The sequence below is a fragment of the Cobetia sp. cqz5-12 genome, assembly GCF_016495405.1.
Classification (GTDB): Bacteria; Pseudomonadota; Gammaproteobacteria; order Pseudomonadales; family Halomonadaceae; genus Cobetia.
This window is the reverse complement of the sequence record NZ_CP044522.1, coordinates 1609677-1840362: the sequence shown is the minus strand read 5'-3', so window position 1 is coordinate 1840362 and position 230686 is coordinate 1609677. Positions and strand designations below refer to the sequence as shown.

Here is a 230686-nt window from a genome sequence, read left to right as displayed (position 1 = left end):
GTCGATCACATCGAAGTTGTAGCTGCGGAACCCTTCCCAGTTGAGCAGGGGCTGGGGCGTGGCGAGATCCGGGTCAATGCGATGGAACTGGCCGGCGCTGCACTCAAGCCATTCCCGCACTTCCCTTCCGGTAACCTTGAGCGCCACCAGCGTATTCGGATAGAGATAGAGGTCGGCGGCATTGCGGAAGCTCAACTCGCCGGCCTCCATCTCGGTGAACTGGGTCGGGTCATTGTGACGGCCGCCGACCTTGAATGGCGCGGCTGCCGAGAGAATCGGCAAGCTTTCCAGGTCCGGGTCGCCTTCGACGAAGCGTTTGACGTAATCGGCCTGGGCACGATTGACGATCTGGATCGTCGGGTCGTCCTGCACCAGCGCCAGATAGCTCTTCATCGCTGCACTGGCGCGGCCGATACTGCGATTGACGTACTCGCGCGTGGCGTCGTGCTCATGATCGACCAGCGCCGCCAGTTCGGCGTCTTCCGCCACCTGTGCCTCGCCGCCCACCTGAATCGGGCGCGCCTCTGTCTGGCCACTTACCACCCGCCACTGACCCGAGGCATTGCTCAGTTCGAGATCCATCACGCCGACATGGCTGCCCCAGTGCCCCGGCATCATCGCCGGCACGCCGTTGAGGGTGCCCTTGGCGATATCGGCCCCCGGTACCTCGGCGAATTCCTCGCTGGGGAAGACGGCATGGGCATGCCCGAAGGCGATGCCATCGATCCCTTCCACCTGCGAGAGGTAATACACCGAATTCTCGGCCATCACCCGGTAGGGGTCGGTCGAGATGCCAGAGTGCGGGATGGCGATCACCACATCCGCGCCCGCCCGGCGCATCTCGGGCACCCAGCGCCTGGCGCTCTCGGTGATGTCCTCGGCCGTCAGGCGGCCCTTGAGATGCTTGCGGTCCCAGGTCATCACCTGCGGCGGCGCGAAGCCGATATAGCCGATCTTCAAGGTCTGAGCGTTGCCCTCACTGTCGGTGAAGACATGAGCGGTGATCTGGTAGGGCGTGAAGTACGGCTCGCCGGTCGTGGCGTCCAGCAGGTTGGCATTCACATAAGGGAACTGCGCGCCGGAAAGCGCCCGTTCGAGATACTCGAGCCCGTAATTGAACTCATGATTGCCGATGTTGCCGACATCGTAATCCAGCTGATTCATGACCTTGTAGGCCGGGAAGACATCGCCCTCCTTGAGCCCCTCCGCCGCCATGTAATCGCCCATCGGGCTGCCCTGGATCAAATCTCCGTTGTCCAGCAGCACGCTGTTGGCCACCTCGGCACGCGCCTGCTGGATCAGACTCGCCGCGCGCACCAGGCCGATGCGTACACTGGGCCGGTCCTTATAGTAGTCGTAATCCATCACGTTGGCGTGGATGTCGGTGGTCTCGATCACGCGCAGTGACAGCGTCGCGGCATTGGCTGGCTGAGCGATCATCACGATACCCCCAATGCTGGCCAGACCGAGAATGGCTGCCCGCAGGCGACGCATTGCACGCGGACGCCGGGTGTTCCCCGCACCCTCTTTGGTACCAGAGGTCGGCTGACCTTTCCTTCCGGATGATGCATTCGCCATCTCTCACTTCCTTGTCATGGGGGGATGTTCCTGTGGCCCTTCAGGGCAACGCTCCATTATTCAGATGCCGACGCCTCAGGCAACTGGCGGTCCCTGCCCGCCAACCAGCCGATTCCCGCCATCAGCACACTGAGGGAAGCACACACCATCAATGCCAGCTGCCAATCACCCTGCCGATCGTAGAGCGCCCCGATCAACGGCGGCCCCATGGCCGCGAGTAGGTAGCCCAGGGTCTGCGCCATGCTCGAAAGCGATGCCGATTGCATGGCATCGCGCGCCCTGAGGCCCATGAACGACAGGGCGAGAATGAAGCTCGCTCCGGACCCCGCACCGAGCAGCAGGACCCACACCAGCGCCCACCCCGGCATCAGCCACAGCCCGATGAACCCTGCCAGCGACATGCAAGGCGTCGCGAAGGCGATCAGGCGTTGATCCTTCAGGCGCGGCATCAGGGGCACCAGAATCAATCCCGGCAAGGCCGAAGCCAGCTGCAGCAGACCATGCAGCGAGCCCGCCTTTTCCGGCGAGAAGCCATTGTCCGCCAGCATGCTCGGCAGCCAGCTGTTGACGGTATAGAACAGCAGCGAATTGATGCCCATGAACAGCGTCACCTGCCAGGCCAGTGGCGAGCGCCACACCGCTGCCTGACGCACCGGACGCGCGGCTCCCTTTTCGGCTCCCTTTTCGGCTCCCTTCTCAGCTTCCTTCGCCGCCGTCGGTAGGGAGCGATGCGACAACTGTGGCCACCACACCCCCATCGTCACCACTGGCAGGATGACCACCACGAGCATCGCGAACTGCCAGCCAGCGCTACTGCCCTGCGCCAGCGGCACCATCAGCGCCGAGGCGATGGCGGCCATGATGCCCATGGTCAGCACATAGCAGGAGGTCAGCAGCGCGACATGCTGCGCGAAGCTGCGTTTGACCAGACTGGGCAACAGCACATTGCCCACCGCGATGCCCGCCCCGATCAGGCCGATACCCACATATAGCGAAAGCGTGCTGCCCTGCACCCGCAGCACGATACCCGCAGCGATCGTCATCAGGGCCAGGAAGAGGCTGCGTTCGAGCCCGATCCTTCTGGCCAGACGCGGCACCCAGGGCGAGACGACGACGAAGGCCAGCAGTGGCAGGATCATCAACAGGCCGGCCGCCGTGGCATTGAAGCCCAGCGCCGCATGCAGACGCTCAAGCAACGGCGCGATACTGGTGAAGGGCGCACGCAGGTTCATGGCGATCAGCAGGATGCCGGCGATCAACACGGCAGGATGGCTCAATCGCCGAACGGGAGACGAGTGGCAGAGTTCAGTCATGAGACGCTCGCAGCGAACTTGGAACGGACAGATAGCGGGACGACACATCAGAGGTGAATTCCCGCGCAGATTAACGATAGCGTAATCGCCAATATCGCTGCAGAATTGAGCCATCATGACATCAGATCACTGAAATCGGACAATCTACGAGTCGCCATGCCAGCAGCTATTCCAGCCAGCTCATCCGAGCCCCTTGCCACGCCTGATGGGACGTCAGCGGAGCAGGTCGTTGGCGGCCATCCCGCTGTGCCCTTCTCCAGCAGCGTCTGCGAGCACGACCCGGACATCTACGAGATCCCGGCCAGCGCCCTGCATGTGGATACCGGCCAGCAGGTGATGGAGGTCCCGATCCACCAGCATCGCAAGGGACAGCTGGTCATCGCTCTGCATGGCGTGGTGACCAGTCACGTGCCGGAAGGTCTGTGGATGGTGCCGCCGCACAGCGGGGTCTGGATTCCCGGCAACCTGCCCCACAGCAACCACCTGACCCGTGGCGGCCGCGTATGCCACCTGTTCATCGAGCCCGGTGCGCTCGAGATGCCAAGCCACAGCTGCACGCTGTCGATCTCGCCTCTGCTGCGTGAGCTGGTGCTGCGTCTGGCGGAGCTGCCCCAGCCATATCCAGAACAGGGGCCGACAGCGCGCCTGGTCGATGTCCTGCTGGAAGAACTGGCCCGCATGCCCAGCGAACGTCTGCATCTGCCCTTGCCTGAAGACCCACGGCTGACCCGCATCAGCGATGCCCTGATCAAGACCCCGGACGACCGACGCACCCTCGCCGAGTGGGCAAGCGCACTGGCGATGAGCGAACGCACCCTCGCTCGCTTGATCCAGCGCGATACCGGCCTGAGCTTCAGCCGCTGGCGTCAGCAATTGCACCTGGTGGTGGCGATCCGCCTGCTGGCCGAGGGCATGAGCGTGCAGCGCGTCTCGGAGGAAGTCGGCTATCAGTCCGTCAATGCCTTCATCAGCATGTTCAAGAAGCTGCTCGGTACCACGCCTGCCCGCTATCTTCAGGAGCGGGCACAACGCAGCTCGGGAAGCGCGGTCGGCACCCAAACCCTCGACTCGGCCGAGGAGCCTTCAGACTAGCCGCAGGCCCCGACAGCGTGATGTCTCCTACGAGACAGGAAGGCCCCGAGTCGCCGTTGCACTGACGACTCGGGGCCCGGGACGATAATCGAACATCGCTTACCGCGTGGCAGCCTGCGCCACGCTGACCGCCAGCGCTTCGACGGAATCCACGATCGGCAGCCTGACATCCAGCAGATGGCTGATGATGGAGAGCTCCGTGCAGGCCAGCACCAGCACATCGGCGCCCTGTGAGACCAGATCCGCGGCCGCCTGACGGAAGGCATCGCCGATCACCTCATCACTCACCTGCCCCTTCTTGACGTTGCGGATCACCTCCAGCATCGCGGCCTCATCCTGGGGATAGGCCAGCGACAGGCCACGCGATTCGATGAAGCCTTCGTAAAGGCCGATCTTGCGCAGCGCCGGAGAACACAGCATGCCGACACGTGCGCCCGGCCACTGCGCCGCTACTCGGTCCAGTGTGCGCTCGACGATATGCCACACCGGAATCGAGACGGCGTCCTGCGCATCCTGCCAGTAGTAGTGCGCGGTGTTGCAGGGCATGACCAGAAAATCACACCCAGACTGCTCCAGTCGCTGAGCCATTTCCGCGATGGCAGGCCCCGGAGAGACATCTCCCCCTTCCAGCAGAGCCTTGATGCGCGACGGCACCTTGGGATTGTTGTCGACCACCATGTGCACATGATCGATGTCATCCTCGGCCGGTGTGGCCTGGATCACCTGCTGCATGAAGGCCACCGTGGCATCCGGCCCCATGCCGCCCAACACGCCCACGACGATATGTTCTGCGCCCGAGGCGTCATGCGAGCTTCTCATTGGTTGTTCTCCGACAAATTGATTGTTCTCCGACAAAACTCTCACTGAAGGTAAAGGTTCGAGAGGATGGCGACGTGGCCCGCATCCTCTCGAGGAACCGTGATGACGAGCCACTGCCCTCCGCTGCGCCGCTAGAAGCCCATCATGTCCGGCAGCCACATCGTCAGCTGCGGCACGAAGGCCAGCAGCAAGGCGATCAGCACCATGGTGCCGACCAGCGGCAGCGCACGCACCGAAATCTTCTCGATGGACACGTTGGCGATGCTGGAACTGATGAACATGTTCTCGCCCAGCGGCGGGGTCGAGAAGCCGATCCCCAGACTGACCACCAGCACGATCCCGAAGTGCACCGGGTCCACGCCCAGCTCCACCATCACCGGCAGCAGCACCGGCGTGACGATCATGATGGTCGCCAGAATCTCGATGAACATGCCGACGATCAACAGGAAGGCGATCACCAGAATCCACACGAGCCACAGGCTGTCGGTGATATTGAGGATGCCCTGGGCGATCATGGCCGGAATGTGATGCTCCACCAGGATGCGACCGAAGGCGGTGGCGGTGAACATGATGATCAGCACGCGGCCGGTCAGCCAGGTCGTGTTCTGGAAGGCTTCATTCAAGCCCAGCAGCGAGGACTCCTTGTGAATGAAGACACCGACGAACAGCGCATAGAAGATCGAGACGACGGCGGCTTCGGTCGGCGTGAAGAGACCGCTGTAGATGCCGCCGAGGATGACTACCGGTGCCATCAGTGACCAGAATCCTTCCTTGAGCACCTTGAAGACACGCGCCTTGTCATACGGCTCGCCCTGGGCCTGATAGCCGTTGCGCTTGGCGGTGATGTAGTTGGCGATCATCAGCGCCGCGCCCAGCAGGATGCCCGGAATCACGCCCGCCATGAACAGCGCGGAAATCGACTCATTGGCCGTCACGCCATAGATGACCAGCGGCATGCTGGGTGGAATCACGACGCCCAGACCACCCGCCGTGGCGGTGATCGCCGCCGGATAGCTTCGACCGTAGCCACGCTCGATCATCGCCGGAATCACCAGCATGCCCACGGCCGCCGTGGTCGCCGGGCCAGAGCCGGAAATAGCGCCGAAGAACATGCAGGCCATCACCGCCGCCGCCCCCAGGCCACCTGCGGCCGGGCCCGCCAGCTCCTCGGCGATGCGAATCAGGCGCCGCGCGATACCGGCATCGCCCATCAGGGCGCCCGCCAGGATGAAGGACGGCAGCGCCATCAGCGGGAAGGAGTTGATCGCCGAGAACGCCAGTTCCACCAGCGAGGTGATGTCATCGCCACTGACGACATAGACCGCCATGGACGCCACCCCAAGGGCAACGACGATGGGTGAGCCCAGAAACAGCAGCGCGCCGAACAGAGAGAACAGAATAGTCGCGGCCATGGTCTCAGCCTCCCATCTTGACGGTGCGGGTATCATCGGCGGCGTCCGGGGCCGCTTCCGTGATGCGCTTCACTTCTTCGTCGTCCACGTTGCCAGGCTCGATGCCTCTGACCAGCTTGAGGAACTGCACCTGCAATACGCGAAAGGCCATCAAGGTGAAGGCCACGGGGAAGATGTAATAGACGTAGGCGAGCGACCAGCCGAGCGCCGGTGACTCATAGGGAAACTCGGTGAGAAGCCCGATCAGATCCAGGCTCTTGTAGGCGATGATCAGACTGAAGACCGCCCAGATGATATCGACGAACAGCAGGATGGCGTTGGCCACCTTGCGCGGCAGTAGATTGATATGGGTCTGCAGCCGATTGTGGGCACTCAGGTGAGCCGCGTGCGCGGCGCCCAGAAAGACGAACCAGACGAAGGCGTAACGTGCCAGCTCTTCCATCCATGCCAGGCCGATACCGAACACGACACGCAATACCACCTGGGAAAACAGCAGGAGTACGAAGACCGCCAGCAGGAAACGACAGGCGTAATCCTCGATATTGTTCAATCTGGCCAACATGCGAGCCTCCTTCACGATGAACTGTGAGAGGGATACCCGCACTGGCGAGTATCCCTGCTCGAGAGCATTGAATGCAGCGGGGGTCGCTCAGGCGTCATTCACGCTGACGACGCAAGCGCCCCCCGACCACTCGATCTCAGTGGCCCAATGCTTTCTGCAATTCGTCGAAGGATTCCTTGCCGCCGATCTCCTCATAGAACTGCGGCCAGACCTTTTCCTTGGCGATGCTGATCCACTTGTCCTCGTCGGTCAGCTGGGCGGACTGCACCCCTTCCGCTTCCATGCCGGCACGCGCCTGGGAGGCCTCGGTCAGCTGGAATTGAAGCGCATAGAGCTGGGCTTCCAGACCGGCGCGATCGATGATCTCGCGCTCCTCGTCAGACAGCTTGCTGTAGGTACGCACCCCCATGACGATCGGCTGCAGGGAGTACTGGTAGTGGACCTCGGTCAGATACTTCTGCACTTCCTGGAACTTCATCGTGTAGTTGACGATGTCCGGGTTGTCCTGACCATCGATCACGCCCTGCTGCAGACCGGTGAAGACTTCCGGCCACGACATGCTGATCGGGCTGGCACCCCAGGCCTGATAGGTGGCGAGCATGATCTTGTTCTGCGGCACACGGATCTTCAGGCCCTCAAGGTCTTCCAATGACGTCACCGGACGCTTGGAGTTGGTCAGATAACGGAAATTGGAATACAGCCAGCTGACGATGTGGACGCCGGCCTGTTTTTCGGCGATCTGGTTCCATTCATCCGCCAGCGGGCCGGTGGTGGCCTTGACGGCATCCGCATGGCTACGCAGTGCATAGGGCATGGTGAGCGCGCCGAGACGCGGCGCATAGGGCGTCAGGTTGCCGACACCGATCAGCGCGAAGTCCAGCTTGCCGATGCGCGTGTCCTGGATCATGCCGGTCTCGGAGCCCAGCTGACCGCCCGGGAACAACTCCACCTGCATCTCGCCATCGGAGAGTTGCTCGACCAGTTCCTCGAAGCGCTGTGCAAGCGCGCCCTGATCCGAATCCATCGGATCGCCCATGCCGACCTTGAAGGTCTTGGCCTGAGCGGTCGCTGACATCACCAACATCACTGCGGTTGCCAAGAGAGCTTTATTGAACATTGTTATTACTCCACTGGTTGCGGGCCCACATGCCCTGTCACCAGGACATGTGGATTGAAGATCATGTGGCTTTCAAAGCGTTATCGTTATGGGTTCACCACTGTCATACGCTGCCGCCAGACGGCGTCATGCGACGGTCGAGACAGGTCGTGCGCTGTGCAGAGCGTCCTGAATCAAATCAGCGATCACCTCACAGTCCTGGACGTCGAAGGTCAGCGGAAGGCGCAGATCACACAGTGTCGCCAGCACCCGGTCGGCATTGGGCACCGCACGATGGCTGCCCAGATAGGCCCAGCTGTCGTAGCGACTGGTGTAATCCTCCGGCAGCGGCTTGCCGTACCATTTCACCGGTAGCCCACGCGCTTCACAGCCTGCGATGAAGGCGGCGATCTGCTCGTGGGTGCACTGCGCCAGCGTGAACTGGATGGAGCTTCCGACGTAGCCTTCCAGCGGGCCACGCAGGATGGGCGTGACGCCCTCCATGGCCGAGAGTCGGTCCTGCATGCGGGCATAGAGGGCATTCCAGCGCTCGCGACGCTCAGCCAGCTCTCCCAGTTGCGGACGCAGGATGGCGGCACGCAGATTGTCCATGCGACCACTCATGTTGGGGGTCTGCAGGCGCGTCTCAGCGAAGCTCTCCGCTGCCGGCGCCGCCAGGTGACGGTCGTACAGCATGTAGGAGCCCGACAGGATGATGGCGCGTCGCATCACCTCATCATCGGCGGTCGCCAGCAGGCCACCCTCACCGGAATTGACGTGCTTGTAGGTCTGGGTGCTGTAGCAGCCGACCTTGCCGAAGGTGCCGCTGGGCTTGCCGTCGTAGCTCGCGCCCATGGTATGCGCGCAATCCTCGATCACCGTGATGCCGCGGCTATCGCAGATCTGCATGATCGCGTGCATGTCGCCGATATGGCCGCGCATGTGCGAGAGCATGAAGAAGCGGGCCCCGCTCTGATCGGCCGCACGCGCCAGATCTTCCGGATCGACGGTGGTGTCCTCGAGGATATCCACCAATACCGGCTCGCCACCGGCGGCGACGATGCTGCCGGGCACCGGAGACAGGGTGAAGGCGTTGCACAGCACCTTGTCACCGGCCTCGAGTCCACAGGCGCGCAGCGCCAGCTGCAGGGCATAGCCGCCGGAGGCACAGGCCAGCGCATGGGGAATGCCCAGACTCGCCGCGAATTCCTGCTCCAGCAGCGCCGTTTCGCCCTGCTCGCCTTCCGCCAGGTTGTAGCGATGCAGGCGACCACTGCGCATCACGGCGACGGCAGCCTCGATGGCGGTGTCGGAGATGGCTTCCTGCTGGGTGAATGACTTGGCAAAACGACGCATGTAGCCTCCTCAGTAACGCTTCTGGGCATAGACGGGGAAGTCCCAATCCTGCTCGGGGAAGTATTTGGTGAGGCGCCAGTCACAGGCACGCGCATGGCCTTCCATCCCTTCGGTGCGCGAGATGCGCGAACCGATGGCACTGAACTTGAGGTTGGCTTCGGCACTGAGCTGCTGGGTAGTCAGTACCTTCATGAACTTGTGGACATTCAGGCCGCCGGAGTAGCGACCGGCCCGCTTGGTCGGCAGGATGTGGTTGGTGCCGGAGCACTTGTCACCGTGGGTGACGGTGCTGCCTTCGCCCAGGAACAGAGAGCCGTAATTGCCGAGGTTCTGCTTCCACCACTCCAGGTCCTCACACAGCACCTGCAGGTGTTCGCAGGCGTACTGATCACTGATCTGGACCACTTCTTCGCGGGTGTCGCACAGGATGACTTCGCCGTAGTCGCGCCAGGCGGCGTGGATGACCTCGGCGTTGGGCATGTCGTTGCCGACCAGCGGTACCAGCTCGATGACGCGGCGCGCGACTTCTTCACTGGTGGTGAACAGCCAGACCGGCGAGTTCGGGCCGTGCTCCGCCTGGGAGACGAGATCAACCGCGATGGTCATCGGATCTGCGGTGTGATCGGCGATCACCGCCGATTCGGTGGGGCCGGCGAAGACGTCGATACCGACCTGCCCGAACAACAGACGTTTGGCTTCGGCAACGAAGGCATTGCCCGGACCGACGAGGATGTCGGCTTCGCGGCCGCCGAACAGGCCGAAGGCCATGCTGGCGACCGCGTGAACGCCACCCATTTCCAGGATGCGGTCGGCGCCAGCCACGTGCATGGCGTAGGCCACCGCCGGATTGATGCTGTCACCGCGCGGCGGCGAACAGGCCGTGATGTGCTTGACGCCGGCGGCCTTGGCCGTGGCGACACTCATCAGCGCCGAGGCGGCATGCGCGTAGCGTCCACCCGGCACGTAGCAACCCGCGGCATCGATGGGCAGCACGCGTTGACCCAGCACGACACCCGGCTCGGTCTCGATCTCGAAGGACGTCAGGCTGTCGCGCTGCGCTTCGGCGAAACGGCGGATCTGGCGATGGGCGAAATCGATATCGGCCTTGACGCTCTGCGGCACGCTCTCGATCAGCGTGGCCAGCTTATCTTCACTGAGGACGAAATCGCCGCTCCAGTTGTCGAACTTCTCGGCATACATGCGCACGGCGTCTTCACCACGCGAGCGAATGTCCTGCAGCATGTCCTGGACGATGGCTGTGGTGCGCTGATCTTCCTCTGCCACGCCGTCGGCTGCTTCAGCCAGCTTGAGGTGTCTGATTGTCATTGTGATTCCCCGAAAACTGCTGTGATCATCACGCTCCCTTGCCACCTGGGCCCGGGAGCGTGTCGTTACGGGATGCGTCAGTCACGCCGTGGCCTTCAGGCGGGACGCATCACTGGCCGCAAACGCTATCAGGCCTGGTAATCCGCGAAGTTGAAGGCATCCGGGTAGCCGAACAGGGCCACGGCACCGCCGGTGTGCAGGAAGACCACGTTCTCGCCTTCCTTGAAATGCCCCTTGCGCACCAGATCGATCAGACCGGCCATGCCCTTGCCGGAGTAGACCGGGTCCAGCAGGATGCCTTCCTGCTGGGCCAGCAGCGTGACGGCCTCGACCATGCTTTCGGTCGGAATGCCGTAACCTTCACCGACGTAATCGCAGTTGGCGACGACATCTTCACGCTTGACCACATCCGACAGGCCCAGCTTGGCTTCGGTCTTCTGCGCCAGCGCGAAGACATTGCCTTCCTGCTTGTCCTTCGGTGCCCGCACACCGATGCCGAGTACCGGAATGCCGGAGTTGCAGGCGGTCAGGCCCGTCACCAGTCCCGCCTGGGTGCCGGCGCTGCCGGTGGCGTGAACGAGGTGATCGATCTTGAGGCCCATGTCGTTGGCCTGGGACAGCAGCTCGAGGGCGGCATTCACGTAACCCAGTGCGCCGATCTCGTTGGAGCCACCCCCCGGGATGATGTAGGGCTTCTTGCCCTTGCCGATCAGCTTGTCGGCCAGCGCTTCCATCTCGGCGGCCATGTCGGCACCACCGGCACGCTTGGCAACCGTCGCGCCATGCAGCTGGTCGAGGAAGACGTTGCCGTTGTAGTTGTAGCTGCGGTCGTCGCTGCCGGTACGGTCTTCCAGCAGGATGTGGCACTCAAGACCCAGCTTGCAGGCAGCGGCAGCGGTCTGACGCGCGTGGTTGGACTGGGTTGCGCCCTGGGTGATGATGGTATCGGCGCCCTGCTCCAGCGCGTCCGCCATCAGGAATTCCAGCTTGCGGGTCTTGTTGCCACCGGTGGAAAGCCCGGTGCAGTCATCACGTTTGATCCAGAGACGCGGCCCACCCAGCAGCTTGCTCAGATTGTCCATCGGCTCCAGCGGAGTCGAGAGGTGACCAAGGCGAACACGGGGAAAACGGGACAGATGCATACGAGCCTCCAGGCGAGTCATTGTTGTCATAGGGATTACTCTCATAACGACGTTCGTCGAATGTGTGACATCACTCCGGCACGCCGCCGAGCGGTCTTCACAACAGTAAGCCGCGATTCTCGACAGTCCCAATGCCATGTTTCTCAAAGTTTGTTACTTTTCTGCATGACCAGTCCCATCCTCTGATCCGACTCAGATATCCAGAAGATCGACATGTCCGCAACGCCGACTGGCAGTCATATCCATTGCCAAAAGCCTCGTTCTCATGGGACACCCGGTCAGCGTCGTGCCATGTCCGCCGGTGTCGCTGCAGGCTTCACCACAATGGGAAAGCGGTGCATGATGGCCAACCTCCAACAACAACCGACATCTCCTCAGGCGACGCATGAAGATCGAATGGATCGAAGACTTTCTCGCATTGATCGAGGCCGGGACCTTCTCGCTGGCAGCCGAGCGACGCAACGTGACGCAACCCGCCTTCTCGCGCCGAATACGGCAGCTCGAGGAGTGGCTGGGGGTCGAGCTGGTCTATCGCCAGTCGCAGCGCATGATCCTCACCGAGCACGCGCTGGAATATGAGCAGGAAATGCGGGAATGGCTGGCGCGGCTCTATACGCTGCGCAGCCGGCTACGCAGCGAGGCCCGCCAGGGGCCGAAGGCGATCATCACCACTCAGCACACCCTCACCGTCAGCTACCTGCCACGGTTGCTGCGCTATTTCCGGCACAACTCCCCCGACGCCGGACTGCAGGTGAAGTCGCTGGACCGCAGTGAATGCCTGCAGTTGTTCGATCATGGGCAGGCCGATCTGCTGCTGTGCTCCGAGCTTCAGGGCGCGCCGGTCTTCGAGGGGAATTGCGGTATCAATCGCCTCTCGCTGGGGCTGGAGCGCCTGCTGCCGGTGTGTGCGCCAGATACCCTGGGTCGCCCCCTGCACCTGCCACGCAGTGATCAACGCCTGCCCTTGATCGCCTATGATCCGGAGAGTTTTCTGGGCCAGATTCTGGCCTCGCCCTATCTGATGGATCTTCAGCGCGCCCAGGACATCGACATCATCTGCGAGACCTCCTTCACGCTGGGCATTCGTGAACTGGTGATGGCCGGACTGGGGGTCGGTTGGCTGCCCCATGGATTGATCGAGGATGATCTGGAGAGCGGCAGGCTGGTCTCGCTGCTGGATGATCTGGGTGGGCCGACCCTTGAGGTAGCCTGCTATTGCCGCAATGACAACAACAGCACAGCGACCGATGCACTCTGGCAACTGCTCAACGAGAGCCCGCCTGCCGTATGACATCGTGAGCCTCTCATCACTCTTCACCTTCGAGAGCCCGACATGAATCGCCTGAATCCCGACAAGCTGTTGCAGAGCAAATGGACCGCCGTGACTCCCAGGAATCGAGAGCGACATTTCATCGTCACGCGCCTGATTCGTGATGAGCAGGACGAACATGTGGTAGAGGTGGTGTTGCAGGCGGTACTGACCCGCAAGGATTACACCCTCGCCTGGCGTGAACTCAAGGAAGACGGCGTCTGGCAGATGGGCTGGAAATGACGCTGTGAATCACGCTTCGCTGAACGCAGACACGCCGCCCTCGGGCGGCGTGTCTGCGTTGACCTGATGAATCGTTCGATAGTCCCGGTACCGCCGAGGCCGCGCCTCAGGTCACATCTGAGGTCACTGCATCGGCCTCGAGCTGATCACACAGTAGCGCCATGCGCTGCACCGCCTCCAGCAGGGTGTCATCCGGCACGGTCAGGGCGACACGTATCAGTGGCCTTCCGCAGTCGCCGAAGACACTGCCGGGCATCACCGCGACCTGCTGCCGTTCCAGCAGCCGCCAGGCGAATCGTTCACCATCCAGGCCGGTGCGTGAGACATCGACCATCAGGAACATGCCGCCCTGGGGCAGGCTGGAGGACAGCTGCGGGATGGCCGCCAGCGCCTCATGGACCAGGCGCGCGCGGCGCCCGAGTGATTCGCGAAGACGCTCGGTAGTATCGAAATCTCCGCGCAGCGCGGCTTCCGTCATGTCAGCGATGAAGGGCTGGTTGCCGAACAGCATGGTTTCCGAGACCGGCAACAGCCGACGACAGAATTCCGCCGAGCCGATGGCCCAGCCACTGCGAAAGCCGGTGGCGGCGTGGCTCTTGGAGATGGAGGACACCACCACGGTGCGCTCACGCAGTGCCTCGATTTCCAGCGGCGAGACGAATCTTCCCGTGAAGATCAGTGCTTCATAGACCTCATCGCAGACGATCCACAGATCATGCTCGCGACACAGCTCACCGATACGCTCGAGCGTGGCACGGTCCATGACCGCGCCGGTCGGGTTGTGCGGAGTATTGAGCAGCAATACACGGCTCTGCGGCGTGATGGCCGCGGCCAGATCTTCCGGCTGCAACACAAAACCATGCTCCATGCGCAGCGGTACCGGCTGCAGGTCACCGCCAGCCCCGCGGATCACGCCCTCATAGGTGGCGTAGTAGGGGTCGCCGGTCAGCACGCCGGCCCCCTCCTCCACCAGCGCCAGCATCACCGCGAACAGCGCCGTCTGAGTGCCGGGGAAACACAGCACGTTGTCGCCCGTCATCTCGGGCATGCGCGGGGTATAGCGTTCGACCAGTGCATCGACCAGCCCCGGCTCGCCACGGCCATCGGAGTAGCGGGTACGCCCGGCGCGCAACGCCTCGACGCAGTGCTCGACCAGGGCCGGATGGGTGGCGATATCCGGTTCCCCGATGGTCAGCTCGATGATCGGCTCGCCGGCCTGGATACGCTGGCGAGCAGCGCTGTGAACGGCCCATTTGTCACCGCCCAGGTCACTCAGTCGCTCGGTAATGGTGGCGTAGCGCATGCTCAACTCCTGTGGGATGGGGGTGATGTCGTGTCAGCGATGTGCTCAAGCAAGGTGCCCCGGGGCAGGCGAAGAATGCCCTCTGCCGCCCGTATCGCGATCGTGGGCAGGCGCTCGACCGGATAGAGGCCATGTTCCAGCCCACCTTCCAGCCATAGCCCATCGATCAGGCCATTGAGGGCGATCGCCTGCTCCTGACAATCACTCTCGGCGGCAGGCAGCGCATGGACACTCAGCACCGGCTGGACCAGCTGGGCGAGCAGATCGAGAAACTCGCGATAGGTTTCCTGGTGCACCGCCGAATAGCTGGCATCGTGGCGCACCCGACCGATGAAAGTCGCCCACAGGGAAATCTTGTGGGCAGCCAGATTGGGCTGGGTGAGGCTCGCCGCGATGAAGCGTGCCAGACGACACGCCGGGGATTCATCACTGGCCGGGCTGGCATCGGCGATATCGGAGGTCAGCTGGCCCATCATGTAGGCGTAGGCAGCCCGCACCATGTCATCCTTGGTACCGAAATGATGGCGAATCAGTCCGGGCGAGACCCCGGCCGCCTCCGCCACGCGGCGCACGCTGGCACCGGCCAGACCGTGCTGCGCGACACAGCTCAGGGTGGCTTCCAGCAGGTCGCGACGACGCTGATCCTGGGAAAGCCGCTGGAAGGCCTTGCGACTCATCTGGATGCCTCTCCTTCACTCAACGCCCGGATTGCCGCACTTGCCTCACTCTCAGGTGACAGCGGCCACTCAGCGAGGGACGGCTTATCGACGATAGTCACTGCCAAGGCTCTCCAGCAGACGCAGGTGGGAATCCCATTCCAGTGCCAGATCGCCATCCTCATGGATGGCCATGTCGTACTGGCCGACCACATGCTCACAGATCTCGGGCGAGAGGCGGCGCACCGGCTGGCCCATGGACAGAGTCGCGACCTGGATCTCGCAGCTGCGCTCGAGATAGAACATGTTGTTGAACATCTCGGCGGCAGAGGCACCGGTGGTCAGCAGGCCATGATTGCGCAGGATCAACGCCGGATTGTCGCCAAGACTTGCCACGATGCGTTCGCGCTCATCCAGATCCAACGCGATGCCCTCGTAGTCGTGGTAGGAAACGCGACCATGGAACTGCAGGGCGATCTGATTCAGTGGCAGCAGCCCTTCTTCCAGGCTCGATACCGCCACGCCGGCGCGCGTATGGGTATGCATGATCCAGCTGGCTGAGTGGCTTGCCGCATGAATCGCCGAGTGAATGGTGAAACCGGCCGGATTGACGCGCGCGGCACTGTCATCGACCTTCTCGCCGTTGACATCGATCTTGACCAGCGAGGATGCGGTGATCTCCTCCCAGCGCCAACCATAGGGATTGATCAGGAAGTGCCCTTCCTCACCCGGCACTCGCGCCGTGATGTGGGTGTAGATCAGGTCGGTCATGCGGTAGTGCGCCGCCAACCGATAGCAGGCTGCCAGGTCCAGGCGTGCTTGCCACTCTGCGTCACTCATGGTCGATGCCGGCATGTCGCTGTCTCCTGTTGAATGAGGCTCCAGTGAGCCTGGAATGAAAGACTGAGAGGGAAGGCGGCCTCAATAGCCGCGCTGACGATCCACCGCCAGGCTCAGAGGTTCGCCATCGCGCAGTTCCCGCGCCGTGGCGACGACCTGCTCGGCCACTACTTCCGGCAGCGAATCACTCGCCACATGCGGTGTGATACGCAGGCGCGCGTCCTGCCACCAACGATGAGTGGGTGCCAGCGGCTCCTCGCGGAAGACATCCAGCGTCGCGCCTGCCAGTTGCCCGGCGTCGAGCGCGGCTTCAAGGTCGGCTTCCATCAGGTGCTCACCGCGGCCGATCTGCACCAGCCAGGCGCCACGACGCAGCTGAGCGAACAAGGCAGCGTTCAGCACGTTCTCGGTCACCGGGGTCAGCGGCAGGATATTGATCAGATAACCGGCGCCGTCGGCCGCCGCCATCACCGCATTGTCGCCCGTCAGGTAACGCACGCCCGGTACCGGCGCGGCCGGTTCGCTGCGACAGGCGACCGTCACCGAGAACCCCAGGGTCGACAGCGAAGTGACCACGGCGCGCCCCATGCTGCCGTGCCCCAGCACGGCCACCTTGGCCTTCTCTGGCGCGCGCATTGCCAAAGGCTGCCATTCGCCACGTGTGGCATTGTCAGCCATGACGGCAAACTCGCGCTCTTGATGCAGCACTTCATGCGCGGCAAACCCGGCCATCAGATACGCCTGATGCGGATCGCGCACCCGTGCGATCTGCACCTCGGCCGAGAGTCCGGGATGACTGAGCAAGGCATCCACTCCCGCCGCGATCGACATCGCAAGCCGAAGATTCGGGTACGGCGCAAAGGCGTCCTCACCCGGCTGCCAGCAGATGGCGAACGCGACCTCCGTGGGGTCCTCGATCTCATGCGGTTTCTGCAGCACGACATCGTCGCCCAGCTGGCGCAGTGCTTCACCGTAGACGCTGTCCAGGTCCAGGGATTCACTCAGATAGACACCCAGAATCGGGGCTTGGCTTGGCATTGGCTCTCCTTGTGTCACGACTGGCAGCGTATGGGTTGCGATGGATCTTCCGTCACTATTGCACACTCGTATAATTACTGCCAACCATCACGTGCTCCCCTGCTCCCTCATCGCCTTTCTGATGCAGCACCGCCTTGAGCCACAAGGGGAGACGCAAACATCTTTCATTCTCCTCCCTCAAATATCTCTCCATTCTCCTCCCTCAACTCGAGGCATCACGGCGCCAGGGGGGATTGAGCAAACAAGAACGCCCGCGATCAGCGAGCAGGAGCTCGTGAACGCGGGCGTCAGTCCTCAATGTTGCTTCACACGGCTCAGTCCTGCTGATTCTCCAGCAATGACTTCAGGCCATGCGGCTGGCAACGCAGGTACTGGGGCGAGGCCTTGACGGTATCCCCCAGTGCGGCGGCCGCATGCCAGGGCCAGCGCGGGTCGTAGAGGATGCCACGCGCCAGCGCGATGGCATCGGCACGCTCGTTCACCAGCAGGTCTTCGGCCTGCTGCGGTTCGGTGATCAGGCCGACGGCGATCACCGGCATCTTCACCTGCGCCTTCAGGGCCTCGGCGTGCGGCACCTGGTAGTTGGGCTCCACCGGAATCTGCTGCTGCGCGCTGAGCCCGCCGCTGGAGACATGCAGATAGTGACAGCCACGACGGTCCAGCGCCTTGGCAAGTTCGATGCTCTGCTCGAGGTCCCAGCCGCCCTCGACCCAGTCCGTCGCGCTGATCCGGATGCCCAGCATGACGTACTCCGGGATCGCGGCCCGCACGGCGTCAAAGACTTCAAGCGTCAGACGCATGCGGTTCTCGAGCGAGCCACCGTAGTCATCCTCGCGCTGATTGCTGAGCGGCGACAGGAATTCATGCAGCAGATAGCCATGCGCCGCATGCAGCTCAATGCCATCCAGGCCGATGTCGACGGCGCGCTGCGCCGCCGCCACGAAGTCCGCGATGGTCCGGCGGATCTGCTCACCACTCATCGCCTCGGGCAGCGGCCCACCTTCGCTGAAGGGGATCGCGCTGGGGGCGAGTACCTGCCAGCCGTTTTCGTTGCCGGGCGCGATGGCAGCGCCGCCCTCCCAGGGCTTCTGGCAGGATGCCTTGCGTCCCGCATGACCGATCTGCACCGCCAGCGGCATCGGTGAATAGCGGCGGATACGCTCGACGACCCCCTGCATGGCTTGCTGGCATGCCGCATCGTAGAGTCCGACATCGCCGTGGGTGATGCGCCCTTCCGGGGCGACGGCACTGGCCTCGAAGATCAGAAGCCCGGCCCCGGACTGGGCGAGATTGCCAAGATGCTGGTCATGCCAGGCCTGCATCTGTCCTTCCTCGGCGGAGTACTGGCACATCGGCGCGATGATGATGCGGTTGTCCAGCGTGAGCGGGCCGAGGGCAAGCGGTGAAAACAGTGTGGACATGGGATTCCTCTGGATGCAGACAGGGCGGGTTCGACAAGGTGCAGGCGCGAACATGGCGAGAAGGTCCGTGCAGACATTGCCGACGCAGTGCAAGCACAATGCGGGCACCGAGGTGGCGCCACAAGCGCAACTTGGCCGCGATGACGGCAACGCTGAGTTGCCCATGCTTCACGCAAGCCCTGCTGGAACGTCATCATCAGCGACTCGCTTCGCCCTCCAGCACTTCTTCGACCAGCAGACGCCCGACATCGGCAATCGCGGCATTGCGCGCTGCCAGATCGGCCTCGCTTTCGGTCAGATAGACCGCCACGATCAACGGGGCACGCAGCGGTGGCCACAGGATGGCAACATCATTGTTGGTGCCATATCCCCCGCCGCCGGTCTTGTCCGCGATCTGCCAGTCATCGGGCAAGGCCGCCCGCAGCTTGTCATCCCCGGTGGTGTTGGCCAGCATCCAGCCCTGCAGTGCAAGGCGCGATGGCTCGCTCAGCGCATCCCCCACCAGCAATCGCTGCAGGGTGGCAGCCATCGCGTGTGGCGTAGTGGTATCACGCGGGTCACCGGGAGTGGCCTCATTGAGCGCCGTTTCACGCCTGTCCAGCCGCGTGCTGTCATCATCCAGACGCCGTAGATAGGCCGTCAGTGCGGCAGGGCCGCCCAGAGCGTCGAGAATCAGGTTACCCGCGGTATTGTCGCTGGTCGTGATGGTGGCATGGCATAACGCCTCAAGCGTCAGGCCACCATCCTGGGTGTGGTGCTCGGTGATGGGGGAATAGGTCACGAGATCCGCCGGGTGAATCTCCACCTTGCGTGACAACGATTCCTGGCCTTCGTCCACCCGCGAGAGCAGATGACCACAGGCCAGCACCTTGAAGGTGCTGCTCATGGGGAAGCGTTCATCTCCCCGCCAGCTGAAACGGGTGCCATCGGCGGTATCCAGAACGGTCACGCCGATTCGCGCGCCGACTTCTGATTCGATGGCCTGAATGGCCGACGCCGAGAGCGCCGTGTCAGCGGCTGGCGCATCGTCTGCCGCCTGAGCACCCAGCGGTAGACAGGCAAACGCGACGGCGGTCAGCCACTGTTGCCAGCGCCTTGAAGGCCTGACAGCAGGATTCATCGCAGGGCTGGCGAAGTGCAAGGTAGACGAGAGCTGATCGGCACCGCACAGGCGCTGAGGGGAGGAAGGCATCAATGACATGTCCTGATCATGGGGAGGGGGCGTGTCGCAGCAGACACGACCCAATATGCAGCATGCTACATGTACCATAGCCGCGTGAGCGCGGACATGCCGGCCATCTCTCCGCTGCCCGCGGACTGGCAGAGACTTGATCTGGATCAATGCCAGCGCACGCTGCCCTCACTCATCAAGCACCTTGAGCGTCTTGTTGCGCTTGGCACCGGGCCTGGCATGCCATGACAGGCGAATATCAAGACGATGATGGTCATCCTCTCGCCGCGCCGTGATCTTGAGGGTCATCAGGCCGCGCGGTGCCAGCCGTATCTCGCCGTCCTCATCGCGAAATGACAAAAGCCCCTTGCCCAGCCCCTTGATGATCGCCTTGAGAATGTCCTGGACACTATCAATGGACTGCAATGATTCATGTCGGAACAGCGACTTGTCCTGCTTGTCGTCTTTCACCTGCCTCTCCTGTGCGTGTTTCAGGGCGCGTAGACCTTGACCTCGGGATGGTCATTGCTGATGCCGACGATGCGTCCACAGGCTTCTATCAGCGTCGCCCCCATGCCCACGCCATCCAGCCCTTCCTTGCGGCGTGAATTGCGATCCAGGGTGACGTCGCCCTCGATATGCAGAAGCCCATGGCGCCAGCCCAGTTGCTGGCCCGCCTGATGATTGACGTGGCCATGCATCACGGCACGAATGCCGACCTTGTGCAGGCGCTTGACGCCTGCGGCGCTCAGCACCATGTCGCTCTTGCGATATTTGGTGCGCAGTACATTGGCCAGCTCACCGTAATAGAAGGTGAACGGGTCTTCGCGCAGGATGCGCCGGAATTCCTGATTGACCTGCGAGACCTTCTGGCGGCCGAGTCGTCTGGCGAAGGCATCATCCACGCCTGCATGAACATGCAGGAAGGCGCCACTGCGATAGGCAAGGCGCATCTCGTCGAAGAACCAGGCAAAGCGCCCGCTGGGCTTGAGAAACAGCTCGTGGGCCTTGAGCGCGGCGGCATAGGTCTGACGCAACGAGAGGCCATGTTTCTCACAGGCATGCTCGAAGCCATCGGCCTTGGCACTCAGGCGAGTGATCTCCTTCTCCAGCGCCTCCCCCTTGAGCACATGGCCTGCCGATTTGCGAAACTGCTCCGCCCAGTCCGGTCCCGGGTACAGGCGTCGACGGCATTCACTTCGCGAGGGAATGCTCTTCATCGCCCGCGGCCTGTCAGCGAGATAGTGATCGAAGACTTCCTTGAGCAACGCCAGCCCCTTGGCGCCCATGCGCACGAACAGATGATCGGTCCGCGCCGAATCATCATGACTCAGCCGCATCAGCGCCAGCATCAGCCGCATGTCGTGATTCCCCGCCAGCAACTTGAGACGCGCCCCGCTGCGCATCAAGGTTCGCAGGGCTTCCAACAGCTCCAGATTGCTGGGCCCCTTGTCGAGGCAGTCACCGCCGATGACGAAGACACTGCGCTTGCCCCGCGCCGTCAACACCAGGTGGTCCCGTGAGGTCAGGCGCACGCCGCCACTGGCTACCAGAGACGCGATGAAGGCTTCCGCGTCGGCATGCGCATCGGAGATGAAGATGACATCGCGGCGCGGCCAGTCCTTGCTGCCCAGCTTGCGAGCGGCGTGGGACACCTTGTCACCGGCGCGCAGGTGCTGATGTGTCTCGGGCCACTGAGCCGCATGACTGGGCAGCGCCTTGAGATAGCGCGTCGGGCCCCGGTAACGCGGTACGGCGTCGCTCATGGGGGGATTGAGGGTCATTGGGATATCTCCTTGTGGCATCTGCCTGCCTCGTTGAACTCACCGGCTTGTGGCAAGCAAGCGCCTTGCCGCTCCTTGGAGACCTTCCTGAGGTATGCGGAATGTGGGATGAGGTCACGAGCACAGGGCGACAAGCTTATGACCGTTTGATCGCAGAAAGATGACAGGCTCGCATCGCGCTGGTACGTAGGCCTGCTTCTTTGCTGTCAATGACTCCGCCCCCTGCTTTTCCAGCACCCCGCCCCGCTGCTTTTCCAGCTCCCCGTCCGCCCCGGGTCCGCAGCACTCCGCCGGCTGGGCCGCCCACTCAATCCTGCGCGGGCTCGTGACGCTGGCGCACCTTCCACTCGCCAGCCACATGCCGCCATGACCCGGACAGATGCTCCTCGATGACCACCGGCCGCGCATGATGCATGCTCAGCCCGGCAATCTGATCGAAGTCCAGCACGCCCAGCAGATGCGCCGCATGCCGCAGCGCCGCACCATGGCCGACGATCAGTGTCAGCGTGGTGCCCGATGTGAGGGCTGATGGGGAAGCCGGCAACGACGCCATGAAGTCGGCCACGCGCTGACCGGCCTGCATCAGGGATTCAGCCCCCGGCAGCGGCAAACGAAAATGGCTGTTGGATTTCCAGTCGGCCGGCAGGAAATCCACGCGCGGGTCATGACGCACCGCTTCGGCGATCTGTGCCGTGGTCAGATTGGCGGCGCTGCCCAGACTGCGCTCCCACAGGGCATCGTGTGCCATGAGCGAGAACTCACGCCCTGTCCTGTCACCCATGACCTCGTTCATCACCTGCGCCGTCTGCCAGGCACGCAACAGGCTGGAGGCATGTACCGTGCTGGCCGGTTGCCAGCCATGTGCCTGACACAGCGTCAGCACTTCCTCGGCTCCCTCACGCGCCTGACGCTCACCGCGACGGGTCAAGGGAAACGGCTGCAGTGCGCTCGGGGTATCAATCTGCTGGTGATAGTCGGCATGACGAATCAATGCCACACGTCGGATTGTCGGTTCATCAGTCATCGGCCGTCGCTCTTCCCGTCTTCACTCGGTATTGATTCATGCTGGCGGTCCTCGCCATGCGTCGACACGTACGGTGCCAGTCCAAGCAATCATTTCGCCTGGCGCGACGCCTCAAGCCTTGCCAGCAATGCCATGGCGGCGTGCCCCATCTCGTGGTTCTTCAACAGGCTCGGCACGACCTCCGCCGCCACCCAGCGCCGACTGCGATGCGGTTCCTCCCGCTCGCTTTCTTCTTGCTCGTGCACGACTCTCACCGCGTGCAGACTGGAAGCGACAGGGGCCCCCCACTTTTCATAACTGAATTCCAACGCTGCGTTGTCCATTGCCTCCGCCTCGATGCCCGCTTCCTCGCGGGCTTCCTTGAGCGCGGACTCAAGCGGACTCAGCCCCGGCTCGACGATTCCCTTGGGCAGGCTCCAGTGACGGTTGGAGGAAGAGCCGATCAACAGCACCTCCCACCGGGCATCATCGCCCTCCCCTTGCAGGCGACAAGGCAGGACGGCCGACTGGCGGTAGTAATAGGCGGGGCGCTCGCGGCGCTCCTCACCGGCCGGGAATGGCCAGGGAAAGCCATCCGGCAAGGCACGCACACGCTGGATCAGCTCCAGGCTCATCTGGCCGGAGCGCAGGTCTTCCCAGCGCCCCTCGAAGCTCAGCTTGATCACCGCTGCCGTCGGCAGCAGCTTGGTCTCCCTGGGCGGGCGCGGCCGCTTGCCGGTCAACCAGACCAGCGCATCTTCCAATGCCGGGTTATGGCCGATGATCATCAGTCGCTGCACACTATCCGGACAGGCGCGCACCGTCTTGAGCAGCGGTGCCTCCTCCTCGCAGTAAAGCGCAGGCTTGAGCTCGATCATGTCGACGCCGAGGCCCATCGACTTGACACACTTTTCCGCCGTGGCGCGCGCCCGAAGGGCCGGCGAGCTCAGGATGGCATCCGGCACCAGCGCTTGCTGGGCAAGCCAGGCCCCCATGCGCTGGGCGCCCCGCTTGCCGCGCTCCTTGAGCGGACGATGGAAGTCGTCAGCTGCCACTGACCAGTCCGACTTTGCGTGGCGCATCAACAGCAGTTCACGACGCATGTTCAGGCCTCCAGCAAGGGGGTCAGGTGATCCTCGACCAGCGCGGAGAAGTCCACGCGCCCGGTCACCTCAAGCACGCGGGTTCCCGCCAGGCGCTCCAGATACGGCGCGGGATCAAGGCTCGCGCCATTGGGCACGAAACGGCCATCCCGCTGCTGATGGAAGGGCCCCGGTGTCTTCATCACCGCGCGTATCAGTGCTTCATTGCGGCAGACCTCCACCTCGCGCACCTCGAGCGGCGCCTTGCTGCCGCGCGTCCAGTTGAGTATCACCATGGCCGCAAGCTCTCCGCTGGCACGGATACGCCCGGGGCCGTAGACGTCTTCGATGATCAGGTCATGCTTCTCTTCGAGATCCCACAGCGCTTCCTGGGGCATCGCCTCATATCCAGCGATACGCGCGGGGTCCAGCAGCGGGCGCAGACGCGGATTGTTGAGCATGGTACCGGGATTGATGCGTGGCAACTTGGCGACGCCGCGGGCACGCAGCGTTCCCTCCCGCCCCGGCCGGTCCAGGAACAGCCGATCATTGCTGATGAAGTCGAACCCGGGATTGTCGAGCGCCTTCACCATGGTGGTGGACTTGCCGCCGCCAGAGAAGGCTGCGATGGCCACCGCGCGATCGCCCTTCGACAGCGCCGAGGCGTGACAGATCAAGCCGTCATTCTGCTGCAGATGCGACATGTGCAGATTGAGCAGGAAGTTGATCACCTGGCTCTCGTTGTCTTCACAGGGCCCGAACGCCAGGTTGTGGTCGTTGCTGCGCAGAAAGGCCATGCCCGTGCGCACCTTGTGAATCAGGCGCCCGTCGGCCAGGTCGATGATGGCGTCCTTGCGGCGTGTCTTGCCGGGCTCCGGCATCCAATCGACGAAGGCCTCGGGCACGATGCCGAGTTTCGCTGCCGCTGGCGTGTCCTTGAGGGCCGGCGCCTTGAGCACATGCACGAGCCTGGCTCCCCCCGGCACATTGTCGAGCGCCACGATGCGCGCGCAATGGCGGAAATATGTCGCCAGACGTTGCAGCAGCCGTGGCATGTCCGTCATCACACACAGGCGAAAGTCATCCACCTCGAACAGCAACGCCTCGCTCAGGCACTGGCGTGACGGCGTCAGCGCCGAGAAGCAGGCGGAGGCCGTCCACTCGGCAAACGGCAGCATGGCAAGGCTGGCTGAGCTGTCACAGGTCGTCGTACTCATGACAGACACTCCATCACATGATCGAGATAGGCGGTCGCCGCATCGACACCGGCGCCTTCCAGTGCCCCCCGGAAGCCACCGAAGGCCGAGACTTCGAAGATGATCGGGCCGTCATCGGTCAGCGCGACATCGACGGTGGTGAAGTCGAGCTTGAACGGCGCCTGGGCCCGCTGCGCCAGCGCGATCAGCTTCTCGGAGGGCTCAAAGGGCGCGTACTTGCCACCGGCGTGGATGGTGGTATTCCAGGCATCGCCCCCACTGACTCGGGCGTAGCTGCACAGATAACGGCCACCGACGAAGACCATGCCGTAATCCTGCCCCGGCAGGTCGAGGCGCTGCTGCAGATACATCATCGGATGCTCGGCGGCGAACTCACGCACGCCAGCTTCCAGCGCGGCATCATCATCGGTGTCCTCGATGATGCACATGCCCCGCGCCTTGGTGGAGAAAAGCGGCTTGAAGACGGCGGCCTTGAAGCGCTTGACGGCCTCGCAGGCCGCCGTCACCTCTTCGGTGACCAGCGTGGCCGGCATCGGTACCTCGGCATTGGCCAGCGTCACCGTGCAGCTCAGGCGGTCGATCAGGCGAATCATGCTCTCCGCGCTACTGAAGACGCGCACCCCCCTGGCTTCGGCGACACGCAGCAGCTCCAGGCGGTCCAGGCTGCCCGGGGAATATTCCGCGCTGATCTTCTTGACGATCAGGGCATCCAGCTCGGTCAGGTCATGACGCGCCCCGGCAGAGTCACGGAATTCGAGACAGTTGCGGGTCAGGTCCAGCGAGACGGCCGCCATGTCGATCACGAGACGAAAGCCCGTCCGTGCTTCGATGGCATCCGCCAGCACTTCGGTCGACCACTTGCCGGGAATACCCACGACGCCAATCTTGAAATCAGTCAACGAACAACTCCTCCAGGGGAATACGGTAATCGGCCGGCCGATCAGGGTCAGCGCCAAGCGCATGCTCGAGTATAAAGCGTGCGCGGTTGAACATGCGCCCTGCCAGCCCGGCATCAAGGATGAAACGTGTCGAGGTGGCAAAGGAGCGCGCCAGGCCAAGTGCCAGACGCCACTCAAAGGTGGTATCGCCCTGCTCATGGGCAAAGCGACGCATCTGCTGACCGAAACTCAGGGCCAATGCCAGAATACGGGCCCGCAGCGCCGCATCCGTCAATTGAAGGCGATAATGGGACACCATGTGCACGGACACGTCCTGCACATAGTCCTGATAGGCCGAGCGGTGAAGATCGATGAATCGGATGCTCTGCTTGGCCGGATCGAAGAGGATGTTGTCGACATTGAAGTCGCCATGGATATAGACGGCGAAGGGGGCCTCGAGCGAACGCTCCAGTCCTGCGGCCTGCTCGATCAACGCTTCCAGCGAGGGCATCTCGCGCCCACACAGCGAGGCACCGCAGTGGCGAAATTCCGGATGAATCTGATAGACATCACTCAGCCGCTTGAGCAGCTGGTGCATGTGCCCTGCAGTGACCGGCTTGTCGCGGCGGGTGGTGGTCCATACGGAGTGGAGTGTCTCGACCAGCGCCTGCTGGGCGCAACGATTGAGGCGTGACGATTCGTTGATCAACAGATGCTCAAAGGTCATGCCCGGCAGATGCTCGATCAAGAGCGCCGCGCTGTCGCCCTGCTGGTGATGCGAGAGGATGCGGGGTGCGATGCCGGGATAGATGTCGTGCCAGCGCTCGACCCCCTGACGCTCCTCCTCGACCTTGCGCCCCTGGCCATCCTTGAAGATCGCCAGGTACTCTGGCGCTGCCAGCGTCAGCTCGTCGGTGCTCTTCTCTTTCCTGTCTTTCCTGACTTTCCTGCCTTTCTTCTCTCTCTTGTCATTGCTGACTAGCTTGCCGTGCTTACTGCATTCAGGCTCTGTCGCCTTCTCACTGGCAATGCCCGATATCCGGCTGCCGGAGCGTGTCTCGGCCAGGGTGTCGACGCGCATCTCGTTCGCGGGCTGGCTGTCATCGCCCAGCTCATTGACCAGGTGCGTCAGCGAGGCATAGCGCTCGAAGTTGAGTGACTGACCGAGGGTTGCCGAGATGACCGCCTCACCCAGCTGCCCCAGCACCTCGCCCATCTGACTGATTTCACGGGCCACGAACAGCAGATGTGTCAGATCCTCGGCGGGAGCGCGCCTCTTCTTGAGCTGGCCGGTGAGCGCTTGGATACGGTCATCGCTGTCCCGCTTCAGCGTCTCGCGGCTGCGTGCGAGCTTGAGCGCCAGTGACAGGGAGCCGTTCTCCAGCGACATTTCACTGCGCAGAATGCCGCGACGCACACGGCGCAGCGACTTGACCAGCACCACATCATCGACCAGCTGGACATCATCGACGCGAACAAGCTGCTCCAGGCAACTGCGCGCCAGCTCACTGAGTCGCGCCAGACCGCTGGCGACCACGACCAGACTCTGCTGGAAGCGGGCCCGCGCGTGCGAGCGTTTGTGATTTCGGGCTTCAGGGCATGCCTGTTCGATACGCTGGCAGAGATTCTCGGCGTAACCCTGGCGCTCCAGCAGCTTGCGTGCCATGGCCGCCGTCGGCGCGGACACGAAGGCCTGCAGCCAGCCATATTGGCTATCCACTTCCGAACACAGAAATCGAAGGTTATCGCGCGTGCTTTCAGGCCAGGCCTGATCCATGCCATCTCTCCATCCACTCGGAAATCATCCCAATGCCACAGTATTCCACCCAAAGATGACAATCCATGACACGCACTGGAGGAGTCGACTTCTCTTGCTGATGGCTGACCAGGCTGGAGGGCGTTCTTTCATTGAATTCCACCACCCCAACGCTTCCCCCTAGACGTATCGCCTATAGCTGGACAGGACCGGATTCGGTGACAGTAGCGCAGGCGACCCTGCCAGCCCCTGCGCGACCCACCATGGATGGAGCCCGGAATGACCATCACCTGCATCAATGATCTGCAACGTCTCGCCAAGCGCCGCGTGCCGAAGATGTTCTACGACTATGCCGACTCCGGCTCGTGGACGGAATCCACCTATCGGGCCAACGAAGCCGATTTCGCCGCGATCGGGCTGCGCCAACGGGTGATGGTCGACATGGACAATCGCACTCTGCGCACGACGATGCTGGGTGAAGAGGTGGCCATGCCGGTGGCGATCGCGCCCACCGGCCTGACCGGCATGCAGCATGCCGATGGCGAGATGCTGGCCGCGCGCGCGGCGAGTGACTTCGGTATCCCCTTCACGCTTTCCACCATGAGCATCTGTTCCATCGAGGACGTCGCGTCCGTCAGCTCACGCCCCTTCTGGTTCCAGCTCTACGTGATGCGCGACAAGGATTACATCGGACGGTTGATCGATCGCGCCAAGGCCGCGGAGTGTTCCGCGCTGGTACTCACCGCTGATCTGCAGATCATCGGCCAGCGTCACAAGGACCTGATCAACGGCCTGAGCGTGCCCCCTCGCCCCACCGTGGCAACCGTGCTTGACCTGGCCACCAAGTGGCGCTGGTGCGCCGGCATGCTCAAGACAAAGCGCCACACCTTCGGCAACATCGCCGGCCACGTGAAGGATGCCGAGAACCTGAGTTCTCTCTCGAAATGGACCGCCAGCCAGTTCGATCCGAGCCTGAGCTGGGACGACATCAAGTGGATCAAGGACCGCTGGGGCGGCAAGCTGATCATCAAGGGCATCATGGAACCGGAGGACGCCGAGCTGGCCGTGCAGGCAGGGGCCGATGCGGTGATCGTCTCCAACCACGGCGGACGTCAGCTGGATGGGGCGGCCTCCTCCATCTCCGCTCTGCCGGACATTCTCGCGGCGGTCGGCGACAGGACAGAGGTCCACATGGATGGCGGGATTCGCTCTGGCCAGGATGTGCTCAAGGCGGTAGCGATGGGCGCCAAGGGCGTCTACCTGGGGCGTGCCTTCCTCTATGGGCTAGGCGCCATGGGCGAGCAAGGCGTGACCAGATCCCTGGAGATCATCCACAAGGAGCTCGACACCACGCTGGCCCTGTGTGGATTGCGTGATATCCATGACGTGGATACGCGGATTCTCAGGCCCGGCACCTATCCGGTGGCCAGCACGCATAGCGGAGCGCTGCGTGAGTCACGCCGGATGGAGCCTCATGAGGCACTGGGTACGTCATCCTGAACACGGCGGCGGAGCAATAATCCCCTGAAAACCACAAGGCCGACATGTGCCAGTGGAATCCACCACGGCACCTGTCGGCCTGTCATGATTTGGATCGCGAATCTCTGAGGCACTTTCAAGAGTCATTCAAGGCTTCTCTCAAGAGTCACTCAAGGCTTCTCTCAAGAGTCACTCAAGGCTTCTCTCAAGAGACAGCTCAGGATTCAGTGCACCTTGAGACGCGGCCCCATGCTGCGGCGCAGAACGTCACTGACCACCTCGGCGGAGCCCTTCAGCGGACCCAGCAGCAGGAACTGGTGCTGGCGCTGCAGTCCTTGATAGGCGGCGCGCGCGAAACGTCCCCTCACCTGCAGATCATCATTGCCCTTGCTGCCCTGGGCACTGCCCAGCTTGTCACTCAACTTGCCGCTGAGCTCACCGACGCTGCCGGCACTGGAGAGTGACAGCAAGGTACCGCGGTCCTTGAACTCGAATACCTGAGCGGGTTCTCCCTTCTGACGACGCAACAGGTCATCGGCCATAAACTCCGCCTGCTCACTGGCCACCTGCGCCGTGGGTGGCAATGGCGCCTCGGCGATGCAGGCACAGTCCCCCAGCGCGAAGATATCGTCATGGCCGAGGCATTGCAGCCCGGGCGTGACCGTGAATTGACGCTTCTTGTTGCTTTCCAGGGCGTCGAGCTTCTCGACGATGGCGGGCCCCACGCGCCCTGCCGCCCATACCACCAGATCCGCATCCCGCGTCACGGAGTCGTCGCCATCACCGATCTCGACACTGCTGGATGAGACCCTGGCGACCTGGCAGGACAATTCGATACGGATTCCCTGCTCCTCGAGTCGCTGATGGATCGCTTCGCGCAGTTCCTGGGAGACACCGGGCATGAAGGTCTCGGTGGCCTCGAGGATCGTGATCTCGACCCTCGCGTCCTTGGGCACAGGGGCATCATGCATGCCACGCGCCTCATGCAGGTAAGCGGCCAGTTCGACACCGGTGGCGCCGGAACCGACGATCACCACCTGATACGGTCGCCCCGGAGACGCATGAGCACCATTACTGGCACCATTCAGAGCGCCATCCTGGGTAGTTGACGCGCCAGCATCGCCTGTCGGTGCTGTTTCCATCGCCACATGATTGGCCAGCAGGCCACGCGAAAACTGCTGGGCGATGCGCTCGGCGTCGTCGGGGGAATCCAGCAGGCAGGCATGCTCCAGCACACCCTCGACTCCCATGTCCGGCGTCACACCGCCCAGCGCCAGCACCAGCTGACGATAACCCCTGATGCGCGCCGGCACCTCAGCGCTCGCTTGATCTTCCCTGCCCGAGATCGCGGCCAGGGTGATCTGGCGTTGTTCAGGGTCCACGCTTTCGAGTGTGCCGCACTCGTAGCGAAACCCCCACTGCTCGGCCAGGCCGGCATACCCCAGTTCATCGACCTGACGCCGCCCGAGGCCCGCCGCAATCTCATGCAGACGCGGCTTCCATACGTGACTGGTGTCGCGGTCTATCAACAAGACGTCCTTGTGGCCTGCCTTGGCGAGGCGAACTGCCAGCTCCAGACCGCCGGCGCCGCCACCGACGATGACGATATCGGCGTCGCGCGTTCGCTGAGGATCATGCGTTTCCATAGGGCCTCCTTTAGCGGGGTCGAATATAGAAACCTTATGTCAGACCAGGCGCTTTTCAAGACTGACACGCCTGACTCCGCCAATGCGCTGCCTTTGATGCGACGCATCATGGGCGTGATCGCCTGCGCAACGCTGCAAGCCACCTTGACGTTTGACAGCGCTCGAGTCCGCGACTAAAGCTTATTTATACGAATAAATTGACTGACTCGCTGCCGCTCAGGACATCGCATGCCGACATCGCCCCCATCCTTGGCTTCTTCACGCACCGGCCACGCCGCTGGTGCCCCCAGACGCCAGAAGCTGGCCGAACTGATCAGTGATGACCTCAGGCGCAGCATCGTGCGCGACGGGTTGCGTGAAGGTGACCGGCTACCCAACGAGAAGGCGCTCATGGCGCAATACGGCTGCGCCAAGGGCACGCTGCGCGAAGCCCTCAAGATTCTGGAAGTCGAAGGCTTGATCACGCTGAAGACAGGGCCCAATGGCGGCGCCGTGCTCAATGCGCCGAGCATGGAGCCCGCCAGCCGCATGCTGAGAAGCTTCCTGCATTTCAAGACGCTCAATGGCGCTCAGGTCTATCAACTGCGTCGGCTGCTGGAAGTCGAGATGGCGGTATCGGTGGTGGGCCTGCTCAGCGAAGAAGACCTGGTGACGCTCGAGAACAATGTCCATGACTGTAGCTGTCACCAGCCACAGGACGAGGACCAGCGGCGTCAGCGCTTCCTGGAAATCGAATTCCATCAGGTGCTGGCGCGCGCCTGCCCCAATCCATTGCTCAGTTTCATGTGCCAGTTCCTCAACGACATGCTGCATGAGCTGGTCGTCATCAAGAAGGCCTATCTGCCGGAGCGCAAGCAATTCGACCAGGCCAATCAGCATTATCACAGTGGGCTGATCACGGCGTTCCGCCAGCAGGATCATGAACAGGTCCGTCAGCTCATGGCGGAGCACATGCAGGATGCCGAGCACCATATGACGGCCCTCGAGGTGGAGATGGCCGATCAGTTGCTCGTCACCCCCGCGCAGCTGATGGCCGACAGCAGAGCCTGAAAGCGCACGACACATCACAACAACAATACCCACGAAAGGATCAAGCCGATGACAACTGTCCAGATGGATAACTCCCCCGTCAGCACCCTGAGCGAGCTGCGCACCGACAGCGATCGCCTGTGGCAATCACTGATGACCCTGGCCGAGCTGGGCGCCACGCCCAAAGGCGGCGTCAACCGTCAGGCCCTGACCGAGCTGGACCGCCAGGCGCGCGACCTCTTCATTCAATGGTGCAAGGCCGAGGGCTGCACGATCCGTATCGATGCCATCGGCAACATCTTCGCGCGCCGCGCCGGCACCGATCCGGATGCCCCGGCGGTGATGACCGGCAGCCACATCGATACCCAGCCCACGGGCGGCAAGTTCGATGGCTGCTTCGGGGTGATGGCGGGCCTGGAAGTGCTGCGTAGCCTCAACCAGCACGACATCAAGACCCGCTGCCCGGTAGAGGTGGTGGTCTGGACCAACGAGGAAGGCTGTCGCTTCGCGCCCTGCATGATGGGGTCCGGCGTGCATACCGGTCAGTTGTCATTGGATGAGATGCTGGCGCAGAAAGATACCGACGGCGTGAGCGCGGGCGAAGCATTGGACGCCATCGGCTATCGCGGCAGCGATGAGATCCCCCGCGAGAACGTGCGCGCCTTCTTCGAGAGCCACATCGAGCAGGGCCCGATTCTGGAAGATGAAGAGACCACCATCGGCGTGGTGATGGGCGCACTGGGCCAGCGCTGGTTCGATCTGACCCTGACCGGTCAGGAGGCGCACGCGGGCCCCACGCCCATGTCGCTGCGCCAGGACGCCATGCTCGGGGCGGCCGAGATCACCGTCGCCGTCAATCGCATCGCCATCGATCACGCCCCGCACGGTCGCGGTACCGTGGGCGTGATGCAGGTCCATCCGGGCTCGCGCAACGTCATCCCCGGGCAGGTCAACATGACCATCGATCTGCGCTCACTGGAGCCCGACTCCCTCACCGCGATGGTCGCGGAGCTGAAAGAGGTCGTCGAAGCCGTCAGCCAACGTCACCGTCTGGCCTTCGAGCTCACCCCGACTGCCGACTTCGTGCCAGAACACTTCGCCGACAACTGCGTGAATGCGGTGCGCAATGCCGCCAGCCAGCTCGGCTACTCGCATCTCGACATCGTCAGCGGCGCCGGTCACGACGCCATCTTCATGGGTCGTATCGCTCCCGCCGGCATGATATTCGTGCCCTGCGAAGGCGGCATCAGCCACAACGAGATCGAGAACGCGGCGCCAAAGGACCTGCACGCCGGATGCAACGTGCTCTTCCACGCCATGCTCGATCAGGCCAAGATCGTCAGCTGAGGCGTGATTCCCCTTGCACAGAATGAAAGACGCCCCGCTCGATAGGTCATCGAGCGGGGCGTCTTGTGTCTGCCGTTGTACATGGCCAATCCGTACGACCCGCCATGAGCCGCTATTGCAGAGAACGCTTCCAGAGGCTTTCGATGCTGTCCACCTCCGCCGGGCCGAACAACGCCTCAGGCTCGCCACGGTACCAGGCCCAGAGCTGATCACCGAAATCGAAGTGCCACCATTCGCTGGGTAGATTGGTGAAACCGGCCTCGGTCATGACGTGATAGAGCAGCCGCCGATTGTCGCGCGCCTCACTCTGGGACGTGCCACTGGCAGGCGGATGACGCTCGAAATAATCGGCGTGAGATTCAGGCGTCGCCTCATCGAACAGCGTCCCCATCTCGAGCAGCAAGCCATCGGCATCGCAGATCGTGACATCCACGGCACCGCCGGTGAGGTGCGGGCTCGGCGCGTCAGGATCACGGCTGGGCAAGGAGACGAATTCCCGCGTCCGCGCCAGCAGCTGGGCTTCGCAAAGCGAGGAGTCATGTGTCTTGAGCGACTGATACAGCGTCTCGAACAGATACTGCTGTACCCGCCAGGGTCGCCAGCCATCCATCACTACCAGCGACAGCCCTTCCGGCAAGGCGCGTGCGGCCTGCAGCAGGCGCTGATACACCGCACGCCGCACCAGACATTCATTGACCGCCCCGGGGATGCCGAGGCGTGCGTAGGCGGGATAGACCTTCAGGCATGACGGCCCGAGGCTGGTCGGCACCAGAGTACTGTCACAGCCCTTCACGGGAATGCAGGTCACCTGCGACCAATCCGGCTCGTCATGACTCGGGATGGCAGGAGGCGTAAAAGTCAGTGATGACGTCATGAGGTGTTATCCAGACAGGGTCGGCAACCACAGAGTTAAGGGCGGGAAGACGATCAGCATCAGCAGTACCGCGACTGCCACCAGCACGAAGGGCCAGATGGTGCGAAACAGTGAAGTGATCTCGAGCTTGCTGACCGCGGCGGCCACGAACACGCAGGCCCCCATCGGCGGCGTGATCAGCGCGATGGTGATATTGAGCGTGATGATGACCCCCAGATGCACGGGATCGATGCCGGCGGCCATGGCCACGGGCACGAAGATCGGCGTCAGCAACATCAACGCCGAGACTTCTTCCATGAACATGCCGGTGACGAAGGTGATGGCACTGAGCAGCAGGAGGATCAGGATCGGGCTGTCGATGTAGGGCGTCAGCAAGGCCACGAACTGATTGGGCACCTGGGCATAGGACAGCAGCCAGCTGACGATGGACGACACCGCCATGATCACGAAGATGGCACTGGTCAGACGCGCGGTGTCCTTGATGGCACCCCACACCTCGACAAGCTTGAGCGGCCCCTGGCACAAGCCGCAGAGCAGAACGTAAGCGACGATCAAGGCACCGGATTCGGTCGGGGTCACGATGCCCAGCACGATACCGGACACGATGATCACCGGTGCCACCAGTGCCGGCAGCGCCCCGATGATCGCCGAGATCACGTCACTGCGTGCCGGAGCCTGACCGCGCGCCTCAAGCCCATGTCGACGCGCATACCAGGCATTCATCGCCATGAACGCCACCGCCAGCACCAGCCCGGGCACGACACCGGCCAGAAACAGGCTGCCCACGGAGGTATTGGTCAGCGAGGCGTAGAGGATCATGAAGATGCTGGGCGGAATGATCGGCCCGATCAGCGAGCTACCTGCGGTCAGGCCTGCGGCGAAGGAGGTCGAATAGCCTTCCTTGCGCATGGCGGGCACCAGCAGCGAGCCAAGCGCGGAGGTATCGGCGACCGCCGAGCCATTGACGCCGGCAAAGAAGACGCTGGAAACGACATTCACATGGCCCATGCCACCGCGCAGATGCCCGACCATCAGCCGTGCCAGACGCATGAGGCGTTCGGTCAGGCCACTGATGTTCATCAGGTTGCCGGCAAGGATGAACAGCGGAATCGCCATCAGCGAGAAGGCATTGATACCACCGAAGAACTGCTGTGGTCCGAGACGTTCCAGCATCGAGAGATCGATGAACAGAAAGCCGGTCACGGCGGTGGCGAGCAGGGAGAGAAACAGCGGCAGTCCCAGCAGGACGTGCACGACGAAGATGGCCAGCATAGCCCAGATCATGTGCGCGGCCCTCCAGTCTTGTCATCATGCGCCGGAAGGTCGGCGGCCTCCTCGTCCGGTGTGATCTCCAGTGTCTGGGATCTCAGCGGCCGTGGGCCATGCAGCAGCACCTGGGCCGTGATCAACGCGAAACCGATCGGCATCGACAGCATCGGCACGCTGCGGCTGATGCCAAGCCCCATGGTGCGGAACATGCTCGCCGACATGGCGTAGTGCCAGGTCATCCAGGTCGCGCCGGCCATCAGTACCAGCGTCAGCCACCATTGGTAATGGATCAGCACCCTGGCCAGGCGCGGAGGCAGACGCCGTTCCAGCAGCGCCACCCGCATGTGCGCCCCTTCCGCCCAGACGACGCCGATCGCCAGCATGACACTGGCGATGATGAGATAGCGGGTCAGCTCATCGACCCAGATGGGCGCGCCGCCCAGTACATAGCGCATCACCACGCCGTAGAGCATGATCAGCACCGTGGAAGCCATCAGTACCGCCGCGATCGCCAGCGTCACGCGGCCACACCCATGCAGCACACGCTCCCTCAAGGAAGGAAGCGTTGAAGATGAAGGAGAAATCATTGACTGCCATCCGCCAGAAAGGAGGGATTTTCAGTGCACCGATGCTTGAGCCATACAGCGTGACATCCTGCCAGACAGACTCAAGCATCGGTGGAAGTGCTCTCGGATCATGAGAGCCTTCATCTGAGGCGTTCAGGTATCACGAGGAGATGCCGGCATCCTGCATCGCGGTGTCGATCAGCTCTGGCGCGATGTCCTGGCTCTTGAGCCATTCCAGATAGGCTGGCTGGCCCTTGATGCGAAACGCCTCGAGGTCTGCCTCGCTCGGGCGGATCACTTGCATGCCCTGCTCTTCAAGCGATGCGATGCGTGACTCGACCTGGCTCTGGTTGTCCTGACGGGCCTGGGCATTGGCTTCCTTGACTGACTCGAGCAGTGCCGTGCGCTCCTCCTCCGACAGGCTCTCCAGCAGCTGACCATTGGCGACCAGGAACTGATCCGAGTACTGGATGTTGGCCAGCGTCAGGTACTTCTGCACTTCCTGCAGACTGCCCAGCAGGATGTACATCGGCGGGTTCATCTGGCCATCCGCCACCCCGGTGCGCAGCGCCATGTAGACTTCCGTCCACGGAATCGGCGTACCCGAGGCACCGAAGGCCTCATAGAGCGCTACCTGGCTCGGGTCCATCGCGCGGAAGCGAAGCCCTTCGAAGTCATCCGGGCTGGTGATCGGGCGCTTGTCGTTGGTGAACGCCAGAAAGCCCCCTTCCTCCACGACAGCCAGAATCTCGGCGCCATTGGCGCGCTCGCTGAACAGCTGCTGCACCTGCTGCCAGTACTGACCTTCATCGAAGAAGCGGCGGGCATCCTCAAAGCCGTCGAACATGAACGGCGTGGCGCTGACATAGACTTCCGGCACGATGGGGGCCATGCCCGCGAAGGAAGCGATGTTCAGACTCGGCGAGCTGATCACCTGCTCCATGCGTTCCTGCTCTTCACCCAGCATGCTGTTGGGATAGAGCTTGAGTTCCAGTTCACCATCGGTCTTCTCTTCCACCAGCGTCTTCAGGTTGCTGGCAAAGACGTGCACGGCATTCTTGTCGGCATCCGGTGCACCGTTGTAGCTGAGATTGATGGTCTGGGCCTGCACGCTGGCCGCCAGCAGGCTGAGCGCCAGAGTGGAACCGGTAAGCGTCTTGCGCAGCAGAGATGTCTTGGACAAGGACATGTGGATTCCCTTTTGTTTTTGTAGATATCTGTTATATGCGGTCGGAGAAACGCCGTCTTGGTGGTATGGCACTGCGGCCAGCCAGACGTCGGGCGTTGCTCCCACACGTCGAAAGTAGCGTTGTCGCTGTAGACTAATCAATCGTACAGGTGTTGTTTTTTCGTCCACACCTACTGAACCTGACACGGCTTGGCGTTCCCACAGACCTGACGTACCCAAGACCTGACGTACCCACAGACCTGACGTACCCACAGTCCTGACGTACCCACAGACCAGAATGGCCCCGAAAACCGGAGTTTTCGGGGCCATTTCAATGACACGGCGAGGCTGTGCTGATCGAAGCAGTGCTGATCGAAACAGGGCTGATCGAAGCAGGGCTTGACGAGGCGCTACATCGTCAGTGGGTATGCTCCCCCTTGAGATCACTGCGCCAACCCATGCCGGACTCTTCCATCAGGCGCTCATGCACGCCTTCGATATTGAGGCCGACCCACTCCTCATATTGGGCCAGATCACTGTACTCGGAGAGATCGACCTCCTGCTGGATCTTCTCGAGTGACTTGCCGGCGAGAATGCCGTCCGTCACCTGGGAATACAGTGACTCCAGATAGGCCAGGTAGCGTTCGACATCTGCGTGGTCGCCAACCTCGGCATGTCCGCCAACGAAGGTATCGAAGTCGTATTCCAGCACTTCACGCGTCGAGTTGATCATGCCCTGGATATCGTAGCTCCAGAGCTTCTGCCACGGCATGCGTCCGATGACGATCCAGTCCACCACGAACATCGTGGCGTGATCCTTGAAGTACATGCTGATCGACCCGCGCCCGTCATTCGGTCCGTGATAGCGCAGCTGGACTTCCTTGCCGCCCAGTCGCAAGGTCATTTCATCATCAAAGACGAGATCCGGCGGCACGGCCTTCGCCCGGGTATTGGCGATATCCTGAGCTGCCAGCCGGTGCGCGATGAAGGTGGTCTCCGAGGTGTCGAAGACCTCGCCGCCATAGATGTGATCACTGTGGTTGTGGCTATACACCACATAGCGAACCGGAGTGTCGAAGCGCTGCTTGATCTCGTTGTTCAACCAGCTCGCCGCAGCGTGATTCATCGGGTCCGTCACCAGCGCGCCCTGATCGGTGATCATGAACACGGAGCGGTGGCGATCATCGATGAAGCGATAGAGCCCCTCTCCGAGAGGTTCTATCTCATAGGCCTGGGCCTGCAGACTGAAAGGAAGCGCTGCCAGCGCCAGTGCTTTCTTGAGGGGGCTCAGCATCGGAGGAAGTCCTCGCATCAGGAATGGTTGTCATGAGTTGTCACCCTGCCCTGCCCCTATACGAGGATGCGCAAACACTGGATGCAGCGGACATCACATGCCAAGCAGACGTGGCGCGTCTGCGGTGAAGAACCGCAGTCCCTGCTGCAGGTGGGTAAGGCAGGCCTCGACGGCCACCGTCATCTCACGCCCTCGCCGCGTACACATCTGCGCGCGGGTCTGTGCCAGCGCAGGGTGCTGCATGGGCAGCAGGCAGATATCGCCGCGCCGCAGTTCCTCCAGCACGCTCAGCTCCGGCATGAAGGTCACACCGATTCCCGAGCGCACGAAATTCTTGAGCACCGAGACGGAGTTGGTGCGCAATTGCGCACGCAGCGAAACCCGCTCCTGCTGCGCCGCCTGGTTCACCATCTGGCGCATGCCGGTGCAGTCGTCGATCAAGGCCAGCGGCCAGTCCGCCACCTGCGAAAGCGTCAATGGCTTGCCGATCTCGAGCAGCGGATGTGCCGCCGGCACGATCAGGTCCAGCGGCTGGCAGGTCTCCACATGACAGCAGAGAATCGGGTCCACCGGCGGGGCGTAGAGCAGCGCAATATCCACCTCGAAGTCGCGCAACAGCTCGGTCGCCTCATTCACGCCGGCCATGCGTACCACCACCTCGATGCCGGGATGACGTGCCATGAAGCTCTGCAAGGGCAGCGAGATCAGGTCGGCGATGAAGCCCTCGCCCACCGCGATTCGCACCTCACCGCTACGCAGGCCCTGCAAGGCACTCAGCTGCGAGAGCGCTGCCGCCTCCGCCGCCTGCTGACGATGGAAATGATCCAGCAGCAACACCCCGGCCTGGGTGGCGCGCATGCCCGTCTCGCTGCGCTCGCACAGCGCGACACCCACCTCTTCTTCCAGCTGCTTGATCTGGCGGCTGACCGCGGAAGGGTCAAGATTCAGATGCCGCGCCGCGCGCCGCAGTGAGCCCCGGCGGATGATTTCATTCAGCGCCGTCAGCGCCTTGGGATTGAGCATGGAGACAGTACCCGCCAGCAGCAGTGGAGGAAGAGGCAAGACTCGGATCACTCAGGATATCCCTGCAGATCAAGCGACTCCAGAGGCCCATATCGTGAAGTGATCGACAACGAAAAAGGAGCCGCTTGGGCGGCTCCTTGTAGTTCGACGTGATCAGCAGTTGCCTTTCTTGGCCTGCCCGGGCGGACAGAAGTCGCCGCCTCCACGCTTGTGGTCATGGTGTCCATCACCGATCTCGATAATGGGTTCGGCATCGATCCGCGCCGGTGTATAACTGCACCCTGCCATTACAAGGGCGCTCAACATCACAAGGCTGACAACTCGCACGCTAGACTTCATCATCATTCCCTTTCATGAAAATACACATTTCTCGATGCTCACATCGTACCGGAATGCATGCCATCGAGAACGCAATTTCTCAACGAGTGGTAATGTAAGTCCCAAGCTTGCGGCATCAATCACGACAGGATCTGGCCATGTTCGATTTCAAGGAAGTGGAAGCCTTCGTGTGGATCACCCGCCTGGGATCGTTCCGGCTGGCTGCCCAGCACCTGCATCTGACCCAGCCCTCGATTTCCGAACGTATCAACAAGCTGGAAACCACCCTGGAAACCCGTCTGCTGGAGCGCACTCGCCGACCGGTACAGCCGACGCTCAAGGGGCGCGAATTCTATCGCCACGCCGAGGCGCTGCTGGAAGCGCGCCAGAAAGCGCTATCCATGATGGAGTTGAATACGCCCTTCCAGGGCGTGCTGCGACTGGGTGTCGTCGAGACCGTCGCCCATAGCTGGCTGCCCGGCTTTCTGGCCGAACTGGCGCGCCGCTACCCGGACCTCACCCTGGAACTCGAGGTCGATAGCTCCCCGGGGCTTGCCGCCATGCTCACCGCCGGCGATATCGACCTCGCCTTTCTGATGGGGCCGGTGACGGCAGAGAGTGTGCTCAATCGGTTTCTCTGCAACTACACGATGGGCTTCGTGATCAGCCCAGCGCTGGGCTTCACCGAAGACAACTTCTCCTTGCGACGCCTGAATGCTCTGCCGCTGATCTCATTTGCCCGCAACAGCCGGCCGCACCATGAACTTGGCTCCATGCTGCATCAGATGGGACTCGATGACGTGAAGCTGCATTGTTCAAGCTCGCTATGGACCATCGTGCGCATGACGCTGGATGGCCTCGGCGTCGGCGCCATCCCGCCGCGCATCGTCGCCGAGGAAATCCGCCAGGGCACCCTGCTCAGCCTGCCCTGCGACCTGCCAGAACTGACCTTCACCGCCTCCTGGCCGACCCATATGGAAAGCGCCCTCGCCGAAGGGGTCTGCGAGCTTGCCATCGAGATCGCCCGCCAGGATCAGGAGGCGCATTCACGCCTGTCCTGAGCATCGCTGTCTGCCAACGACGCTCTCGCATTCCCATGCTCCTGCTCCCACTGTTCCTGTCTCGCTCACGTCTCTCGGGCCTGCGGCGGGCCATTTCACACACCACATGAAAGGAATTTCCGATGCCTTGACTCGACAAAAATCGATTGGATTTATCTGAGTGTGCTTCTTATGGTGAAGACAGACAACAACAACTTCACAAGAAGCCCCCACGATGCCCCAGACACTTCTCAGTGCCGCGTCGTCCCCCCGCGAGGCACGCGAGCAGATCCGCAGCGGTCATTGGGCCAGCCACACCAGCGGTATCGCTGCAGGCTACGCCCAGACCAACCTGATCATTCTGCCTGCCGAGGCTGCCGGCGAATTTCTGCAATTCTGCCAGGCCAATCCCAAGGCCTGCCCGTTGCTGGATGTCACGGCCGTCGGTTCTCCCGCCCCGACAGGGCTCGGTGAGAACATCGACCTGCGCCATGACTTGCCCGCCTATCACATCTACCGTCACGGCAAGCGTGAAGAAACGCGCACGGATATCGCCGCCCTGTGGCAGGACGATTTCGTGGCGTTTTCCATCGGTTGCTCTTTCTCGTTTGAAGAGGCGCTGCTCAACGAAGGCGTCGAGGTTCGCCATGCGCGCCTGAAGCGCAACGTGCCGATGTATCGCACCAATATCCCGCTGGTCAGTACCGGACGCTTCCACGGCAACCTGGTGGTGTCCCTGCGCCCGATGTCGGCGGCGCATGCCATTCGCGCGATCCAGATCACTACCGACATGCCCCGCGTCCATGGCGCGCCCGTCCATCTGGGTGACCCCGCCTTGATCGGCATTTCCGATATCAACACCCCTGATTTCGGCGATGCACCTACGCTTGAGACAGGCGACCTGCCGGTGTTCTGGGCCTGTGGCGTCACGCCACAACTGGCGCTGGAGAATGCTCGCCTGCCGTTGGCCATCGCACACAGCCCGGGCCACATGCTGATCACCGATATCCCCAATCATCGCCTCAAATACGGATGACCGCTTGTGGGAGCCACGGACCTGCTCCGCAACAGACAAGACCGTCAGATCCTTTCGATAACACCAGATGCACAACAACAATGGTGACTCCCATGAAGACACGTTTTGCCCTCTCCGCCCTTGGTCTCGCGCTCGCCGCTGCCGGTAGTGCCAATGCTGCCGACACCCTCAACGTGGTAGGCAGCTGGAGCAGCCTGGAGCTCAACCGTCAGTTCGAGAAGCCCTTCTGGAGCGAGACGCTGCCAGCTGCCAGCAGCGGTGAACTCAGCACCCAGGTGACCACCTTCGACCAGATGGGCATCCCCGGCTCCGACGTCTATCGCTACCTGGGCGATGGCGTCTTCGATGTCGGCATGACCGTGGCGGATTACACCGTGTCGGACGCGCCGGAACTCGAAGGTCTGGATCTGCCGATGATGGCCCCGACGGCCGATGAAGCGCAGCAGGTCGCCGAGGCCTTCCGCCCGCTGGCAGAAAGCACCATGAACAAGCGCTTCAATAGCCACGTGCTGGCGATCGTGCCGTATCCGGCCCAGGTGCTGTTCTGCAATACCCCGATCGAAGGGCTCGATGGTCTGAAGGACAAGAAGGTACGTGCCAGTGGCCGCTCCACCGGTGAGTTCATCGAGGCGCTGGGCGCGCAGAGCCTCAACATCGCCTTCAACGAGGTGCCGGGTTCACTGGAGCGTGGCGTGATCGACTGCGCCGTCACCGGTTCGCTCTCCGGCTACAGCGCCGGCTGGCACGAAGTCTCCAGCCACCTGATGCCGCTGCCGCTGGGCGGCTGGGATTACGTGATCACCGCCATCAATCAGGACAAGTGGCAGAGCCTGAGCGCTGATAGCCAGACGCTTATCCAGCAACAGGTGGACAGCGAGTTCACCGCGCCGGTGTGGGAAAACGCGCGTGGCGAGACCGCGCGGGGCGTGGCCTGCCTGACCGGCGAAGGCGATTGTCCGCTGGGCAAGAGCGCCGACATGACGCTGGTCGACTTCAGCGATGACGATGCCAAACGTGCACGTGCGGCGCTTGAAGACACCGTCCTGCCTGCCTGGGCGGCGCGTGTCGATGCCGAGACGCGCACGGCCTGGAACGAGAGTGTCGGCAAGGTCGTCGGCCTGACCGCCACCGCGGAGTGATCCACCGGTCCCTGCTCGCGAAAATTCGCTCGTGAGCAGGGGCCGATAGCCCCGCCCTGCCCTGATACGGCAGACATGCTCCCCAGAGACACGGCGCTGAACGCCCGCACCTCGCCTGATTGGCACGGATCAGCGTCGTTCAGCGCCCCAGCAGGACCCGACTCATGAACTCCTTCCTTCACGCACTCGATATCCTCGTGTCCCTGACACGTGCGATATCGCGCCACGCCGCACGCCTGATGGGCCTGTTGCTGCTGGCCGTCGTGGTCTTCATCGGCGCGGAAATTCTCATGCGCCAACTGTTCAACCATCCGCTGCCCGGCGTGCATGAATATGCCGGCTATGTGCTGGCGATGCTCTCGGCGTGGGGTCTGTCCCACACCCTGATGGAGCGCGCCCACATCCGTATCGATGTCGTGCACGGCAAGCTGCCGGCCTTCTCGCGTCACACCCTGGACATCCTCGCGATGCTGGCGCTGAACCTGGTGGCCTGGGTGATCCTGATCAATGCCTGGCCGGTGCTCGGCAAGTCATTGAGCAACGGCTCCACCGCCAATACCCCGTTGGCGACGCCGCTGTGGATACCGCAGCTGCTGTGGCTGTCCGGTTATGCCTGGTTCGCGATCACCACCAGCGTGCTGGGACTGCGCGTTCTCGTTGCCGCCTGTCTGCGCGATACCACCACGCTGGAGACACTGGCCGGCCCCGATCACGGAGAAAGCGAAGGGGCTCTGGCCCAGGCGGCCTCCACGACCAAGGAGACACGCTGATGTTGGGCTTTCTTTCGGTGGGTATCCTCACCCTGCTGCTGGCCGGCATTCCGGTTGCGGTCACTCTCTTTCTGCTCGCCTTCGGGATCGACCAGTTCTATTCCTTCTTCCCGCTGACCAAGGCACTGGGCCAGAACCTGTGGTCTGCCGCGGACTCCTTCCTGCTGATCGCGATTCCGCTGTTCGTGCTGATGGGCGAGATCATCGTGCGCGCCGGCATCGCCGAGAAGGCCTACCGCGCCATGGACCACTGGCTGTCGTGGCTACCGGGCGGTCTTCTGCATGCCAACATCACTACCTCGGCGCTGTTCTCGGCGACCTCGGGTTCCTCGGTCGCGACAGCGGCGACGGTCTCGACCGTGGCGCTCCCCCAGGGAAAGAAGCTCGGCTACGACCCCAAGCTATTCTGCGGCAGCATCGCCGCGGGCGGCACCCTGGGCATCCTGATTCCGCCGTCGATCAACCTGATCGTCTATGGCTTCCTGACCGAGACCTCCATCCCGAAGCTGTTCATGGCCGGCCTGGTGCCGGGCCTCGGACTGGCAGCGCTGTTCATGCTGGCCTCGCTGCTGCTGTGTGTCTGGAAGCCGTCACTGGGCGGCCCGCGCAAGAGCGCGAGCTGGAGCACCCGCCTCAAGAGCCTGTCGTTCCTGCTGCCGCTGCTGGTGCTGTTCATCGTCATCGTCGGTTCCATCTATCTGGGCTGGGCGACGCCCACCGAAGCCGCCGCCATCGGTGTGCTGGCCTCACTGGGTCTCGCCGCCATCAACCGCTCGCTGAATATGGCGATGATCAGCCGCGCACTGGATGGCACCGTCAAGACCACCTCGATGATCCTGTTCATCATCATGGCGGCCTCCTTCCTCAACTTCGCGCTGGCCTCCTCCGGCATGGTCCAGCAGGTCACTGGCCTGCTCGAGGCCTATGACCTGGGGCCCTTCGCGCTGCTGATGGCGGTGATCGCGCTGTTCATCGTGCTCGGCTTCTTCATCGAGACCCTGTCGCTGATGGTCATCACCATTCCCATCGTCACCCCGCTGATCGTCGCGGCCGGTTACGACAAGGTGTGGTTCGGCATCGTGATGATCCTGTTCGTCGAGCTGGCGCTGATCACCCCGCCAGTCGGCTTGAATCTCTACATCGTGCAGGCCTCACGGCGTGGCGAAGCCTTCGCCGACGTCATCATCGGCACCCTGCCGTATCTGGGCGCGATGCTGGTGATGGCAGCGCTGCTGGTGGCCTTCCCCCAGATCGCGCTGTGGTTGCCTTCGGCACTGTAGACCTGCTCTTGCCTGGCACCTGCTGGCAAGCCGGCAGGTGCCATTGGCGCCACACCATTCATTCAAGACCTCTTGCACAGAACAACGACAACCCCCGATAACGGAGCGATTCCCATGCTGACCTTTACCCATGACAACGGCGAATTCACCCTTGATATCCAGCGCGTCGCGATCGCCGGCTGGGCCGGACGCGACCAGGCGGGCGTGCAGCATCACATCGACGAGCTCAAGCTACTGGGTGTGGCACCGCCCTCCCAGACTCCGCTGTTCTACCGCGTGAGCCGCGAGACCCTGACCCAGGCCTCTCAGGTCGCGATGCTCGGCGGCGAAGGCTCCGGTGAAGTCGAGACCTGTCTGGTAAGCGACGCCGAGGGCACCCTGTGGGTGACGATCGCCTCGGACCACACCGACCGCAAACTCGAAGCCGTCGGCGTCGCCGAATCCAAGCAGCTGTGCGCCAAGCCGATTGCGCGCCATGCCTGGAAGCTCAGTGAGGTCATCGACCACTGGGACAGCCTCGAGATCGAAAGCGAGATCGAAGACGCCGGCAAGACCGTGCGCTATCAGCAGGGCACTCTCGCTGAGCTGCTGCCGGTCGCCACCCTGATGGAACGCCTGCCCGCTGCCATCGCCAAGGACGGCAGCCTGGCCCCCAACAGCGTGCTGCTGTGCGGCACCGTGCCGGCAATCGGTGGCATTCGCCCCAGCCCGAGCTTTACCATGCGCCTGATCGACCCGCAGACCGGTCGTCGCATCGAGCACCGTTATGAGGTGGAAGAACTTGAGGTGGTGGCATGAGTGATGAGAACAAGCGTCTTGGGCAGGCGCGTGAATTCTGGGCACGCCCGCCCCGCCAGCGCACGTTGACGCAGTTGCTGGCCGCCTATCAGACAGGCAGTTTCGGCCCCGAGCAGACCGCCACGGTGCTTGCCGAGCGCCATCAGGCCCTGGGTGAGAGCGCCAGCCACAGCATCATCAGCCGCGATGATGCTGGCATGAGCGTCCAGGCCACCGCTCAGCAGCAACTCAAGGCGGCTGCGACGTCGTTGCCGCTGGGAGGTATCCCGGTCTCGATCAAGGATCTCTTCGACGAGACCGGCATGACGACGCTGGCAGGCTCGCGGGCACTGACAGAGAGTCACCCGGCAAGCCAGGACGCTGTGGCGCTGAGCCGCCTGAAAGCCGCCGGCATTCTGCACGCCGGTCGCACCAGCATGAGTGAGTTCGCGTTCTCTGGCCTGGGCCTCAACCCCCACGTCGGCACGCCGCCCAACCCCTTCGACGGCGAGCGCATCACCGGCGGTTCGACCTCCGGCGGGGCGGCCTCCGTCGCCTTCGGGCTGGCCGCGGCGACCCTGGGCAGTGATACCGGCGGCTCGCTGCGGATTCCGGCGGCCTTCTGTGGCCTGACAGGCTTCAAGCCGTCACAGGCCAGCGTGCCGGGGGATGGCGCCTTCCCGCTGTCACCGAGCCTGGACTGCATCGGCCCCATCGCGCCCAGCGTCGCCTGCTGTCGCCGCCTGTGGGAAGTCCTGAGCGGTGAGGTCGCTGACCCGACGCCGCTCACCCGCCCGCTGACGCTGCTGGTGCCGGAAAGCGAGCTGGTCAGTGAAGTGGATGCCGATGTGGCCGCCGACTTCACCGCCCTGCTGGAACGACTCGAGAGTCTGGGGGTTCGCCTCCAGCGTGCGCCGGTCGAGGCCATCGAGGCCGCTTACGCCATCAATCAGCGCGGCGGGCTGGTCATTCCGGAAGCGGCCGCCGTGCATCACGAACTGCTGGCCGCCCACGAAGCCCAGTATGATCCGCTGATCGCCGAACGCCTGAACGGCGGGCGTGACATCACGGCCAGCGAGTATCTGGCACGCCTGTGGCCGCGTACCGCCATCCAGCAACGCTTCGCTCAGCAGGTGCAGGATGTCGATGCGGTGCTGATGCCGACCGTTGCCATGCGTGCCCCGCGTCGTGACCTGCTGGAGCAGGATGGCGCGCTCTTCGCCCAGCTCAACAAGCGCGCGCTGCGCAACACCAGCGTCTTCAACTACCTGGATGCCAGCTCGATCTCGATTCCGGCGCCAGCACCACAGAACGAGGAACCACTGGGCCTGATGCTGTCGCGCCCTCAGGGCCAGGATGTGGCGCTGCTGCGCGTCGCCCAGGCGCTGGAGACACTGCTCGCGCAATAGGTGGCATGCTGAATCATTGCACCAGCGCCTGGGATACACGGCTGTTGGCATGACAAAAAAGGGCCTCCCGACGGGAGGCCCTTTTGCATCTCCAGTACTTGGGATGAGTACTTGGGATAAGTACAGGGGATGCCAGCGAATCGTCCTGTCTCGGCTCAGCGGCCGAGAATGATTGAGGTGATCACGCCGGTCGCGACCGCAGTCAGAACGTAACGGCCATCCACCTTCAGCCAGCGGTGCCCTTCTGGCGGCCGGGACAGGTGATGGGCCTTCCAGTCGCTGACCCAGTAACGCTTGTCATTGTAGTAAGCGCGCGATACATGATCACCACGCTTCCAGTTTCTGGGGCCATTGGAATGCCGTGCGGCACGGGACTGACCATGTCCCTGATTGGCGTGTTGCTTTTGGCCTTGATGATTGCCTTGATGATTGCCTTGCTGATTGCCTTGCTGATTGCGTTGTTGCTGCTGATGTTGCTGACCCTGGCCACGATCATCATGATCGCCAGGTGCCGCCTGAACCACGGAAGCGCTCATCAGCGCGATGGCCATGCCGAGGGCTGTCAGAGTCCGGAGTCGCATGTTCGTTCTCCTTGTCATGCCGGGCACGAAGGGTGCCGAGAATTAGAAAACACTGTTCCATAATTCTGTAGGCTGTGAAGGAAAACTGCAAGGCCCACGCACTTCTTTCACTTTTCCTGACAATGTGCCCGCGCATGTCGCAAGAAAGGCAGCCAATGTTGGCAGACGGCGACATCCGCGGGCTCACGCCTGTGCATCGGGTCTGGGCAACGCATCAGGGCCCCAGAAGGATCTCTTCAATGATGCCACTCTGGATCTCCGTCAACACATAGCCATTGTTGAGCTGAATCCAGCGCTGGCCTTCGCCTGGCTCGGGCAGACGGGATTGCTGCCAATCCTTCACCCAGAGTCTTTCGTCGGAGGCCAGTGCATCAGGCAGCTGGCCACCGCGTCTGAGGAGAGGCCCGGGTGCCGCAGAGCCATCATCGGACTTGCCTGGCTGCGGCCCCTTCTGCTTCTCCTGTACCTGCTGCTTCTCCTGTACCTGCTGCTTCTCTTGAGCCTGCTGTTTGTCCTGAGCTTCCTGAGCCTGCTGCCTCTCCTGAGCTTCCTGTGCCTGCTGCTGTTTTTCCTGGGCTTCCTGTGTCTGCTGTTGCTTCTGGATCTGCTTCAGCTCCCGCATCTGCTCGGCCTGGACACGTTGAGCCTTGGCCTGCCCTTCCAGCGCTTCATGCTTCTTCTTTAGATGGTCGTCACTGTCCTTGCCGTCTTCCGCGGCCTGCGCCACTGAAGCCCCCAACACGGCCAACGCCAGAATCAGCCCGCGCAAAGCCTCTTTATTCATGTCTTGCCTCCTCATCAGGCTGGATGCCCTGGCGTGCCGAGTCAGGTTCAGACAACGGCGATTGCCATCAAGCAGCGGGACGAGTTGATCGCCATGTCACGCTACCAGCATACCGTGTCAGCAACGCAATTTGCGGTCGGATACCCCTCCCATCCAGAGATTTTCGCTTCAATGACAAGCACTTGACGCCAGATATCACCCATCTGACCGAGATGACAGATGATCGTAGAGCACGCGATGGCAGACGGCCTGCCGCGCATGGCTGAGCCCTGCCGCCCTTTATCACACAAAAAAGGAGTGCGACCGGTTGCCCGGCCGCACTCCTTCACATCACCGCCTCAACAGTGGCTTCGATCAGAAGCCTTCGAGGACGATCTTGCCCCTGGCCTTGCCGCTTTCCAGCAAGGCATGCGCACGCTTGAGGTTGCCTGCATTGATGGTGCCGAAGGTTTCCGTCGCGGTGGAAGTGATTCTGCCAGAGTCCAGCAGACCCGCCACCTTGGTGAGGATCTCGCCCTGACGCGTGATATCGGCGGTGGTGAACAGTGAGCGAGTGAACATCAACTCCCAATGGATGGAAACAGCCTTGGGCTTGAACGGCACCACATCAAGGGTCTCCGGGTCATCGATCATGCCGAAACGGCCCTGCGGCGCGATCAATTCGGCGACCTGCGGCGCGTAGTGCTCTGAGAAGTTGGTCGAGAATACGAAGGCCGGTGCACCGATGCCCAATGCTTCGATCTGGGCCGGCAGCGGCTGGCTGTGGTCGATGACGTGATGCGCGCCCAGCGACTTCACCCACTCGCGGGTCTGAGGACGTGACGCCGTGGCGATGATGGTCAGGTCGGTCAGCTCACGCAGCAGCTGGATGGTGATGGAGCCCACGCCGCCGGCCCCACCGATGATCAGAATGGCACGTGCAGCACCCGGCACCGGCTCGGTGACCCGCAGACGATCGAACAGCATCTCGAAGCCGGTCAGCGTGGTCAGCGGCAGCGCAGCCGCCTCATGGACCGCCACGGATTTGGGCGCATGACCGACGATGCGCTCATCCACCAGGTGGAATTCGCTGTTGGTGCCGGCGCGGGTGAGATCACCGGCATACCAGACCTTGTCGCCCGGAGCGAAGGCCGTAACCTGGTCACCGATGGCGACGACTTCGCCCACGGCGTCCCACCCGATGACGGCAGCTTCGCCGGCGGCCGGCTCGCGGCTCTCACGAATCTTGTAATCCACCGGATTCACCGACACCGCGGCGACCTTGACCAGCAGGTCGTGACCGGTGGCGACCGGTGTCTCGAGTTCGATATCGACCAGGGCGTCGTCACGATCAATGGAACCGGCAGCGTAGTAACCAATGGCTTTCATCAAAGTCTCTCCTGAAGATCCTGTCAGTCACGGCAGCGCTGAATGGCCTTGCCGTGATGCGATGACAGCATGTTAACTCTCTGGTCTTGGCGTAAAAACAACCCTCTACCGCAAGGTTAATCCGGATAAAGCGGATAATATATGGCGAGTTTGCGTGTTGCGGGCAAGGAGACGCCGACGGGTCATCGGCTTCCGATACGAGATGTGTCGGCCAGCCACAAAAACGACAACGCAGGACGGTCGTGAGACACATCCTGCGCAGATCACAGGCTAGCGAGGCAGCCATGGCGCCAAGGCAATGAGTTGCCCGAGGACCAAGCCCCAAGGGAGCAAGGGAGCAAGGGAGCAAGAGTCAGTTGGCGGGTGTCAGCTTGAGCAGATAGTAATGCTTGTCACTGCCGTCCACGCCCTGATTGAGTGCCGGATGGGCGTTCAGCTGGTTGGTGGTGAGGTAGAGGCTGCCATCCGGCGCAAAGGCGAAGCCATCCGGCCAGCGCAGACGCTCGTCATCCTGGGCGATCACCGACATGCCCTCCGGCGATGAGAAGGTCAGTGCATTGTGCTCCGCGTCACCGGCGATGATGCCGCCGTGCTTGGCATCGAAGATGAAGCCATCATTGGGGCGCTTGGGGACGTAAGGCGTGATGGCGCGAGCCAGTTCCGCCTGCGTGGCAGTGTCATCGGCCAGCTCAGCCGCCGGCAGGCGATAGATCTCACTGCCGTTCACGCCACCGAAATAGACGACGTCATCTGCCGGATCGAAGGCGATGGCGTTCAAGCCCAGGTACCAGGGCTTCGGCTCACCATTCTTGTCGCCCTTGGCTGCCATCAGATGGCCATTGATGACCATGTCGTGTTCCACCGGCATCAGCCTTTCATCGCTCTGCAGCACGCGACGCGTCTTGCCGCTGGCGATATCCACCACCACGAAGGCCGGTTTCATGCTGGCGGCCGGCGCGGTAAAGGTCATGTCAGCGATATAGATCTTGCCGCGCTGCTCATCGATGACGAAATCCTGCAGGAAGGAGATCGGCAGCACGCTGTCACCGGCAAGCGAAATCACCTTCTTGAGCGAATCACTGCGGGTGTCCCAGCCCACCAGCTTGGGCGCACTGTCCTGGCTGCCCATGTCGAGCATCCACACCACGCCCTGACTGTCGGAGTGCACACCGATGATCGAAGCGATGCCGACCTCGCCCTTTTCCGGGCCATCGGCCCAGTCCAGGTTCGGGAACGGCACACGCTTGCCGTCCTGGGTGATCTCGACCACGCGCAGCGCCGGTGCATCGAGTGGCTGCTGGGACATGATCAAGCGGCCATCCGGCGTGAAGGTGATGTTGCCGGGGCGGGTGTCCGAATATTCGGCGACGGTGGTCAGCGTGCCGTCGCGCAGGGAGGCGGCTTGCACATTCTGGGGGTTCACGGCCGTGCTGTCAGCGGCCGCCTGAGTGGCGCTGGCGACAGTGGCAACGCCCAGTGAGGCGATGAGAATGGCAGTCTTGAGACGAGAAAACGGCATGGGGGCTCCTAGCCCGCCGGTTGGCGCTGTGCGTGCACCGGCAGGGTCGATGATGATGAGATGAAGAGACTGGGCGGTGACGTGACCATCGCCCGTGGTATGTCTGAATTCAGGCGCGACGGATCAGGCGCGGCGACGCAGGTCGTCTTCCAGTTCGCTCAAGCGAGGATTGCCGATGTAGAGCTGAGAGAGATCCTTGAGGGCCGCGGCGCCGATGCGCAGGCGAGCCTCCTTGCGCACCACCAGCGTGGCGTCATCCCGGGTGCCCAGAAGCCCCTTGGGCTCCTTGAGGGCGCGAATCCGGTAGCGGTGATGCAGAAACTGCGGATGCCACAGCGGCACCACGACCCAACGCCCCTGCGCTACCGCCGCTTCGTAACGATCGAAGCAATCCGCTTCGCTGCCGGTGCGGAAGACATACCCGGCGGCGTCCAGACCATATTGCTTCATCATCTCGGCCGAGAAGCGACTGATGCCGGCCCCCGGGTTGATGCCCTGGATGATCAGCTCCATCTTGCTGAGCGCCGGCTCCAGCAGCAGGTCCGTAACGCTTGCCACCGCGCTTTGTGGCACGTAATCCGGCACTCCCCAGAGGCAATACGGTTCATAGATGACGGCGATCTTGTCGAAGTCCTCCAGCATGGGGGCCAGGTAGGTCTCATGACTCGACGGCAACCAGGCGGAGGCCAGAATGTCGACCTCCCCTCGCCCCAGCATCGCGAAGGCCTCTTCGTGAGGAGCAGAGGCGAAGGTCACCTCATGGCCGTGGCTCTCCAGAACACGCGCCACTTCCCGAGCACTGACCTCGTGGAAGGACAACGCGATATGGCCGATACGGATGGGATCTGACATGACTGCCTCGAGTGGGTTATTGAAGGAGAAAGAAAGCGAGCAGGCCTGCATGGCCGCGGTGGTAAGCCAGGGCCCATATCCAAGGCCAGGGCCCGCCTCTCAGTCGAAGGCGGTCATTTCCTGCAGGGTGAATTCGCTGACCGCGCCTTCCGTCGCTGCCATGTACTCTTCCAGGTGCGGGGCCTGCATGTGCTGCTGCCAGAGTTCCCGCGAGGCCCAGTTCTCATGAAAGGTGAAGTGCGCCGGGTTATCGTTGTTCTGGTGCAGGGTGTAGCCAAGGCAGCCTTCCTCGGCACGGGTAATGGGCACCAGTGCAAGAAGCGCTGCCTTGACCTGCTCGATCTGGTCCGGCTTGGCATGGATATTGGCGATGATGGTCAGCTGGGGCATGAAAGGCACTCCGTGACGTGATCGGGAAGCTTGAGTTTTGCAAGCGATGTGGCCATCCTAGTCACAAGCCTCAGCCGTATAAACATCCAACTTACGCAAAGATAATTCGGAAAAACCGTACAATGCTGCTGGATAATATCGCCCTGTTCCTTACCATCATCGAGAAAGGCAGCCTGACCGCGGCAGGACGCGAGACGGGGCTGTCGCCCACCACCGTGTCCGAGCGCCTCGCCGCGCTGGAAGCCCATTACGGGGTGGTCCTGCTCAACCGCACCACGCGCGCCATCAGCCTGACCGAAGAAGGCCGAACACTGAGGGAAGAAGCTCGCGGCCTACTCGATAGCGTGTCGGAACTGGAGACCCGCATCCGCCTGGGCGCCCAGACCCTCACCGGCCGCATTCGTATCAGTGCGCCCAGCGACCTGGGCCGCAATGCCCTGTCACGCGCCATCACCGAATTCCAGCAGCTGCACCCCACCATCGAGATAGAACTGCTGCTGTCAGACAGCTACGTGGATATCGTCGGCCAGGGGATCGATCTTGCCTTGCGCTTCGGCACCATCATGGACAGCACGCTGCGCGTGCGACATCTGGGCCAGAAACGCCGCCTGCTGTGCGCCTCCCCCGCCTATCTGGCGCAGCATCCAGCACCGCTGACGCCGGTGGATCTCAAGCACCACAACTGCCTGGTGATGCGCTTCGGCAAGAGCCTCGACAACGAGTGGCGCTTCGGCAGTCACAAGGTGCCGCAGATCGTCACCGTCAGGGGTAACCGGATCGCCAATGACGGCGAACTGGTGCGCCAATGGTGCCTGGAAGGATTGGGCATCGCCCTGAAATCGGAAGTCGATGTGACGGAGGATATCCGTGCGGGCCGCCTGATCGAACTGCTGCCGGAACATGCCGCGCCGCCCTCGCCGCTGCAGCTGCTGTTTCCGCCTGCACGCGCCCAACCACGTCGCGTGCAGGCGTTTGCCCAGCACCTGGTCGAGACCTTCAGCGAATCGGCCTGATCAGGGCTCAAGGACAGCAGCCTCGTCATTTGTCGGCGCGCCGTCTGTCGATCTGGCGAGACAATTGCCGCAACCATAACGCCAGCACCTCTGTGCGCATTGCACGCGACAGAGGTGTTGGCGTCTTGTTTTGAGCGTGTTGCGGCCATGCCTCAGGGTCTGGATCCGGGGATGGACCAGGTTACAACACGGCCTGGCGCACCCTGGCCGACACCCACTCGGAGGCGATCACGGTCAACAGGATCACCACGAAGATCATGCTGACCTGGTTCCACGCCAGCACGTTGAGCGAGGACTGCAGATTGAGCCCCAGTCCACCGGCCCCGACCAGCCCCAGAATCGTCGACTCGCGGATGTTGATGTCCCAGCGGAACACGCTGATGCCCCAGAAGGCCGGCAGAATCTGCGGCACCACGGCATAGTTCATCACCTGCAGCCCCGAGGCACCGGTGGCCCGTACGGCATCGACCTGACGCTCATCGATCTCCTCGATGGCTTCGTAGAGCAGCTTGGCGACGAAGCCGATGGAGCGCAGCCCGATGGCGATCACCCCCGCCAGCAGCCCCGGGCCGATGATGGCGACCAGCAGCAGCGCCCAGATCAACGAGTTGATCGAACGTGAGGCCACGATGATCAGCAGCGCCAGTGGACGGATGAAGCGCACGCTCGGCGTGGTGTTGCTGGCGGCAAGGAAGGCGACCGGCACGGCCATGATCACGCCGAGCACGGTGCCCAGCGTCGCCATGTTGAGGGTGTCCCACAGCGGCTGCCACAGGCGCCCCAGATAGCTCCACTCAGGCGGGAACATGCGTTCGCCGATATCGGCTGCCTGGGCGGGCGCATCCTCCACGAAGGCCCAGATGGTGTCTTCATTCATCACCTGCCAGCAGTAGACGCTGAACGCCACCAGCCAGAACAGGCCAACCCACTTTACCAGGCGCTGACGCGACGAAGAACGCTGCCAGACAGGGGCGTGAGACGGGGAACTGTCTGTCATGACTGTCATTGCACCCACCGACGGATATAGGAAGAGGAATATTCCACCACCAGCACGATGGCGATGATCATGATCAGGATGGCGCCGGCGGAATCGTATTCGTAGCGATCGATCGCCGTGTTGAGTGTCGCGCCGATCCCGCCCGCGCCGACGATGCCGATCACCGAGGACTCACGGAAATTGATGTCGAGACGATAGAGCGACAAGCCGATCAGGCGCGGCATGACCTGGGGCTGCACGGCATAGTTGACCACCTGCCACCAGCCGGCACCGGTGGCACGAATCGCCTCGATCTGCACGGCCTCACAGGCCTCGATCTCCTCGGCCAGCAGTTTGGCGACGAAGCCGATGCTGGCGAACGTCAGCGTCAGGAAACCCGCGAAGGGCCCGAAACCGAACATGGCCACCAGCAGGATGGCGATGATGATTTCCTGGAAGGAGCGCGACAACGTGATGATGGAGCGGCACAGGAAGTAGATCGGCGCCGGCGCCAGATTGCGTGCTGCGCCGATCCCGATGGGAATCGAGATCAGGATACCCGCCAGCGTCGAGGTCCAGGTCATGGTCAGGCTCTCGATCAGCCCTTGCTGGATATCACGCCAGCGCGTCGTGAAATCCGGGACCAAAAAGCCCTGCAGGAAGCGCCAGCCGCGGGCCATGCCTTCCTGCACACGCCCCCAATCCACCTCGATGGACCAGGTCGCCGTTATCAGATAGATCACGATTGCCGCGAGAAACAGATAGCCGTGCCAGCGACGCTTGAACATGACCGGCGGTCGCCGCCACTGCGTCGGGTTGGACGAAGTGCTCAAGGAGGTACTCATGACATCGCCACCATGGCCTCGGCGGGCATCTCCTCGGCGTCCTCCAGCGCGTCTTCACCCTTCTCTTCGTTGAGTTGCGTCCAGTCCTCGGCGCCATAGATGGTGGTCAGGACATCTTCGGTCAGCGCATCGGGAGGACCATCGAAGACCACCTCACCCGCGCGCAGACCGATCAGGCGGTCCGTGAAGTTACGGGCCAGCATCACGTCGTGGATGTTGATGATCGCCGGCAAGCCACGCTCACGACACATGCCCTGGATCAGGCGCATGATCTGACGTGATGTCTTGGGATCCAGCGAGGCAGTCGGCTCATCGACCAGCAACAGCTCCGGATTCTGCTCCAGTGCCCTCGCGATGCCGACACGCTGACGCTGGCCACCGGACAACTCATCGGCACGCTTGTCGTGACGCCCCGCCAGCCCCACCCGCTCCAGCAATGCAAACGCCTGCTGCACATCGTCTGCCGGATAGCGACGCAACAGCGAACGCCAGTAGGAGACATAGCCCAGACGGCCGGACAGCACGTTTTCCATCACCGTGAGTCGCTCGACCAGCGCATATTCCTGGAAGATCATCCCGATACGTCGCCGGACGCGGCGCAGATCGCTCCCCTTGAGGCCCGTCAGGGACTCGCCGGCCAGACTGATCTCGCCGGAAGTCGGCTCGACCAACCGGTTGATGCAGCGGATCAAGGTAGACTTGCCCGCCCCTGACGGGCCGATCAACCCGACCACCTGCCCTGCCGGTACCTCAAGACTGACGGCGTTGAGCGCCAGATCGCCCGTCTTGTAGGTCTTGGTGACTTTCTCTAGTTTCAGCACGTTTGACTCCCGCCCCTGCCGATCAACGGCAGTGGTATTGAACGTTGTTCGCCGCGTCGATCTTGCGGATGACTTCCCACTCCTTCTTGAAGGAAATCGGGATGAACCGGGTTTCCCCCACCGGGGTGAATTCTTCTGCCAGAGACGAGCCTTCCCACGGGAAGGTCGCGAAGGCGTCCTTGATCTTGTCCTGCAATTCCGGCGTCAGGTTGTACGCCACGCCGTAACTGGTGGTCGGGAAGGTCTGGGAGGTATACAGCGTCTTGAGCTGTTCAGGCTTGATCACACCGCGCTGCTCCATGCGACGAGCGACCTTGTTGGCGATCGCGGCTGCCGGGTAGTCCTTGTTCGCGACACCGAGGACCGAGTTGTCATGCTTGCCGGAGAACACGGGGGTGTAGTCGCTACCGGCGACCATGCCGTAGTCGGACTTCAGAATCGTCGACGGTGCCTTGTAGCCGGAATTCGATGTCTCGGAGGTGAAGGCCATCTCGCGACCCTTGATGTCCTCGACCTTGTCGATCCCCGAGCCCGGGTAGGTAATGATTTCCATCTCGTAACCGAAGGAGCCATCGTCCGCGGCCATCATGGTGAAGGGGCGGAAGCCGGCACAGGCCACCGCCAGCGGGGTGGAACCGGTATTGAAGCCGGCGATCTGCAGACGGCCGGCACGCATGGCCTCGATCTGGGCAGCGTTGGACTGCACCGGGAAGAACTGCACCTTCTTGCCGGTCTTCTCGGCCAGATACTCCAGGAAATCAGACCAGGCGTCGGCATAGACTGCCGGGTCTTCCACCGGGGTATAGGCAAAGACCAGGGTGTCGGGGTCTTTCAACTGAGCGGGGTCCGTCGGGATATCCGCCACCATGTCGCCATCGGCATCGCTATAGCGTTCGCCCAGACTGAACTGTGCTTGCGCCAGCGTCGGCACCAACAGCAATGATCCCAACCACCATCCAAGACGCTTCATTCCCTTCTCCCGTGTGTTCTCTGATCTGCCCCTCGCCTCGCGCGCGGGACAGATATCATCAGCTGGCAACGCCACCCGACAATATTCACTGATCCATATAAGCCAATATTTCAGACTGGCGGCGCTGGCGTTCAGAGTCTGCTTCCTTCACGACCTTTGCCCTTTACGACCTAGGCCTTTCACGACCTCCCGTCCAGCCACACATGGCAACCCAGCGGGAGGTCGCGTTACGCCCGTCATGTCACTGCCTGCTACCTCTTGCGGGGTTCAGCGGCAGTTGTATTGAACGTTGTTGGCGTCATCGATCTTGCGGATGACTTCCCACTCCTTCTGGAAGGAGATCGGCACGAACTGCGCTTCACCGGACTCGGAGAACTCCGCCGCCAGTGAGGAGCCTTCCCAGGGGAAGCTCATGAAGGCGTCCTTGATCTTTTCCTGCAATTCCGGCGTCAGGTTGTAGGCGACCCCGTAGCTGGTGGTCGGGAAGGTCTGGGAGGTATAGAGCGTCTTGATCTGGTCCGCCTTGATCACGCCGCGATCTTCCATGCGACCCATCACTGAATTGGCAACGGCGGCAGCGACGTAATCGTGGTTGGCGACGCCGAGAATGGAATTGTCATGCTTGCCGGAGAACACCGGCGTGAAATCGGTGCCGGCGACCATGCCGTAATCCGCCTTGAGGATGGCGGACGGGGCCTTGAAGCCGGAGTTGGAGGTCTCGGAGGTGAAGGCCATTTCCTTGCCCTTGATGTCCTCGACCTTGTCGATACCGGACCCCGGGTAGGTGATGATTTCCATCTCGTAGCCGTAGCTGCCATCCGCCGCCGCCATCATGGTGAACGGACGATAGCCGGCACAGGCCACGGCCAGCGGGTTGGAACCGGTATTGAAGCCGGCGATATGCAGACGACCCGCACGCATGGCCTCGATCTGGGCGGCATTGGACTGTACCGGGAAGAACTGCACCTTCTTGCCGGTCTTCTCGGCCAGGTAATCCAGGAAGTCAGACCAGGCATCGGCATAGACCGCCGGGTCTTCCACCGGCGTATAGGCAAATACCAGCGTGCTCGGGTCCTTGAGCTGTGAGGCATCCGTCGGAATGTCCGCCACCAGATCACCATCGGCATCGTTGTAACGGCTATCCAGACTGAACGCCGCCTGTGCCATCGAAGGAACCAGCATCATCGCGCCTACCACCAAGCCAAGCGTCTTCATATTCCCTGCCCCTTGAGTTTTTTTCGTTCGAACCGAGATCCAGCTGCGGATGTAAAGTAGGCGCTTCGTATGAAGATTGGATGACGCTTGCATTGCGAATGTGATGCGCTCGCATGACAGTCCGAAGACATTCCTCAGGAATGCGCATGACGAGGGGACTTTCGTGTGCATACGGAAATATGAATTTCCATATGTATTTCCCGATAACGGCCCGCCCCGGGGTCGCCAATCCCCGTGATGACCCGTGATGCCCCGCTATCGAAGCCTGCTCCACCGCTGATTGACGTTCATTTGAAGATGGCGAGCTGAGCACTTCGCCACGCGATGAAGTCGACATGCCCGAAAGACACCCGGCACGGCGTGAAGGTCGCGCTTTCGAGAACGCTGAGATCCACTCGCTCCTTACGGCTTGTCGTCATGAGCAAGACGCCAAGGCGCTGCCCCAAGAGCCTGGACCCAAGGGCTTGACGCAAATGCCCTGGACCCGAGGGCCTGACGCAAAGGGCTCGGCCACAGCGGCAGGAGGCAAGACCTGAACAAAAGAGGCCGAAACGCAAAAGCCCCCGGCAACCATTGGCTGCGGGGGGCTTTCATCATCCGGGACACTCAGCTGCCATCAGGCAGCGATGTCATGCCTCAATGGCGCTCGTTCTTGAGCACGTCGGCGTAGCTCTTCTTCTGGTAACGAGACTGGGTATCGCTCGCCTTGTGACTGGCATTGGTCTTGGCTGACTTGGCCGCCTGGGTGGCGTGGGATGTCTTGTCCGATACCTTGCTGCTAGCCGTGGCCTTGTGAGTCTGGGCGGCAGACTTGGCGCCGTCCTTGGTCTGAGAGTACTGGGACTTGGCGCCGTCCTTGGTCTGGGAGTACTGAGCCTTGGCGCTGTCCTTGTGAGCCTCAAGCGTCGGATTGCCGGCCAGTGCTACGGAGGAACCGGCCATGCTGGCCACCATCAGTGCTGCGATCGTCAACTTGCGCATCGTGTCTACCTCATCGTCTTGCATGAATACCGGGTCCTGGAGGGCATCCCTCGAGGTTTGTCTTGAGCAGACACTAACGTGTTGATATTCAAGCTCGCAATTGCCGATCCCTGACATGACGATTTCTTTCACCTTATCCGAAAGTTGTAGCCATCCCGAGACGAGCGTGTCTCATTGGCCACCTGTCCCACCCTCGCCCGTCTCATGTCTTTCCCTGCTCCGCGGTCCCCTGAAGTGCCAAAAGATTCACCAGTGAATGATTGTCTTCATTTCATGGACGCTAACGTCGACTGGCGCGTCGATCAGGCTTGACCCAGCGCCAGAAAAACATTGTTATTTACTTGAGAAGAAAATTAAGTCACTGGCAGGAAATAACCGAGCCACAGCCACGTCAGTGAATGAAACTCTTCACATCACAACAACAATGCCTCTCTGCCGACATCGGAGCCCAGAATGCCTCACGCGACCTGCACCTCAGACGATCACTTCATTCTCACCATCAGCTGCCCGGCGACGTCCGGCATCGTGGCGGCCATCACCACCTTCCTGACCACCCATGAGTGCTACATCAGTGAGCTGGCGCAATACGATGATGAGGACAAGGGGCAGTTCTTCTTCCGCGCCCGCTTCCGCTTCAATGAAGGCGTCGAAGGCGATATCGCCCAGATGCGTCAGGCCTTCGAGGACGTGGCGGCACCCTTCGAGATGCAATGGCAGATCCACGGTGGCCAGGACAAGATGCCGGTGCTGATCATGGTCTCCAAGTTCGATCACTGTCTGGACGATCTGCTCTATCACTACCGCAAGGGTGAGCTGGACATGCAGATCACCGCGGTCGTCTCCAACCACCTGGACCTGCGCCCGATGGTCGAGCGCGAAGGCATCCGCTTCGTCTACCTGCCGATCACCAAGGACACCAAGGCGCGCCAGGAAGCGGCCTTGATGGACATCGTCGAGGAAACCGGCACTCAACTGGTGGTACTGGCGCGCTACATGCAGATTCTCTCCGATGAGCTGTGCCAGAAGCTGGCCGGACGCGCCATCAACATCCACCACTCCTTCCTGCCGGGCTTCAAGGGCGCCAAGCCCTATCACCAGGCACACGCGCGAGGCGTGAAGTTGATCGGGGCCACCGCTCACTATGTCACCGCGGATCTCGACGAAGGGCCGATCATCGATCAGGCCGTGCAGCGGGTCGAACACAACTTCGCCCCGGAAGATCTGGTCGCAGCGGGCCGCAATACCGAGACTCAGGCGCTGACCAATGCCGTGCGCTATCACATCGAACACCGCGTCTTCCTCGCCAATGATCGCACCGTGATCTTCAAATAAGTCTTCAAACAAGGCGTCAAACAAGTCTTCAAACAAGGCGTCAAACAAGTCTTCAAGCAAGCCTTCAAGACAGACCACGCGTGAATCATCGGCCGTCACCCAAGGGAGGAAGCGCAGTCATGAATACCCAAGCGACACCCACCGCGATCGCGGACGAGACACTCGCACAGCCCACCGCCGCCGTGATCGATGGCAAGGCCGCCTCGGCGCGACTGCTCAAGGAAGTCACGGCAGAGGTCGCAAGCCTTGCGCAGCAAGGCGTGATACCGGGGCTGGCCGTCGTGCTGGTCGGCGAGGACCCGGCAAGCCAGGTCTACGTGCGCAACAAGCTCAAGCGTACCGTCGAGTGTGGCATGCAGTCCTTCGAGCACATCCTGCCCAGCGAGACCACCCAGGCCGAGCTGCTGGCGCTGGTGGCGAAGCTCAATGCCGATGCTGATGTGCACGGCATTCTCGTCCAGCTGCCGCTGCCGGCCCATATCCAGGAAGACGCCGTGCTGGAGGCCATCGATCCCGCCAAGGATGTCGACGGCTTCCATCGCATGAATGTCGGCGCACTGGTGCAGGGTGCCGATGCCCTGGCGCCCTGCACCCCCACCGGCTGCATGCGCCTGCTGCGTGACACCTTCGCCGAGCGCGGTGGGGATCTCTCTGGTCTGCATGCGGTGATCATCGGGCGCTCCAACATCGTCGGCAAGCCGATGGCCAGTCTGCTGCTGGCCGCCAACTGCAGCGTCACCCAGCTGCACTCGCGCAGCCAGAATCCCGCCGAACTCTGCCGCCAGGCCGATATCGTGGTGGCTGCCGTCGGGCGCCCGAACATGATCGGCGCCGACTGGATCAAACCCGGCGCCGTGGTCATCGATGTGGGCATCAACCGCATCGCGCAGTCCGCCGAGGAAAGCCCCACCGGCAAGGCACGCACGCGACTGGTAGGGGATGTGGACTTCGCTGCGGTCAGCAAGATCGCAGGTGCCATCACCCCGGTGCCCGGTGGCGTCGGCCCGATGACCATCGCCTGCCTGCTTGCCAACACCCTGACTGCCGCGCGTCGCCAGTCGGCCTGAACCACTAGAGGTACGCCTGCGCGTACCGGGAGTCACCGATGCCCTTTTCCCTGCTCAAGTACGGCCTGTCCTCCGAGTATCCGGCCGAAGTCGACCTCCCCCCGCCTACGGAGCTGAAGTCCCGCTACGACGTGGTCATCATCGGCGGCGGCGGGCACGGCCTGGCCACCGCCTACTATCTGGCCAAGTATCACGGCATCACCAATATCGCCGTGCTGGAGAAGGCCTACCTGGGCAGCGGCAATACCGCGCGCAATACCGCCGTGATCCGCTCCAACTACCTGACACCGGAAGGCGTGCGCTTCTACAGCGAATCGGTGCGCATGTTCCAGGGACTGTCCAACGAGTTCGACTACAACATCATGTACTCGGAGCGTGGCCAGCTGACCCTCGCGCATACCGACTCCACCGTGCGGGCCTTCCGCCAGCGGGCCGAGGTCAACACCCACTTCGGTGGGCGCACCGAGATGCTGGATCGCCAGCAGATCCGCGAGCTGGTACCGAGCCTGAACCTGGACCCCGGCCACCTGCCGGTCATGGCGGGCCTGTGGCATATCGATGGTGCCACTGCGCGTCACGATGCCGTCGCCTGGGGTTATGCGAAGGAGGCCGCCAAGCGCGGTGTCGAGATCCATCAGCTCACCGAGGTACAGGATCTCGTGGTCGAAGGCGGCAAGATTCGTGCAGTGAAGACCAATCGCGGCACCGTGCAGTGTGGCTGCGTGGTGCAAGCGGTGGCCGGGCACAGCTCGGTGCTCGCCAAGAAGGCCGGCTTCACCATGCCCATCATCAGCTACCCGCTGCAGGCGATGGTCACCCAGCCGTTCAAGCCGTTCCTGGATCCGCTGGTCAGCTCCTCTGCCCTGCACTGCTACGTGCAGCAGACCAGCCGTGGCGAGGTGGTGTTCGGCGGTGGCTCCGACCCCTACCCGCTCTACAGCACCCGCTCGACGCTGGACCTCAAGGAAAGCCTGATCGCCGCGGCGCTGGAGATGTTCCCGTTCCTGTCACAGGCGCGTCTGATGCGCCAATGGGCAGGCACCACTGACATGACCCCGGATTACAGCCCGATCATGGGCGAGAGTCCCGTCGAGAATTACTACCTGGATGCCGGCTGGGGCACCTGGGGCTTCAAGGCGACGCCGATCTGCGGCAAGACCATGGCCGAGCTGGTCGCCTCCGGCGGCAAGACCCCGGACCTGATCGCCCCCTTCGCGCTGGAACGCTTTGCACGCTTCCGCCAGGTCAACGAGATGGGCGCCACCGCCGCCAGCCACTGACGCCATGCGGCTGACGTACAGGATCGACGCCAGGGGCTGTCCAGCAAGCGCATCGCAACAATCAGTCCCGAACGCCCGGCGCACAAGGCTATCGCACAAGAACAACGCTCAAGGATTTCCGCGATGAAGATTATGCCCTGCCCACTCAATGGGCCCCGAAATATCAGCGAATTCGTGTATGGCGGTGAACTTGCCGACATGCCAGACCCCGATACCTGCAGTGACCGCGAGTGGGCCGACTACGTCTTCTTCAGCGACAACACCGCCGGTGTCGTCACCGAATGGTGGATGCACGCCGCCTCCAGCTACTGGTTCCTCGCCGAGCGTCACACCGTGACCGACGAGATCCTGCGCACCTTCGATCCGTCCGAACGCTTCACCCAGCGTGTCGATTTTCCTCTGCCCCCCTCTGACACCTCGGGAGAGCGCGCATGAACGCCAAACTTTCCATGACCAGCGGCGCCCGCCTGCCAGCGCCGATGGGGCGTCTGATCGAGCGCGATTCGCCGGTGACCTTCAGCTTCGATGGCGTGAGCTACCAGGGCTTTGCCGGCGACACCATCGCCAGCGCCCTGGCCGCCAATGGCCGCTGGCTGCTGTCGCGCTCCTTCAAGTATCACCGCCCGCGTGGCGCCCTGACCTTCGCCGGCCAGGACGCCAACACCCTGGTACAGTTGCCGGATGAGCCCAACGTGCTGGGCGATGAGCGCCAGATCAGCCCGGGGCTCGAGGTCACTGCCCAGAACGTGAATGGGACCCTGGACAACGACCGCGACATGCGTCTGGGCAAGTTCTCGAAATTCATGCCGGTCGGCTTCTATTACCGTGCCTTCTACAAACCCAAGGGCGTCTGGAAGTACTGGGAGCCGCTGATTCGCCGCAAGGCCGGTCTGGGCACGCTGAATCTGGATGTGCGCGGCGACTACCACGACAAGGCCTACCTGTTTCATGACGTGGTGGTGGTCGGCGCAGGCCCGGCGGGCATGGCCGCGGCACTGGCAGCCGCTGACGGTGGCGCCAGCGTGCTGCTGGTCGAACAAGGCCGCCTGCTGGGCGGGGCACTGACCTACGCACGCTTTGATGCCGAAGGCCTTGAGGCCAACCAGACACTGCAGACGCTGAGCGAGGCCATCACGGCGCATTCGCGCATCGACGTGATGACCGAGGCGACCTGCAATGCCTGGTTTACCGACAACTATCTGCCGGTGATCCGCGGCAAGCGCCTCTACAAGGTGCGCGCCAAGGAATGCATTCTCGCCAGCGGCGCCTTCGATCAACCGGTGGTATTTCGCAACAACGACCTGCCGGGCATCGTGCTCGCCAGTGCCGCCCAGCGCCTGATGCAGCACTACGGTGTGCGTCCGGGCAAGCAGGGCGTGGTGATCACCGGCAGCGATGATGGCTATCTGGCAGCACTCGACCTGATGGAGCACGGCGTCAACATCGTCGCCCTGCTCGACATGCGCACCCAACCCGATGATGAAAGTCTGGCCGATGCCGTCCGTCACTGTGGCATCGCCCTGAAGCTCGAGCACGCCATCTTCGAGGCGCAGGCGGAGAAGTCGCTGCATCACGTCACGGGCGTCGAGGTGCGCAAGATCCTCGCGCGCGGCGAACTGGCCACCGAGGGAGAGGTGATCCCCTGTGATCTGGTCTGCATGACGGCGGGCTACATGCCGGTCTATCAGCTGGCCTGCCAGGCGGGTGCCAAGCTCTCCTATCTGGACGATGATGCACGCTTCAGCCTCAGCGGCCTGCCGGCACACCTGCACATGGCGGGCTCCGCCAATGGCCTCTATCACCTCAAGGACGTGATCGCTGATGGCCAGCGTGCCGCGAGCGCCGCCCTGAACGGGCTTGCCGTCGCAGGCAAGGCCGTGGATGCCACGCTGGAGACCAATGAGCCTGCGGCCGTCACGCCGTCACGCCCCTTCCGTCAGCATGGCTGGCCGCTGTTCGCACACCCCAAGGGCAAGGAATTCGTCGATCTGGATGAAGATCTGCAGATTCGCGACATCCTCAATGCCACCCGACACGGCTACCGTGACATCCAGCTGGTCAAGCGCTTCTCGACACTGGGCATGGGCCCGTCCCAGGGCCGTCACTCGGCACTGCCAGCCGCGCGCCTGGTCGCCGAAGCCACCCAGCGCACCGTCAGCGAGACCGGTGTGACCACCGCGCGCCCGCCCTTCGTGGCCGAACCGCTGCCGCTGCTGGCCGGTCGCAGTTTCGACCCCTACCGCCAGACACCGATGCATCAGCGCCATCTGGCTCTCGGTGCCAGCATGATGCCGGCCGGCCACTGGGCGCGCCCGGCCTTCTATGGCCGCCCGGAGGAGCGCAATGACGCCATGCAGAACGAGGCGTTGGCCGTGCGCAATGGCGTGGGCCTGATCGATGTCTCGACCCTGGGTGGCATCGAGCTGCGCGGGCCGGATGCCGCCGAGCTGCTCAACCGCATCTACACCTTCGCCTTCCTCAAGCAGCCGGTGGGTCGCACGCGTTACGCCACCATGGCCAACGAGCAAGGCGTGATCATCGACGATGGCGTGTCGTGCCGCCTCGGTGAAGAACACTTCTATGTCACCGCCACCACCAGCGGCGTGGACCGTGTCTACCAGCAGATGCTGAAGTGGAATGCCCAGTGGCGACTCGATGTCGATATCACCAACGTCACCGCCGCCTGGTGCGCCGTCAATCTCGCCGGGCCCAAGGCCCGCGAGGTGCTGAGCAAGGTGTGCCGCGACATCGACCTGAGCCCGGAAGCCTTCCCCTATCTGGAGCTGCGCACCGGCCATCTCGAGACCGAGCTGCTGGGCACGCAGGGCAGGATTCCCGCCCGCCTGCTGCGAGTCGGCTTCGTCGGCGAACTGGGCTACGAGATCCATGTGCCGAGCCGCTTCGGCGAAGCGCTGTGGGATCTTTTGATGATGGCGGGCAAGGAAGCTGGTATCCGACCCTTCGGTGTCGAGGCGCAGCGTCTGCTGCGTCTCGAGAAAGGTCACATCATCATCGGTCAGGACACCGATGGCATGAGTCACCCCGGCGAGATCGGCCTTGAGTGGGCGGTCAGCCACAAGAAGCCCTTCTGTGTCGGCCGTCGTGCGATCGAGATTCTTGCCGCCCAGCCCCAGACCCGCAAGCTGGTCGGCTTCATGCTGCCCAAGGACAGCCCGCAACCGCTGGAAGGTCAACTGGTGCTCAGCGGCGGGGAGCAGAGCGCCGACGCCGCCAAGCCCGGTGGCGACATCACCGGCAACGTGACCTCGTGCGAGTACAGCGCGACCCTGGGTGCCATCATCGGCCTGGCCTACGCCGGAATCGACAGCAGTACGCCCGGCAGCAAGATCACCATCCGCACCCAGGGCGACGTACTGGTCCAGGCCGAGGTCGTGGCACTGCCCTTCTTTGATCCCAAGTCTGCCCGCCAGGAGCTGTGAAATGACGACATCAATGACGGACCACCTGGATGGCGCCACGGCGTTGGCGCGCTGCGCGCTGCCACAAAGCCTCACTGGCGCGTCGACCGCCGACAGCTCAAGTGACATGACGCCGGCCATCAGCCACTGTGCGCTCGCCGACATGAGCGCATTGGGTCGCGCAGGCGTACGCGGCCGCGAGGCCGCCGACTGGCTGGCCTCGCGGGGCTTCACGGTACCGGATACGCCCAATACGGCAAGGCTTCAGTCAGATGGCAGCTGGCTGGTCAGGCTGTCAGTGGGTGAGTTTCTGCAACTGACGCCGACCATCACTCCCGATGCGGGCGTGGCCGACCTGCCGCTCATCGCGCAGGCGGATGACGCACTGGCCCAGGGCAGGCGCGTGCATTCCCTCCCACGGCGGGATTCCCACGCCTGGTTCAGCCTGAGTGGCAGCAACGTACCGACGCTGATGGCCAAGCTGTGCGGGGTGGACCTGCGCAGTGAGGCCTTCCCGCCTGGGAGCGTCGCGCAGACATCAGTGGCACGCACCAACGCCATCATCGTCAACGTGGGAAGCCATCAGTGCCCCTGCTTCCACCTGCTGTTCGACATCGCCTCCAGCCACTATCAGTGGGGCGTCATGCTCGATGCCATGCGCGAATACTCGGGGCAGACCGTGACAGCCGCTGCCCTGCTGGCCCATCATCACGGCTAGCGATTGCGACGCAACCTTGGCATCCGCTCGCGCATGCCTCTCACGTTGTCACCCGCTCCCCGTCGTTGTCTGACTTCCAGGCAGCGACGGGGAGACTGCGTTTCACCTACGGCTCGCCATACGCAGCAAAAGGAACCAGGTATGCCCGATTCCCACGCCTCGCTCCCTTCCGGGCAGGATCTCGTGACCGATGACCCATCGCTCTCGACCGCGCCTGCTCGCGAGAATGATTACACCGTGCCTGCACTGTTTCGCGGGCTGAGAATCCTCGAGATGTTCAGCAGCAGGCGCAAGGTGCTGACCACCAACGACTTCGCCGAGGAACTGGGCACCACCAATTCGGCCATCTATCGTATCGTCATCACCCTCACCGACATGGGCTATCTCAAGAAGATCGCTCGCAACACCTATGAACTGGGGCCACAGGTCATCTCGCTGGGCTTCAGCTATCTGGCCAGTCGTGACCTGGTCGAGGTGGTGGCACCCCACCTGGACACCCTGCGCGACCAGACCACCATGTCGTGCCACTTGAGCGTTCGCGAGGGCACGGACGCCATCTATCTCTACCGCGCCTTCGCCGCACAGCGCATGTCGGTCAACATCCCCATCGGCTCCCGTCTGCCGTGCCATGTCAGCGCCATGGGGCGCATCCTGCTCACGGTGCTGGGCGAGGATGAACTGCAGCAGCTCTACCGCCAGATCCGCCTGGATGACTACCCACCGCCGGCGCCCCAGAACCTGCCGGCCCTGAAGGATGCCATCGAGGAAGCTCGCCGCCAGGGATGGGTGGAAAGTCGCTCCGACTACGCCACCGCCATCGCCACGGGACTGTACGACCACACCGGCCATCTGGTGGGCGCCATCAATATCTCGGGCCCCGATGCGATGATGGCCGACGAGCGCCGGCGTCTACTGTTGCGCGGCGCGCTGATGGACTGCGCCCGCCATATCAATCATGAGCTGGGTGGCCTGCACCGCCGCTGACAGGCAGTTTCCGTCTGGTCGCTGCTTGTTCTCCCGGGACGTCCATCATCCCTCTTGTTTCCCTCTTGTTTCCCCCTCCTTTCCCTATCCCTTGCCCACCCTTTCCCCTTACGCTCCCCCTGGAACACGAGAAGGCCCGCCAATTGGCGGGCCTTCTCGTGTCACATGCTGGCGGGGCTCATCACATCAAACTCTGAGACTCCAGCACTTGGGGGGGCAGGCTCAACGCGCCGCCCCCTTGAGCACCGCAGCCGGGACTGCAGCGCTCGCCTTGCCGGCATGCCCGGACGCAGTGCCTTCTCCCTGTGACGGGGAGGACATGTTCACGAATTCCGGGTAGGCCCCCATGCCACATTCGTGCATGTCCATGCCTTCCAGTTCCTCTTCCTCGCTGACACGCAGGCCACCGCAGACCTTCTTGATCACCAGCAGCGCCACCAGGCTTGCGCCGAACATCCAGGCGAAGATGATCAGCGTGCCCAGGATCTGGGTGCCGAAGGCCGCATCCGGATTGGAGAACAGCACCGCCATGATGCCCCATAGACCGGCGGAGCCGTGTACGGAGATGGCACCGACCGGGTCATCGATCTTGAGGCGGTCCAACCCCACTACCGACAGCACCACGATGATGCCGCCCACTGCACCGACCAGTACCGCAAGGCCGGCAGACGGCAGCAACGGCTCGGCAGTGATCGAGACCAGACCGGCCAGGGCACCGTTCATCACCATGGTCATGTCAGTCTTGCCGAACATGGCGCGTGACAGCAGCGCCGCGGCCACCATGCCCGCAGAGGCCGCCGCATTGGTGTTGACGAAGATACGCGCCACGCTGTTGGCATCATCGAGACTGGCGATCTTGAGCATCGAGCCGCCATTGAAGCCGAACCAGCCCATCCACAGGATGAACATGCCGAGCATGGCGATCGGCAGATTGGCACCCGGAATGGCACGTACCTTGCCGTCCACGCCGTAGCGCCCCTTGCGCGGACCGACCAGCAGCACCGCCGCCAATGCCGCCGCCGCGCCCGCCATGTGCACGACCACCGAGCCTGCGAAGTCCTGATAACCCATCGCATCCAGGAAACCGCCGCCCCACTTCCAGTAGCCTTCCACCGGATAGATGACCGCGACCATCACCACCGCGAAGATCAGGAACGGCCACAGGCGCATGCGCTCTGCCACGGCCCCCGAGACGATGGACATGGTCGCGGCGGCAAACACCGCCTGGAAGATGAAGTCCGCCATGCTGGAGTAATAGGCAGCGCCTTCGCCAGCACTGATGTCGCTGAGGGTATTGTCAGCGCCGAGCATGAACGACAGCCCCGGAATCACGCTGCTGATGGCGTTGTCGCCGGGATACATCACGTTGTAGCCCACCACCAGGAACACCAGACAGGCGATGCCGTAGAGCAGCGCATTCTTGGTCAGGATCTCGACGGTATTCTTGGAGCGTACCAGCCCGGATTCCAGCATCGCGAAGCCGCAGGCCATGAACATGACCAATGCGGTACACATCAGGAAGTAGAACGTATCCAGCGCGTAGCTGAGTTGCAGCACATCGATATTCACCAGCGTTTCCCCTTTGTTGTTATCCGCAAGCGCTGTGGTCAGTGGCTTGCGATCCATTCCCTGTCACGCCCTCGGCGCCGAGAGTTGTTTGCCGAGAGCTCTTTATCAGGAGCTCTCTTATCAGGAGCTGTTTGCCAGAAGCAGCTTGCCGAGAGCGTGGCCTAGATCGCTGCCTGCGCCGTCGCTTCGGCGTTGGTCGCGACACTCGCCTCGCGGGCTTCCAGCCACTCGAGTACGCTGGGCAGATAACGCGTCAGTCCCTTGTAGTCGATCAGCTCCGCCGGCAGGGTCTTCAGCACCTTCAGCAGACGCGTCTGCCAGACCGGGTTGGTACACAGGTCCTCGAGGCTGATCAGATAGGTGCGGATACCAAAGAACAGCGCATGACTGCGCGGCATGCGCACCAGCGTCTGCAGCTCGACCCGCAGATGCACGTCACGGCCGGCGTTTTCGGCGGTGATGGTGGTGCGATCACTGCCCCACTCGGCATAGGTTTCCGGCGAGCTGTCCATGCGCGGGTGGATGGTCATGGTCCAGTTCAGACGCCGCACCGGCCCGCCTACCTGGATGGCGCACAGGTATTTGAGCGCGCGATCGAACACGCCCATCTCATGCGCCAGCGGCACCGGGCCATGCCACTGCTTGAAGCTCATGCCGGCATCGAAGGCCAGTGACCAGTCCGCCGGACAGGTGATCATGCCGGCATCCATGAAGAGGTCACCGTCGCGCTGGTCGAGCAGCGCGATATCGCCCTGCATCTGACGGCCGATATAGTCCAGCGGCGGCAATGGCAGGCTGGCGTCATCGCCCATGCAAAAGGCCTGCTCCAGTCCCAGCAGATGGTTGCGCCACACGCAGTCATCGCCGTCGCGCTCGAAACTGAAGGCCTCGGGATAGTCCCGGGCGTAATGCGTCATCACGAATTCCAGGAAGTCCCAGGCGGCCGGCTGCATGTGCGGCATCACCAGACAGCGTCTGGGGTCCTTGGCCAGCACCCGCTCACGCTCGGCGATCTCGCTCAGATAGTGCTCATCGATATCCAGCATGTGCTCGGTGATGGAATCCGGCTTGCCCGGCAAGACATGCGGCTCGATATTGACCGAGTAGCGGTACTCATCTTCCGGGAACGGGAAGGGAAAACGCTGGATGGCGTGATCGGAATTCTTGAAGGTGAACAGACCATGGAACGCCTGGTCATCTCGCGGGGAAAATTGCATGTTCCTGCTCCTTGGGGGTCCATCTCGCGAAAGACGTATTCAGAGATCTAGCACCAGCCGCTGGCTGCGTGCCCGGGAAACGCAGGGCATCACGCAGCACTGACTGGCCCGCTCCTGTTCATCGAGGAAGGCATCACGGTGCTCCGCCTCCCCCTCCAGCATCTCGACCCGACACTGCCCGCAGACGCCGCCACGACACAGGCTTGTCACCTCGACACCGCTGCGCTCCAGCGCTTCCAGCATCGATTCCTGGGCGCCGACCGCCACTTCCACGCCGCTGGCGCGCGCCACGGCCGTGAAGGGAGTCCCCGGTTCCGGGGCGGCAAAGACCTCGTGGTGGATGCGCGCGAGACTCCAGTGCAGCTCGCGCGCCGCGTCCTTCACGGCATCGATCATGGCCTGCGGGCCGCAGAGATAGACGTGCGTACCGGCGGGCTGACGCGCCAGCAAGGCCTTCAGGTTCGGGCGTTCGAGACGATGCTGGGTGATGTTGCCACTCGCCAGATAGGGCGCGGCCTCCGGGAATCGGGCGACGTCGAGGTCCTGGCTGCGCAGGTGCAGCTCCCAGCTGGCGCCACGCCGCTCGAGCTCCGGCAGGTAGGAGAGAAACGGCGTGATGCCGATGCCGCCTGCCAGCATCAGGTGGTGGCGCGCCTGCCAGTGCGGCAGAAACAGGTTGGCCGGCGGGCTGAGTTCCAGCTCGTCGCCGACCTGCACGCGGGAATGGATGGCTTCGGAGCCACCACGCGAGACCGGCTGACGACGCACCGCGATGCAGTAATGCGAGGGATCATCCGGCGGGCTGATCAATGAGTAGGCGTTTCGACACACCCGCCCCTCTCCCGGAATGCCCAGCACCACATGACTGCCCGGCGAGAACGGCGTGAAGGGGGACGCCTCATCGGCAGGCACCAGAGTGAGACGGCGCACGCTGCTGCTGAGCTGATCGACCGCGGCGACCCGCGCCTTCATGAAGCGAGACATGGTGCCACCTCCTCCTGTGGGGGAATCTCTCCCGGGGCTTCCGCATCGATTCGCACGCCCATGTAGGCGCCGAGACGCTTGGAAAAATGATCACGCACTTCCAGCATCAAACCGCAGCCATCACAGGCTGCTGGCGAGTGGATGACATGCTCACTGACCTGCTGACAGTGCACGCAGAACACATGCCGCCCCAGGGCAGCGACCGGCAACATCACCATGTCATCCAGCAGCAGCCCCTGCTGCTGAGCCAGATTGGCGACCTGCCACACGAAATGCTCACTGCCGATGATGACCAGACACCCCGCGACACCGATCTCGCTGATGGCGCCGATCAGTGCGTCGCAGGCCTTCGGGCGGTCATCGACGTCGTACCAGCGATGCAGACGGGCGTTGTCGACGGGGCCCGTGGGCAACGCCTCTGTTGCCGGGGCGGACTGCACGGCGCCTCCCACCTCGCGGCTACCGAGCTGCCCCAGCAGCGTACTGATCAGCTGACAATGCATCTGCATCTGCTGACGGGCGTTGCCCGCCGCCTCACCAGTGCCTGGCAGGCTCTCGGGAGACTGGCATGCCACCAGATAGCGTTGGGCATCGGGCAGCGCCTCGATGCGTGGATAGTGTTGCCGACTTCGAATCCCGGCAGTGACAGAGGATGATTGCGGGCTTTTCATGACACGACCCTGCTCTGAGAAATTGTCCTTGTTGTAATGCCGCCGTCTTGACGATGACGTGCATCCGACTACCACTCCATTTCTTGAGCATATTTCGTGCCATTGACGGCAAAATCATTGCCCCACATGCTCGGCAAAATCGTCTGAAATCCCCACTTCACATATGAACAATAAATGAAGGTATTCACGCACCAAAACAGAACACAAAGCTCATGACAAACGGCTTTCATTCACCATTATTGCCCTGACCCAATCTCACCTCATAAGCCAATTGCTACGCTTGACATATTTCTCATTGAATATCTTCAAGATGCTGAAAGAATGGGAAAATTTTATCCTGGGAGAATCACGATCTCACGATCTACACGACACTACGTGCTTCTCAACCGTCAGCATTCTGATGCACTTTCGCTTGCATGACATTGGCCTTTTTCCTTGATTGTACTCACCACCAAAGAAAGCGCCTCACCGAAGGGTGAGGCGCTTTGATGACTCGATGGCGTTACGTCATATCTCTCCACATCAACCGGAGAATACCCCTTGTCATTGCAACAGACATTGCAACAGACATTGCAACAGATTTCCCGGGCAGGATTCCGGCGACCTCCTTGACAAAAATCTTTGCACCTTTGCCATCACAATCATGCGCAATGCCAGCGATGCCCAATCACGCTCATGCACAATGAAGATCGAGCTATCAGTAACCGCCCTGTCCCGGCACCCAGTTGGTGCCCGCCAACGGAACACGTGCCATGGCGGCCGCTTCCACATTCAGGGCGACCAGGTCTTCCGGTTCCAGATGATGCAGGTGTGACTTGCCACAGGCACGTGCCAGGGTCTGGGCTTCAAGCGTCAGCACGCGCAGGTAGTTGGCAAGACGCTTGCCGGCTGCGACCGGGTCCAGTCGCTGGCTCAGCTCCGGGTCCTGGGTGGAGATACCGGCCGGGCACTTGCCATCCTGGAAGTCGTCATAGAAACCGGCGGCGGACCCCAGCTTCTGATACTCCTCGGCGTAACGCGGATGGTTGTCGCCCAGCGCGATCAAGGCGGCGGTACCGATGGCCACGGCATCAGCACCCAGTGCGATAGCCTTGGCCACATCGGCGCCGTTGCGAATCCCGCCGGAGACGATCAGCTGCACCTCACGGTGCAGGCCCATCTCCTGCAGTGCCTGAGTAGCCTGGGGGATGGCGGCCATGGTCGGGATACCGACGTGCTCGATGAAGACATCCTGAGTGGCGGCGGTGCCGCCCTGCATGCCATCCAGCACGATGACATCCGCGCCCGCCTTCACCGCCAGCTTGACGTCGTAGTAGGTGCGGGTCGCGCCGATCTTGACGTAGATCGGCACCTGCCAGTCGGTGATCTCGCGCAGCTCGGCAATCTTGATCGCCAGGTCATCCGGGCCGGTCCAGTCCGGGTGACGGCAGGCGCTGCGCTGATCGATACCCTGCGGCAGCGTGCGCATGCCCGCGACCCGCTCGGAAATCTTCTGGCCCAGTAGCATGCCGCCACCGCCGGGCTTGGCGCCCTGGCCGAGCACGACTTCGATGGCATCGGCCTTGCGCAGGTCATCCGGGTTCATGCCGTAGCGCGACGGCAGATACTGATAGACAAGGCGCGAGGACTGGCCGCGCTCTTCCGGGGTCATGCCGCCATCGCCGGTGGTGGTGGAGGTACCGATTTCCGAGGCACCACGCCCCAGCGCTTCCTTGGCCTGGGCGGACAGGGCCCCGAAGCTCATGCCGGCGATGGTGACCGGCGTGCTGATCACCACCGGCTTCCTGGCATGGCGCGTGCCGAGCACGACTTCGGTTTCGCACTTCTCGCGATAGCCCTCCAGCGGATAGCGCGACATGCTGGCGCCGAGGAACAGCAGGTCGTCGAAATGCGGCACCTTGCGCTTGGCGCCCCAGCCACGGATATCGTAGATACCCGTCTCTGCCGCCCGCTGGATCTCATGGATGACATCGCGGCCGAAAGTGGCGGATTCCCGCAGTGCCGGGTTGTAGGGCTGTGTTTGAGTCTCGTCGGTCATGTTGGGCATCCTGATCAGTAGGCTGAGGCGTTGTCGACCTTGAAGTGATAAAGCTGACGCGCAGATCCATAACGCGTGAAGCTGGCCGGGTCTTCATCGATTCCGGCACTCGCCAGCAACTCCGCCAGTTCTTCCAGGTGCTCGGCACGCATGTCCTTGGCGATGCAGTCCGCGCCCAGCGATGCGACCGTGCCCTTCACGTAGAGTCGCGCTTCATAGAGCGAATCGCCGAGGCCTTCACCGGCGTCGCCGCAGACCACCATGCGTCCCGCCTGGCCCATGAAGGCACTCATGGCCCCGATGTTGCCCTTGACGACGATATCCACGCCCTTCATCGAGATACCACAGCGCGCCGAGGCGTTGCCTTCGATGATCAGCAGGCCGCCGTGGGCGGTCGCGCCCGCGGACTGGGAAGCATCACCCTTGACCCGCACGCAGCCGGACATCATGTTTTCCGCCACCCCCACCCCGGTATTGCCGTGAATGGTAATGCTGGCCTTCTGATTCATGCCCGCGCAGTAGTAGCCCGCGTGGCCATCGATATCGACACTGATGTCATCATTGATACCGCAGGCGATGTTGTGGGCGCCGTCGGAGTTGACCACTCGCCACTCGCGCGCATCCTTCAGGGTGTCGGCATCGTGCAGGGCCTGGTTCAATTCGCGCAGCCCTTCAACGGCCAGATCGTGTGTCTTCATCATTACGCGGCCTCCGAACGGGCGGTGTCTTTTTCCCACAGATACAGGCGGCCGGGTTCCGGCTCCCACACGCGGGCATCCTTGATGCCCGGCAGACTGGCCAGGGCACGGTATTCCGAGGCCATGGCCACGTAGTCATCGGTCTCGGCGATCACGGCAGGCTTGCAGGCGATCGGATCACGCACCACGGCGAAGCCATCACGCGTGCCGATGGTGAAGGTGAAAAAGCCATCGAGGTCCTTCAGGGCGCCGGTGATCGCGGCTTCCAGGCTGTCGCCCTGCTCCAGACGCCAGGTCAGGTAGCCGGCGGCGACTTCGGAATCGTTGTCGGTCTCGAAGCTAATGCCCTCACGCTTGAGCTTGGTGCGCAGCCAGTTGTGGTTGGACAGCGAGCCATTGTGGACCAGGCACAGATCACGCCCGGTGGAGAACGGGTGGCTGCCCTGCAGGGTCACGGCGCTTTCGGTCGCCATGCGGGTATGGCCGATGATGTGGCTGCCCTGCATGCCCTTGAGGCCATAGAGGCTGGCGATATGTGCCGGCAGGCCCACCGCCTTGAGGATCTCGATGCTCTGCCCCACGCTCAGCACGCGAATCTGCGGGGCGCTGTCGGCAAGCCAGCTGCGCACGGCACTCTCTTCCCCGGCGATCTTGAATACCGCGACACTGGCATTGCTGAACCAGTCCGCCACCGTGCCGACCTGCTCGCCCAGGCCCTTGGCGATCGCCTCCCAATCCTCATCGGCACCATCGCTTTGCAGCGTCAGCTTGATGCCAGCATCAAATTCATCGCCATAGATGGCGAAGCCGGCGCTGTCCGGGCCGCGATCGGTCATCGCGATCAACATCGGCTCGAACAGCTCCCCCAGGCGCGATTCCAGCGCCGGGTTCTTGAGATAAAGCCCTACGATTCCACACATGGTGATGTCCTCTCACGGGCAGGAGACGTCTCCTGCCTGATGTCTTGAGCGTGGTGGTGACAGTGGCGACCCTCGTCTGACATGACCCGCGAGATCCGCGAGCGCCGCCGGATGAGATCAGAAGAATTCGGCGTAGCGCTGGACTTCCCAGGCACTGACCTGCGCGTTGTAATCCAGCCATTCCTCGCGCTTGAGGCGCATGAACTCGGCGCAGATCCCCTCGCCCAGGCTCTCGCGCAGAATGCTGTCCGCCTCGAGCGCATCGATGGCCAGGGCCAGATTCTGCGGCAGCTTCTCGATGCCCTTCTCGGCGCATTCGCTCGGGGTCAGCGAGTAGAGATTGATGTTGTGGGGCGTGCCCGGGTCCAGCTTGCGCGCCACGCCATCCAGCCCCGCCGCGATGATGGCGGCGTGCACGAGATAGGGGTTGCAGCCGGCGTCCGGCAGGCGGAACTCGAGGCGACCGTAGGGCACACGCACCATGGCCGAGCGGTTGTTGTCCCCGTAGGCGACGAAGACTGGCGCCCAGGTCGCGCCGCTGGTGCTGCCACCCCCGACCAGACGCTTGTAGGAATTGACGGTCGGCGCGGCAAAGGCACACAGCGCCGGGGCATGCGCCAGCAGTCCGCCGAGGAAGTGGTACGCCAGCGGTGACAGGCCCATGCCCTGGGCGTCGGAGTCATCGCCGAACAGGTTGCGGCCGGTGTCATCACACACGGACAGGTGGAAGTGCATGCCATTGCCCGGGCGGTCCGCCAGCGGCTTGGGCATGAAGGAGCACACCATGCCCAGGTCATTGGCGATCTCGCCGGCGGCCATGCGCACGAAGGTGAAGCGGTCTGCCGAGGTCAGCGCATCGCTGTAGGTGTAGTTGATCTCGAACTGGCCGTTGGCGTCCTCGTGATCGATCTGATAGACGTCGAAGTCCACCGCCTGCAGCGATTCGACCAGCCGTTCGAGGAATTCACGCGAACGCGACAGGCCCTTGTAGTCATAGCAGGGCTTGGCGAGGGTATCGCTCTCGTCCACCGGCAACAGCTCACCCGCTTCCCCCCGGCGGAACAGCGAGAATTCCGGCTCCAGCCCGGTATTGAGCGTCCAGCCCTTCTCCTTCAGGCGCTCCAGCTGCTTGAGCAGCACCACACGACTGTCATTGGCGAACGGTTCGCCGTTGACGTAGCCATCACAGGCCATGCGCGCATAGCCCGGTTGCCACGGCACCAGCGACAGAGAGCTCAGATCACCCCGCGCCATGAAGTCCGGCCCCTCCGGCGACATGCCGAGACCACTGACGGCGAAGCCGGCAAAGCCCGCGCCCTTCTCGACCACATCCATCAGGCAATTGGCCGGCACGGACTTCGTCTTGGCAGCGCCATGAATATCCACGAACTGCGCGAGCAGATAGCGAATGTCTTGATCCTTGATGAACTGTTGCGCGTTTTCGGGTGACATCTGGGTTTCCTCTGAGAGCGGACCGGGTTCCATCTCCCTCGACACTGTCTGCCACCCCGGGAAACCTGACCCCTTGTGGTGACTCGCCACGTCAAGATAGCGGATGAAACGAGTTTTTGTGATTCCTGCTGGTCAACTTTATTTCCCCCAAAGAAAAGCATGCAGCATGCCATTTCGCCAGTTGCCACCCAGAACTTTTCATCAACCTCTTGTTTTGCATGGGAATTTATTTTCCCAGCTCGTTTTACCCCATAGAAAACGCCAGGTGATCCTGAGTAAATTCCTGCTCGTTTCTCGAAATAGGCATCATTTCGGTGCCCAGAGCTCCCTCTTCGCACCAGCATGACGCAAAGCGCTGATATTCACGCCCGAATTCGTGCTGCCAAGCGGCGCCTGACTCGCTCAAGAGCTGCCGTGGCCATGGCCTTTGACGGAATTGGCAAGCCCCTTGCTTAACCATGAGGAATGTTTCTTTCCTTTCAAGAATCGACCCTCGTGCGATCAGGCAAGGCAAGCAACAGGCACAAGCCCTTGTTAAGCGCCTGAAGAGGCGCCGGAAGAGGCGAAAGAACAACAACACTTCCTGCGGCGGATGCGCGTCTTGCGCGCCATCTTCGTCAACATCAGCAGGACTACGGCACTACCCATCTACGCTAGGCAGCACGACTCACAGGAGAAAGGGACGCATGGCGAATTCATGGCGCATCTCGGCACTGGCCGAACAACACCGCAAGCTGGGCGCGGAGCTTGAAGACTGGAATGGCATGGGCACCGCCTGGAATTACGCCGTCTCGGACACGGCCGATGACCACGAGACCATTCGCACCCGCGCCGGTCTGATGGATGTCTCGGGGCTCAAGAAGATCCACTGCAATGGCCCTCACGCCCAGGCCGTGCTGGATTACGTCACCACGCGGGACATGTCCAAGCTGTATCCGGGCAAATCGGTGTATGCCAGCGTCTTGAATGAGGCCGGCAAGTTCGTCGACGACTGCATCGTCTATTGCCTGGCACCGAACTCCTACCTCGTGGTGCACGGCACGGGCACCGCGAATGAAATGCTGGCCAAGAGTGCCCTGGGGCGTGCCGTCAGCCTGACCTTCGATGACGACATGCATGACATGTCACTGCAGGGGCCGGTCGCGGTGGATTTCCTTGAGCGTCACGTGCCGGGCATCCGTGAGCTGCGTTACTTCCACCATCTGCAGACCCAGCTGTTCGGCTACCACGTGATGATCTCGCGCACCGGCTACACCGGCGAGCGGGGCTACGAGATCTTCTGCAAGGCCAAGGACGCTCCCTCTCTGTGGGAACAGATTCTCGAAGATGGCGCCGACATGGGCATCAAGCCGTGCAGCTTCGGCACCCTTGACTGGCTGCGGGTCGAGAGCCACCTGCTGTTCTACCCGGCGGACAATTCCGAAACCTACCCGTATCCCGACCAGCCGGTGGGCGACACCCTATGGGAGCTGGGCCTGGACTTCACCGTCTCACCGGGCAAGACCGAATTCCGTGGCGCCAGCGAACACTTCGCGCTGCAGGGCAAGGAGCGCGTCAAGGTCTTCGGCGTGCTGCTGGACTCGAAAGACGTCGCCCAGATCGGTGACAAGATCTACGCCGATGGCAAGTGCGTCGGTGTCATCACCCAGGGCATGTACTCGCGTCTGAGCGATCGCTCCATGGCGCTGGCACGTCTCGAACCCGGCTATGCCGAGCATGGCACCCCGCTGACCCTCAAGACCGGCACTGACGGCGAGACCAGCCTCTCGGCCATCAGTCATTCCCTGCCCTTCGATGACCCGGAAAAGGCCAAGCGACTGGCGCGCGGCTGATCGCACGCCACAACCTCGAGGCAATAGCCAAAGCCCCGAGGCAACAGCGCGAATCGCGCGATGCTGGATAGCGTGAAACCTGAGAGGCCTCCTCGGCATGGCGTCGAGGAGGCCTCTTGCATCACTGCCATGGAGTCAGGCTGAGGCATGCTTGCCGCGAGGACTGGCCACCAACGTGGATGAGGGGTGGCGGTAAACTTGATAATCTCACCCGATATCCGCACGCGGGTGACGCGCAATGACTCCCACAAGGACGCGTTTCTTGTCCCGCCTGCTCATCCCTATCGCATCCACCTCCGCCACAGGAGTTATCCATGCCGCGAGAATCCTCCCATTCCTCCGACACACCTCAACCGACAGCGCCGGACACGAAAGCGACTGAGACGAAAACCGCGTCGCTGACCGCAGAACCTGCCGCGCAGTCCGAGGTGAAAGAGACCATCACCGCGGCAGCCGACGAGACGCGCCTGGGACTTGAGCAGCACATTGCGCGCGCGCTCAAGCAGCAGCGAGTCTCGCAGGGCTACAAGATTTCCGATGTATCGCGTATCGCCGGTGTCAGTCAGGGCATGATCAGCAAGGTGGAGAACGCCCAGGTGTCCACCAGCCTCGATACCCTCAACAAGCTGTGCAATGCCTTGAGCCTGCCGATCTCGAAGCTGTTCAGCGATTACGATGTCAATGGGCGTGGTGCCCAGCACATCAAGGCCGGGCAAGGCATGCAGGTGGTACGCACCGGCACGGAAGTCGGCCATGCCTATCAACTGTTGAGCTACAAACAAGGCCCCAAGAAGCGCTACGAACCCTTCCTGATCACCATGGATGATGCCAGCGAAGTCTTCCCCAACTTCTGTCATGCCGGGCATGAATTCATCTACCTGCTTTCCGGCAACCTCACCTACCGTCATGGAGACAAGTTCTATGACATGGGGCCCGGTGACAGCCTGGCCTTCGATGCCGGAGTGCCGCATGGTCCCGAGAAATTGAACGAGGTGCCGATCCAGCTGCTGTCGATCATTCACTACGACGATGAATGAGCCTCTCTGACGAATGAGCCCCTCGAACATCCATCATCATCGTCATGGGGACTGGACAACATCCATGAAGATTCGCCTTGCCACACCCGAGGATGCCCTGGGAATTTCACGCGTTGCATCCGCACTGGGCTATCTGCCCCACGACGATGATGCGTTGATCCTGCAACGACTGCAGCACCTGTTGGCGTCACGCCATGACCGCATCTGGGTGGCTGAGCAAGCGGGTAAAGTGATTGGCTGGCTGCATGCCCAACATGTCTTTCGCGTCGCTTCAGCGGATTTCATCGAGATACTGGGCCTGTCCGTCGCCCGGGAGGCGCAGCGACAAGGCGCAGGACGGGCATTGGCCAGACAGGCCATCACCTGGGCAACCGACGAGGCGCTGACCCTGCGAGTTCGTACCCATGAGGCACGCGACATCGCCAGGAAGTTCTATGCCGCCTGCGGCTTTACGCTGGCCAAGACACAGTGCGTCTTTCAGATGACTAGGTGATTCTGCCCGCCTTCCTGATAGAGCTCACCCGCCTTCCTGACTGAGCTCGCCCACATTCCTGACTGAGCTCGCCCGCCTTCCTGACTGAGCACGCCCCGAGTTCATGCCCTGCCATGCCCTGCAGGCCGAAGAAAAAATCGCCTGCCATGACAGCGTTGCGAGACGCGACCTGTATAGCCCTTCATTCCTCTGGCAGTCGTATCGCCTGAATGGCGGCAGAGTTGTCGTCGTTTCCTCCAGCTACGGCACCTGTTTTCTGCACGCCGAGGCATGAAGACACCTCCTCTCGCATGGCTCCCCTCCCCAGAGACTCTTGCCAGCGCGCCGGCATGAGACTTTCGTCCGCCGGTGAAATTTGTTTTTGACAGTGCCTTTTTCTCGGCTAGATTGAGTCGATGTAACGGGTTACATTCGAAGACAAGACATGGTTGCCCCGGTCATGTCCGCTACCTGCCCCACTGCATCATCCCCAACAATCAGAGGGTCGCTTCAGTCCCTGCTACGCCACGTACGCCCTGCTCCATGCATGACCTTCATAGAACAATCAACAATAAACGGAGACTCGACAATGGCTTGGTACTACTCCTATATCATTGGCTATTTCGTGATCATGTTCGCGATCGGCTACTACTACTTCCGCAAGGTGAAGACCTCTGACAGCTATCTGATTGCCGGCTGGAACATGGGCTACTGGAAGATCACCGGCACCACCATCAGCACCTGGTGTGGCGCGGCAGCCTTCATCGGCTGGATGGGCATGGGCTTTTCCAAGGGGCTTTCCGGCTACTTCATGTTCGCCCTGCCCGGCATCGTCGCGAGCCTGATGCTGGTCATCTTCTTCAGCCGCCCGTTGCGGCGCAAGAAGCTCTATACCCTGGCAGACCTGTTCGGGCGACGTTTCGGCCGCAAGGCCAGTCTGTTTCCCTCATTCTTCTCGGCCTTCGTCTACTCCGTGCCTGCCACCGCGATCCAGATCATCGGCATGAGCACCATTCTCACCGTGGTGCTGGGGCTAGAGTTCAATACCGCCATCTTCGTGTCGTTTGCACTGATTCTCGGTTTCACCATTCTGGGAGGACTTGAAGCCGCCATCGTCACCGATGCTCTGCAGAGCATCCTGTTGATCGCCGGCATCATGGTGCTGGGCTTTACTGCCCTGAGCCATGCCGGGGGCCTGGAACACGCCCTGCTCAATACACCGATCGAGTTCCTCGCCCCGCTGCCCGAGGGCAAGACGATGGAGGTGGTGACCTTCGCGCTGACGGTGGCGCCGTTCTACCTCGTCTGGCAGTGCACCTGGCAGCGCATCTTCGCCTCCGAAAGTGAAGATGTGGCCATCAAGGCCGGCGTATCAGGCTTCTCCATCGTGATGCTGATTTCCTTCCTGCCCTACTGCATCGGCGTACTGGCGCGTCAATTCGTGCCACTGGATACCTCGGCTGACCACGTCTTCTCCTACGTCACCATGCAGTTGCTGCATCCGGCCATCGGCGGGCTGGTCATCGTGGGCCTGCTGGCCGCCCTGATGACCTCGGCGGATTCCTACATCCTGCAGGGCAGCTCCAATCTGGCGCATGACCTCTACGGCAACTTCATCAATCGGCAAGCCAACGAGAAGCAGAAGATGGCCTCGGCGCGTCTTAGCGTCGTCATCATCAGCGTGCTGGGTCTGGGCGTCACCTTCCTGATGACCGACATCATCTCGGCCTACCAATGGGCGCTGCGCATCTCGGCCACCACGCTGATCTTCCCGTTCTTCGCGGTGATGTTCTGGAAGCATGCGACGTCCAGGGGCTGCATCAGCAGCATGGCGAGTGCCCTGAGTGTCACCGCCCTCTGGCCCCTGCTGTCGACTGGCATCGACCCCGCCTACCCAGGCTTCATGACGTCGCTGATCGTGCTGGTGGTGGTCAGCAAGCTGACCCGCCATGGCCCCAGCGAGGATGTCGCGGCCTATTACTGGGATGGTGCTGAGTCACACGCCGCAAGCGCTCTTGCGGACACCGCCAAGCCGGATATCGCACTGGCCTCGAAGGCCAGCTGAGCGAGGCCAGATCACCAGGACCGTAAAGACAGGAAGTGGCTCGGGGCTTGTCGTTGCCACGAGCCATTTCACCGCCCCCTGGTGCCTGGCTTGCCGCTTGCTTGTGATCTCTTCACCCGCTGACTGATCAGCAGGACTCTCTGGCACGCCGTCATGACAAGGACGACTCACATGACCCGAGCAGTACCGACTTCCCGCAGCGCCGCCATGCCAGCCACCCATCGTGTCCACAACCCCTACGCCCCACTGGGCGAGCCAGAGCGTCAGCCCGGCACGCGCTGGCTCAAGGGCAATATCCATGTGCATACCTGCGAAGCGCTCGATGAGAGCATTTCGATGGACCGGATTCATGGCGAGGATCATGACGAGGTGATCCGGCGCTCACAGGCCGCCCCCTTCCACTTCGATTTCGTGTGCACGTCGGTTCACCCCTACCTCAACAACATCGAGCTGTTCTCACGTGGCGAGCAGCGTGATGACTTCGTGGTGATTCCGGGACGCGAGATCCAGAACGACACCATCGACGATGGCGGCTATCTCGACGGCTATTTCGCCGGCGAGCATTCGAAATATCTGCATGTGCTGAGCATGGGCAAGGTCGGCGGCCTGTCGATCTGCGCGCATCCCAACTTCTTCGAGACCACCCGACCGCGTCCAGGCGGCGAATGGGCACAGATCAAGAAGACGCTGCTCACACCCTGCGAACGCCTTGCCGAGCTCAACATCATGGGCATGGAGGTCTACAACGGCCTTTCCATCCTGGAAGAACACATGGGGGCCAGACCCTACGCACCACACATGGCAGAGCCCTGCTGGGATGATCTGCTCTGCGAGGGGGTGCGTTGTGCCGGCTTTGCCGGCAATGACGAGTTCTATCGTGAGCAGTACATCTACGAGAACTATGCCCCGCTCGGCTTCATCATGGTCGAGGCCGCCCTCACCGAAGCCGATATCCTGCGCAACGTGAAGCGTAACCGCTTCTATGCCAGCACCGGGGTGATGCTGGCCGATACGCCACTGGCAATGTCTGAACAGGAGGGTCACTACACCTTCCGTGTCAGCGCACTTGGCAAGGTGAAATGGAAGGCGATGGTTCAGCGAGACATGGACTCCGCAGGCCCGAGCGAGCCAGACGCGCCGCAGCTGATCGAGATCACGGCCCCCACCGCTGCATCAGAGTGGGAGCTGGAGCTGGACGGTGACTGGAAGTACGTGCGCTTTCAGGCCGAGTCGCTGGACAACCCCCTGCACCGCGCCTGGTTGCAGCCGATCTATGGCCCGGGCTGGGTCGACGACAAGACGCTGTGAATCAGCCCCCTTGAGCAGGTGCTCAGTCCGAGCTGGGTACCAGGCCTGCACTGCCGCGAATCACCAGCGATGCGTCCAGCAAGCGTGACGTCAAGGGCGCGTCGTCCTCGAGATGGCGGATCAGCGACTGGGCGATCACCTCGCCCATCTCCTCCACCGGCAAGTCTACGGTCGTCAGCGGTGGATTGAGGAACTCCGCCATTTCCAGGTCATCGAAACCCACCACCGAGACCTGTTGCGGCACACGGATTCCTCGCCGCTGCAATGCGAGCATGGCACCACTGGCCAGCACATCATTGAGGCACATCACGGCGGTGATGCCATCCCGCAGGCCGCCTTGCCCTTCGCCATCGAGCGCGCACCCCAGCTCACACTGAAGCTCGCCTATCGCGACACTTGCCCCCGCGGTGGTGACATCGACGAACTGATCCAGCTCGCGGTCGGCGCTGGCACTTTCAAGCGTCCGCAGTGCGGCAACGGCGCCGTCGTAGCGCAGGCGTGCACGGTCGTTGTGCGCCAGCGGCTCGGAGAGGATGACGATACGTTGATGGCCCAGGGACATCAGATACTCCGCCAGCGCCCTGGCAAGACCGTAGTTGTCATAGCCCACCGTGATCAACGGCGAGTCCGGCAGATAGATGCTGTTGAAGACCACCGGCACCGAAAAACGCGTCAGATAATCCAGCGTCTCGGGAGAATGACTGCCACCGGGCAGAATCACGGCGTCCACCCCCATGTTGACCAGCTCGCGCACCTTGTCGAATTCCGACACCCGTCCCTTTTGCGTCGTGGTCACCAGCAGACTGTAGTGCGCCCGCGCCAGCGCGCCTTCCAATGCGTCGATGAACTTGGCGTAGATCTGATTCTCGAAGGTCGGTATCACGATTCCCAGGGTGCGCGACTGATGCTGAGACAGCACGCGCGCGGCATTGTTGGGCAGAAAATCAAGAGCGTCGGCCGCCGCTAGCACCTTGTCGGCCGTCTTCTTCACCACCTTTTCCGGATTGTTGAGCACCCGCGAGACCGTCGCGACCGACACCCCCGCCAGCTGGGCGACTTCCCTGACCCCGGCACGCTTGGGCTTGTTCATGGCTTGCTCTCCCTCACTGACTGCGCTTTTCGGGCCGGTTTCGCCTGACGCAGGGCATCCAGCTCGGTCAGATAACGCTCCAGCACCAGATTGGGCGGGCGGCTCTTGCGCGTGATGGCGCTGTAATAGGTGACATAGGAATTGGCCACCGGGCTGAGCGCCTGCATCTGGCCATCGCGCACCCAGCGCTCGGCATAGTGGGTGGGCAGATAGCCGAGATAGCGCCCGGAAAGCACCAGGAAGGCGATGCCCTCGCGGTCAGTCGCGGAGGCGGCGGCTTTGAGCGGCTCATGCAGCGCCTTGATCGCAGGCGTCTGCGCGTAGGCCGGCAGCACCGCATCATGCTGGCGAATCTCTTCCTCGCCCACCGGACGCCCCCGCGCGAGGGTGTCGCCCGCGCGGGGTTCACGGAACAGCACATGGCCCCGCGCGCAGTAAAGGCAGGAGGTTTCCTCGTAGAGCGAGCGATACTCAAGCCCCGGCAGCGTCTTGAGTGTCGGAATGACCCCGGTATGCAGGCGGCCATCCAAGACGGCACGCTCGATCTCGTTGGGGGGAATCATGCGGATGTTAATCATCACTTCCGGGCCGTGGCCCTTCAGCGCACTCAGCGCATCCGTGATGTGCATCTCGGGCATGGTGACCAGATTGTCGGTGATGCCGATGTTCAGCTCGCCCTTGAGCCAGGCGTGCAGTCCGTTGATGCGCGTGCGAAAGCCCTCTGCCGCCGCCAGCATCTGCATCGCGGCTTCATGCACGTCTCTTCCCTCATTGGTGAGCGCGAAACCACTGCGCCCCCGCTGACAGAGCTTGAGGCCAAGCCGCGTCTCCAGGTCACTCATCGCCATGCTGATGGCGGAGCGACTGATGTTGAGCTCGATCTCGGCCGCCGAGAAACCGCCGCACTCCACCACCTTGCGAAAGATGCGCAGCAAGCGCAGATCGGCATCGCCAAGCTGTCCCCTCATGCCGTCCTTGCGCATGGTCTGCCCTCCTGAGTTCCACGACATGGAAAGTTAAGTAAATGCTTTCCTGAAGATAAAGACAACGGCATTTATCTTATCAAAAGGGCTTTCTAATCTAGCCAGACAGGAGCCGAGATCTAACAACAACAGCACTCTTCGGGAGACATCATGACCGCCTTCGACACATCCCCTTCCGCCCAGGCAGGCTTGAGCCAGGAGCAGCTCGATGCCTACTGGATGCCCTACACGGCCAATCGGCAGTTCAAGCAGGACCCGCGCATCATCACCAAGGCGCAGGGAGCCTACTTCACGGACTCACAGGGCCGTCAGATCTTCGATGGCCTGTCAGGCCTCTGGACCTGTGGTGCCGGCCATTGTCGTCCGGAAATCGCCGAGGCGGTCAGCGCGCAGCTACGCGAGCTGGATTACGCACCCGCCTTCCAGTACGGCCATCCCAAGGCCTTCGAGCTGGCGCATCGCATCAAGACGCTGATGCCCGAGGGGCTGGATCACGTCTTCTTCACCGGCTCCGGCTCCGAAAGTGCCGACACCTCACTGAAGATCGCGCGTGCCTACTGGCGCAAGAAAGGCAAGCCGACCAAGACCAAGCTGATCGGACGCAGCAAGGGTTATCACGGCGTCAACTTCGGGGGTTTCAGTGTCGGTGGCATCGGCGCCAACCGCTCGCTCTATGGTCAGGGGGTCGATGCTGATCACCTGCCGCATACCCTGCTCAAGGAGAACGTCTTCACCCCCGGCATGCCCCAGACCGGTGCCGAGCGCGCCGATGAGCTGCTGGAGCTGATCGCGCTGCATGATGCCTCCAACATCGCCGCCGTCATCGTCGAGCCGATGGCAGGCTCCGCCGGCGTGCTGCCGCCGCCAGTGGGCTATCTCAAGCGCCTGCGCGAGATATGCGACCAGCACGATATCCTGTTGATCTTCGATGAGGTCATCACCGGCTTCGGGCGCATGGGCGCCATGAGCGGCGCCGAGGAATTCGGGGTCACGCCGGACATCCTCAACGTCGCCAAGCAGATCACCAATGGCGCGGTGCCGATGGGTGCCGTGGTCGTCAAGGGCGACATCTACCAGACCTTCATGGACAACGGCGGCCCCGACTACATGATGGAAATTCCCCACGGCTACACCTATTCCGGTCACCCGGTGGCGTGTGCCGCGGCGCTGGCATCTCTCGATGTGCTCGAGAATGATCAGCTCCTCCCGCGCGTCCGCGAACTGAGCCCGGTGTTCGAGAAGAAGCTTCATGAGCTCAAGGGCACCCGCTACATCACGGACATCCGCAACTACGGCCTGGCCGGCGCCCTGCAGGTCGAGGCCTATCCCGGCGAGCCGGCGCGGCGCCCGTATGAGATTGCCATGCACTGCTGGAAGGCCGGTTTCTATGTCCGTTACGGCGGCGACACCATCCAGCTGGGTCTGCCGTTCATCACCGAACACGATGAGCTGGACCGCCTGATCAACGCCCTCGGCGATGCCTTCGCCGCCCAGCACTGAGGGGCACGGCGAGCGCCGACCCTATCTTCACTGCCAATTTTCCTGCACGTCATCCCATGGAGCCCACCCAATGAAGACGCTCGGACACCTCATCAACGGCAACATCGATCACAGCGAAGGCCGTACCCAGGACATCTTCAATCCCTCCACCGGTGACGTCGGCGGTCAGGTGCGCCTGGCCAGCAAGGCGACGGTCGAGGAAGCCATCGCGGCCGCCGAGGCCGCCTTCCCGGAATGGCGCAACACGCCGCCGATCAAGCGCGCCCGAGTGATGTTCCGCTTCAAGCAGCTGCTGGAAGAACACGCCGACGAGATCGCCCGCCTGATCGGTCAGGAGCACGGCAAGATCTGTCACGATGCGCTGGGCGAATTGCAGCGCGGCATCGAGAATGTCGAATATGCCTGCAGCGCCCCGGAACTGCTCAAGGGCGAGCACAGCCGCAATACCGGCCCGGGCATCGATTCCTGGAGCGAATTCCAGCCGCTGGGCGTGGTTGCCGGCATCACGCCGTTCAACTTCCCGGCCATGGTGCCACTGTGGATGTACCCGATGGCGATCGCCTGCGGCAACACCTTCGTCCTCAAGCCCTCCGAGCGCGATCCGACCTCCACGCTGTTCATCGCTGAGCTGCTGATGGAGGCTGGGCTGCCGGCCGGCGTCATGAATGTCGTCAATGGCGACAAGGAAGCCGTCGATACGCTGCTGGATGACCCGCGCATCCAGGCGGTCAGCTTCGTCGGCTCCACCCCGATCGCCGAATACATCTACAGCCGCGCCGCGGCCAACGGCAAGCGCTGTCAGGCCCTCGGTGGTGCCAAGAACCACGCCATCGTGATGCCGGACGCCGACATGGAATACGTCGCCAATTCATTGAATGGCGCCGCCTTCGGCTCCTCCGGTGAGCGCTGCATGGCACTCTCCGTCGCGGTGGCCGTAGGCGATGACGCCGCCGACAAGCTGATCGCGCAGATGAAGCAGCAGATGGAAGGCCTCAAGGTCGGTGTCTACAGCGACAAGGGCAATGACTTCGGCCCGCTGATCACCGCGGCCCATCGTGACAAGGTGGTCGGCTACATTGACAGCGCCGAGCAGCAAGGTGCCACTGTCGTGGTCGATGGCCGCAATCCGCAGGTGGAAGGCGGCGAGAACGGCTTCTTCGTCGGCGGCACCCTGATCGATGGCGTCACCCCGGAGATGACCTGCTACCAGGAAGAGATCTTCGGCCCGGTGCTGCTGGTCGTGCGCGCCGATTCGATGGATGAGGCCATGAAGCTGATCAATGATCACGAATACGGCAACGGCACCTGCATCTATACCCGTGATGGCGAAGCCGCCCGCTACTTCAGTGATCATATCCAGGTCGGCATGGTCGGCATCAACGTGCCGCTGCCGGTACCGGTCGCCTATCACAGCTTCGGTGGCTGGAAGCGCTCGCTGTTCGGCGATCTGTCCGCCTACGGCCCGGACGCGGTGCGCTTCTACACCCGCCGCAAGACCATCACCCAGCGTTGGCCTTCCGCCGGTCTGCGTGAAGGCGCCCAGTTCGCCTTCCCGTCCTGATCGATCGCCTTCCCGTTCTGATCCGCAAATCATCGTCGGATAACAACTGCGCCGGACAGCCCTGCTGTCCGGCGCTTTCGTGTGCTCATCAGGCAGGGTCATGCCGGCAGTCAGCCACCTCCCCCTTGCAGTGGCCAGAAACGGCTCCACATAATCAGGACATCTCATCACGAGAATCCCGACAACACCGGCGGTCAGTACCGTCACAAGGAGCCAAGATGATCTGGGTAATCGCCACCGTTACCGCCAAGGAAGGCCACGTTCAGGATGTCTTCAATGAACTCTGCGCCGTCGCGCCCACCGTGCGCGAGGAAGATGGTTGCCACGCCTACCACCCGTGCCTGGATTCCGAACGCGCCGCCGACAAGGACAACGACCCACGCCCCGACACCATCACCGTGGTGGAAGCCTGGGAATCCCACGATGCCCTGCAGGCCCACCGCGAGACCGAACATATGCAGCGCTTCCGCGACAACGCCGGTGACTGGATCGCCGATGGCGATATCCGCATCCTGAGCCCGGCGGGTTGATAGAAAAGCATTGAGAAAGACCCAAAAAGCCCGACCTCCTGAAGGCCGGGCTTTTTCGTGAGATACCGCCGAGCGATATCCGCTAGCAGCTTTACCTGTCGTCCACCATTGAACACAGGTACACCCCGTCTGAGCTGCGTCTCGTGAATGTGCAGCTCTCACAGGGATTATCGGTTGCCTGAGGGCTTCTCAGCGCCGATACTGTACATGAATACAGTATCGAAAGGAGACCCCACCCATGACCGTATCTGCCGCTCAGCCGTCCCACGCCTCGCTGGCTCGCCCTCATCCAACGCCGGAGCCCTGTGCGCTGCCGCACCCCCACATCACGGGGCGCGCTGGCATTTCCGGCTTTCCCTCACCGGCGGAGGATTACGCGGGGCGCACGCTGGACCTCAACGAGCGGCTGATCAAGCGCCCGGCAGCGACCTTCTTCATGACGGTGGCGGGTGACAGCATGGAAGGCTTCGGCATCTATGAGGGCGATACCCTGGTGGTGGACCGCTCCATCGATGCCCGTCCCGGGCACATCGTGGTGGCGCTGGTCGAGGGCGAGGTAGTGGTCAAGCGTTATGAGCTGATCGGTCAGCGCCCCTATCTGAGCTCCGGCAATGCTCTGTATCCACCGGTCGCGATTTTCGACCTCGAATGCCAGGTCTGGGGGGTGGTGCGTTCCGTCATCCACGAGTACGCGGTATGAATACGCCGATGATCGGACTGGTCGACTGCAACAACTTCTACGCCAGCTGCGAGCGAGTGTTCGACCCGCGCCTGGTAGGACGCCCTGTCGGCGTGATGTCCAACAATGACGGCTGCGTGATCGCGCGCTCCAATGAACTCAAGGCGCTGGGCGTGGAGATGGGCACCCCCGCCTTCCAGCTGCAGTCACTCGTCCGTGAGGGACGCATCCACCTGCTCTCCTCCAATTACGAGCTGTATGGCGACATGTCGGCGCGTGTGCGAGAGGTGCTGGAGGAATATTGTGCCGGGGTCGAGCCCTACTCCATCGATGAGATGTTCGTGCGTTTCGATGGCTTTGATCGCAACTCGATGCTGACGTTGAGCCGCACCCTGCACCGCAATGTCCGCAAGTTCACCGGCATCCCCGTATGTGTCGGGGTCGCGCCAACTCGAACGCTGGCCAAGCTGGCCAATCGCGCTGCCAAGAAGCGTCCGGAATTCGGTGGTGTCTGCGTGCTGGAACCCGATGAAGTCGGCACCCAGCGCCTGCTGGCCGATACGCCACTGGGCGATGTCTGGGGCGTGGGCCGACGACTGGTCGAACGCCTGGCACTGCAAGGCCTGCACACGGCCTGGGACCTGCGCTGCGCCGACCCGCGCGCCATCGGCCAGCGGTATTCCGTGGTACTGGAACGCACCGCGCGCGAACTGCAAGGCACGCCCTGCTTCGAGATGAATGATGCCGATGACGCTCGCCAGCGCATCATGACCTCGCGCTCCTTCGGGCGCATGACCGGTGACTTGAATGAACTCAGGGACGCCATCCGCCAGCATGCCCAACGCGGCGCCGAGAAGCTGCGCCATCAAGGCAGCCTGACACGCGCCGTGCTGGTCTTCCTCAAGAGCAATCGCCACCGCCCCGACCTGCCGCAATACTCACCCAGCACCATCATCGAGCTGCCCGCCCCCACCAATGACAGCCGCGAGATACTCGCCGCCGCACAACAGGCACTGGAGCGCATCTACCTGCGCGGATATCGCTTCATGAAAGCCGGCGTGATGCTGCTCGACCTCATCGACCATCCACGCGAGCAGCTCTCGTTGCTGGAAAGCGAAGATGACATCGCCAGGCGCGAACGCAGCCAACAGCTGATGGCGACCTTGGACGCCATGAATCAGAAGATGGGCCGCGGCACCGTGCGCCTGGGCGTCGCACGCCCCGACGCCGCCTGGCAACTGCGCTGCGCCCACCGCAGCGCCCGCTACACCACCAACTGGCAGGAATTGAAGCGGTTGCGTTAGTGGATATGAACTGACTTCTCTACTGCAGGTACAGAAACGATGGAAGTGCCTAAACCTAAACTCAGGTAGAAAGAGGCACTCCAGAAACAAGCTCAATAACAATAGCCCCCATAACCCGACTGGATATTGCCAAGGGTCATGAGGGCTTGGGTAAAGCTAGCATCTAGAAATTGCTTGAAAAGTTATACCAGCTTAAGCAGCGACCTGTTCTCTCAAGCGTTGAGACTCAAAGTATTCTTCAGCTGCAATAGTGGTCTTAAACTCAGCATCACCATGACCTATTTCAATCACCGCCTCTCGAATTGAAGAGAGTTCAACATGGAAAAACTCTTTGCGCAGATTCACGGCATTCACTCGATGATGTGAAAACTTACGGTGAAGTGCTGTTTCCATCGCCGGAGCATCATCCGAGAAGATCAAAGCATGAACGTCAAATGAGAACGGTACGCTGGCATCACCTAGCTCTTTCACACGATCCATAGGATCGAGGCGACGAGTCATACCAATTTTGTAGACATTTTCGCCAAAAGAACCAATATTACTGATGATATAGACGTAACCACGACGTGTCTGCTCTGCCAGACTCTTGGTACGTTCCTTGGCTGCTTCCGCTTCCTGTAGACGCTGCTCGAGATCAGCCACTTTGGCTTCAGCCAATGCTCGCTCCTCTGCTGACGCCTGCTCAAGCTCATTCTTGGCGCGTGTAAGAATATCTTGATACATCTCTTCCTCACGCTGCGCAGCTTCGATAGCAGTTCTGTATTCCTTTTCAGCCCTGGCCTCTTCTCGCATTTGCTCACGAATGATTCGTTGCTCTTCAATCTCTTCTTTCTTCTTCAGCGTGTATTGATATTGAACCCCACACTCCTCGTATTTGAGAGCGACATAATCAGTATTCAGCCCACAGCGGAGTGATGCAACCAGTTTCTCAAGGTCACTCGCAATTTTTTCGAACTGACTCAAAGTTCGCTCAAAATTAGAAGGACTAACCTTTCCGATCAATACATCTGCCTCAATATTGAAGGCACGCATGACAAGCTTCATTTGCCCTTCAATGATCTTCTTGTCAAGGCGTTCATCACCCGTAATAACAACATCTCCATATTGGATAAACGCCGTCTTGTCCTTGATCATAGCCTTCTGAGCTTGACGTATTTGCTTGATCTCAGCTGCAAAACGCTCGCTGGTTTCATAAAGGTACTCGGGGAGTTCGAAATGACCATAATCGACAAACTCCTCCACCCGCGTATAGAGGTCAAGCTTGGACATCACCTGTCGCATGGTGCGCTGGCCCGCGGTCTCCTTGATGCGATGCTCAATCAACTTATCTTTAAGACTTTCAATCTCTTGAACATTACGCTCTTTTTGAGCAGCAATAGCATCAGCGTCTTTTTTGAGCCGCTGCAAATCTAAAGTCTCACGATCTATTATATTGAAAGCGGATTGTGCTTCCTCGAGTTGGCTGGTCGTACTAGTCAACTCAAGCGCCAAGGCTTCACGACGCTTATCCAAACCCACTATCGCATCTTCCAAAGAGCCAAACTCTTCAGCTTTGCGATCCAGATCAGCTCGCTTGGCCTCCAAGTCGATAGCCCTCTCATGATGTTCAACGCGAATGGCAAGCTCTTTGTTCTCCAACTCTTTTACAAGCCTTTTGCGCTTCTCACGTGAATAGACAAGAATGGAGCCTATGGGGACCCCGTAAAAAATCAGAAAAACAATTATCATTCCGACATTATCGCCCATAAATTCACCTCAAAAATTTCGCGATGGCATCCTGCTTGGCAGACGCACGTTCTTGCTCTCGATTGGCTAACGCCTCTTTACCCGCAATAGCTTCATCTTTCCAGAATTGCTTTTGGCTCCGTGATTTTTCGCGCGCTGCTTTTTCGATAGACTTCTGATTTTCTTTTTCTTGGCGTAATTTATCTCGCGTAATACGTGCAAGATCACGCTCGTGCTGCTGGCGTGCACGCTCTTCTTCGCGAGCTATACGTGCTCGCTCCAGTTCAGCCCTACGCTCCTCTTGCTCTATCTGTCGGTGATAGCGTTCCCTCGCCCGATTGGCAGCCTGCTCTTGACGACTCTGCTCTCGCTGCTGCCGTTGGCGATCTTTTTCTATTTGCTTTGAAATTCGATTGAGAGTTTTAGCTGTCTTGACAACAGCCTTCAGCCCACTTGATCTTCTCGCCACACGATCCCTCCAATATTCCCCTCAACCATTATTAAACTATAACGCACCCACTTCCTATAAATCTTAACACTAACAGGAATAAAATCTCAGTAGATAAGCGATGTATGTCATCGATAGTTTATGCGATAGGTACCTATGTAATTCAAGTTCATGATGAGCACAGCAATTGCGCTTCAAACTAAGCTCTGAAACATACTACCCCCAGAGATAGGCAAGACAGAGAAGCTATTGGCACATAGGCATATCGTGTTTAGTAGAGCCCAATACTTCTGCACTTGATTTTGCCTAACCGCAATCGACACCTTATCGAGACAATCGGCCAAGCCGAAATCTCCCATGAGAAGCTAGGTAGAGTCGATAACAAGACTCATCCTTAAGTCGTGAAACAGGAGAACTGAGCGAGCCACGGGCCGTCGACTCTCAGGGTTTAAGTAGGTGCCCCGCCTGGATTGTTGCACTCACAGCAAAGGTGTTTTACGCCAGTGCCGCTTTATCAAGGACTTGCGAACGCTCATGCTGCGCGCCATTGCTGAAAAGCCAACAATTCTGGAGCACACAACATGAACATTCTGCTGATCAATGGCGGCAAGGCCTTTGCCCATTCCAATGGCGAGCTGAACGCGACGCTGCATGAACTGGCGCGCGGTGAACTGGCCGAGCTGGGTCACACCGTCAAGGAGACCGTCATCGAGGAAGGATTCGAGGCCAAGGCGGAAATCGAGAAGCAGCTGTGGGCGGACCTGATCATCTATCAGACCCCAGGTTGGTGGATGGGTCTGCCGTGGACCGTGAAGAAGTATCTCGATGACATCCTGACTGAGGGCCACGGCGCGCTGTACGCCAGCGATGGACGTCATCGCACCAGCCCGACCCAGGGCTACGGCACCGGCGGTTTGATGCAGGGCCGCCAATACATGCTGTCATTGACCTGGAATGCGCCACTTGAGGCCTTTGATGAAGAAGGCAACTTCTTCGAGGGCAAGGGCATCGATGGCGTCTACTTCCCGGTGCACAAGGCGATGGAATTCCTCGGCATGACGGCACTGCCGACCTATCTGGCCACTGATGTGATCAAGAACCCGGACATCGCCGCCTACACCCAGGCCTATCGTGAGCACCTGCGCGAGCACATCGGCCGCGCTTGAAGGTTTGCGGTGATGCGTCACTTGAGCTGATGCGCTGCTGACGCAATGCCCCAACCCAAGTCCCCTCAGATAACAAGAAGCCCGCCACCGGCCATTGATTGGCGACCGGTGGCGGGCTTCTGTCGTTCTAACGCCTGTCACGCACTATTACTGCGGTGCGGGTCTCAGAAGCTCCAGCTGGCGTGCGTCCAGAAGATACGCCCCGGCTCATTGACCTGTACATCGCCCTGCAACGGATCGTCGTAGAAGCGATTGACGTGGTAGGCGTAGGCCTTGTCGAACAGGTTGGAGATGCCGGCGCTCAACTCGATGGCGTCAGTGACATGGTACCCGCCCTCCAAACCGACGATGCCGAAGCCTGCCGTCGCGTCTTCACTGTCGGAAATGCGCGATTGGCGTGCGGCCGCATCGAAGCGTGCCCCTGCCCACCAACGATTCGCGTCATAGCGTGTCGCCAGATAGCCATTGAACGGTGCCACCTGTGACAACGGCGTCCCATCGCTCAGGTTGGTGCCGTGCGTGGCGGCAACGCCTGCGGAATGCCGCCAGCCATGCTGCTGCCAGCTGGCTTCAAGCTCGATACCGTAGATCTCGGCCTCGACATTGTCGTAGGTGGTCAGCGAGTCGCCTTCGGTCAGCTCGATCCAGTCATGCACCCGGTTGTAGTAGGTATCCGCCGAGTAGCGCCAGGCCCCCTGTCTGACCGCCACCCCCAGCTCAAGCTGCTGATGGATCTCGGGATCAAGCTCGGGATTGCCCAACCAACCATCGGTGTCGGACTGGCGGTTGTAATAGCGCTCGCTGGCCGTCGGGAAGCGCACACTGCGACTGAGCGCCGCATAGCCTTTCACCGCTTCATTGACGCGATGCTCCAGACGCGCCAGCGCACTGAACTCCCCGTCACGCTGCCTGGCTTCGACATCATCGCCATACTGGTCACGCCAGGCGGAGATGGCCGCGGCATTGCTACCCACCACCTCACCGGCATCTCGCGCATCACTGAGGGAGACGTCATAGCGCGCACCTGTCACGAGACGATTGTCGGCATCGAGGGTGGTGTCCAGTTCCGCGAACACCCCACCGCGCGTCCGCACGACATCCGGCCAGGTCTGGCTATCCGACAGGCTATCCAGTGACATGCCCATCCGGGAGTGGGTATTGCTCTCGAGCCGTTCAGCATCGGCACCCAGCGTCAGGATGGAATCATGTCCGGCGATCGTGAGCGGGATATCGCCTTGGGTGCTGGCATACCAGGTCTCAGTGGTCGCGCTGGAGAACATGGCCATGTCGCTCATGTCCATGTCCATGTCTGAGCTCATGTCCATGCCCGAGCTCATGTCCATGCTCATCGAGTTGGCGCTGGAATCATCAAAGTCACGCAGGGTGACGTTGTCCATGTCATGCACCACGCGCGCATGACTGATCTGCGATTCGATATGCGAGAAAGGCCCGGCATTGTCGACGGTCAACTTCAGATACTGGCGGTCCATGTCGCTGCGTGGCGCATCCATGGTCGGATACAGCGCATCGTCGATCCTGACAACCGCTACCCCCGCCTCAATGGCGACATCCTCGGTGGCGAAGGCGCCAATGCGGACACTGCCATTGTCGCTGCGATAGGCGCCTGACTGGGTATCGCCATTGCCATCCTCGTAGTTGTTGCGTTCGGAATGCTCGACGTCCAGCGCGGCCCAGAAATCGCCCTGCCTGGCGGTCAGCGACAGCGTCTCGCTGGTGGCATCATCATTGCTGCGCCAGCCAGCGCCCAGCGTGCCATGCACACCATCTTCGTCGCTGCGCAATGGCGTCTGACGTGTCACCTCGACGGTGCCCGCAGCAAAGTTGGGGCCACGGCTGACGGTCTGCGCGCCCTTGTAGAGGGTGAGATCCGACTGGCTACCGGTGGTGGCATAGCCAAGGGTGGTATCCATTCCGCCAGGACAGGCCGGATACAGCGTCGCGCCATCCACCTGCTGGATCAGGCGCTCACCGCCCTGCGCGCGGAAGATGGCCGAGACACCGTGACTGCCCAGACGTGAGCCACTGACACCATTGACCTCACGCAGCTGTTCGCCAAGGTCCATGTCGCCCTTGGCATGCCCCGCATGCACATCGTGGACGGGGCTGGCCATGGGCGCCTGCGCCTCGATACTGATCAACGGCAATACGCTGGTGGTGTCAGCATCGGCGTAAACCGGCAACGTGCCGCTACCCACGATCGTGGCGGCAATGGCCATGGGCAGACGACCGCGCGATGCGCTCACTGGCGATGACAGGCGACGCGCACGGATCGGGAAATTGACGAGAGACAGTGTCATGCGCTGGCCTCCTGCAGGTCATTTCCTCGCTTGTGCGTGGCGCGAATCCACAGCCAATCCAGCAGTCCCATCACGATCAGCGAGAGGCCGACCAGCGGGAAGATGACACCGATGATCATCATCAAGCCCCAGACCCCGGCGATACGCTTGCGCTCCCTGGGCAGCGGCGGAATACCGATACCTCCCACCGGGCGACGCTTCCACCACATCACGCCCGCACCGACGCTCATCATCACCATCGCGATGCAGGCCAGTACCAGCACCAGCTGGTTGATCAGCCCATACTGCTGCCCCAGGTGGACATTGATGCCCCATTCCAGCGCTCGGCCCAGCGGACCGTAATCGGCGTAATGCATATCCAGCAGCACATCGCCGGAATAGCGGTCCACATGCACCACCTGCTGACGCTCCAGCGCATCCGGATAGATGGAGCCGGTATAGACGCCTTGCGGCGAGCTCGGCAGATTGATGGCATACCCCGGCGCCAGACCTTCGCGAGCGAAGATGCGCTCAGCCTGATCGAGGCCGATATCGGCATGGGCAATCGCGGCAGCGCTCAGCGGCACGGCCGCGACGTCGGAAGCCTGCTCGGCACCAGTCTTGCTACCACCGCCATGCCCGGCATGCTCTCCCTCGTCCACGACGGGGCTTGTCGCTGCAGCCGGCAAGGAAGATAACGGGATAACGGCCTGCTCAAGCGACCAGGTCGTCCGCTCCTGGTCCACCAGGCGTGTATCCGACATCGGCGTATTCACGCGCACGCCATCGGGATACCCGAAATTATGCCCGTTGGCCAACTCGTTGACCTTGGCACCCCACACCATCGACCACGGCATGCCGGTCACGGCGAGAAACAGGATGAAACCAGCGGCGAAGATGCCGCACACGGCGTGCAGGTCACGCCACCACAGACGACGCGCAGGCGTGGTACGCAGCGTGACGACGCCCCCCTTCTGGCCCCGCGGCCACCACAGATACAGGCCGCTGAGTACCAGCAGGATGCTCCAGCCGGCGGCGATCTCGATCGCGGCATTGCCGATGGGGCCGGTGATCGCAAGGCTGTGCAGATTGCGCACCGTCCACATGATGCTGTCACGGTAGGCCATCTGCCCCTGCACTTCACCGCTGTAGGGATTGACGTAGACCGCCTGCTTGCCACTGCCATCGGCTGCCACGATATCGACTTCCGTGGTCAAGTCACTGGCCGCAGGCGGCACGACACGCACGGCCTTGCCGGGCAGACTTTCCACGGCGACACGCACCTGCTCGCTCAGCGGAACACTCGCCTGTGCCTGGCCATTCGCCTGTTGCACCACCGGCGTGTTGACCTTCATCAGGTCGGCATGCACGAAGTGATCGATCTCTTCACGGAACAGATAAAGACCGCCGGTGACGGCCAGCAAGGTCAGGAAAGGCAGCACCAGCAGGCCGGCATAGAAATGCCAGCGCCACACGGCGCGGTAGATATCGCTGAAACCGCGAGCGGCGCGACCCGCGGAGTCGGTATTGGTTGTTGAACTCATCTCGATTACCCATCGACAGGTGCCACGACGCGCGACGGATGCTTTGTCCGTCGGTCAACGTGAGGTCACCGAACACTATGGAGAGCCACCGCGAGGTGACCCAGCAATTCATGGCGCGAGGGAATCGTGGGGTGGCGCGCGCCCGGGCGGACGCAGATAGACATTGATGTCGCGGAACGCGACAAGGCAGGGACGCGGGGCCGCGTCGCGAGACAAACGCCCCAACGCCAGCAACAGGGCAACGGCGACCAATGCCAGCGTGAAGGCCGCCATGCTGGCCAACGGACAATCCGAGGCAGCGGAACTATGGGTGATCTGCGCCTGCGAACCGCTTTCGCGAGCGGCACGCGTTATCCAGTCGCTATCGGCACTCACCCAACGCCCGGTACCGACGCTCTCGAAGACGGCATGGTCGTTGACCATCACCACTCGCGGGGCCGCCAGCGGCATGACCAGCATGGCGGCCAACGCGATCAGCATCACGAAGACGACATGCCCATTGGCCGCGGTCAGGCGTGACAGGGCGCGATGATAGGAGACAGGTTCACGCCTGGCGTGGCGAGTCGAGAGACAAGTCGCGGTCATGCGCCTCCCGTGGCCGGCATGTTCGCGTTTGCGCTCGTGTTGACGTTCGCAACACCGGCAGAGGATGGCGCTGCAGCCACGGACTGGAGCAGGAACGTCAGGCGATCGGCAAGCTGCGCAGGCGTCTGACTGAGCGGCAGAGTGTCACGTAGCCGGCCCTGCTCGTCGATCACGAAGATCGCCACGCTGTGGTCGATCATGTAATCGGCCTCACCGGCCGAGGCCTGCGCGTGTTCAGGGGGATGCTTCTGCTCGAGTTCTCGCTGCTGAAACTGGATACCGAGGCGCTGGGTGAATTCCTCCAGACGCGTGTCGTCCTGTGTCGGGAGGCGAAGGCCGGTCACCGGCAGGCTGAAGGCAGACAGATAACGTGACAGCACTGGCAAGGTGTCGCGCGCCGGATCCAGCGTCAGAAACATCGGATGCAGATGCGCGCGTGAGGTCTCGTCAAGGCGTTGCCAGGCCATCTGCAGCCGGGCAAGCGACAACGGACAGATATCCGGGCAATGCGTAAAACCGGGAATCAGTACGCTCAGGTGGCCCGCTTCCCCCCGGGACAAGGTGTCCGCGTGCAGCAGACCACGCGTGGAAGGCAGCTCGAGCGTCGTCGGCCACGCATCACGCGGTTGATGCGAGGCAGAAAGCCCCGAGATCAACGCGATAATGACGAGGGCAAAAGCACTGAGTCCCATCAGGATCAGCTTGCGCGGCGACATGAACACTCCAGCGTGGCGTGCAGGGAAGATATTGGCGGCAGGGTCAGAGACAGGGATGCTAACCATTCACACCCGCAAAACCACTAATGCGACAAGTTGCCACAGCGATTCCCCCAGGCCTTCGCGAGCGCGACAAGGCGCCAGATAGCGTAAAGCCATCACCACCATCATCAGATTCAAAGTGCGTCTCACCGGGACGGACACGACACTGTCTCCATGCTCATGCCATTGAGCCAGTCCCCCATCCCCTTCTTCCCCTCACGCCATGAGGCTTCGCCATGATTCAGCGCCTTTCCCTGCATCCAGCCATCCTTGAAGTGCGCGACCTCGATGCCGCTTGCCGTTTCTTCACCGAAACACTCGCCCTGCCCATCCTGTTGCGCAATGCCACCAGCGCGACCCTGGAGCTGAACCACCGCCGAGACAAGCAGACCAGCGTATTGCTGTTGCAGCGCAGTGCCGAGCAACCCGACAGCCGCCAGCTGACGCTTGAGATCGAGCAAACGGACTTTGCCCGCTTCCGCGAGCAATGGCAGGCCCAGGGAGCGCACCTGATCGAGAGTCACGGCAGCAGCTCCCCCGGCTGTGCCTGGCAGGTGCTCGATTGCGTCCTCCCCGATGGGCATCGCCTACGCGTGGTCAGCATCAATCCCGAGCGCTGCGCCCCGACGATCAGCCGTGGCATGGGCATGGCACCCTGAGAGTCCAGCACACTAGCGGGCTCAAGACTCTCCGCTGGGGCCGGCGCATGACAACTGCGCCGGCCCCGATATCAAGTGCGCCATCATGGCGAGAGATGACATGCCGGTGAGCGTGCAAGGAGATGGCTTGGACGCCCATCACGGCGAAGGCGTCAGTAATTGACGAGCAAGTCATCGATGACCGGGTTCATCTTGGTTTCGACCCCGGCAAACTTGGAGAACGTCAGACCACCCTTTGCGACAAGATGATATTGCGCATAGGCGATTTCATCGCCATACGGATCATTGAGCCAGAGTTCTGCGTGTGACAGGTAGGTCGTGACGTCCCAGGAGCGCAAAGCGGTATACGTCAATATCACTTCACAATGGCCAGGGACCGGAGCGTCATAGACTCGCGTATTCAAGCCATTGCGACTGAAGCCCCGTTTGATGACACTCAGGAAGCCCGGCACGGTCACGGCCTCATTGCGCTCGATGCACACGGTATCCAGATAGGACATGCGCTCCAGAGGCTGAACCTGCACCGAGGTACAGCCTGTCATCACGAAGGTGATGGATGCTGCCAATGACGCCTTTGTCTTTCCTGTCATTCTTGACTCCCTGTCTTGAACAAGAGGCTTCACCGCGATTTATGCCATGGAAGGCATGCTTGTCCGCAGGGTATTAGTGAACACAAATAAATGCGAGGAATCAGCGCGTCATTCTGTTTCAGAGTAATGGAGTAAATTTATGCATCATGAAATTGACGATTATGAGTCCTTATTGCATGCCCTGCTCTCGGCTCGCTCCATGGCAAACGTTTCCATCATCAGGGCAATGACGTGACGACTCCTCAAGACACCTCAATACGCCTCAAGATGTCGCACGACATCCTCCCATCTCCTTGGTTGTGCCTTTCAACAGTACCGACTCACAGCCCTTCCCCATTGGGCGGCGTACGTATCCAGTTGCTGGAAGCCGTCGCCGGAGCACGTAGCTGGAATGGCGCCACCAGGTCTTCAAGCGCATTGCGTGTCGCGTCATCAGCAGATGGGACGTTTTCCGCCAGCTGGAAATCTTCCACTGCCGAGCAGGTCAGCTCTCCGGGCAACAGGTCCGTGACTATCTGCAATAGCGGCTCGATCAGGCCCAGATCTGCCGTGGCTCGCAGTTGATCGAACAGACTACGCACCAGCGCCGTGACCAGGTCTCCACCTTCATCCAGTGATGTACCTGCCGGACAATACAGGGTACCCAGCTCCACCTCGGGGACACACACACCGAGCAAGCTGCATGTCGGCAAGGCGTTGACTGTGTCTAGAGTCGTATTCACTAAGGCATCCACTGGACCAATGTAATTGGTCAGAATGTCGTCCTGCGCCACTGTGCCGGGAGGAGGCGTACACAGGTCGACAATCCCGGTACTCAACAGGCAGGTGGTATCAGCCGCGACGGATTGTGGGTCATCCAGGGTGTATTGCTCACAAGGAGCCCCCGCGATCACTTTCTGCGATATCCAGCGCGACGCCACATCAACGCCATCGAAAGGACACTGCTGGGGTGTCCCACGATAGAGAAAGCCCGGCAAGGCAGCAGGATCGCCAGGCCCGATGGCATAGACCGGCCCCCCCTGCAATGCATGCAGATAGCTGACACTTCCGGCATTCACATCACCGGCAATGTCGCGACTGTCCGTCGCTTCATCACTGGCAGACTTGATGCAAGGATCGCCACTGCAATTGGGAGTGGCGTAATAAAGGGGTTCTCGACTGGAGAAACGGTCATCGCGAATCCCGATCAAGGCACGGTTGATGCCGGAGGGTTGGCTGCGATCGAAATAGAGAATGCGCGGGGCATCATGCTCATCGACATCGAAGACTTCTCCCAGTGCTCGTCCATTGGCATCCTCGACAACGAGCTCGCGGGACTGCTGGGTCATGTAATGCTTGAAGAGTGCGTCACGAATCGCCGCCAGCCCGACCAGCGAACCGATGATCAGAATCGAGGTGATCAGAATCAACTCGATGGTAATGATGAAACCGCCCTGCCTGCGATGCGTGCGACACGCGTGAGTGACCGAATCATGTCCTGCCACCATATGCTCTCTCCCGAGACGATTACGCTTGCGAAGATGCCCACCTTGAGGCCTTACCACAGCTGCCTCATCAGGATCAGCACCTCCTGAACACGCAGGCTGGCCGGAAAGATCACCAGCACGAAGAACAACGGGCCACCGACGAGCAACATCGGAAACAGTGCCTTGACGCTACGTTGCTGCATGGCCTTGCGCTGCCGCTCATTCTGTTGACGCGCCAACTGGGCCGCAAAGGCTTCCAGCACATCGTGCAAGGGATTGCCCATCCGGTTGCCGGCGACCAGCAACATGGCGAACTGATGCAATTCACGGCTTCCGGTTCGTCTGGAAATGCGCGTGCCTGCTTCCTGGAGCGACAATCCGCCTTCCAGCTCAGCACTGAACAGCTCAAGCTCAAAGGCCAGCGGATGCCAAGATGGCAACGCCTGACGCGCGGCCTCTCGTAGGGAAGCGGCAAGGGACAGGCCATGGCGCTGGTACGCCAGTGATACGGCCAGCAGGTGACCCAGAGCAGCCGCGATGTGCGTCTGGCGTTCGCGCCTTCTCTGCCCCAGCCATAGATGAGGCAATACGATGCCGAGCAGCATGCCCGCAAGCCCTCCGAGGCCAGTCCCCGTCACGCGCAGGATCAGCAAGGCCAGGATGGCAGGCAGCAACAGCTGGAGCCCCCACCACCAGGTCACGCGACGCGGGTTCAGACCAGCCTGTCGCATGCGCCGACGTGGCGTGAGTGTTCTGCCCTGGCTGATGTTATCGGGGTTGCGCAACAGCTCCTGCAACACGTCCGCAATTCCACTCTGCTCCAGACGCACCTTGAAAGTACTGTGCAAGGCCAGATAGAGCGCCAGCAGAGCGCCAAGCATGCACAGGATGATGATGTCCGGCAGATAAGCCTCGGGGAACGTCCATGACGGGATTCCGGAAAAGACATTCATGGCTGCTTCCTCATCATGTGACGCAACCAGGCAAAGCCGAGAATCTGGCAGCACACGGCTCCCAGCAACAGTACGCCGCCCAGAGGATGGTCCAGCAACAATGTCAGCCAGTCGGGCTCCTTCCAGAGAATGAAGGGCACGATGGCGTAGGGGAGCAAGGCGATGACCAACAGGGAATAGCGCGCACCGGACAGTTCGGCACGCAGCTGACGCCTCATCTGGTAACGCTCATGCAGGGTGGGCAGTAGCGAGGGAAGCAGACTGGCGAAGCTCATGCCACGCCGCTCGGCGCTGATCATTGCAGCCGTGAAGAGTCTGACGCTCTCACAGGGATAGAGGCGCAACATTCTTGCGCAGGCCTCATTCAGTGACAGGCCCATGTCCAGCCGATAGACGAGCTGCATCAGTTCACGACGCGAGGCCTTGAGCGATGAAGACCCCGCCAGGCGCAGCCCGTTGCGCAGGTTGTCTCCCAGTTTCAGGCTCGCTTCGAGCATATCCAGCGCCTGGATCACATCACCTTCGAAGCGGAAGATACGCCGACTGGCAAATTCGTGGAGCAGGAAGCCGACCAGAAGCAGGCTCGTCATCAATGCCAGTGACGCGAGCAGCAAATTGCCGGGAAACCAGCCCAGAAAGATCACGAAGATCATCACGCTGCTTCCCCATACGCCCGCCACGAACAGCACCGGGCGCATGCTGATATCCAGCAGGGCCAGCAGACGTTCAAGACGCGACATCTCTCGGCGATGCATCAGCCCCAGGGTCATATCGGCCCCCATGAAACGCTGTGCCTTGATCATGCTGATGATCAACCACAGCGAAGACAGTGCGATGCAGACCAGCAGCAGGATAAGCATGTCAGCCCTCCTGTCGAGACACACCTTCACACCAGCCGTCCCTGACACCAGGCGCCAGAGTGGCGCCACGGGCCTCGAGATGGGCAATGAAGGCATGCAGCACATCGGGGTTGGCCTGGTAGGCTTCTTCACCGCAGGGCTCACCGGGCGCCGTGATTGAGCGACGGTGCAGCAGCTCACGAGGACGTTCTTCCCCCATCCAGGCCAGACTGGCAAGTTGACGATGCCCCTCGGCGTCGCGTTCAAGATGCACGATCAGCGCGCCACTCAGGCGTACCATCTCCTCGATCACCTGACGATCCGGGTGAGCGCTGCTCATCAAGGCCAATGACAGCATTCGCACAGGCACATCCAGTGCACTGTTGGCATGCAGAGTGGTCAGACTGCCATCGTGGCCGACCGTCATGGCCTGCAACATCTCGAAAACCTCGCCACCGCGTGCTTCGCCGACGATGATGCGGTCGGCCCGCATCCTCAACGCGGCTCTCAACAACTCGCCCAATCCTTGAGGACGGGGTGAAGCCCCTGCCACCGGATAGCTTTCAAGTCTGACGACATGAGGATGATGCAAGTCGAGCTCCGCACACTCTTCGACGCTGACCAGGCGCTCACCATGACTGATATGCCCTGCAAGATAATTGAGCAATGACGTCTTGCCGACACCTGCCCCTCCGCTGATGAGGATGTTGACGCGCGCGGCCACTGCAGCCCCCAGCAATTGGACAAGGCTGTCGCTCATGAAGCCCGCCGCGACCAGGCGCTGGCGATCGAGGTAATGACGTCGAAACTTGCGAATGGAGACCAGCGTTCCATCCGGAGTCAACGGCGCGCATACCGCATGTAGACGACTACCATCTGCCAGGCGCGCATCGACGATCGGACTGGAGGCATCCAGATGCTTGCCAAGCGGGGCGATCAATCGCGACACGAAGCGCTGCAGGTGCGCCTCATCATCGAAGGCAAGCTCGGTGGGGTCCAGACTTCCGGCACGATCAGCCCAGATCTGCCCCGCCCCATTGACCAGGATGTCACTGACGGACTCATCACTCATCAACTTCGTCAGCGGCCCGAATCCACAGAGGTCGTTGGTCAGCGTATCGAGCAATTGTTGACGACTCTCGGAATCCAGATGTATCTGGTACTCGTCACACAAGGCGGTCAAGGAATCCGCTAGACGTTGCTGAACGTCTGCCATGCCGCCCTGCTCATCCCTCTCCATCTCATGTCGTATTGTCGAGTGGCTGCGGCGCAATGCTTGCCCCTGCTCATCTGCCAGACGGGTGACCAGCACACGTTTCAGCCGGTCCATGACCTCCGGCGCGATGGAAGGGCGTGAGCTCGAGCCATTTTCACTCCCGCAAGCGTCCATCTGAAAGGCCGGTTCATGACGCAAAGGCTCCCGGTCACGGCGCATGCGCGACAATGAGCCAATCATGAGGAAACCCTCACGCCACTGGCCGGTTGCTTCAGGGCATCACCCCGGCAGTGCCCCGCCGTCGCCAGGCGCAGCAGGTGTGCTCGCGCGGGCTGGTGGTCTTGCTTGCGAGCCAGGCTGGTATCAAATTGGTGACAGGCATCTGCCAGGTGGCCCTGCGCTTCATTGATCAGGCCGCGATGATAGTCCACCCGCCAGGCGGGAGCTCCAAGTCGGGACGCCAACGTCAGCTGCTGCTCTGCATCATCATAGCGACCCTCGACATAGCCCACGGCCGCCAGCCCCTCATACAGGCCGGAGTAGCTTGGGTGCAGCAACATGCCACGTTCGAGCACATTGCGTGCCAGGGTCGTGTTGCCTTCCTCCAGCGCAAGCTGGCTGCGCAGCACGAAGGCCTCCGGCGGATGGGACGGCCCGATGCTCATCTGATCGAGAAAGAACTGAGCCTTGTCGCCACGCCCCGCCGCATGACTCAGCAACGCATTGAAATACAGGACTTCGGGATTGCGCGGATACTCGACATGCAATCGTTCTGCTTCGCGCAGCAGTCGCTGGCAATCCACCATCGGGCTTGCCACGTCTTCAAGCTCCAGACAGGTCCGGCCCTGCACCATCAATTGCTGATAGCGCTCGTTGAGGTACTCGAGGCGATCACCAGCGTCCGGACGGGATTCCCGCATGCTGTCGATGGAGCCACAGCCAGCCAACCACCCCACCATCACGCCCAGCACTCCCAGACGACACACGGATTCACGAATGTTCATGGTGGACTCCTCAACGCGAAGATGGCAGGCGACTCAGCGGCATATCGGCAAGGCGACTGGCGCCATCCGGGAAACTCCATTGGGCGACTTCGTTGATCGGCTCCCGAATCAGAGTGGGCGTCACGATGATGACCAGCTCCTTGTCGACATCGGAGCGATTGAAGGAACGTGTCATCCAGCCCAGCAGCGGGACATCGCTGGCACCGGGCACGCGATCTTCCTGACCACTCATGTCACGCGAGACCAGACCGCCCAGAATCAGCGGCTGACCATCGCGAAGACGCGTGGTGGTACGCAGACTGCGCACATTGAAGGCCGTACTGTTGAGGTCGGAACCGGTACTGTCGGCAATCTGTTGCGTCAGCAAGGTGTCCGGTGTCGAGATGGTGGGCAGGACATCCAAGGTGATGCGGTCATTTTCATCGACGAGCGCGCGCACGCTGAGCTGAACGCCGAACGACTTGAAGTCCGTACCGCTGAACACCCCGTTGGTATTGGCACCCAAGGTGTCATCCTGACCGACGCCTGATGGCGCGAACGCGGAAGGCACGGGAATCTCGCCCCCGACCTGGAAGACCGAGCTCTCACCGGCCAGTACCGTCAAGGTCGGGCGTGACAGAGTGCGTGAAATTCCCTCGTTCTCCATCAGGCTGAACAGCAGGTCGAAGGCGATGTCACTGCCGCCGATCTGAAGGTTGTTGATGAGAGTTCCGTCCAGAATCTGCAGAGCATTCTCGAGCCCCGAGGCACCGGCGGCACCGGTCTCCCCAAGTGCCAGCGGCCCACTGGCGTTGTAGCCGTTGGTCATGATGCTCAGGTCAGGACGCCAGGCTTTCATGCGCGAACGGTTGACCTCATGCATCTGGATCGCCACTCGCACCTGGGGCACATCACGCACCTCGATCATCGAGATCAGGCGCCCGCCAGCGATGGAAAGTACCTTGGAGCGGGCGATGTTGTTGCGGATGTTGTTGCTCAGATCACCACCACCGACACCACTGCCGGAGGTGATGGAGCCTCCGTAACTGCTGGAGCGAACGTTATCGCCCATCAAGGCACCGGACTCATCCGCCAGCACATCAATCCCGGCTTCTCCTCCGGCCAGTGGGCTACCGCCAACGACTCGTGCTGCCACATTGAGAATCCGCGTCAATGCCACCTGATCGCGCACTTCGCCCTCGAGCAGAAAGGTGTCGAAGAGGTCATTGGGCATTTCACCGAACTGCAACCGCCTTACCTCGACCTCCTCCCCCCCCAACGATGCAATGGCTTCCTTGAGCTTGTCGGTAATCGGCTTGGGCTTCTGGGTCACCTTGATGAGATTGATCACCGGACTCGACATGCTCGCCTTCATGTTCATCATGCTGGTACCTGCCGGCATGCCAGGGGTTGCCATCGAGGGCATCGCACCGCGCTGTCCGGAGAGCAGATAATCCGTTGCCGCCTGCTGCGCAGCCTGTCGATACTCCGCCGTGGGCACCTTGCCACGCATTACCAATACCGGCCTGTCCGGAGCCGAATGAATGGAAATGGAGGGATGAATCTCGCGCAACGCGCTGCTCAATACGCTCAGGTCCGGACTGACGCTGAACAGGAAGGACTCATTGCTGCCATCGACGTACCAGACCATCACCGTGGTGCGTCCAACCTCCTTGCCCAACATCAGGACTTCCCGCCCGCCGATTACCTCGACCTCGATGATGCTCTGCTTGCCGACGGCAATGCGCTCAATGTCCTTGCCGAAAGCCAGGCGCGCATGTGTCCATTGCACCAGAGTGCGTGAGCGAGAATTGCCGCGACTGTAGGCGGTGTCCACATTGATGAGCCCCGCAACAGGACTGTCAGCGTCATCCGTATCGATGTTCACGTCAGCGGCAACGGCATACTGGCTTGTACTGATGCAGACAAGCGACACGCACAGAATGAAGCCAGTGCATTCAGCGAGAAAAGCAGAAGGTCTTCTCATATTATCTCCAGGCCATGATGATCCCGCAGGGTGACCCAGGAAAGCGATCAGGAGAAAAAGATTTTCGGTACTTTTTCGGATAACGAAAACTAGCCATGCATTCTTATTTCACCGCAATATCGGCCAACACATTACAACTCGATCTCCACTTTTCTGCGCTGCAATCCTTGGAAAATCTCGATCTGACGCGTGTGCAAGGTAGGCGCCAACGGAAGACGGAGCTTCACATCCCTTCCATGCAATACCAACGACACTCTTTCCTGGGAATTCAAGCTTGCAAGACGGAAGATATCCTTCGGTAATGCTGCAATTACCAACCCCGAGGATTGGGTCGTCTGCTTGCCAGTGGATTGAGGCGATAGAGACGCCAGCGGGCCGTTTGCCACTGGGGCCGGCTGATTGTTGTACATCGTTCCCATCAGACGTACCTGCTCCGCTATCACGCGCACTCGCCCATTGAGACTGCCGATCACATCAAAGGTATCGCTGGGCTTTATCTGTGAGACAGGGAAGGAATGACTCGCCATGGGAAGTGAGAACAGCACCCTGTCCTCAGGGATATATTGCGAAAGACTCTGACGTTTCACTGGCTTCAGGTCCTGAGGCTGAATGACATCCCCCGGCAGCCGGTTGCGTGTCATGACCTTGCCTATCGCCATGCTCATGTCCTGCAGCCCTCCCGCCACATCCTTCATCATCTTGAGTTCCAGCATCTGAGGCGTGATGATCTGCCCTTGTGCGATCAAGTCATGGGCCACCAGCACTTCTTCGGCTCCCACACGTTCGTACTGACGGTACCCCAACAGGCTTGCCATCGAGGTCGACACCAGAAAAACGACCATGGCGACTGTCGTGCTGCCATTGAGACGAATATTCATGTCAACCTCCTTGATGGACATCGCTATTGATCATCAGGGCAAACAGGTCGGAGAATCTTCGACATCCTCCGACCTCAAGGGTGGCTATTACGGCGTGAAGGCACTCGCTCCGGTAGCATTCTCTGCACCACTTCCCGCGGTGGTGTTGGCCCCAGCATTGGTAGCCGCTTCACTATAATCCGCTGCGATAAAGTCGAAGGTAACGAGATCGCCAGCGTTGGCATCCGTCGCATCAACAAAGCCGGATCCTTCCAGGAATGCAGTCCCTTCGGCATTGACCAGCCCATCAAACGCATAGGATTGATCAAGCTGGCCGATGGCTTCTGCCACATCTTCCATCTCGGCAGTCAGTGAATCACGCATGGTCACCAGACCTACTACCATGCCGATCACCATGACCGAGAGAATCAGCACCAACTCGGTAGTCATCACGAAACCTGCCTGGGACTTCTTGATAGTCTTCTTCATCTGTGGATCTCCAGTGAGGATATCTACGACAGCTGCACTTCCCGTCAAATGGATCGTGGCCACAAGCAGCGACTTATCTGCAGCTGCTTCCCACGTATTGAAGACTAAGCGTTTTTTGAAAATCCAACTGCAAACCAATGTGTCGTCAAGCGTCACATCAAGGGTTTCCGAGATAAGCAAAGGCAAGGCGAGGCTTTTCGTGGTGCTGAAGATATGTACGTGAGAGGTGAGAAAGTGACAGTCAAAAAAAGGCACTGTGCGGGTCGCATCAGTGCCTTTTTTACACAATATTGGCAGCCTTGGTGGGAGCCTTTTCAATGTCGTGAGTGACTGACGATGCAGTGGCTAAGACGCAGCAACTGCAACACACGCACTGCGACACGGCATCTAGCGACAGAATCGCCAGCCCCGCGTGCCGAGGTGGAAGTGATCACGATGGGCCGCGTTATAATCCGGCCCCAGTACGGTACCGAAACTCTCACAGGCGGCGTCCTGCACGGCGCGCAGGAAGCGGCCCGCGGCATCTTCATCCTCGGGTGCCGTCCAATCGCGCGGCAGGCGAATCTGACGGCCGTCAGCCAGCGTGAAGCCTGTCACATCCAGCGCATCCGCGGTGGCATGTTCGCTGCGGCGTGCGTTCTCTCGTCCATAGATGTTGCGGCAGGCGTAGCTGCCCACATGGGACACTTGTGTCACCTGGCTGCCCATGACTTCCTGCGCCGCCGTCTTGAGTCCATGGCGCTCGAAGCGCAGCCAGCTCACGGCCAGCGGACAGCTGGCGATGAAAGACTGATTGAAGCGAACGCCCTGTTCATCATTCGTGCCCGATGCCGAACGCATGCGTACGCTGTTGATGAGGTCACAGCCGTTGTCGCTGGGGCGGTCCGGCAGGAAGGCCACCCGTTGTGGTGCCTCCCGCTCGAGAAATGCGCGACAGGCGGCCGGGTTCTCGTTCAACCGTGAGAGCTTCCAGCCGGTCACCATGCCTGGCGGGTCCTCCAATTGCAGTGGCTCCCACGGGAGATAGTGAGCGGGTATCCAGCGCTCCAGCACGATGATGTCGCGCTGGAGCGCGACGCCCAGGCCGATGACCACCAGGCATATCAACGTGAGCCCCACGCCTTTGCGGCGCTGCTTGTGCTGCAAACCGTTCATGTTTGCCTCCTGTGCGATGCAGGTCCTCACCTGCCCTGGGCTTCACCTGCACCAGGGTGACTGACTACCGTGAATGGCATGGCGTATCGACCACCTCATATATGCCATATCAGAAACAGTGAAATGAAGGGCGAGGCGCTGTCATAGCCGCGGCTGTCCACTATGCTGGACGCCATTCAGCAGACCAGCCACATGCCCTATAGGGCCACGTCCCGGCTGCTCTCTGCACGCCAATCCGCTATCAGGAGCGCACATGACGACAGCCCCTATCTCACGCCTGGGTACGATCCCGCTCTCGGTGCTGGACCTTGCCCCCATCCGCGATACCGGCAGTGTTGCTGAAACCTTCCACAATAGCGTCAGTCTCGCCCAGCATGTCGAAGCGCTGGGCTTTCACCGGTTGTGGCTGGCCGAACATCACAACATCGATGGCATCGCCAGTGCCGCCACCTCGGTGCTGATCGGTCATGTGGCCGGCAAGACCTCTCGCCTGCGGGTCGGCTCGGGCGGCATCATGCTGCCCAATCATCCCCCGCTGGTAGTGGCGGAGCAGTTCGGCACCCTGGCCACGCTCTACCCGAACAGGATCGATCTCGGACTTGGCCGCGCGCCGGGTTCCGATGGCATCACCATGCAGGCGATGCGCCGTGACCCTTCCGCCGGCGTGAATGACTTCCCCCAGCGGCTGGCCGAACTGGAACAGTATCTGGGCGAGGCCTCACCCGGTCAGCGCGTCAAGGCCATGCCGGGGCAAGGGACTCATGTCCCCCTGTGGCTATTGGGTTCCAGCGACTACAGCGCACGCCTGGCAGCGAAAAAAGGTCTACCTTTCGCCTTCGCCGGTCAGTTCGCCCCCGGCTACATGCTGGAGGCCATCAAGCTCTATCGCGAGAACTTCACGCCCTCCGAGGTGCTGGACGCGCCCTACGTGATGCTCGGTCTGCCGCTGATCGCCGCCGACAGCGATGAACGCGCCCACTTCCTGGCCAGTACCCAGCAACAGAAATTCCTCAATCTGATCCGCGGCAAGAGCACGCGCGCCCTGCCACCTCGCGAGACACTTGACTGGTCAGCACGCGAGGAAGCCATGGTCGGTCAGAACCTGGCCGCAGCCATCATCGGCGGGCCTGAGCGCATTCGCAGCGAACTCGAGCATCTGCTGGAGGTGACGCAGGCCGACGAATTGATGTTCAACTCGGACTTCTATGAGCATGCCGACCGCCTGAAGAGCTACGAGATACTCGCCAAGGTCGCTGGGCGCCGGGCACCTGACACCAGTAAATGACCTGAGCCCCCTTTCACGTTATCTGGTTTGCAAAGACAGGACGCCGCTCACATCACCTGTGAGCGGCGTCCTGTCGTTCAAGCATCAGTTCAAGGCATCAGTACCTTGCATACGCTCGGCTCAATGATGATCGCGCGGGTTCACCCGACGATTCTTGACGTCCGGCGCACGACGGATGCGATCTTCCTCGGCCAGGCTGTCAGCCTCGAAGATATCTGCACCGACCGGTGTCTCACCATGACGGCGATACAGCTGACTGAGCATCTGGCGACGATCAGCTCGCAACTCCTTCACCAGCACCACGATCATTCCATAGATGATGAAGGTGAAGGGCAAGGCTGAAAGTACAGAAGCTGACTGCAAGCCCTTGAGACCACCCGTCGAGATCAGTGTCAGACAGATGGCCGCGATCAGCACACCCCAGGCGATACGCTTGTAGAGCGGCGGATTGATCGAGCCGCCATCTGTCATCTGCGCCACGATGTAGGACGCCGAGTCTGCAGAAGTCACCAGGAAGATGAAGATCAGCAGGATCGCGACCACCGACAGCACACTGCTGAATGGCATCAGGTCGAACATCTCGAACAGCGCGGACGTGATGTTGGCATCCGTCGCGGCCGCGAGGCCGATATCTCCGCCCAGCTCCATGTTGAGTGCCGCACCACCGAAGACACCGATCCACAGGCACGCCAGCAGCGGCGGCACGATCAGCACACCTACCACGTATTCCTTGATGGTGCGCCCTCGCGAGACACGCGCCACGAAGGTGCCGACGAAGGGTGACCAGGCGATGACCCATGCCCAATAGAAGACGGTCCAGGAGCTGTTCCAGTCATTGCCGTCGTAGGGCGACATGCGCAGACTCATGCCGATGAAGTTCTGCAGATAATCGCCGACCCCCAGCGTGATCGTCTTGAGGATATCCAGCGTCGGCCCAGTGAACAGCACATACAACATCAACGCGATGCAAAGGCTCATGTTGAGGTTGGACAGGCGCTTGATGCCCTTGTCGAGCCCGGACCAGGTCGAGGCCATATAGGCACAGAACATCACGCCCATGATGATGAATTGCCACTGCCAGCTCTCATCGACCCCGAAGACGAAGTGTAGCCCCCCATTCATCTGCAACACGCCCAGGCCCAACGAGGTCGCGACCCCCATCACGGTAGCCACCACCGCAAAGACATCCAGAACGGGCCCGTAGCGGCGAACCTTTGGGTGCTTGGCCGTCACGGAAGACAGCACCGAGGACACCAGCCCTGCCTGCCCCTTGCGGAACTGGAAATAGGCAATGATCAGCCCGACCACCGAGAACGCAGCCCACTGATGGACGCCCCAGTTGAAGAAGGCATATTGAATGGCATAGCGCGCAGACTCGGGCGTCTCGCCCGGCATATCGGCAAACGGCGGCTTCAGATAGTGCTGCATGGGTTCCGCCATGCCGTAGAACACCAGTCCGACACCGAACCCTGCTGCCAACAGCATGCTGACCCAGGAAAAGAAGGTATAGGAAGGCCGGCTATCCTGCGGTCCAAGCCGGATCTTTCCGTATTTGCTCAACGCGAGACTGATCAGAAAGATCACGAAACCAAAGACGGATATCAGATAGAACCAGCCGAACATGCTGGTCACGGCGCCGAGCGCCTGATCGGCCAATTCACCAAAACGGGTGGGGAATCCTGCCCCCAAGGCGACCAGCCCCAGAATGATGATGACCGACGCGCTGAATACGCGCTTTCCTCCAGATGTCATAAATCGCTACTCCCTGTGAGCTGTGACAGCGGTGAGGTGAATCGCGCACCAGCGAGAAACGAGTAGCGTATCGCCAACGAATATTCGCAGTGCCTTCTAGACATGAACCTTATTCACCAGAACTTCAAGGGCAGATGACGCCAGCAGCTCAGGAAATTTGTCAGTGCCTGGGCTGGCAAGCGCTCGCCCCAGCCGAGCCACAGCCTCCGCGTGGGAGGACCAGGCCGGTTCTGAAAGGACAATTCAGGCTTTGGAAGGACAGTGACGAGGGAACAGGAAGATGGGAAAGCACAGGCAGGATAGCCTGCCAGTCACGATGGCGAAATCGTCAAAACCTTCTACATTAATTGTACGATAGTTATAAATTTCGCTTCATCGCCGACATGACATACCGCTGAGGACATTCCCGATGCCTGCATCCAGCACTGCAACACACCAGCCAAGCACCGCTGCTAGTCCCACTCACACGTCGCCTGTTGCCCCACTGCATCAAAGCCCCCTCGCCGATCAGTCGCTCGCCCACCAGAACGAGACGAGCATGACACTCGAGTCACTGACACGGGCACTGCAGCACGGCATGGTGCCGGTGGTCGAGGTCATGTCACTGGATGGCATCTACAAGGTGAGAATCCATCATTGCCACGGCATCTCGGACCTGACACGCAACGATCACAGCGCGCTCTGGTTCAAGGGCACCGGTGAGATACGCGACTTGATGGGCGCACGTGGCATCAGCCACGGCGTGCTGACCTGGGCGGACCAGTGGGGAGATGAAATGATCGGGGTCGAATCGCGCAGCCTCAATCAGGAAGAATTGCTCGCCTGGGGTACGCGCATCTGTTTCCGGTAAACACATAAATTCCAACATATTGTATTATTCAAGATACGATCAAACAAATTTAATAAAAAACATCGAAACCGAGTAGACTACAGGGCGATACCACTAGCGCATCGCCCTAAAGAATCTAAAAAGTTATACTCCTGATTCAGCATCTTCAATATAAACGTCAAAATCAATATTTTTTAGCTTAGGCTTTAATCTTTCAAGATGAGGCTGCACCACTGCTTCTAATTTACTCATAAAATCAATAATCCAAGAAATCAACTCGGGCCAATGAGTTTTATCTTCAGAGTTGATAGGATATGTATAAGAGATTCTGCTTGCTTTTTTCTTTGGAAGCTCATCCCATTTCAAAGAACAGCCCACCTTGGACTCTATATCTAGCCTATGTAACTCAAGAGCATTGAATATATAATTGTTACGTTGAGGCTTCCAATGAGCGAGATAGATTTCGACTCGCACCCAAGATTTAGCAAATACAGTACTATATGAAACTCCCGGAATGCCAGATGGGCCGGGAAGCCACATATTAGCATTAGGCGCACTACTGTCATGTAACGAACAATTACTTTTCTGGAAAGCTTCAATCAATAGCTCCCAGAATTGATAGCAAATGACTTCGCGCTTCTTCTTAGTACTGGATGTTTCCTTTTCTTCTGCTTCTTTCGCCATCATACCGATCATGAAGTCAGAGGCTTCAGGAGTTGGGATGATTTGATCCACACTCATGAACAGCTCCTCTCCTTCCTTATAAGGTGTAACTTTGAAACATTGGCATCGAATTCCAAATTGGCTAAGCCATAACACGGTACTAGTAACCTCTTTACGATACTTTGCGGCAACAAAGATAATCCGTTGACTTTGAAGGGTATTGATCTGTATTGAATCGATGTCATCTGCTTGGAGGAAATTCAACAGCTCCACTTCAGCATTAGGCGAGTCTCCACTAGAGCCCAGCGACAACTGATTCAAATAACGCTGATATATCTCGACAATCTGAATTTTACTTAAACTTGCACAATAACTTGCATACTTCAAAGCCTGCCATGTGACATCACGTCCGCTATCATCCAGCTTATTCTCAATAACAACTAAATTACCCTCTTTATCGATTGCTAGTAAATCCAGACGTTCACGCGTCTCATCGAAACCATCGAATTCTTTTTGAATAATAAGAAGTTCATCATCTTCGCCTGTAGTTAAAGCTTGCGGATGAAAGGCCAGCCACTCTTGAAGATGCTTCCGTTCAGAGAAGCCAAGATCACTGAAGCTCCTAGCCAATACAGGTGTTATACGATTAGAAACTCTATCAATTCGATACATAGAAACACACCCTACTTTTTTAAAAATTATGACCAGCACCAAAATCATGTAAATTAATCTTACAGCAATCCGTCATATAAAAAAATAAAAAACCGCCACAACAGTGACGGCTTTTTATTGCTTGCCTAAACATCAATTTCTTTAACTGATTGCAGGCTCTATTTTATTGCTATCGTCAACTACGAAACCGGCATCAGCGCACAGGCGGCTGAATTCATCCCAGTGTTGCATGACCTGCCAGGCACCTGTGGTCCGCAGCACCTCGGCGTGGCCCGGCGGGATGTGGCTGGCACCCAGATGGCCGACGACCTTGAGGCCTGCGGCCACGGCTGCCTGCATTCCCGTGCGGCTGTCTTCCACCACCAGACATTCCTCGGCTGGGCGTCCCAGCGTCTCGAGGGCGAGCAGATAGAGATCCGGCGCCGGCTTGGGATTCATGACCTCATCGGAGGTGAAGATCGGCAGCTGCTCATCACCATTGGCCGCGGCAATCTCATCGAGAATGCCGCGCAGCCCCGAGCTCTCGAGATTGATCTTCATGCGCTGCTCAGAACTGTTGGACACGATCGCCAACGGCAGACGCTGATCGCGAATCCACTCCAGCGTCTCGCGCACCCCGGGCATGGCCTGGAGCGAGTCGGCCAGGCGGGAATCGACAAGATGGCGTACCTGGTCGAGCGCATCCACGGGCAGCGTATGCTGACTGCGTGCTTCCAGATCCAGCAGGATATCGCGCGTCATCATGCCCAGACAGCGGTCCAGTTCATGCTCGATCTGCTCTGCACTCCCCAAGTCTGGCAGCCAGACGGGAAGTTTTTCCTTGAGCACGCCATCAGCGATGATCTCGCTATCCACCAATACACCGTCACAATCAAAGATAAGTTGCTTCATGCGAGCTCCAATTCGAGAAAAGATGGCCGAAATACGTGATGAACAAGACACCTTGTCGCGCAAGGCACTGAGCGGCCACAAGAAGTGATATCCCTCATTGATGAGGGCAGAAAACGGAAAAGCAATCCCGACACTCTGCAGCAGACCTGGGCGAGAATTTCCGCGGCAAGGCTGTCGGCAGGTGACTTGACGCGCTCAAGGGTAATGCACTGCAATGGCAACGTCATGACAGGAATTCTTGCCTTATCAAGACACCCATGCAGGAGGAAGTATGCGTCATCGCCATTCCCGCACATGCTCACATCCCTCGCACTCGTCCGGCTTCGGCACAGGCCTTCTGGCCGGCGCCGCCGCGGCGACCGCCTTCTTTCTGGGCCGGCGCCTCAACAGTGCTCGCAAGGTCAGTAGCGGCCATCCGCTGAAGCATCAGGTACTCGATGCAGCCTCGCAGGTCATGCAGCGCAAGTACCCGATGGAAGCGATGAGCACTTACCTCAACGGCTTCCACCATTACGCCGATGACATGGGGCGTCAGGTGGAGGCCAGCCACTTCTGTATCCATCTGGAACATGATCTCCACCAATGCGTGATCTTCGATTCCAACCGCAGTGATGCCCGCTTGATCGGGATCGAATACATCATCAGCGCCGAGCGCTACGAGCAACTGCCCGAGGAAGAGAAACCGCTCTGGCACAGCCATCACTATGAGGTGAAATCCGGCATTCTGGTGGCCCCGGGGATTCCGGAACTGGCGGAGCGCAGCTACTTCGAGGACCTAGTCACCACCTACGGCAAGACCTTCCATACCTGGCAGATCGACCGCGACGACTTCCCCTACGGTATCCCGCAACTGATGATGGCCTTCACCCGTGATGGTCAGATCGACGAGGAGCTGATGAAGCGCCGTGATGAGCGCCTGGGCATCAGCACCGAGGAGCGCCGTCGGAAACGTGCCGAGATTCCGCTACCCGATGTCAGCCCCAAGGCCAACGGTGGCCCGACCCCGCCTGACAGCGAGTCCCACCAGCCGCCGCATGAGAGCCTGACCGACAGCCGTTGAGGCCAGCAGCGCATCTGCGACACAAGCCATGATACGCGCCCACGAGACGCACTAACGACAAGGCGCCTGGCAAATGATTGCCAGGCGCCGTGTCGTTTCAGCTATCGCATCAGAAGCCACACTGGGCATTCCGCGGGCTCAGCTCTGATTGTCGTGTCGCGGCTTGTCTTCACGTGATGTCGAGGCCATCTTCTCGAGCTCCTCTTCACTCATGGAGTCATACATCGAGCGGGCAGCGCCATCCAGTTCGCTGACCTTCTGCTCGCCACGACGTGCTGACAGTGCTGCCCCGGCTGCCATCTGCTGGGCCTTGGACTTGGCTGGCATGATTGTCCTCCGTTTGGGCGAATATCGGGAACCATGGTCGACTGCCATGCGCTCGACCATGCCGCTTGCCATCACTCATTCTCAGCCATGTGGCTCTCTTTCGCCCTTTTCAAGCCTCGTCATGCCTTGAGTTTCCCTTCGATGACCCAAGGCCATGAGAGAGAGACAGAGAACGCTTATCAGCAGAGTACCGCCAACCATCAACACGAATATTGCCATTCAGTAGCAGGAGAGCCGCCATGCCTGATGTCGAATTTCCTCAACATCTTTCGCCCCATACTGCCAAGGATGACCTGACGGCGCTGGACGCCAGGCAACTGGCACGCGGGTATCAACGCGGTGAGTTCGACCCGCTACAGGTGACCCGTGCGGTGCTCGCCCGTATCGAGCGACTCAACCCGCTGGTCAATGCGTATGTGCATGTCGCTCATGACACGGCACTGAAGGAGGCGCGTGAATCCACACAGCGCTGGCAGGCCGGCAACCCCCTGAGCCCGCTTGATGGCATCCCGACCTCGTTGAAAGACCTCACCGAAATGGCCGGCATGCCGGGGCGCGAGGGCTCGCTCACCACGGCGGCCACACCATGCCGACAGGATGCGCCGCCGGTCAGACGCTTGCGTGAGGCGGGCGCGATTCTACTGGGCAAGACCAACACCCCCGAGTTCGGCTGGAAGGCCGTCACCGATAATCGCGTGCATGGCACCACCAGCAATGCCTGGAATACTGAACTGACACCCGGCGGCTCTTCCGGTGGCGCAGCTACCGCCGCCGCCCTCAATCTGGGCGTGCTGCATCAGGGCGGTGACTCCGGCGGGTCGATCCGTATTCCTGCCACCTTCAGTGGCATCTTCGGCTTCAAACCCACCTTTGGCTGGACACCGCAGTGGCCGCCCTCCAAGGCTGCCTTTCTGTCCAGCATCGGTCCCTTGACCCGCAGCCCCCGTGATGCCGCCGCCATGCTCAATGTCATCGGCCGTCACGATGCCCAGGACCCTTACGCCAACCGCGGCCAACCCGAGGATTGGGGCGCGGATATCGGCAAGTCGCTGGCAGGACTGCGCATCGCGTACTCGCCATGTTTCGGAGGTGTCGAGGTCGACCCCGAGATCGCAAGCCTGGTGGAGCGCGCCGCGCAGCGCCTGGCAAACCTTGGCGCAGATATCGTGGCAGTCGATCCCCCGGTCGGAGCAAGCCTCGAGACGTTTCGCAAGATCTGGTTCACCGCCTCACTGGGGCTCTGGGATGAATGCGATGCCCAGCAGCGTGAACAGCTCGACCCCGGGCTGGTCGAGAACGCCATGCGTGCCCGCGATTGGACCTCGCTGGATCTCTTCAAGGCACTCGAGGAGCGCTACCGGATCACTCAGGCACTGGAGCAATTCAATCAGGATTTCCACCTGTTGCTGACACCCAGCGTCGCCGTCACCCCCTTCGCACTGAATCATCAGGTTCCCCCGGATAGCCGGATGCATGACTGGGAGGAATGGGCGCCGTTCTCGTATCCTTTCAACCTGAGTGGCCAACCTGCGGCGTCAGTGCCCTGTGGTTTCACGTCTCAAGGCCTGCCTGTCGGATTTCAGCTGGCAGGCGGCAAGCACGATGACGTGCGATTGCTACGGGCCGCCACTGCCTATATGGATGCCTACCCTACCGCGCATCCCGCCGAGCCCTACCGTCCGAGATGAGGCCGCGCGGCCGCACTGGCTGACCGGCGACCTTCATATGCGACAACGCCCGCCACTGGCCCTTCATCAGGGCGGTGGCGGGCGTTGGCTGTGATGCCTGTCATCCAGGCAACAGGCTATTTCAAAGGGCTGTCTCAAAAGGCTATTTCACAGGGCTATTTCAATACGCTCTGCAGAAGGCAATCCACATGAACGCGGCCCCGTGAGCCGCCCCGGTTACTTGAGCGAATCCTGATTGCCGATACGCGCCATCATCTCGGTGAACATCTGGATGTCGAGCATCAGGTTATCGACCCGCTTGAACTCCTCGGAGGTATGCCCGGTATAGGTCTCGCCCGGCATGGACGGGCCGAAGTTGATCGCATTGGGCAACAACTTGGCGGTCGTGCTGCCCGCGGAGGAGCGCGGCTCGGCCTCCATGCCGGTGGTATCCCCGAAGATATTGAGCAGCGTCTGCAGCCAGGCACCGCTGGGGTCACGCAGCATCCAGTCGCGAATCTCGACGTTCAGCGTCATGTCCATGCCCTGCTCGCTGGCATAGGCGTTCAGCTTGTCCTGAATCATCTGGCTCAATTCCTGAGGTGATTTCTCACCGGCAGGTGCACGCACATTGACCGCGACGCGCAGCGCATCGTCCTCCTTCTCCAGATAAGTCGGCGTCACCTTGAGCGGCCCCATGAAATCATGGGAATACGCGATGCCCAGCTGCTTGCCGTGATAGTCCAGCCCGTAGTTGTCGTTCAGGTAATGGATGGCATCTTCATAGGCATTGTCATGGAAATCGATGCCGGAGGTGGCGAGCAGGCCCGCCAGCCGTGTGACAGGATTGACGCCGTTGGCCGGCGCCGAGGAGTGGGCCGACTTGCCGGTCACCGTCACGCTGACCTCTTCGCCTTCCACCTCACTGGCGACGCTGAAGTCCTGGCCATGCTCCTTGACGTAGCGGCTGCCGAGCGTTTCAAGCTTGTGGCTGAGCGCCTTAGCGCCCGCTGCGTCAGCCGCGTGCAGCGTGGCAGTGGAGCGCTCCGGAATCTGGTTGGTCGCCAGGCCACCCTGGAAGTCGGTGATCGTCGGCAGCGCGTCGACTGCCTGATCAGATGAGACCTCGCCCGCCTTGGGCGTCAAGGGGAAGCGCGCATCGATGGTGCCGAAACCATTCTCGGCCGTGATCGCCGGATAACCGCTATCGAGCACGATGTTGTATTCCGGCAGGTCATTTCTGGCCTTGTAGTACTCGAAGCCATCACCACCGGTCTCTTCCGTGGTCTCGATCATCAGGCGAATGGTGCGCTTGAGCGGCACCTCATTCTCCTTGAGCGACTTCATGGCATACAGCGCCGCGGCGATAGAGGCCTTGTCATCTTCGGTGCCGCGCCCGTAGAGCTTGCCGTCGATCTCGGTCATCGCGAACGGGTCGAGATGGGTACCGTCGTCGAGTGTCCAGCCCTCCTCGCCTGCCGGTACCACATCGCCGTGGGTCAGAATGCCGAACACGTCATCGCCAGTCCCCTCGAGCTCAACCTCGAAGACGCGATTGTCGACGTTACGGAACGTCAGGCCGAACGCCTCGGCGCGCGCCTTGATCAACTCACCGAAGCGCGCGATTTCCGGGTTCTCGAATTGCGGCTTCTCCCCCACTTTGGCGGTCGGGATCGCGACCATTTCCTTGAGCAGCGCCTGGACGTCATCGCCATACTGCAGACGGTTGTAGACCCCCAGCAGACGATAGATGTTGACGAAGGCATCGCCCTCAAGCGTCTCACCAGCCTGATACTGCTCGATGGCAGCCCTGACGGCCGTGTCCTGGGAATTGCGTTCGGCAACCTGGGTCAGAAAGCCATTGAAGTCCGGCGCCAGCTCCTGCCGGCCCTGTTCGATCAAGCTGACCAGCTGGGCACGCTTGAGCGTATGTTCGCCCTGCGGTGCGCGCTTGCCCGTGTCATCGGCCGCCATCGGCTCGTCTGCGCTGACAGGCAGCGCGCTGCCGAGCCCGAGTGCCAGACCCAGCGCGAGGGCCGTCTGACGAGAGGTAGCGTGAGTGGCTGTGCGGGTACTCATGGACATGTACATCCTTGTGTTAGGCAAGACGCCACGTCGTCAATGGCTGGAGAAGCAAGGGGTGAGGAGACGCCCCTTACCGATCCCCGGCGGCAGCTGACCACGCGACATCAAGACGGTTTCATCGGCCTTGCCGTGAAACATGAATGTCTTATACACAACCATCTTATGTACTAGGCCACGCCACGCCAACCCTGGCGAGAGGTGCCTGCCACTCTGCTCTCCATTGTGGCCTTGGCCCCCTCGCCCCATATAAGCGACTCAGTTCCAGCGCTTGAGCAGAATCTCGATGAACAGTTCCGCGATCGGCGACAACGACTCACCGCGCCGCCGCAGCAGGCCAATGGTGCGGTCAATGCGCGGCTCGGGCAGTTCACGCTGACACAGCACCTCGTGTTCTGGCCCCGGCATGGCCATCGAAGGCAGGATGGCGACGCCCAGCCCGCTCTCGACCAGACCCAGTGACGTCGAAAGGTGCTGCACTTCGTAGAAGCCATCCAGATGCAGGCCGGCGGACAGCAGAGTGTTGTCGAGCAGAATGCGATTGCCGCTGTCACGCGAGACCGTGATCAGGCGCACATCGTCCAGGTCGCTCCATTCCACGCGCTGTTTCTGTGCAAGAGGATGGTCACGCCGCAGGGCCAGCACGAAGGGATCACGATAGATGGAGGTGAAATCCACCGCTGGATGGTGGGCACTGACCATGTTGATACCAAAGTCTGCCTCCCCCGACACCACCCTTTCGACCCCTTCATTGGCACTGACATCCAGGATGCGAATCCGGATACCGGGATAGGCGGTATTGAATTCGCGTACCACGCTGGGCAGGAAATAGAAGGCTGCCGTGGGTAGGCAGGCGATGGTCAGCACCCCCTTGCGGTGGGTGGCCAGCTCACGTACACCGACCAGAGACGACTCATAATCTTCGAGCAACTTGCGGGCTTTGGGCAGAAAATCACGCCCAACGGGCGTCAAACGACTTCTTCGCGTGGTGCGCTCGAGCACCTTGGCGCCCAGAATCTCCTCCAGTTTCTGGATGCGACGCGACAATGCCGGCTGCGAAATATGCAGGCGTTCTGCCGCCTCGTTGAAGGAATGATTCTCGGCGACCTCGACGAACGCCGACAGATCCAGAAACTCCAATCTATGCATGCAACTACCTTATTGTTTCATTTTTCGGATTAATGCGCACAATGATGACAGTATAGGTTTTATTTGCATTTGATGCATAGATCATCGGCTGTGATGCTTCACGAAGGCGCAAACAGACAGGAGCGCGTTCCAACATGATGCATTCACTTCCTTGCATGATCCTACGTGGCGGTACCTCTCGGGGGCCCTTCCTGCGTCTGGATCACCTCCCCGCCGATGACGAAGGCCGTCGCGACGTTCTGCGTCAGGTCATGGGGTCCGGCCACGTACTGCAGATCGATGGCCTGGGCGGCGGCAATTCGTTGACCAGCAAGGTCGCCCTCGTCGGGCCGCCCAGTCATCCTGAAGCAGATGTCGATTACCTGTTCGCTCAGGTCGACGTAGAGGGCGACAAGGTCGACTTCTCGCCCAACTGCGGCAACATGCTGGCCGCCGTCGGCCCCTACGCCATCGAGACCGGCATGATTGCGCCACAGGGCGACCTGACACGTCTGCGGATTCACAACCTCAATACCCGCACGCTGATCGACAGCCAGGTGCCGACACCCGGTGGCGTGGTGGCCTACCAGGGCGACACGCGCATCAGTGGTGTGCCCGGCGCCGGCAGCGCCATCAAGCTGGGCTTCCTCGGCGCAGTGGGCGCCAAGACCGGCATGATGCTGCCCAGCGGCCGGGTCATCGACATGATTGATGGCATCGAGGTGACCTGTCTCGACTCTGCGACTCCGGTGGTACTTATCGAGGCGGCAAGTCTGGGCTGGGCGGGCAACGAAGCCCCGGCCGAGATGGACGCCAACCGCGAGGCGATGGCACGCCTCGAGCAGATTCGCCTCAAGGCGGGAGAGTTGATGGGCATGGGCGACGTCAGCGGCTCGGTGCTGCCCAAGCCGGTGATTCTCTCCGCCCCGCGCACTCAGGACGGCACGCTGTGCGCCCGTTACTTCGTGCCGCATCGCTGCCATGGTGCCCTGGCCGTCACGGGTGCCATCACGCTGGCCGTTGCGACCAGCATCCCGGGTACCCTGGCCAATCGTGTGGCCCTCGCAGCCGGCACACTGGCACCGGGTAGCCTGGCGGCAAACGTTCATCTGGAACATCCCGCCGGTTTTCTGGATGTCGAGATCGAGCACGCCAATGCCGACCCGATGACCCCCAGCCGTGTGTCTCTGCTGCGTACGGCACGCAAGATCATGAGTGGCGAGGTGTTCTTGAACCTCCCCGACTCGCTGGAAATGCCTGGGCGTGCATGACGACACGCCAGACGACCGCGCTGGCAAGCGCCAGAGGCGAAGAGTTCGTCGACAGGTAACGAGAAGGTACTGCAGTATATTGATTTACAATGAATTTTCGCCAAACGAAATAACCTGACTGCGCCGCCATGCAGATAGCGCATCACTGATCGACAACGCATTCCAACAATAATCAGGAGTCAGACCATGTCCATCATCGTGTCTACCCCCAAGCGCCAGACCCTCAAGCGTCATGCCCGTACCACCGCATTGGCCTTCATGCTGCCTGTCATGGGCTTGATGCCACTGTCCTCAGCCGTTCACGCCGCGGCGGAAGTCCCCGACACCCTGACCTGGACCGTCCCCTTCGGTGTCGGGGGCGGCACGGATGTCTGGGCACGCTTCATGTCCAACTGGGTAACCAAGGACCTGCCGGGCAACCCGGCTGTCGTCATCGACAACGTCCCGGGCGGTGGCTCCATTACCGGTGTCAACCTGTTCAGCAAGCGTGCCGGCGATGACGGCGACGAGCTGGTCGTCACCTCGGCCTCTACCCAGTATCCGGCCATGCTGCGCGATCGTCGCGTGCGCTATGACTATGCCGACTGGGAGCCGATCTTCGCCGCACCGACAGGGGGTGTCGTCTACGCCTCAAGCTCGCTGGGCAAGGACAGCGCCAGTGCGCTCGAGGCCCTCGCCTCCCAGGAAGTGAAGTTCGCCGGCCAGAACCCGACCGGGCTCGAGATGCCGGTGCTGATGGCCTTCGATCTGCTCGATTTCCAGGTCGACCCGGTCTTCGGCATGAAGAGCCGTGGTGAAGGCCGCCTGGCCTTCGAACGTGGCGAAGTCGCCCTCGATTTCCAGACCACCTCCGCCTACAAGAGCAACGTCACGCCGCTGGTCGACGCCGGCCAGGCCGTACCGCTGTTCAGCCTTGGCGTGATGGATGACGAAGGCCATATCGAGCGCGATCCGTCCTTCCCGGACCTGCCGACCTTCTCCGAACTGTATCTGGCCCAGGAAGGCCATTCACGTGACGACAAGGCCTATCAGATCTTCCACAAGTTCTTCGCCTCCGGTTACGCCATGCAGAAGATGCTGCTGGTGCCGAAGGACGTGGACCCCAAGCTGCTGGAGCTTTACCGCCAGGCCGCGCGTGATCTGGCCAAGGACCCCGAGTTCCTCAAGGAGGCCGCTCAGAAGGTCGGACCCTATGGCCTGATGGTCGGCAAGGCCGCCGCGACCCAGCTCCAGGCAGCCATGCAGCTGAGCGAAGCCGAGCATGAATGGGTCAAGAACTGGCTGATGGAACGCCACAATATTCGCCTGCAATCTCGTTGAGGCTCGCAATCACACCCATGACGGTCTGACCCCCGGGTGTGATGGGGACCTACTCACGGGGCTGCCGATCAGTAGCCCCGTGAGCCTTTCACTCCCTGCCTCACCATGCTCTCCCCGGCACCGCCTCTGAGTGTTAGAGAAGCATCTAGAGAAGAACAAGAGGTTGAGTAACGCCATGATCGACACTCTCCTGTCCAGCTTTGGACACGTCTTCACGCTGACGCATCTGCTGTTCATGATGATCGGCATCTTCGTCGGCCTGCTGGTCGGTATCATTCCCGGCCTGGGCGGCATCGCCGGCATGGCCCTGCTGCTGCCCTTCCTCTATGGACTGGACCCGGGCTACGCCCTGGGCATGCTGATGGGCATGGTCGCGGTCATTCCCACCGGCGATACCTTCGCCTCGGTCCTGATGGGCATTCCCGGTTCCAGCGCATCGCAAGCCACGGTGCTGGATGGCTTCCCGCTGGCCAAGAAGGGCCAGGCAGCCCGCGCGCTGACCAGTGCCTTCCTGTCTTCCCTGTATGGTGGCGTGATCGGTGCCATCATCCTGACCGGCTTCATCCTCGTCGCACGCCCCCTCGTACTGGCCTTCTCGTCAGCCGAATTGTTCGTATTGACCTTGCTGGGCCTGACGATGGTGGCGGTGTTGTCCGGCAAGAACCTGTTCAAGGGCACCGCTGCCTGCGGCCTCGGCCTGCTGGTCGGTGCTATCGGCGCCGCACCGGCGACCGGCGAGTACCGCATGAACCTGGACATCGACTACCTGTACGACGGCGTACCGCTGATCGTGCTGGGTCTGGGCATCTTCGCCCTGCCGGAAATCGTCGAGCTGCTGCTGGGACGTGGCAGTATCGCCAAGAACGGCAACACCGACCTGGGCAAGGGCTGGTCTGCCGGCATCAAGGATGTGGTCAAGAACAAGTGGCTGGTCGCGCGCTGTGCCGGTATCGGCAGCCTGATCGGGACCATCCCGGGCCTGGCGGGTTCCGTGGTCGACTGGATCACCTACGGCTTCGCGGTCAAGACCGCCAAGGACCCGAGCCAGTTCGGCAAGGGCGACATCCGCGGCGTCATCGCGCCGGAATCCGCCAACAATGCCTGCGCCTGTGGTGCCATGGTGCCGACACTGCTGTTCGGGGTGCCAGGCTCCGGCACGGCGGCGGTTTTCCTGGGCGGGCTGTTGCTGCTGGGGCTGGAACCCGGCGTGTCGATGATCACCACCAATCTGGACATGACCTACACCATCATCTGGTCACTGGCGCTGGCCAATATCCTGGGCGCGGGCCTGTGTCTGATGCTGGCGCGTCCGATTGCGCAGCTGACGCGTGTGCCCTTCGCCATTCTGGCCCCTGCCATCACCGTACTGATCCTGTTCGCTGCCTATCAGGCCAGCCGCTCGCTGGGTGACTGGGCCGCGCTGGGCATGATCGGCATGATCGGTGTGCTGTTCAAGAGTGCTGGCTGGTCGCGTCCGGCCTTCCTGATCGGCTTCGTGCTGGCACCGGGCGCCGAGAACTACTTCTATCAGAGCATGCAGTTCCACGGCGCCGAAGCCTTCCTGCGCCCGGGCGTACTGATCATCCTCGGCCTGATCCTGCTGGCCTTCTTCCTGCCGGTGATCCGCAAGGCGATCATGCGTCGCCGCCAGACCCATGAAGTGGTCGAGAGCGCGCCGTCTCCACAAGAGGATGTGCTGGAATCGCGTGGCTTCGGTGGCGTCGACTTCCTGCTGCTGTTGATGATGGGCGTTGCCGCCCTGTGGGCGCTCTACGACATCAAGGACCTGATGCCGCTGGGCAAGGCCTTCCCGACGCTGGCCGCCTTCATCACGCTGCTCTCGGTGATCGCCGTGGTCTTCAACGGCTGGCGTCGCGGCATGATTCGCGTCCAGCAACCGGCCTCCAAGGCAGTGGGTGTAATGCTCGGCTTCTTCGTGCTGATCGGCGTCAGTGCGCTGCTGGGCTTCGTCTCCACCGCTGTACTGTTCTGTCTGGGCTTCCAGCTCACCATCGCGCGCAAGTCGCCGCTGTTCGCAGGGCTCTTCGCGCTGGGCGTGGTAGTCTTCCTGCTCGGGATGCAGGCGGCGATGAATCTGCACTACCCGACAGGCCTGCTGGATGACGTGGTGCTGCCGATGATCCCCTTCCTGTAAGGCCATCTGGCATCACCAGTACTCAACTGCCGAGTACAACACACGCAAGCGGGCACCCATCGGGTGCCCGCTTGCGTATTGTGACAACCCCATGCCCACCTCCAGGTGCCCGCCGCCATCACGGCTCACTCGACGCGATGAAACCTGGCTCGTGCCACCTGTGGCGACACCCCGAAATGACGCCGGTAGGCCGTGGCGAAGTTGCAGGCATGGGCATACCCCACCTGATGCGCCACCTGCTGAATGCTCACCCCACGCCGCAAGGCCTGCTCGGCACACCGCATGCGACATTCACGCTGGTAACTGCCCAGTGACTGCCCGAAGGCCTGGCGAAACTTGTGGCGCAAGCCGGAGGGACTCATGCAAGCCAGCCGCGCCAGCTCCTCCAGCGAGTGCGCGCCATGCGGCACGGCGGCAAGACGCTGGCGCACCGCCTCCAGATGTCGACAGGTGCCGTGGGGTCGCGATGGGGACGGTAATGGTGAGGAAGAAAAAGCCGGCACACCCTGCACCTCACCAGCACCCCGCTTGAGTGCTGCCCCCAACAACTGCAGCGCAATCCCCTGCCACTCCAGCATCTCCCCCTCGCAGGCGGTGACCACAGGCGTCTCGCACTCCCCGCGTGCGCCATCACTGCCAGGGACTCTGACACACTCATCCAATTGCTGATGAAGCCAGCCCCCCGGCGTCCAGCCCATCGGTCTGGAAAGGCGCGCGCACGGCAATGCATCCCAGTTCGCCAGCCCGCGTCGCACCTGCAGCGACTGGCTCGCCTCGCCCTCCAGATGCAAGCTCAAGCAGCGCAGGCGACCTTCAGGGTGGTAGCTCTTCAGCGTCGGCGGCGCAGACTGCGTTCTCGCCGGGCGAAAGATTCCCCCCTGCCCCGCGAGCAAGTCGACCCCCACGCCGTCCACGCCTGATAGCGTCAGCCGTCCTTCCAGCACCAGGCAGAGATAGAGGCCCTCGTGAAATTGATGCTGCCCATGATAGGCGCGTGATACCTCGAGATCACACAGCGTCAGATGCGCATCCCGCCAGGGATGCAGCTCCTGCACCTGTCCCTCGCAATGCGGATATTTCGCCATTCGCCAGCCGCGCCGCTCGCTGAGCGGTGCGGGGCTCTGTTGAGGTGGGGCCATGACGCGGCGAGTGGCCCGACTGTCGGCAGTGTCTCCAAGCGGCTGTGACATGTCGCTGCAAATCCCTGCAATGTGAATCCTGATGAAGGCATACCGCTTGCTGCGGATCGCACTGACGGCTGAAGAGTCGAACGGTGCCACTCAACGGCCATGTCAGGCCGAGGCTTTCGAATACGGCCGAGGCAACAAAATACAATGATTACCGAAAGCAAAACAATCTCATTATCATATAAGTATTGCATCTTGTCTCATCTAACGCCCTGTTCTCTTTTGCAGACCTTTTGCATTCTTCTTGCAGCCCTCTTGCATCCCTGGAGTCAACGGCACTTGGCCGCATAGGCTGGCAAGCTTGGCCAGCAGGCTGAAAACTCTGCGAGAATTCACGGGTTTGACAGTGCTGTGCCTTATGTCACTAATGGATGCCTTTCCCCCAAGGAGCACGCCTCATGTTTCTGTTGATCCTGTTTGCCGCCATCGCGATTGGCATCTCATTCGTCTGCTCAGTGCTCGAGGCGGCGCTGCTGTCGCTCTCTCCCAGCTATGTGGCAAGCCTGAGAGATCAACATCCCAAGCGCCACGCCGCACTGGCCAAACTCAAGGACAATATCGACAAGCCGCTGGCCGCCATCCTGACGCTCAACACCATCGCGCATACCGTCGGTGCCACGGGGGTGGGCGCGCAGGTATCGGTCGTCTTCGGGGAAGCCTGGGTCGGCGTGGCCTCGGCGGTGATGACGCTGCTGATCCTGGTGGCCTCGGAAATCATTCCCAAGACCATCGGTGCTACCTACTGGCGTCAGCTGTCGCCGATGCTGCCCGGTGTGCTCAATGCCATGGTCTTAGCACTCAAGCCACTGATCTGGCTGTCTGAGTTGATCACCTCGCGCATCGGCAAGGATGCCCATGACATCGATGTGCGTGGCGAGATCAAGGCATTGGCGCAGATGGGGCTCGACAAGAAAGCCCTGGAAAATGATGAACAACGCGTCATCACCAACATCCTCAATCTGCATGAGATGAAGGTGCGTGACGTGCTGACACCGCGCCCTGTCTGCCAGACGGTCAGCCCCGAGATGAGCGTGGCCGAATTCAATGACCAGCTGACGATCTGGCCCTTCAGCCGCTACCCGGTGATGACCGACGATGAGCGAACGCTGGGCATGATTCACCGGACCGATGCCCATCAGGCAGAGCCCACCACCCCGCTCAAGGACCTGATGCGCCCGATCAGCGAGCTGCACGCCGAAGACAACGTCGAGCATGCCTTTGGGCTCATGCAGCGCGAACGCCAGCATCTGTGCGTGGTCTACGACAACCTGGGCAACTGGCTGGGTGTCATCACGCTGGAAGATGTGATGGAGACGATCCTGGGCGAGGACATCATCGACGAGACGGACAACGTGGCCAATCTGCGCCGCTTTGCCCGCCAGCGCTGGACCAAGCGTATCGGTGCCAACACCTCAAGTTCCCAGCCTTCCACTGCTAAGGCTGCTGGTGAAGATGCTGCCCCGGGTGAAGAAACTGGCTCTGATGAAGGTGCTTTGCCCGTCTACGAGCAATCCGAGAAAGATGCGGGTTCTTCCAAGCACTCTTCCAAAGACTCTGCCAAGAGCCCTGGCGACAGCAAGGGCTAGGTTCCTGCCACTGCGCTTGTGACCCTCTCAGAGGCAAAAGTCCCGTGACAGTCGTGGCCAGACACGACTATCGCGGGACTTTTTTTATAGTCGCTTGTTGAAGCTGCCCGATAACAACTTGATTCCTATTGCGAACTCCCACTCTCAAGCAATCGAATAATTTCTTTCTTCCAATCTCTCGGTAATCAATCCCCGGACTCGGTGCTAACGTTAATCACACACGACGGGCAGAGAACAAACCGAGATAACATAATGATATACAAGAAATTTACGACGTTCCGGGCTGAACAGAAAGGCGCCATTCCTGAAGTAAGAGGCCTATTGGCTCTATCAGGCCACCCGCCAGACCGCCGCCATCAAGCGCTTCCAGAATGCCTATGACAGCGATGTCGAAAACGACATGACCGCCCAGCGCAGCTGGGACCAGATCGTGATCGACGTCCAGTCCATTGTTTGAGAATACGTCCTGCAACGTAAGCAAGGATGCCCTTTCGGGGAGTGGCAACACTCCCTCTTTTTGGATTCTCCCACCCCTATTTTGGAGCCACACCATGCATATCGATGACCACTCCCTGTGCAACGACTTCCCTCAGCAACGTGATCTCATTCTGCGCCTGATCAATGGCAATGAAGAGTTTGCCCGCATCGCGGAAGCCTATACCCGTATCGATATCGAGATTCACGCCCTGGAAGTCGATGAATCGCCGATCGGCGATGACTCCATGCACCAGCTCAAGCACCAGCGCAGCCTGCTCAAGGATGGTCTGTACGAGCGAATGATGGCGGCTGAGTAAAGCGACGACTGCTCATTACCTGGAAATAGCGGCCGATTATTATCCATCGGCTTGTGTGATTGACTACCTCTCTCAATAGATTGCCTGATCAGCTGGCCTTTGCAGGCTGGCTACTCTTTTTTCGGATATATAAATGCTGCACACCCCCCTTTACCGGACGATTCCATTTATCCAGATAATCCAGTCCCTGGATCAAGACTCCAAGCTTGCTGGCCCCATGATCAGACGGTTTGAAGTCGGGCATCTTCTTCTTTAGATAACTTCCTACTGCTGATAAGGAAGTCCAGCCATCTTTCTGCTGCAGTTCATTCACCGCATTCAAGATATGCGACCTCAACTGCCTCTGTGCCTTGGTCGGCTTGACGAGGGCTACCGGCTCAACAGCCGGCTTGCTGACTGGCATGGCCGGGACGGGCTTCTCAGCCACCTTGCGCAGGCCTTCGCTGTAGATGAACGTGTCACAGGCAGACACGAAGGGCTGAGGCGTCTTGTCTTCACCGAAGCCATACACCAGCATGCCGCTCTCTCTCAAACGAGCCGCGAGGCGCGTAAAGTCGCTGTCCGAAGAGATGAGGCAGAACCCCTCCACGTTCCCCGAGTACAGCAAGTCCATGGCATCGATGATCAACGCAGAGTCAGTCGCATTCTTGCCCTGGGTATAGCTGAACTGCTGAACCGGATGAATGGCATGACGCAGAAGATGCTCTTTCCAGGGCGCAAGATTCGGCGTCGTCCAGTCTCCGTAAGCCCGCTTGATGGTGCTGACCCCCAGCTTTGAAATCTCTGCCAGCAGCGCTTCGCAGATAGCAGCCTGCGCATTGTCAGCATCAATAAGTACCGCCAATCTATTGCGTCCAATCTGTGACATGTATCGCTCCATGATGTACGTCACTGAAATCCTGTTATCTCTCCTTGGGATAATATGTCATGTAATGACCTTGATGATCACCAGATACGTCATGGCCTTGGCAAACACCTCCTAGCCGGTTTCAAATCCCTCTATCAAGGCATCCATCAGCACCCTCACCCGCCGAGGAAGAATCTGCGTCTCCGGGCGGACGATGTATATGCTGGTATCTGCGCCGTCCCCACGTATGTCTTCCAGCAGCGGGATCAAGCGCCCGGAAGCCAAGTCATCGGCAATGAGGTAGTGCGGCAGACAGGCAATGCCGCGGCTGCCCAGACAGGCGGCGTGCAGCGTTTCCAGAGAATTGGAGAGGAAGCCACAACGCATGTCGGGCAACGACGTGAGCCCCCAGGCATTGAAGCCGCCGGGGAGATTCAGGATCAGGCTGACATGCTCCGCCAACTCCGGTACTGAGCGCGGCGTGCCATGGCTTGCCAGATAGTCCGGCGATGCACAGATGACGCGATGGTTGGTGGCCAACCGCCTGGCGATCAGGCCGAGCTCGGGCTGTGTGGTGCTGCGTATCGCCAGATCCATCCCTTCATGGACCAGATCGACCACTGCGTCCGACAGCGTCAGGTCCACGATCACCTCGGGATAGCGCTCCATGAAGCGCAACAGCAGGGGCATCACCTGCCGCTTGCCCAATGCATGGGAACACGAGAGGCGAATGCGCCCCTTGAGCGCGCCACTACCTTCGGCAATCTCCTGCTCGACATGGCGCAGGCGCTCCTGCAACTCCCGCGTCTCCAGGGCATAGAGCTGGCCTGCTTCACTCAGGCGCATCCGCCGAGTGGAGCGAATCAGCAACTGGGCACCAAGACGCTGCTCCAGCTGCGCGATGCGCTTGCTGATCGCCGAGTGGGTAATGCTAAGCTGGCGCGCCGCCCCGGTGAAGGTGCCGGCGTCGACGACGGCGTGAAAGATGTCGAGATCCGTATGCGGTTTCATATGTTCCATTGGCTCACGAATGCTGTGCGCACACAACGGATTATCACCAGACACTGCACATGACATCATGTCATCTGTTCCTTATGAGCCATATTCACCCCCCCAACGAGACATCCCCCATGACAGACCAGCCGACAGCTTCCGCCCTGTTCACGCCCTTCACGTTGCCAAGCGGCCGGGTGCTCGCCAACCGAATCGTCAAGGCTGCGATGTCGGATTCCCTCGGCGATGGCACGGGACATCCCAGTGAGGCACAGCTGCGCCTTTACGAGCGCTGGGCAGAGGGCGGCGTGGCGGCATCACTGGTCGGCGAGGTACAGCCTGACCACCAGCATGCCGAGAAACCCGGCAATCTGGTGCTCAACGCACAATCCGATCTCGCGGCCTTCACGCAACTGGCCCAGCGCGGTCAACAGCACGGTGCAGACCTCTGGCTGCAGCTCGGACACGCCGGTGCGATGGCCTACCCACCGACCAGCACGGCGCATGGCCCCAGTGCACTGGATATTCCCGGGCTACGTTGCGAAGCCATGAGCCTGGAGGCCATCAAGGCACTGCCTGCTGCCATGGCAACGACGGCTCGCCTGGCCCGTGACGCCGGATTTGGCGGGGTACAGGTGCATGCGGCACACGGCTTCCTGCTCAGCCAGTTTCTGTCTCCCCTCTTCAATCAGCGCACGGATGACTACGGCGGTAGCCTCGACAACCGCATGCGGCTGATGCGTGAAGTGATCATTGCCGTGCGTGAGGCCGTCGGCCACGACTACCCAGTCATGGTGAAACTCAACTCCAGTGACCAACTGCAAGGCGGTTTCGAGGAGTCCGAAGCGCTGCAGGTGATAGCGGCACTCGATGAACTGCCCATCGATCTGATCGACATCAGTGGTGGCACCTACTTCCCCGGCGCGAGCTCCGCGTCGGATGCCAGCGCCAGCGGCCCCTACTTCATCGAATTCGCCAAGCGTGCACGCGAGATGACGACCCTGCCCTTGATGGCAACCGGCGGCTTCAAGACACTCGCGCAGGCCGAAGACGCCGTGGCACAGGGCGCCGTCGATCTCGTCGGTCTGGCCCGCCCACTGGCGCTGCACCCGTCCCTGCCCGCCCTCTGGCAGGACGGAGAATGTCTCGCGCCGGAATTCCCGCGTTTCAGCACGCCGCCGGAAGGCGGTGTGACAGCCTGGTACACTTTGCGCCTGACGCAGCTGGGTGAGGATCGTGAGCATGAATCACTGGGCGAACTGGAGACGGTGCTGGCCGACTATGAAGCCCGCGACGCCGCGCGCGCCGAGACCTGGAACGCGCACTTCTCGAACTGAGACGTTTTCAGTAGGACAGACGCAGAACGCCGCAGCGCTGACGCTGCGGCGTTCATGTTTCAGCCCCTTGCAGTGATGCAAGTCAGGTCGTGGGAAACCGCACCAATGAAGCGTCTTCAGGCAGCGTTGTGCACACTGACTGAAGGCGCTTCACTGCCGCCCCTGTTTCCCTGCGACTTGCCCTGGCGCTGATAGCTGCCCTTGCCCTTGCGCGCCTTCACCACACGTTGCTTGAACATCGGGGTACGCAGCACTGCCTTGAGGGCGTTGTCCTGCACCTTGCGCTTGTGAGTCATGGTGTCTTCTCCTGTAGCTTCTCTATCACACCCAGTATACGCCCTTTCGGCATGTAAAGTGATCAACCTCCGCTTGCCCTCTCGTCGCTGGCTTGGCGAGTGAACACCAGCAGATACTCTAGAAATTCCTCCAGCGAGAATCATTCCATAATCTGTCACCCTTTTCCCTTCGGCCCCTGGATCTTTCTCCATTCACCCGCCACTCACTACTCTGATACCAATCCTCCATCCTTCGCATTCCCTTGTTTATCCCAAACCTCAAAATTACGAGCACCTACCTGCTTGACGAACAGGCTATCCCCCTCCAGCCGCTTGACTCGGCATGCCTTGAAAAGTCAAAAACTCATCCAACTTGGAATCGGCATTGCAACACGGAAATCTTCTTTCTTTCTACACAGAAAACAAGCCAGTTTTTTCACAGATAACAAGCTGGACAATTCCATGCAAAACCACCCCAGAAATATAAAAATATCATCTAAATCAATAATTTGAACAAAAACCACCGCAACCATGAGCCAACAAACCACATCCTTCTTCCTGACCGTTGTAAAGAGATACAACCTAAAACAATCTTGCCACTAAAGTCTAAATACTCTCGTGATCGTGTACACTTCATACACTCATAATCAATGCTTCACATTTGAGATGACGCATCATTTCTGCGAGGATGCCCCACGTTCCGTGAGCCGCAGGATGCCCTCAAGGCAAGAAAAATACGGCTTCCGTGTTCAGGTTCAGCGAAATGACAAGTGGCCAGTCAACTGGATTTCTTACCTTTCCAGGCCACCCAAGCGCTGGATAATGTTCATTATTATCGCGTTCCACTACATAGGAAAAAGCACCTGGTCAACACGACATCCCGCAACACGGGGTTCACGGAACATGACGTCTCATTACAGTCTCAACAGGAAATACCCATGACAAAACGCATTGCGATCATTGGCGCAGGGCCGAGTGGCCTGGCACAGCTGCGCGCCTTTCAATCTGCCGCTGACAAGGGTATCGATATTCCCGAGATAGTCTGTTATGAAAAACAGAGTGACTGGGGTGGCCTGTGGAATTACAGCTGGCGCACCGGTCTCGATCAGAATGGTGAACCCGTCCACGGCAGCATGTATCGCTACCTGTGGTCCAACGGTCCCAAGGAATGTCTGGAGTTCGCGGATTATTCCTTCGAGGAGCATTTCGGGCATCCCATCGCCTCGTACCCGCCACGTGCGGTGGTCTTTGACTACATCAAGGGTCGGGTCGAGAAGGCAGGCGTGCGCAAGTACATCCGCTTCAACTGCCCGGTGCGCCACGTCAGCTTTGACGACACCCGCGAGCAGTTCACCGTCAGTGTCCATGATCTGCAGGCCGATGCGGTCGTTCAGGAGCAGTTTGATCACGTCATCGTCGCTTCCGGCCACTTCTCGACTCCCAACGTGCCGGAATTCCCGGGGTTCTCGCAGTTCAATGGCCGTATTCTCCACGCTCATGACTTCCGCGACGCGCTGGAATTCAAGGGCAAGGACCTGCTGCTGATCGGCAGCAGCTACTCTGCCGAAGATATCGGCTCACAGTGCTACAAATATGGCGCTCGCAGCATCACCACCAGCTATCGCACCGCCCCGATGGGCTTTGCCTGGCCGGACAACTGGGAAGAGAAGCCGCTGTTGCTCAAGGTGGACCGCGACACTGCCTATTTCCGCGATGGCACCAGCAAGAAAATCGATGCCATCATCCTGTGTACCGGCTACCTCCACCACTTCCCCTTCCTGGATGAGCCACTGCGCCTCAAGACAGGCAACCGCATGTGGCCGCTGGGTCTCTACAAGGGCGCTGCCTGGGAAGCCAACCCACGCCTGTTCTATCTCGGCATGCAGGACCAGTGGTACACCTTCAACATGTTCGATGCCCAGGCATGGTGGGTGCGTGACGTGATTCTCGGGGAAATCGCGCTGCCCAGCCGCGAGGCAATGCAGGCGGATAGTCAGTCATGGCGTGACAGGGAAGAGACTCTGGACAGTGATGAATCAATGATCCTGTTCCAGGGCGATTACGTTAAGTCACTGATCTCGGAGACGGATTATCCGAGCTTCGATATCGACGGCGTCAATCGCACCTTCCTCGAGTGGGAACATCACAAGCATGAGAACATCATGACGTTCCGTGATCACTCCTATCGCTCGCTGATGACCGGCACACTGGCCCCTCCTCATCACACGCCCTGGCTCGACGCGATGGATGATTCACTGGAAGCCTTCCTGGCGCAGCCCGACAAGAGCGCCAGACAAACGGGCGACGACAGAGCTACCACCGCGCAGCTCACGACTGACGACGCCTGAGCAGGCCGTCGCAGCAAGCAGCCGTCTGAGCGAGCAAGCCATCTGAGACGACGAGCTTCCTGATCCGCCAGGCAACGATGCCGCCGAGTCATGACACGACTCGGCGGCATCGTTCTATCACTTCACAAGTACAACAGCTCACACGTGCAGCAGCTCACACGTGCATGAGTGAATCAGAGCAAGCTGCGCAAAGGCCTGCGCCTTGCGGCCGCCCTGCTCACGCCCTATACCGCTTCGCGACTGTCGCTGCTTGGCATATCGCAAAGTGATATCAACGCCTGCGGCTGCGCGATGACCCGCTCCGGCGCCATGCTAGCCAGGCGCTCGGGGCTCTGCCATCCCCAGCTGACCGCAGCGGCACGACACCCCGCCTCGTGCGCGGCGCGAATGTCGCTGACGGCGTCGCCCACCATCCAGCTGCGCTCCACCGCCACTTGCGGCGCTGCCAACAGACGCGCCAGCTTGGCCCCCTTGCTGCCCGCGATCTCACCGCCCAGCACCTGTGACACGCAGTCCGCCAGACCGGCGGCGACGAGCGTGGCACGAATCATCTCGCTGTGATTGGCCGACAGCACCATGACGTCGCCCTGTTCGGCGAGTGCCGACAAGGCCTCGCGCATGCCGGTGAAGACCGCCGGCGGCGTCGCCTGGCGGGTATAGGCAAAGACATGTGCGGCAAAGCGCGCGACGGCCTCGCCCGTAAAGCCCTGCACACGCGCCATCTCCTCGAAGGTCACGTTGTCCAGCGACTCCCAGCTATCGCGTTCCAGCACGATCGTCCGCCCTTCCAGATGCGCCGCATGTGTGCAGGCCTTGAGGCACAGTGTCAGGCTATCAGCAATCACACCATCAAAATCAAAGACATATAGCGCCTTGTTCATTCTTTTGCTGCCTCAGCTGCCTGCAAGGTATTGCTCAACGGCTCGCGCTCGCGAGTCGGAATCCGCTCATCGCGCTGTAGAGCGATCAATTCATCGAGCGCCTCGAGCGACTGGGCGGCCTCGAGCGTGTCGTGGAAGAAATAGCGGCGACTGTCATCCATGTAGAGGTGCAGGTGATTGACGACCTGCTCCTCGCCTATCATCAGCACGCCATAGGCCGGCGGCTCATGACTGCCGGCGAGACAGTCCGCCGCGGAGACCAGATCCAGCCCGACCTGATGATTGACGCCCGGCAAGGTCGAGAACGAGAGCCCCCGCCAGACACCGCTGGCCGGACGATGCACATGCCCGAACAGCAAGTGCTCGACGTTGCCATGCCGCTGGATCACCTCATGCAGCGCCTGTGGATTCTGCAAGCGGATGTCGTCCATATAACGGATGCCGAGGGCCATGGGCGGATGATGCAGCGCCAGCAGGATACGGCGATCGTGATGCGCGGCCAGACAGGCATCCAGCCACGCCAGACGGGACTCGCACAGCAGACCGCCATGCTCCCCCGCGACGGCTGAATCGAGCATCACCAGCACGCAATCATCGGCGTCGGGGCCGAAGGCATGCGCATACTGTACGAAGCCATCGTCATCACAGGGCAGCTCCGGGAAGGCGGTCTGCAGAGTCTCACGCGCATCGTGATTGCCCATGCCGAGGAAATACGGCATCGACAGTTCTTCCAGTACCTCACGCAGCGCATGGAAGGCGGCCGGCTCACCGCGATCGGTCAGGTCACCGCTGATGATCACGCCCTGAGCATCGCCATGGTGCAGATTGATATCGGCGACGGCAGCCGCCAGCCGTGCACGTGGGTCCAGCCCGTAAAGTCGCTTGTCAGGAGCGACCAGATGGGTGTCGGTCAGATGAATCAGTTTCATGCTTTCGCGCGTTCCATGAATGCCACCTTGAGGGGCCGCCATTATCAAGCTCTCAGGTGACGACTGCATGACGCGCACCACGCTCTCTTCGCGCAAAGTCGTTCGGGCTTCACGTAAAGTCGTTCGGGCTTCGCGCAAAGTCACTCGGGTGCATGACACCTATCAAAAACGCCGCAGCGCTGAGCGCTGCGGCGTTTGATGTGTCATTGGCAAGCACCGTTGGCAAGCACCTAGTGCCCGCGCAAGGGTCGTGATCCTCGGAGGGTCAAGGCGTCTTCTTGCTCTCGAAGGATGCTTTCTCGTGACGCAGGATGTTGGCGCTCAGCGCAATGCAGACGCCAGCGGCGACCAGCAGGCACACCGCTACGGCGCCAGAGTTGCTGAAGAAGAAGGCGTAGTTGCCAGCGTGTACCACAGTATCGACAGTTTCCATTGCAAGGCTCCTTGCGAAAGCGAATATCGGTTGGCTCTACCAGTACTGCAATAACGGGGCCAGTCAGCTCTTATCTCGACATCATCTCGACAGACCGGCCCCTTCAGAAGGTGCGCCGGGACTCAGCTACCAAGGCTCAGCTGATGTCCGGACGCTTGTCCATTGGCGCCGCGACCACCCCACCGGAACGAGCCGGTACACTGGAAGATGACTCGGTTGCCATGCTCTCCGGGTAGGCCTTGGCCGGGACTTCGAACAGATCCAGTCCGAGCACTTCGACATGCGGCGGCACACGCAGCAGATTGAGCTTCTTGAGCACGTAGGCGACACCCCAGCCCGGCACGAAGCCCGTCACTGCCATCACGACTGCGCCAGTCAGCTGGCCGGTGAAGGAGATGTCCGGCACGCCTTCGCCGACATTCGGGAAGCCAGCGGCGAAGACACCCACCAGTACCACGCCGTAGAAGCCGCAGAAGCCATGCACCGCGAAGGCGCCGACGGAGTCATCCAGGCCACGCTTCTCGAGCAGCGCGCCGATCTTCGGCATCAGGGCGCCACCGGTGACCGCCAGCACGAAGGCCAGCCCCGGATTGTAGAGATCCAGCCCCGCCGCGACGGTGATGATGCCGCCCAGTGCACCGGACATGGTCCAGAACGGGTCACGCGAGGACAGATAGGCGCCGATCACGCCGCCACCGAAGCCCATCAGGGTATTGAAGGCGAAGGCAGAGAGGTTGGTGCGGTTGCCGTAGATGGTGGTCCAGCCGATATCACCGGTATTGAAGATGATGCAGCCGCCCAGGAAGCCGAAGAACCCGACGATGATCAGCATCAGGCCGATCAAGGTCATCGGCATGTTGTGCGGCGCGATCACCTGCGGCTTGCCATCGTCACTGTACTTGCCGATACGCGCGCCCAGATTGAGCAGCACGCCCAGCGCGAAGAAGCCGGCCACGGCATGCACCACACCGGCGGCGCCGACATCGTGGTAGCCCAGCTTGTGCAGCATCCAGCCATCCGGGTGCCAGCCCCAGGCGCCCGCCATGATCCAGACACCCGCGCCGAGAATCACCGCCAGAATCAGGAAGGCCCCCAGGCGGATGCGTTCGATCACCGCCCCCGAGAGGATGGAGCCGGTGGTCGCTCCGAACAGGGCAAAGGCGGCGAAAAAGATGCCGGTGCCCATGTCATCGGCGTCGGGTCGCATGCTCGCGCTCCACGGCAGAGCGGCGGAGGCCTCGATGGGGATCAGCCCGTTGGGGAAGGCGTTGTAGATCCACCAGCCCACGAAGTAGAAGGCGGGGATGATCGAGGCCAGCGTCAGCACGTTCTTCATGCCGGATGCCAAGGCATTCTTGGAACGGGAGGCACCTATCTCGTAGGCCAGAAAGCCTGCATGGATCAGGAACATGATGGCGGTACACCACCAATAGAACACCTCGATGTTCATCGCCTGATGCATATCCAATATGCTTTGCAACGTCTTTTCATCCATCGTCTTTTCTCCTTTACCGGAGCCTGTGGATCAGCGCGCTTCACTGTGCAAGCGACACTGCCCGTCCGGGGGTTGTTGTTGTTTTTCAAGGGGACCTGCTGGATAAAGCAAGCGACATGCCAGATGATCAAAATTGACCACCCTCAGCAACTCTCTGTTTTCACTGAATTATTCTTGGAACCGAGAACTCCTCTTCAGATATGAAGCCCCTGAAGCCTTCCCTGCGAGGAGGATGGGCATTATTGAGGCATGCCGGTCACGGCATGCACCGAGAGATGACTTGCAGGGCGCTGCATATACGCAAGTCGTTGCTCGCGACTCCTCTCTCATGCTCCCCCTCATTACAGCAGGATCAGCTACGCACCTTGAGGCGCTCAGGGTCATGGAAGGGCAATGTCACCACCTCTGCGGCGAGGCGCTTCTGATGGCCATCCAGCTGGCCGATCTCGAGCTGGGTACCCGGGCTTGCGAAGTCCGGCGCCAGGCGACACATCGCGATGGAGCGACCGAGCAGCGGCGACTGGGTGGCACTGGTCACCACGCCCACCGGATAGCGGCCGTGATAGACGAGATCGCCATGGCTGACCAGCTCGCTGCTGGCCACCTTCAGGCCCATCACACGATGCCGTGATTCCGGCGTCTCGCGTTGCAGCGCTGCCCGCCCGACGAAGTCATCCTCCTTGCTCTTCATCGGCACGGTGAAGCCGATGCCCGCCTCATAGGGGGAAGTCTGCGGGCAGAATTCATGGCCGGCGAAGATCAACCCCGCCTCGATTCTCAGCATGTCGAGGGCATCCAGTCCCAGTGGCGCGATGCCATGAGGCTCACCCGCCGCCCAGATCGCCTCCCACACGGATGGGGCGTCCTTGGGATGACACCAGACTTCATAGCCGAGCTCACCGGTATAGCCGGTACGCGACACCATCAGCGGGATGCCATCCGGGCCCGACAGACGACCGATCATGAAGCGGAACCAGCCCAGACCTTCGACGTCCGGCTGGGTACGCGCGTTCCAGATCAACGGCGCCAGCACCTCACGACTCTTCGGCCCCTGCAAGGCGATGTTGTGCAGCTGATGGGTGGAATCACGCACCGTGACGCGATAGCCCTGGCGCTGGGCAAGGTCCCTGAGCCACTGGCCGCTGGCCGGATCACCACAGATCCAGCGGAAGGTCTGCTCGCCCATGCGGAACAGGGTACCGTCATCGAGCATGCCGCCGGTTTCCTGACACATGGCCGAGTACACCACCTCACCAATGGAAAGCCGTCGCACGTTGCGGGTCAGTGCATATTGCAACAGGCGTTCGGCGTCCGGTCCGGCGACCTCGAACTTGCGCAGTGCCGAAAGGTCCATCATCGCGACCCGCTCGCGGCAGGCCAGATACTCGGCCCGCGCGCCCCACCCTTCGTAATGGGTGGCCAGCCAGTAGCCGTGGTAATCGATGAACTGCTTGGTCAAGGCGGACGTGCAGGGGTGAAAGGCGGTGGGCAGTGTCATGCGCGGCAATTCCTCGGGCCGGTTGCGATAGGCGATACCGCGGGGGAAGTCATGTTCAGCGGCGTAGATACGCACATGGATATCGGTCGGCACCCAGCCATTGGCGGCATCGATGTCGTCCGGGCAGGCCGATGAGGCACAGATGAGGTCACGGTCGGCGCGCAGCAGCACATAGTCACCGGGACGCGACCAGGGCTCATCCACCGCCAGGGTGCCGCAGGGCTCGACATAGGCATTGAAGAAGAAGTTGATCGCCGGCCAGCTGGCGCGCTGTCGGATGCCGTGAGACGCGGACAGGGCGTTGTTGAAGTTGATCGTGCAGCTATCGTGGCCGAAGTAGCCGTGGTGCTCGTAATACTGCGGCGAACAGGCAAGCATGAAGCTGTCATGGCGGCCCACCGTGTCCTGTACCACCTCCAGCATCGGGTGCATGTGCTGATCGAAGAACACTGAATAAAGCCCCGGATTTGGCATGCAGTGGCCGGACAGGCTGCGCGTGGCACCGCCATCCAGTCCCAGCTCCTCGCCCTGTGCCCAGGCATTGGCATCGAAGGCCACGAAGTCAGAACACTGACGACCGGCGACATCGATGATCTGGATCCACTCGCCCTGCTTGACCTCATAGACCTGAGCCGTGCCTGACGAGACCCTGACCTCCTGCTTGATCGGCGCCAATGGCACTGGCAGCTGCTCCTGCCCCACCAGCCCCTCGCAGAAGTGCGCGACCTCAAGCTCAGTGGCCAGATGCTTGCCATCTAGCAACATATCATTGCCGGGGGCCAGCAGAATCAGGCGCGCGGCTGGCGCTTCACGCGGCCAGCGAATCTCGGCCGGCAACCCGGCGGCTGACAGGCTCTGCCACTGCGACAATGGCACCTGCGCGACTCCCAGCGCTGCCAGACGCTGCTGGGTGAACGGGCTTCGTGCCTGCTCGGCCCCACCCTCTTCTCCCCCTTGTGGCTGGCTGGCAAAGGCATGTTCTTCCAGACAGGTAATGCTGGCGTAGCGCGCGAGTGTCACTGCATCGACGGTATCTGCAGCCTTTCCAGCGTCTGCTTCTCCAGCCTCACTGTTCTGTCCCTCCCGCCCCCCTGGCGGCAATAGCAGCCACTCGCAGGCCTGGGCCCCATCGGCAGATGACACCTGCACGCTGTCTCCCGGCGACAGCTCCAGCGCCAGCGCATCCAGCCCGGGTATTCGGTAACGATACGGCTGGCACGGCGTGGCAGCGGGTATCTCGACTGCAAGCTCCATCGTGGTGATACCTCTTGTTGTCATGGCAAGTGGGTTCGGCGTTGCACACGTGATGGGGCGAAGCAGCTCCCCGATGTACCTGGATGGTGCATGCCCCCTTCTGTGACGCACCACGTTCTTCATGGTTAATTAAATTTACTCACAGTAGAGGCGCCGACAATCCATCAAGAGAGGTACCCATGAAGGGGTAAGCCGTTCACTGGCATGAAGCTTGCTGGTGTGACACTCGAATCAGGGCGCGCCGCAGGGGCGGCGAAACGACAGAGGAACTCGCATGGCACTCAGTCTCGGCGCATCGAAGGCAGGCAAGGCACCTGCATTGCAAGGGATAGCCCATCGCCTTGAAGCCCAGCGCGCACGAGCCTGTCCCGCCGGTGCCGAGCCTCCCGTTCATCCTGCTGCCATCCCGCCGTCTGCTCCGCGTGACACGCACCACCTCGATGCCATTACCTTGCACATCGCTACCTGCGCTGACCTCAAGGAGGCGTTGCCATCCGTGCTGAGAGAGCTGCTGGACATGCTGAACGGCTGTCTTGACAGCGGTGCGGCTCACTTCGCGACTGGCGAACTCTGTGTCGTGCATCGCGCCCTCGGTCTGGCGACCCATGAGGTGATTTCCCCTATTGGCCTCGCCCTGCCAGTCGCTACGCGTGAGAGATTGCAGGAAGTCGTCAGGGATATCGGTCGCGATCCCGGCGCCCGACAGCAGGTGTCTGACATGGACGGCACGCCAGGTGGCGTGCTGATCGCCCTCACGGACGACACTGATAGAGGGGAGACGGGCAGAGGGGAGACGAGCGATGACTGGTTGTGGCTTGGAGAGCCGACAGCCGCAGTCATCGAATCAGGGCTGGCGAACGTCGTCATCAATACCCTGAGCCGTGGCCTGGCACTGCATCAGCAGCAACAGGCGCGTCATGCCGAAGACACGAAATCAGCGGTGGCGCAGGCACTGAAGAACGAACGCCGACATCTGGCCGCGGAGCTGCACGACACCCTCGCCCAGGAATTGAGTTATCTGCAGATGCAGAGCGCACGCCTGACTCGCGCCGCTCGTCATGCGCCACAGGACGTGCAGGCACTGGCCGAGGACGTGCATACCCAGGCCCGGCGCGCCTTCCGCCAGACCCGGGAACTGATCAACGGTGCGCACGCCACCTGGGGAGACGCGCCGCTGGCCTGTGTGCTGGACAACTTGATCGAGGAATTCGAGACACGCTCGGGGATGGTGTTCGAGCTCGACAACCGCATCCAGTCGCTGCACCTCCCCGATGCCCAGGCCCTGCAGGTGATGTTCATCGTGCGCGAAGCGATGACCAACAGCGTGCGCCATGCCCAAGCCACCCACCTGCGCCTGCAATTGCTCTACCAATCCTCTGGGCATCCACCGGCGGCGCGAGTGTTGCTGACCGTCGAGGACAACGGCTGCGGCTTTGACCCTGCTGACATCGCCCCCGCCCATTTCGGACTGGGCATCATGCAGGATCGCGCACACCAAATCGGAGCCGACTTCGCCATTACCCAACCCCGCCAGGGCGGTACCCGCATGACACTGAGCTGGGAGCGCCGCGACACATGACCGTGACTCGCCAGTCATCCTCGACACACCAGATGCCCTCGACACCCCCGACCAGAGTCGTGCTCGTCGACGACCACCCGCTGTTTCGGCGCGGGCTTGCCGAGCTTTTGAGTGAAGGTGACCTGTTCGAGGTCGTGGCCGACTTCGATGACGGCACCGACCTGCTTGATGCCCTGCCCACCCTCTCCCCGGAGCTGGTGATCGTCGACTGGCAGATGCCGCAGCTTGATGGCCTAACCCTGATGCGCCATCTCAAGCAGCGTGATGCCGCTCTCAAGGTTGTGCTGCTGACCGCATCCGACGACAGCCGCCACCTGCTGGATGCCATCCAGCAAGGGGCGGATGGCTACCTGATGAAGGACACCGACCCCGAACGCATACTCGAGCGCCTACAGGCCGTGGTCGACGGCAAGCTGGGGCTGGAAGAAGAGACCTTGCTGCTGCTGGCCAGACGCCTGCAGCAGGATCACCGCCAGCGTGAACAACACTCGCAAGCACAAACGCATAAACAGGAGCGGGAGCAGGAGCGGAAGCAGGCCGAGGCGCTGCCCGCCGCGGCGAATGTCCCTGCTGGCTCCACGCCCGACGGGGCCCCCGCACTCGACCGACCCACGACAACTGACTGGCCCACGACAGCTGACTGGTACGAAGGCCTGACCGAGCGTGAACGCGATACCCTCAAATGGATCGGGCGCGGCCTCAGCAACAAGTTGATTGCCCGCGAACTGGGCATCAGTGACAGCACGGTGAAGGTCTACGTCAAGAATCTGCTGCGCAAGCTGAACCTGCATTCACGACTGGAGCTGGCCGCCTGGGTCTACGCCCACCCGCTGACGCCAGCGAGTGATGCCAGCCGAGCGCCCCCCAAGGACGCGACAAGCGCCAAGGAGGCCATGACACGGCCCGAAAAGGAGAGCCTGCGATGATGCGCTTTCTTGAACAGTTCGCCTCCGCCTCGATTGCCTCGACCGCATCGACTGCCTCGCCCTTCAGCGCACAGGCAATTCTCGATGGCCTGAGTGATGCCGTGCTGGTAGTGGATGCCGACAGTACCCTGCTGTATGCCTCGCGCGGCTGGCAGGCCCTGAGCGGACACGAAGCGGATGGCCCACGAGAAGACACGCCAACCGCCCCTCGGGCGCAGGGACACGGCACGGCAGCGCAGCGCTTGCGGGAAGCATTGCACCCCGCGGATCAATCGCGCTGGGACATGCTCGCCCGCCACGTCTCACGCCGCGAACGCCCCGACTGCTGGCGATTGCGCATCATGGGGGCAGACCATCACTATCGCTGGTGTGAAGTACGCAGCCAGTCACTTTCGCTGGCATCGCCCTGGCCCGCCACGCTCACTGTGCATGACATCAGCGAGCGCGTGCAGCAGGAGCAGATCGACGCCGCCAACCTGCGCAGCCTGACACGGCTGATCAAGGGGCTGCCCGCAATGGTCTATCGCGCGCGCAACAACCGCCACTGGTCGATGGAGTACATCAGTGACGGCTGCCTGGCCATCACCGGCCTCAGCCCCCAGCAACTGCTCGATCATCCCTCCCTCACCTACGGGGAGATGATCCATCCCGAAGATGCTGATCGCGTGTGGGAGCAGGTGCAGTCAGCCCTAGAGGCCCGCACCCCCTTCACCCTCGCCTACCGCATTCACCATCGCGACGGCGACGTGATCCAGGTACAGGAAAAGGGCCATGGCATCTATTCACCTGACGGCACACCGCTGGCCGTGGAAGGCATCATCTTCGCCGTCGACACCTCGGGCCTGGCAGAGGATGCTGCATGATCCGCAGGGCATGGTATCGATATCGCATACCCCTTTATGGCTACCCTTTCCGAGCAATGTGCAGCCGGACCACATCTCGCTAGCCTGTTTCGTTGTCAGCGTTTCACGACGTCATCACGTCCTGAAGCCCCGGATAACGCATGAAGACACAACAAGAACAGGAAGGTATCCATGACCCAACGTATCGCGATCATCGGTGCAGGACCCAGTGGCCTGGCTCAGTTACGTGCCTTTCAATCCGCCGCCGACAAGGGCATCGAGATTCCCGAGATTGTCTGTTACGAGAAGCAGGATGACTGGGGTGGTCTGTGGAATTACAGCTGGCGCACCGGGCTGGATGCCCACGGCGAGCCGGTTCACGGCAGCATGTATCGCTACCTGTGGTCGAACGGTCCCAAGGAGTGTCTCGAGTTCGCCGACTACTCCTTTGAAGAACATTTCGGGCGCCCTATCGCCTCCTATCCGCCGCGCGCCGTGCTGTTCGACTACATCAAGGGACGTGTCGAGAAGGCCGGCGTGCGCAAGTACATCCGCTTCGGCTGCCCGGTGCGCCAGGTCACCTTCGATGATGCCAGCCAGCAATTCACGGTCAGTGTGCATGATCAGTCGCTCGATCTGGTGACCAGCGAAGAGTTCGACCACGTCATCGTGGCCTCCGGACATTTCTCGACACCCAATGTGCCGGAATTCCCCGGATTCTCGAGCTTCAATGGCCGCATTCTGCATGCGCATGACTTCCGCGATGCACTGGAATTCAAGGGCAAGGATCTGCTGTTGCTCGGCAGCAGCTATTCCGCCGAAGACATAGGCTCCCAATGCTACAAGTACGGTGCGCGTAGCATCACCACCAGCTATCGCACCGCGCCGATGGGCTTCAAGTGGCCGGATAACTGGGAGGAAAAACCGCTACTGGTGAAGGTCGATCGTGATACCGCCTATTTCAGTGACGGCAGCCACAAGCGAGTCGATGCCATCATCCTGTGCACCGGCTACCTGCATCATTTCCCGTTCCTCGAGGAGTCACTGCGCCTCAAGACCCAGAACCGCATGTGGCCGCTGGGGCTCTACAAGGGCGTGGTGTGGGAAGAGAACCCGCGCCTCTTCTACCTCGGCATGCAGGACCAGTGGTACACCTTCAACATGTTCGATGCCCAGGCCTGGTGGGTACGCGATGCGATTCTCGGCACTCAGACACTGCCGGCGAAAGCAGCGATGCAAGCCGATAGCCAGGCGTGGCGCGAGCGTGAGGAAACGCTGGATAGCGACGAGGCGATGATCGTCTTCCAGGGGGACTACGTAAAATCGCTGATCAGCGAGACCGACTACCCAAGCTTCGATATCGATGGCGTGAATCGCACCTTCCTCGAGTGGGAGCATCACAAGCACGAGAACATCATGACCTTCCGCGACCACGGCTATCGCTCCTTGATGACCGGCACCCAGGCGCCCAGGCATCACACGCCGTGGCTTGAGGCGATGGATGATTCGCTGGAAGCCTATCTGGCCCAGCCGGTCGAGGCCGAGACGCCACTCGACGAGGAGTCAGCGACTCAGGCGACGACCACGCCGCTGGCCTCCTGACGCGTTCTTATCACTGTTCACTAGAGCTTGTGTTCACTAGAGCTTCTGTTCACAGGGACGCGAGTCAGACGAGGCTGCACCAACGACTTGCTGGCAGCAGGTGGAGGGACAACAGGCGGAGGGGTTACCTCCGCCTTTTCCTGCATCAAAACATCAACGAAACTCATATAGATCCGCATTCATGCAACGCATGTCTTTCGCTGGCGATTGAACGCCTCGTTTTCCCGACACCACACAAGGACACTCGATCTCCATGCGCATCACGCTCTACTTCCTGATCTCGACCCTGTGCGAAATCGGCTGGGCCACGGGCCTGAAAGTCGCCGACAGTCCGCTGGAATGGGCGCTGACGGTGCTGCTGGTCATCATCAGCCTGAGTCTGGTCACCCAGATCGCCAAGACACTGCCCGCCAGCACTACCTACGCCATCTTCGTCGGCCTGGGCACGGTGGGGACAGTGGTGGCTGACCTGCTGTTCTTCGATCTCGAATTCCAGTGGTCCACGCTGGGCTTCGTGGTGCTGATGCTGATCGGCATCATCGTGCTCAAGACGGCCCCCAGCACGCCTGCCGACAAGCAATCTCGCGCGAGTGCCATACCGCAGACCACCCTCAGTGAATGACCAGGAGTGACGCCATGGATTGGGTCTATCTGATCGCCGCCGGCTGCTGTGAAGTCGTCGGCGTCACCGGTTTCAACCAGTACGCCAATCAGCACCGCCGCATGGGCGTGTTGCTGGTCGCGCTGGGCTTCAGCTCCTCCTTGAGCCTGCTGTATCTGGCCATGGATACCATCAGTCTGGGCATCGCCTATGCCGTGTTCTCCGGCATCGGCACCGTGGTCAGCGCCACCATCGGCGTACTGTTCTGGCGTGAGCACTTCTCGTTTCGCCGCATGGCCTGCATCGGCGTCATCGTGCTGTCCATTGCCGGCCTGCATCTTTCCGGCGGGCATTGAGCGCCGGTCGGCGGTTGATTATTGCCATTTGTGCAATGACCAATTGCCGGCCGGCGTCTTTTTCTGCCCGCAACAGTGCACTAGCCTCTCGGGCAATCTTCCAAAACCTGCCCGTCAGGAGCTTTGTCATGAGCTTGTCTTTCCATGTCGTCCGCCACGAACGCGGCTTCTCTCCCACCCCCCTGCCCATCTGGACCGACAACGGCGACGTGTCTGATCTCTTCGAGGCCGACGCGACACCAGAGGTGGTCCGTCAGGAAGTCGAGGGTGTCCCGGGTGCCTTCCAGCTGCTCAATGTGCTGACACCCGCCGAGTGCGACAACTTCGTCGCCGCCCTGGAGGAAATGGGCTTCGAGGAAGATGCACCCGTCTCCCTGCCGCGTTCGGTACGCCACAACCACAACGTCAACTGGGTCGTCAGTGAAGCGGTCGATCAGGCCATCTGGCAGCGCTCGGCGCCGCTGGTGACCGAGCAGATCCAGGGCGAAGGCGCCAAGGGCATCAATGCGCGCTTTCGTACCTATCGCTACGAGGCCGGCGACTTCTTCAAACCGCACACCGATGGCGCCTGGCCGGGCAGCCGCGTCATCAATGGCGAGATCGTCCAGGACGCCTATCCGGGCCTGATGAGCCAGTACACCTTCCTCATCTTCCTGAGCGATGGTTATACCGGCGGGCGCACCGAGTTTCTGGTCAGCCGTCGCGACCCCGGCAAGCCGGCCCAGTCGCAGGATGACATCCAGAAGGTCTCGGTCTCCACGCCCAAGGGTGGCGTACTGTGCTTCCCGCATGGCTCGCATCCGCAGCACTGCGTGCATGCCGGCGAGCCGATCCGCGACGGCGCCAAGTACATCATCCGCAGCGATATCCTCTATTGAGGTCTATCTGATAAAAGCAGTCTGATAAAACCGCCTTGATCGGCGAACAAGTCATGCACAACGCCAAGGGCCCGATCTCTCCCGAGACCGGGCCCTTCGTGTTTTCCTGTGTGCCGTTCACAGGGCTTGTCAGCAGGACAGCCGCTCGCGGCGGGCAAGCAGGAAGTCGACCCAGGCACGTACGCGCGGGTTGTGCTGATTCTCGCGCGCGAAGACGACGTGGATACCGGTGTCGAAATCCGATGAGGTGACCTGAAAGTCCTCCAGCACCGGCAGCAGGCGGCCACTTGCCAGCTCTTCCCGAATGGCCCAGAGCGGTTGCACTACCACGCCGGCGCCCCCAAGCGCCGCCTGGGTGAGAATGTCGGCATTGTTAGTGCGCAGCGCGCGAGCGCGCACCGAGATGCGATGCTCCCGATCGCCTTGCACCAGCCGCCAGTGATGATTGGCGGTGGTATAGCTGAAGGTCAGCAGACGGTGCTGCTCCAGGTCCTGGGGCTGATGGATAGGCGGCTGGGCGGCGAGGTAGGACGGCGCGGCAGCCAGCACGAAGCGCTGGTCACTGATATGGCGCGCGATCAGGCTCGAATCTTCCAGATGGCCGATGCGCAGCGCCACGTCGAAGTGGTCCTCGACCAGGTCCACCCGCTGGTCACTGCTGACGATATCCAGGGCTACCTCGGGATAGCACTGCATGAACTCGCTCACCAGCGGCGCCAGATAGAGGCGCGAATAGCGCCACGGCACCGAGATGCGCAGCGGCCCCGCGACCCGCTCACTCAACGACTCCAGCTCACCCTCCAGTTGATCCACCTCGGCCAGAATGGCGCGAAAGCGGATCAGGGCGCGCTCGCCGGCCGGCGACAGCCGTACATGGCGCGTGGTGCGCACCAACAATGGCTCGCCCAGCTGGCGCTCCAGATGATTGACGTGACGCGTCGCCGTGGAACTGGCGATATCCAGCTCCCGCGCCGCCACATTGAAGCTCTGATGCTCCGCCACCTTGAGAAAGGTGCGCAGGCGTTGGGTCAGTTCGTTCATGGTGCTCCTGCGGTGCTCTCCATCGAAAGGTCGGCGTCCCTGTCGTGCAGCCAACCGGCCAGACAGCCGGTTGGCGCTCACCAGCCGCGAGCATATCATCGACGCACCGCAGGATGACCGCGACACGAGGATGAACGACATGGACATGATAAGCAGCATGAAAGGACTCGCCGGTGGCGTCCTGATCGGACTCTCGGCAGTGATACTGATGGCCTTTCTGGGACGTATCGCCGGTATCAGTGGCATCACGCGGGGCGCGCTGCTGGAATCAGGCCCGGACCGCCGCTGGCGTCTCGCCTTCGTGCTGGGGTTGATCAGCGGGCCACTACTCCTCCTGCTGCTCAATCTTGACTGGGGCAATGTGGCCGCAAGCACGGATGCGCTGATCGGCAATCCCGCCAGCGGGGTGCTGAGCATGATGTTCGCCGGTCTGCTGGTGGGTATCGGAACAGGCATCGGCGGCGGCTGTACCAGTGGTCATGGTGTCTGCGGTATCGCGCGTCTCTCTCCCCGCTCGTTGGTGGCCACAGTGGTATTCGTGGCTGTGGCCATGCTGACGGTGTTCGTGAGCCAACATCTGCTGGGGGAGTCACCATGAAAACGGTCATCGGCTTTCTCACCGGCCTGGTCTTCAGCCTCGGGCTGACACTCAGCGGCATGACCGACCCCGCGCGCGTGGTCGGCTTTCTCGACGTGGCCGGAGACTGGGACCCCACGCTGATCTTCGTGCTGGGCGGTGCCGTCATCACCACCTTCCTCGGCTATCGTCTCGTATGGCGGCGTGGCACTCCCCTGCTGGGCGAGCGCTTCCAGCTGCCTACGCGTCGCGATATCGATGGCCGTCTGCTGCTCGGCGCAGCCCTGTTCGGTATCGGTTGGGGGCTGAGCGGTTACTGCCCCGGGCCTGCCATCGTCTCCAGCAGCACCATGAGTCTGCCATTGGCAGGCTTTCTGGTGACGATGCTGGTGGGCTGGTGGCTGGCCACTCGCATGACGCGCAATAGCTGATGTGAGAATCCCGCCTTGAACGAAAACGCCCGCCAAATGGCGGGCGTTTCATCTTCCTGCAAGGGAGACCGTCACGACTAGACGATGCCCTTGGCCTTCATCTCGCGCAGTACGGCGGCGACATAGTGCATCTCCTCCGGCGTACCGAGTGACATGCGGCACCAGCCATCCGCCGGCGGGAAGGCACGCCCGATCAACACGTGGCGTTCCTTCATTGCGGCCTGGAAGTCCTTTAGCGGCCTGGAGATACGATGGAAGACGAAGTTGGTCTGCCCCGGCAGATACTCCCAGCCCAGCTCGTCGAGCGTGGAGGTAAAGATGGCGCGCGCTTCATCATTGCTCTGCTTGCTGTGGACCAGAAATTCCGGTGATTGCATGGAGGCCGTCGCCGCCATCACGCCAGGGTATGACAGCGTCATGGCATCGTCTTCGACATAGTGGGAGACGTGCTCGAGACGATCGACATCGCCGACGGCATAGCCGACACGTAAGCCTGCCATGGCGTGAATCTTGGAGAAGGTCTTCAGCAGCAGGACGTTCTTCGCGCCACCAGCAATCAGATGATCCGCGGAGCGGAAGCTCGGGTCATTCACGAATTCGGCGTACGCTTCGTCGATGATGAACAGCGTGTCGTCACGGCTGTCATTGACCCAGGCCTCCAGTTCATCACTGGAAATGATGGTCGAAGTCGGGTTGTTGGGATTCACCAGATAGACGATGGAGGGGCCGGAGTGGTCGGCCACGGCCTGCTTCATGTCGGAAATCTTGAATGACCAGTCCTCACGCGAGGACGGCACCTTGCGAATGGCGAGGTCATAGAAGCCAGCATACAGGGCGCCATCGCCGTAGGTCAGCTCGGGAATCACCAGCTGGGTATCGGGAGTCGCATGGGCCAGCACACTGGCACGAATCGCATCCGAGGAGCCCGGCGTGAACAGAATGCTCTCGCTCGGCACCTTGTGGTGAGTCGCCACCAATGACTGCAATTTGCCCAGATGAGCGAAGGGATAACGATTGGAATGCGGAATGGATGCCGCTGCGGCGCGCTGTGCCGACGGTGCCATGCCCAGCGCGTTCTCGTTGTAGTTGAGTCGCACCGGTGACTTGGCGGAAGGCTTGAGCACCGCCGCCGCAGGCGCTGTCTCCTTGGCCAAGGCACTGGGAATACCCGGCAGGAACTGACCCAACGCCGCCCCGGCAATTGCCGCCCCACTCATGCCCAGGAAACCACGACGCGAACGCGATGATGGAGAGCCCTTCTCAACCGCCTGAACCACAGAAGACGCCTGCAGATCCTTCTCGACTACGTCTGTCATCGTGTGTCCTTTGTCTATCGCTGCTGCCCTTCCCCCTCATGTGAAGCCACACGGGGAATCGGGAGCCAGCCGTTGTTTTTGTATGTGCTAATAAAGCACCACCAACGTATAAGACTTTGGTGAGAGGCACAACGAAACGACGCGCCGGATGGCGCAACCATGCGCCGCGATATTAGCAACCCTATGGATAGTCCTGCGCTGAGTAGAGAATACCTGAAAGGCCAATACTCAAGTTCGTAACGCTCATGGCACACACGGCAATCAAAAGCGTATTGAGATAAAATAATTATGCAGATTTAATATTATAGATAGTACATAGATTAAGCTCCTACACACAAGATAAGATGAAAAATCCGGCATAAGACAAAGTATTGCATAATAATCGGCTAACTAAATAGTCCAATAAATACAGCCATTACAACCACCCACTTACCTCCTAAAACAACGCTCTCCCTTTACGCCTGAATAAATATCTCCTTGATTAACCACCTCCAATAAACTAGAGTATTAAGGCAGCAATGCTTCTGCTAACGTTATATTGACCACAAAAACAATTAGATAAAAGAAAAGACAAGGCATAACTACAAAGGAAGTAAATATGAACATTACGGATGGTGAAAAAATCATTCTCTTAATGCTTACTGAAATATATGAAAAGCTAGATATAGAAGGGAGGGATATTGAACCTGAATTCATTCGTTCTGCCATATTCTCAGACCATACATGGAGTATACCTTGGAGATACACAGGCATAACATTTGAGAATAATGAGACACCGCAGGCAGTGTCCGAAGTAATTGAGATCCTTGATATGTGGAGCATAATTGAAAGAAACTATAATGCGCTAAGCGACGATCAGAAAGAACAAATTACAAGAGAGGAAGATCTTACACCAGACATATTTAAATTTGAAGGGTTTGATGGCAACAATGAATCTGAATACATGAGCGCGGCCTCATTTATAGTTAACAAATTAAACCGTTTTGATGAGTTCAGAGGACGAGATTTTAACTCTCACTGTCCTAAGATTGAATCCTATAAGCGCATACTAAATAATTATAACTTATTTTATCGAGATTTCCACCATGGCATAATACCTAGACATCAATTAATTGAAATTATGCGTGCAGCACGACATGAGGAGAACGGATAAAAAATTTATAGTTTCGAAAAATAACATTGCTCAATATAACCTGTCGCTTAAATTATCATTATCTCGAGCTCGGTTAGGATCAAACATTTGCACCGAGCTCATATAAACTAGCTAACGAAGAATAGGCATCTCATATTTATGCTAACACTTCTTAATCTCGACGGAATTCACCGAGGTGCAAGAGACGGAAAAATTCATCAAATTGGTGCAGCGTACACTTTCGATACGCGTATCCATACTGCAAGAATTCTTATAACCCATTGGTTTATATTGATAAATTCTCTCCGGCACACTTCCTGCTAGACATTCAGCGAGGCACCGATAGGCATACAACAATCGAAAATCTACACCAATGGAGCGCTAGGGTTCCGGTGACTGGCTGATGGCCGTCACGACTGGTCCGAGAGCACTCGACCTCCAAGCTGGGGGTTACACGGCGGGACAAAAGCCCGGGAGACGCAACGCCTGAAAAGGTCGGCGCCTCTCACTTTTTCCGCCGGAGATAACGACAATGACCCAGCCCACTCGCCTTTCCCCGTCTACGACTTCCCCCTCGGATGCCAGCGCCCAGGTGTCATCCGCTGCTGTCTCATCTGCTTCATCTACCATTTCCCGAAACGCTTCCAGACGTGCTGCGCTGGCCGGCGCTCTGCTGCTTGGCGCATCGCTGAGCCCGCAGGCCATGGCGCAGGATTCCTTCAGCGTGTGCTGGTCGGTGTATGCCGGCTGGATGCCGTGGGAATACGCGGACACCCAGGGCATCGTCGACAAGTGGGCCAAGAAGTACGACATCAATATCGATGTGGTGCAGGTCAATGATTACGTCGAATCCATCAATCAGTACACCTCCGGCAATGTCGATGGCTGCGCCATGACCAACATGGACGCCCTCACCCTCCCCGCCGCCAGCAGTGTCGATTCCACCGCGCTGATTCTGGGCGACTACTCCGATGGCAATGACGGCGTGATGGTCCGCGACGGCGATTCCATCGAGTCCCTGAAGGACCGTGAGGTCAATCTGGTGCAGTTCAGTGTCTCCCACTACCTGCTGGCACGCGCACTGGACAGCGTCGGCATGAGCGAGCGCGACCTCACCACCACCAATACCGGCGATGCCGATATCGTCGCGCTGGCCAGCAACCCGGACACCCAGGCGGTGGTCACCTGGAACCCGCAGCTCGCCACCCTCAAGAACATGCCCGGCTACACCGAAGTCTTCAATTCCAGCGACATTCCCGGCGAGATTCTCGACCTGATGGTCGTCAATACCCAGACGCTGAAGGACAACCCGGACTTCGGCCACGCGCTGGTCGGCGCCTGGTATGAGGTGATGGAGAAGATGAAGGCTGGCGATGAAGTCGCGCTGACCCAGATGGCCGATGCCGCCGGCACCGACCTCGCCGGCTATCAGTCCCAGCTGGCCGCGACCCACATGTACTACACCCCCGCCGAGGCCGTGGCCGCCTTCAATGCGCCGAGCCTCAAGGACACCATGCAGCACATCGCCGACTTCAGCTTCGCGCAGGGGCTGCTGGGCGAAGGCGCGCCGGATGCCGGCTTCATCGGTATCGAGACGCCTGCCGGCATCGTCGGCAATGAGGGCAACGTGATGCTGCGCTTCGACCCGAGCTACACCGCCGCACTGGCCGACAGCCAGTAACGCCACGCGGTGGATGCCACACACCAGCCGCAGGAAAGCTGTCTCTGTGGCTGGTGAACCGACCGCCTCCCTCGACCGCACCCTCGTTCGCACCCGTGGAGCCCGCGCATGAAACGCCTGATCAATCTGACACCCTCCCGTGGTGGCCGCTGGCTGCTCGGTGGCCTGCCCTTCGCGCTGCTGGCCATCCTCTACATCGTGCAGTCTAACCAGCGACTGCTCGACAACCCCAACGACCGCCTGCTGCCGTCCTTCGCGTCCATGGGCGAGTCCTTCGCCAAGCTGGCCACCGAGGTCAACGTACGCACCGGCGACCTGCCGCTGTGGACCGACACCTTCGCCAGCCTCGAACGCCTGCTGGCCGGCGTGCTGATCAGTGCGCTGATCGGCCTGAGCGTCGGCCTGCTCACCGGCGGCCTGCCGCTGCTGCGCGCCAAGCTGTCACCGCTGATCACCGTGCTGTCCCTGATTCCGCCGATGGCGATCCTGCCGATCCTGTTCATCGCCTTCGGGACGGGTGAACTGGCCAAGATTGCGCTGATCGTCATCGGCATCACGCCCTTCCTGATTCGCGACCTGCAGAATCAGGCCCTGCGCCTGCCCGATGAGCAGCTGATCAAGGCCCAGACGCTGGGCGCCAGCTCCTGGCAGGTGCTGACCCGCGTCCTGCTGCCCCAGCTGACCCCGCGCCTTCTCAGCGCCACACGTCTGGCACTCGGCAGCGCCTGGCTGTTCCTGATCGCCGCGGAAGCCATCGCCGCCCAGGACGGCCTCGGCTATCGCATCTTCCTGGTGCGCCGCTATCTGGCGATGGACGTCATCCTGCCCTACGTGGCCTGGATCACGCTGCTGGCCTTCCTGCTCGACCGTCTGCTGGTGCTCGTCTCGACTCGCGCCTTCCCCTGGTACCACGCTGAGGAGAGCCAATCATGAGCCTGATCCACGCCAAGGGCCTCGAGAAGCACTACGGTGAGCAGGTCGTGCTGGAACGCATGAACCTGACCGTCGAGGCCGGAGAATTCATCACCCTGGTCGGCGCCTCCGGCTGCGGCAAGACCACCTTCCTCAAGCTGCTGCTGGGCACCGAGGGCGTCTCGCGCGGTGAGCTGCTGCTGGACGGCAAGCCCATCCCCGCCGAGCCGGGCCCGGACCGCGGCATCGTCTTCCAGAAGTATTCCGTCTTCCCGCACCTCACGGTGCTGGGCAACGTGATCATGGCCGAGGAGCTGGCGCGCGCCCCGCTGACCGGCAAGCTGTTCGGGGCCAAGCGTCGCGAGGCACGGGTCGCCGCCGAGAAACGTCTGGCAGAAGTCGGCCTGTCCCATGCGCTGGACAAGTACCCGCATGAGCTGTCCGGGGGCATGCAGCAGCGCCTCGCCATCGCCCAGGCGCTGATGATGAAGCCGCGCATCCTGTTGCTGGATGAGCCGTTCGGGGCTCTGGACCCGGGCATCCGCAAGGACATGCACCAGCTCATCCTGCGTCTGTGGGAAGAGCAGCAACTGACCATCTTCATGATCACCCATGACCTCAAGGAAGCGTTCGAGCTGGGCTCGCGCGTCTGGGTGTTCGACAAGGTGCGTGTCGACCCGCAGGCCCCGCAGGCCTATGGCTCGACCATCACCTACGACCTGCCCACCGAGCGTAGCAAGGCCAAGGCGTCGTCTCAGCAGCCGGGCTCTGGCCAGCAGGGCTCTGTCCAAACGGGCGCTGACCAACCGACGCCCAAGCACGAAACGCTGACGACACCAGCCCACTCCGTTCCCCAAGCCACTCTCACCGGAGGCCAATTCAATGAACATACCGCTTGATGCCGCAACCACCGCCCGCGCCAGCTTTACCGCCAAGTATCAGACCCATCTGCCCGGCGGCCATCACTGGTCGATGCGCATGCCGCGTGGCAGCGCACTCAAGCTGACCGCCCGCGAGGCCAACGCCAATGTCGGCCTGGTGATGTACAACCCGCTGGATACGCTTGAGCGCCTCAATCTGCCGGACACTCTCAAGGGTCAGCACACCTTCCGCCTTACCGAGGGGCACTGCCTGTATTCCGACATGGGCCGCATCTTCGCCTCCATCATCCAGGACGATCTGGGCTGGCATGACAGCGCCAGCGGCAACCTGATGGAGCAGCACTTCGCTGCCAAGGGCTGGCACAAGAAGGCCTATCAGCAAGCCTTCAATGACTTCACGCCCAGCGGCCACGACAGCCTGCTGATCGAGATGGCCAAGTACGGACTGGGCGACCGCGACCTGTGCGCCAACCTCAACCTGTTCTCCCGCGTGCGCGCCGATGAAGACGCCAATCTGCACTACGTCACCGACCACTGCGCCGCCGGCGACAGCGTCACCCTGCGCTTCGAGATGGACACCCTCGTCATGCTGCACACCTGTCCGCACCCGCTGGACCCCGCCGAGGACTATCCGCTGCGCGGCGTTGATCTGACCTTCGGAACGGCCACGGCCATGGATGAGCACGACGCCTGCTACCTGTCGCGCCCCGAGAACGCCCGTGCCTTCGCCAACAATCAGCTCTATCACCTGGCGGGCTGAGGCGCCCCTGGACAGCAGACGGACGCCACGCCGACTGGCTAGTGGCAAACGACGCCCCAGATGACAAGGACAAAGGACATCCCCATGTGCACCTCGACACTCGAACACCCACATGCCCACGCCCCGGCCACGACGGACGGTGCCCCGCTGAGCTACGCCGATCCGGCCGAGCAGCCGCGCGAACTCGAGCGCACCATCGAGGCCGGCGATCACTTCATCGGCCTGGTCCGCGCCGGCCAGCACCTGCGTATCACCGACCTGCACGGCAATCAGGCCGCCGACACCCTGTTCTTCTCGGCCGACGACACCGCCGAGCGCTACAGCGCGATGGACACCGTGCGCGAGCAGGGCAAGGTCTACCTGACCACCGGCACGGTGCTCTACTCCACACGTGGCCGTGCGCTGCTGACCATCACCGGCGATACCTGTGGCCGGCATGACACCCTGGGTGGCGCCTGCTCCAGCGAGTCCAACACCGTGCGTTACGACCTGGAGAAGCGCCATATGCACTCCTGTCGTGACAACTGGATGCTGGCCATCGCCCGCTACCCGAAGTACGACCTGACCAAGCGCGACATCGGCCACAACATCAACTTCTTCATGAACGTGCCGGTCACCGCCGATGGCGGCCTGAGCTTCGAGGATGGCCTGTCCGCCCCGGGCAAGTACGTCGAGATGGTCGCCGAGCGTGACGTCTACGTGCTGCTCTCCAACTGCCCGCAGCTCAACAACCCCTGCAACGGCTACGACCCGACACCGGTTGCCATCCGCATCAGCGACTCGCCGCTGGGCTGAGCCGCCGAGCTGAGCTGAGCCGCCGCGCTGACAGCGACGCTTTCGAACACGCATACGACAAGAAACGGCCGAGCCACACCTGACGATGTCATCTCTCTTGCATCACTCGTCAGCCCCCAAGGCTCTGCCCGGCTACCGGACGACCGGCAGCTCACAGTTTGAAGGCGGGACGACCCGCCGCCGGAAGGATGACTCCGTCATGTTCCACAAGGTCCTGATTGCCAACCGTGGCGCCATCGCCACCCGAATCCAGCGCACGCTGCGTGCCCTCGGTGTCCAGAGCGTCGCCGTCTACGCAGAAGCCGATCGTGAATCCCCCTTCGTGCGCGAGGCCGATGACGCCTACAGCCTCGGTGAAGGTGCCGCCGCCGAGACCTATCTCGACATCGACAAGCTGATCGCCATCGCCCTCGAGAGTGGCGCCCAGGCCGTGCATCCGGGCTATGGTTTCCTGTCCGAGAACACCCGCTTCATCCAGGCCTGTGACGCTGCCGGCCTTGTCTTCCTCGGCCCGACCGTCGAGCAGATCCACGCCTTCGGCCTCAAGCACGAAGCGCGCACCATCGCCGAGAACGCCGGCGTGCCGCTGGTACCCGGTACCGGCCTGCTGGACGATGTCGAGAGCGCACTGAGCGAGGCCGCCCGTATCGGCTATCCGGTGATGCTCAAGTCCACCGCCGGCGGCGGCGGCATCGGCATGCAGGTGTGTGAGGATGACGCCTCCCTCAGCCGTGCCTTCGATTCGGTCAAGGGTCTGGGCGAGCGCAACTTCGGGGATGGCGGCGTCTTCCTGGAGGCGTACATCGCCCGCGCCCGTCACCTGGAAGTGCAGCTGTTCGGGGATGGTGAAGGCACGGTGATCGCGCTGGGCGAGCGCGACTGCTCCAGTCAGCGCCGCCACCAGAAGGTCATCGAGGAATGCCCGGCACCCGACCTGCCCGAGCGCGTTCGCGACGACATGATCGCCACCGCCATCCGCCTGGGCGAAGCCGTCAATTACCGCAGTGCCGGTACCGTCGAATTCATCTATGACGCCGAGCGTCAGGCCTTCTACTTCCTGGAGGTCAATACGCGCCTGCAGGTCGAGCACGGTGTCACGGAGCTGGTGTGGGGCGTGGACATCGTCGCCTGGATGCTCAAGCTGGGCGCCGGCGAACTGGGCAACCTGCGCGAGCTGGTCGCGCCGCTGACGCCCCGCGGCCACGCCATGCAAGCACGCGTCTACGCCGAGAACCCGCAGCACGACTTCCGCCCTTCCAGCGGCCTGCTCACCGAGGTGGAGTTCGCCAATGACGCCGTGACCGCCGCCCTCGCCGAGGGCAGCCAGCTGCGGGTGGATCATTCCATCGAGGCCGGCTTCGAGGTCCCCGCCTGGTTCGACCCGATGCTGGCCAAGGTGATGGTGCACGCCCCGACCCGCGAGCAGGCGCGCGGCGATCTCTCCAGGGCACTGGCCGCCTCTCGCCTCTACGGCATCGAGACCAACCGCCAGTGGCTGTCACACCTGCTGGAAGACCCGCGCTTCCGCAATGTCGAGATCTACACCCGCTGGCTGGAAGGTCTCGAGTGGGCCGCACCGACCTTTGAAGTGATCGTCCCCGGTACCCTGACCACCGTGCAGGACATGCCGGGTCGCCAGGGCCACTGGGATGTGGGCGTGCCGCCCTCCGGCCCCTTCGATGACTACGCCTTCCGTCTCGGCAATGCGCTGCTGGGCAACGCCGCCGATGCCGCAGGCCTCGAGATCACCCTCAACGGCCCGACGCTGCACTTCCACCGCGCCACGCGCGTGGTGCTGGCCGGCGCGCCGTTGCCCGCCACGCTGTCCGTTTCAGCACCGCAAGACGGCTCCGATGACACCACGACTCACGAGCTTGCCCTGTGGCAGGTACATGAGATCGCCGCTGGCAGCACCCTGAGCCTGGGCAAGGTCGCCGCCGGCGCGCGCAGCTATCTGCTGATCGCCGGTGGCATCGACTGCCCGCAGTATCTGGGCTCGCGCGCGACCTTCACCCTGGGCCAGTTCGGCGGCCATGCCGGACGTGCCCTGCGCAGTGGCGACACCCTGCCGCTGGCTGATCTCGCCGAGTGCCCCCAGCCCGCCCTGACCCGGCTGCCCGAGGCGCTGATCCCGCAGGGCGCTGGCATTATCGACAATGCGCAAGGCAAGACCTCAGGTCGCGAATGGCAGATCGGCGTGCTCTACGGCCCGCACGGTGCGCCGGACTTCTTCACCGAAGACGACATCAGCACCTTCTTCGGCCACCGCTGGGAAGTGCATTACAACTCCAGCCGCACCGGCGTGCGCCTGATCGGCCCGCGTCCGCAGTGGGCGCGTGCCGATGGTGGCGAGGCCGGTCTGCACCCTTCCAACATCCACGACAACGCCTACGCCTTCGGCACCATCGACTTCACTGGCGACATGCCGGTCATCCTCGGCCCGGACGGCCCGTCACTGGGCGGTTTCGTGTGTCCGGCCACCGTGGTGCGCGCGGAACGCTGGAAGCTGGGCCAGCTGGCCGCCGGCGATCGCATCCGTTTCGTCGCACTGACTCTGGATGAGGCCCGCGCCATTGAGGTGCAGCAGGACGCCGTACTCGCGGCCCTCGCCAGTGGCAAGCTCGACGCACTGGAGTCACCTCTGGCGGCGACCAGCACCACGCTGAGCGCCATCGCCGAGCAACGCCCACGCCCCGATGACTCGCCGGTGCTCAAGCACCTGAGCGCCGAGCAAGGCGGCGAGCAGATCGTCTATCGCCGCGCCGGGGATGACTTCCTGCTGATCGAATTCGGCCAGATGGAGCTGGATATCGCGCTGCGCTTTCGCGCCCATGCCTGGATGCTGTGGCTGAAGGAGCATCCGCTGCCCGGCCTGATGGAGATGACACCGGGCATCCGCTCGCTGCAGCTGCATTACGATCCGCGCAAGCTTGCCCTCGCCACACTGATGACGCACCTCGAACAGGCGGAAGTCGCGCTCAAGGATGTCGAGGACATCGAGATCGAGGCGCGCACCGTACACCTGCCGCTGTCCTGGGATGACCCGGCGTGTCAACAGGCCATCGACAAGTACCAGCGCTCGGTGCGCCCGGATGCCCCCTGGTGCCCGAGCAATCTTGAATTCATTCGCCGCATCAATGGTCTGGCGGATGAGGCGGCGGTACGCGAGACGGTGCTCAACGCCCGCTATCTGGTGATGGGCCTCGGCGATGTGTATCTGGGTGCGCCGGTCGCCACGCCGCTGGACCCGCGCCAGCGCCTGGTAACCACCAAGTACAACCCGGCACGCACCTGGACCGCCGAGAACTCGGTGGGCATCGGTGGCGCCTATCTGTGCGTCTACGGCATGGAAGGTCCGGGCGGCTATCAGTTCGTCGGCCGCACGCTGCAGATGTGGAATCGCTATCGCCGCACCGAACACTTCACCAGCCCGTGGCTGCTGCGCGTGTTCGATCAGCTGCGCTTCCACCCGGTCAGCCATGAGGCGCTCGAGCAGATCCGTCGTGATCACCCTCAGGGACGCTACGACCTCAAGATCGAGAAGACGCGCTTTCGCCTCGCCGATTACCAGGCGCAGATCGCCGAGCATCAGGCCGAGACCGATGCCTTCCGTGAACGTCGTCAGGCCGCCTTCCAGCAGGAAATCGACGACTGGCATGCACGCGGCCAGTTCACCTTCGAGGATCAGGTCAACGAGGTACAGGAAGCCGACAGCCTGAGCGATGACGAGCTGGGCATCGAGACACCGGTCACCGGCAGCCTGTGGAAGCTGGAGGTCGCCGAGGGCGATCTCGTCGAGGCCGGCCAGGTGGTGGCGCTGGTCGAGTCGATGAAGATGGAAGTCGAGATTCGCACCCACACCGCAGGCCGTGTCGTTCGCCTGCCGATCAAGGAAGGCAGCGGTGTCGCCCCCGGCCAGCCGCTGATCGTGCTGTCGACCGCCGAGGAAACCACGGATCCCGCTGATGCCAGCGCACCAGACAACGCCCAATCGACCCTGTCTTCCGAGGAGACGCTGTGATGATGACCCATACCCCGCACAACCTGAGCATCACGGCGCTGAGCAAGGCCTATCAGGCCGGTGAGATGACGCCACGCCAGCTGGTGAATGAACTGCTGGCCGCACAACCCGAGCAAGACGCCGCCTGGATCACCCGCCTGAGTGCAGATCAGCTGGAACCCTATCTGGCGCGTCTGGACGCCGTGGCGCCCGAGTCACTGCCGCTCTACGGCATCCCCTTCGCGATCAAGGACAACATCGATCTCGCCGGCATCACCACCACCGCCGGTTGCCCGGAATTCGCCTATACGCCAGATGATGACGCCTTCGTGGTCAAGCAGCTGATCGCGGCAGGCGCGATCCCGATGGGCAAGACCAATCTTGATCAGTTTGCCACCGGCCTGGTCGGTGAGCGCGCCCTGCCGGTCTACGGTACTCCGGCCAATGCCTTCGATCCCGCCTATGTGCCGGGCGGTTCCAGCAGTGGCTCCGCCGTCGTCACCGCCCAGGGCCAGGTCAGCTTCGCGCTGGGCACGGACACGGCGGGCTCCGGTCGTGTGCCGGCCTGTTTCAACAATCTGGTGGGCGTGAAGCCGACCCTCGGCCTGCTCAGCGCGGGCGGCGTGGTCCCGGCCTGCGCGACCCTGGATACCATCTCGATCTTCGCGCTGGGCTGTGATGATGCCGCGCGCGTGCTGTCCGTCACCGCACAGTTCGATGCCGACAACCGCTGGGCGCGCGAGCATGACTTCGCCGTTCACGGCCAGGCCTATGGTGTGCTGCCGGACCTTACCGGCCTGCGTATCGGCGTGCCGCCGCGTACCCAGTGGCACACCGACGCCGATTACAGCGGCTACATGGAAGCGGCAATTCGTCAGTGCAAGGCACTGGGAGCCGAGCTGGTCGAGCTGGATTGCAGCCCGCTACTGGCCGCCGCGCGTCTGCTGTATGAAGGCCCGTGGGTGGCGGAGCGCTATCACGCGGTGCGCGAGCTGATCGAGCGCAATCCCGAGGCCCTGCATCCGGTCACGCGCGAGATCACCCTCGGCGGCGCCACGCCGCTGGCGGTGGATGCCTTCGATGCGCGCTATCAGCTGGCCGAATATCGCCGTCAGGCCGATGCCCTGCTCGCGCAGGTGGATGTGATGCTGGCCCCGACCACGCCGCGTCTACCCACCAAGGCGGAGCTGGCCGAGGCACCGATCGCGGTCAATTCGGAGCTTGGCACCTGGACCAACTTCATGAACCTGCTGGACCTGAGCGCACTGGCCGTACCGGTCGGTTTCAACAGCCAGGGCCTGCCCGGCGGCGTGACACTGTTCGCGCCCGCCTTTGAAGACCTGCAACTGCTCAGCATCGCCCGGCTGCTCGAGAAGGAATTCGCGCTGCCGCTGGGCGCCAGCGCCGTTGCCCGCCCCCAGGCTCGCCTCGCCGACAGCGATCTGCCGATGGCGCAGAATGGCCGAGTCGAGATCGCGGTCTGCGGCGCGCACCTCACTGGCATGCCGCTCAATCATCAGCTCACCCAGCGCGATGCTCGCCTGGTCGCCCGCACTCACAGCGCCCCGAGCTACCGCCTCTATCAACTGGATGACGCGACACCCGCCAAACCGGCCATGCTGCGCGCCCCGCAAGACGGCACCAGCATCGCGCTGGAGGTCTGGTCTCTGCCCATTGCCAGTGTCGGCAGCTTCCTCGCCGGCATCCCCTTCCCGCTGGGGCTGGGTCAGATCGAGCTCGAAGACGGCCGCTGGGTCGCGGGCTTCATCTGCTCGGTCTCCGCTGACAGCGGCCTACCGATGACGGACATCAGCGAGTACGGCGGCTGGAAGGCGTGGGTGGAGCGCGAGTGAGCGTGCCGTAACCCCTGATCCAAACCCCCTGAGCCGCCCTGCACCACAAGCTAAAGAGCGGCAGCCCAAGAGCAACAGGCCTGAAACCAAACGCCCCGCGACCGGATGAACGGTCGCGGGGCGTTTCAGTATGGCGCTTGCGTGCATGGCCTGAAGGTATCGAACGCGCGGCCCGAATATGAGGCTCGTACATGTCAGCGGGTAGCGTTTCTGTCCTGACACATGACCAGCCCCATCGCCCGATAGCACCACGCCAGGCTCATGAAGTTCCCCGAAATTTTCATTCTTGGCATCCCGCAAAGCGAGTCTGGCATTTCGCAAAACAAAAGTGCCGCCAGCGGGTAAATAATAATGATTATTATAAACAATCAGGGAACGCAATCTTGGCTCACTCACTCCGCCGTCCAGGTTTTACTCGCTCGCCACTCGCTATCTCCATCGCCCTCGCGACGTCCTCACTCCTCAGCGCCACCGCCTTCGCGGACGAGACGCAAAAACTGGAGTCGATGACCATCGTCGGCGAAGCACAAACCGGCACTACAGAAGAGACACAGACGTACACGGTCGGCTCCAGCACCAGCGCCAATGGCCTGACGCTGTCACCGCGCGAGACACCTCAGTCTGTCAGCTTTCTGACCCGCCAGCAGATGGACGACGAGGCGCTGACCAGCACCACGGAAGCCGTCAATCGCCTTCCGGGGGTGTCTTCCAATCGTCTCGATGGCACACGCGCCAGCTTCCAGTCACGCGGCTATACCATCCGCAACTTCCAGTTCGATGGTCAGCAGAGCAACACCAGCGGCTTCTGGCCCTTCGGCGACGCCGAGTGGGATACCGCCATCTACGATCGTGTCGAGGTCGTCCGCGGCGCCACCGGCCTGATGACTGGCGTGGGCGATCCGTCCGCCACCGTCAACTTCGTGCGCAAGAAGCCGCTGGATGAAGCCGCCGCCAGCGTGACCGGTGCCGTGGGTAGCTGGGACCGCCGTCGTGGTGTAGTGGATGTCAGCACACCTCTGGATGACGCCGGCAAGGTCGGCGTACGCTTCGTGGCCGCCAAGGACCGCTCCGACAGCTTCATGGATGATGTCGAGAACGATCGCGAGACGTTGTATGGCGTGATCGCCGCCGAACTGACACCGGACACCGAGCTGAACGTCGGCGTCGAGTATCAGCGCTACGACCAGGACGGCGCCTATCTGGGCGTGCCGCTCTACTACACCGATGGCACGCGCACCGATTTCGATCAGTCAGTCGCCAACAATACCGAATGGGCGCACTTCTTCACCGAAAACACGCGTGGCTTCGCGGACCTTACCCACTACTTCGCCAATGGCTGGAAGGCAACGGCAGCCTACAGCCATGGCGATGCCAACTACGGGCTCACCTACAACTACCGCGGCGGTTACGTGGATCGTGACAACGGCATCCTCTACTACGACAGCAATCGACAGTATCCGACCACCTCCTATCTGGTCGACTATCGCGGTGATCGCACCCAGAAGAACCTCAACCTGAGCGCCGAGGGCCCCTTCAAGCTGTTCGGTCGCGAGCATCAGCTGGGCTTCGGCTACATGCAGCTCAAGGAAGAATACGAGATCTGGAGTCGCACCCCGGCCGGCAGTGTACCGGCGCTGGGCAGCTTCACTGATCGTGACGACCCGGCACTGGCCGAGCCCGAATGGGGCGAGTGGGGCCTGACGGACGACACCGAGACCCAGCAGGAAGGCTTCTACGCCGTCACGCGTTTCTCGCTGGCAGACCCCGTGCACCTGATCCTCGGTGCCCGCCTGACGGATTGGGAGATCGACCAGGACTATCGCGGTGAGCGCAGCTATGAGTACAACGACGAATTCACGCCCTATGCCGGCCTGATCGTCGATATCACCGACAACCTCACCGCCTACACGAGCTATACGCAGATCTTCAACACCCAGAGTGAGCGTGCCCCCGATGGTGCCCTGCTCGATCCGCTGGAAGGCACCAGCTATGAAGCGGGCCTGAAGGCCGAGCTGTTCAATGACCGCGCAGACGTGTCCTTCGCCGTCTTCCGCAGCGAGCAGGACAATCTGGCCGTCGAGATTCCAGGCGTCTATGTCGACGGCACCACCGATCAGGCCTACACCGAGTCCGACGGTGCCGTGGTCGAGGGCTTCGAGCTGGAAGTGGCCGGTGAAGTCGCGCCGGGCATCAATCTCTCCGCCAGCTACGCACTGGTGGATGCCGAGGATTCCGATGGCAGCCAGCTCAATACCAGCTATCCACGCCAGCAGGCCAAGGTCTATGCCACCTGGCAGCTGCCCGGCGACTGGTCACGCCTGACTCTGGGCGCCGGCGGCACCTGGCAGGGCGATACCTATCGCAATGCCGACACGCCCACCGGTAGCGAGAAGGTCGGACAGGGCGATGTCTTCCTCGCCAACGCCATGGCGCGCTATCGCTTCAATGACAACTTCAGCACTCAGCTCAACGTGTCCAACCTCTTCGATGAGGAGTACTACACGCAGCAGGGCTTCTACAGCCAGTACCTGTACGGCGCGCCGCGTAGTGCGTTGCTGAGCATGACCTACGACTTCTGAGTCGAGCATTCCCTGTACGAACCTTCTCTGTATCCGACGACCAGACAGGCCCTCACCGACAGGGTCTGTCTGGTCTCATCTTGATGGCGGTATCCACCGCGACACGATCACAAAAGGATTCTCCCTTGCGACGCACGCGACTTTCCTGCGCCATTGGCCTGGCCGTCATGGCCACTTGTTTCATGCCTGCCGCCCAGGCACACGAGTCACACTCTTCACAGGCTGACACCCATACCTCCTCGCTTGTCTCAGATGTCACCGAGACAACGGCTCAGTATCCACTCACCATCCAGCATGCTTTCGGCACCACCGTCATCGAGAAGAAGCCCCAACGTATCGCCACCGTCGCCTGGGCCAATCATGAAGTGCCGTTGGCACTGGGCGTCGTGCCGGTGGGCTTCCCCCGCCAGGCATTCGGAGATGATGATGGCGACGGCATGATGCCGTGGGTCAAGGCACGACTGGACGAACTGGGGGGTGACGCCGCCAATCTGTATGACGAAGGGGATGGTATCGACTTCGAGGCCGTGGCCGCGAGCGAGCCGGACGTGATTCTCGCCGCCTATTCCGGACTCAGCGAGGCCGACTACAACACCCTGAGCAAGATCGCCCCTGTCGTGGCTCGTCCGGGCCCGCGCTGGTCTTCCAGCTGGCGTGACATGATTCGCCTCGACAGTGCCGGCATGGGCATGGCCGCCGAGGGCGAAGCGCTGATCGAGCGTCTTGAGGCGCAGGTCGCCGAGAATGTCGCAAGTCACCCGGAGATCCAGGGCAAGTCGATCATCGTGATCAGCCATATCGACCCGACCAATCTTAGCCGCATCGCCTTCTACAACGACAACGATGCCCGGGTGCGTTTCTTCCACGAACTGGGCATGGTCTCGCCACAGTTCGTCACCGAGACCGCCGTCGATGGCCGCTTTGCCGGTCAGATCAGTGCAGAGCGCCTCGATGAGCTGGCCGATGTCGATATCGTGCTGACCTATGGCGGCCAGGCACTGGTTGACCGCCTCAACGAGCACCTGCTGACCTCACGCCTGCCGGCCATCCAACAGGACGCCGTGGTGTTGCTGGAAAACGGCCCGATGGGCACGGCCGCCAACCCCACCCCCCTCTCGATTCCCTGGGTACTCGACGATTATGTTGACCTGTTGTCCATCGCCGCCAACAAGGCCGACTGATCTCACCGGGCGCGCCGCTTCCCGCAAGCGGCGCTGGCTGGGAACGCTGGGACTGGTGCTGGCGTTGGGCGCTGTCATGACGTTGTCAGTGATGTTCGGCGCGCGGGCAACGAGCTGGTCCGATATCACCGGGCTGCTGGATGGCTCTCTCGATACGATGGCGGAGGCGGCTGTCGCCAGCCGTCTACCACGCACGCTGCTGGCCATCATGGCCGGTGCGGCACTGGGCGTTTCAGGAGCGGCCATGCAGGGAGTGACCCGCAACCCGTTGGCAGACCCGGGGCTACTTGGCGTGAATGCCGGTGCCGCACTGGCAGTGGTGATCGGCATCGCCTGGTTCGGCATCGAGCTGGCCAGCGACTATCTATGGCTGGCCATTGTCGGGGCAGGCGTGAGCGCCGTGGTGGTCTATCTGATCGCCAGTCTCGGCCGAGGTGGCGCCACCCCTTTGAGACTGGCGCTATCCGGTGCCGTCGTGTCAGCAGCACTGAGTTCCTTGACCTCGGCCATCATCCTTCCGCGCGCCGACATCGGAGGCTTGATCCAGTCGTGGCTGATCGGTGGCGTGGGTGGCGCGACGCTGGATCAGATCACGCCTGCCCTGCCCTTCGTGATCAGCGGCCTGCTGATCTGCGGGCTTTCAGCACGCAAGCTGAACATGCTCGCGCTCGGTGATGACATGGCCAGCGGGCTCGGCGAGCGAGTCGCTCTTGTCCGCCTCATGGCGGCGCTGGGGGCGATTCTACTCTGCGGCGGCATCACCGCCGTATGTGGCCCCATCGCCTTTGTCGGCCTTGTCGTGCCGCATGTCTGCCGTCTAGTGGTCGGCAGTGATTACCGCTGGGTAGTCCCGCTGTCGGCGCTGGCCGGGGCGCTGTTGCTGACGTCGGCCGATATCGCGGGCCGGCTGATCGCCCGCCCTGCCGAACTCGATGTCGGCATCATGACAGCGCTGGTTGGCGCCCCCGCCTTTCTCTGGATCGTACGTCGCCACAAGGTGAAATCACTGTGACTGCCTTTTCTTCTCGTCGCTCTTCCCAGCCTGAGGATGAGACGGCGCAGCAGGTGACGCACGCATCGCTTGATGACTCTCACCGGCCCTACCTGACGCCCCTGCGCCCACGCGCCCACTGCGGCCACCGGGAGATGCGGGCACTGCGTAAATCTCGCCAGGATGCCAGAAGGCGCAAATCCTGGTGCCTGTTCGCGGTCCTGGTGACGGCCTTCAGCCTCACTCTGGTACAAGGCCAAAGCTTTATCTCCCCACTGACGGTACTGCGTGTGCTGTGGGGCGAGCCGGTCGCAGGTGCAAGCTTCATCGTGGGCGAGCTGCGCCTGCCTCGCGCGCTGGTCGCGGTGCTGGCAGGTGGCTGTTTTGGTCTGGGCGGAGCCGCCTTCCAGAGTCTGCTGCGCAACCCGCTGGCGAGCCCGGACATCATCGGCATCAGTGCCGGTGCCAGCGCTGCTGCGGTCTTCGCCATCGTGATGCTGTCGCTGAGTGGCACTGCCGTGTCAGTGATCGCGGTACTGGCAGCGCTGGGCGTCGCGGGCTTGATCTACGCACTGTCATGGCGCAATGGCGTGGCCGGTGCACGCCTGATTCTGGTAGGCATCGGGCTGGGCGCCATGCTGCAGAGCATCACCGCCTATGTATTGACCCAGGCACCCAGCTGGTCACTTCAGGAGGCCCTGCGCTGGATGACGGGCAGTCTCAACAGCGTGACCATGAGCCAGGTGGTGCCGCTGGGTAGCGTGTTTGGCCTGCTGGGGGGCATCCTGTTGCTGCTGAGCCGGAATCTGGAAGTTCTGCGCATGGGCGATGACATGGCATCCGGACTGGGTGTGCGACTGTCCATGACACGTCTGGGCATCATCATTTCCGCTGTCGGCCTGGTGGCCTGCGCAACTGCCATAGCTGGCCCGGTCGCCTTCGTGGCCTTCCTGAGCGGCCCTGTCGCGACACGACTGTTTCACCATCAGGGTTCCGTACTGGTGCCAGCAGCGATGATCGGTGCGCTCTTGATGCTGGTCGCAGACTTCATCGGACAATTTCTGCTCCCGGCCCGCTATCCAGTGGGCGTGGTGACCGGTGTACTCGGTGCGCCCTTCCTGCTCTATCTCGTGATTCGTGAAAACCAGCGCGGAGCTTCCTCATGACGCAGCCTTCTTCCTGCACTTCAGGCCTGGGCGTGACAGACCTCGCGGCTGGCTATGCCGAACGTCCGGTGCTTTCCGGTATCGATCTCGACATCGCGCCAGGCAAGACAACGGCCATCGTTGGTGCAAATGCCTGCGGCAAGTCGACGTTGCTACGCACGCTCTCACGGCTACTGACGCCCGCCCGCGGCGAGGTCCTGCTGGACGGCAAGTCGATCCATCGCCTGCCGGCCCGCCAGCTGGCACAGCGATTGGGCTTGCTGTCTCAATCACCGATCGCGCCGGAAGGCATCACGGTGCTCGACCTCGTCTGTCGAGGGCGCCACCCCCATCAAAAGCTGTTCCAGCGCTGGCGTCATGAGGACGATAGCGCCGTGCTGGAAGCCCTCAACGCCACGGATACCGCCTCATTGGCGGAGCGCCCGGTGGATGAGCTCTCCGGCGGGCAGCGCCAACGCGTCTGGATCGCCATGGCCCTCGCTCAACAGACCGACATCCTGTTGCTTGATGAGCCGACCACCTTTCTCGACATCAATCATCAGGTGGAAGTGCTTGACCTGCTGACAGACCTCAACCATGCCAGAGGCACGACCATCGTGATGGTGCTGCACGAACTGAACCTGGCGGCACGCTATGCCGATGTGCTGATCGCACTATCCGAGGGCCGCATCTACGCCCACGGCAGCCCCGAGACAGTCCTGACGCGCGAGATGGTGAAAGACGTTTTCGGCATGCAAAGTCACATCTCGCCCGACCCCGTCACCGGCAAGCCGATGATGACGCCACTGGGCAGGCATGGGCTGACACCTCGCGCTCCCGTTCTGGAGTAAATCCTGCCATTCGATGCGCAATAGACGCGAAAACCCCGCTACCGGTGACCCGGTAGCGGGGTTCTTCATGGAGCCTGAACTCGCCTGATCTACTTCTTGAGACTGTCGATCAGCAGCTCAGCGACGCCTTCGGAAGACATCGGATTCTGACCGGTGATGATCAGACCATCCTGAATCGCGAAGGAGGTGAAATCGGCCTTCTTCTCATAGATGCCGCCTTTCTGCTGCAGGGCATCTTCGACCAGGAACGGCACGACATTGGTGAGGCCGACACCTTCTTCTTCGCCATTGGTGAAGCCGGTGACACGCACACCATCCACGAAGGGAGTGCCATCAGGCTTGCGGGCGTTCAGCAGCACTGCCGGGGCGTGGCAGACGGAGCTGACCGGCTTGCCGGCCGCATGGAACTGCTCGATCAGACGGATGGAATCCGCGTCGTTGGTGAGATCCCATAGCGGGCCGTGGCCACCCGGGTAGAAGATGGCGTCGAAGTCTTCGACCTTCATGTCTGCCAGCACGGCGGTGGTGGCGAGGTCCTGCTTGGCCGCCTCATCCTGATCGAAACGACGCGTGGCGTCGGTCTGGAAGTCCTCGCCTTGGCTTGCCGGGTCCAGCGGCGGCTGACCACCCTTGGGAGAGGCCAGCGTCACCTCGATACCGGCGTCCTTCATGACGTAGTAGGGAGCCGCCAGCTCTTCCAGCCAGAAGCCTGTCTTCTTGCCCGTGTCACCCAGCGTATCGTGGGATGTCACTACCACCAGAACCTTGCTCATGATGCTCTCCTTCATACGCTCGGGACTGCCCGCAGCGGTAACGTGTGAAACGTGTCGTCGGCGAATCGCTCGCCTCGTATTGAATCCACCTTACTGCCCTCTTCACCATCGACAAAATCGATAGTCCGGATAGCCACTATCACTGAGATAAATAGTGCTCATTTCGCTCAGTTCAAGATGGTCATGCACATCCGTTTCAGAAGATCAGCGGTGAAGGTCCTGACTTGCCAGATCAGTAGGTTGGCATCAGATGAACTTCGCGGATATTGGCACGCGGCGAGGCACTGATGGCGTAGAGCACGGCATCCGCCACATCCTGCGGGTCCAGCTTGTCCGGCTTGGGCTGATCGAAGAAGGCGGTATTGACCATGCCCGGGGTAATGGTGGTGCAGCGGCCTTGCCACTCGGCCATTTCCATCGCCAGGTTCTGGCCGAAGCCGTAGGCGAACCACTTGCTCGAACTGTAGATGGAGCCCGCATGGTTGGCGCGACCGGCCACGGAACTGGTGAGGATGAAGTGGCCCTTGCGCTCTCTCAGGTGCGGCAGGGTCGCGTGGGCGGTCCACAGCAGCGCATTGATGTTGATGTCGATGACTCGCTTCCACTCCTCGGGATCGCCATTCTCGGTGCCAGCCTGGCTGACGCCGGTGCCGGCATTGGCGAACGCCACATCCAGACGGCCATGATGCGCGACGGCCTGTTCGACGACCTTGGCGAGCTGATCGTAGTCCGTCGCATCCGCGGCGATCGCCAGCACCTTGTCGCTGCCCAGCTCCTCGACGAGCGCATCGAGGCGCTCCTTGCGGCGGGCGGTCGCAACGACCTTGTGCCCGGCCTTGACCAGGGTACGTGCGGTGGCCTCGCCGATACCGCTGGAGGCGCCGGTGATCAGTACGATCTTTTCCCCTTGGGCTTCGGTCTTCACATCACTCATGGGTCGCTCCTGTGGGTCGCTTGAATCACTCGTCATGCTCTGATCACTCGTTTTGCTGTGATGGTCAGCCTACCGCCTGAGTTCCCCATCGCGATAATCGATAGTGTGGATAGCTGCTATCATCCAGACAAATAGTGCTCACTCGCCCGAGTGCAGCCGAGACACTCCGCGACATTCCGCCTGCTCTGGTAGTCATCATGAAGCTCAACTACGACCTCAACCTCCTGCGCACCTTCCATGCGCTGTATCTCGAGCAGAACGTCACCCGCGCCGGCGAGCGCCTGCACCTGAGTCAGCCCTCGGTGAGCGCCGCGCTATCCAGGCTGCGCGAACTGTTCAATGACCCACTGTTCATCCGTGACCGTCAGCGCATGCGCCCCACCGAGAAAGCCGATCACCTGTTCCCGACCATCGAGGCGGCGCTGACCGATCTCGATGGCCTGATCAACAGCGAGCGACACTTCGACCACACCACCGAGAACCGTCACTTCGAGATCGCCGCCAACGACTACTTCGAAGTGCTGATATTGCCGCAACTGGCGACGATCCTGCGTGAACAGGCACCGGGCATCACCATTCAGGTACGCCGCCTCTCGCAGGACATGAGCGAAGCCGGCGTGATGAGCGGCACGACGGACCTCGCTTTCGGGCGTCAGGTCGACCCGCCCGAGAATCTGGTGGTCAGGGAAGTGATCACGGAAGGCATCGACTGCCTGGTGGGCAATGGCCATCCTTTGCTGGAGCGTCTGGATGGCGAGGGCCGCATGAGCAAGGCGGACTTCGAGCAGCACGCCCATGTGCTGGTTCAGCCGCATACCCGCCTGAAAAGTGGCATCTTCAAGCAACTCGAGGGCCAGGGGCTCAAGCGTGAGGTGGCCCTGGCGGTCACCTACTTCATGGCCGTGCCTTCCCTGCTGGAACGCTCGCCGCTGATCGCGAGCCTGCCCACCGGACTATGCCAGCATTTCTGTCGCCAGTTCGCCGTCACCCGTGTGGCGCCACCCGTGGCCTTCGCCTCCTTCCCCTTCCATCTGAGCTGGCATCGCCGCTATCAGAAGGACCCGGCGCACCGCTGGATCCGCGAGCAGATCATCAAGTGCTGTCAGCGTCTGGCAGTGGGTCAACAGGTCCTGGCCTGAGCCACTGGTACGCGAACGCAAGCCCTCGGAACGAAAACGGCCCCTCACCATCCAGTGAGGGGCCGTTCTTTTCATGCCACAGGTCATGCCACAGGACTCAGCAGGCGAGCATCAGGCCTGTTTGGCCGCCAGCGCAGCCCGGTGGGCGTGCAGCTTCTGGTAGCTTTCGATCAGACGCAGGTGGCGATCGAGCCCTTCCAGCTGCATGTTGGTGGGCTCCAGGCCATGGAAGCGCACCTCACCCTGCACGGAGCCCACCACGGCAGCGATGGTGTCTTCACCGAACATGCGGCGGAAGTTGTAGAGGTAGTCCTCGAGCTCCAGCTCATCGTCGAGGGTGATCTCCAGCACCGCTTTCATGGCCTGGTAGTAGAGGCCGCGCACGACGGTGTTGTCGTTGTACTGCAGGAACATCTCGACACGATCCAGCGCATCCTCGTGCTGACCCAGCGCGAGATTGATCATCAGTTTCAGCTCGAGAATCGTCAGCTGACCCCAGATGGTGTTCTCGTCGAACTCGATGCCGATCAGCGTCTTGATGTCCATGTGCTCATCAAGCTGGCTCTCTTCGAGGCGCTCGCCCAGGTCCGCCAGCTGATCGTCGTCGAGACGATGCAGATTGAGGATGTCCTCGCGGTAATCCAGCGCCATGTTGGTGTTGTCCCACACCAGGTCCTCGACCGGATAGACCTCGGAATAGCCCGGCACCAGGATACGGCACACCGGCGCGCCGAGATCCTCGTGCACCGCCATGTAGGACTCCTTGCCGATCTCATCGAGGATGCCGAACAGGTTGGCGACTTCTTCTTCATTGCTGCCGGAGAAGTCCCACTCGACGAACTCGATGTCAGTCTTCGAGCTGAAGAAACGCCAGGAAACGAGGCCCGATGAGTCGATGAAGTGCTCGACGAAGTTGTTCGGCTCGGAGACGGCCAGCGAGTTGAAGGTCGGCGGCATGAAGTCGTTGAGCCCTTCGAAGCTGCGGCCCTGCATCAGCTCGGTCAGGCTGCGCTCGATGGCGACTTCAAAGCTCGGGTGCGCGCCGAAGGAAGCGAAGACACCGCCGGTCTTCGGGTTCATCAAGGTCACACAGGCCACCGGGAACTGCCCGCCCAGCGAGGCATCCTTGACCAGAATCGGGAAGCCCTGGGCTTCCAGTGCCTCGATGCCCTCGACGATTTCCGGGTACTTGGCCAGCACCTCCTGCGGCACGTCCGGCAGGGTCAGTTCCTGCTCGAGAATCTCGCGCTTCACCGCACGCTCGAAGATCTCGGACAGACACTGTACCTGCGCTTCCGGCAAGGTGTTGCCGGCGCTCATGCCGTTGCTGAGGTACAGGTTCTCGATCAGGTTGGACGGGAAATAGATCGTCTCGCCATCCGAGCGACGGGTGAACGGCAAGGACACGATGCCACGATCCGCACGCCCGGAATTGGTATCGATCAGATTGGAGCCACCCAGCTCGCCGTCCGGATTGAAGATCTCCAGGCAGTAATCATCCAGCACGCCCTCCGGGATCTCGTCGTTCGGGCCCGGCTGGAACCATTTCTCGTTCGGATAGTGCACGAACTCGCTGTCAGCGATGGCTTCGCCGAAGAACTGGTCGTTGTAGAAGAAGTTGCAGCTAAGACGCTCGATGAACTCACCGAGTGCCGAGCACAGCGCGCTCTCCTTGGTCGAGCCCTTGCCGTTGGTGAAGCACATCGGCGAGGCGGCATCACGAATGTGCAGCGACCAGACGTGCGGCACGATGTTGCGCCAGGAAGCGATCTCGATCTTCATGCCGAGATCATTCAGAAGGCCCGTCATGTTGGCGATGGTCTGCTCCAGCGGCAGGTCCTTGCCCTCGATCCAGGTGCTCTGCCCTTCCGGCGGCTCCGCCATCAGCAGGGCCTGGGCGTCTTCGTCGAGGTTGTCGACCGTCTCGATCTCGAAGCCCGGGCCGGTCTGGACGACCTTCTTCACCGTGCAACGCTCGATGGAGCGCAGGATGCCCTGGCGGTCCTTGTCGGAGAGGTCTTCCGGCAGCTCCACCTGGATCTTGAAGATCTGGTTGTAGCGATTCTCCGGGTCGACGATGTTGTTCTGCGACAGACGGATGTTCTCGGTCGGGATGTCCCGCGCCACGCAGTACACCTTCACGAAGTACGCCGCACACAACGCTGACGACGCCAGGAAGTAGTCGAACGGGCTCGGCGCCGATCCATCACCCTTGTAGCGGATGGGCTGATCGGTGATGACCGTGAAGTCGTCGAATTTCGCCTCGAGCCTCAGGTTGTCGAGAAAGTTGACCTTGATTTCCATGAACGATGCACCGCTGTGAAGAGTGTGGGCGTCAGCACGCCAGTCTGACGGCTACGCGATGGCCGCCATTATCCAGATTTTGGGGGCCTGCGTCGCGGGGTAATCGTATGAATCACATAGCCCCCCAACCAGCCCATCTCGCACCTACACAGTGTTTTTATCCATTTATATCCAAAGCGAATAAAAAAATAGCCATAATGCCATCGCATACAATTATATAATATTGCATCATCTTAACGAAGAGATGTAATGGCAAGGTGTAGTAACATCTAGTACGTCTAAAACCTCAGCAATATAGCACCTATCTGTCAAACCCACTTTAAAAGTCGCGCCGCTCGAATAAAAAACATCGAAATGGTTAAGTGGATGCATATCCTCATCTTGTCGAACTGGATCATGATCATATCTTAGATATCCATCCTCAAAATAGAACAATTCTTTCATCAGGGAGAAGTAACTTAGCTCATCCGCTTCACTTTCTATAATAGGAGCAGCGAAATCTAAAAAACTATTACTAGAGACTAAATCTTCATCAGCAATGAAAGAAATAGCCTCAGAAGTTATATAGCTATCTAATAGAGTTTGATCTGAAGTAAAGAATGTTAAACTATCTTCACCTTCGACAACTTTAAATGGGAAATTTATAGAGAAAATCTTATGTTCGCTAACAAAAACTAATCTACTCATCTTAGAGATATTCAAGGTGAAATATTCTTCAGTTTCATCCAGCTCTCTTTGAGGTGAACTTACAACCATTACTTTAACTGCTTCTAGCAGTACTTTCAGAACATCATTCTTCTTCCGTAACGGAGAAAAAAACATCTTAGCCTGATGTCGGTATAACTTAAAGCAATATGTCTTGGCCATTACCTATCTCCTAACAAACAGGCACTCTTGATTACACCTTTAATCTCCTCATAAGTACTAAAATCTGTGATCACATGATTAGCCCTATAAATATCGACCATTTCGTGGGCCATTTTCCTTTGAACACCAGAAGCAGAATATTCGTTGCATATGGACTCTATAGTATCGTAAAGAGACATGTTGTCTGGTTGATAATCAATAGTAGTCTTGAGAATATCCTCTTCTCGCGGCTTAGATATAATCATCTTTTCCGTTTCATTTATTTCTGATAACGCTGCATGCATGCGAGGCAAAACCTCAGAATTTTCTCCCTCAGATATAACTAGATAAGTCTTTAAAAAGGACCGAGTTAGCATCATATACAAAGCATTCCTAAAGTTAGACCCCTTAGTGATTTTACCTGCCACGCAAATCACAAAAGGGAATTCAAGCCCCTTAACATTATTCTGATTACTAACAAACAACTCATCTCTAAGATGGATCTTACTTTCATAGGCTTTATTTGTAGGCCAATCAAATTTTTCATCTACTGCAAGCTGAAGCCTATCCGCAAGATTATACATCATCCTAGAGGGATGTATGAATATAACACCTATATCACCAGGCTCTACAGTAGGGTGCTCAATACGTATTTGTTCAATTGCACCGGTAATATTTTCAATAACATCTGAATGATTGCTATAATCTACTATTTCTACACTAGTTTCATTGCGATCAACCAAATCTTCAAATCTCCTTAGCGGAGCTCTGCTTAGAACAACTGAATCACCATCCTCACATTCATCATATATATATCCACATGCCTTCCATTCCTCTTCATCCAGCCATCTTAACTTTTTCTCTTCGAACAACCCCATACCCAACCCATGGGCAAACATGAGTGTTCTTGGGTCCGTCCTGTAACATTTACTAAGAAGAAAATCTGGTGTCACCTCAGATATAATTTTAGTATCAAAAATACTTTGAAATATATCGCCCGCTATATATACACTCTCTTTAGTTATTAGCTCACATAACTCAAAGAAAGACTCTGGAAAATCTTGACTCTCGTCAATCAGTATAAAATCAAGAGCTGTGCCATATTCTTCAATTTTATTTCTAATTAAAGAAACTGCAGCCTTGCAAGCATCATCAAAATCAAAATTTTTCGAATAAACATGAAACGGGATTTTATAAAAATCACAGATATAACTGTATGCACCAGAGTTTTTGTCTCGTCCAGATCCCCAGCCATGGACACACCATAGTCTTTTATTCCAAAGAATCTGATGCTCAACCTTCATAAAGTCAAAAAAAGTCGGCACACGCTCTTTTAAGTTACTAGCGAGGATTCTATTATGGCAAGTTAGCATTATTCGAGATGAGTCTGTAGAGGTATAAACTTCTTTGAGCTTATGCAGTAGGAGTTCAGTCTTGCCTGTACCTGATAACCCCTGTATGGTAGTTACTCTATCAGCCGGAGTCTGATATATGAATCGTGTTTGATCACCGTCGAAAAGCTGTATTTTCTGTTTCACAATATCTAGTGTAGATTCAGGTGGCACCTCACCCAATCTATCGACATCATTAATACTACCTGTAAGCAATGATACTACAAGCTCGCACTTCCGCTCTATATCTAAATTATTAATCTCAATTCTTTCCAAGAAATCAACAATATCCACACCATCAGGATATCCTCGCTCAGTTACAACAATTTCTTTTTGCCATTTTTTCGGCCTCCCCAGTATTTTTTTATAGTTATATTTATCTGATATATACCCAAGATCCTCCAAAAAATCTTCGACAAATTCGCCAAAAGATTCTTCATTATCTCCAAAGTCAATAAATAAAATCTTTTTCTTAGGGATTAAAACCACCAAAGCATCTTTGTAATCATATTCGTACTTTGATTCACCAAGCGGTTTATCGATAACATAAACTTGCTCAAGAGAAGAGCCAGCATACTCTTGTAGCTCATCAATAAATTTTGAATTAACATTATTCTTCTCTGCTTGCAAATAAAACCAACTACTTGACATATTTTACCTCTCTATCGATTTTTACAACTTTGAAAATATAGAATTTATAACAATAGTAGACATTATTCCATAAAAGAACAGTATTGTCATTGACGCCACCGTTTTCACACCAATTACTAACTAGCTAAAGATTTAGCCGACTATCAGATCGCCATGCAGCCACCATCGACTCGCGAGACTTCGCCATTCATTATGGCCGCTTTCAATGAGGTAAGGAACAGGAGGGAAGCGGAGATTGCGACTGGCTATGCGAAGCGACGCATTGGGATAAGTGACTTTACGCGCTCGCCCTGCTTACCGACTCAGCCATTAACCGCCCAGCATGGTGTCAAAAAAGGCCTATAACACATCGTTGGTATTTTTACCACCTCGAGCCTCACTCCAGCGCCATTGTGCTAGTCAGCCCCAATGCGGCAGCCTTGCTGGAGCAACAAGCCAAGTGACCACCTAGGTCAATGCTAACTGCCTGGGAAGCCAAGGCGATGATGCGCCCCTTGGCTTGCGCCAGTGCATGGCGCAAGTCCCCTCTGTCATAGAGAAGCACCAGAGCGCGATCAGTACTCAATCTGCACATCGCCAACGACTGCCGTACAGCAACTCAATACATAGCCCTCTTCGATCTCTTCTTCGCTAATACCGCCACCACTTCGCCGCTGAGAACGCGTACACGGCCGGAGCCACAGTTTCCCATGCCACAGGCCTTGGCAATATTCAGATCAGTACTTGCCGCCACTTCATGCAGCGTGGAGTCCTCCACGACTTGCAGGAATTTCCCCGTATCTTCAGCTCACTTCACATCTCGCACCCCGCCCCGCCCGAGCAATCGTGCGGGGCGGGCGTCATGATGAGACCCCTGACACTCACAGCATCAGGAATTTGATACTAAAGATCGGCGCAGCAGTGTCGATAGAGGGTTCAACAGTAAATAAACATTACTTCAGCACAATCGCATCAAAGATACCCGCAGTCGATGTGCTCATTGATCTCCCTCTCTTGCCAGGAACTCTCCCATGCTGCTCGATCGTGCCCAGGCCCTGCGCCGTGCGCTGGAAGACCATACTGCCTGCATCTTCTTTCGCCCGGATGGCAGCATTCTTGGCGCAAGCGACGCCTTTCTCGCGGCGACGGGCTATCGCCGTGATCAGGTCGTGGGGCAACATCACCGCATGTTCTGCTCGAGCGAGGTCCATCAAGCCCCTGACTATCAACACTTCTGGCAACAGCTGGCCGCCGGCCACTCGCGCGGTGGCACCTTCGAGCGACGAGATGCCAGAGGCGAGACCTTGTGGCTGGAGGCGACCTACCTGCCGGTCATGACTCGCCGCGGACGAGTGCGCTATATCATCAAGATTGCCCGCGATGTCAGTGAGCGTCACGAGAGTGCCAGCAGTCAGGACGCCATTCTCACCGCGCTCAACACCTCGATGGCGGTGATCGAGTTCGCGCCGGATGGCACCGTGCTCAAGGCCAACGACAACTTCCTCAAGGTAATGGGCTATCAGGCCCATGACGTCATCGGGCAGCATCATCGTCACTTCTGCGCTGACAGCTTCTATGAGGAAAATCCCGATTTCTGGTACGAGCTGGCCAACAACAGCTTCAAACAGGGACGGTTTGCACGGATCAGAGCCAATGGCAGCCCGATCTGGCTGGAAGCGACCTACAACCCGGTGCTCGATGCCCACGGCAAGGTGGTTCGCGTCATCAAGTTCGCCAGTGACATCACGGCCGAGATGCAGCAGCATCAGGCAACGCGAGACGCCGTCACTGCCGCACGCACCAGTGCCCAGCAGACGGAGACCATCGCCGCTGACGGCCTGACACAACTGGCGGCCGCCGTGGAGGATGTCACTCGCGCAGGCATGGAAGTCGCGACGGCGCGGCAGGTCATCGAGGCGCTCAATCATCATGTGAGAAGCATCAACCAGATGGCCGAAAGCATTTCCCACATCGCGCAGCAGACCAACCTGCTGGCCTTGAACGCGGCGGTCGAAGCCGCCCGCGCGGGGGATCATGGCAGAGGCTTTGCGGTGGTGGCCCACGAGGTTCGACGTCTGTCACAGGCAACCACGCAATCCGCCGAGCAGATCAGCAAGGTATTGCGCGACAACACGGCCTTGATCCGCCAGGCGGGCGAGCGCATGAATACCGTCGTCATCCACAGTGAAGCCGGCCAGCAGAGCGTCGATCAGACCCAGGCGGTCATCGCCGAGATCCTGGCCGGTGCCCGACAGGTCAGCGCCGCGATCGATCGCCTCTGAGGCTAGCCTGCGCCATCCATCCGCCAGCCGTTGCATGCCCTTGCATAAGACGACGCCCCGACCACGCTGAGAGATCAGCATGAGCGGAGCGTCATATTGCAGCGTGACAGCGAATCCTGGCGCACTTCAGCCAGCCAGAGAGCCGAGCGTCTTCTCCATCGTCGCGACCACTTCACGGCACAACGCATCATCGAGTGCGTCGGCGTGCGGCGGTGCGAAACGCTGGGCGTCGTTGTCGAAGTACTGACCATTGGCGCCGGCGAATTCCTCATCCAGTGCCGCACGCACCAGGATATCGGCACCGATGCCCAGGTCCTTGCCCGGCACGCCGAAGCCTTCCTTGACCATCTTGCTGGCCAGCAGAGAGCCCGGATTGACCGCGATCAGGATAGGCCCCTGACCTTCCCAGTCCTGGGCAAGCGTACGCGTCCACATGGTGATCGCGAGCTTGCTCTGGGCATAGGCCGCATAGTGGTCATTGAACGCGACCTCGCCGGTCAGGGCCTTCAGGTCCACGGAGGATTGAGCCGCCGAGGACAGATTGACGACCCGCCCGGCCGGACGCAGTGCCGGCGCCAGTTTCTGGGTGAGCAGATAGGGGGCAAGGGTATTGACCATGAAGCGCAGGTCGAGACCGTCCGCCGTCACCACGCTGGGAGCCTGGAAGACACCGGCATTGTTGATCAGGACATCCAGACTGGCATTGGCCGCCAGCACGTCGCTTGCCAGTGAATCGATGGCGGCCAGGTCGGACAGGTCTGCCACGAAACCGGCAACGCGCTCGGTGCCTGCCAGCGCCGCAAGTTCGGCGACGACACCATTGACCTTCTGCTCGCTGCGTCCGTGGATCAGCACGCGATGGCCGCGCTCCAGCAGGGCCTTGGCCGTGACCAGGCCGATGCCATCGGTAGAACCGGTGATAAGGATGGTTTTCATGCGCTCTCTCCTTGAAATGTCACACGACGCTTGAGACACGAACGACAGGGTGTGCCGGATGGCCACACCCTGTCGTTCATCTGTGCCAGCGCAGTGTCAGGATGATCCTGCCTATGTGGCTTTCGGTCACGGAATCAGATCTCGACGATGACCTTGCCGGTTGCCTGGCCGCTACCCAGACGGGCGTGGGCCTGGCCCACTTCCGCGAGCGGGAAGACCTGATCATCGATGATCGGCTTGAGCGCGCCGGCATCGGCGATACGCGCCATGTCGGCCAGAATCTCGTGATGCTCCTGACGACGGAAGTCATGCAGCATCGGGATCAGCATGAAGACGACATGCAGTGACAGGCCCTTGAAGTGCGCGGTGGTCAGGTCGATTTCCATGAAGGACACGGTCGTCGAGACATGGCCATTGAGCGCGGCAGCCTCGAAGGAGGTCGGCAGGTTAGCACCGCCGACAGAGTCGAACACGATGTCGAAGCCCTTGCCGTCTGTGTGCTTGGCCACATAGTCGGCGACCTGCTCATTGCGGTAATTGATGGCACTGGCACCCAGGCCTTCGACCAGCGTCTCGTGCTCATCACGACCGACGGTCGAGGCGACGTCGGCACCGAAGTGACGGGCCAGCTGGATGGCGATGTGACCCACACCCCCCGCGCCACCGTGAACCAGCACCTTCTGACCGGCCTCGATGTTGGCGCGTTTGAGGCCTTCATAGGCCGTGATGCCGACCAGCGGCAGCGCCGCGGCTTCCACCATGCTCAGGGACTTCGGCTTGTGGGCGATCAGGCGAACATCGGCGGCGATGTACTCGGCCAGCGTGCCCGGCAGGTCGGCCAGGCCACCAGCACAACCATAGACTTCATCCCCGATGGCGTAGCCTTCGACGCCCTCGCCCACGGCTTCGACGGTACCAGCGAAGTCCATGCCCAACAGCGCCGGCAGTGCCGGAGACAGCGGCAGCTCAGGGCCCATCTCGCGAATCATGGTGTCGACGGTATTGATGCTGGTGGCGGCGATGCGCACCAGCACCTGACCTGCCGCCGCTTGGGGCTTGGCGATTTCCGCCGCTTCGAACACCTCGGGACCACCGAATGATTTGACGAGCATCGCTTTCATGAGTCTGTCTCCTGCGTGGATGTGGAGCCAGCATAATTGCCATGGGCCTGAATGATAAACGGCGATAAACTACAATCAGTTTATTGATCTTATTGAAAGTCACGAATGTCACGCCAAGCCGTTGCTGGCGTGCCTCTCGCCTTCGTGAGCCACGCGCGTCGACGCAAATGAGGACACCCGCATGAATCTTGAGCACCTGAAGCTGTTCGTCCGTCTCGCCGCCGTGAACAGCATCAGCCAGGCCGGAGAGGACCTGGGACTGTCGCCCGCCGTCGCCAGCTCTCACCTGCGCAAGCTCGAGGACAGTCTGGGGGTACGCCTGTTGCATCGCACCACGCGTCATGTGGCACTGAGCGAAGAAGGTCGCGCCTTTCTCCCCCACGCAGAAGAGGTGCTGATCAGCGCCGAGGCCGCGCGGGCTGCCGTCGGCGTCGGCACGACTTCCCCCAGCGGCACCTTGCGCATCACCGCTTCCGCCTCCTTCGGGCGCATGCACCTGGTGCCGGGCCTGGCCGGCTTTCTCGAACGCTGCCCTGATCTGGAACTGGACCTGCGCCTGACCGACACCATCGTCGATCTGGTCGAGGGCGGCTTTGACATCGCCATCCGCAACTCCGCCCTCAAGGATTCCAGCCTGATCGCGCGGCGCCTGGCACCGGACAAGCGCATTCTGTGCGCCTCGCCGGACTATCTCGCGCGCCATGGCACACCGACGCACCCCTCGATGCTGCATGAACACGAATGCCTGACCCTGATCGGCATGGACCAGTGGTGCTTTCAGTGCGAGAACGGCGTCGAGCCGATTCGCGTCAAGGGGCGTATCCGCACCGACAATGGCGAAGCCGTGCGTGACGCCTGTGCCGCAGGTCTGGGCATCACCCTGTCCTCGACATGGAGCATTTACCGCCACCTGGCCGAAGGCAGCCTGGTAGAGGTGCTACCCGAGACGCCCTTGATCAGCGAGACCGGCATCTGGGCGGTCTATCCCAGCAACCGCCAGCTGGCCCCCAAGGTGCGCGCCTTCCTGGACTACTTCTCCGAATACTTCGGCAGCCCGCCCTATTGGGATGTCCAACAGGGCTGAGACGTCGGAAAGCCCGTCATCCCGCCGCCAGCACCCAGCGCTGAAGCATCGGCTTGTAGTGAGCGAAGTCCGGCGTCTGCATGCCGGCCACCTTGGCGGCATCATCCAGGCGCCGCACCTTGATGACGGCCTCGAGCTGCGGCAATTGAGCAAAAGCCTGCGCTTCCTCTTCCGTCATCGCCCCGCCCTGCAGCGTCAGGCTATCCAGCGAGGCCTGTGACAGACAGGCGCGATAGCTCGGCTCCACTGCCACCAGATAGCGCTTGGCCGCCACATGCTGGCGTACCGGCTCGACGATCTCGGCCGGGAAGAAGCGTGCCAGCCAGTCGGCACCGCTGACCTGATGACGGTTGTCCTGGCCGTTCATCAGGACCTCCGGCGGCAGCGCATTGGCGTAATGCCCCACGTCATGCAGCAAGGCGGCCAGAATCACCGACTCGGATTCCCCCTGCTGCTCGGCAAGATGCGCTGCCTGCAGCATATGCTCGGCCATGGTCACCTCCTCGCCCAGATAGGAGTCCGCACCATGCAGGGCGAAGATGTCCTCGATCAGGCCGACGATGCCCTCGGCGTTGGCTGTCTGCGTGATCATCGGGCGTTCTCCAGCAGATTGAGGGTGGAATACAGGCTGTCGAGATCGGCGTAGGCGCCCTGCAGATGACGATTGCCACCAGCCACGAAGGCGGTGCGGGCGTGCATCACGCGACTGTTGTCGAACAGCAGGCAATCCCCCGGGACAAGGCGCAGGCGCGTAGCCTGCTCCGGCTGACCGATCACGCGCGCCCAGTCGTGATAGGCACGATAGAAGGCGCGTTGCGCCTCGAGCGGCAGCGGCAGCGAAGCAATGGAGCGGTTGTTGTAACGCACCTGGCGGATGTTGCCCTTGTGGTCGGTCTCGATGAACGGCACCCAGCTTCTGAGATCGGCATGGTCCGCGTCATGGAAGCGGAACGGCACCCGCGTGCGCGTCAGCAGCGCGAAACTCTCGGGCGCCAGTTCGCGCAGGCGCTCGGCGGCGGCGAAGCCATCCACCAGCAGGGTCTGGCCGCCTTCCACCTCGTTGCTCAGGCAATGCAGCAGCTGAATGCTCGGCGCCGGATCGCGATAGGGATTGTCGGTATGCGCCCCGAGCCCGAGATTGCTGAAGGCGAGATTGCTCGGCGAGACCTCGGTGCGGACATCGAACAACTTGCCGTAATTGGTTTCACGCACATAACCGAACTGCTCGATCACCTCGAGCACCTTGCCCGGATCGACGGGCACGCCGCGCAGGCACACCACTCCGCTGTCGCGGACACAGGCCAGCGCCTTGCGGAGTGCCTCTTCGCCGGCGATGACATCGGCCCACTCGACACGGGCGACCGAGAACTCGCTGCCCTGCCACAGCGTCTTGTGCGCACTGCTGCGCTCATCGGGGAAGCCGGTGCTCAAGGCGGCCAGCTCATCGACGCCGTAGCGAATCTCGCGCGCATTGCTCAGTGTCACTCGCAGGACGTCGCCCTCCTCAAGCGCCGCCTCGCTGATGGCGGCGTCCCAGTCGAGGTCAAGCACGCTGTCCAGACGCTGGCCATTGGCATGGCGACGGGCGGGGTCATGGTCTTGCAGCCACAGCACATGCTGGGCAAGGGTCTGGCCATCATCCAGCGTCAGGTGAAGCTGTTCGGCGTCAAACACGAGGCGAGGCATGCAGAGTCTTCCTGTCTGTCGAGTGCGATCACAAGCCGCAAGGCACGGCATGACGAACGGGGGTGGCTGGCGCTCATGTCAAACGAGCGCTCCGCCAGCGAATGCCCGCCATGCTAGTGAACGCAGACCCTTGACCATAGCGAGACTTTCTGACGGCGAGCCTCAGTTTTTATGCGCGTAGATTGTCACCTCAGCGTCATGCACGGCTGCAAGAATGAACGCCCGGCCGCGTGCCGCGGCAGGATCTGCAGTCATGGCTTCAGCACCAGCCGCCGATGCGGCGACTGGCTCAGTCAAGCTGGAGTTCTGCATGTCGCGTCCTGCCTATCACCCTTCCCAGCGCCTCGCTCAGCGCCTGCCCCCGTTCAATGCCCTGACCGCCTTCGAGGCCACCGCACGCCTCGGCAGCCTGACCCGTGCCGCCGCCGAACTGTGCATTACGCAGGGCGCCGTGAGTCAGCGCGTCAAACAACTGGAAGACTTCCTTGATGTCAGCCTGTTCCTGCGCCGCGGCAATCGCATCGAGCTGACCGATGAGGCACATGCCTATCTGCCGCTGGTCAGTGGCGTGTTCGAGACCCTCAAGCGTGGGACGGCCACCCTCTTCCAGCACGATGAGCAACAGAGCCTGACGCTGCGCTCCAATCACAGCTTCGTCGAATACTGGCTGATCCCCAGACTCAAGGACTTCCAGCGCCTGCATCCGAACATCCAGGTCACGGTGCTGCCGCACAACCAGGTGCTCCCGGACGAGCAGCCCGACGTCGATATCGAGATCATCAATGGTTACGGCGGCTGGTGCGGGCGCGAGTACGAGAAACTGGCCGATGAGCAGTGGGTCGTCGTGGCCAGCCCCACCTTCCTGCACCACTCCCTCGCCCCCAATGCCTCGCCCGCAAGCCCACTCGACGAGCTGGCCCGCGCGCCACGAATCGAGTGCATCGGCTACCGCGAAAGCTGGCTGGACTGGTTCCGCCTGCAGAAGTTTCGCGGCCAGATCCCGCCGGCCGGCCTCAGGTTCGGCAATGCCAGTCTGGCGATTGCCGCGGCACTCGAGGGGCACGGCTTCCTGCTCGTCCGCCAGTCCTTCGTGATGGACCTGATCAAGAACGGACGCCTGCAACTGGCGCACCCCTTGCGCATGCCCAGCACCAGCAGCCAGTACCTGCTGGTGTCTCCGGAGCGCCGCCATGCCCCGGCGGTCAACGATTTCTGTGTCTGGTTGCGCAGCACCATGCACACCTCTCAGACCAATCCTGCTGCCTGCGAGATGCCCTCCCAGCCCCGCTAGCACGGGCAGGAAGACGCGAGCCTCAGAATTTCTAAGGCACAGTCGCAACTTTTGTTGCGGCCAACGGCCGGCATCTGTCACGGAAACGTCATCATCTGCGCCAAAGATGACGCCTCAACACGACAGCGCTGACGCAGTTCAACCGTCCCGGCGGACTGTTCCAAGCGCCATCCAATGGCTTGCCTGCCGGCCTGACCCGGCTGCGGAACCTGCTTGCTTTACCTGATGACCGTACCTGACTACCGCCCCTGACTACCGTCCCTGACCGTTGCCCTTGCCTGGAGCCTGACATGAAGAAGCCCTTGATCGCCGCCATTGGCCTTGCCGCCTTCGCCCAACTGGCCGTCCCCCAGCTGGCCCATGCCGAGACACTGCGCACTCCGCATTGGGTCGAGTTCAGTGGCAAGGAGTCACTGGACCCCATCTCCCCGACGCGCTTCTACTCGGCCAACCAGCTGATCTACAGCCGCCTGGTCCGTCAGGGCAGCAAGGGCGAGCCGGTGTCGGACCTGGCCTCCGAGTGGCAGGCCAACCCCGCTGCCGATGAGTGGACCTTCACGCTGCGTGACGGGGTCAGCTTTCACAATGGCAAGGCGCTGAGCGCAGATGACGTCATCTACAGCTTCACGCGTCTGCTCGACCCCGAGCGCGATGCCCCAGCACGTGCCGCGCTGTCCGTCATCGAGGACATCAGCGTCAATGAGGCCGGTCAGATCGTGTTCCGTCTCAGCCAGTCCCATGCTGACCTGCCGATTCTGCTGATGGATTACCGCGCCAAGATCGTGCCGGTCGGCTTTGATGACGACACCTCACTGCAGGGCATCGGTACCGGCCCCTTCAAGCTGGTCGAATTCGACCCGCAGGGCACCACCACCTTCGAAGCCTTCGCTGACTACTGGGAAGGCGCACCGAAGCTGGATGGCATGGACCTCATCGGCATTCCCGATGACAACGCCCGCACCCAGGCATTGCTGGCCGGCCAGATTGACTGGTCGGGCTGGAATGGCGTCAACGCCCAGCAGCTGCGCCTGTTCTCCAGCAACCCGGCTTACCACTACGACTCCATCGCCACCGGCGACTGGCGTGGCATGGTGTTCCGCGCCGACGACGAGGTCTTCCAGGATGTGCGCGTGCGACGCGCGCTGCGTCTGGTGGCCGACCGCGAGGAGATGGTCAACCTGCTGTTCGGCAAGGGCGGTGCCACCATTACCTGTGACAACCCGGTCTGGAATGGCGATCAGTACAAGCTGGCGCAGCAATGCCCGCAGGACCTCGACACCGCTCGCAGCCTGCTGAGCGACGCGGGGTATGCCGATGGGCTGGAGATCGACGTCTACACCAGCGGCGTCGACAACTACTTCCGCCCGATGACGGAGCTCTACCAGCGCCAGGCGGCCGAGGCCGGCATCACCGTCAACGTGCACAACGTGCCCGCAGCGGATTACTGGAACACTGCCTGGATGAAGAAGCCGGCCTTCACCACGGCATGGGGCCAGCGCCCCACCGATCAGGTGCTCAACGAGATCTTCCAGAGCGAGGCCAACTGGAATGAATCGGCCTACCAGAATCCTGAATTCGATGCCCTGCTCGCCAAGGCACGCGCCACCCTGGATGACGAAGCACGCACCGAGCTCTATCACCAGGCCCAGGCACTGCTGACCGATACCGGCGCGACGCTGATTCCCTTCCACCTCAACAACAATCGCGTCATGAAGCGTGGGGTGCATATCCCGGCGGTCGAGCACTTCGCGATTCGCTGGCACCAGGTCGACAAGCAGGGAGAGAGCTGATGTCCCGCCCTGGCCTGATCCTGATTCTGATGGACGGCATCAGCAGTCAGCGCTTCGCCGAGACGCGGGCGCGCCTGCCGCATCTCGATGCCCTAGCCAGAGACGGCCTGCTGATCGAGCGCCTGGGTGCCGATACCAATGCCAATTCGATGCCCGCGCGAGCGGGCGTCCTGACCGGGCAACCGGCTCAGGTGCACGGCATCTACTCAAACGGTATCTATTCCAACGGCATCCATTGCCCCGATTCTGAGGTGGAGTTTGCGTCTGTTACAGGGACTGAGACCGACAGCGACCGTCACGCCTCAGGCGCCAGCGCCACTGCAGGGCATTTTCGTCCAGCAAGGGTCGAGGACCTGCGGGGCGAGACCCTGCTCGAGGCCGCGCGCGCGACAGGACTTCGGGTGGCCAGCCTCGGCTTCGGGCTGGCCCGCCCCGAGAGCTGTAACTGGTATCTGTCGCCCTGGTGGGAGGAAGGTGACCTGCGCGCCAAGGGCATGACCGCGCCGCGTCTGAATCACTGGGATGCCCGCAATGACGCCCTGATGCGCGCCATGAGCAATGACCAGCAGCTGCTCAACGAGGCACTGTCGCTGATCGAGCGCGAAACGCCAGAGCTGGTGCTGATCGAACTCAACACCCCCGATTACTGCCTGCATGTGCATGGCAATGATGACGCCCTGGTCGATGGCGCCCTGATGGTGGTCGATGCCCAGCTCGGCAGCCTGCTGGCCGGCCTTGAGGCCATCAACAGGCGCGAGGCCTACCACCTGTGTGTCTTCAGTGATCATGGTCATGCCCCGGTCCAGCGGGCGCTGGTGGCAGACCGCCTTCTACCGGATGTCGCGCTGCAATGTGATGGTGGCCTGTTGCTGGTGGCCTGTGATGACGACGAACGCCAACGCGAGCAGGCTGCGCGCCTGGCCGAGTTCGGCGTCACGCCGCTCGCGGCCGCCGACTTCCTGCCCCCGGACGTGACGCATATCCAGCTCTATCAGGCACCGCCGGGCATGAGCTTTGAACCCGCCTGCAAGCATGCCCATCACGCGGAGCTGATGGCGGCGCCCGGCTATGTCTCCACGCACGGTTTCGGTCCCGGCGCCACGTCGGATCAGCGCTTCGCCATTCTGCATGGCCCGTCGATCAGCGCGGGCGAGCGTCTTGAGCTCGAGTCACTGGCCCTCCACCCGCGCCTGCGTCAGGTGCTGGGCCTGCCGCCCCTCGATGAGGCTTCAACGCCACTGCGGGCACGCGACCTTCAGGAGGTGGACTGAGATGTGGGCAATGCTGTTGCAGCGCTGTCTGTATGGCGGCTTCACGCTAATCGTCGTGGCCTGCGTGGTGTTCTGGGTGATCGAGATGCTGCCCGGCGACTTCTGCGTCAACTACCTGGGACGCAGCATGACCCCAATCAATCTCGCCCAGTGTCGTGCCGAGCTTGGCTTGGACACGCCGGTGGCGACACGCTTCGTCAGCTGGTGGGGGCAGTTGCTGAGTGGTGATTTCGGCACCTCGCTGACAAGTCGTGCACCCGTCAGTGATACCTTGATGCCGCGTCTAGCCAATACCTTGCTACTGGGCGGCATCGCGACCGTGATGGCCATTCCGCTGGCCATCCTGCTGGGGCTGATCGCGGCGCTCAAGCGCGACAGCTGGATCGACTCCAGCCTCTCCAGCCTGGTGCTGATCGCCATGACGGTGCCGGAATTCATCAGCGCCACCCTGCTGACCCTGGCCTTCGCCATCTGGCTGCCGTGGTTTCCTGCCATCACCGTGGCCGGTGCCAACGAGAGTCTATGGAACCTGCTGCCCGGTGTCTGGCTGCCCGCCATCACGCTGGCGCTGGTGGCCATGGCACACATGATGCGCATGACCCGCTCCAACACCATCAGCGTGATGGACAGCGACTTCATGAACATGGCGCGTATCCGCCAGCTGCCGCGCTGGCGTCTGGTGATCCGTCATCTGGCGCCGGCCGCCCTGCTGCCGACCATCAGTCTGGCCGCCATGACCATCGCCTGGCTGCTGGGCGGCGTGGTGATCGTCGAACAGGTCTTCAACTATCCGGGGCTGGGGCGCCTGATGATCTCGGCCATCAATGACCGCGACATGCCGGTGGTGCAGACCTGCGCACTGGTGCTCTCCGTCACCTATGTGCTGTGCAATCTGGTCGCCGACATGCTGGTCATCGTGCTCAATCCCAAACTCAAGACAGCCTGAGTCCTCATGAACGCTTCTTCCTCGACGACCGTGCGCGGCCCGCGACTGGCCATGACCAGCCTGCCGGGCCAACACACCCTGGCGCTGCTGTGGGCCAACCCCCAGGGCCGAATTGGCCTGGTACTGATCGGCCTGCACCTGCTGCTGGCCGTCGCTGGCCGCTGGCTGGCGCCCCATGACATCTCCGCGGGTGACAGTCTCGCGTCACTGCTGCCCCCCAGTGCCGAACATTGGCTGGGCACCGACCAGCTCGGCCGCGATGTCCTCAGCCGTACCCTGGCCGGGGGCCGCGAGGCCATCTACACCTCGCTGCCGGCCGCCGTGCTGGCCGTGGTATGGGGCAGCGCCTGCGGCATGCTGTTGGCCATCATCGGCGGGCGGGTCGAGAACATCGCCATGCGCCTGGTGGACGCCCTGCTGTCGATTCCCTGGCTACTGTTCCTGTTGCTGGTCATCGGCGTGATGGGCCCCGGCCCGCTGGTCTTCATCCTGACTCTGGGCATCTTCTATGGCGTGGCGGTGGTGCGCGTGATGGTCACGGCGTGCCGCGAAGTGCTGTGCCTTGACTATATACAGGCCGCACGGCTGCGCGGCGACAGCCTGCTGCGCCTGCTGTGGCGCGAGATCAAACCCAACGTGCTCGACACCATCCTCGTCGAGCTGGCGATGCGCTGGTCCTGGGCATTGCTGGCCTTCAGCTCGCTGTCATTTCTCGGCTTCGGTGTCTCCCCGCCGACCCCGGACTGGGGGCTGATGGTCGCCGATGGCCGCGGCTTCATGTCGTTTGCGCCTTGGGCCGTGCTGCCGCCGATCGTGGCGCTATCCAGCCTGATCATCGCCATCAATCTGGTCGCCGACACCCTGGCCAAGACACTGGGCATCGACCGTGCGGGGCGCCCCGAATGACTCCGAACTCCAAAGGTGACGCCATGACGGACAACGCCGTGATCCGCGTTCGCGATCTCAACATCGGCTTTCATGATCGCCAGCAGACCTGGCGACCCGTACTGCGCGGTATCGACCTGAGCCTGGGCCAGGGCGAGATTCTGGGCCTGGTGGGCGAGTCCGGCAGCGGCAAGAGCACCTTGGCCACGGCCATGCTGGGCCTGTTGCGTCGGGGCAGCCTGGTGCGCACCGGCGAGGTGAGTGTCGCCTTACCTGCGCCCGCCTCTGGCTCCACTTCTGCCACTGCCTCCACCTCTGCCACTGCCTCTACAAGTCATGACCCTCTTCACGACGAGCACCACCAGCTGAGCTTTCATCATCAACCGGGGCGCTGGCTGGGCGAACTCAGGCTCGGGCTGGTGTCTCAGCATGCCGAAAAGGCGATGACGCCCCACCTCACGCTCGGCAGTCTGCTGTGCGAGACGCTGTTGTCACAGGGCGTGAAAGGCAAGGCGGCACGCGAACAGCAGGCCGTGGCATGGCTGCGACGCGTCCACCTCCCTCACCCCGAAGTGCTGATGCAGCGTTATCCGCACCAGCTCTCCGGCGGACAGCAGCAACGCGCCAGTCTGGCGCTGGCCCTGGCGCAACGTCCACGTGTGCTGGTGATGGATGAGCCGACCACCGGCCTGGATGCCAGCACCCAGAATGAGATTCTGGCGCTGTTGGCCTCGCTGCGCGCTGAGCTGGGCATGAGCATCGTCTTCGTCAGTCATGATCTGGGCGCGGTATCTCACCTGTGTGACCGCGTCGCGGTGATGTATGCCGGTCAACTGGTGGAGGTCGCCGCGACTCGCGACTTCCTGGACGGCCCGCGCCACCCCTATGGTCACGCGCTGCTGGCCGCGACTCCAGGCAGTCAGTGCTATCGACCTGACGCCGCGCTGGAAGGCACGCCGCCCCTGGTGGGAAGCGCCATCAAGGGCTGTGCCTTCGCACCGCGCTGTCCGCGCGCCAGTGAGACGTGCCGTGACAGCGTGCCGAGCTGGCAAGGCAGCTACGCTTGTCATCATGCGCTGGAAGGTCATGAATCAGTGGGCAGAGCGCATGCGGAGAGCGGAGAAAGTGCGAAAAGTGCGAAAAGTGCGGAAAGTAACGCATCGACCGATGAGCGGGCGGATCGCGTAAAGAACGACTCGCAGTCAGCCACGTCGCTGGACGTCGCGCCGCTGCTGGCCGTGGAGTCGCTGAACCTGTGCTATCGCATGCCCGGCTGGCTGGCGCGCCTGCGCGGTGAAACGCCGGCGCTCACCGTCAGCGATGTGGCATTCACGCTCCAGCAAGGCGAAACGCTGGCCTTGATCGGCGAATCCGGCAGCGGCAAGACCTCGATCCTCAAGGCGCTGGCCGGCCTGCTCTCCCCTGTCTCCGGAAAGCTCAGTCTGCGTCAGGAGCCCTTGGCGGGGTTGGTCGCCGAGCGGCGTCCGGTGCAGCGTCAGAAGGTCCAGTACATCTTCCAGCATGCCAGTACGGCACTGAATCCTCGACTGACCGTATTCGAATCCCTCGCGCCGGTGCTGTCTCGCTGGTTCGATCTCAAGGGCGATGCCGCCCGCCAGCGCGCCCAGTCACTGCTGGAAGAGGTGCGCCTGCCTGCGCTCTATCTGGATCGTCTGCCCAGCCAGCTGTCGGGGGGCGAGCAGCAACGCGTGGCCATCGCTCGCGCACTGGCTGCCGAACCCGACATCCTGCTGTGTGACGAGATCACCTCGGCACTGGATGTCTCGGTTCAGGCCGCCATCATTCGCCTGCTGCAACGCCTCAAGCGTGAGCGCGGTCTGAGCCTGGTCTTCGTCACCCATGACCTGGGGCTGGTCAGTCATTTCGCGGACCGCGTACTGGTGCTGCGCAATGGCCGCACCGAGCATCTGGGAGATATCACAAGCCTCGCCACAGGGGACCTGCCGCCCTATGTGCAAACCCTGATGGAGGCCAAGCTGGTCGCGGCATGACCCGGCTTTCTGTCCCACCATTCTGTCCCGCCCGCCTGTCCCGGCTGCCTCTCCCTGCTGTCGATCTCCGCTGCTGATTACCTTCATGCAACGAAAAAAGCCCACCAAAGGCGGGCAGGGAATGTCGGGACAGGACATTCAGGACAGGAAAGCGTTTGAGCAAGGGCTCTGCAGTTGATGACGAGTGCGCACTTCCACACTGGCTTCCACTCAGCCAAAACACTTGCTCAAGCGTTCTTCTCTCTCACGTATTCTTCTCTGGGACACTGACCATCATGACGCGACACGATGGTCAGTGGATCCATTCAGCAACTGACAGGGGCAAGTCGATGGCATATCGGCATCCTTGGCTGTCTTGCAGAGTCGGAGGATGTTCATCCGCCGACGAGAGATCATGCGCTTTCGTTCAAGGCATGCTCGACGCGTGTAGCAGAGACGCTCTTGCCAGCGTCGTTGACGTAATCAGCCGTATCGCTCGCCAGTGCACGGGTGGTGCCCTGGATGCCGGCGTTGCTGATGGATTTCTGGACGCGGCTGGCAGCGACACTCATGCCGGTTTCCACGGCGTCAACGTGATGCAGCGCGGCTTGCTGAGTCACCGGCTGTGCCTGGCCCATGATCACGCGATCACTGAGGGTGGCACGGACGCGGGCATCGGCTTCGCTGTCATTGGCAGAGGCCACGCCAGTGGCGGCAACAAACAATGCGGCAATGGCAAATAGGGACTTGAGGGATTGCATGGGGGTTCTCCTGTCGAAAAAGGTCATGTCAGTGCAGACACCTGGCCTGCAAGCGCCTGACGCAGACGTCGGACGTCTCAGACGTTGACGTCGCTCACGGCGTGACGAACACGGGTGCCGGCAACGCTATCGCCGGAATCATTGGCGACATCGAATTCCTGCAGATGGATGGAGCGATCATGGCCACGGATCTCGTCGTCACCGGATGCCACCTGGAAACGACCAGCAGCGGTGCTCATGCCGGTTTCCGCGAAGGTCGCCTGGGCGGTCGGAGCTTGCTGGGCAGAGCCATGGATGACGCTGTCACTGACGTTGTGCTGGACGCGCTTGGCGGCCGGGCTATCGTCGGCGGCGAAGGACGCGGTGCTGACGGTGGCGAGTGCGGCAGCGGCGATCAGAGTCTTGAGAGTGTTCATGGTGTATCTCCTCGATGAAGGGCAAAGCGATGATCAGACCCGGCAATCCAGGTCAGGCTTGACGATGGTTCAGACGTTGCTGTCGTTCAGGGCGTGCTGGACGCGAGTCGCTGCGACACTCTTGCCGGCATCGTTATCGAATGCCTGGCTGGCAGTGGCCGCGGTGTGCGACTGACCCTGGATGCGATCGGCACTGATGGACTGCTGAATGCGACCTGCCGCGACGCTCATGCCGGTTTCCGCGAAGCTGGCTTGCTGGGTAGCGGCTGACTGAGCGGTGCCGACGACTACGTCCTGGCTGATGGACTGCTGGACACGCTGGGCGGCCGGGCTGTCATCCGCGGCGAAGGTGGCGGTGCTGACGGTAGCGAGAGCGGCGGCGGCGATCAGAGTCTTGATGGTTTTCATGATGAATCTCCTCGATGAACAAAGTGGTCAGTGGGCGTGAGTGCCCGGGCAAGACGGCTGAATGGCTCAGACGTTGCTGTCGCTCAGGGCGTGCTGAACGCGGGTAGCAGCGACACTCTTGCCGGCGTCATTGTCGAAGGCCTGCTCGCGGCTGACGGTGGCAACACCCTTGCCTTCGATGGCGGACTGATTGAGGGCAGTCTCGACACGACCTGCGGCAACGCTCATGCCGGTATCGGCGAAGGTGGCCTGGGCAGTCGGTGCCTGCTGGGCAGTGCCGACGACGACGTCCTGGCTGACGGACTGCTGAACACGCTGTGCGGCCGGGCTGTCATCCGCTGCGAAGGAGGCAGTGCTCACGGTAGCGAGAGCGGCGGCGGCGATCAGAGTCTTGAGGTTGAGAGTTTTCATGATGATTTTCCTTTGCTTGTCCTGGGCGATGTTGCCCTTGTGATGTCGTGTGCAGTCTCGGCTGCACCCGTCTAACTTGTTAACAGACTAATGATTATTGCGCTATCACACTAGCCGTGTTGCTGGCAGCTCACTGTTTCCATCAAAGAACCAGATTGAGATGCCTTGTCATTGCCTCGGTACACGCAAGTGATGAGAACCCTCACCACGCAAAACCCTTGCAAGCTTTTTGCATCACTTCTGTACAACCATGAAGGTGCATGTCGCCAGTGATCGAATGTCGATCAGTCACTCAGGTCTGCTCCGGTACCGCTGCCTAGCACTTCAACTTTGGTCGCGATCATGAGGAAGGCATTCGTCAGCAGTATGTCTTTCTACCCTGCTGAAACCCTCACCGTTGTGCTTGTAGAGTCTTACGCTTGCGCCAACGGGTTGGATGCATGCCATCTTCAAAAAAGTGGAAGGCGTCTTGACAGGCGCCAGCCATCGACCCGATCCAGACTGCCGTTTCGTGCAATGTGGAATGAGCGCATTGTGGACGAAACCCGCCACGCGAGATATCCCTCCACTGGAACAGCATTGATTCCAATCACGAACCAATGCGTCACTCGCCTGACCAGCTGGACAGACACTCATCTACGACTTTGGTAATAAGCATAGTATTATCAACCGCTTACGAAACCCGTGAGCGCCCTCTCAAGTCACCTGTTTCAAGCGCTCTCTGCACCTATGCGTTCCCCTTCATCGCGACGGGCGATGAAAATTGTTGTCCAGATACGAAAACGCGGAGCCATTGGAAGATGGCTCCGCGTTTTTCATGTGGCTGCACTGCGACTCAATACCCCGGGTATTTCTCCCAGACCCACCGCTCATCCTTGCCGCCGCCATCGGTGTAGAGCTCCCAGCGAGGGCAATCGTGCAGGTCCTGCGCTATCTCGCCGATGACATCTCGCAGTTCAAGCGGCGCCAGCCAATCGGTGGGTATCGCCTCTTCTCCCCATTGCGCCCCGAGCAGGTTACCCGTGATGGCGCCCGTGGAATCCGAATCCCCATCATGATTGACCGCGATCTGGATAGCGGAGCGGAAATCCCGCGCGGTGAGTGCGCAATACACGGACATCGCCAGGGCCTCTTCCGCGATCCATCCCAACCCCAGCATCACGACAGCCACCTGCGGCGCAGTGTCGGACTCGGCAAGCTCGCGGGCTTGCTTCAGGGCCTGCATGGTCTCTTCGCAGCCTGATTTGCGCTCCAGAATGCGCATGGCGTGCGCAAGTGCCTGTGCCATCGAGTCACCCGCCACCAGGCACTGGATCATCACCGCCAGCACGCCGCCCGTCTGCTGACCGGTCACGTGACCATGGGTCAGCGCACAGACCTCTTCCCCGAGTGCGAAGCACATCTCATGGGAGGCTCCCATCGCATGCGCGAACAAGCCGACAGGTGCCACACGCATCACCCCACCACAGCCCTTGCTGTCGTTCTGCGCCCTGTCACCGTAGGCACGCATCTGCTTGAGCGCTGACAGGCATGTCATGCCCGGGGCGCGCCGCGAATGGAGCTCGCGTTGCTTGATCAGCCAGCCACTGTCCAACCATTCCTGCTCGGTCTCCTGCCGCGAGCGTTCGCCCTGGGTGTAAAGCCAGCGCTCGTAGGCGCTGCTGACCAAGCCACTTTGCGTCGTGATGCCTCTCAGACAGCCACGCACATGACTGCGCAACAGCCCCTCGGCGGTAAACAGCGTCATCTGCGTATCATCGGTAATCCGCCCCAGCCCACCGTAGGCCGGGGCATAGTCACGTATGCCATCACTTCCAAAACGTGCCTGGATCTCCTCGAATGACAGGAATTCGACTGCCGCGCCCAGCGCATCCCCCGTCGCGCCGCCCAACAAGCACCCCCGAAACCGCGAACTCGTCTCAAGCGTCATGTCCTGCCCTCTTCCAATGGCCATCAAGGGAGCGCCAATGCCTCCCGGCACGCCTTACGCTATCAGCATCCACGCATTTGCTGAAAAGTTCGCTCGACCGCTGGTGCGCATAATCAGGCAGAACTGGATGGACACTCAGTATCAGCAGGTGTAATGCCTGACAGCGCCAACGACAGCGCCGACGGCAGCCCCTTGGAGGCAAGAACGGCCGCCCGAGGGCGACCGTTCTGTTTTCTTCCGTCACGACGTCATGCGTCGAGACTTCCTTCAGTGGGCTTTTGTAGCGATCGCTCCACTGTCTGGCCGCCATGGGCGTTCACGATGTCAGCTTGAGAATATCCTCATACAAGGCTCTCGACAGCGTGACGCCCTCTTCTTGATGTACCTGGCGAGCCTTGAAGCGGCGCTCGGAGGAAAGACGTGCCCCCTGCTGCTTGACCAGCTCAAACAGCCTTTCAGAGCGCAGCATGTGCTGCTGAGTGCTGCCGCCCGTCAGGCGTGCCGGGTCCATCGCGATGATCAGCTCACCATGATACGGCAGGCTACCTTTGCCTTGATCGTGCTCGCTGGACTCGATACTCAGCATGTCACCGATCAGCGGCCCTGCAATCAACTCGATCATGATCGCCAGCGCAGAGCCCTTGTGGTCACCGAAGGGCAGCATCGCCCCATGATCCAGTACTTCGGCAGGGTCCTTTGACGGCGTGCCCTCTCGATCGACTCCCCAGCCCAGCGGGATCTCGTCCCCCTGACGACGATGCAGCTCAATATCGCCGCGCGCGATGGCGCTGGTCGCGAAGTCGAACACGTACGGGTTCCCGTTTTCGCGCGGCCAGCCGAAGGCGATGGGGTTGGTCCCCAGCAGCGGCTGACTGCCTCCATACGGCGCCATGTACGACTGGGTCGGGTTGCAGGCGATGGCTACCAGCCCTTCTCGGGTCAGCCGCTCGATCTCGACCCACAATGCCGTGCCATGCACGCAATGATTGATGGCCAGGATGGCAATGCCGTTGGTCTTCGCCTTGTTGACCAGCTCAGGCACGCCCTGCTGGAAGGCCAGCGAGGAGAAGCCCCCCTTGGCATCCACCTTGACGATGGAGGGCGCCGTATCCTCTACGACCGGCACGGCGTCCGGCACCACACCGCCATTGTTCAGTGTCGCGACGAACCCCATCAGGCGATAGAGCCCATGGGATCGACAGCCATCCATTTCCCCAGCCAGCAGCGCGTCACTCATGGCATCGACATGTGGCTCACTGAAGCCATGATGGCTCAGCACCTTGTGACATAGCGCCTTGAGCGCTGCCCGATCGAGATTGACGTCCATTCCTGCCTCTTCCTGTGTTGCATCACTCATGCGAACTCATTCCTTTCCAATAAGGTGTCCATCATTTCCATGACGGCCCGCTGATGGCATCAGGCAACCACAGCGCCAGCCCCGGGAAGGCCAGGATCAGCGCCAATACCACCAGCTGCAGGCAGATGAAGGGCATCACCCCCTTGTACATGTGCTTCAGCGTCACTTCAGGCGGCGTGATGGCACGCAGGTAGAAGATGGAGGGCGCCAACGGCGGTGTCAGATAGCTCGTCTGCATCACGATCAGGAAGGCCACGCAGAACCAGATCTCATCGAACCCGAGCAGGCCGATGACCGGCATCGCCACGGGAATGACGATCAGCACCACCGAGATCATGTCAAGCACGAAACCGGCCAGGAAAGCGATCAGCAGGATGGCGCCGAGAATCAGCCACGGGCTCAATCCAGTATCCAGCAGCAGCGATTGAACGGTCGCCATGCCGCCGGAGGCAAAGAAGACGCCCGCGAACATGTTGCCGCCCAGCACGATCAGCAGAATCATCGCAGTGATGTTGAGCGTGCGTATCGCCGCGTTCCACAGGATGGACAGCGTGAGGTTGCGATAGCCCAGTGCCAGCAAGACGGAGCCGAGCGCCCCACAGGCTGCCGCTTCCGTCGGCGTGGCGATGCCCATCAGAATCGTGCCCAATACCACCAGGATCAGACTCATGGTCGGCAGCAATGCACTCAGGGTGATGGTGAGCAGCTTGCCCCAGCCGGGATGCTGCTCATCTTCCTTGAGTCGCGGCGCGAGCGCAGGCTTCAGCGCACAGACCACGACGATGTAGACAAGGAACAGCAGCGCCATCAACAGTCCCGGAATCAACAGGCCACTGAACAGTGAACCGACGGAGACACCCGCGACAGGCCCGAGAATGACCACGGTAATGGAAGGCGGGATCGCCGTGCCCAATGATCCACTGGCACAGATGGTGCCGGAGATCAGCGACTTGTCGTAGTGATGCTTGAGCATGACCGGCACTGCCAGCATGCCGATCACTGCCTCGGTCGCGCCCACCACGCCACTGGCAGCCGCGAAGATGGTCCCCATGATGACTGCGCCGACGCCCAGCCCACCGGGCATCCGGCGTGTCCACAGGTGGATGGCCCCGAACAGTCGCTCGGCAATGCCGGAATTCTCGAGCATCGCGCCCATGAAGATGAACAGCGGTACGGCGGCAAGGATCGAATTGGACGCCGTGTCCTCGATCTTGGTCAGCAATTGATAGGCTGCGGCATCCCCGAACTGGGCAACGCCGAAGATGGTGGCGACAACGATCATCGAGAAGGCGATCGGGAAACCGAGCACGATCAGCGCGATGAGCGCTGGGAACATGATGAGGGCAATGAAGTCACTCATGAGGACACCTCCGCGCCATGATCATGGCCCAGCAGTGCGCTCCAGAGCTTCAACATCTCCGCGATCACCTGCAGCGTCAGATAGACGAAGCCCAGCCACCAGACGCCGAAGACCGGCCAGATCACGGGATTCCACGCAGAACGTCCGGAGCGCTCATTGCTGGAGAACGCCTCGAGCACATAGAGCCACAGCTCCCAGACAAGCCACATCAATACCGGCAGCAACACCGCATAACAGGCCAGATGAATTCCAGCTCTGAGACGCGGTGCAAAATTCTGGCTCAACACATCCACACTGACGTGCTGGCCGACACGCAGGGCATTTGCCATGCCAAGCATGAAGATGGCGCCCATCACCATGTAGCTGATCTCAAACGCCCATAAGGTGGGCTTTCCCAGCACGTAACGACTGAAGACTTCATAGACCAACGCAAGCACCAGCGGCAGTATCAGGACTGCCCCCAGATACCCGGCCCAGCGGGTCTGACGCTCAATGACAGCGACGATTTTCATGGCAACTCACCAGGATGACGACAAGGAAAGAGCCCGAGCGGAACAGGTATCGCCCGGGCCAAGGACATCATTCAAGAGGACTCAGCGTCCCATCTCCCCGATCGGCAAACGGTAGTCCTGCCAGGTCGTCATGCTCTGCTTGAAGGTACGTTGCGACTCAAGCACACGTGCGAACCACTCATTCTCGCCCGCCTTCTCGTCTTCCCAGGCACGAGTCTCTTCGTAGATGGCATCGATGAAGGATTGATCCAGCTGCACGATTTCGTTGGGGCCATCTTCCAGCTCCTTGAAGGCCTTGAGATCGGCAAAGGAGCTATCCAGCCAGGACTCGAACACGCTCAGCTTGCCCGCGAGACGCAACTGGCTCTGCTGGGCGTCGCTCAGGCCGTCCCACGCCTCGACATTCACTTCACACTCCAGAATGCCGCCTGACTGATGGATGCCCGGCAAGATGACGTACTGCGCCACATTCTGGAAACCGGTCGGCTTGTTGAGCTCAGGACTCCCCCACTCCGCCGCATCAATCACACCACGATCCAGCGCCGTATAGATGTCACTGCCGGCCATCACCACGGTAGAGGCCCCAAGGCGTGAGGCGATTTCAGCCCAGGCACCCGATGTTCTCAGGCGCAGTCCCTGGAAGTCTTCAAGCGTCTGCACCTTCTTGCTCGAGTGCAGGAATATCTCGGTGCCCAGGGTTGAGCACGGGAAGGCCACGACGCCGAACACCTCGCGACGGAAGGCTTCATAGAGCTCGACACCGCCGCCCTCGTACATCCACAGCATGAATTCTTCCGGCGTCAGGCCGCTGGAGTGCCCGGCCAGCAGCGCTGCCGTCGGGTCAGTTCCGTAGTCATAGTTGATGTAGTTATGGCTGATCTGAGCGACACCGGACTTCACGGTATTGGTGACGCGCAGCGCGCCGCCCAGGGTGCCACCGGGGAATACCTGGATACTCACGTCGCCATTGGTCAATTCGTTTGCATAGTCCGCGAAGGTCTTGGCATCCCGTTCAAGCCAGGGCCCACCACCCCACGGGGTCGCCATCTTCCACTCGATGTCCGCCGCCTGAGTCGTGGCAGTCGCCAACAGGCTGGCAGCGATACCCATGCCGAGGAGCTGTTTCTTGAAGTTGTACATTATTGTTTTCCCAAGATTATTTTAATTGGAGTGCAATACCATACGTACCAGCAGGCGAATGCCTGATACAGGCTGAGGCCTGATACACGTCCAGTGGACGGCCACTGTCGATTGCGCATTCGCCCTCACAATTGCATATATGCAATATTGGGTCAAATATGGATATCGGGCTCGACATTTTGCTCACGGAAGCTCTAAATGGACGCCAACATGGCGCTCACGCCTTTCTCCTGCCGCTGCATGACCTGATGACTCGGCGCCCATGCGCCACACGGGCACAGAGCAACGGCAGACGCGACAGACGCCACCCAGAAGACGAACTCGATGGAGCAAGTTGACATGACATCCCACCAGGAAACGCCGATCGCTCTGAAGCACAGAGAACGCAAGGCAGGCGCCATTGGTGACAATCTCAAGGCGCTGCGCAAGGAGAAGGGACTGACCATCGCGGCCGTGGCCAGCGCATCAGGTATCTCGGCGGCCAGCGTGTCGAGAATCGAGAATGGACGCATCTCCCCGACCTTCGAGGCGATCGTGAATCTCGCCAAGGGCCTGAAGGTGGATGTCAGCGAGCTGTTCTATCACACGGAAGACACGTCATTTCGGGGTTGGCTCGCCTTGACGCGAGCACAGGAGGGAGACGTCATCGAGACGCCCAACTACCGGTATCGGCCGCTTTGCAACAATGTGGCGTCCAAGGAATACATGGTATTGGAGACCACGGTGCTCAATCGCAGTCTCGAGGAATTCGGCGGCCTGCAGAAACACTCCGGCCAGGAACAGATCATCGTGACCAGCGGTGAGGTGACGGTCTGGACCGAACTCTACGACCCCATCCAGCTAAAGGTCGGCGATAGCCTGGCCTTCGACAGCACCCTCGGTCACGCCATCACCTACAACGGTGACACACCGGCGACCATGACCTGGGTATGCAGCGCCTACGCCTGAAGCCACTGCCGGCAAACAGCGCATGCAAAAAGGGCCTCGTGAGAGGCCCTTTTTCTTAAGCTGGCTTGAGTAGCCGAGAACAACGATCCGATTGATCAGCGATTGAGAATGATGGCCGTGATCGCGCCACCCGCCACAGCTGCCAGCACATAACGCCCATCGATGTTCAACCAACGATGACCGCGCGGCGGCTTGGATAGGTGGCGATGGTGCCAGTCCTTCACCCAGTAGCGGCTGTCGGAATAGTAATGACGCGGCAAGTGGTCGCCACGGCGCCACTGGTGGTGGCGTCGCGCCTCATGACGGCGGCGCTCATGGTGACGCTGCTGCTTGTAATGCTTCTTGTGCTGTTTGCCATGATGACCACGGTCGTGATGGCCGTGCCCACGGTCATGATGCCCATGGCCTCTATCGTGCGGTCCTGCCTGAGCCAGCGGGGCTCCCAGCAGGGTGAATATCATCATCAGAATGGTCAGTGTGCGTGTTCGCATGGCTGGCCTCCTCGCCGTGACCCGCCGCCAATCACAGCGCCGGGAGTCATGTTGGGGGCTTCCTGGTTAGGAAACAGTGTTGCGCAACCTTAGCGAGAACCGAGGAAGCCCGCAAGATGTCTCATTTTTCTCGTTCTTTGTCGTTATTTCATGCACTTTCTGTCGCATTGCACCGAAGTCGATGTCGCCACTGGCCAACACCCTCCTTTATATGTCGCCACCTTTATAGCGCTCTCTTGCAGAGACCGGGCTTTCGCTGTCCTCTCCGCTGCCCCATTTCCCCTTTCGACTCTCGAGCCTCCACCAGAACGACGCTGAGGCATGACAAAAAGAAAGGATGCCTGGTACGCCACTCGCACCATATCGGTGCGAGAACATCCTCAGAAATGCGAGATATCTGGCCCTGGAGGGTTGGTCGTTTTAGCCAGGACACAATGCTTCAGGCGCCGAACGAGGTGTGAGAACGGAAAAATTCATTTTGCTGAATCGTGTCATTGAATCGAGACACCATCCCTAAAGCCCAGATTTCATGCGGCCTTCAGCGCATTCCTGACTTCAATAGCCATGATCACTCGAGGGCATAGCCCAAAGTTCAAGCACGCGGGCTTTGCGTTTTGATGACCATTCACCGATCATTTGCACCACACCTGAGTCATTTGATCGATAATAGACGATCTACCCTCGTCATCGCCGACAGGAACGCCAAGGCGGCTGCGTGACATCTCGGGTAGGAGCAGCAAGACAAGCCGTAAAAAAACAGGAGCCAATCATGGCCAGTACTGCGCCAGATTTGGATCGGCAGATCGCCCATATGGACGATGAGCTACTGCCGGTGCCACGTCACAAACTGCATCGGTGGCCGCACTTTGCCGGTCTCTATGCCGCCGAGCACGTTGCCGCGACCGAGTTCGTCATCGGTGCCACCTTCGTCGCGCTCGGTGCGGGTATCTGGGATATCCTGCTGGGCCTGCTGATCGGTAATGGCCTCGCAGTGCTCAGCTTCTGGTTGATCACGACGCCAATCGCGATCGAAACCCGTCTGAGCCTCTTCACCTATCTTCACCGTATTGCCGGTGATTCGATGTCACGGCTCTACAACTGGGCCAACGTGATCATATTCACCGCCATCTCGGCGGCCATGATCACCGTTTCCGCCACGGCGGTCAGACTGCTGTTCGATATTCCAGCCCAGACCCAGGCCTACCCCACCAGCTTCGAGTTCATCCTGCTGGCACTGGCCGTTGCCGCCATCGTGGTATTGGTTGCCGTCTATGGTTTCAATGCCCTGACCGAATTTGCCAGCATCTGCGCCCCGTGGCTGATGCTGATGTTCACCGTCGGCGGCATGGTACTGCTGCCGGAACTGGCGGAGTCCGTCACCGGTGAAACCAGCCTGAACAGTTTCTCGAGTTTCATTGATGTCGCCGGCAGTACCGTCTTCACCGGGATCAACTCCCAGGGCGAAGCAGGCATCGGCATCTGGGAAGTCATCGGCTTCTCCTGGGCAGCCAACACCTTCTCCCACTTCGGTCTGATCGACATGGCGCTGCTGCGCTATGCCAAGCGCATGCGCTCCGGCCTTGCGACCAGCACCGGCATGATGTTCGGCCACTACGTCGCCTGGATCTCCGCCGGCCTGATGGGGGCAGCCACCGCTGCCGTCGCCGGTATCAGCATCGATGTGCTGGAACCGGGTGAAGTGGCGTTGCACGCCCTTGGCGCCGCCGGCTTCGTGATCGTGGTCGTCGCTGGCTGGACAACCGCCAACGCCAACCTTTACCGCGCGGGCCTTGCCGCACAGTCGGCCATGCCGAACCTGTCGCGCAACAAGGCGACGCTGGCCGTGGGCATCTGCGTTGCCGTGCTCAGCTGCTTCCCGTTCGTCTACCGCAGCATGCTGCCACTGCTGACCTATGCGGGTCTGGTGCTGGTGCCGGTCGGCGGGATCATCTTCGCTGAGCATCACCTGTTCCCGAAACTCGGCTTCAGCCGTTACTGGGCACGCTACAAGGGCGTTAAGCACAACACGCCGGCGCTGGCGACCTGGGCGCTGTCTCTGATCTTCGGCTTCGGCCTCGAGATGGTCGACGTGATCCCGTTCTACTACCTGTTCCTGCCGACCTGGTTCGTCTCCATCATTCTCTACACCCTGATGGCCAGATCTGCCGGTGCAGCCGACTCCTACCCGAAAGCCGAAGCGGCCGAGCGGGAATTCCAGGAGCGTGTCGAAGCCCTTCACGCCAAGCAGGCCGAGACCACCAACCACGCACCGGTCAAGGACACTTCGGGCTTGACCAAGGCCATCAAGGCCATCTGGATGGTGCTGGGCCTGGCGGTGCCGATGGTCCTCGCGCTGCGCGTGCTGTTCGGCAGCCCGGACCTGGCCAGCTACGAAGCGAATCGCGAACTGTTCTATGACGTGACCATCTGGTCGACGATCATCTACTTCATCTTCGCGTACTGGGAGCTGCAGCGCAGCAAGGCGCTGTTCAACAAGCAGTCCCCGAAGCAAGCGGCCACCGCTAGCTGAGTCGGCAGGGGCCCGCCCCCTGCCATGCCAGCGGCGAAGGAAGCCTGAATCACACGGGTGACCTTCGCCGCTGGCCGTTACGACCTACCCTTTCTTTACCCATCTCGACTCGACCGCGACACGCGGCAGGAGACCTCCCCATGACCCGTCTCTCCAATGCCAGTCTGACTCAGCTGGACGCCAAGGTAGCCACTCCGAACTATGATCGCACTGCGGTCAGCGCCGGTATCGTCCACTTCGGCGTGGGCGGTTTCCATCGTGCGCACCAGGCCATGTACCTCGACGAGCTGATGAATCAGGGCAAGGCGCTGGACTGGGGCATCGTCGGCGTCGGTGTGATGCCGGGTGACCGCCGCATGCAGGAAGCCCTGGCCTCTCAGGACCATCTCTACACCGTGGTACTCAAGCACCCGGACGGCAACTATGAGCCGCGTGTGGTGGGTTCCATCATCGATTACCGCTTTGCCCCGGATTCTCCGGAGGCCGTCATCGAGCTGATGGCCGACCCGGCGATCCGCATCGTCTCGCTGACCGTCACCGAAGGTGGTTACAACTTCCACCCGGTCAGCGGCGAATTCAATCTCGAGAATGCCGATGTCCAGCACGATCTGGCCAATCCGGGCGAAGCCAAGACCAGCTTTGGCCTGATCACCGAAGCCCTGGCCCGTCGTCGCGAGCGCGGCGTCGCCCCGTTCACCGTCATGTCCTGCGACAACATCGAAGGCAACGGCAACGTCGCTCACAAGATGTTCACTGCCTACGCGCGTGCACGTGATGCCGAGCTGGCGGCATGGATCGAAGCCGAAGTGCCCTTCCCCAACTCCATGGTCGACCGCATCACGCCGGTGACCACGCCGGCTGACATCGAAGAGCTGTCCTCACGTTTCGGCGTGGAAGACGCCTGGCCGGTGGTCTGCGAGCCCTTCACCCAGTGGGTGCTGGAAGATCACTTCGCCAATGGCCGCCCGGCCTTTGAAGATGCCGGCGTTCAGCCGGTGGAAGATGTCGAGCCCTATGAGCTGATGAAGCTGCGTCTGCTCAACGCCGGTCACCAGGCGCTGTGCTACTTCGGCTATCTGGCCGGCTATCGCTACGCCCATGAAGCCTGCAACGACCCGCTGATCGTCGACTTCCTGCTCGGCTACATGAATGAGGAAGCTCGCCCGACGCTGGCCCAGCTGCCGGGTATCGATCTCGACGCCCATTGCCGCACGCTGATCGAGCGTTTCGCCAACCCGGAAGTCAAGGACACCCTCGCGCGTCTGTGCGCCGAGACCTCCGACCGCATTCCGAAGTTCCTGATCCCGGTGGCACACGCACAGCTCAAGACCGACGGCGAACTGCGTCGTACTGCAGCCGTCGTGGCCAGCTGGGCACGTTATGCCGAAGGCGTAGACGAGCAAGGCGAGACCATCGACGTGGTCGACCCGCTGAAGGACGAGCTGATGGAGCGCGCCAGCCGTCAGCGCGAAGAGCCGACCGCCTTCCTGGACAACCGCGAACTGTTCGGTGACCTGGTCGATCAGCCGCGCTTCCGCGATGCCTATCTCAAGGCCCTGAAGAGCCTGCACGACAACGGCGCGCGCGCCACGCTGGAAATGCTGGTGGCAGACGCCAAGTAAGCATGGCGGTGAAGGGGCTCACGACAACGTGATGCCCCGCCAGCACCCGCAGAAAGACAAAAGCGAGACAGGCAGCCGCCTGTCTCTCTTTTTTTGTGCCTCATGCCACGCCTTTCCTCACACCAGCGCAACGGTCCACAGTCCCGCCAGCATGATGAGGATGCCGAGCCACTTGGCGATGGCCGCTCGCTCGCGCAACCAGACCACGCCGAGCACTACTCCCAGAGGGATCGACAGTTGACGCATCGCAACGACGAGACTGACCTCCGCCGTCAACGTCATGGCAACCAGCACCAGCCCGTAGGTCGCCATCACCATCACGCCAGTCAACACCATGCTGCCCCGCTCCCCCCGCCATAGCGCGGGCAGACGGCGACGCTCTGCCGGCAGCAACATCACCAGCAGCGCGCCCCAGGCGACGGTCATGATGGCCTGCAACACCAGAAAGACAGCGCCCGCCGAGGTGGGCAAGTAACCGACACTCACCATGATATCCAGCGCCTGCTTGTCGATCAGCGAATAGCCGGTGGTGCCGACTGCTGCCAGCAGCGCGAACCCCAACGCGGGCGTCAGGTAGGTCGAGGGGCGCAGGCCCTGCGGACTGCTCAAGGGCAGCACCAACGCGCCGAGCACGATCAACCCCATGCCGACCAGATCCAACGCCGTGAGTGTCTGACTACCCAGTAGACTCAGTGACACCAGCGGCACCAGCACCACCGGCAAGGCCCGCGCGATGGGATACAGCACACTGACCTCGCCGCGCGCATAGGCCCAGGCAAGTCCGCCCATGTAGAGCACCTGACAGAGTCCGGTGGCCACCAGCCAGCCCCAGAATTCAGCGGGCAGCACGGCAAACGATGGCCCCAGTCCCAGCAGCGGCGCAAAGATCAGCGCACCACTGGCCATGGCCAGCATGAAGAAGGCCAGTGACGGCGCCCGCCCCTTGCCGAGCAGATTCCAGCCCGCGTGCAGGCAGACCGAGATCAGGATGAGCCCCAGCGCCAGTGGGCTCAAGAGGCGCTCACGGCAATCGTGTGGGCTTGAGCTTGAACATGAGACTGGGCCTGAACATGAAATTGGGCTTGAGAGTGAGCTTGCCCGTGCATGGAGACGGGCATGTGGACAGGCATGCGGAGATTACGGGCTTTCAGGGCAACCAGGCGGCAATCGCCAATGAGCATATGTCCTTACCTTTCGCGAGAAGACGCCAGCCTCCAGGCCTGATACAAGGGCCCGGGGCTGGCGCCTGAAGGGGTGGAGTGAAGTGGTGGGGTGAAGTAGTAGATCAAGGTGGGTGAGCGAGGTGACAGGCAGTGCAGCGCCAGGCCTGGCATCGCCGCCCCGTCACCAGGTTGTCAGGGGCGCTCGCCACGCGCCAGACGCGCCTCGATCTCGCGGATCACCTCGGGCAGCTGCGCGATGGTGTCGATCATGAAGTGCGGCCCGGATGGCGCGAACTGGGCTTCGATGGCGCTGCGCCTTTCGTTGAGCTCTGCCTCTGACAGGGCCATGAACGCCGCGTGATCCAGCCCCATGGCGTTGCCGGAGCAGGTCAACGCGACTGTCCACATGCCGGCACTGCGACCTTCCAGCAGCCCCGGCGCCGTGTCATCCACCTTCACGCAGGCCGCCACGTCAGTGATGCCCAGCGCGATGACATTGGCCAGAGACTGCGCCGGAGAGGGCCGCCCCTTGGGCACCTCATCGGTGGCCACGACATGATCCACCACCAGCCCATTGCCCTTGCCCCGTGCGACCACCTGCTCGAGCACCTCGCGGGGATAGCCGGAGCAGGAGCCGATCTTGATGCCCTTGTCGCGCAACCCGTTGATGACCTCGAGCGCACCGGGAATCAGTGCGGAGTGCGCCCCGATCTTGTCGATCTGCAGCGGCATGAAGCGCTCATAAAGCGCCGTGACATCGGCATCACTCGGGGCGTGGCCACAAGCCGCCTCGAAACGGGCCGCGATCGCAGGGTCATCACACAGGGTTCGGATGTGTTCCCATTTGCCCATGCCCATCGGGCCGCGCGCCTCTTCCAGACTGATGGCCACGCCGATTTCCGCGAAGGCCTCGACGAAGATCTGGGTCGGCGCGAAGGAGCCGAAATCCACCAGGGTGCCGGCCCAATCGAAGATGGCAGCCTGCAGACGATCCGGGGTGTGATAGTGCATGACAGTTCTCCAGTCAGTTGAGTGCGACAGCGTCAGCGCACGGGCGGGCATCGTCGACACCCAGGGTGGCCAGCGCGTCATCCACGGCGGCCAGAAGTTGATCCATCACGCGGACATCCAGCTGTCCGATGCTGCCGATACGGAAGCTCTCCACGTCGGTGAGCTTGCCCGGGTAGATGATGAAGCCACGTGCCTTGAGCTCGGCGTAGAAACGTGAAAAGTCGAAGTCCGAGTGTGCCGGGCTCAGGAAGGTGGTGATGATCGGTGACAGCCAGGCATCGTCGAGCAGGGTCGTGAAGCCGCGCTGACGCATGCCTGCCACCAGTCGCTGCATGTTGGCGCGATACCGGGCGTGGCGGCCCGCGACGCCGCCCTCCTCGGCATGTTCCTTCAGCGCCTGATGAAACGCCGCCACCACGTGAGTCGGCGGGGTATAACGCCATTGGCCGGTGCGCTTGAGGTACTGCCATTGATCGTGCAGATCCAGCGACAGCGAGTGACTACGCCCCTGTGCCGCCTGCAGCGCATCACGCCGAGCGATCACGAAGCCGAACCCCGGCACCCCTTCGAAGCATTTGTTGGCCGAGGAGATCAACGCCAGAAACGGAGTACGTTGCGCATCGATCTCCAACGCCCCGAAGCCACTCATCGAATCGAGAATCAGCTCACGACCGTGTGCCGCCACCACCTCGGCGATGTCCGCCACCGGATTGAGCATCCCGGAGCTAGTCTCGCAGTGAATCATGGCGACATGACCGATCTCGGGCCTTGCCGCGAGTCTGTCGGCCACGGCCTTGGCACACGGCGCCTCGGCGTCGCCCCACGCCAGCACGTCGCAGTCGCGCCCCATGCGGGTCAGCAGACTGACCAGCCGCTTGCCATAGGCGCCATTGACCAGCACCAGCGTCGTACTCGTCGGCTCGATCAGACTGCCCAGCGCCGCCTCGACCGCGAAGGTACCGCTGCCCTGCATCGGCACGCACTCATGGTGCTCACTGGCATTGGCACAGCGGAGCAACTGCTGGCAGATCTCGGCGGTCTTGGTGTTGAAGTCCTGATCCCAGGAGCCCCAGTCCTTCATCATGGCGGCCTTGACGCTCACACTGGTAGTCAAGGGGCCGGGAGTCAGCAGGTACGGAGGTTGAATGCTCATTGGTATATACCAGTTAGTTTGCACAAAAAAAAGACGGCCAACGGCGTATCAGGTCGCCTGTCGCCAGCGTTGGGCACGGGTCAACAGCAGATGACTGACTACCGCATGCAGCAGCTTGACGCCCAGACAGGTGAAGAAGATCAGCACTGCCATGGCGGCCGCGCTGGCGAAGTGCCCGGCTTCGTCGAGATGCATCACCGCGATGGAGGCCAGTCGGGTATCGCTGTTGTAGAGAAATACCACCGCCGAGACGGTCGTCATCGCGTTCATGAACAGATAGGCCGAGATATCCAGCACTGACGGTAGGGACACCGGCAAGGTGATGCGGCAGAAGGTCTTCCAGAACGGCACCTTGAGTGAGGCACCGACCGCCTCGAATTCCGGATCAAGCTGCTTGAGCGCGGTCACCGAGGTCAGATGGCAGACGGTATAGAAATGCACCAGGGTGTTGAGCACCAGAATCGCGAAGGTGCCGTAGACCCAGTTCAGCGGGTTATCGGCCTGGTTGAAGTAGAAGATGTAGGACAGCCCCAGCACCATGCCCGGCACGGCCATCGGCATCATCGCCATGAAGTGCAGTCCCTGGCGCAGCGGGCGATAGCCCTGGCTCTTCTCGGTCAGCCAGGCATTGAAGAAGATGACCAGCGTGCCGATCAAGGTGACCCAGAAGGCCAGCGTCAGCGAGTTGAGCCACGCGTCCCAGCCACCGCCCGCCAGCGCCTTGAAGGCGTAGTGATCCAGGGTCAGACTCAGGTTATAGGGCCAGAACTGCACGAGGGATGCATAGATAGCGGTGCCGATCACGGCCAGAATCGCGGCGGCCACGCCATAGCAGAGCAGCGCGAAGATCCAGTCACGCAGCGGGCTTGGCGTCGGCTGCCAGGGCACGGCGCGCGCCGAGAGTTGCGCGACCTGACGGCGCTGGATCCAGCGGTCCACCGCGAAGGACAGCAAGGCCGGCAACAGCAGGATGACGCTGACCACCGCGCCCATCTGGAAGTTCTGCTGCCCCACCACCTGACGATAGACATCGGTGGCCAGCACACTGAACTGCCCGCCGATGATCTTCGGCACGCCGAAATCGGTGATCGCCAGCGTGAAGGCCACGAACGCACAGGAGATGATGCCGTAGCGCGCGCCCGGCAAGGTGATGGTCAGAAAGCTGCGCCACTTTGGCGTTCCCAGCGCATCCGCGGCTTCATAGAGACGGGCATCGCTGTTGCTGAGCGCCGTCATCATGATCATCAGCGCATGCGGGAAGATCCAGAAGGTCATGCCCATCACGATGCCGATGGGGCCGTAGATGCTCTCCCCCAGCAGCACATCCTTGAACCAGCCCTGATTGCCGAACAGATACACCAGACTGATGGCTGGCAGCAGTGACGGTGCCAGTAGCGGCAGGATGGACAGCATGCGGAAGACGCGCTTGCCCGGCATGCAGGTACGGGTGATGCCGTACGCGCACAGGAAGGCCAGACTCACCACCGTCAGGGTACTGATCAACGCGATGCTGACCGAGTTGATGATCGAGCCGACCAGCGCCGGCGTCTGCACATAGCGCGCGAAGTTGGCCAGGCCGACGAAGTCGCCGCTGCGGTCCTGCACGCTCTTGATCAGCATGGTGGCCAGCGGCAACAGCAACCCGATGACCAGCAGCGCCAGGGCCAGCAGCAACATCAACAGACGCAAGCCGGACTCGCCTGACAGCCGACCCGACAAGGGCAATGCGCGCGCCATCATGCCTGCGCCTCCACCAGCGGGTACAGGCGGATCGCCTCGGCCGGCAGACGCACTCCCACCCGGGCACCGACCCGCACGCCCAGTGACTCGCTGTCCTTGAGCGCCACATCCGCCGACAGTGTCTGCCCACAGCCCTCAAGCGTCAGAGTGATGCGCAGGAAGGCGCCGAGAAACTCGACGTGATCCACCTGCGCCGACAGCCCCTCACCCACTGCGCACAGCGAGACGGCTTCCGGGCGAATGGCCAGACGCGCCTGATCCAGCCCCACAAGATCATGCGCCGCACATTCCAGTCGCTGCTGGCCCAGTCGCAGGGTACTGGCGTTCTCGGGACAGCATCGCAGGAAGTTCATGCTGCCGATGAATTCGGCCACGAAGGCGCTCGCCGGCTGACGGTAGATCTCGGCGGGGGTGCCGATCTGCTCGATCACGCCATGGTTCATCACCACGATGCGGTCCGCCATGGCCAGGGCCTCTTCCTGGTCGTGGGTCACCATGATGGTGGTGACGCCCAGCCGTGCCTGCAGCGCCTTGATCTGGCTGCGCAGATGCAGGCGTACGCGCGCATCCAGTGCTGAAAGCGGCTCATCGAGCAACAGCAGCCCCGGCTCGGTCGCCAGCGCCCGCGCCAGTGCCACGCGTTGCTGCTGGCCCCCGGACAGGGCCGCCGGATACTTGCCTTCACTGCCGGCCAGGTCCACCAGGGTGAGCAGCTCCGTCACGCGGCGGCGCATCGCGTCACGCGCATCGCGCCGATTGCGCAACCCATAGGCCACGTTGTCGTACACGGTGAGATTGGGGAACAGCGCATAGGACTGGAAGACGATGCCGAAGTCGCGCGCCTGCGGCGGCAGCCGCGAGATGTCCTGGCTGCGCTGGTGGATGGTGCCTTCGCTCTGCGGCGCAAGCCCGGCGATGGCGCGCAGCAAGGTGGTCTTGCCACAGCCGGAGGGGCCGAGGAAGCACACGAATTCGCCTTCGCGGATCGCGAGGTCGATCTCGCTCAGGGCCGTGAACTGGCCATAGCGCTTGGTGAGGCCGCTGATCTTGAGGTGGATGCTGTCTGACGACGCAGAACGCGAGATGGGTGCCTGAGGCGCTGCGTCACGCGCAGGTGCCCGGGCTGCAGGGCCGGAGACCGCGCGAGATGAGGCGCCGGTAGTCGATGGCGGCGCTTGACGCGAGGCGTGATGACGCGGGGGGGCGGTCACAAGAGACATGCGAGAAACTCCCGACCCCGGCGCAAGGCGCCGGGGCAATGACGAAGGTGGCTGGGCGTGACTTACTGACTGTCAGACTTGCCGTCGTAACGGCGCTGCCATTCGGCGAGCACTGCATCCCGCTGGTTGGCCGCCTTGGCAAAGTCAGCCTCGATCATCATCTCGGTGATATTGGCCGGATAATGCTCGATCGGCTTGGCCACCCCCGGATAGGCCACGACCGCATAGCCTTCGTTGTAGAGTTCATTGGCCGGCTTGGACACGGCCCAATCCATCAGTGTCTGCGCCGCCTCACGCTTGTCGGTGCCCTTCATGATCGCCGCGGCTTCCATGTCCCAGCCCAGCCCTTCCTCGGGGAAGACCAGGTCCACCGGTGCGCCCTGTGCCTTGAGGCGCGCGCCTCGGAAGGCGAAGGACACACCGACCACGGCCTCGCCGGAACCGGCCAGATTGCAGGGCGCGGAGCCTGAGTGGGTGTAGCGGGCAATGTTGTCGTGCAGGCGGTCCATGTACTCCCAGCCGCCCTCGTCACCCCACAGCTGCAACCAGCTGGCGACATCCAGATAGCCGGTACCGGAAGAACTCGGGTTGGGCATGATCACGTGGCCCTTGAACTCGGGACGCGTGAGGTCTTCCCAGGACGTCGGCTTGGGCACTCCCAGTCGCTCACCTTCGACGGTGTTGTAGCAGAGCGATGCGACCCAGGCGTCCATCCCGACCCAGGACGGGTCCTGGCCATCACGGTAGGCGGGATCGACGAACTTGCTATCCAGCGCCTCGACTCCCTTGGGGGCATAACGCGACAGCATGCCCTCCTTCTCGAGCACCAGCAGGCTGGTCGCGGCCAGGCCCCACACCACATCCGCCTGCGGGTTGTCCTTCTCGGCCAGCAATCGTGCGGTGATCACGCCCGTGGAGTCGCGAACCCATTTGATGTCGATATCCGGATGCGCCTGCTGGAAACGCTCGGCATATTTCTGCAGATCATCGGACTCCACCGCGGTATAGACGGTGAGCTCGGTGGCCGCCTGGGCATTGAGGGAAACGACCAGACCAACGGCACTGGCCAGCAAGGAACGGGTGAGGAAGGAACGGGTCAAGAAGGACATCGGGACTCTCCAACGCTTGGAATGAATGGCTCTCGCCATCTGGTATATACCAAGAGTATGGGCGGGCCGAATGACACCCCCGTGACAGTCAGTTGAAGGCCCAGTGAAACAGTGTTACCTCATATAGTGTCCCTGCAGCGCGGGTTCAGGGCTTGTTCTTGAGCGTGACGGTGATGCACAGCGCATTGTGCAGCCAGCGCTCTTCGTCATAGCCGATGGGACGATGCTGCTCATCGAAGGTAGCGCGACGCACGGTCAGACCGGGGCTGCCCATGGCGACCCCCAGCTCCCGGGCGGCCTGCTCCCCCAGCGACTCGGAGTAGAAGCGCAGCTCACGGTGGGCCAGCGTCAGGCCGTAGCGCCCGCGCAGCTCCGCCCACAGTGACACCCCGAACTGCCCCTCCTCGAGCAGTCCCGGCGCGCGCTCCGGCACCACCCACATCGACTCGCTGAGCACGGCGCGCTCATCCACAAAACGCCGGCGGCGAATATGATAGAGCGGTGTCTGGGCCGCCAGGCCCAGCGCTTGCGCAGCCGGTGGGTAGGCCTGAACATCGGTCAGCAGCACTTCCGTGCGTGGCCGCCGCCCCTGCGCCGTCACATAGTCATTGAAGCCGGAGTCACGCGTGGGGTCATAATCCAGCCGCGGCGGCGACACGAACCACCCACGCCGATTGCTGCGATGAATGCGCCCTTCTCCCTCCAGCTGTCCCAACGCCTGACGCAACGTCACGCGCGTGGTATCAAAGCGCTCGGCCAGCACTCGTTCAGAAGGCAATCGCCCCTCTTCAAAGGCATCAGGGTCCTTCAGCTGTTCGCGCAGGCGATCGGTAAGGTGGAGGTAATACGCATCACTCATGACGAGGAGTCCTGACCAAAGATGAAGAGGGTTGCCACTACCGGGTAATAACACGGCGCCGCTTGCCCCGCCGGCGAAGAAAATGCCCGGGACTCTGCGCCGCCAAACGGCTGGTTGCTCCAGAAACTATCACATTCGCGTGACTCGCAATGGCCTGCCAGCTTACATGCCGGTGGCGCTGCAGGATTAGATGACAGCCGCCTGGTTGAGCTCACAGGCGTGGATGGCGGCGCTGTCGCTCAGAGAGTCATCTCAGGCGGCATTCGTGAACGTCCGCGTTCTCGAGTAGGCTTGCGTGAGACTTTACTGATATGGGAGCCGCGACATGCATGACGTCAAACCCTTCGACCTCAGTCATCAGACCGCCGTGGTGACCGGTGCCAGTCGCGGTATCGGGGCCGCCATGGCGATCGCCCTCGCCGAGGCCGGCGCCGATATCATTGCCATCAGTGCCAGCATGACCGCCGATGGTGGTGATGTAGGTGAACATATCCGCGCTCTCGGGCGCACCTTCCAGGGCATCGCATGCGACGTTTCCGACCGCAGCGCCATCCAGCAACTGGCTGTGCAGTTGAGTTCGACTCGGGTGGATATCCTGATCAACAACGCCGGTACCATCGAGCGCGCACCGTCCACCGAGCACACGGACGCGCAATGGGATCGCGTCATTGATACCAACCTCTCCGCCCCGTTCATCCTGACCCGCGAGATCGGCAAACAGATGGTCGCGCGCGGCAGCGGCAAGATCATCTTCACCGCCTCACTGCTCTCCTTCCAGGGCGGCATCACCGTACCGGGCTACGCGGCCAGCGAAGGCGGCATCGCTCAGCTCACCAAGGCTTTCGCCAATGAGTGGGCCGCTCATGGCGTCAACGTCAACGCCATCGCACCGGGCTATATCGCTACCGACAATACCGAAGCCCTGCGACAGGATGCACAGCGCTCCCGCGATATCCTCGCGCGCATCCCCGCCGGGCGCTGGGGATCACCAGACGACCTCAAGGGCCCGGTAGTGTTCCTCGCATCATCCGCCTCGGACTATGTGCATGGCACCGTTCTGACGGTCGATGGCGGCTGGATGGCACGCTGACGCTCATGTCGACTGGAAACTACTGAAACAGACAAGACGCAGCCTGAGATGGCTGCGCCTTGTCTTCAAGATGGAGGTGTAGAGAGAGTATGTCCTGCCAGTCAGCTCAGAACTCGCTGACGATATTCAGGTACTGCTGCATATCCCCGACCATGGCCTGCTCCAACAGTTTGCCTGTCTCGATGGCATAGGGCTGCTGGAAATGAATGTCCCACAGGTCTGATTCCGTGCGCCAGTGCTCGTATATCACCAGCGTGTCGTCTTGGCCTTCGATGGTATACAGATCAAACACGAGATTGCCCGGCTCCTCACTGCGCGTCTTCGCCACATGCGTGGTGAATTGCTGCAGCAACCGAGCGCGATATTCTTCCTTGATCTTGAAGATGAAGAAGATACTGAATACCTCATCTTCCGGCTGCACGTGCCTGGGGTTCGCCTCATGCAATGGCGCCGGGTCAGTATCGTTCAAGGGCATCACCTCGAGTGGCGATGCCAACGCCGTGTCAGCCAGTTTCAGCAGGGCTTGCGCGTAGGGCTGATTCACATGTGCCTGATGCGCTTCGGTGCTTGCCCAGCGCTCGTAGGCGAAGATGGTGGCGGGAGAATCCTTGGCCGCGAAGAAACGCATTTCCAGCATCCCCGGTTCAGCCGCTGAGCCCAGCTTGTTGTCAGCCAAGGCCTGCTTGAAGGTAGCGAGTTGTTCGGGCTTGACGTCAAATTTCACGATCAAGGTGAGCATGGAGATGCCCCTTATAGTCAGTGGTTGTCATCGGCCCAACGGCAAGACCTGCTGCGTCACGTGGCAGCAGGCCTGTCTCGGGAAGTGACTGACACTATCTTCCGCTGCCTGGCTGAAAAACCCGCGGCACGGAGAAAGACTTTCAATGAAACCTTGAACGTGAATGCAGCCCCCTCCACAGCGATGCGCCGCTTGAAACAAGAGACTGCGGCGCTAACGCAGATCCAGAACGAAAAATCCCGCAGCCAGGGCTACGGGATCATCGAATACAGATACCGCATGGACAAGCTCACGCCCTCATCCCAAGCCGTGCTTGCCACTTGCTGCAGAGATCAGCGCCGCCCCACATGCAGTATGGCAGCCGTGAAACGCTACCGGCTTCCCATTCAAGCTGATGGTGGGATGCCCCTCGATGATGCTGCAGGTGCTGTGGCCATCCTTGGGGCACGTCACCATGTCCCCCACCACTGCCACCGGCTTGCCCTCCAACAGATAGTTGGATTGGGCAGACACCACCTTGCCACCATGTGTGGTGCTATCACCGAGTACGATAACGCCATCTCCGGAACTGAACATGCTTATCTCCTATCTAGTAATAAAACGCTTCATAAAATTCTATCACTTAACTAAAAACAACTGCGATCATTAAAAATTTATCTTCAAAAAACAACTATATTATAATAAACATTGATCGCTATAGAACCACCATTCATTTATAGCTTCACATTTACTTATGAATAAAAAAGTGATATTATATCGCAACATTTAACTATTTGAGTAAATATAGTGAGTAATTCATCTTCTACTGTTATCTTAGCAATATCACTTTTGCTACTGTCAGGTTGCAATGAATCTGAGTCCAATAGCAAGGAGCTTACTACCTCCGATCAGGAAAAAATCGCAGCTCTTATCAAAAAAACTGAAGACAATATGATCTTTGTCAAAGGTGGTACCTTCAAAATGGGCGATTTTGGGCCTATTGATGAGGGGACCAATGGCTTGCCTTACTCCGTTGACAAAGACAACAAGCCATTACATACAGTGACTCTTGATAGTTATTCTATTTCTGCCACTCAAGTATCTTATGATGATTTTGATACCTATACGTTAGCCACCGGAAAAAAACCTATAAACAACAGTGGCATTGAGAAAAAATATAGAGCTCCTAATGTTCCAGCGGGAGTCACGTGGCACCAAGCCAATGACTATTGCTCTTGGCTTTCTGCTAATACTGACAGCACCTATAAATTACCGACTGAAGCGCAATGGGAGTTTGCTGCTCGTTCAAGAGGGAAATTCTATTTATTTGGGACTAATGATGGCTCCTATCGAAGAGGAGTCAATATTCTTACAAGAGATGAGATCAAGAAAAGCACGCCAGCGAATTCTACTCTGGCACCAAGTAAAATTAAATCTATACCGCCAAACCCTATGGGAATATACCAAATGGGGATCAATGGCTATGAATGGACTAATGATTGGTATAGTGAAAACTACTATGAAAACTCACCACAACATAACCCCCAAGGTCCTAAGTCAGGGACTGAAAAAGTCGAACGAGGGGGAAGCTTTGGTGAGGGAACTACTGCTAAATTTACGATCAGGCGAGCAAGCTCTTTCCCAGATGCTAGTTTTAGGACACCAAGTGGTGCGGTAAAAAAGGGTAGTTTACGCACTCATACTTTCAGATGTGTCTCTAATTAGTAAAAGTGTACGCAAAAATCATACATAACCAAACTCATCAACATCAACATCAACATCAACAACACACTGAGTTTGGTTATAGCAGGGTATATTCAAATAACTACTATACTCTGGCTGTTCAAAATACTCTACACTATCATTTTTAGCCACAACTGTTCCTTTTGAAGTAGTTGCTTTTAGTCGACTTTTTATTTCTTCCAGCTCACTTGGATAGTTACTAGATATAGGGTAAGAGTAACTCTCCTCTCCTGTAGCAAGAAATTCTAATATTAATCGCTCGCCCTCAACCCAAGATCCTTTATCTCCATCCATGCTTTTAATACGCTGCATTATGTTTTTATACTCTGTCAACGATTGTACATACTTCAGCAACTTTATAATAGCTTCTTTTCTGTCTGACATACTACCAAAAACTGTAAACTCAGAGACTAGCAGAGAGTAATCTCTATTAACCGGCACGTATTTATCATAACTATCTGTTTTTATTAACAGTATTAATATTTTACTCTTAGCCTCAGGAACTAATATAGATAACTTATCACTATCAGAATCTATAATAGACTTCATTACACTTGCACGTTGAGAGGCCGCTTTGTAGTCTTTAACGTATCTTATATCATTAACATCATCAACGATATCCTTTACCAACAAGTCTAGCTCATCCTTTATCAGTTCAGGAGTCTCATACATAAACTCCGTTATATCTTTCCCATATGCGATCGCGAGTGTAAAAATATTAGCAAGGGCATTAAATGCGTCTGAATCAATAAACTCTAGATAAACAAAGTCGGCATTTTTTAGCTGATAATAAGTCCATGCTGCGAATTCACGCAAAAGCTTTGTATCTACTTCATAAGAAACTTCCCCAGAAGCACCTAGACCTAAACAAATACCAGCCTTTGCTCTAATTCTGAATCTACCATTTTGATAAGAAACACTAAAGTTACCAGCGAAATTCATGCCAGCATACGCAGCCACCCCTGCGCCAGTAATGGCAAATGGCTTGAATTCATGATCTGCTTCGGGGCTTTTCCATTCCAACTGCATTCTGGCGAATGCTTCGGCTTTACCACCTATAAATGCCTCAAGTGTAGCCTCAGCCTTTTGTTCATTTTTATCTTCCTCCATCAAGATAATGGATTGCTGGCTTCCAGGAGGCCCCATAGGTACCAACTCACCTCTGGTGCCTCGCGCTTTTATCCCGCCCTGAGCCACTTCAAGATCAACATTTATCTCAGCTGCGATACTTGCGCCGATGGCGCCAGACATACTGATGAATGCATGTACACGTAACATCCCAAGTTGTAATACCTGCTTATCATCCAGTTCGTACATCAACTTCAGGCCACCTGATGGCCGATAATAATCTATAGACCCTTTAGCTTCAAACAAGGATAACTTGGCAGCAGCATTAGCTTTTAGCCTGGTCTTGCCTTCAAGTGGCGTGAGCTCACCAGTCAAGCCACTAGCTCCATATGTCCAGCGCGCTAATTGTGCCTCCCCCGATAACTCTACTTTTCCGTCACGACTCTGCTGCTTACTATCCGCCTCACTATTATACTTTAAGTTAAGCTGTTTATTTAGCTCTTTAGTCCATTTACAGAGGTCGATCGTATCTTCATCTTTTTTCAACCATTCATCAAACCATGTGAAATCTGTTTTCAAGGTTTTTGAAATAGCCTGCTCTTTCAATTGACTGTATATAGATGCCCATACTATCTCCCCCTTCTCAAGCACATCGTCTGCCAAAGAGGTAGCACCATCTTGAGCTATAGGTTTCAACTCAATTTTTGATGTTAAACTATCTACTACCTGAGAGCGCATATAGCACATTCGGAAACTCTGCGCATTTCCATCATTACGTCTAATAGGTATCAATTCCACGATAACATTACTTTCATCATCTAGGCTAGATAGTGATACCAAAATCTCTCTTAATGCTTGATTTGCCTTATCAACTTTCTTTTGGCCGCTAGCAATATTTTTTTCAAACTCAGCCTTATACCTAACACATTCTGGATCTTCTTCATCATAAGACATCATCATGGCTTCGTAATTACTTAAATCGCCTTGAAGCCTTTCAATCTCCGCGTGATAATTTTCGACAACCGCTTCCAATAATCGTATTTCTTCCATACATGCCACTACATTTTCAGCAGGCACTTTGATTAATTTATTTCGCCCAACTGCATAGAAAAGTAATGGCGATTTACCTATTGGAGCATCCTTTCCAACGGCTACAAGCCGAGTCTGCGCCTTACCCTCAGACATATCACTTCCCAGTTAAATTTTTAACAAGAATTTATTATGCAAAGTCATCTAACCGATCAAGTACATCGACTTTCATCTGCTGCGAGGAAGATGTATGTACGCGTTGTGTACGACCTTCACCGTCACTACGCCCTTCAAACACCTGTCCTTCGGCCGTTGTTATACGATATCTCGCATACTTGAGAGGAACTTGTGTCTGTTCATCCTTCAAAGTAAAGAATTCGGAATAAATACCTTGAGGATCAGGCAAGGGGGTCAGTGATTTACTTAAACGCGTCGGCCCGCCAAAGCTATGCTGCGCACCTTTGACATCAATCTTGCCCGGCCCGTGCACTTCGATATTGCCGCCGCTCAGGCGGATATAGCCGCCGCCGCTGGTGAGCAGAATCTCGTTCTTGGCCTGGAGGGTGACGGTGCCTTCGGTGGAGGTGATGGTCATATCCTTCTCGGCCGTCAGTTCCATCGCATCACTCTGCGCCTGCATTTCCACCTTGCCGCGTGCAGCAAAGAGCTTGATGCCGGCACGTTGCACGAACAGCGAGAACTTTTCGGAGAGCGAGGCAATGAGGCTGCGGCCGGTGGCCAGATTGATGTCTTCGCCGCTGGTGATGCTGAGTGACTTGCCCTGCGCCAGATGGGTGGATTCCGGCGTACTCAGCGCGATGCCTGCCGGTGAGCTGACATGCAGCCAGGGGGCATCGAGACGTGCGGCTTCACCACGCCCGCCCGCGCTGGCGCTTGCGGCAGAGCTGCCATCGAAATTGGTGCCACTGTCTTCAGCGCCATAGCGCCCCTGGGCATCTTCACTGGCCTGCTTGAGGTTCGCGCGCGTCTCGAGCGCCTCAGCATTATGGCTGGTGGCGCTTTCGCTGAGCGTATTGGAGAGCTGATAGGCGCTGGCCAACTGCTGCTGAGCAGGCGTGAGGTCGAGCTGTTCGCCACTTGCGGCGATCTGCCCCCAGCTGGTCAGCAGCAGGCCCTGATGCGCGCGGATTGCCCCATAGGCGTCCGAACGCAGCTCGAAGCCGGTGCCACGGAAGCTGCCGCGTGTGTTGCCCTGCTGGTGGATCAGGTAGCCGAGATTGAGCTGGGATTTCTCGTGCTCCGAGTTCAGGCGCACACGCTCCTGATCGGTGGCGTCATCGAATACCAGCTCGTTGTACTTGTTACCGCGGTAGGTCTTGCTCTTGAGGCCGGAGAGCAGGCCATTGGAGTGCCATTGCGGGGTCTGGTCGCCGTTGTAGACCCGCCCGGTGATCAGCGGCCGATCCGCGTCGCCTTCGAGGAAATCGACGATGACTTCCTGGCCGATACGCGGCACGAACACGCTGCCCCAGCCGGCACCGGCGTTGGGTTGCGCGACACGCAGCCAGCAGCTGGCGTCAGCGACGCCCTTCTCGCTGCGATCCCAGTGGAACTGCACGCGCACGCGGTTGAGCGAGTCGGTGTGGATCTCTTCATTCGCGGGCCCGACGACAATCGCGGTCTGCGGGCCGCCGATGTTGGGCCGTGGATGATCGAGCGACGGACGGTACGGCTGACTGAGGCGCTGGCTCTCAAAGTCGATCAGGTACTGGCCGGTGCCGACATCGGCGTAGTCTTCGTGAGCACTTTCATTGAGGCCATGCGCCTGGCGCGCCTCCGCCATGCGCGCCTGCAGGCTGCCCGGTAGCGCCTTGAGGTGCGCGGAGACCGGCAGCGCATTCTCGGCACAAACGGTCAGGCCCAGCACCAGAAATTCGCGCTCACTGGAATCGCCGTCTTCATGGCGGGCGTGCTGGCTGAGTTCGAACCAGCGACCGACCTTCAACTGGCGGGTGCCCCCGGCGCCGTAGAAGCGCTTGGCGCGGGATTCATGGGCCTCGAGGCGATTGACGGTCAGGCGTTCGCCGCGCGAATGGTCATCAAAGTAGTACTCGCCGGGATAGTCGTAGACTTCCTGCTCGCTGAGGTTGCCCTGATCGCTGCGCGTGTCCTGACCGGAACGTTTTTCCAGGCCCGGCTGCTTGTAATCGAAGGTGCCGAGGCTGACGCGCGTCGGTTGCTGCTGACGGCGGCCGCTCCACTGGGTGATGGAGTCTTCAAGCTCGGTGGCATCCTGACGGTGGAAGCGGATGACCTGCGGCTCGACCGGTGCACAGGTCGCGACATCGTCGGTGATGACGAGGCGGTGGCCATTGAAGTCGCTGTCGTCAGAGGCGTGTTCAAAGTAGTAGAACAGCCCTTCCTGCTCCATCAGGCGATTGACGAACTGGAAGTCGCTCTCGCGATATTGGACGCAGTAGCTGCGCGCCGGATACTCGCGACGCAGGTCCAGCCGCCAGCCACCCTGGGCTTCGCCCTGCGCGATGGCGTGGTTCGAGAACACCGACTCGATGACCTCGACGGCGGTGAGGTCCTGGAAGATGCGGCTGTCGCGGCCGAGCTTGAGCATCGTCATCCACGGCACCAGCGTCAGCTGGTAATAGAAGACGCCGCCGTCCTCACCCAGCAGTGCGGCCGACTCGACCAGCCCCGAGAGCTTGCGGTAGCTGCCATCGGCCTGACGCACCGAGAGCGCCGCCGGCTGCGCCATCAGGGTCTTGAGCTCGATATCGCCATTCTGGGAAATGCAGTCGAGGGTATAGGCAAAGGGACGCGACATGCGCTCTTCCCCCACCAATCGATGCGGGATGAAGTCCGCACCACTCATCTCAAGCGTGAGCAGGCGCTCGTTCTGATCCAGTGAAATCTCGAACGACTCCAGCAGGCTATCCAGCCAGGAATTCTCTGCCATCCTTAACATCCTCACGGTGCGCGCACTTCTTCGCTCGGCAAGCGAGTGCACCGGCTTGTTCAGTTCGGGTCATGCGTCTCAAGACGCAGCGATGTGCAACATAGGACGAGCGCAGTCAACACAGGACGAGCACAGTCAGCACAGGGCAAATGCAGCGCCGTCAGCGCTAACCGGCACAGGGCATGAGTGCCAGTACCTGAGTCTGAGTATCGTCTCGCAGCGACACGACCAGGGCGCTGTCGTTGTCTTCCAGTTCCGCGATCGCCAGCACCAGCGCCAATGCCAGCCAGGCGTCTCCCGGCCAGCCGCAGAAGCTGTCGAGCGTGGTGCCATCCTCGATCATGTCCAGTCCCGGCCAGCGATTCATCAGGCTGGTGCCGGCCTCCACCGCGCGGCCGGGCAGCCCGAGGCTATCCATCACCAGACGCATGGGCTCGAACGGCTCGCGGGTAGAGGCATGCTCGTCATTTTCCGCCTGCACGGGCCACTGGCGCTCGATCAGCTGCATCAGCGGTGCCGGCGAGCGGCGCAGCTCGCGGCTACCCCGCGCCGGATGGGTCAGCGTTGCCGCCAGCGGCACCTGCCAGCCCTGCAAGGGCGTCGGTGAGTCAGGCGCGAGGCGCTCGAAGAGCAGCGCCGCGACAGCCTCACCGGGAAACAGACCGCTCGGGCGGGAGGCATACGCCAGCTGTCCGCGCCGCGACAGTTCCGAGACGCTGCTGTCGAACAACAGCGAGTCGACACTGAGCCAGATGACATGCGGCATGCCACCCGACGCTTCGGCGGCCAGCAGTTCATGCAGGTCCTGCTCGGCCGCCGCACGATGCGTGACGCTACCCAGCGCGTCGGCGAAGGGCGTGGCCGCTACCGTCTCGCGCAGACGTGCGATGAACCCCTCCTCCAGGCTGGCATGACGGATCGGCACACTCAGCACGATATCGAAGGGCGCGCCCTCCGGCAGCGCTTCCAGCATCAACAGTGCGTCGATGATCAGGGCCTGGATCAAGGTCTCGAGCCGCTGATGGCGGCGATCGAGACGTGCCACCTGCTCGCCGGAGGCAGGCGATGCGCCCGCCTGCCCCAGCGCGATTTCGTGTACCAGCAGGCCATAGCCATCCGGGCCACGCAGGGTCGCGGAGATCTCGGCCGCCGCCGATGACGGCAGCTGCCCCTTGGCCACCGCCCCTGCCGAGGTCAGCGCCACGCCATCCAGCAGACACAGGGTGTCGGTGCGGTAGTCGCTGCGCACCTTGACGACCGGCGCCTCGGGCTCTGCCGGGCGCACCTGCTGCAGGCGGTCATAGATCGAGCTCTTGAACATCATCAGTGATCATCACGCCGCTGAGTGCCCAGGGTTTCACGGATGCCGTCGACGACATGTTCCTCGCGGATGACATCACGCAGCCATTCCTCCAGCGGCATGCGACCCCAGCGCACGGCGCGTTCGACCAGATATGGCACCGGGCTGTGCGGCTCGCTGCCCTTGAAGTACTGGGCGACGCCATTGAGCATGTCGAAGGCTTCCTCGCGGGTCTGCGGCGTGGTGCGCAGTGCCGCCGGTGCCATGCCCGCCTGAGCGGACGGCGTGGCACTCGCATCCCCGGTGGTGGCATCGCCACTTGCGGCGTCCGTCACTTCTGCATCGCTCTCGGCAGATGCCTGGGCCTCATCGTCCAGGCTGACCCCGCGCTCGCCCAGCAGTCGCTCGATCAACTGGGTGCAATCCGCCAGACCACGCTGCAGCTGGCTGAAGGTCGGCGCGCTCACCCCCAGCTGGGCATTGAGCTGCGCCACCAGACCGGCCAGCGCCTGCTGGCACTTGACGATCTGCTGGTGACGCTCACGGAAGGTCGCCGTCTCGGTCAGCACCACGGAGCGCTGGAAGATATCGGCGTTGATCTTGCCATCCGCCAGCGCGCTTTCCATGGCATCCACGTCGGTACGCGCCAGGTTCTCGACCTGACGTGACTCCTCATAGCGGTCGAGCCCGTAGAGCTGCCCTTCCACCAGCGGCAAGGTGCCGATCATGCCGGCGAGGGTGTCATCCAGCCAGGTCAGGCGTGCGACACGCTCTTCATCCCCTTCCTCGAGCGTCGGGTAAAGCGTCTCCCAGTACTGTTCACACAGCGCCGTCATCAGCTCCAGTCCCCAGGCCAGGCCCGTGAAGTGATCACGATGCGCCAGGCCTTCGCAAAGCCAGCCCGCCAGCGACAGGTCCTTGCTCTGCTCGGCCAGACCGTCGGCAGTCAACGAGATGACGGCATTCCAGTCGGACTTCTTGAGATCGGCCTGCCATTCGCCCTGGCTCAAGTAGGCCGGGTCTGCGCGACGCGCTTCCTTGATCTCATCAAAGAGCAGCGAGAACCCCAGGTCCTCTCCTGTCCCATGAGCGCCGATTGGCGCGAGCAGTTCGTCGCGGTCCCATTCGTCGGCCATCTTGTCTCTCCTGAATCACGTGTTGATCGCGTTGCGAGGCAACGCCTGCGAAATCACTGTGGCGCAGTGCTGTTGTGTCAGAGCCAGTTAGCACAGCGCTATTGGTATAGAGCTATTGGCACAGACCCTGTTGGCAAAGAGCTGTTGGCACAGAACTGACAGCACAATGATTTCGCAGGCGCTCATCGAGGCAAACGGGGATGCACAAGGGGAAAACAGACATGCCGGGAGAGCCTTTCGCTCCCCCGGCATGTCTTCTACCCGGACGTGATATCCCCTGAAAACGAGCTCACGCCAGCACGCTGGCCAAGCCCCGGGATGCCACCCTCCTGTTCATGGACGACGGCTCACGCCGCCGCGCCATGAGCCGATACTCAGGAGTAGACGCGGTTGCGCGTGCGGTCCCAACCACCGGTGATGTTGCCGCCACCCTGGCCATCGCTGCGCTTCTGCTGGGTGTAGGTGACCTTGATACGCGCGAAGTTCAGCTTGATCTCTTCAGACGGCAGATCGTGACGCGAGTCGTGCACGGAATCGGTCGCACCGCCACCGCCGGCCTGGGAGAAGGACGCCATGCCTTCCAGGTCCACGGAAGACACGATGACTTCCTCAAGCTTCACTTCCATGTAACGCACCTGCTCGCCACCGGCACGGTGAACCTGCAGGGTGATTTCCTTGATGTGCTGGCCGCGGCAGCAAGCTTCGAACAGCTTCGGAGAAGCCTTGTCGATGAACTTCTTGATCGCGAACTCGCTCA

Annotated in this window: 199 protein-coding genes and 1 riboswitch (2 of these 200 only partly in view); of the genes, 80 read left to right on the top strand and 119 right to left on the bottom strand. The window is 60.9% G+C overall.

The features are described from left to right. Both F8A90_RS07875 and F8A90_RS07870 read right to left on the bottom strand, forming a co-directional pair. On the bottom strand, window positions 1-1578 hold the 5' portion of the coding sequence (locus tag F8A90_RS07875; RefSeq protein ID WP_200019660.1) for a bifunctional 2',3'-cyclic-nucleotide 2'-phosphodiesterase/3'-nucleotidase. Its footprint begins 471 nt before the window's first position; only the first 1578 of its 2049 coding nucleotides appear in the window; its start codon is at window positions 1576-1578; its stop codon lies beyond the left edge, outside the window. Between the two features lie 56 nt (window positions 1579-1634). Beyond that, window positions 1635-2891: an MFS transporter gene (locus tag F8A90_RS07870; RefSeq protein WP_200019659.1), complete on the bottom strand. Its 1257-nt coding sequence runs from the start codon at window positions 2889-2891 to the stop codon at window positions 1635-1637. 156 nt (window positions 2892-3047) lie between these two features. Here F8A90_RS07870 and F8A90_RS07865 point away from each other — a divergent pair, with 156 nt between their 5' ends. Next, on the top strand, window positions 3048-3983 hold the full coding sequence (locus tag F8A90_RS07865; protein ID WP_200019658.1) for a helix-turn-helix domain-containing protein: 936 nt from the start codon (window positions 3048-3050) through the stop codon (window positions 3981-3983). 99 nt (window positions 3984-4082) lie between these two features. Here F8A90_RS07865 and F8A90_RS07860 read toward each other — a convergent pair whose 3' ends face one another. The 7 genes from F8A90_RS07860 to F8A90_RS07830 form a co-directional block, all read right to left on the bottom strand. Next, the gene (locus F8A90_RS07860) at window positions 4083-4802 is read right to left on the bottom strand and encodes an aspartate/glutamate racemase family protein (protein ID WP_200019657.1); all 720 of its coding nucleotides are present in this window, start codon (window positions 4800-4802) and stop codon (window positions 4083-4085) included. Between the two features lie 131 nt (window positions 4803-4933). Further along, the gene (locus tag F8A90_RS07855) at window positions 4934-6214 is read right to left on the bottom strand and encodes a TRAP transporter large permease (RefSeq protein ID WP_077376955.1); all 1281 of its coding nucleotides are present in this window, start codon (window positions 6212-6214) and stop codon (window positions 4934-4936) included. A 4-nt stretch (window positions 6215-6218) separates the two neighbouring features. Next, on the bottom strand, window positions 6219-6776 hold the full coding sequence (locus tag F8A90_RS07850; RefSeq protein WP_200019656.1) for a TRAP transporter small permease: 558 nt from the start codon (window positions 6774-6776) through the stop codon (window positions 6219-6221). A gap of 136 nt (window positions 6777-6912) precedes the next feature. After that, entirely contained in the window at window positions 6913-7851 is a 939-nt protein-coding gene (locus tag F8A90_RS07845; protein ID WP_200019655.1) for a TRAP transporter substrate-binding protein, read from the bottom strand. Window positions 7852-8019: 168 nt separating this feature from the next. After that, a complete protein-coding gene (locus tag F8A90_RS07840) occupies window positions 8020-9228 on the bottom strand; it encodes a DegT/DnrJ/EryC1/StrS family aminotransferase (RefSeq protein WP_200019654.1) in 1209 nt (402 codons plus the stop codon). A gap of 9 nt (window positions 9229-9237) precedes the next feature. Next, a complete protein-coding gene (gene hisD / locus F8A90_RS07835) occupies window positions 9238-10554 on the bottom strand; it encodes a histidinol dehydrogenase (RefSeq protein WP_200019653.1) in 1317 nt (438 codons plus the stop codon). Between the two features lie 128 nt (window positions 10555-10682). Next, a complete protein-coding gene (locus F8A90_RS07830; RefSeq protein WP_077376967.1) occupies window positions 10683-11696 on the bottom strand; it encodes a D-cysteine desulfhydrase in 1014 nt (337 codons plus the stop codon). 385 nt (window positions 11697-12081) lie between these two features. Between F8A90_RS07830 and F8A90_RS07825 the strand changes: the two genes are divergently transcribed. Both F8A90_RS07825 and F8A90_RS07820 read left to right on the top strand, forming a co-directional pair. After that, on the top strand, window positions 12082-12987 hold the full coding sequence (locus F8A90_RS07825; protein WP_200019652.1) for a LysR family transcriptional regulator: 906 nt from the start codon (window positions 12082-12084) through the stop codon (window positions 12985-12987). 42 nt (window positions 12988-13029) lie between these two features. Beyond that, on the top strand, window positions 13030-13248 hold the full coding sequence (locus F8A90_RS07820; RefSeq protein WP_200019651.1) for a TIGR02450 family Trp-rich protein: 219 nt from the start codon (window positions 13030-13032) through the stop codon (window positions 13246-13248). Between the two features lie 106 nt (window positions 13249-13354). On the opposite strand, the gene F8A90_RS07815 is transcribed toward F8A90_RS07820, so the two are convergent. The 13 genes from F8A90_RS07815 to F8A90_RS07755 all read right to left on the bottom strand — a co-directional run bounded on the left by F8A90_RS07815 (window position 13355) and on the right by F8A90_RS07755 (window position 27418). Next, window positions 13355-14551, bottom strand: a complete 1197-nt coding sequence (locus F8A90_RS07815) for a pyridoxal phosphate-dependent aminotransferase (protein ID WP_200019650.1) — start codon at window positions 14549-14551, stop codon at window positions 13355-13357. Window positions 14552-14553: 2 nt separating this feature from the next. After that, window positions 14554-15228 (bottom strand): TetR/AcrR family transcriptional regulator, encoded by a 675-nt coding sequence (locus tag F8A90_RS07810; RefSeq protein WP_200019649.1) that lies wholly within the window; start codon window positions 15226-15228, stop codon window positions 14554-14556. Between the two features lie 84 nt (window positions 15229-15312). Next, window positions 15313-16062, bottom strand: coding sequence for a class II aldolase/adducin family protein (locus F8A90_RS07805; RefSeq protein ID WP_200019648.1), 750 nt, complete (start codon window positions 16060-16062; stop codon window positions 15313-15315). Window positions 16063-16128: 66 nt separating this feature from the next. Continuing rightward, window positions 16129-17085: an NAD(P)-dependent oxidoreductase gene (locus tag F8A90_RS07800; RefSeq protein ID WP_200019647.1), complete on the bottom strand. Its 957-nt coding sequence runs from the start codon at window positions 17083-17085 to the stop codon at window positions 16129-16131. Between the two features lie 314 nt (window positions 17086-17399). Continuing rightward, a complete protein-coding gene (locus tag F8A90_RS07795) occupies window positions 17400-18506 on the bottom strand; it encodes an NADH:flavin oxidoreductase/NADH oxidase (protein ID WP_200019646.1) in 1107 nt (368 codons plus the stop codon). A 196-nt stretch (window positions 18507-18702) separates the two neighbouring features. Beyond that, window positions 18703-19626: a class A beta-lactamase gene (bla, locus tag F8A90_RS07790; RefSeq protein WP_200019934.1), complete on the bottom strand. Its 924-nt coding sequence runs from the start codon at window positions 19624-19626 to the stop codon at window positions 18703-18705. Between the two features lie 240 nt (window positions 19627-19866). Further along, a complete protein-coding gene (locus F8A90_RS07785) occupies window positions 19867-20148 on the bottom strand; it encodes an amphi-Trp domain-containing protein (RefSeq protein WP_200019645.1) in 282 nt (93 codons plus the stop codon). 20 nt (window positions 20149-20168) lie between these two features. Continuing rightward, window positions 20169-21461: a metallophosphoesterase gene (locus tag F8A90_RS07780; RefSeq protein ID WP_200019644.1), complete on the bottom strand. Its 1293-nt coding sequence runs from the start codon at window positions 21459-21461 to the stop codon at window positions 20169-20171. Between the two features lie 307 nt (window positions 21462-21768). Continuing rightward, a complete protein-coding gene (locus F8A90_RS07775; RefSeq protein WP_200019643.1) occupies window positions 21769-22485 on the bottom strand; it encodes a histidine phosphatase family protein in 717 nt (238 codons plus the stop codon). Between the two features lie 89 nt (window positions 22486-22574). Then, on the bottom strand, window positions 22575-23567 hold the full coding sequence (locus tag F8A90_RS07770; RefSeq protein ID WP_200019642.1) for an NUDIX domain-containing protein: 993 nt from the start codon (window positions 23565-23567) through the stop codon (window positions 22575-22577). Window positions 23568-23569: 2 nt separating this feature from the next. Next, a complete protein-coding gene (locus tag F8A90_RS07765; protein ID WP_200019641.1) occupies window positions 23570-24763 on the bottom strand; it encodes an HprK-related kinase B in 1194 nt (397 codons plus the stop codon). Further along, complete coding sequence (locus tag F8A90_RS07760) at window positions 24760-25662, bottom strand: GAK system ATP-grasp enzyme (protein WP_200019640.1); 903 nt, start codon at window positions 25660-25662, stop codon at window positions 24760-24762. Before F8A90_RS07760 ends, F8A90_RS07765 begins: the two co-directional genes overlap by 4 nt. Next, window positions 25655-27418 (bottom strand): phosphotransferase, encoded by a 1764-nt coding sequence (locus F8A90_RS07755; protein ID WP_200019639.1) that lies wholly within the window; start codon window positions 27416-27418, stop codon window positions 25655-25657. Before F8A90_RS07755 ends, F8A90_RS07760 begins: the two co-directional genes overlap by 8 nt. A 258-nt stretch (window positions 27419-27676) precedes the next feature. Here F8A90_RS07755 and F8A90_RS07750 point away from each other — a divergent pair, with 258 nt between their 5' ends. Next, window positions 27677-28897 (top strand): alpha-hydroxy acid oxidase, encoded by a 1221-nt coding sequence (locus tag F8A90_RS07750; protein WP_200019638.1) that lies wholly within the window; start codon window positions 27677-27679, stop codon window positions 28895-28897. Between the two features lie 203 nt (window positions 28898-29100). Here the strand turns inward: F8A90_RS07750 and F8A90_RS07745 are convergent, their stop codons facing one another. After that, entirely contained in the window at window positions 29101-30522 is a 1422-nt protein-coding gene (locus F8A90_RS07745) for an NAD(P)/FAD-dependent oxidoreductase (protein ID WP_200019637.1), read from the bottom strand. Between the two features lie 228 nt (window positions 30523-30750). Here F8A90_RS07745 and F8A90_RS07740 point away from each other — a divergent pair, with 228 nt between their 5' ends. Then, window positions 30751-31572 carry a FadR/GntR family transcriptional regulator gene (locus F8A90_RS07740; RefSeq protein ID WP_200019636.1) on the top strand — a complete coding sequence of 274 codons (822 nt, stop codon included), beginning with the start codon at window positions 30751-30753 and terminating at the stop codon, window positions 31570-31572. A gap of 48 nt (window positions 31573-31620) precedes the next feature. Then, window positions 31621-32898, top strand: a complete 1278-nt coding sequence (locus F8A90_RS07735; RefSeq protein ID WP_200019635.1) for a Zn-dependent hydrolase — start codon at window positions 31621-31623, stop codon at window positions 32896-32898. A gap of 112 nt (window positions 32899-33010) precedes the next feature. On the opposite strand, the gene F8A90_RS07730 is transcribed toward F8A90_RS07735, so the two are convergent. The 6 genes from F8A90_RS07730 to F8A90_RS07705 all read right to left on the bottom strand — a co-directional run bounded on the left by F8A90_RS07730 (window position 33011) and on the right by F8A90_RS07705 (window position 39131). Beyond that, window positions 33011-33772, bottom strand: coding sequence for a M15 family metallopeptidase (locus F8A90_RS07730; protein ID WP_200019634.1), 762 nt, complete (start codon window positions 33770-33772; stop codon window positions 33011-33013). A gap of 6 nt (window positions 33773-33778) precedes the next feature. Next, window positions 33779-35056, bottom strand: coding sequence for a TRAP transporter large permease (locus F8A90_RS07725; protein ID WP_200019633.1), 1278 nt, complete (start codon window positions 35054-35056; stop codon window positions 33779-33781). Further along, window positions 35053-35562: a TRAP transporter small permease gene (locus F8A90_RS07720; RefSeq protein WP_233593594.1), complete on the bottom strand. Its 510-nt coding sequence runs from the start codon at window positions 35560-35562 to the stop codon at window positions 35053-35055. Before F8A90_RS07720 ends, F8A90_RS07725 begins: the two co-directional genes overlap by 4 nt. A gap of 205 nt (window positions 35563-35767) precedes the next feature. Further along, window positions 35768-36796, bottom strand: a complete 1029-nt coding sequence (gene dctP, locus F8A90_RS07715; RefSeq protein WP_200019631.1) for a TRAP transporter substrate-binding protein DctP — start codon at window positions 36794-36796, stop codon at window positions 35768-35770. 397 nt (window positions 36797-37193) lie between these two features. Then, complete coding sequence (locus F8A90_RS07710) at window positions 37194-38069, bottom strand: MBL fold metallo-hydrolase (protein WP_200019630.1); 876 nt, start codon at window positions 38067-38069, stop codon at window positions 37194-37196. A 93-nt stretch (window positions 38070-38162) separates the two neighbouring features. Next, a complete protein-coding gene (locus F8A90_RS07705; protein ID WP_233593593.1) occupies window positions 38163-39131 on the bottom strand; it encodes a LysR family transcriptional regulator in 969 nt (322 codons plus the stop codon). A 437-nt stretch (window positions 39132-39568) separates the two neighbouring features. On the opposite strand from F8A90_RS07705, the gene F8A90_RS07700 reads away from it, so the two are divergent. The 7 genes from F8A90_RS07700 to F8A90_RS07670 all read left to right on the top strand — a co-directional run bounded on the left by F8A90_RS07700 (window position 39569) and on the right by F8A90_RS07670 (window position 46861). Beyond that, window positions 39569-40471, top strand: coding sequence for a LysR family transcriptional regulator (locus F8A90_RS07700; protein ID WP_200019629.1), 903 nt, complete (start codon window positions 39569-39571; stop codon window positions 40469-40471). A 214-nt stretch (window positions 40472-40685) separates the two neighbouring features. Continuing rightward, window positions 40686-41486 (top strand): putative hydro-lyase, encoded by an 801-nt coding sequence (locus tag F8A90_RS07695; RefSeq protein WP_200019628.1) that lies wholly within the window; start codon window positions 40686-40688, stop codon window positions 41484-41486. Window positions 41487-41578: 92 nt separating this feature from the next. Continuing rightward, window positions 41579-42625, top strand: a complete 1047-nt coding sequence (locus tag F8A90_RS07690; RefSeq protein ID WP_233593592.1) for a TRAP transporter substrate-binding protein — start codon at window positions 41579-41581, stop codon at window positions 42623-42625. 164 nt (window positions 42626-42789) lie between these two features. Next, on the top strand, window positions 42790-43395 hold the full coding sequence (locus F8A90_RS07685) for a TRAP transporter small permease subunit (protein WP_175090279.1): 606 nt from the start codon (window positions 42790-42792) through the stop codon (window positions 43393-43395). Beyond that, window positions 43395-44675, top strand: a complete 1281-nt coding sequence (locus F8A90_RS07680) for a TRAP transporter large permease (RefSeq protein ID WP_200019626.1) — start codon at window positions 43395-43397, stop codon at window positions 44673-44675. Before F8A90_RS07685 ends, F8A90_RS07680 begins: the two co-directional genes overlap by 1 nt. Window positions 44676-44789: 114 nt before the next feature. Continuing rightward, window positions 44790-45473, top strand: coding sequence for a DUF2848 domain-containing protein (locus F8A90_RS07675; protein WP_077377034.1), 684 nt, complete (start codon window positions 44790-44792; stop codon window positions 45471-45473). Next, a complete protein-coding gene (locus tag F8A90_RS07670) occupies window positions 45470-46861 on the top strand; it encodes an amidase (RefSeq protein WP_200019625.1) in 1392 nt (463 codons plus the stop codon). The genes F8A90_RS07675 and F8A90_RS07670 overlap by 4 nt, the downstream gene beginning before the upstream one ends. 155 nt (window positions 46862-47016) lie before the next feature. Here F8A90_RS07670 and F8A90_RS07665 read toward each other — a convergent pair whose 3' ends face one another. The 6 genes from F8A90_RS07665 to F8A90_RS07640 form a co-directional block, all read right to left on the bottom strand. Continuing rightward, entirely contained in the window at window positions 47017-47442 is a 426-nt protein-coding gene (locus tag F8A90_RS07665) for an RcnB family protein (RefSeq protein WP_200019624.1), read from the bottom strand. Between the two features lie 214 nt (window positions 47443-47656). Beyond that, on the bottom strand, window positions 47657-48226 hold the full coding sequence (locus F8A90_RS07660) for an RcnB family protein (protein WP_200019623.1): 570 nt from the start codon (window positions 48224-48226) through the stop codon (window positions 47657-47659). A 354-nt stretch (window positions 48227-48580) separates the two neighbouring features. Beyond that, a complete protein-coding gene (locus F8A90_RS07655; protein ID WP_200019622.1) occupies window positions 48581-49594 on the bottom strand; it encodes a zinc-binding alcohol dehydrogenase family protein in 1014 nt (337 codons plus the stop codon). Between the two features lie 352 nt (window positions 49595-49946). After that, entirely contained in the window at window positions 49947-51113 is a 1167-nt protein-coding gene (locus tag F8A90_RS07650) for an L-dopachrome tautomerase-related protein (protein WP_200019621.1), read from the bottom strand. Between the two features lie 123 nt (window positions 51114-51236). Further along, window positions 51237-51965 carry a glycine betaine ABC transporter substrate-binding protein gene (locus F8A90_RS07645; RefSeq protein ID WP_200019620.1) on the bottom strand — a complete coding sequence of 243 codons (729 nt, stop codon included), beginning with the start codon at window positions 51963-51965 and terminating at the stop codon, window positions 51237-51239. A 99-nt stretch (window positions 51966-52064) separates the two neighbouring features. Continuing rightward, on the bottom strand, window positions 52065-52355 hold the full coding sequence (locus F8A90_RS07640; RefSeq protein WP_200019619.1) for a putative quinol monooxygenase: 291 nt from the start codon (window positions 52353-52355) through the stop codon (window positions 52065-52067). A 122-nt stretch (window positions 52356-52477) separates the two neighbouring features. Here F8A90_RS07640 and F8A90_RS07635 point away from each other — a divergent pair, with 122 nt between their 5' ends. Continuing rightward, a complete protein-coding gene (locus tag F8A90_RS07635; protein ID WP_200019618.1) occupies window positions 52478-53368 on the top strand; it encodes a LysR family transcriptional regulator in 891 nt (296 codons plus the stop codon). Window positions 53369-53549: 181 nt separating this feature from the next. Here the strand turns inward: F8A90_RS07635 and phnE (F8A90_RS07630) are convergent, their stop codons facing one another. The 6 genes from phnE (F8A90_RS07630) to F8A90_RS07605 all read right to left on the bottom strand — a co-directional run bounded on the left by phnE (F8A90_RS07630) (window position 53550) and on the right by F8A90_RS07605 (window position 59176). Next, window positions 53550-54365, bottom strand: a complete 816-nt coding sequence (phnE, locus tag F8A90_RS07630) for a phosphonate ABC transporter, permease protein PhnE (protein WP_233593591.1) — start codon at window positions 54363-54365, stop codon at window positions 53550-53552. 5 nt (window positions 54366-54370) lie between these two features. Further along, the gene (phnE, locus tag F8A90_RS07625) at window positions 54371-55189 is read right to left on the bottom strand and encodes a phosphonate ABC transporter, permease protein PhnE (protein ID WP_200019616.1); all 819 of its coding nucleotides are present in this window, start codon (window positions 55187-55189) and stop codon (window positions 54371-54373) included. Next, entirely contained in the window at window positions 55186-56010 is an 825-nt protein-coding gene (gene phnC, locus F8A90_RS07620) for a phosphonate ABC transporter ATP-binding protein (protein WP_200019615.1), read from the bottom strand. The genes phnE (F8A90_RS07625) and phnC overlap by 4 nt, the downstream gene beginning before the upstream one ends. A 22-nt stretch (window positions 56011-56032) precedes the next feature. Further along, entirely contained in the window at window positions 56033-56980 is a 948-nt protein-coding gene (phnD, locus tag F8A90_RS07615; RefSeq protein WP_200019614.1) for a phosphate/phosphite/phosphonate ABC transporter substrate-binding protein, read from the bottom strand. A gap of 267 nt (window positions 56981-57247) precedes the next feature. Then, entirely contained in the window at window positions 57248-58195 is a 948-nt protein-coding gene (gene phnD, locus F8A90_RS07610; RefSeq protein WP_200019613.1) for a phosphate/phosphite/phosphonate ABC transporter substrate-binding protein, read from the bottom strand. Between the two features lie 636 nt (window positions 58196-58831). Continuing rightward, on the bottom strand, window positions 58832-59176 hold the full coding sequence (locus F8A90_RS07605; RefSeq protein WP_200019612.1) for a hypothetical protein: 345 nt from the start codon (window positions 59174-59176) through the stop codon (window positions 58832-58834). A 453-nt stretch (window positions 59177-59629) separates the two neighbouring features. On the opposite strand from F8A90_RS07605, the gene purU reads away from it, so the two are divergent. The 7 genes from purU (at window position 59630) to F8A90_RS07570 (ending at window position 67976) form a co-directional block, all read left to right on the top strand. After that, window positions 59630-60508 carry a formyltetrahydrofolate deformylase gene (gene purU / locus F8A90_RS07600; RefSeq protein ID WP_200019611.1) on the top strand — a complete coding sequence of 293 codons (879 nt, stop codon included), beginning with the start codon at window positions 59630-59632 and terminating at the stop codon, window positions 60506-60508. Window positions 60509-60627: 119 nt separating this feature from the next. Continuing rightward, the gene (gene folD, locus F8A90_RS07595) at window positions 60628-61575 is read left to right on the top strand and encodes a bifunctional methylenetetrahydrofolate dehydrogenase/methenyltetrahydrofolate cyclohydrolase FolD (RefSeq protein WP_200019610.1); all 948 of its coding nucleotides are present in this window, start codon (window positions 60628-60630) and stop codon (window positions 61573-61575) included. Window positions 61576-61613: 38 nt separating this feature from the next. Next, the gene (locus F8A90_RS07590; protein WP_200019609.1) at window positions 61614-62855 is read left to right on the top strand and encodes an FAD-dependent oxidoreductase; all 1242 of its coding nucleotides are present in this window, start codon (window positions 61614-61616) and stop codon (window positions 62853-62855) included. Between the two features lie 123 nt (window positions 62856-62978). Next, a complete protein-coding gene (locus F8A90_RS07585) occupies window positions 62979-63290 on the top strand; it encodes a sarcosine oxidase subunit delta (RefSeq protein WP_200019608.1) in 312 nt (103 codons plus the stop codon). Next, a complete protein-coding gene (locus F8A90_RS07580; protein WP_233593590.1) occupies window positions 63287-66295 on the top strand; it encodes a 2Fe-2S iron-sulfur cluster-binding protein in 3009 nt (1002 codons plus the stop codon). The genes F8A90_RS07585 and F8A90_RS07580 overlap by 4 nt, the downstream gene beginning before the upstream one ends. Before the next feature lies 1 nt (window position 66296). Further along, on the top strand, window positions 66297-66992 hold the full coding sequence (locus F8A90_RS07575) for a sarcosine oxidase (RefSeq protein ID WP_200019607.1): 696 nt from the start codon (window positions 66297-66299) through the stop codon (window positions 66990-66992). A 141-nt stretch (window positions 66993-67133) separates the two neighbouring features. Next, window positions 67134-67976 carry an IclR family transcriptional regulator gene (locus F8A90_RS07570; RefSeq protein ID WP_200019606.1) on the top strand — a complete coding sequence of 281 codons (843 nt, stop codon included), beginning with the start codon at window positions 67134-67136 and terminating at the stop codon, window positions 67974-67976. Between the two features lie 222 nt (window positions 67977-68198). On the opposite strand, the gene amt is transcribed toward F8A90_RS07570, so the two are convergent. The 8 genes from amt to glnT form a co-directional block, all read right to left on the bottom strand. Then, window positions 68199-69545 (bottom strand): ammonium transporter, encoded by a 1347-nt coding sequence (gene amt / locus F8A90_RS07565; RefSeq protein WP_169477139.1) that lies wholly within the window; start codon window positions 69543-69545, stop codon window positions 68199-68201. A 161-nt stretch (window positions 69546-69706) separates the two neighbouring features. Next, the gene (locus tag F8A90_RS07560; protein WP_200019605.1) at window positions 69707-70762 is read right to left on the bottom strand and encodes a heme-dependent oxidative N-demethylase family protein; all 1056 of its coding nucleotides are present in this window, start codon (window positions 70760-70762) and stop codon (window positions 69707-69709) included. A 39-nt stretch (window positions 70763-70801) separates the two neighbouring features. After that, on the bottom strand, window positions 70802-71746 hold the full coding sequence (locus F8A90_RS07555; protein WP_200019604.1) for a PDR/VanB family oxidoreductase: 945 nt from the start codon (window positions 71744-71746) through the stop codon (window positions 70802-70804). Beyond that, window positions 71731-72417 (bottom strand): dimethylamine monooxygenase subunit DmmA family protein, encoded by a 687-nt coding sequence (locus F8A90_RS07550; RefSeq protein WP_200019603.1) that lies wholly within the window; start codon window positions 72415-72417, stop codon window positions 71731-71733. Before F8A90_RS07550 ends, F8A90_RS07555 begins: the two co-directional genes overlap by 16 nt. 697 nt (window positions 72418-73114) lie before the next feature. Continuing rightward, a complete protein-coding gene (locus F8A90_RS07545; protein WP_200019602.1) occupies window positions 73115-74455 on the bottom strand; it encodes an FMN-binding glutamate synthase family protein in 1341 nt (446 codons plus the stop codon). 14 nt (window positions 74456-74469) lie between these two features. Beyond that, window positions 74470-75156: a protein glxC gene (locus tag F8A90_RS07540; protein ID WP_233593589.1), complete on the bottom strand. Its 687-nt coding sequence runs from the start codon at window positions 75154-75156 to the stop codon at window positions 74470-74472. Continuing rightward, entirely contained in the window at window positions 75156-76073 is a 918-nt protein-coding gene (locus F8A90_RS07535) for a class II glutamine amidotransferase (RefSeq protein WP_054555958.1), read from the bottom strand. The genes F8A90_RS07540 and F8A90_RS07535 overlap by 1 nt, the downstream gene beginning before the upstream one ends. Before the next feature lie 117 nt (window positions 76074-76190). Continuing rightward, the gene (glnT, locus tag F8A90_RS07530) at window positions 76191-77525 is read right to left on the bottom strand and encodes a type III glutamate--ammonia ligase (RefSeq protein ID WP_200019601.1); all 1335 of its coding nucleotides are present in this window, start codon (window positions 77523-77525) and stop codon (window positions 76191-76193) included. A gap of 686 nt (window positions 77526-78211) precedes the next feature. Between glnT and F8A90_RS07525 the strand changes: the two genes are divergently transcribed. The 5 genes from F8A90_RS07525 (at window position 78212) to F8A90_RS07505 (ending at window position 84239) form a co-directional block, all read left to right on the top strand. After that, window positions 78212-79357 carry an aminomethyltransferase family protein gene (locus tag F8A90_RS07525; RefSeq protein ID WP_200019600.1) on the top strand — a complete coding sequence of 382 codons (1146 nt, stop codon included), beginning with the start codon at window positions 78212-78214 and terminating at the stop codon, window positions 79355-79357. Window positions 79358-79671: 314 nt separating this feature from the next. Then, window positions 79672-80394 (top strand): helix-turn-helix domain-containing protein, encoded by a 723-nt coding sequence (locus tag F8A90_RS07520; protein WP_200019599.1) that lies wholly within the window; start codon window positions 79672-79674, stop codon window positions 80392-80394. A 64-nt stretch (window positions 80395-80458) separates the two neighbouring features. Further along, window positions 80459-80887 carry a GNAT family N-acetyltransferase gene (locus F8A90_RS07515; protein WP_200019598.1) on the top strand — a complete coding sequence of 143 codons (429 nt, stop codon included), beginning with the start codon at window positions 80459-80461 and terminating at the stop codon, window positions 80885-80887. A gap of 568 nt (window positions 80888-81455) precedes the next feature. Then, entirely contained in the window at window positions 81456-82931 is a 1476-nt protein-coding gene (locus F8A90_RS07510) for a sodium:solute symporter family protein (protein WP_200019597.1), read from the top strand. A 171-nt stretch (window positions 82932-83102) separates the two neighbouring features. Further along, window positions 83103-84239, top strand: a complete 1137-nt coding sequence (locus F8A90_RS07505) for a hypothetical protein (protein ID WP_200019596.1) — start codon at window positions 83103-83105, stop codon at window positions 84237-84239. A 22-nt stretch (window positions 84240-84261) separates the two neighbouring features. On the opposite strand, the gene F8A90_RS07500 is transcribed toward F8A90_RS07505, so the two are convergent. After that, window positions 84262-85329 carry a LacI family DNA-binding transcriptional regulator gene (locus tag F8A90_RS07500; protein WP_200019595.1) on the bottom strand — a complete coding sequence of 356 codons (1068 nt, stop codon included), beginning with the start codon at window positions 85327-85329 and terminating at the stop codon, window positions 84262-84264. Next, window positions 85326-86312, bottom strand: a complete 987-nt coding sequence (locus F8A90_RS07495; RefSeq protein ID WP_200019594.1) for a LysR family transcriptional regulator — start codon at window positions 86310-86312, stop codon at window positions 85326-85328. Before F8A90_RS07495 ends, F8A90_RS07500 begins: the two co-directional genes overlap by 4 nt. Window positions 86313-86462: 150 nt before the next feature. On the opposite strand from F8A90_RS07495, the gene F8A90_RS07490 reads away from it, so the two are divergent. The 5 genes from F8A90_RS07490 to F8A90_RS07470 all read left to right on the top strand — a co-directional run bounded on the left by F8A90_RS07490 (window position 86463) and on the right by F8A90_RS07470 (window position 91886). Then, a complete protein-coding gene (locus F8A90_RS07490) occupies window positions 86463-87812 on the top strand; it encodes an aspartate aminotransferase family protein (RefSeq protein WP_200019593.1) in 1350 nt (449 codons plus the stop codon). Window positions 87813-87882: 70 nt separating this feature from the next. Further along, a complete protein-coding gene (locus F8A90_RS07485) occupies window positions 87883-89373 on the top strand; it encodes a CoA-acylating methylmalonate-semialdehyde dehydrogenase (protein ID WP_200019592.1) in 1491 nt (496 codons plus the stop codon). Between the two features lie 218 nt (window positions 89374-89591). Beyond that, a complete protein-coding gene (locus F8A90_RS07480) occupies window positions 89592-89903 on the top strand; it encodes a putative quinol monooxygenase (RefSeq protein ID WP_043332154.1) in 312 nt (103 codons plus the stop codon). Window positions 89904-90141: 238 nt separating this feature from the next. Continuing rightward, window positions 90142-90603 carry a LexA family protein gene (locus F8A90_RS07475; RefSeq protein WP_200019591.1) on the top strand — a complete coding sequence of 154 codons (462 nt, stop codon included), beginning with the start codon at window positions 90142-90144 and terminating at the stop codon, window positions 90601-90603. 8 nt (window positions 90604-90611) lie between these two features. Continuing rightward, on the top strand, window positions 90612-91886 hold the full coding sequence (locus F8A90_RS07470; RefSeq protein WP_200019930.1) for a Y-family DNA polymerase: 1275 nt from the start codon (window positions 90612-90614) through the stop codon (window positions 91884-91886). A 192-nt stretch (window positions 91887-92078) separates the two neighbouring features. Here the strand turns inward: F8A90_RS07470 and F8A90_RS07465 are convergent, their stop codons facing one another. Together F8A90_RS07465 and F8A90_RS07460 are read right to left on the bottom strand one after the other, a co-directional pair. Then, complete coding sequence (locus tag F8A90_RS07465) at window positions 92079-93632, bottom strand: DUF4041 domain-containing protein (protein WP_200019590.1); 1554 nt, start codon at window positions 93630-93632, stop codon at window positions 92079-92081. Window positions 93633-93636: 4 nt separating this feature from the next. After that, window positions 93637-94080, bottom strand: a complete 444-nt coding sequence (locus F8A90_RS07460) for a hypothetical protein (protein WP_200019589.1) — start codon at window positions 94078-94080, stop codon at window positions 93637-93639. A 560-nt stretch (window positions 94081-94640) separates the two neighbouring features. Between F8A90_RS07460 and F8A90_RS07455 the strand changes: the two genes are divergently transcribed. After that, window positions 94641-95225, top strand: a complete 585-nt coding sequence (locus tag F8A90_RS07455) for an NAD(P)H-dependent oxidoreductase (protein ID WP_200019588.1) — start codon at window positions 94641-94643, stop codon at window positions 95223-95225. A 164-nt stretch (window positions 95226-95389) separates the two neighbouring features. On the opposite strand, the gene F8A90_RS07450 is transcribed toward F8A90_RS07455, so the two are convergent. The 4 genes from F8A90_RS07450 to F8A90_RS07435 form a co-directional block, all read right to left on the bottom strand. Beyond that, on the bottom strand, window positions 95390-97543 hold the full coding sequence (locus F8A90_RS07450) for a TonB-dependent receptor domain-containing protein (RefSeq protein WP_200019587.1): 2154 nt from the start codon (window positions 97541-97543) through the stop codon (window positions 95390-95392). Beyond that, complete coding sequence (locus tag F8A90_RS07445) at window positions 97540-99066, bottom strand: PepSY-associated TM helix domain-containing protein (RefSeq protein WP_200019586.1); 1527 nt, start codon at window positions 99064-99066, stop codon at window positions 97540-97542. Before F8A90_RS07445 ends, F8A90_RS07450 begins: the two co-directional genes overlap by 4 nt. Window positions 99067-99174: 108 nt before the next feature. Further along, window positions 99175-99651: a hypothetical protein gene (locus F8A90_RS07440; protein ID WP_200019585.1), complete on the bottom strand. Its 477-nt coding sequence runs from the start codon at window positions 99649-99651 to the stop codon at window positions 99175-99177. Beyond that, complete coding sequence (locus F8A90_RS07435; protein WP_200019584.1) at window positions 99648-100367, bottom strand: SCO family protein; 720 nt, start codon at window positions 100365-100367, stop codon at window positions 99648-99650. Before F8A90_RS07435 ends, F8A90_RS07440 begins: the two co-directional genes overlap by 4 nt. 278 nt (window positions 100368-100645) lie before the next feature. Here F8A90_RS07435 and F8A90_RS07430 point away from each other — a divergent pair, with 278 nt between their 5' ends. Then, on the top strand, window positions 100646-101068 hold the full coding sequence (locus F8A90_RS07430) for a hypothetical protein (RefSeq protein WP_200019583.1): 423 nt from the start codon (window positions 100646-100648) through the stop codon (window positions 101066-101068). A 152-nt stretch (window positions 101069-101220) separates the two neighbouring features. On the opposite strand, the gene F8A90_RS07425 is transcribed toward F8A90_RS07430, so the two are convergent. The 10 genes from F8A90_RS07425 to F8A90_RS07380 form a co-directional block, all read right to left on the bottom strand. Continuing rightward, the gene (locus F8A90_RS07425; RefSeq protein WP_200019582.1) at window positions 101221-101658 is read right to left on the bottom strand and encodes an Sbal_3080 family lipoprotein; all 438 of its coding nucleotides are present in this window, start codon (window positions 101656-101658) and stop codon (window positions 101221-101223) included. 320 nt (window positions 101659-101978) lie between these two features. After that, on the bottom strand, window positions 101979-103145 hold the full coding sequence (locus tag F8A90_RS07420) for a hypothetical protein (protein WP_200019581.1): 1167 nt from the start codon (window positions 103143-103145) through the stop codon (window positions 101979-101981). 50 nt (window positions 103146-103195) lie between these two features. Beyond that, window positions 103196-104077 (bottom strand): type II secretion system F family protein, encoded by an 882-nt coding sequence (locus F8A90_RS07415; protein WP_200019580.1) that lies wholly within the window; start codon window positions 104075-104077, stop codon window positions 103196-103198. Then, window positions 104074-104937: a type II secretion system F family protein gene (locus F8A90_RS07410; RefSeq protein WP_200019579.1), complete on the bottom strand. Its 864-nt coding sequence runs from the start codon at window positions 104935-104937 to the stop codon at window positions 104074-104076. The genes F8A90_RS07415 and F8A90_RS07410 overlap by 4 nt, the downstream gene beginning before the upstream one ends. 1 nt (window position 104938) lies before the next feature. After that, entirely contained in the window at window positions 104939-106132 is a 1194-nt protein-coding gene (locus tag F8A90_RS07405; RefSeq protein WP_200019578.1) for a CpaF family protein, read from the bottom strand. A 236-nt stretch (window positions 106133-106368) separates the two neighbouring features. After that, window positions 106369-107136 (bottom strand): tetratricopeptide repeat protein, encoded by a 768-nt coding sequence (locus F8A90_RS07400; RefSeq protein ID WP_200019577.1) that lies wholly within the window; start codon window positions 107134-107136, stop codon window positions 106369-106371. 10 nt (window positions 107137-107146) lie between these two features. Continuing rightward, entirely contained in the window at window positions 107147-109102 is a 1956-nt protein-coding gene (locus tag F8A90_RS07395) for a pilus assembly protein N-terminal domain-containing protein (RefSeq protein ID WP_200019576.1), read from the bottom strand. Between the two features lie 131 nt (window positions 109103-109233). Continuing rightward, the gene (locus F8A90_RS07390; RefSeq protein WP_200019575.1) at window positions 109234-109980 is read right to left on the bottom strand and encodes an SAF domain-containing protein; all 747 of its coding nucleotides are present in this window, start codon (window positions 109978-109980) and stop codon (window positions 109234-109236) included. Window positions 109981-110067: 87 nt separating this feature from the next. After that, window positions 110068-110634, bottom strand: coding sequence for a hypothetical protein (locus F8A90_RS07385; protein ID WP_200019574.1), 567 nt, complete (start codon window positions 110632-110634; stop codon window positions 110068-110070). 201 nt (window positions 110635-110835) lie between these two features. After that, window positions 110836-111603: an extensin-like domain-containing protein gene (locus tag F8A90_RS07380; RefSeq protein WP_233593588.1), complete on the bottom strand. Its 768-nt coding sequence runs from the start codon at window positions 111601-111603 to the stop codon at window positions 110836-110838. 253 nt (window positions 111604-111856) lie between these two features. On the opposite strand from F8A90_RS07380, the gene F8A90_RS07375 reads away from it, so the two are divergent. Beyond that, the gene (locus tag F8A90_RS07375) at window positions 111857-112888 is read left to right on the top strand and encodes an LLM class flavin-dependent oxidoreductase (protein ID WP_442778892.1); all 1032 of its coding nucleotides are present in this window, start codon (window positions 111857-111859) and stop codon (window positions 112886-112888) included. Window positions 112889-113008: 120 nt separating this feature from the next. Here the strand turns inward: F8A90_RS07375 and F8A90_RS07370 are convergent, their stop codons facing one another. After that, window positions 113009-114640 (bottom strand): BCCT family transporter, encoded by a 1632-nt coding sequence (locus tag F8A90_RS07370; protein ID WP_200019573.1) that lies wholly within the window; start codon window positions 114638-114640, stop codon window positions 113009-113011. Between the two features lie 538 nt (window positions 114641-115178). On the opposite strand from F8A90_RS07370, the gene F8A90_RS07365 reads away from it, so the two are divergent. Next, a complete protein-coding gene (locus F8A90_RS07365; protein WP_200019572.1) occupies window positions 115179-115490 on the top strand; it encodes a hypothetical protein in 312 nt (103 codons plus the stop codon). A 123-nt stretch (window positions 115491-115613) separates the two neighbouring features. Here F8A90_RS07365 and F8A90_RS07360 read toward each other — a convergent pair whose 3' ends face one another. Together F8A90_RS07360 and F8A90_RS07355 are read right to left on the bottom strand one after the other, a co-directional pair. Further along, window positions 115614-116852: a DUF4268 domain-containing protein gene (locus tag F8A90_RS07360; RefSeq protein ID WP_233593583.1), complete on the bottom strand. Its 1239-nt coding sequence runs from the start codon at window positions 116850-116852 to the stop codon at window positions 115614-115616. Window positions 116853-116945: 93 nt separating this feature from the next. Further along, window positions 116946-117695: an HAD family hydrolase gene (locus F8A90_RS07355; RefSeq protein WP_200019571.1), complete on the bottom strand. Its 750-nt coding sequence runs from the start codon at window positions 117693-117695 to the stop codon at window positions 116946-116948. Window positions 117696-117966: 271 nt separating this feature from the next. On the opposite strand from F8A90_RS07355, the gene F8A90_RS07350 reads away from it, so the two are divergent. After that, window positions 117967-118755, top strand: a complete 789-nt coding sequence (locus F8A90_RS07350) for an OBAP family protein (protein WP_200019570.1) — start codon at window positions 117967-117969, stop codon at window positions 118753-118755. Between the two features lie 138 nt (window positions 118756-118893). On the opposite strand, the gene F8A90_RS07345 is transcribed toward F8A90_RS07350, so the two are convergent. Beyond that, window positions 118894-119082 carry a DUF3008 family protein gene (locus F8A90_RS07345; RefSeq protein WP_043332182.1) on the bottom strand — a complete coding sequence of 63 codons (189 nt, stop codon included), beginning with the start codon at window positions 119080-119082 and terminating at the stop codon, window positions 118894-118896. A 239-nt stretch (window positions 119083-119321) separates the two neighbouring features. Here F8A90_RS07345 and F8A90_RS07340 point away from each other — a divergent pair, with 239 nt between their 5' ends. After that, entirely contained in the window at window positions 119322-120770 is a 1449-nt protein-coding gene (locus F8A90_RS07340; RefSeq protein ID WP_200019569.1) for an amidase, read from the top strand. Window positions 120771-120986: 216 nt separating this feature from the next. Here F8A90_RS07340 and F8A90_RS07335 read toward each other — a convergent pair whose 3' ends face one another. Beyond that, a complete protein-coding gene (locus F8A90_RS07335) occupies window positions 120987-122828 on the bottom strand; it encodes a dipeptidase (RefSeq protein WP_233593576.1) in 1842 nt (613 codons plus the stop codon). A 261-nt stretch (window positions 122829-123089) separates the two neighbouring features. Beyond that, window positions 123090-123980, bottom strand: a complete 891-nt coding sequence (locus F8A90_RS07330) for a LysR family transcriptional regulator (protein WP_043332186.1) — start codon at window positions 123978-123980, stop codon at window positions 123090-123092. A gap of 134 nt (window positions 123981-124114) precedes the next feature. Between F8A90_RS07330 and F8A90_RS07325 the strand changes: the two genes are divergently transcribed. The 3 genes from F8A90_RS07325 to F8A90_RS07315 all read left to right on the top strand — a co-directional run bounded on the left by F8A90_RS07325 (window position 124115) and on the right by F8A90_RS07315 (window position 128705). Then, on the top strand, window positions 124115-125230 hold the full coding sequence (locus F8A90_RS07325; protein ID WP_200019568.1) for a 4-oxalomesaconate tautomerase: 1116 nt from the start codon (window positions 124115-124117) through the stop codon (window positions 125228-125230). A gap of 186 nt (window positions 125231-125416) precedes the next feature. After that, complete coding sequence (locus F8A90_RS07320; RefSeq protein WP_233593569.1) at window positions 125417-126550, top strand: tricarboxylate transporter; 1134 nt, start codon at window positions 125417-125419, stop codon at window positions 126548-126550. 175 nt (window positions 126551-126725) lie between these two features. After that, window positions 126726-128705 (top strand): tripartite tricarboxylate transporter permease, encoded by a 1980-nt coding sequence (locus tag F8A90_RS07315; protein WP_200019567.1) that lies wholly within the window; start codon window positions 126726-126728, stop codon window positions 128703-128705. Between the two features lie 125 nt (window positions 128706-128830). Here F8A90_RS07315 and F8A90_RS07310 read toward each other — a convergent pair whose 3' ends face one another. Then, window positions 128831-129895, bottom strand: a complete 1065-nt coding sequence (locus F8A90_RS07310) for an AraC family transcriptional regulator (protein WP_200019566.1) — start codon at window positions 129893-129895, stop codon at window positions 128831-128833. A 395-nt stretch (window positions 129896-130290) separates the two neighbouring features. On the opposite strand from F8A90_RS07310, the gene F8A90_RS07305 reads away from it, so the two are divergent. Beyond that, complete coding sequence (locus tag F8A90_RS07305; protein WP_200019565.1) at window positions 130291-131478, top strand: CNNM domain-containing protein; 1188 nt, start codon at window positions 130291-130293, stop codon at window positions 131476-131478. A 551-nt stretch (window positions 131479-132029) separates the two neighbouring features. Beyond that, window positions 132030-132272: a YdcH family protein gene (locus tag F8A90_RS07300; RefSeq protein ID WP_200019564.1), complete on the top strand. Its 243-nt coding sequence runs from the start codon at window positions 132030-132032 to the stop codon at window positions 132270-132272. Between the two features lie 88 nt (window positions 132273-132360). Here F8A90_RS07300 and F8A90_RS07295 read toward each other — a convergent pair whose 3' ends face one another. After that, window positions 132361-133140, bottom strand: a complete 780-nt coding sequence (locus F8A90_RS07295) for an NYN domain-containing protein (RefSeq protein ID WP_233593559.1) — start codon at window positions 133138-133140, stop codon at window positions 132361-132363. A gap of 111 nt (window positions 133141-133251) precedes the next feature. Beyond that, the gene (locus F8A90_RS07290; protein WP_200019562.1) at window positions 133252-134130 is read right to left on the bottom strand and encodes a LysR family transcriptional regulator; all 879 of its coding nucleotides are present in this window, start codon (window positions 134128-134130) and stop codon (window positions 133252-133254) included. A gap of 119 nt (window positions 134131-134249) precedes the next feature. On the opposite strand from F8A90_RS07290, the gene F8A90_RS07285 reads away from it, so the two are divergent. Then, a complete protein-coding gene (locus F8A90_RS07285; RefSeq protein ID WP_200019561.1) occupies window positions 134250-135449 on the top strand; it encodes an oxidoreductase in 1200 nt (399 codons plus the stop codon). A gap of 116 nt (window positions 135450-135565) precedes the next feature. Here F8A90_RS07285 and arfA read toward each other — a convergent pair whose 3' ends face one another. After that, window positions 135566-135745, bottom strand: a complete 180-nt coding sequence (gene arfA, locus F8A90_RS07280; protein WP_107335003.1) for an alternative ribosome rescue factor ArfA — start codon at window positions 135743-135745, stop codon at window positions 135566-135568. Window positions 135746-136662: 917 nt separating this feature from the next. On the opposite strand from arfA, the gene F8A90_RS07275 reads away from it, so the two are divergent. Next, window positions 136663-138072 carry an NAD(P)-binding domain-containing protein gene (locus F8A90_RS07275; RefSeq protein ID WP_200019560.1) on the top strand — a complete coding sequence of 470 codons (1410 nt, stop codon included), beginning with the start codon at window positions 136663-136665 and terminating at the stop codon, window positions 138070-138072. A gap of 224 nt (window positions 138073-138296) precedes the next feature. Here the strand turns inward: F8A90_RS07275 and F8A90_RS07270 are convergent, their stop codons facing one another. The 5 genes from F8A90_RS07270 to F8A90_RS07250 all read right to left on the bottom strand — a co-directional run bounded on the left by F8A90_RS07270 (window position 138297) and on the right by F8A90_RS07250 (window position 144562). Next, window positions 138297-138953, bottom strand: coding sequence for an HAD family hydrolase (locus tag F8A90_RS07270; protein WP_200019559.1), 657 nt, complete (start codon window positions 138951-138953; stop codon window positions 138297-138299). Beyond that, window positions 138950-139882 (bottom strand): phosphodiesterase, encoded by a 933-nt coding sequence (locus F8A90_RS07265; RefSeq protein ID WP_200019558.1) that lies wholly within the window; start codon window positions 139880-139882, stop codon window positions 138950-138952. Before F8A90_RS07265 ends, F8A90_RS07270 begins: the two co-directional genes overlap by 4 nt. Before the next feature lie 265 nt (window positions 139883-140147). Beyond that, window positions 140148-140315 (bottom strand): hypothetical protein, encoded by a 168-nt coding sequence (locus F8A90_RS07260; RefSeq protein ID WP_153635554.1) that lies wholly within the window; start codon window positions 140313-140315, stop codon window positions 140148-140150. 136 nt (window positions 140316-140451) lie between these two features. After that, complete coding sequence (locus F8A90_RS07255) at window positions 140452-141810, bottom strand: ammonium transporter (RefSeq protein ID WP_153635553.1); 1359 nt, start codon at window positions 141808-141810, stop codon at window positions 140452-140454. A gap of 352 nt (window positions 141811-142162) precedes the next feature. Continuing rightward, entirely contained in the window at window positions 142163-144562 is a 2400-nt protein-coding gene (locus F8A90_RS07250) for a DUF1989 domain-containing protein (protein ID WP_200019557.1), read from the bottom strand. A gap of 274 nt (window positions 144563-144836) precedes the next feature. Here F8A90_RS07250 and F8A90_RS07245 point away from each other — a divergent pair, with 274 nt between their 5' ends. The 7 genes from F8A90_RS07245 to F8A90_RS07215 all read left to right on the top strand — a co-directional run bounded on the left by F8A90_RS07245 (window position 144837) and on the right by F8A90_RS07215 (window position 151346). After that, window positions 144837-146141 carry a sensor histidine kinase gene (locus F8A90_RS07245; RefSeq protein WP_200019556.1) on the top strand — a complete coding sequence of 435 codons (1305 nt, stop codon included), beginning with the start codon at window positions 144837-144839 and terminating at the stop codon, window positions 146139-146141. A gap of 32 nt (window positions 146142-146173) precedes the next feature. After that, complete coding sequence (locus F8A90_RS07240) at window positions 146174-147067, top strand: response regulator (protein WP_200019924.1); 894 nt, start codon at window positions 146174-146176, stop codon at window positions 147065-147067. Next, window positions 147064-147930, top strand: a complete 867-nt coding sequence (locus F8A90_RS07235; protein ID WP_200019555.1) for a PAS domain-containing protein — start codon at window positions 147064-147066, stop codon at window positions 147928-147930. The genes F8A90_RS07240 and F8A90_RS07235 overlap by 4 nt, the downstream gene beginning before the upstream one ends. Before the next feature lie 171 nt (window positions 147931-148101). Continuing rightward, on the top strand, window positions 148102-149511 hold the full coding sequence (locus F8A90_RS07230; RefSeq protein WP_153635549.1) for an NAD(P)-binding domain-containing protein: 1410 nt from the start codon (window positions 148102-148104) through the stop codon (window positions 149509-149511). Between the two features lie 253 nt (window positions 149512-149764). Continuing rightward, a complete protein-coding gene (locus tag F8A90_RS07225) occupies window positions 149765-150133 on the top strand; it encodes a DMT family transporter (RefSeq protein ID WP_200019554.1) in 369 nt (122 codons plus the stop codon). A 14-nt stretch (window positions 150134-150147) separates the two neighbouring features. Beyond that, window positions 150148-150468, top strand: coding sequence for a DMT family transporter (locus tag F8A90_RS07220; RefSeq protein WP_200019553.1), 321 nt, complete (start codon window positions 150148-150150; stop codon window positions 150466-150468). A 128-nt stretch (window positions 150469-150596) separates the two neighbouring features. Further along, entirely contained in the window at window positions 150597-151346 is a 750-nt protein-coding gene (locus F8A90_RS07215; RefSeq protein WP_200019552.1) for a 2OG-Fe(II) oxygenase, read from the top strand. 129 nt (window positions 151347-151475) lie between these two features. Here the strand turns inward: F8A90_RS07215 and F8A90_RS07210 are convergent, their stop codons facing one another. Beyond that, window positions 151476-152387, bottom strand: coding sequence for a LysR family transcriptional regulator (locus F8A90_RS07210; protein ID WP_200019551.1), 912 nt, complete (start codon window positions 152385-152387; stop codon window positions 151476-151478). 139 nt (window positions 152388-152526) lie between these two features. Here F8A90_RS07210 and F8A90_RS07205 point away from each other — a divergent pair, with 139 nt between their 5' ends. Both F8A90_RS07205 and F8A90_RS07200 read left to right on the top strand, forming a co-directional pair. Next, window positions 152527-152985 (top strand): YeeE/YedE family protein, encoded by a 459-nt coding sequence (locus F8A90_RS07205; RefSeq protein ID WP_200019550.1) that lies wholly within the window; start codon window positions 152527-152529, stop codon window positions 152983-152985. Next, on the top strand, window positions 152982-153395 hold the full coding sequence (locus F8A90_RS07200; RefSeq protein ID WP_200019549.1) for a DUF6691 family protein: 414 nt from the start codon (window positions 152982-152984) through the stop codon (window positions 153393-153395). The genes F8A90_RS07205 and F8A90_RS07200 overlap by 4 nt, the downstream gene beginning before the upstream one ends. 77 nt (window positions 153396-153472) lie before the next feature. Here F8A90_RS07200 and F8A90_RS07195 read toward each other — a convergent pair whose 3' ends face one another. Next, entirely contained in the window at window positions 153473-154711 is a 1239-nt protein-coding gene (locus F8A90_RS07195; RefSeq protein WP_200019548.1) for a pyridoxal phosphate-dependent aminotransferase, read from the bottom strand. A gap of 598 nt (window positions 154712-155309) precedes the next feature. Here F8A90_RS07195 and F8A90_RS07190 point away from each other — a divergent pair. The 13 genes from F8A90_RS07190 (at window position 155310) to F8A90_RS07130 (ending at window position 173472) form a co-directional block, all read left to right on the top strand. Beyond that, window positions 155310-155864, top strand: coding sequence for a YfbU family protein (locus F8A90_RS07190; protein WP_200019547.1), 555 nt, complete (start codon window positions 155310-155312; stop codon window positions 155862-155864). A 349-nt stretch (window positions 155865-156213) separates the two neighbouring features. After that, window positions 156214-156322: riboswitch (guanidine-I (ykkC/yxkD leader) on the top strand. Window positions 156323-156546: 224 nt separating this feature from the next. Then, the gene (locus F8A90_RS07185; protein ID WP_325096948.1) at window positions 156547-157524 is read left to right on the top strand and encodes a putative urea ABC transporter substrate-binding protein; all 978 of its coding nucleotides are present in this window, start codon (window positions 156547-156549) and stop codon (window positions 157522-157524) included. Window positions 157525-157632: 108 nt separating this feature from the next. Beyond that, window positions 157633-158457, top strand: a complete 825-nt coding sequence (locus F8A90_RS07180; protein WP_077371317.1) for an ABC transporter permease — start codon at window positions 157633-157635, stop codon at window positions 158455-158457. Further along, window positions 158454-159335: an ABC transporter ATP-binding protein gene (locus F8A90_RS07175; protein ID WP_200019545.1), complete on the top strand. Its 882-nt coding sequence runs from the start codon at window positions 158454-158456 to the stop codon at window positions 159333-159335. Before F8A90_RS07180 ends, F8A90_RS07175 begins: the two co-directional genes overlap by 4 nt. Then, entirely contained in the window at window positions 159319-160077 is a 759-nt protein-coding gene (locus tag F8A90_RS07170; protein ID WP_200019544.1) for an urea amidolyase associated protein UAAP1, read from the top strand. The genes F8A90_RS07175 and F8A90_RS07170 overlap by 17 nt, the downstream gene beginning before the upstream one ends. Before the next feature lie 84 nt (window positions 160078-160161). Next, the gene (locus tag F8A90_RS07165) at window positions 160162-160872 is read left to right on the top strand and encodes an urea amidolyase associated protein UAAP2 (protein ID WP_200019543.1); all 711 of its coding nucleotides are present in this window, start codon (window positions 160162-160164) and stop codon (window positions 160870-160872) included. 199 nt (window positions 160873-161071) lie between these two features. After that, a complete protein-coding gene (gene uca, locus F8A90_RS07160) occupies window positions 161072-164893 on the top strand; it encodes an urea carboxylase (protein WP_200019542.1) in 3822 nt (1273 codons plus the stop codon). Then, a complete protein-coding gene (gene atzF, locus F8A90_RS07155) occupies window positions 164893-166725 on the top strand; it encodes an allophanate hydrolase (protein WP_233593553.1) in 1833 nt (610 codons plus the stop codon). The genes uca and atzF overlap by 1 nt, the downstream gene beginning before the upstream one ends. A 383-nt stretch (window positions 166726-167108) precedes the next feature. Continuing rightward, window positions 167109-169304: a TonB-dependent siderophore receptor gene (locus F8A90_RS07150; RefSeq protein ID WP_200019541.1), complete on the top strand. Its 2196-nt coding sequence runs from the start codon at window positions 167109-167111 to the stop codon at window positions 169302-169304. Between the two features lie 182 nt (window positions 169305-169486). Continuing rightward, window positions 169487-170485 (top strand): iron-siderophore ABC transporter substrate-binding protein, encoded by a 999-nt coding sequence (locus F8A90_RS07145; protein ID WP_200019540.1) that lies wholly within the window; start codon window positions 169487-169489, stop codon window positions 170483-170485. Between the two features lie 76 nt (window positions 170486-170561). Continuing rightward, window positions 170562-171497 (top strand): FecCD family ABC transporter permease, encoded by a 936-nt coding sequence (locus tag F8A90_RS07140; RefSeq protein ID WP_233593540.1) that lies wholly within the window; start codon window positions 170562-170564, stop codon window positions 171495-171497. Continuing rightward, on the top strand, window positions 171494-172642 hold the full coding sequence (locus F8A90_RS07135) for a FecCD family ABC transporter permease (RefSeq protein WP_233593532.1): 1149 nt from the start codon (window positions 171494-171496) through the stop codon (window positions 172640-172642). The genes F8A90_RS07140 and F8A90_RS07135 overlap by 4 nt, the downstream gene beginning before the upstream one ends. Then, a complete protein-coding gene (locus F8A90_RS07130) occupies window positions 172639-173472 on the top strand; it encodes an ABC transporter ATP-binding protein (protein WP_200019538.1) in 834 nt (277 codons plus the stop codon). Before F8A90_RS07135 ends, F8A90_RS07130 begins: the two co-directional genes overlap by 4 nt. 89 nt (window positions 173473-173561) lie before the next feature. Here F8A90_RS07130 and F8A90_RS07125 read toward each other — a convergent pair whose 3' ends face one another. Both F8A90_RS07125 and F8A90_RS07120 read right to left on the bottom strand, forming a co-directional pair. Beyond that, complete coding sequence (locus tag F8A90_RS07125; protein ID WP_200019537.1) at window positions 173562-174245, bottom strand: type 1 glutamine amidotransferase domain-containing protein; 684 nt, start codon at window positions 174243-174245, stop codon at window positions 173562-173564. 232 nt (window positions 174246-174477) lie between these two features. Continuing rightward, window positions 174478-175179 (bottom strand): SDR family oxidoreductase, encoded by a 702-nt coding sequence (locus F8A90_RS07120; RefSeq protein ID WP_200019536.1) that lies wholly within the window; start codon window positions 175177-175179, stop codon window positions 174478-174480. Window positions 175180-175376: 197 nt separating this feature from the next. On the opposite strand from F8A90_RS07120, the gene F8A90_RS07115 reads away from it, so the two are divergent. Further along, window positions 175377-176318: a LysR substrate-binding domain-containing protein gene (locus F8A90_RS07115; protein ID WP_200019535.1), complete on the top strand. Its 942-nt coding sequence runs from the start codon at window positions 175377-175379 to the stop codon at window positions 176316-176318. A 111-nt stretch (window positions 176319-176429) separates the two neighbouring features. On the opposite strand, the gene F8A90_RS07110 is transcribed toward F8A90_RS07115, so the two are convergent. The 4 genes from F8A90_RS07110 to F8A90_RS17740 all read right to left on the bottom strand — a co-directional run bounded on the left by F8A90_RS07110 (window position 176430) and on the right by F8A90_RS17740 (window position 182243). After that, a complete protein-coding gene (locus F8A90_RS07110; RefSeq protein WP_153635530.1) occupies window positions 176430-178622 on the bottom strand; it encodes an OsmC domain/YcaO domain-containing protein in 2193 nt (730 codons plus the stop codon). 228 nt (window positions 178623-178850) lie between these two features. Next, window positions 178851-179489: a hypothetical protein gene (locus F8A90_RS07105; protein ID WP_200019534.1), complete on the bottom strand. Its 639-nt coding sequence runs from the start codon at window positions 179487-179489 to the stop codon at window positions 178851-178853. Beyond that, window positions 179489-181510: a DEAD/DEAH box helicase gene (locus F8A90_RS07100; protein ID WP_200019533.1), complete on the bottom strand. Its 2022-nt coding sequence runs from the start codon at window positions 181508-181510 to the stop codon at window positions 179489-179491. The genes F8A90_RS07105 and F8A90_RS07100 overlap by 1 nt, the downstream gene beginning before the upstream one ends. A gap of 598 nt (window positions 181511-182108) precedes the next feature. Further along, window positions 182109-182243 carry a hypothetical protein gene (locus F8A90_RS17740; RefSeq protein WP_442778901.1) on the bottom strand — a complete coding sequence of 45 codons (135 nt, stop codon included), beginning with the start codon at window positions 182241-182243 and terminating at the stop codon, window positions 182109-182111. A gap of 277 nt (window positions 182244-182520) precedes the next feature. Here F8A90_RS17740 and F8A90_RS07090 point away from each other — a divergent pair, with 277 nt between their 5' ends. Further along, the gene (locus F8A90_RS07090; protein ID WP_153635526.1) at window positions 182521-183771 is read left to right on the top strand and encodes a methyl-accepting chemotaxis protein; all 1251 of its coding nucleotides are present in this window, start codon (window positions 182521-182523) and stop codon (window positions 183769-183771) included. Between the two features lie 126 nt (window positions 183772-183897). Here the strand turns inward: F8A90_RS07090 and F8A90_RS07085 are convergent, their stop codons facing one another. Both F8A90_RS07085 and F8A90_RS07080 read right to left on the bottom strand, forming a co-directional pair. Continuing rightward, window positions 183898-184707 (bottom strand): SDR family NAD(P)-dependent oxidoreductase, encoded by an 810-nt coding sequence (locus F8A90_RS07085; protein WP_200019531.1) that lies wholly within the window; start codon window positions 184705-184707, stop codon window positions 183898-183900. 134 nt (window positions 184708-184841) lie between these two features. Beyond that, window positions 184842-185828 (bottom strand): zinc-dependent alcohol dehydrogenase family protein, encoded by a 987-nt coding sequence (locus F8A90_RS07080; RefSeq protein ID WP_200019530.1) that lies wholly within the window; start codon window positions 185826-185828, stop codon window positions 184842-184844. A 181-nt stretch (window positions 185829-186009) separates the two neighbouring features. On the opposite strand from F8A90_RS07080, the gene F8A90_RS07075 reads away from it, so the two are divergent. Further along, window positions 186010-186912 carry a LysR family transcriptional regulator gene (locus F8A90_RS07075; RefSeq protein WP_054555889.1) on the top strand — a complete coding sequence of 301 codons (903 nt, stop codon included), beginning with the start codon at window positions 186010-186012 and terminating at the stop codon, window positions 186910-186912. 16 nt (window positions 186913-186928) lie between these two features. Here F8A90_RS07075 and F8A90_RS07070 read toward each other — a convergent pair whose 3' ends face one another. From F8A90_RS07070 to F8A90_RS07060, 3 genes are all read right to left on the bottom strand, one after another. Further along, window positions 186929-187504, bottom strand: coding sequence for an HD domain-containing protein (locus tag F8A90_RS07070; protein WP_200019529.1), 576 nt, complete (start codon window positions 187502-187504; stop codon window positions 186929-186931). Then, on the bottom strand, window positions 187501-188598 hold the full coding sequence (locus tag F8A90_RS07065; RefSeq protein ID WP_200019528.1) for a TauD/TfdA family dioxygenase: 1098 nt from the start codon (window positions 188596-188598) through the stop codon (window positions 187501-187503). The genes F8A90_RS07070 and F8A90_RS07065 overlap by 4 nt, the downstream gene beginning before the upstream one ends. A 162-nt stretch (window positions 188599-188760) precedes the next feature. Further along, a complete protein-coding gene (locus F8A90_RS07060; RefSeq protein WP_200019527.1) occupies window positions 188761-188910 on the bottom strand; it encodes a hypothetical protein in 150 nt (49 codons plus the stop codon). Between F8A90_RS07060 and F8A90_RS07055 the strand changes: the two genes are divergently transcribed. From F8A90_RS07055 to F8A90_RS07030, 6 genes are all read left to right on the top strand, one after another. Next, on the top strand, window positions 188909-189889 hold the full coding sequence (locus F8A90_RS07055) for a LysR substrate-binding domain-containing protein (protein WP_200019526.1): 981 nt from the start codon (window positions 188909-188911) through the stop codon (window positions 189887-189889). The genes F8A90_RS07060 and F8A90_RS07055 overlap by 2 nt on opposite strands. A 290-nt stretch (window positions 189890-190179) precedes the next feature. Continuing rightward, window positions 190180-191679: an ABC transporter substrate-binding protein gene (locus tag F8A90_RS07050; protein WP_200019525.1), complete on the top strand. Its 1500-nt coding sequence runs from the start codon at window positions 190180-190182 to the stop codon at window positions 191677-191679. Beyond that, window positions 191679-192950, top strand: a complete 1272-nt coding sequence (locus F8A90_RS07045) for an alkaline phosphatase family protein (RefSeq protein WP_200019524.1) — start codon at window positions 191679-191681, stop codon at window positions 192948-192950. Before F8A90_RS07050 ends, F8A90_RS07045 begins: the two co-directional genes overlap by 1 nt. A gap of 1 nt (window position 192951) precedes the next feature. Continuing rightward, complete coding sequence (locus F8A90_RS07040) at window positions 192952-193896, top strand: ABC transporter permease (RefSeq protein WP_200019523.1); 945 nt, start codon at window positions 192952-192954, stop codon at window positions 193894-193896. A 6-nt stretch (window positions 193897-193902) separates the two neighbouring features. Continuing rightward, window positions 193903-194802 (top strand): ABC transporter permease, encoded by a 900-nt coding sequence (locus F8A90_RS07035; RefSeq protein ID WP_200019522.1) that lies wholly within the window; start codon window positions 193903-193905, stop codon window positions 194800-194802. Between the two features lie 23 nt (window positions 194803-194825). After that, window positions 194826-196793, top strand: a complete 1968-nt coding sequence (locus tag F8A90_RS07030; protein ID WP_233593530.1) for an ABC transporter ATP-binding protein — start codon at window positions 194826-194828, stop codon at window positions 196791-196793. A 392-nt stretch (window positions 196794-197185) separates the two neighbouring features. Here the strand turns inward: F8A90_RS07030 and F8A90_RS07025 are convergent, their stop codons facing one another. The 9 genes from F8A90_RS07025 to F8A90_RS06985 all read right to left on the bottom strand — a co-directional run bounded on the left by F8A90_RS07025 (window position 197186) and on the right by F8A90_RS06985 (window position 205067). Then, the gene (locus F8A90_RS07025) at window positions 197186-197533 is read right to left on the bottom strand and encodes a hypothetical protein (protein ID WP_200019520.1); all 348 of its coding nucleotides are present in this window, start codon (window positions 197531-197533) and stop codon (window positions 197186-197188) included. A gap of 77 nt (window positions 197534-197610) precedes the next feature. Continuing rightward, window positions 197611-197949, bottom strand: a complete 339-nt coding sequence (locus F8A90_RS07020) for a hypothetical protein (protein WP_043332307.1) — start codon at window positions 197947-197949, stop codon at window positions 197611-197613. Between the two features lie 69 nt (window positions 197950-198018). After that, entirely contained in the window at window positions 198019-198357 is a 339-nt protein-coding gene (locus tag F8A90_RS07015; protein ID WP_200019519.1) for a hypothetical protein, read from the bottom strand. A 66-nt stretch (window positions 198358-198423) separates the two neighbouring features. Then, window positions 198424-198768 carry a hypothetical protein gene (locus tag F8A90_RS07010; RefSeq protein WP_043334022.1) on the bottom strand — a complete coding sequence of 115 codons (345 nt, stop codon included), beginning with the start codon at window positions 198766-198768 and terminating at the stop codon, window positions 198424-198426. Window positions 198769-199603: 835 nt separating this feature from the next. Continuing rightward, entirely contained in the window at window positions 199604-200698 is a 1095-nt protein-coding gene (locus F8A90_RS07005) for an ADP-ribosylglycohydrolase family protein (protein WP_200019518.1), read from the bottom strand. Between the two features lie 316 nt (window positions 200699-201014). Further along, window positions 201015-202055: an Ldh family oxidoreductase gene (locus F8A90_RS07000; protein ID WP_233593529.1), complete on the bottom strand. Its 1041-nt coding sequence runs from the start codon at window positions 202053-202055 to the stop codon at window positions 201015-201017. A 31-nt stretch (window positions 202056-202086) separates the two neighbouring features. Next, window positions 202087-203415: a TRAP transporter large permease gene (locus F8A90_RS06995; RefSeq protein ID WP_233593527.1), complete on the bottom strand. Its 1329-nt coding sequence runs from the start codon at window positions 203413-203415 to the stop codon at window positions 202087-202089. After that, entirely contained in the window at window positions 203412-203927 is a 516-nt protein-coding gene (locus F8A90_RS06990) for a TRAP transporter small permease subunit (RefSeq protein ID WP_200019517.1), read from the bottom strand. The genes F8A90_RS06995 and F8A90_RS06990 overlap by 4 nt, the downstream gene beginning before the upstream one ends. Window positions 203928-204008: 81 nt before the next feature. Then, on the bottom strand, window positions 204009-205067 hold the full coding sequence (locus F8A90_RS06985) for a C4-dicarboxylate ABC transporter substrate-binding protein (protein WP_200019516.1): 1059 nt from the start codon (window positions 205065-205067) through the stop codon (window positions 204009-204011). A gap of 339 nt (window positions 205068-205406) precedes the next feature. On the opposite strand from F8A90_RS06985, the gene F8A90_RS06980 reads away from it, so the two are divergent. Next, window positions 205407-206015 (top strand): helix-turn-helix domain-containing protein, encoded by a 609-nt coding sequence (locus tag F8A90_RS06980; RefSeq protein WP_164850339.1) that lies wholly within the window; start codon window positions 205407-205409, stop codon window positions 206013-206015. A gap of 95 nt (window positions 206016-206110) precedes the next feature. Here the strand turns inward: F8A90_RS06980 and F8A90_RS06975 are convergent, their stop codons facing one another. Then, the gene (locus F8A90_RS06975) at window positions 206111-206506 is read right to left on the bottom strand and encodes an RcnB family protein (protein WP_200019515.1); all 396 of its coding nucleotides are present in this window, start codon (window positions 206504-206506) and stop codon (window positions 206111-206113) included. A 769-nt stretch (window positions 206507-207275) separates the two neighbouring features. Here F8A90_RS06975 and F8A90_RS06970 point away from each other — a divergent pair. Then, window positions 207276-209036, top strand: a complete 1761-nt coding sequence (locus F8A90_RS06970; protein ID WP_200019514.1) for a purine-cytosine permease family protein — start codon at window positions 207276-207278, stop codon at window positions 209034-209036. 140 nt (window positions 209037-209176) lie between these two features. After that, window positions 209177-210658, top strand: coding sequence for a mannitol dehydrogenase family protein (locus tag F8A90_RS06965; RefSeq protein WP_200019513.1), 1482 nt, complete (start codon window positions 209177-209179; stop codon window positions 210656-210658). A 117-nt stretch (window positions 210659-210775) separates the two neighbouring features. Here the strand turns inward: F8A90_RS06965 and F8A90_RS06960 are convergent, their stop codons facing one another. The 7 genes from F8A90_RS06960 to F8A90_RS06930 all read right to left on the bottom strand — a co-directional run bounded on the left by F8A90_RS06960 (window position 210776) and on the right by F8A90_RS06930 (window position 218913). Beyond that, complete coding sequence (locus tag F8A90_RS06960) at window positions 210776-211672, bottom strand: drug/metabolite transporter (RefSeq protein WP_200019512.1); 897 nt, start codon at window positions 211670-211672, stop codon at window positions 210776-210778. 341 nt (window positions 211673-212013) lie between these two features. Continuing rightward, window positions 212014-212832, bottom strand: a complete 819-nt coding sequence (gene phnX / locus F8A90_RS06955) for a phosphonoacetaldehyde hydrolase (RefSeq protein ID WP_107335051.1) — start codon at window positions 212830-212832, stop codon at window positions 212014-212016. A 13-nt stretch (window positions 212833-212845) separates the two neighbouring features. Continuing rightward, the gene (locus F8A90_RS06950; protein ID WP_200019511.1) at window positions 212846-213985 is read right to left on the bottom strand and encodes a 2-aminoethylphosphonate--pyruvate transaminase; all 1140 of its coding nucleotides are present in this window, start codon (window positions 213983-213985) and stop codon (window positions 212846-212848) included. Between the two features lie 48 nt (window positions 213986-214033). After that, on the bottom strand, window positions 214034-215722 hold the full coding sequence (locus F8A90_RS06945) for a putative 2-aminoethylphosphonate ABC transporter permease subunit (protein WP_442778900.1): 1689 nt from the start codon (window positions 215720-215722) through the stop codon (window positions 214034-214036). Further along, window positions 215722-216945, bottom strand: a complete 1224-nt coding sequence (locus tag F8A90_RS06940) for a putative 2-aminoethylphosphonate ABC transporter ATP-binding protein (RefSeq protein WP_200019509.1) — start codon at window positions 216943-216945, stop codon at window positions 215722-215724. The genes F8A90_RS06945 and F8A90_RS06940 overlap by 1 nt, the downstream gene beginning before the upstream one ends. A 62-nt stretch (window positions 216946-217007) precedes the next feature. Then, complete coding sequence (locus F8A90_RS06935) at window positions 217008-218054, bottom strand: putative 2-aminoethylphosphonate ABC transporter substrate-binding protein (RefSeq protein WP_200019508.1); 1047 nt, start codon at window positions 218052-218054, stop codon at window positions 217008-217010. A gap of 145 nt (window positions 218055-218199) precedes the next feature. Continuing rightward, window positions 218200-218913 carry a UTRA domain-containing protein gene (locus tag F8A90_RS06930; protein WP_054555867.1) on the bottom strand — a complete coding sequence of 238 codons (714 nt, stop codon included), beginning with the start codon at window positions 218911-218913 and terminating at the stop codon, window positions 218200-218202. 325 nt (window positions 218914-219238) lie between these two features. Here F8A90_RS06930 and F8A90_RS06925 point away from each other — a divergent pair, with 325 nt between their 5' ends. Beyond that, a complete protein-coding gene (locus tag F8A90_RS06925; protein ID WP_200019507.1) occupies window positions 219239-220003 on the top strand; it encodes an SDR family NAD(P)-dependent oxidoreductase in 765 nt (254 codons plus the stop codon). A gap of 106 nt (window positions 220004-220109) precedes the next feature. Here the strand turns inward: F8A90_RS06925 and F8A90_RS06920 are convergent, their stop codons facing one another. Beyond that, window positions 220110-220742: a putative quinol monooxygenase gene (locus F8A90_RS06920; protein ID WP_200019506.1), complete on the bottom strand. Its 633-nt coding sequence runs from the start codon at window positions 220740-220742 to the stop codon at window positions 220110-220112. A 297-nt stretch (window positions 220743-221039) separates the two neighbouring features. After that, window positions 221040-221318 (bottom strand): PAAR domain-containing protein, encoded by a 279-nt coding sequence (locus F8A90_RS06915; RefSeq protein WP_077377206.1) that lies wholly within the window; start codon window positions 221316-221318, stop codon window positions 221040-221042. A 210-nt stretch (window positions 221319-221528) separates the two neighbouring features. Between F8A90_RS06915 and F8A90_RS06910 the strand changes: the two genes are divergently transcribed. Continuing rightward, window positions 221529-222446, top strand: a complete 918-nt coding sequence (locus F8A90_RS06910; protein ID WP_200019505.1) for a formylglycine-generating enzyme family protein — start codon at window positions 221529-221531, stop codon at window positions 222444-222446. An 18-nt stretch (window positions 222447-222464) separates the two neighbouring features. Here F8A90_RS06910 and F8A90_RS06905 read toward each other — a convergent pair whose 3' ends face one another. The 5 genes from F8A90_RS06905 to F8A90_RS06885 all read right to left on the bottom strand — a co-directional run. Further along, complete coding sequence (locus tag F8A90_RS06905) at window positions 222465-224717, bottom strand: hypothetical protein (RefSeq protein WP_200019504.1); 2253 nt, start codon at window positions 224715-224717, stop codon at window positions 222465-222467. A 34-nt stretch (window positions 224718-224751) separates the two neighbouring features. After that, window positions 224752-227493, bottom strand: a complete 2742-nt coding sequence (locus tag F8A90_RS06900; RefSeq protein WP_200019503.1) for a type VI secretion system Vgr family protein — start codon at window positions 227491-227493, stop codon at window positions 224752-224754. A gap of 166 nt (window positions 227494-227659) precedes the next feature. Continuing rightward, entirely contained in the window at window positions 227660-228817 is a 1158-nt protein-coding gene (locus F8A90_RS06895; protein ID WP_200019502.1) for a hypothetical protein, read from the bottom strand. Next, complete coding sequence (gene tssA, locus F8A90_RS06890; protein ID WP_200019501.1) at window positions 228817-229929, bottom strand: type VI secretion system protein TssA; 1113 nt, start codon at window positions 229927-229929, stop codon at window positions 228817-228819. The genes F8A90_RS06895 and tssA overlap by 1 nt, the downstream gene beginning before the upstream one ends. Window positions 229930-230303: 374 nt before the next feature. Then, window positions 230304-230686: the 3' portion of an Hcp family type VI secretion system effector gene (locus F8A90_RS06885; protein ID WP_065392475.1), read on the bottom strand. The gene runs 163 nt beyond the window's last position; 383 of the gene's 546 nt are visible here — the last part of the coding sequence; its start codon lies beyond the right edge, outside the window; the stop codon is at window positions 230304-230306.

Bases quoted from the DNA above. Each gene is read 5' to 3' on its own strand.
- F8A90_RS07500 (WP_200019595.1), bottom strand. From the start codon at position 85,329: ATGAACAAGCCCAAGCGTGCCGGGGTCAGGGAAGTCGCCCAGCTGGCG.
- F8A90_RS07370 (WP_200019573.1), bottom strand. From the start codon at position 114,640: ATGACATCTGGAGGAAAGCGCGTATTCAGCGCGTCGGTCATCATCATT.
- F8A90_RS07265 (WP_200019558.1), bottom strand. From the start codon at position 139,882: ATGAAACTGATTCATCTGACCGACACCCATCTGGTCGCTCCTGACAAG.
- F8A90_RS07670 (WP_200019625.1), top strand. From the start codon at position 45,470: ATGAGTGATGAGAACAAGCGTCTTGGGCAGGCGCGTGAATTCTGGGCA.
- F8A90_RS07560 (WP_200019605.1), bottom strand. From the start codon at position 70,762: ATGCAATTTTCCCCGCGAGATGACCAGGCGTTCCATGGTCTGTTCACC.
- F8A90_RS07375 (WP_442778892.1), top strand. From the start codon at position 111,857: ATGACGACAGCCCCTATCTCACGCCTGGGTACGATCCCGCTCTCGGTG.
- F8A90_RS07335 (WP_233593576.1), bottom strand. From the start codon at position 122,828: ATGAGTACCCGCACAGCCACTCACGCTACCTCTCGTCAGACGGCCCTC.
- F8A90_RS07190 (WP_200019547.1), top strand. From the start codon at position 155,310: ATGAACATTACGGATGGTGAAAAAATCATTCTCTTAATGCTTACTGAA.
- F8A90_RS07305 (WP_200019565.1), top strand. From the start codon at position 130,291: ATGTTTCTGTTGATCCTGTTTGCCGCCATCGCGATTGGCATCTCATTC.
- F8A90_RS07200 (WP_200019549.1), top strand. From the start codon at position 152,982: ATGAAAACGGTCATCGGCTTTCTCACCGGCCTGGTCTTCAGCCTCGGG.
- F8A90_RS07700 (WP_200019629.1), top strand. From the start codon at position 39,569: ATGTTCGATTTCAAGGAAGTGGAAGCCTTCGTGTGGATCACCCGCCTG.
- F8A90_RS07315 (WP_200019567.1), top strand. From the start codon at position 126,726: ATGATCGACACTCTCCTGTCCAGCTTTGGACACGTCTTCACGCTGACG.
- F8A90_RS07300 (WP_200019564.1), top strand. From the start codon at position 132,030: ATGCATATCGATGACCACTCCCTGTGCAACGACTTCCCTCAGCAACGT.
- F8A90_RS07285 (WP_200019561.1), top strand. From the start codon at position 134,250: ATGACAGACCAGCCGACAGCTTCCGCCCTGTTCACGCCCTTCACGTTG.
- F8A90_RS06920 (WP_200019506.1), bottom strand. From the start codon at position 220,742: ATGCTCACCTTGATCGTGAAATTTGACGTCAAGCCCGAACAACTCGCT.
- F8A90_RS07470 (WP_200019930.1), top strand. From the start codon at position 90,612: ATGATCGGACTGGTCGACTGCAACAACTTCTACGCCAGCTGCGAGCGA.
- F8A90_RS07740 (WP_200019636.1), top strand. From the start codon at position 30,751: ATGCCGACATCGCCCCCATCCTTGGCTTCTTCACGCACCGGCCACGCC.
- F8A90_RS07450 (WP_200019587.1), bottom strand. From the start codon at position 97,543: ATGACACTGTCTCTCGTCAATTTCCCGATCCGTGCGCGTCGCCTGTCA.
- F8A90_RS07010 (WP_043334022.1), bottom strand. From the start codon at position 198,768: ATGAAAACTCTCAACCTCAAGACTCTGATCGCCGCCGCCGCTCTCGCT.
- F8A90_RS07290 (WP_200019562.1), bottom strand. From the start codon at position 134,130: ATGAAACCGCATACGGATCTCGACATCTTTCACGCCGTCGTCGACGCC.
- F8A90_RS07355 (WP_200019571.1), bottom strand. From the start codon at position 117,695: ATGAAGCAACTTATCTTTGATTGTGACGGTGTATTGGTGGATAGCGAG.
- F8A90_RS07365 (WP_200019572.1), top strand. From the start codon at position 115,179: ATGACACTCGAGTCACTGACACGGGCACTGCAGCACGGCATGGTGCCG.
- F8A90_RS07755 (WP_200019639.1), bottom strand. From the start codon at position 27,418: ATGGATCAGGCCTGGCCTGAAAGCACGCGCGATAACCTTCGATTTCTG.
- F8A90_RS07435 (WP_200019584.1), bottom strand. From the start codon at position 100,367: ATGTCGCCGCGCAAGCTGATCCTGATGGGACTCAGTGCTTTTGCCCTC.
- F8A90_RS07605 (WP_200019612.1), bottom strand. From the start codon at position 59,176: ATGCGCAAGTTGACGATCGCAGCACTGATGGTGGCCAGCATGGCCGGT.
- F8A90_RS07145 (WP_200019540.1), top strand. From the start codon at position 169,487: ATGCCTGCCGCCCAGGCACACGAGTCACACTCTTCACAGGCTGACACC.
- phnX (WP_107335051.1), bottom strand. From the start codon at position 212,832: ATGCACTATCACACCCCGGATCGTCTGCAGGCTGCCATCTTCGATTGG.
- F8A90_RS07090 (WP_153635526.1), top strand. From the start codon at position 182,521: ATGCTGCTCGATCGTGCCCAGGCCCTGCGCCGTGCGCTGGAAGACCAT.
- F8A90_RS07030 (WP_233593530.1), top strand. From the start codon at position 194,826: ATGACGGACAACGCCGTGATCCGCGTTCGCGATCTCAACATCGGCTTT.
- F8A90_RS07430 (WP_200019583.1), top strand. From the start codon at position 100,646: ATGATTCAGCGCCTTTCCCTGCATCCAGCCATCCTTGAAGTGCGCGAC.
- F8A90_RS07445 (WP_200019586.1), bottom strand. From the start codon at position 99,066: ATGAGTTCAACAACCAATACCGACTCCGCGGGTCGCGCCGCTCGCGGT.
- F8A90_RS07340 (WP_200019569.1), top strand. From the start codon at position 119,322: ATGCCTGATGTCGAATTTCCTCAACATCTTTCGCCCCATACTGCCAAG.
- F8A90_RS07350 (WP_200019570.1), top strand. From the start codon at position 117,967: ATGCGTCATCGCCATTCCCGCACATGCTCACATCCCTCGCACTCGTCC.
- F8A90_RS07520 (WP_200019599.1), top strand. From the start codon at position 79,672: ATGCCGCGAGAATCCTCCCATTCCTCCGACACACCTCAACCGACAGCG.
- F8A90_RS07580 (WP_233593590.1), top strand. From the start codon at position 63,287: ATGAACGCCAAACTTTCCATGACCAGCGGCGCCCGCCTGCCAGCGCCG.
- F8A90_RS07225 (WP_200019554.1), top strand. From the start codon at position 149,765: ATGCGCATCACGCTCTACTTCCTGATCTCGACCCTGTGCGAAATCGGC.
- F8A90_RS06935 (WP_200019508.1), bottom strand. From the start codon at position 218,054: ATGTCCTTCTTGACCCGTTCCTTCCTCACCCGTTCCTTGCTGGCCAGT.
- F8A90_RS07465 (WP_200019590.1), bottom strand. From the start codon at position 93,632: ATGGGCGATAATGTCGGAATGATAATTGTTTTTCTGATTTTTTACGGG.
- tssA (WP_200019501.1), bottom strand. From the start codon at position 229,929: ATGGCCGACGAATGGGACCGCGACGAACTGCTCGCGCCAATCGGCGCT.
- F8A90_RS07360 (WP_233593583.1), bottom strand. From the start codon at position 116,852: ATGATTTTGGTGCTGGTCATAATTTTTAAAAAAGTAGGGTGTGTTTCT.
- F8A90_RS07215 (WP_200019552.1), top strand. From the start codon at position 150,597: ATGAGCTTGTCTTTCCATGTCGTCCGCCACGAACGCGGCTTCTCTCCC.
- F8A90_RS07570 (WP_200019606.1), top strand. From the start codon at position 67,134: ATGCCCGATTCCCACGCCTCGCTCCCTTCCGGGCAGGATCTCGTGACC.
- F8A90_RS07000 (WP_233593529.1), bottom strand. From the start codon at position 202,055: ATGAGTGATGCAACACAGGAAGAGGCAGGAATGGACGTCAATCTCGAT.
- F8A90_RS07005 (WP_200019518.1), bottom strand. From the start codon at position 200,698: ATGACGCTTGAGACGAGTTCGCGGTTTCGGGGGTGCTTGTTGGGCGGC.
- F8A90_RS07250 (WP_200019557.1), bottom strand. From the start codon at position 144,562: ATGGAGCTTGCAGTCGAGATACCCGCTGCCACGCCGTGCCAGCCGTAT.
- F8A90_RS07495 (WP_200019594.1), bottom strand. From the start codon at position 86,312: ATGCGCAAGGACGGCATGAGGGGACAGCTTGGCGATGCCGATCTGCGC.
- dctP (WP_200019631.1), bottom strand. From the start codon at position 36,796: ATGTCCTTGTCCAAGACATCTCTGCTGCGCAAGACGCTTACCGGTTCC.
- F8A90_RS07420 (WP_200019581.1), bottom strand. From the start codon at position 103,145: ATGGTGGCAGGACATGATTCGGTCACTCACGCGTGTCGCACGCATCGC.
- F8A90_RS07230 (WP_153635549.1), top strand. From the start codon at position 148,102: ATGACCCAACGTATCGCGATCATCGGTGCAGGACCCAGTGGCCTGGCT.
- F8A90_RS07395 (WP_200019576.1), bottom strand. From the start codon at position 109,102: ATGAGAAGACCTTCTGCTTTTCTCGCTGAATGCACTGGCTTCATTCTG.
- F8A90_RS06895 (WP_200019502.1), bottom strand. From the start codon at position 228,817: ATGATGTTCAAGAGCTCGATCTATGACCGCCTGCAGCAGGTGCGCCCG.
- arfA (WP_107335003.1), bottom strand. From the start codon at position 135,745: ATGACTCACAAGCGCAAGGTGCAGGACAACGCCCTCAAGGCAGTGCTG.
- F8A90_RS07650 (WP_200019621.1), bottom strand. From the start codon at position 51,113: ATGCCGTTTTCTCGTCTCAAGACTGCCATTCTCATCGCCTCACTGGGC.
- F8A90_RS07105 (WP_200019534.1), bottom strand. From the start codon at position 179,489: ATGGCCAAGACATATTGCTTTAAGTTATACCGACATCAGGCTAAGATG.
- F8A90_RS07850 (WP_200019656.1), bottom strand. From the start codon at position 6,776: ATGTTGGCCAGATTGAACAATATCGAGGATTACGCCTGTCGTTTCCTG.
- F8A90_RS07815 (WP_200019650.1), bottom strand. From the start codon at position 14,551: ATGCGCTACGCCACCATTACCGAGCGACTGAGTGACCTGGGCGGTGAC.
- F8A90_RS06965 (WP_200019513.1), top strand. From the start codon at position 209,177: ATGACCCGTCTCTCCAATGCCAGTCTGACTCAGCTGGACGCCAAGGTA.
- F8A90_RS07310 (WP_200019566.1), bottom strand. From the start codon at position 129,895: ATGTCACAGCCGCTTGGAGACACTGCCGACAGTCGGGCCACTCGCCGC.
- F8A90_RS07040 (WP_200019523.1), top strand. From the start codon at position 192,952: ATGTGGGCAATGCTGTTGCAGCGCTGTCTGTATGGCGGCTTCACGCTA.
- F8A90_RS07440 (WP_200019585.1), bottom strand. From the start codon at position 99,651: ATGACCGCGACTTGTCTCTCGACTCGCCACGCCAGGCGTGAACCTGTC.
- F8A90_RS07080 (WP_200019530.1), bottom strand. From the start codon at position 185,828: ATGAAAGCGATGCTCGTCAAATCATTCGGTGGTCCCGAGGTGTTCGAA.
- F8A90_RS07730 (WP_200019634.1), bottom strand. From the start codon at position 33,772: ATGACGTCATCACTGACTTTTACGCCTCCTGCCATCCCGAGTCATGAC.
- F8A90_RS07345 (WP_043332182.1), bottom strand. From the start codon at position 119,082: ATGCCAGCCAAGTCCAAGGCCCAGCAGATGGCAGCCGGGGCAGCACTG.
- F8A90_RS06945 (WP_442778900.1), bottom strand. From the start codon at position 215,722: ATGGCGCGCGCATTGCCCTTGTCGGGTCGGCTGTCAGGCGAGTCCGGC.
- F8A90_RS07525 (WP_200019600.1), top strand. From the start codon at position 78,212: ATGGCGAATTCATGGCGCATCTCGGCACTGGCCGAACAACACCGCAAG.
- uca (WP_200019542.1), top strand. From the start codon at position 161,072: ATGTTCCACAAGGTCCTGATTGCCAACCGTGGCGCCATCGCCACCCGA.
- F8A90_RS07400 (WP_200019577.1), bottom strand. From the start codon at position 107,136: ATGAACATTCGTGAATCCGTGTGTCGTCTGGGAGTGCTGGGCGTGATG.
- F8A90_RS07825 (WP_200019652.1), top strand. From the start codon at position 12,082: ATGAAGATCGAATGGATCGAAGACTTTCTCGCATTGATCGAGGCCGGG.
- F8A90_RS06930 (WP_054555867.1), bottom strand. From the start codon at position 218,913: ATGAGTGATGCGTATTACCTCCACCTTACCGATCGCCTGCGCGAACAG.
- F8A90_RS07035 (WP_200019522.1), top strand. From the start codon at position 193,903: ATGAACGCTTCTTCCTCGACGACCGTGCGCGGCCCGCGACTGGCCATG.
- F8A90_RS07485 (WP_200019592.1), top strand. From the start codon at position 87,883: ATGAAGACGCTCGGACACCTCATCAACGGCAACATCGATCACAGCGAA.
- F8A90_RS07775 (WP_200019643.1), bottom strand. From the start codon at position 22,485: ATGACTGATGAACCGACAATCCGACGTGTGGCATTGATTCGTCATGCC.
- F8A90_RS07510 (WP_200019597.1), top strand. From the start codon at position 81,456: ATGGCTTGGTACTACTCCTATATCATTGGCTATTTCGTGATCATGTTC.
- F8A90_RS07805 (WP_200019648.1), bottom strand. From the start codon at position 16,062: ATGCCGGCATCGACCATGAGTGACGCAGAGTGGCAAGCACGCCTGGAC.
- F8A90_RS07550 (WP_200019603.1), bottom strand. From the start codon at position 72,417: ATGAAAAGCCCGCAATCATCCTCTGTCACTGCCGGGATTCGAAGTCGG.
- F8A90_RS07475 (WP_200019591.1), top strand. From the start codon at position 90,142: ATGACCGTATCTGCCGCTCAGCCGTCCCACGCCTCGCTGGCTCGCCCT.
- F8A90_RS07055 (WP_200019526.1), top strand. From the start codon at position 188,909: ATGTCGCGTCCTGCCTATCACCCTTCCCAGCGCCTCGCTCAGCGCCTG.
- F8A90_RS06990 (WP_200019517.1), bottom strand. From the start codon at position 203,927: ATGAAAATCGTCGCTGTCATTGAGCGTCAGACCCGCTGGGCCGGGTAT.
- F8A90_RS07590 (WP_200019609.1), top strand. From the start codon at position 61,614: ATGCCCTTTTCCCTGCTCAAGTACGGCCTGTCCTCCGAGTATCCGGCC.
- F8A90_RS07665 (WP_200019624.1), bottom strand. From the start codon at position 47,442: ATGCGACTCCGGACTCTGACAGCCCTCGGCATGGCCATCGCGCTGATG.
- F8A90_RS07275 (WP_200019560.1), top strand. From the start codon at position 136,663: ATGACAAAACGCATTGCGATCATTGGCGCAGGGCCGAGTGGCCTGGCA.
- hisD (WP_200019653.1), bottom strand. From the start codon at position 10,554: ATGACAATCAGACACCTCAAGCTGGCTGAAGCAGCCGACGGCGTGGCA.
- F8A90_RS07830 (WP_077376967.1), bottom strand. From the start codon at position 11,696: ATGCATCTGTCCCGTTTTCCCCGTGTTCGCCTTGGTCACCTCTCGACT.
- F8A90_RS07640 (WP_200019619.1), bottom strand. From the start codon at position 52,355: ATGCCCCAGCTGACCATCATCGCCAATATCCATGCCAAGCCGGACCAG.
- F8A90_RS07855 (WP_077376955.1), bottom strand. From the start codon at position 6,214: ATGGCCGCGACTATTCTGTTCTCTCTGTTCGGCGCGCTGCTGTTTCTG.
- F8A90_RS07505 (WP_200019596.1), top strand. From the start codon at position 83,103: ATGACCCGAGCAGTACCGACTTCCCGCAGCGCCGCCATGCCAGCCACC.
- F8A90_RS07480 (WP_043332154.1), top strand. From the start codon at position 89,592: ATGATCTGGGTAATCGCCACCGTTACCGCCAAGGAAGGCCACGTTCAG.
- F8A90_RS07045 (WP_200019524.1), top strand. From the start codon at position 191,679: ATGTCCCGCCCTGGCCTGATCCTGATTCTGATGGACGGCATCAGCAGT.
- F8A90_RS07635 (WP_200019618.1), top strand. From the start codon at position 52,478: ATGCTGCTGGATAATATCGCCCTGTTCCTTACCATCATCGAGAAAGGC.
- F8A90_RS06905 (WP_200019504.1), bottom strand. From the start codon at position 224,717: ATGTCTGAGGGTAAGGCGCAGACTCGGCTTGTAGCCGTTGGAAAGGAT.
- phnD (WP_200019613.1), bottom strand. From the start codon at position 58,195: ATGAAGACGCTTGGCTTGGTGGTAGGCGCGATGATGCTGGTTCCTTCG.
- F8A90_RS07870 (WP_200019659.1), bottom strand. From the start codon at position 2,891: ATGACTGAACTCTGCCACTCGTCTCCCGTTCGGCGATTGAGCCATCCT.
- F8A90_RS07185 (WP_325096948.1), top strand. From the start codon at position 156,547: ATGGCGCAGGATTCCTTCAGCGTGTGCTGGTCGGTGTATGCCGGCTGG.
- F8A90_RS07765 (WP_200019641.1), bottom strand. From the start codon at position 24,763: ATGAGTACGACGACCTGTGACAGCTCAGCCAGCCTTGCCATGCTGCCG.
- F8A90_RS07745 (WP_200019637.1), bottom strand. From the start codon at position 30,522: ATGGAAACGCATGATCCTCAGCGAACGCGCGACGCCGATATCGTCATC.
- purU (WP_200019611.1), top strand. From the start codon at position 59,630: ATGCCTCACGCGACCTGCACCTCAGACGATCACTTCATTCTCACCATC.
- F8A90_RS07100 (WP_200019533.1), bottom strand. From the start codon at position 181,510: ATGTCAAGTAGTTGGTTTTATTTGCAAGCAGAGAAGAATAATGTTAAT.
- F8A90_RS07320 (WP_233593569.1), top strand. From the start codon at position 125,417: ATGTCCATCATCGTGTCTACCCCCAAGCGCCAGACCCTCAAGCGTCAT.
- atzF (WP_233593553.1), top strand. From the start codon at position 164,893: ATGATGACCCATACCCCGCACAACCTGAGCATCACGGCGCTGAGCAAG.
- F8A90_RS07795 (WP_200019646.1), bottom strand. From the start codon at position 18,506: ATGTCCACACTGTTTTCACCGCTTGCCCTCGGCCCGCTCACGCTGGAC.
- F8A90_RS07165 (WP_200019543.1), top strand. From the start codon at position 160,162: ATGTGCACCTCGACACTCGAACACCCACATGCCCACGCCCCGGCCACG.
- F8A90_RS07140 (WP_233593540.1), top strand. From the start codon at position 170,562: ATGACGTTGTCAGTGATGTTCGGCGCGCGGGCAACGAGCTGGTCCGAT.
- F8A90_RS07330 (WP_043332186.1), bottom strand. From the start codon at position 123,980: ATGCATAGATTGGAGTTTCTGGATCTGTCGGCGTTCGTCGAGGTCGCC.
- F8A90_RS07690 (WP_233593592.1), top strand. From the start codon at position 41,579: ATGAAGACACGTTTTGCCCTCTCCGCCCTTGGTCTCGCGCTCGCCGCT.
- F8A90_RS07210 (WP_200019551.1), bottom strand. From the start codon at position 152,387: ATGAACGAACTGACCCAACGCCTGCGCACCTTTCTCAAGGTGGCGGAG.
- F8A90_RS07115 (WP_200019535.1), top strand. From the start codon at position 175,377: ATGAAGCTCAACTACGACCTCAACCTCCTGCGCACCTTCCATGCGCTG.
- F8A90_RS07725 (WP_200019633.1), bottom strand. From the start codon at position 35,056: ATGATCTGGGCTATGCTGGCCATCTTCGTCGTGCACGTCCTGCTGGGA.
- F8A90_RS07025 (WP_200019520.1), bottom strand. From the start codon at position 197,533: ATGCAATCCCTCAAGTCCCTATTTGCCATTGCCGCATTGTTTGTTGCC.
- bla (WP_200019934.1), bottom strand. From the start codon at position 19,626: ATGAATCCTGCTGTCAGGCCTTCAAGGCGCTGGCAACAGTGGCTGACC.
- F8A90_RS07840 (WP_200019654.1), bottom strand. From the start codon at position 9,228: ATGCGTCGTTTTGCCAAGTCATTCACCCAGCAGGAAGCCATCTCCGAC.
- F8A90_RS06915 (WP_077377206.1), bottom strand. From the start codon at position 221,318: ATGTTCAGTTCCGGAGATGGCGTTATCGTACTCGGTGATAGCACCACA.
- F8A90_RS07180 (WP_077371317.1), top strand. From the start codon at position 157,633: ATGAAACGCCTGATCAATCTGACACCCTCCCGTGGTGGCCGCTGGCTG.
- F8A90_RS07260 (WP_153635554.1), bottom strand. From the start codon at position 140,315: ATGGAAACTGTCGATACTGTGGTACACGCTGGCAACTACGCCTTCTTC.
- F8A90_RS06940 (WP_200019509.1), bottom strand. From the start codon at position 216,945: ATGTCTCTTGTGACCGCCCCCCCGCGTCATCACGCCTCGCGTCAAGCG.
- F8A90_RS07585 (WP_200019608.1), top strand. From the start codon at position 62,979: ATGAAGATTATGCCCTGCCCACTCAATGGGCCCCGAAATATCAGCGAA.
- F8A90_RS07195 (WP_200019548.1), bottom strand. From the start codon at position 154,711: ATGACAGACGTAGTCGAGAAGGATCTGCAGGCGTCTTCTGTGGTTCAG.
- F8A90_RS07545 (WP_200019602.1), bottom strand. From the start codon at position 74,455: ATGACCGACGAGACTCAAACACAGCCCTACAACCCGGCACTGCGGGAA.
- F8A90_RS07800 (WP_200019647.1), bottom strand. From the start codon at position 17,085: ATGCCAAGCCAAGCCCCGATTCTGGGTGTCTATCTGAGTGAATCCCTG.
- F8A90_RS07860 (WP_200019657.1), bottom strand. From the start codon at position 4,802: ATGAGAAGCTCGCATGACGCCTCGGGCGCAGAACATATCGTCGTGGGC.
- F8A90_RS07680 (WP_200019626.1), top strand. From the start codon at position 43,395: ATGTTGGGCTTTCTTTCGGTGGGTATCCTCACCCTGCTGCTGGCCGGC.
- F8A90_RS07770 (WP_200019642.1), bottom strand. From the start codon at position 23,567: ATGCGTCGTGAACTGCTGTTGATGCGCCACGCAAAGTCGGACTGGTCA.
- F8A90_RS07780 (WP_200019644.1), bottom strand. From the start codon at position 21,461: ATGACCCTCAATCCCCCCATGAGCGACGCCGTACCGCGTTACCGGGGC.
- F8A90_RS07735 (WP_200019635.1), top strand. From the start codon at position 31,621: ATGACAACTGTCCAGATGGATAACTCCCCCGTCAGCACCCTGAGCGAG.
- F8A90_RS07455 (WP_200019588.1), top strand. From the start codon at position 94,641: ATGAACATTCTGCTGATCAATGGCGGCAAGGCCTTTGCCCATTCCAAT.
- F8A90_RS07125 (WP_200019537.1), bottom strand. From the start codon at position 174,245: ATGAGCAAGGTTCTGGTGGTAGTGACATCCCACGATACGCTGGGTGAC.
- F8A90_RS07015 (WP_200019519.1), bottom strand. From the start codon at position 198,357: ATGAAAACCATCAAGACTCTGATCGCCGCCGCCGCTCTCGCTACCGTC.
- F8A90_RS07295 (WP_233593559.1), bottom strand. From the start codon at position 133,140: ATGTCACAGATTGGACGCAATAGATTGGCGGTACTTATTGATGCTGAC.
- F8A90_RS07820 (WP_200019651.1), top strand. From the start codon at position 13,030: ATGAATCGCCTGAATCCCGACAAGCTGTTGCAGAGCAAATGGACCGCC.
- F8A90_RS07130 (WP_200019538.1), top strand. From the start codon at position 172,639: ATGACGCAGCCTTCTTCCTGCACTTCAGGCCTGGGCGTGACAGACCTC.
- F8A90_RS07540 (WP_233593589.1), bottom strand. From the start codon at position 75,156: ATGATGAAGACACACGATCTGGCCGTTGAAGGGCTGCGCGAATTGAAC.
- F8A90_RS07220 (WP_200019553.1), top strand. From the start codon at position 150,148: ATGGATTGGGTCTATCTGATCGCCGCCGGCTGCTGTGAAGTCGTCGGC.
- F8A90_RS07110 (WP_153635530.1), bottom strand. From the start codon at position 178,622: ATGGAAATCAAGGTCAACTTTCTCGACAACCTGAGGCTCGAGGCGAAA.
- F8A90_RS06985 (WP_200019516.1), bottom strand. From the start codon at position 205,067: ATGTACAACTTCAAGAAACAGCTCCTCGGCATGGGTATCGCTGCCAGC.
- phnD (WP_200019614.1), bottom strand. From the start codon at position 56,980: ATGAAGCGTCTTGGATGGTGGTTGGGATCATTGCTGTTGGTGCCGACG.
- F8A90_RS07405 (WP_200019578.1), bottom strand. From the start codon at position 106,132: ATGGCAGACGTTCAGCAACGTCTAGCGGATTCCTTGACCGCCTTGTGT.
- F8A90_RS07655 (WP_200019622.1), bottom strand. From the start codon at position 49,594: ATGAAAGCCATTGGTTACTACGCTGCCGGTTCCATTGATCGTGACGAC.
- F8A90_RS07325 (WP_200019568.1), top strand. From the start codon at position 124,115: ATGATGCATTCACTTCCTTGCATGATCCTACGTGGCGGTACCTCTCGG.
- F8A90_RS07175 (WP_200019545.1), top strand. From the start codon at position 158,454: ATGAGCCTGATCCACGCCAAGGGCCTCGAGAAGCACTACGGTGAGCAG.
- F8A90_RS06900 (WP_200019503.1), bottom strand. From the start codon at position 227,493: ATGGCAGAGAATTCCTGGCTGGATAGCCTGCTGGAGTCGTTCGAGATT.
- F8A90_RS07245 (WP_200019556.1), top strand. From the start codon at position 144,837: ATGGCACTCAGTCTCGGCGCATCGAAGGCAGGCAAGGCACCTGCATTG.
- F8A90_RS07685 (WP_175090279.1), top strand. From the start codon at position 42,790: ATGAACTCCTTCCTTCACGCACTCGATATCCTCGTGTCCCTGACACGT.
- F8A90_RS06970 (WP_200019514.1), top strand. From the start codon at position 207,276: ATGGCCAGTACTGCGCCAGATTTGGATCGGCAGATCGCCCATATGGAC.
- F8A90_RS06925 (WP_200019507.1), top strand. From the start codon at position 219,239: ATGCATGACGTCAAACCCTTCGACCTCAGTCATCAGACCGCCGTGGTG.
- F8A90_RS07020 (WP_043332307.1), bottom strand. From the start codon at position 197,949: ATGAACACTCTCAAGACTCTGATCGCCGCTGCCGCACTCGCCACCGTC.
- F8A90_RS07675 (WP_077377034.1), top strand. From the start codon at position 44,790: ATGCTGACCTTTACCCATGACAACGGCGAATTCACCCTTGATATCCAG.
- F8A90_RS07170 (WP_200019544.1), top strand. From the start codon at position 159,319: ATGAACATACCGCTTGATGCCGCAACCACCGCCCGCGCCAGCTTTACC.
- F8A90_RS07710 (WP_200019630.1), bottom strand. From the start codon at position 38,069: ATGCTGAGCCCCCTCAAGAAAGCACTGGCGCTGGCAGCGCTTCCTTTC.
- F8A90_RS07425 (WP_200019582.1), bottom strand. From the start codon at position 101,658: ATGACAGGAAAGACAAAGGCGTCATTGGCAGCATCCATCACCTTCGTG.
- F8A90_RS07240 (WP_200019924.1), top strand. From the start codon at position 146,174: ATGCCCTCGACACCCCCGACCAGAGTCGTGCTCGTCGACGACCACCCG.
- F8A90_RS07865 (WP_200019658.1), top strand. From the start codon at position 3,048: ATGCCAGCAGCTATTCCAGCCAGCTCATCCGAGCCCCTTGCCACGCCT.
- F8A90_RS07415 (WP_200019580.1), bottom strand. From the start codon at position 104,077: ATGAATGTCTTTTCCGGAATCCCGTCATGGACGTTCCCCGAGGCTTAT.
- F8A90_RS07255 (WP_153635553.1), bottom strand. From the start codon at position 141,810: ATGGATGAAAAGACGTTGCAAAGCATATTGGATATGCATCAGGCGATG.
- F8A90_RS07810 (WP_200019649.1), bottom strand. From the start codon at position 15,228: ATGAGTCGCAAGGCCTTCCAGCGGCTTTCCCAGGATCAGCGTCGTCGC.
- F8A90_RS07050 (WP_200019525.1), top strand. From the start codon at position 190,180: ATGAAGAAGCCCTTGATCGCCGCCATTGGCCTTGCCGCCTTCGCCCAA.
- F8A90_RS07060 (WP_200019527.1), bottom strand. From the start codon at position 188,910: ATGCAGAACTCCAGCTTGACTGAGCCAGTCGCCGCATCGGCGGCTGGT.
- F8A90_RS07695 (WP_200019628.1), top strand. From the start codon at position 40,686: ATGCCCCAGACACTTCTCAGTGCCGCGTCGTCCCCCCGCGAGGCACGC.
- F8A90_RS06995 (WP_233593527.1), bottom strand. From the start codon at position 203,415: ATGAGTGACTTCATTGCCCTCATCATGTTCCCAGCGCTCATCGCGCTG.
- F8A90_RS06950 (WP_200019511.1), bottom strand. From the start codon at position 213,985: ATGAGCATTCAACCTCCGTACCTGCTGACTCCCGGCCCCTTGACTACC.
- F8A90_RS07660 (WP_200019623.1), bottom strand. From the start codon at position 48,226: ATGAATAAAGAGGCTTTGCGCGGGCTGATTCTGGCGTTGGCCGTGTTG.
- F8A90_RS07070 (WP_200019529.1), bottom strand. From the start codon at position 187,504: ATGATCACGCAGACAGCCAACGCCGAGGGCATCGTCGGCCTGATCGAG.
- F8A90_RS07380 (WP_233593588.1), bottom strand. From the start codon at position 111,603: ATGAACGGTTTGCAGCACAAGCAGCGCCGCAAAGGCGTGGGGCTCACG.
- glnT (WP_200019601.1), bottom strand. From the start codon at position 77,525: ATGTCACCCGAAAACGCGCAACAGTTCATCAAGGATCAAGACATTCGC.
- F8A90_RS07845 (WP_200019655.1), bottom strand. From the start codon at position 7,851: ATGTCAGCGACCGCTCAGGCCAAGACCTTCAAGGTCGGCATGGGCGAT.
- F8A90_RS07490 (WP_200019593.1), top strand. From the start codon at position 86,463: ATGACCGCCTTCGACACATCCCCTTCCGCCCAGGCAGGCTTGAGCCAG.
- F8A90_RS07535 (WP_054555958.1), bottom strand. From the start codon at position 76,073: ATGTGTGGAATCGTAGGGCTTTATCTCAAGAACCCGGCGCTGGAATCG.
- F8A90_RS07205 (WP_200019550.1), top strand. From the start codon at position 152,527: ATGGACATGATAAGCAGCATGAAAGGACTCGCCGGTGGCGTCCTGATC.
- F8A90_RS07120 (WP_200019536.1), bottom strand. From the start codon at position 175,179: ATGAGTGATGTGAAGACCGAAGCCCAAGGGGAAAAGATCGTACTGATC.
- F8A90_RS07645 (WP_200019620.1), bottom strand. From the start codon at position 51,965: ATGTCAGATCCCATCCGTATCGGCCATATCGCGTTGTCCTTCCACGAG.
- folD (WP_200019610.1), top strand. From the start codon at position 60,628: ATGAATACCCAAGCGACACCCACCGCGATCGCGGACGAGACACTCGCA.
- F8A90_RS07555 (WP_200019604.1), bottom strand. From the start codon at position 71,746: ATGTCTCGCTTCATGAAGGCGCGGGTCGCCGCGGTCGATCAGCTCAGC.
- F8A90_RS06975 (WP_200019515.1), bottom strand. From the start codon at position 206,506: ATGCGAACACGCACACTGACCATTCTGATGATGATATTCACCCTGCTG.
- F8A90_RS07075 (WP_054555889.1), top strand. From the start codon at position 186,010: ATGAATCTTGAGCACCTGAAGCTGTTCGTCCGTCTCGCCGCCGTGAAC.
- phnE (WP_233593591.1), bottom strand. From the start codon at position 54,365: ATGACAGACAGTTCCCCGTCTCACGCCCCTGTCTGGCAGCGTTCTTCG.
- F8A90_RS07515 (WP_200019598.1), top strand. From the start codon at position 80,459: ATGAAGATTCGCCTTGCCACACCCGAGGATGCCCTGGGAATTTCACGC.
- F8A90_RS07085 (WP_200019531.1), bottom strand. From the start codon at position 184,707: ATGAAAACCATCCTTATCACCGGTTCTACCGATGGCATCGGCCTGGTC.
- F8A90_RS07235 (WP_200019555.1), top strand. From the start codon at position 147,064: ATGATGCGCTTTCTTGAACAGTTCGCCTCCGCCTCGATTGCCTCGACC.
- phnE (WP_200019616.1), bottom strand. From the start codon at position 55,189: ATGAGTACCTCCTTGAGCACTTCGTCCAACCCGACGCAGTGGCGGCGA.
- F8A90_RS07410 (WP_200019579.1), bottom strand. From the start codon at position 104,937: ATGCTTATCCTGCTGCTGGTCTGCATCGCACTGTCTTCGCTGTGGTTG.
- F8A90_RS07270 (WP_200019559.1), bottom strand. From the start codon at position 138,953: ATGAACAAGGCGCTATATGTCTTTGATTTTGATGGTGTGATTGCTGAT.
- F8A90_RS07065 (WP_200019528.1), bottom strand. From the start codon at position 188,598: ATGCCTCGCCTCGTGTTTGACGCCGAACAGCTTCACCTGACGCTGGAT.
- F8A90_RS06980 (WP_164850339.1), top strand. From the start codon at position 205,407: ATGACATCCCACCAGGAAACGCCGATCGCTCTGAAGCACAGAGAACGC.
- F8A90_RS07750 (WP_200019638.1), top strand. From the start codon at position 27,677: ATGACCATCACCTGCATCAATGATCTGCAACGTCTCGCCAAGCGCCGC.
- F8A90_RS07390 (WP_200019575.1), bottom strand. From the start codon at position 109,980: ATGAATATTCGTCTCAATGGCAGCACGACAGTCGCCATGGTCGTTTTT.
- F8A90_RS07575 (WP_200019607.1), top strand. From the start codon at position 66,297: ATGACGACATCAATGACGGACCACCTGGATGGCGCCACGGCGTTGGCG.